This window comes from Nocardia sp. 348MFTsu5.1 (assembly GCF_000383535.1).
Taxonomy (GTDB): domain Bacteria; phylum Actinomycetota; class Actinomycetes; order Mycobacteriales; family Mycobacteriaceae; genus Williamsia; species Williamsia faeni.
Genome location: NZ_KB911509.1, coordinates 1 through 230,686, shown reverse-complemented (window position 1 = coordinate 230,686; position 230,686 = coordinate 1). Strand labels below are relative to the sequence as shown.

197 protein-coding genes, 1 pseudogene and 1 riboswitch (1 of these 199 cut by a window edge) are annotated in these 230,686 nt (G+C 64.4%); of the genes and pseudogenes, 110 read left to right on the top strand and 88 right to left on the bottom strand.

From position 1 onward, the window contains the following. The 3 genes in view from H290_RS0101015 to H290_RS0101005 are tightly spaced (at most 26 nt apart) and all read left to right on the top strand, a layout consistent with a single transcriptional unit that may run on beyond the window. Positions 1-118, top strand: partial view of an LLM class F420-dependent oxidoreductase gene (locus H290_RS0101015; protein WP_028462617.1) — the final stretch only. The gene continues 713 nt to the left of window position 1, outside the view; 118 of the gene's 831 nt are visible here — the last part of the coding sequence; its start codon lies off the left edge, out of view; its stop codon occupies positions 116-118. A 4-nt stretch (positions 119-122) separates the two neighbouring features. Further along, positions 123-488 (top strand): TraR/DksA C4-type zinc finger protein, encoded by a 366-nt coding sequence (locus H290_RS0101010; RefSeq protein WP_020104890.1) that lies wholly within the window; start codon positions 123-125, stop codon positions 486-488. Between the two features lie 26 nt (positions 489-514). After that, positions 515-853 (top strand): hypothetical protein, encoded by a 339-nt coding sequence (locus H290_RS0101005; RefSeq protein ID WP_020104889.1) that lies wholly within the window; start codon positions 515-517, stop codon positions 851-853. Positions 854-874: 21 nt separating this feature from the next. Here the strand turns inward: H290_RS0101005 and map are convergent, their stop codons facing one another. Further along, positions 875-1,660 carry a type I methionyl aminopeptidase gene (gene map, locus H290_RS0101000; RefSeq protein WP_020104888.1) on the bottom strand — a complete coding sequence of 262 codons (786 nt, stop codon included), beginning with the start codon at positions 1,658-1,660 and terminating at the stop codon, positions 875-877. A gap of 93 nt (positions 1,661-1,753) precedes the next feature. On the opposite strand from map, the gene H290_RS0100995 reads away from it, so the two are divergent. Together H290_RS0100995 and H290_RS0100990 are read left to right on the top strand one after the other, a co-directional pair. Beyond that, a complete protein-coding gene (locus H290_RS0100995) occupies positions 1,754-2,020 on the top strand; it encodes a helix-turn-helix domain-containing protein (RefSeq protein WP_020104887.1) in 267 nt (88 codons plus the stop codon). A 139-nt stretch (positions 2,021-2,159) separates the two neighbouring features. After that, entirely contained in the window at positions 2,160-3,374 is a 1,215-nt protein-coding gene (locus H290_RS0100990; protein ID WP_020104886.1) for an HNH endonuclease signature motif containing protein, read from the top strand. Positions 3,375-3,586: 212 nt separating this feature from the next. Here H290_RS0100990 and H290_RS30010 read toward each other — a convergent pair whose 3' ends face one another. Genes H290_RS30010 through H290_RS0100950 form a run of 8 tightly spaced genes read right to left on the bottom strand, consistent with a single transcriptional unit; the run spans position 3,587 to position 11,690 of the window. After that, positions 3,587-4,201, bottom strand: a complete 615-nt coding sequence (locus tag H290_RS30010) for a HutD family protein (RefSeq protein ID WP_020104885.1) — start codon at positions 4,199-4,201, stop codon at positions 3,587-3,589. A gap of 28 nt (positions 4,202-4,229) precedes the next feature. Then, entirely contained in the window at positions 4,230-5,456 is a 1,227-nt protein-coding gene (locus H290_RS0100980; protein ID WP_020104884.1) for an allantoate amidohydrolase, read from the bottom strand. 13 nt (positions 5,457-5,469) lie between these two features. Then, entirely contained in the window at positions 5,470-6,126 is a 657-nt protein-coding gene (locus H290_RS0100975) for a helix-turn-helix domain-containing protein (protein ID WP_020104883.1), read from the bottom strand. Between the two features lie 2 nt (positions 6,127-6,128). Continuing rightward, positions 6,129-7,442, bottom strand: coding sequence for an FMN-binding glutamate synthase family protein (locus H290_RS0100970; protein ID WP_369758635.1), 1,314 nt, complete (start codon positions 7,440-7,442; stop codon positions 6,129-6,131). An 11-nt stretch (positions 7,443-7,453) separates the two neighbouring features. After that, entirely contained in the window at positions 7,454-8,185 is a 732-nt protein-coding gene (locus tag H290_RS0100965) for a protein glxC (protein WP_020104881.1), read from the bottom strand. Then, complete coding sequence (locus H290_RS0100960) at positions 8,170-9,069, bottom strand: glutamine amidotransferase family protein (protein WP_020104880.1); 900 nt, start codon at positions 9,067-9,069, stop codon at positions 8,170-8,172. The genes H290_RS0100965 and H290_RS0100960 overlap by 16 nt, the downstream gene beginning before the upstream one ends. 27 nt (positions 9,070-9,096) lie before the next feature. Next, positions 9,097-10,455: a type III glutamate--ammonia ligase gene (glnT, locus tag H290_RS0100955; protein WP_020104879.1), complete on the bottom strand. Its 1,359-nt coding sequence runs from the start codon at positions 10,453-10,455 to the stop codon at positions 9,097-9,099. Between the two features lie 44 nt (positions 10,456-10,499). Further along, positions 10,500-11,690 (bottom strand): FAD-binding oxidoreductase, encoded by a 1,191-nt coding sequence (locus H290_RS0100950; RefSeq protein WP_020104878.1) that lies wholly within the window; start codon positions 11,688-11,690, stop codon positions 10,500-10,502. Positions 11,691-11,979: 289 nt separating this feature from the next. Here H290_RS0100950 and H290_RS0100945 point away from each other — a divergent pair, with 289 nt between their 5' ends. The 8 genes from H290_RS0100945 (at position 11,980) to H290_RS0100910 (ending at position 19,187) form a co-directional block, all read left to right on the top strand. Then, positions 11,980-12,366, top strand: a complete 387-nt coding sequence (locus H290_RS0100945) for an ethanolamine utilization protein (protein ID WP_020104877.1) — start codon at positions 11,980-11,982, stop codon at positions 12,364-12,366. 14 nt (positions 12,367-12,380) lie between these two features. Continuing rightward, the gene (locus H290_RS27445; RefSeq protein WP_155976651.1) at positions 12,381-12,923 is read left to right on the top strand and encodes a dimethylamine monooxygenase subunit DmmA family protein; all 543 of its coding nucleotides are present in this window, start codon (positions 12,381-12,383) and stop codon (positions 12,921-12,923) included. Next, complete coding sequence (locus tag H290_RS0100935; protein ID WP_020104875.1) at positions 12,920-13,894, top strand: 2Fe-2S iron-sulfur cluster-binding protein; 975 nt, start codon at positions 12,920-12,922, stop codon at positions 13,892-13,894. The genes H290_RS27445 and H290_RS0100935 overlap by 4 nt, the downstream gene beginning before the upstream one ends. Then, positions 13,894-14,871: a DUF3445 domain-containing protein gene (locus tag H290_RS0100930; RefSeq protein WP_020104874.1), complete on the top strand. Its 978-nt coding sequence runs from the start codon at positions 13,894-13,896 to the stop codon at positions 14,869-14,871. Before H290_RS0100935 ends, H290_RS0100930 begins: the two co-directional genes overlap by 1 nt. Positions 14,872-15,067: 196 nt before the next feature. Further along, positions 15,068-16,432, top strand: coding sequence for an ammonium transporter (locus tag H290_RS0100925; protein WP_020104873.1), 1,365 nt, complete (start codon positions 15,068-15,070; stop codon positions 16,430-16,432). Positions 16,433-16,543: 111 nt separating this feature from the next. Then, positions 16,544-17,206 (top strand): XRE family transcriptional regulator, encoded by a 663-nt coding sequence (locus H290_RS0100920; RefSeq protein ID WP_020104872.1) that lies wholly within the window; start codon positions 16,544-16,546, stop codon positions 17,204-17,206. Positions 17,207-17,208: 2 nt separating this feature from the next. Next, positions 17,209-18,105 (top strand): hypothetical protein, encoded by an 897-nt coding sequence (locus H290_RS27440; RefSeq protein ID WP_051121831.1) that lies wholly within the window; start codon positions 17,209-17,211, stop codon positions 18,103-18,105. Between the two features lie 122 nt (positions 18,106-18,227). After that, positions 18,228-19,187 (top strand): intradiol ring-cleavage dioxygenase, encoded by a 960-nt coding sequence (locus tag H290_RS0100910; protein WP_231373480.1) that lies wholly within the window; start codon positions 18,228-18,230, stop codon positions 19,185-19,187. On the opposite strand, the gene H290_RS0100905 is transcribed toward H290_RS0100910, so the two are convergent. Both H290_RS0100905 and H290_RS0100900 read right to left on the bottom strand, forming a co-directional pair. Further along, on the bottom strand, positions 19,184-19,864 hold the full coding sequence (locus tag H290_RS0100905) for an SGNH/GDSL hydrolase family protein (RefSeq protein ID WP_020104869.1): 681 nt from the start codon (positions 19,862-19,864) through the stop codon (positions 19,184-19,186). The two genes, H290_RS0100910 and H290_RS0100905, sit on opposite strands and share 4 nt — an antisense overlap. Then, positions 19,861-21,288: an MFS transporter gene (locus tag H290_RS0100900; protein ID WP_020104868.1), complete on the bottom strand. Its 1,428-nt coding sequence runs from the start codon at positions 21,286-21,288 to the stop codon at positions 19,861-19,863. The genes H290_RS0100905 and H290_RS0100900 overlap by 4 nt, the downstream gene beginning before the upstream one ends. A gap of 132 nt (positions 21,289-21,420) precedes the next feature. On the opposite strand from H290_RS0100900, the gene H290_RS0100895 reads away from it, so the two are divergent. The 12 genes from H290_RS0100895 to H290_RS27435 all read left to right on the top strand — a co-directional run bounded on the left by H290_RS0100895 (position 21,421) and on the right by H290_RS27435 (position 34,118). Further along, positions 21,421-22,026 (top strand): TetR/AcrR family transcriptional regulator, encoded by a 606-nt coding sequence (locus H290_RS0100895; protein WP_020104867.1) that lies wholly within the window; start codon positions 21,421-21,423, stop codon positions 22,024-22,026. A 289-nt stretch (positions 22,027-22,315) separates the two neighbouring features. After that, entirely contained in the window at positions 22,316-23,593 is a 1,278-nt protein-coding gene (locus tag H290_RS0100890; protein WP_020104866.1) for a cytochrome P450, read from the top strand. Positions 23,594-23,601: 8 nt separating this feature from the next. Next, positions 23,602-24,372: an SDR family NAD(P)-dependent oxidoreductase gene (locus H290_RS0100885; RefSeq protein WP_020104865.1), complete on the top strand. Its 771-nt coding sequence runs from the start codon at positions 23,602-23,604 to the stop codon at positions 24,370-24,372. A gap of 214 nt (positions 24,373-24,586) precedes the next feature. Then, on the top strand, positions 24,587-25,504 hold the full coding sequence (locus H290_RS0100880; RefSeq protein WP_020104864.1) for an ABC transporter permease: 918 nt from the start codon (positions 24,587-24,589) through the stop codon (positions 25,502-25,504). Further along, the gene (locus H290_RS0100875; RefSeq protein ID WP_020104863.1) at positions 25,505-26,359 is read left to right on the top strand and encodes an ABC transporter permease; all 855 of its coding nucleotides are present in this window, start codon (positions 25,505-25,507) and stop codon (positions 26,357-26,359) included. Between the two features lie 2 nt (positions 26,360-26,361). Continuing rightward, positions 26,362-27,666 carry an MlaD family protein gene (locus H290_RS0100870; protein ID WP_020104862.1) on the top strand — a complete coding sequence of 435 codons (1,305 nt, stop codon included), beginning with the start codon at positions 26,362-26,364 and terminating at the stop codon, positions 27,664-27,666. After that, positions 27,663-28,697, top strand: a complete 1,035-nt coding sequence (locus H290_RS0100865) for an MlaD family protein (RefSeq protein ID WP_020104861.1) — start codon at positions 27,663-27,665, stop codon at positions 28,695-28,697. Before H290_RS0100870 ends, H290_RS0100865 begins: the two co-directional genes overlap by 4 nt. A 19-nt stretch (positions 28,698-28,716) precedes the next feature. After that, positions 28,717-29,757 carry an MCE family protein gene (locus tag H290_RS0100860; protein ID WP_020104860.1) on the top strand — a complete coding sequence of 347 codons (1,041 nt, stop codon included), beginning with the start codon at positions 28,717-28,719 and terminating at the stop codon, positions 29,755-29,757. Further along, positions 29,754-30,863 carry an MCE family protein gene (locus tag H290_RS0100855; protein WP_036517644.1) on the top strand — a complete coding sequence of 370 codons (1,110 nt, stop codon included), beginning with the start codon at positions 29,754-29,756 and terminating at the stop codon, positions 30,861-30,863. Before H290_RS0100860 ends, H290_RS0100855 begins: the two co-directional genes overlap by 4 nt. Then, entirely contained in the window at positions 30,863-31,969 is a 1,107-nt protein-coding gene (locus tag H290_RS0100850) for an MlaD family protein (RefSeq protein WP_028462614.1), read from the top strand. The genes H290_RS0100855 and H290_RS0100850 overlap by 1 nt, the downstream gene beginning before the upstream one ends. Beyond that, positions 31,966-33,249, top strand: a complete 1,284-nt coding sequence (locus H290_RS0100845) for an MlaD family protein (RefSeq protein WP_020104857.1) — start codon at positions 31,966-31,968, stop codon at positions 33,247-33,249. Before H290_RS0100850 ends, H290_RS0100845 begins: the two co-directional genes overlap by 4 nt. A 293-nt stretch (positions 33,250-33,542) precedes the next feature. Continuing rightward, positions 33,543-34,118, top strand: coding sequence for a hypothetical protein (locus tag H290_RS27435; RefSeq protein ID WP_051121849.1), 576 nt, complete (start codon positions 33,543-33,545; stop codon positions 34,116-34,118). Positions 34,119-34,509: 391 nt separating this feature from the next. Here the strand turns inward: H290_RS27435 and H290_RS27430 are convergent. Then, a pseudogene (locus H290_RS27430) lies at positions 34,510-35,243 on the bottom strand (alpha/beta hydrolase). A gap of 177 nt (positions 35,244-35,420) precedes the next feature. Then, entirely contained in the window at positions 35,421-36,377 is a 957-nt protein-coding gene (locus H290_RS0100820) for a LysR family transcriptional regulator (protein WP_020104853.1), read from the bottom strand. Positions 36,378-36,484: 107 nt separating this feature from the next. Between H290_RS0100820 and H290_RS27425 the strand changes: the two genes are divergently transcribed. From H290_RS27425 to H290_RS0100760, 12 genes are all read left to right on the top strand, one after another. Continuing rightward, on the top strand, positions 36,485-37,645 hold the full coding sequence (locus tag H290_RS27425) for an XdhC family protein (RefSeq protein ID WP_020104852.1): 1,161 nt from the start codon (positions 36,485-36,487) through the stop codon (positions 37,643-37,645). A 78-nt stretch (positions 37,646-37,723) separates the two neighbouring features. Continuing rightward, complete coding sequence (locus tag H290_RS0100810; protein ID WP_020104851.1) at positions 37,724-38,614, top strand: xanthine dehydrogenase family protein subunit M; 891 nt, start codon at positions 37,724-37,726, stop codon at positions 38,612-38,614. 2 nt (positions 38,615-38,616) lie between these two features. Further along, positions 38,617-39,111, top strand: coding sequence for a (2Fe-2S)-binding protein (locus H290_RS0100805; RefSeq protein ID WP_020104850.1), 495 nt, complete (start codon positions 38,617-38,619; stop codon positions 39,109-39,111). Continuing rightward, the gene (locus H290_RS0100800) at positions 39,108-41,498 is read left to right on the top strand and encodes an aerobic carbon-monoxide dehydrogenase large subunit (RefSeq protein ID WP_020104849.1); all 2,391 of its coding nucleotides are present in this window, start codon (positions 39,108-39,110) and stop codon (positions 41,496-41,498) included. The genes H290_RS0100805 and H290_RS0100800 overlap by 4 nt, the downstream gene beginning before the upstream one ends. Before the next feature lie 24 nt (positions 41,499-41,522). Further along, positions 41,523-42,404, top strand: a complete 882-nt coding sequence (locus H290_RS0100795) for an XdhC family protein (protein WP_028462612.1) — start codon at positions 41,523-41,525, stop codon at positions 42,402-42,404. Beyond that, positions 42,401-43,009 carry an NTP transferase domain-containing protein gene (locus H290_RS0100790; protein WP_020104847.1) on the top strand — a complete coding sequence of 203 codons (609 nt, stop codon included), beginning with the start codon at positions 42,401-42,403 and terminating at the stop codon, positions 43,007-43,009. The genes H290_RS0100795 and H290_RS0100790 overlap by 4 nt, the downstream gene beginning before the upstream one ends. Next, positions 43,006-43,893 carry a MoxR family ATPase gene (locus H290_RS0100785; protein WP_020104846.1) on the top strand — a complete coding sequence of 296 codons (888 nt, stop codon included), beginning with the start codon at positions 43,006-43,008 and terminating at the stop codon, positions 43,891-43,893. The genes H290_RS0100790 and H290_RS0100785 overlap by 4 nt, the downstream gene beginning before the upstream one ends. A gap of 16 nt (positions 43,894-43,909) precedes the next feature. Further along, positions 43,910-45,127 (top strand): VWA domain-containing protein, encoded by a 1,218-nt coding sequence (locus H290_RS0100780; protein ID WP_051121830.1) that lies wholly within the window; start codon positions 43,910-43,912, stop codon positions 45,125-45,127. Between the two features lie 143 nt (positions 45,128-45,270). After that, positions 45,271-45,822, top strand: a complete 552-nt coding sequence (locus tag H290_RS0100775; protein WP_020104844.1) for a YceI family protein — start codon at positions 45,271-45,273, stop codon at positions 45,820-45,822. Between the two features lie 213 nt (positions 45,823-46,035). Then, on the top strand, positions 46,036-47,763 hold the full coding sequence (locus H290_RS0100770; RefSeq protein WP_155976649.1) for an adenylate/guanylate cyclase domain-containing protein: 1,728 nt from the start codon (positions 46,036-46,038) through the stop codon (positions 47,761-47,763). 42 nt (positions 47,764-47,805) lie between these two features. Next, positions 47,806-48,687, top strand: coding sequence for an oxidoreductase (locus tag H290_RS0100765; protein WP_020104842.1), 882 nt, complete (start codon positions 47,806-47,808; stop codon positions 48,685-48,687). A gap of 5 nt (positions 48,688-48,692) precedes the next feature. Continuing rightward, complete coding sequence (locus tag H290_RS0100760; RefSeq protein WP_020104841.1) at positions 48,693-49,568, top strand: oxidoreductase; 876 nt, start codon at positions 48,693-48,695, stop codon at positions 49,566-49,568. A gap of 2 nt (positions 49,569-49,570) precedes the next feature. Here the strand turns inward: H290_RS0100760 and H290_RS0100755 are convergent, their stop codons facing one another. Beyond that, on the bottom strand, positions 49,571-50,209 hold the full coding sequence (locus tag H290_RS0100755) for an alpha-ketoglutarate-dependent dioxygenase AlkB (protein ID WP_028462611.1): 639 nt from the start codon (positions 50,207-50,209) through the stop codon (positions 49,571-49,573). A gap of 43 nt (positions 50,210-50,252) precedes the next feature. Next, a complete protein-coding gene (locus tag H290_RS0100750; RefSeq protein ID WP_020104839.1) occupies positions 50,253-51,410 on the bottom strand; it encodes a pyridoxal phosphate-dependent aminotransferase in 1,158 nt (385 codons plus the stop codon). 144 nt (positions 51,411-51,554) lie between these two features. Between H290_RS0100750 and H290_RS30005 the strand changes: the two genes are divergently transcribed. After that, the gene (locus H290_RS30005) at positions 51,555-52,241 is read left to right on the top strand and encodes a hypothetical protein (RefSeq protein WP_020104838.1); all 687 of its coding nucleotides are present in this window, start codon (positions 51,555-51,557) and stop codon (positions 52,239-52,241) included. On the opposite strand, the gene H290_RS0100740 is transcribed toward H290_RS30005, so the two are convergent. Next, entirely contained in the window at positions 52,242-53,894 is a 1,653-nt protein-coding gene (locus H290_RS0100740; RefSeq protein ID WP_020104837.1) for a DNA repair helicase XPB, read from the bottom strand. It abuts the gene before it with no gap. 206 nt (positions 53,895-54,100) lie between these two features. Next, positions 54,101-54,514 carry a DUF899 family protein gene (locus tag H290_RS27410; RefSeq protein WP_231373479.1) on the bottom strand — a complete coding sequence of 138 codons (414 nt, stop codon included), beginning with the start codon at positions 54,512-54,514 and terminating at the stop codon, positions 54,101-54,103. 367 nt (positions 54,515-54,881) lie between these two features. On the opposite strand from H290_RS27410, the gene H290_RS0100730 reads away from it, so the two are divergent. Beyond that, positions 54,882-56,096, top strand: a complete 1,215-nt coding sequence (locus H290_RS0100730; protein WP_020104834.1) for an HNH endonuclease signature motif containing protein — start codon at positions 54,882-54,884, stop codon at positions 56,094-56,096. A 170-nt stretch (positions 56,097-56,266) separates the two neighbouring features. On the opposite strand, the gene H290_RS0100725 is transcribed toward H290_RS0100730, so the two are convergent. Then, positions 56,267-58,609 (bottom strand): helicase-associated domain-containing protein, encoded by a 2,343-nt coding sequence (locus H290_RS0100725; RefSeq protein ID WP_020104833.1) that lies wholly within the window; start codon positions 58,607-58,609, stop codon positions 56,267-56,269. Positions 58,610-58,624: 15 nt separating this feature from the next. Between H290_RS0100725 and H290_RS0100720 the strand changes: the two genes are divergently transcribed. Genes H290_RS0100720 through H290_RS0100705 form a run of 4 tightly spaced genes read left to right on the top strand, consistent with a single transcriptional unit; the run spans position 58,625 to position 60,226 of the window. Next, the gene (locus tag H290_RS0100720) at positions 58,625-58,804 is read left to right on the top strand and encodes a hypothetical protein (RefSeq protein WP_028462610.1); all 180 of its coding nucleotides are present in this window, start codon (positions 58,625-58,627) and stop codon (positions 58,802-58,804) included. A 3-nt stretch (positions 58,805-58,807) separates the two neighbouring features. Continuing rightward, the gene (gene moaC, locus H290_RS0100715; RefSeq protein WP_020104831.1) at positions 58,808-59,302 is read left to right on the top strand and encodes a cyclic pyranopterin monophosphate synthase MoaC; all 495 of its coding nucleotides are present in this window, start codon (positions 58,808-58,810) and stop codon (positions 59,300-59,302) included. Further along, positions 59,295-59,789 carry a molybdenum cofactor biosynthesis protein B gene (locus tag H290_RS0100710; protein ID WP_020104830.1) on the top strand — a complete coding sequence of 165 codons (495 nt, stop codon included), beginning with the start codon at positions 59,295-59,297 and terminating at the stop codon, positions 59,787-59,789. Before moaC ends, H290_RS0100710 begins: the two co-directional genes overlap by 8 nt. Then, positions 59,789-60,226, top strand: coding sequence for a molybdenum cofactor biosynthesis protein MoaE (locus H290_RS0100705; protein ID WP_020104829.1), 438 nt, complete (start codon positions 59,789-59,791; stop codon positions 60,224-60,226). Before H290_RS0100710 ends, H290_RS0100705 begins: the two co-directional genes overlap by 1 nt. A gap of 64 nt (positions 60,227-60,290) precedes the next feature. On the opposite strand, the gene H290_RS0100700 is transcribed toward H290_RS0100705, so the two are convergent. Both H290_RS0100700 and entS read right to left on the bottom strand, forming a co-directional pair. Then, complete coding sequence (locus H290_RS0100700; RefSeq protein WP_051121829.1) at positions 60,291-61,373, bottom strand: iron-siderophore ABC transporter substrate-binding protein; 1,083 nt, start codon at positions 61,371-61,373, stop codon at positions 60,291-60,293. A 49-nt stretch (positions 61,374-61,422) separates the two neighbouring features. Then, positions 61,423-62,700: an enterobactin transporter EntS gene (gene entS, locus H290_RS0100695; RefSeq protein ID WP_020104827.1), complete on the bottom strand. Its 1,278-nt coding sequence runs from the start codon at positions 62,698-62,700 to the stop codon at positions 61,423-61,425. Positions 62,701-62,847: 147 nt separating this feature from the next. On the opposite strand from entS, the gene H290_RS0100690 reads away from it, so the two are divergent. The 9 genes from H290_RS0100690 (at position 62,848) to H290_RS27400 (ending at position 93,202) form a co-directional block, all read left to right on the top strand. Continuing rightward, positions 62,848-63,717 (top strand): siderophore-interacting protein, encoded by an 870-nt coding sequence (locus tag H290_RS0100690; RefSeq protein ID WP_020104826.1) that lies wholly within the window; start codon positions 62,848-62,850, stop codon positions 63,715-63,717. A 77-nt stretch (positions 63,718-63,794) separates the two neighbouring features. Further along, the gene (locus H290_RS0100685) at positions 63,795-67,004 is read left to right on the top strand and encodes a non-ribosomal peptide synthetase (protein WP_020104825.1); all 3,210 of its coding nucleotides are present in this window, start codon (positions 63,795-63,797) and stop codon (positions 67,002-67,004) included. Continuing rightward, positions 67,001-74,647 carry a non-ribosomal peptide synthetase gene (locus tag H290_RS0100680; RefSeq protein ID WP_020104824.1) on the top strand — a complete coding sequence of 2,549 codons (7,647 nt, stop codon included), beginning with the start codon at positions 67,001-67,003 and terminating at the stop codon, positions 74,645-74,647. Before H290_RS0100685 ends, H290_RS0100680 begins: the two co-directional genes overlap by 4 nt. Continuing rightward, positions 74,644-87,687: a non-ribosomal peptide synthetase gene (locus H290_RS27405; protein WP_020104823.1), complete on the top strand. Its 13,044-nt coding sequence runs from the start codon at positions 74,644-74,646 to the stop codon at positions 87,685-87,687. Before H290_RS0100680 ends, H290_RS27405 begins: the two co-directional genes overlap by 4 nt. A gap of 37 nt (positions 87,688-87,724) precedes the next feature. Beyond that, the gene (locus H290_RS0100670) at positions 87,725-88,486 is read left to right on the top strand and encodes an SDR family oxidoreductase (RefSeq protein WP_020104822.1); all 762 of its coding nucleotides are present in this window, start codon (positions 87,725-87,727) and stop codon (positions 88,484-88,486) included. A gap of 99 nt (positions 88,487-88,585) precedes the next feature. Next, positions 88,586-89,233, top strand: a complete 648-nt coding sequence (locus tag H290_RS0100665) for an isochorismatase family protein (RefSeq protein WP_020104821.1) — start codon at positions 88,586-88,588, stop codon at positions 89,231-89,233. After that, on the top strand, positions 89,217-90,866 hold the full coding sequence (locus tag H290_RS0100660) for a (2,3-dihydroxybenzoyl)adenylate synthase (RefSeq protein WP_020104820.1): 1,650 nt from the start codon (positions 89,217-89,219) through the stop codon (positions 90,864-90,866). The genes H290_RS0100665 and H290_RS0100660 overlap by 17 nt, the downstream gene beginning before the upstream one ends. Before the next feature lie 33 nt (positions 90,867-90,899). Next, positions 90,900-92,441, top strand: coding sequence for a SidA/IucD/PvdA family monooxygenase (locus H290_RS0100655; protein ID WP_020104819.1), 1,542 nt, complete (start codon positions 90,900-90,902; stop codon positions 92,439-92,441). Next, positions 92,438-93,202 (top strand): triacylglycerol lipase, encoded by a 765-nt coding sequence (locus H290_RS27400; RefSeq protein ID WP_155976647.1) that lies wholly within the window; start codon positions 92,438-92,440, stop codon positions 93,200-93,202. Before H290_RS0100655 ends, H290_RS27400 begins: the two co-directional genes overlap by 4 nt. Before the next feature lie 105 nt (positions 93,203-93,307). Here H290_RS27400 and H290_RS0100645 read toward each other — a convergent pair whose 3' ends face one another. The 5 genes from H290_RS0100645 to H290_RS27395 all read right to left on the bottom strand — a co-directional run bounded on the left by H290_RS0100645 (position 93,308) and on the right by H290_RS27395 (position 96,609). After that, positions 93,308-93,910 carry a transglycosylase family protein gene (locus H290_RS0100645; RefSeq protein WP_020104817.1) on the bottom strand — a complete coding sequence of 201 codons (603 nt, stop codon included), beginning with the start codon at positions 93,908-93,910 and terminating at the stop codon, positions 93,308-93,310. A gap of 6 nt (positions 93,911-93,916) precedes the next feature. Beyond that, a riboswitch (cyclic di-AMP (ydaO/yuaA leader) is annotated at positions 93,917-94,116 on the bottom strand. Positions 94,117-94,418: 302 nt separating this feature from the next. After that, a complete protein-coding gene (locus H290_RS0100640) occupies positions 94,419-94,667 on the bottom strand; it encodes a MoaD/ThiS family protein (protein WP_020104816.1) in 249 nt (82 codons plus the stop codon). Between the two features lie 2 nt (positions 94,668-94,669). Then, positions 94,670-95,761, bottom strand: a complete 1,092-nt coding sequence (moaA, locus tag H290_RS0100635; protein ID WP_028462606.1) for a GTP 3',8-cyclase MoaA — start codon at positions 95,759-95,761, stop codon at positions 94,670-94,672. A gap of 75 nt (positions 95,762-95,836) precedes the next feature. Continuing rightward, positions 95,837-96,349, bottom strand: coding sequence for a flavin reductase family protein (locus H290_RS0100630; RefSeq protein WP_028462605.1), 513 nt, complete (start codon positions 96,347-96,349; stop codon positions 95,837-95,839). 8 nt (positions 96,350-96,357) lie between these two features. Next, complete coding sequence (locus H290_RS27395; RefSeq protein WP_020104813.1) at positions 96,358-96,609, bottom strand: hypothetical protein; 252 nt, start codon at positions 96,607-96,609, stop codon at positions 96,358-96,360. Between the two features lie 151 nt (positions 96,610-96,760). Here H290_RS27395 and H290_RS0100620 point away from each other — a divergent pair, with 151 nt between their 5' ends. Beyond that, on the top strand, positions 96,761-97,174 hold the full coding sequence (locus tag H290_RS0100620; protein WP_020104812.1) for a cold-shock protein: 414 nt from the start codon (positions 96,761-96,763) through the stop codon (positions 97,172-97,174). Between the two features lie 25 nt (positions 97,175-97,199). On the opposite strand, the gene H290_RS27390 is transcribed toward H290_RS0100620, so the two are convergent. Together H290_RS27390 and H290_RS27385 are read right to left on the bottom strand one after the other, a co-directional pair. Next, a complete protein-coding gene (locus tag H290_RS27390) occupies positions 97,200-97,730 on the bottom strand; it encodes a DUF2771 family protein (RefSeq protein ID WP_020104811.1) in 531 nt (176 codons plus the stop codon). Continuing rightward, positions 97,727-99,442 (bottom strand): MFS transporter, encoded by a 1,716-nt coding sequence (locus H290_RS27385; protein WP_020104810.1) that lies wholly within the window; start codon positions 99,440-99,442, stop codon positions 97,727-97,729. Before H290_RS27385 ends, H290_RS27390 begins: the two co-directional genes overlap by 4 nt. 373 nt (positions 99,443-99,815) lie before the next feature. On the opposite strand from H290_RS27385, the gene H290_RS0100605 reads away from it, so the two are divergent. Genes H290_RS0100605 through H290_RS27380 form a run of 3 tightly spaced genes read left to right on the top strand, consistent with a single transcriptional unit; the run spans position 99,816 to position 103,947 of the window. After that, positions 99,816-100,520, top strand: a complete 705-nt coding sequence (locus tag H290_RS0100605) for a DUF3027 domain-containing protein (RefSeq protein WP_020104809.1) — start codon at positions 99,816-99,818, stop codon at positions 100,518-100,520. A 30-nt stretch (positions 100,521-100,550) separates the two neighbouring features. Then, on the top strand, positions 100,551-103,289 hold the full coding sequence (locus H290_RS0100600; RefSeq protein ID WP_028462603.1) for a sacsin N-terminal ATP-binding-like domain-containing protein: 2,739 nt from the start codon (positions 100,551-100,553) through the stop codon (positions 103,287-103,289). After that, positions 103,255-103,947, top strand: a complete 693-nt coding sequence (locus tag H290_RS27380; RefSeq protein WP_020104807.1) for a phosphatase PAP2 family protein — start codon at positions 103,255-103,257, stop codon at positions 103,945-103,947. Before H290_RS0100600 ends, H290_RS27380 begins: the two co-directional genes overlap by 35 nt. On the opposite strand, the gene H290_RS30505 is transcribed toward H290_RS27380, so the two are convergent. Further along, positions 103,835-104,077, bottom strand: a complete 243-nt coding sequence (locus H290_RS30505) for a DUF2530 domain-containing protein (RefSeq protein WP_081631447.1) — start codon at positions 104,075-104,077, stop codon at positions 103,835-103,837. The genes H290_RS27380 and H290_RS30505 overlap by 113 nt on opposite strands. 169 nt (positions 104,078-104,246) lie before the next feature. Between H290_RS30505 and H290_RS0100585 the strand changes: the two genes are divergently transcribed. Then, positions 104,247-104,678, top strand: a complete 432-nt coding sequence (locus H290_RS0100585) for a MarR family winged helix-turn-helix transcriptional regulator (protein ID WP_020104805.1) — start codon at positions 104,247-104,249, stop codon at positions 104,676-104,678. A 22-nt stretch (positions 104,679-104,700) separates the two neighbouring features. Here the strand turns inward: H290_RS0100585 and H290_RS0100580 are convergent, their stop codons facing one another. Further along, positions 104,701-105,927 (bottom strand): GNAT family N-acetyltransferase, encoded by a 1,227-nt coding sequence (locus H290_RS0100580; RefSeq protein WP_020104804.1) that lies wholly within the window; start codon positions 105,925-105,927, stop codon positions 104,701-104,703. 41 nt (positions 105,928-105,968) lie between these two features. On the opposite strand from H290_RS0100580, the gene H290_RS0100575 reads away from it, so the two are divergent. Next, a complete protein-coding gene (locus H290_RS0100575) occupies positions 105,969-106,838 on the top strand; it encodes an RNA methyltransferase (protein WP_020104803.1) in 870 nt (289 codons plus the stop codon). 14 nt (positions 106,839-106,852) lie between these two features. Here H290_RS0100575 and H290_RS0100570 read toward each other — a convergent pair whose 3' ends face one another. The 4 genes from H290_RS0100570 to H290_RS0100555 form a co-directional block, all read right to left on the bottom strand. Continuing rightward, positions 106,853-107,635 (bottom strand): hypothetical protein, encoded by a 783-nt coding sequence (locus tag H290_RS0100570; RefSeq protein WP_028462601.1) that lies wholly within the window; start codon positions 107,633-107,635, stop codon positions 106,853-106,855. 56 nt (positions 107,636-107,691) lie between these two features. After that, a complete protein-coding gene (gene sepH / locus H290_RS0100565) occupies positions 107,692-108,759 on the bottom strand; it encodes a septation protein SepH (protein ID WP_028462600.1) in 1,068 nt (355 codons plus the stop codon). A gap of 145 nt (positions 108,760-108,904) precedes the next feature. Beyond that, positions 108,905-110,038 carry a phosphoserine transaminase gene (gene serC, locus H290_RS0100560; RefSeq protein WP_020104800.1) on the bottom strand — a complete coding sequence of 378 codons (1,134 nt, stop codon included), beginning with the start codon at positions 110,036-110,038 and terminating at the stop codon, positions 108,905-108,907. Between the two features lie 98 nt (positions 110,039-110,136). Next, positions 110,137-111,264 carry a citrate synthase 2 gene (locus H290_RS0100555; protein ID WP_020104799.1) on the bottom strand — a complete coding sequence of 376 codons (1,128 nt, stop codon included), beginning with the start codon at positions 111,262-111,264 and terminating at the stop codon, positions 110,137-110,139. Positions 111,265-111,388: 124 nt separating this feature from the next. Here H290_RS0100555 and pdxH point away from each other — a divergent pair, with 124 nt between their 5' ends. Next, positions 111,389-112,069: a pyridoxamine 5'-phosphate oxidase gene (gene pdxH, locus H290_RS0100550; protein WP_051121845.1), complete on the top strand. Its 681-nt coding sequence runs from the start codon at positions 111,389-111,391 to the stop codon at positions 112,067-112,069. Positions 112,070-112,098: 29 nt separating this feature from the next. Beyond that, on the top strand, positions 112,099-113,367 hold the full coding sequence (locus H290_RS0100545; protein ID WP_020104797.1) for an MFS transporter: 1,269 nt from the start codon (positions 112,099-112,101) through the stop codon (positions 113,365-113,367). Between the two features lie 10 nt (positions 113,368-113,377). Here the strand turns inward: H290_RS0100545 and H290_RS0100540 are convergent, their stop codons facing one another. From H290_RS0100540 to H290_RS0100530, 3 genes are all read right to left on the bottom strand, one after another. Further along, positions 113,378-114,703: an AarF/ABC1/UbiB kinase family protein gene (locus H290_RS0100540; protein ID WP_020104796.1), complete on the bottom strand. Its 1,326-nt coding sequence runs from the start codon at positions 114,701-114,703 to the stop codon at positions 113,378-113,380. 98 nt (positions 114,704-114,801) lie between these two features. Next, positions 114,802-115,872 carry an oxygenase MpaB family protein gene (locus H290_RS0100535; protein WP_020104795.1) on the bottom strand — a complete coding sequence of 357 codons (1,071 nt, stop codon included), beginning with the start codon at positions 115,870-115,872 and terminating at the stop codon, positions 114,802-114,804. 64 nt (positions 115,873-115,936) lie between these two features. Continuing rightward, the gene (locus tag H290_RS0100530; RefSeq protein WP_020104794.1) at positions 115,937-116,533 is read right to left on the bottom strand and encodes a TetR/AcrR family transcriptional regulator; all 597 of its coding nucleotides are present in this window, start codon (positions 116,531-116,533) and stop codon (positions 115,937-115,939) included. A 120-nt stretch (positions 116,534-116,653) separates the two neighbouring features. Between H290_RS0100530 and H290_RS0100525 the strand changes: the two genes are divergently transcribed. From H290_RS0100525 to H290_RS0100515, 3 genes are read left to right on the top strand one after another with little or no spacing between them, the layout of a single operon-like run. Next, positions 116,654-117,709 (top strand): zinc-binding dehydrogenase, encoded by a 1,056-nt coding sequence (locus H290_RS0100525; RefSeq protein ID WP_028462599.1) that lies wholly within the window; start codon positions 116,654-116,656, stop codon positions 117,707-117,709. A 45-nt stretch (positions 117,710-117,754) separates the two neighbouring features. Then, a complete protein-coding gene (locus H290_RS0100520; protein WP_020104792.1) occupies positions 117,755-118,267 on the top strand; it encodes a nuclear transport factor 2 family protein in 513 nt (170 codons plus the stop codon). After that, positions 118,264-119,058 carry an SDR family oxidoreductase gene (locus H290_RS0100515; protein ID WP_020104791.1) on the top strand — a complete coding sequence of 265 codons (795 nt, stop codon included), beginning with the start codon at positions 118,264-118,266 and terminating at the stop codon, positions 119,056-119,058. Before H290_RS0100520 ends, H290_RS0100515 begins: the two co-directional genes overlap by 4 nt. Before the next feature lie 9 nt (positions 119,059-119,067). Here H290_RS0100515 and H290_RS0100510 read toward each other — a convergent pair whose 3' ends face one another. From H290_RS0100510 to zwf, 4 genes are read right to left on the bottom strand one after another with little or no spacing between them, the layout of a single operon-like run. After that, on the bottom strand, positions 119,068-119,928 hold the full coding sequence (locus H290_RS0100510; RefSeq protein ID WP_020104790.1) for a biotin-dependent carboxyltransferase family protein: 861 nt from the start codon (positions 119,926-119,928) through the stop codon (positions 119,068-119,070). Further along, on the bottom strand, positions 119,925-120,596 hold the full coding sequence (locus H290_RS0100505; protein ID WP_020104789.1) for an allophanate hydrolase subunit 1: 672 nt from the start codon (positions 120,594-120,596) through the stop codon (positions 119,925-119,927). The genes H290_RS0100510 and H290_RS0100505 overlap by 4 nt, the downstream gene beginning before the upstream one ends. Before the next feature lie 7 nt (positions 120,597-120,603). Then, positions 120,604-122,508 (bottom strand): glycoside hydrolase family 15 protein, encoded by a 1,905-nt coding sequence (locus tag H290_RS0100500; protein WP_028462598.1) that lies wholly within the window; start codon positions 122,506-122,508, stop codon positions 120,604-120,606. Further along, positions 122,505-123,980, bottom strand: a complete 1,476-nt coding sequence (gene zwf, locus H290_RS0100495) for a glucose-6-phosphate dehydrogenase (RefSeq protein WP_020104787.1) — start codon at positions 123,978-123,980, stop codon at positions 122,505-122,507. Before zwf ends, H290_RS0100500 begins: the two co-directional genes overlap by 4 nt. A gap of 343 nt (positions 123,981-124,323) precedes the next feature. Here zwf and H290_RS0100485 point away from each other — a divergent pair, with 343 nt between their 5' ends. The 3 genes from H290_RS0100485 to H290_RS0100475 are packed head-to-tail and all read left to right on the top strand — an operon-like array spanning position 124,324 to position 128,376. After that, positions 124,324-125,889, top strand: a complete 1,566-nt coding sequence (locus H290_RS0100485; RefSeq protein ID WP_020104785.1) for a GMC oxidoreductase — start codon at positions 124,324-124,326, stop codon at positions 125,887-125,889. Positions 125,890-125,911: 22 nt separating this feature from the next. Then, positions 125,912-127,354, top strand: a complete 1,443-nt coding sequence (locus tag H290_RS0100480; protein ID WP_020104784.1) for a cytochrome ubiquinol oxidase subunit I — start codon at positions 125,912-125,914, stop codon at positions 127,352-127,354. Continuing rightward, positions 127,351-128,376, top strand: coding sequence for a cytochrome d ubiquinol oxidase subunit II (locus H290_RS0100475; protein WP_020104783.1), 1,026 nt, complete (start codon positions 127,351-127,353; stop codon positions 128,374-128,376). The genes H290_RS0100480 and H290_RS0100475 overlap by 4 nt, the downstream gene beginning before the upstream one ends. Before the next feature lie 47 nt (positions 128,377-128,423). Here H290_RS0100475 and H290_RS0100470 read toward each other — a convergent pair whose 3' ends face one another. Next, complete coding sequence (locus H290_RS0100470; RefSeq protein WP_020104782.1) at positions 128,424-128,645, bottom strand: hypothetical protein; 222 nt, start codon at positions 128,643-128,645, stop codon at positions 128,424-128,426. Further along, positions 128,642-128,947: a hypothetical protein gene (locus H290_RS0100465; protein ID WP_020104781.1), complete on the bottom strand. Its 306-nt coding sequence runs from the start codon at positions 128,945-128,947 to the stop codon at positions 128,642-128,644. The genes H290_RS0100470 and H290_RS0100465 overlap by 4 nt, the downstream gene beginning before the upstream one ends. A 213-nt stretch (positions 128,948-129,160) precedes the next feature. Here H290_RS0100465 and H290_RS0100460 point away from each other — a divergent pair, with 213 nt between their 5' ends. From H290_RS0100460 to H290_RS0100430, 7 genes are all read left to right on the top strand, one after another. Next, a complete protein-coding gene (locus H290_RS0100460; protein WP_020104780.1) occupies positions 129,161-130,078 on the top strand; it encodes an aldose 1-epimerase family protein in 918 nt (305 codons plus the stop codon). A 21-nt stretch (positions 130,079-130,099) separates the two neighbouring features. Further along, a complete protein-coding gene (locus H290_RS0100455) occupies positions 130,100-131,029 on the top strand; it encodes a carbohydrate kinase (RefSeq protein WP_020104779.1) in 930 nt (309 codons plus the stop codon). A gap of 107 nt (positions 131,030-131,136) precedes the next feature. Beyond that, on the top strand, positions 131,137-132,459 hold the full coding sequence (locus tag H290_RS0100450; protein WP_020104778.1) for a citrate synthase: 1,323 nt from the start codon (positions 131,137-131,139) through the stop codon (positions 132,457-132,459). 3 nt (positions 132,460-132,462) lie between these two features. After that, entirely contained in the window at positions 132,463-132,822 is a 360-nt protein-coding gene (locus H290_RS0100445) for an FKBP-type peptidyl-prolyl cis-trans isomerase (protein WP_020104777.1), read from the top strand. Positions 132,823-132,955: 133 nt separating this feature from the next. Continuing rightward, positions 132,956-134,428: an alpha-amylase family glycosyl hydrolase gene (locus H290_RS0100440; RefSeq protein WP_020104776.1), complete on the top strand. Its 1,473-nt coding sequence runs from the start codon at positions 132,956-132,958 to the stop codon at positions 134,426-134,428. Then, positions 134,428-137,100, top strand: coding sequence for a hypothetical protein (locus H290_RS0100435; RefSeq protein ID WP_020104775.1), 2,673 nt, complete (start codon positions 134,428-134,430; stop codon positions 137,098-137,100). Before H290_RS0100440 ends, H290_RS0100435 begins: the two co-directional genes overlap by 1 nt. A gap of 154 nt (positions 137,101-137,254) precedes the next feature. After that, entirely contained in the window at positions 137,255-138,604 is a 1,350-nt protein-coding gene (locus H290_RS0100430) for a deoxyribodipyrimidine photo-lyase (RefSeq protein ID WP_020104774.1), read from the top strand. A gap of 150 nt (positions 138,605-138,754) precedes the next feature. On the opposite strand, the gene H290_RS0100425 is transcribed toward H290_RS0100430, so the two are convergent. From H290_RS0100425 to H290_RS0100400, 6 genes are all read right to left on the bottom strand, one after another. After that, complete coding sequence (locus H290_RS0100425) at positions 138,755-139,504, bottom strand: enoyl-CoA hydratase-related protein (protein ID WP_020104773.1); 750 nt, start codon at positions 139,502-139,504, stop codon at positions 138,755-138,757. Between the two features lie 132 nt (positions 139,505-139,636). Further along, entirely contained in the window at positions 139,637-140,695 is a 1,059-nt protein-coding gene (locus tag H290_RS0100420; RefSeq protein WP_020104772.1) for an ABC transporter substrate-binding protein, read from the bottom strand. 111 nt (positions 140,696-140,806) lie between these two features. Further along, positions 140,807-141,676: an ABC transporter permease gene (locus tag H290_RS0100415; protein WP_020104771.1), complete on the bottom strand. Its 870-nt coding sequence runs from the start codon at positions 141,674-141,676 to the stop codon at positions 140,807-140,809. Next, entirely contained in the window at positions 141,673-142,407 is a 735-nt protein-coding gene (locus tag H290_RS0100410) for an ABC transporter permease (protein ID WP_051121843.1), read from the bottom strand. The genes H290_RS0100415 and H290_RS0100410 overlap by 4 nt, the downstream gene beginning before the upstream one ends. Positions 142,408-142,508: 101 nt before the next feature. Continuing rightward, complete coding sequence (locus tag H290_RS0100405) at positions 142,509-143,375, bottom strand: ABC transporter ATP-binding protein (RefSeq protein WP_081631446.1); 867 nt, start codon at positions 143,373-143,375, stop codon at positions 142,509-142,511. A 76-nt stretch (positions 143,376-143,451) separates the two neighbouring features. Further along, the gene (locus tag H290_RS0100400; protein ID WP_020104768.1) at positions 143,452-144,936 is read right to left on the bottom strand and encodes an NAD(P)/FAD-dependent oxidoreductase; all 1,485 of its coding nucleotides are present in this window, start codon (positions 144,934-144,936) and stop codon (positions 143,452-143,454) included. A gap of 134 nt (positions 144,937-145,070) precedes the next feature. Between H290_RS0100400 and H290_RS0100395 the strand changes: the two genes are divergently transcribed. Beyond that, positions 145,071-145,877, top strand: a complete 807-nt coding sequence (locus H290_RS0100395; RefSeq protein ID WP_020104767.1) for a type IV toxin-antitoxin system AbiEi family antitoxin domain-containing protein — start codon at positions 145,071-145,073, stop codon at positions 145,875-145,877. A 76-nt stretch (positions 145,878-145,953) separates the two neighbouring features. Here H290_RS0100395 and H290_RS0100390 read toward each other — a convergent pair whose 3' ends face one another. From H290_RS0100390 to H290_RS0100340, 11 genes are all read right to left on the bottom strand, one after another. Then, positions 145,954-146,700: a DUF1684 domain-containing protein gene (locus tag H290_RS0100390; RefSeq protein WP_020104766.1), complete on the bottom strand. Its 747-nt coding sequence runs from the start codon at positions 146,698-146,700 to the stop codon at positions 145,954-145,956. Then, positions 146,697-147,815, bottom strand: a complete 1,119-nt coding sequence (locus H290_RS0100385) for an LLM class flavin-dependent oxidoreductase (protein ID WP_020104765.1) — start codon at positions 147,813-147,815, stop codon at positions 146,697-146,699. Before H290_RS0100385 ends, H290_RS0100390 begins: the two co-directional genes overlap by 4 nt. After that, positions 147,812-149,626, bottom strand: a complete 1,815-nt coding sequence (locus H290_RS27375) for an ABC transporter ATP-binding protein (protein WP_020104764.1) — start codon at positions 149,624-149,626, stop codon at positions 147,812-147,814. Before H290_RS27375 ends, H290_RS0100385 begins: the two co-directional genes overlap by 4 nt. Continuing rightward, a complete protein-coding gene (locus H290_RS27370; protein ID WP_020104763.1) occupies positions 149,610-151,463 on the bottom strand; it encodes an ABC transporter ATP-binding protein in 1,854 nt (617 codons plus the stop codon). The genes H290_RS27375 and H290_RS27370 overlap by 17 nt, the downstream gene beginning before the upstream one ends. Then, positions 151,463-152,455 (bottom strand): alpha-hydroxy acid oxidase, encoded by a 993-nt coding sequence (locus H290_RS0100370; protein WP_020104762.1) that lies wholly within the window; start codon positions 152,453-152,455, stop codon positions 151,463-151,465. The genes H290_RS27370 and H290_RS0100370 overlap by 1 nt, the downstream gene beginning before the upstream one ends. After that, positions 152,452-154,146 carry an ABC transporter ATP-binding protein gene (locus H290_RS0100365; RefSeq protein ID WP_020104761.1) on the bottom strand — a complete coding sequence of 565 codons (1,695 nt, stop codon included), beginning with the start codon at positions 154,144-154,146 and terminating at the stop codon, positions 152,452-152,454. The genes H290_RS0100370 and H290_RS0100365 overlap by 4 nt, the downstream gene beginning before the upstream one ends. Then, positions 154,143-155,108, bottom strand: coding sequence for an ABC transporter permease (locus tag H290_RS0100360; protein WP_020104760.1), 966 nt, complete (start codon positions 155,106-155,108; stop codon positions 154,143-154,145). The genes H290_RS0100365 and H290_RS0100360 overlap by 4 nt, the downstream gene beginning before the upstream one ends. A gap of 1 nt (position 155,109) precedes the next feature. After that, the gene (locus tag H290_RS0100355; protein WP_020104759.1) at positions 155,110-156,066 is read right to left on the bottom strand and encodes an ABC transporter permease; all 957 of its coding nucleotides are present in this window, start codon (positions 156,064-156,066) and stop codon (positions 155,110-155,112) included. A 65-nt stretch (positions 156,067-156,131) separates the two neighbouring features. Beyond that, positions 156,132-157,817 (bottom strand): ABC transporter substrate-binding protein, encoded by a 1,686-nt coding sequence (locus tag H290_RS0100350; RefSeq protein ID WP_020104758.1) that lies wholly within the window; start codon positions 157,815-157,817, stop codon positions 156,132-156,134. 49 nt (positions 157,818-157,866) lie between these two features. Continuing rightward, on the bottom strand, positions 157,867-159,039 hold the full coding sequence (locus H290_RS0100345) for an acyl-CoA dehydrogenase family protein (protein WP_020104757.1): 1,173 nt from the start codon (positions 159,037-159,039) through the stop codon (positions 157,867-157,869). Further along, a complete protein-coding gene (locus H290_RS0100340; protein ID WP_020104756.1) occupies positions 159,036-160,220 on the bottom strand; it encodes an LLM class flavin-dependent oxidoreductase in 1,185 nt (394 codons plus the stop codon). Before H290_RS0100340 ends, H290_RS0100345 begins: the two co-directional genes overlap by 4 nt. Before the next feature lie 331 nt (positions 160,221-160,551). Here H290_RS0100340 and H290_RS0100335 point away from each other — a divergent pair, with 331 nt between their 5' ends. Further along, complete coding sequence (locus tag H290_RS0100335) at positions 160,552-161,424, top strand: LysR family transcriptional regulator (RefSeq protein WP_020104755.1); 873 nt, start codon at positions 160,552-160,554, stop codon at positions 161,422-161,424. Further along, the gene (locus H290_RS0100330) at positions 161,424-162,269 is read left to right on the top strand and encodes a sulfurtransferase (RefSeq protein WP_020104754.1); all 846 of its coding nucleotides are present in this window, start codon (positions 161,424-161,426) and stop codon (positions 162,267-162,269) included. The genes H290_RS0100335 and H290_RS0100330 overlap by 1 nt, the downstream gene beginning before the upstream one ends. Positions 162,270-162,596: 327 nt before the next feature. On the opposite strand, the gene H290_RS0100325 is transcribed toward H290_RS0100330, so the two are convergent. Continuing rightward, the gene (locus tag H290_RS0100325) at positions 162,597-163,949 is read right to left on the bottom strand and encodes an FAD-binding oxidoreductase (protein WP_020104753.1); all 1,353 of its coding nucleotides are present in this window, start codon (positions 163,947-163,949) and stop codon (positions 162,597-162,599) included. 166 nt (positions 163,950-164,115) lie between these two features. Between H290_RS0100325 and H290_RS0100320 the strand changes: the two genes are divergently transcribed. After that, positions 164,116-165,135, top strand: coding sequence for a ketopantoate reductase family protein (locus tag H290_RS0100320; RefSeq protein ID WP_036517632.1), 1,020 nt, complete (start codon positions 164,116-164,118; stop codon positions 165,133-165,135). Here the strand turns inward: H290_RS0100320 and H290_RS0100315 are convergent. From H290_RS0100315 to H290_RS0100290, 6 genes are all read right to left on the bottom strand, one after another. After that, on the bottom strand, positions 165,125-166,354 hold the full coding sequence (locus H290_RS0100315) for an ABC transporter permease (protein ID WP_020104751.1): 1,230 nt from the start codon (positions 166,352-166,354) through the stop codon (positions 165,125-165,127). The two genes, H290_RS0100320 and H290_RS0100315, sit on opposite strands and share 11 nt — an antisense overlap. Further along, positions 166,351-167,247, bottom strand: a complete 897-nt coding sequence (locus H290_RS0100310) for an ABC transporter ATP-binding protein (RefSeq protein WP_020104750.1) — start codon at positions 167,245-167,247, stop codon at positions 166,351-166,353. The genes H290_RS0100315 and H290_RS0100310 overlap by 4 nt, the downstream gene beginning before the upstream one ends. Then, entirely contained in the window at positions 167,232-167,816 is a 585-nt protein-coding gene (locus H290_RS27365; protein WP_020104749.1) for a hypothetical protein, read from the bottom strand. Before H290_RS27365 ends, H290_RS0100310 begins: the two co-directional genes overlap by 16 nt. Before the next feature lie 62 nt (positions 167,817-167,878). Continuing rightward, the gene (locus tag H290_RS0100300; protein WP_028462595.1) at positions 167,879-168,157 is read right to left on the bottom strand and encodes a helix-turn-helix transcriptional regulator; all 279 of its coding nucleotides are present in this window, start codon (positions 168,155-168,157) and stop codon (positions 167,879-167,881) included. Between the two features lie 112 nt (positions 168,158-168,269). Next, positions 168,270-169,286 carry a triacylglycerol lipase gene (locus H290_RS0100295; RefSeq protein WP_020104747.1) on the bottom strand — a complete coding sequence of 339 codons (1,017 nt, stop codon included), beginning with the start codon at positions 169,284-169,286 and terminating at the stop codon, positions 168,270-168,272. Positions 169,287-169,379: 93 nt separating this feature from the next. Then, positions 169,380-170,498: an NAD(P)-binding domain-containing protein gene (locus tag H290_RS0100290; protein ID WP_020104746.1), complete on the bottom strand. Its 1,119-nt coding sequence runs from the start codon at positions 170,496-170,498 to the stop codon at positions 169,380-169,382. Positions 170,499-170,527: 29 nt separating this feature from the next. On the opposite strand from H290_RS0100290, the gene H290_RS0100285 reads away from it, so the two are divergent. Beyond that, positions 170,528-171,259 carry an enoyl-CoA hydratase gene (locus tag H290_RS0100285; RefSeq protein ID WP_020104745.1) on the top strand — a complete coding sequence of 244 codons (732 nt, stop codon included), beginning with the start codon at positions 170,528-170,530 and terminating at the stop codon, positions 171,257-171,259. A 191-nt stretch (positions 171,260-171,450) separates the two neighbouring features. Then, the gene (locus H290_RS0100280; protein ID WP_020104744.1) at positions 171,451-172,104 is read left to right on the top strand and encodes an SDR family oxidoreductase; all 654 of its coding nucleotides are present in this window, start codon (positions 171,451-171,453) and stop codon (positions 172,102-172,104) included. Positions 172,105-172,111: 7 nt separating this feature from the next. Here the strand turns inward: H290_RS0100280 and H290_RS0100275 are convergent, their stop codons facing one another. Further along, positions 172,112-173,482, bottom strand: coding sequence for an ABC transporter substrate-binding protein (locus H290_RS0100275; RefSeq protein ID WP_020104743.1), 1,371 nt, complete (start codon positions 173,480-173,482; stop codon positions 172,112-172,114). A gap of 922 nt (positions 173,483-174,404) precedes the next feature. On the opposite strand from H290_RS0100275, the gene H290_RS0100265 reads away from it, so the two are divergent. Genes H290_RS0100265 through H290_RS0100230 form a run of 8 tightly spaced genes read left to right on the top strand, consistent with a single transcriptional unit; the run spans position 174,405 to position 183,064 of the window. After that, positions 174,405-175,214 (top strand): ABC transporter permease, encoded by an 810-nt coding sequence (locus H290_RS0100265; protein ID WP_020104741.1) that lies wholly within the window; start codon positions 174,405-174,407, stop codon positions 175,212-175,214. A gap of 10 nt (positions 175,215-175,224) precedes the next feature. Further along, positions 175,225-176,070: an ABC transporter permease gene (locus H290_RS0100260; RefSeq protein WP_020104740.1), complete on the top strand. Its 846-nt coding sequence runs from the start codon at positions 175,225-175,227 to the stop codon at positions 176,068-176,070. A 10-nt stretch (positions 176,071-176,080) separates the two neighbouring features. Beyond that, positions 176,081-177,241 (top strand): MCE family protein, encoded by a 1,161-nt coding sequence (locus H290_RS0100255; protein WP_020104739.1) that lies wholly within the window; start codon positions 176,081-176,083, stop codon positions 177,239-177,241. Continuing rightward, a complete protein-coding gene (locus tag H290_RS0100250; protein WP_020104738.1) occupies positions 177,238-178,263 on the top strand; it encodes an MCE family protein in 1,026 nt (341 codons plus the stop codon). Before H290_RS0100255 ends, H290_RS0100250 begins: the two co-directional genes overlap by 4 nt. A 1-nt stretch (position 178,264) precedes the next feature. Beyond that, entirely contained in the window at positions 178,265-179,323 is a 1,059-nt protein-coding gene (locus H290_RS0100245) for an MCE family protein (protein ID WP_020104737.1), read from the top strand. Further along, positions 179,320-180,564: an MCE family protein gene (locus H290_RS0100240; RefSeq protein WP_020104736.1), complete on the top strand. Its 1,245-nt coding sequence runs from the start codon at positions 179,320-179,322 to the stop codon at positions 180,562-180,564. The genes H290_RS0100245 and H290_RS0100240 overlap by 4 nt, the downstream gene beginning before the upstream one ends. Continuing rightward, positions 180,561-181,682 (top strand): MCE family protein, encoded by a 1,122-nt coding sequence (locus tag H290_RS0100235; protein WP_020104735.1) that lies wholly within the window; start codon positions 180,561-180,563, stop codon positions 181,680-181,682. Before H290_RS0100240 ends, H290_RS0100235 begins: the two co-directional genes overlap by 4 nt. Continuing rightward, positions 181,679-183,064 (top strand): MCE family protein, encoded by a 1,386-nt coding sequence (locus H290_RS0100230; protein ID WP_020104734.1) that lies wholly within the window; start codon positions 181,679-181,681, stop codon positions 183,062-183,064. The genes H290_RS0100235 and H290_RS0100230 overlap by 4 nt, the downstream gene beginning before the upstream one ends. Positions 183,065-183,067: 3 nt before the next feature. Here the strand turns inward: H290_RS0100230 and H290_RS0100225 are convergent, their stop codons facing one another. The 6 genes from H290_RS0100225 to H290_RS0100195 all read right to left on the bottom strand — a co-directional run bounded on the left by H290_RS0100225 (position 183,068) and on the right by H290_RS0100195 (position 187,366). Next, the gene (locus tag H290_RS0100225; RefSeq protein ID WP_020104733.1) at positions 183,068-183,640 is read right to left on the bottom strand and encodes a hypothetical protein; all 573 of its coding nucleotides are present in this window, start codon (positions 183,638-183,640) and stop codon (positions 183,068-183,070) included. Then, complete coding sequence (locus H290_RS0100220) at positions 183,637-184,446, bottom strand: hypothetical protein (RefSeq protein WP_020104732.1); 810 nt, start codon at positions 184,444-184,446, stop codon at positions 183,637-183,639. Before H290_RS0100220 ends, H290_RS0100225 begins: the two co-directional genes overlap by 4 nt. A 176-nt stretch (positions 184,447-184,622) precedes the next feature. Then, positions 184,623-185,102: a hypothetical protein gene (locus H290_RS0100210; RefSeq protein ID WP_020104730.1), complete on the bottom strand. Its 480-nt coding sequence runs from the start codon at positions 185,100-185,102 to the stop codon at positions 184,623-184,625. Then, a complete protein-coding gene (locus H290_RS30000) occupies positions 185,099-185,749 on the bottom strand; it encodes a TetR/AcrR family transcriptional regulator (RefSeq protein ID WP_020104729.1) in 651 nt (216 codons plus the stop codon). The genes H290_RS0100210 and H290_RS30000 overlap by 4 nt, the downstream gene beginning before the upstream one ends. A gap of 61 nt (positions 185,750-185,810) precedes the next feature. Beyond that, entirely contained in the window at positions 185,811-186,050 is a 240-nt protein-coding gene (locus H290_RS27355) for a ferredoxin (RefSeq protein WP_020104728.1), read from the bottom strand. Continuing rightward, positions 186,047-187,366, bottom strand: a complete 1,320-nt coding sequence (locus H290_RS0100195; protein ID WP_020104727.1) for an NADH-ubiquinone oxidoreductase-F iron-sulfur binding region domain-containing protein — start codon at positions 187,364-187,366, stop codon at positions 186,047-186,049. Before H290_RS0100195 ends, H290_RS27355 begins: the two co-directional genes overlap by 4 nt. A gap of 72 nt (positions 187,367-187,438) precedes the next feature. Between H290_RS0100195 and H290_RS0100190 the strand changes: the two genes are divergently transcribed. Further along, positions 187,439-187,912, top strand: a complete 474-nt coding sequence (locus tag H290_RS0100190) for a hypothetical protein (RefSeq protein ID WP_020104726.1) — start codon at positions 187,439-187,441, stop codon at positions 187,910-187,912. A gap of 20 nt (positions 187,913-187,932) precedes the next feature. Here H290_RS0100190 and H290_RS0100185 read toward each other — a convergent pair whose 3' ends face one another. Genes H290_RS0100185 through H290_RS0100165 form a run of 5 tightly spaced genes read right to left on the bottom strand, consistent with a single transcriptional unit; the run spans position 187,933 to position 192,853 of the window. Further along, positions 187,933-188,835, bottom strand: a complete 903-nt coding sequence (locus H290_RS0100185) for an alpha/beta fold hydrolase (protein ID WP_020104725.1) — start codon at positions 188,833-188,835, stop codon at positions 187,933-187,935. Beyond that, positions 188,832-189,239 carry a Rieske (2Fe-2S) protein gene (locus H290_RS0100180; protein WP_020104724.1) on the bottom strand — a complete coding sequence of 136 codons (408 nt, stop codon included), beginning with the start codon at positions 189,237-189,239 and terminating at the stop codon, positions 188,832-188,834. Before H290_RS0100180 ends, H290_RS0100185 begins: the two co-directional genes overlap by 4 nt. A 1-nt stretch (position 189,240) precedes the next feature. After that, the gene (locus H290_RS0100175; protein ID WP_020104723.1) at positions 189,241-190,386 is read right to left on the bottom strand and encodes an amidohydrolase family protein; all 1,146 of its coding nucleotides are present in this window, start codon (positions 190,384-190,386) and stop codon (positions 189,241-189,243) included. 11 nt (positions 190,387-190,397) lie between these two features. Then, on the bottom strand, positions 190,398-191,498 hold the full coding sequence (locus tag H290_RS0100170; RefSeq protein WP_020104722.1) for an amidohydrolase family protein: 1,101 nt from the start codon (positions 191,496-191,498) through the stop codon (positions 190,398-190,400). Next, positions 191,495-192,853, bottom strand: a complete 1,359-nt coding sequence (locus H290_RS0100165) for a cytochrome P450 (RefSeq protein WP_020104721.1) — start codon at positions 192,851-192,853, stop codon at positions 191,495-191,497. The genes H290_RS0100170 and H290_RS0100165 overlap by 4 nt, the downstream gene beginning before the upstream one ends. Before the next feature lie 701 nt (positions 192,854-193,554). Here H290_RS0100165 and H290_RS0100160 point away from each other — a divergent pair. The 15 genes from H290_RS0100160 (at position 193,555) to H290_RS0100090 (ending at position 210,243) form a co-directional block, all read left to right on the top strand. After that, the gene (locus H290_RS0100160; protein ID WP_028462591.1) at positions 193,555-195,165 is read left to right on the top strand and encodes an FAD-dependent oxidoreductase; all 1,611 of its coding nucleotides are present in this window, start codon (positions 193,555-193,557) and stop codon (positions 195,163-195,165) included. Between the two features lie 151 nt (positions 195,166-195,316). Next, positions 195,317-196,306 carry a LacI family DNA-binding transcriptional regulator gene (locus tag H290_RS0100155; RefSeq protein WP_020104719.1) on the top strand — a complete coding sequence of 330 codons (990 nt, stop codon included), beginning with the start codon at positions 195,317-195,319 and terminating at the stop codon, positions 196,304-196,306. A gap of 263 nt (positions 196,307-196,569) precedes the next feature. Next, a complete protein-coding gene (locus H290_RS0100150) occupies positions 196,570-197,772 on the top strand; it encodes a cytochrome P450 (protein ID WP_020104718.1) in 1,203 nt (400 codons plus the stop codon). A 15-nt stretch (positions 197,773-197,787) separates the two neighbouring features. Further along, positions 197,788-198,651, top strand: a complete 864-nt coding sequence (locus H290_RS0100145; RefSeq protein ID WP_020104717.1) for an alpha/beta fold hydrolase — start codon at positions 197,788-197,790, stop codon at positions 198,649-198,651. 30 nt (positions 198,652-198,681) lie between these two features. Further along, positions 198,682-200,376: a bifunctional 3-(3-hydroxy-phenyl)propionate/3-hydroxycinnamic acid hydroxylase gene (locus H290_RS0100140; RefSeq protein WP_051121841.1), complete on the top strand. Its 1,695-nt coding sequence runs from the start codon at positions 198,682-198,684 to the stop codon at positions 200,374-200,376. After that, positions 200,333-201,286 carry a 3-carboxyethylcatechol 2,3-dioxygenase gene (locus H290_RS0100135; protein ID WP_020104715.1) on the top strand — a complete coding sequence of 318 codons (954 nt, stop codon included), beginning with the start codon at positions 200,333-200,335 and terminating at the stop codon, positions 201,284-201,286. The genes H290_RS0100140 and H290_RS0100135 overlap by 44 nt, the downstream gene beginning before the upstream one ends. An 80-nt stretch (positions 201,287-201,366) precedes the next feature. Next, positions 201,367-203,121 (top strand): FAD-binding protein, encoded by a 1,755-nt coding sequence (locus H290_RS0100130; RefSeq protein WP_020104714.1) that lies wholly within the window; start codon positions 201,367-201,369, stop codon positions 203,119-203,121. A gap of 2 nt (positions 203,122-203,123) precedes the next feature. Beyond that, positions 203,124-204,428, top strand: coding sequence for an LLM class flavin-dependent oxidoreductase (locus H290_RS0100125; RefSeq protein ID WP_020104713.1), 1,305 nt, complete (start codon positions 203,124-203,126; stop codon positions 204,426-204,428). Between the two features lie 25 nt (positions 204,429-204,453). Beyond that, complete coding sequence (locus tag H290_RS27350; RefSeq protein ID WP_036517627.1) at positions 204,454-205,335, top strand: coniferyl-alcohol dehydrogenase; 882 nt, start codon at positions 204,454-204,456, stop codon at positions 205,333-205,335. A gap of 38 nt (positions 205,336-205,373) precedes the next feature. Beyond that, complete coding sequence (locus H290_RS0100115) at positions 205,374-206,369, top strand: cyclase family protein (protein WP_028462589.1); 996 nt, start codon at positions 205,374-205,376, stop codon at positions 206,367-206,369. A 6-nt stretch (positions 206,370-206,375) separates the two neighbouring features. Next, positions 206,376-206,990 carry an NADPH-dependent FMN reductase gene (locus H290_RS0100110; RefSeq protein WP_020104710.1) on the top strand — a complete coding sequence of 205 codons (615 nt, stop codon included), beginning with the start codon at positions 206,376-206,378 and terminating at the stop codon, positions 206,988-206,990. After that, positions 206,987-207,889, top strand: a complete 903-nt coding sequence (locus tag H290_RS0100105) for an alpha/beta fold hydrolase (RefSeq protein WP_020104709.1) — start codon at positions 206,987-206,989, stop codon at positions 207,887-207,889. Before H290_RS0100110 ends, H290_RS0100105 begins: the two co-directional genes overlap by 4 nt. Before the next feature lie 5 nt (positions 207,890-207,894). Continuing rightward, positions 207,895-208,749 carry an SDR family NAD(P)-dependent oxidoreductase gene (locus H290_RS0100100; protein WP_051121840.1) on the top strand — a complete coding sequence of 285 codons (855 nt, stop codon included), beginning with the start codon at positions 207,895-207,897 and terminating at the stop codon, positions 208,747-208,749. Further along, positions 208,746-208,940: a ferredoxin gene (locus tag H290_RS0100095; RefSeq protein WP_020104707.1), complete on the top strand. Its 195-nt coding sequence runs from the start codon at positions 208,746-208,748 to the stop codon at positions 208,938-208,940. The genes H290_RS0100100 and H290_RS0100095 overlap by 4 nt, the downstream gene beginning before the upstream one ends. Positions 208,941-209,001: 61 nt before the next feature. Continuing rightward, on the top strand, positions 209,002-210,243 hold the full coding sequence (locus tag H290_RS0100090; RefSeq protein WP_020104706.1) for a cytochrome P450: 1,242 nt from the start codon (positions 209,002-209,004) through the stop codon (positions 210,241-210,243). Positions 210,244-210,344: 101 nt separating this feature from the next. On the opposite strand, the gene H290_RS0100085 is transcribed toward H290_RS0100090, so the two are convergent. The 8 genes from H290_RS0100085 to H290_RS0100050 form a co-directional block, all read right to left on the bottom strand. Further along, positions 210,345-212,768: a CoA transferase gene (locus tag H290_RS0100085; RefSeq protein ID WP_028462586.1), complete on the bottom strand. Its 2,424-nt coding sequence runs from the start codon at positions 212,766-212,768 to the stop codon at positions 210,345-210,347. Positions 212,769-212,773: 5 nt separating this feature from the next. Further along, positions 212,774-213,736: an enoyl-CoA hydratase/isomerase family protein gene (locus H290_RS0100080; RefSeq protein WP_020104704.1), complete on the bottom strand. Its 963-nt coding sequence runs from the start codon at positions 213,734-213,736 to the stop codon at positions 212,774-212,776. Between the two features lie 62 nt (positions 213,737-213,798). After that, positions 213,799-214,920, bottom strand: a complete 1,122-nt coding sequence (locus tag H290_RS0100075; RefSeq protein WP_020104703.1) for a Xaa-Pro peptidase family protein — start codon at positions 214,918-214,920, stop codon at positions 213,799-213,801. Further along, positions 214,910-216,079 carry a Xaa-Pro peptidase family protein gene (locus tag H290_RS0100070; protein ID WP_081631468.1) on the bottom strand — a complete coding sequence of 390 codons (1,170 nt, stop codon included), beginning with the start codon at positions 216,077-216,079 and terminating at the stop codon, positions 214,910-214,912. The genes H290_RS0100075 and H290_RS0100070 overlap by 11 nt, the downstream gene beginning before the upstream one ends. 89 nt (positions 216,080-216,168) lie before the next feature. Beyond that, positions 216,169-217,338 (bottom strand): amidohydrolase family protein, encoded by a 1,170-nt coding sequence (locus tag H290_RS0100065; protein WP_020104701.1) that lies wholly within the window; start codon positions 217,336-217,338, stop codon positions 216,169-216,171. An 821-nt stretch (positions 217,339-218,159) separates the two neighbouring features. Further along, on the bottom strand, positions 218,160-219,080 hold the full coding sequence (locus H290_RS0100060) for a carbohydrate kinase family protein (protein WP_155976643.1): 921 nt from the start codon (positions 219,078-219,080) through the stop codon (positions 218,160-218,162). 2 nt (positions 219,081-219,082) lie between these two features. After that, a complete protein-coding gene (locus H290_RS0100055; RefSeq protein WP_020104699.1) occupies positions 219,083-219,733 on the bottom strand; it encodes a class II aldolase/adducin family protein in 651 nt (216 codons plus the stop codon). Between the two features lie 144 nt (positions 219,734-219,877). After that, a complete protein-coding gene (locus H290_RS0100050; RefSeq protein WP_020104698.1) occupies positions 219,878-221,251 on the bottom strand; it encodes a styrene monooxygenase/indole monooxygenase family protein in 1,374 nt (457 codons plus the stop codon). Between the two features lie 167 nt (positions 221,252-221,418). Here H290_RS0100050 and H290_RS0100045 point away from each other — a divergent pair, with 167 nt between their 5' ends. From H290_RS0100045 to H290_RS0100035, 3 genes are all read left to right on the top strand, one after another. Further along, a complete protein-coding gene (locus tag H290_RS0100045) occupies positions 221,419-222,930 on the top strand; it encodes a carboxyl transferase domain-containing protein (protein WP_020104697.1) in 1,512 nt (503 codons plus the stop codon). Between the two features lie 47 nt (positions 222,931-222,977). Next, complete coding sequence (locus H290_RS27345; RefSeq protein ID WP_020104696.1) at positions 222,978-223,313, top strand: DUF4282 domain-containing protein; 336 nt, start codon at positions 222,978-222,980, stop codon at positions 223,311-223,313. A gap of 94 nt (positions 223,314-223,407) precedes the next feature. Continuing rightward, on the top strand, positions 223,408-223,842 hold the full coding sequence (locus H290_RS0100035; protein WP_020104695.1) for an SRPBCC family protein: 435 nt from the start codon (positions 223,408-223,410) through the stop codon (positions 223,840-223,842). Positions 223,843-223,890: 48 nt separating this feature from the next. Here the strand turns inward: H290_RS0100035 and H290_RS0100030 are convergent, their stop codons facing one another. Together H290_RS0100030 and H290_RS0100025 are read right to left on the bottom strand one after the other, a co-directional pair. Further along, positions 223,891-225,579 (bottom strand): amidase, encoded by a 1,689-nt coding sequence (locus tag H290_RS0100030; protein WP_020104694.1) that lies wholly within the window; start codon positions 225,577-225,579, stop codon positions 223,891-223,893. Between the two features lie 15 nt (positions 225,580-225,594). After that, positions 225,595-226,323 (bottom strand): SIMPL domain-containing protein, encoded by a 729-nt coding sequence (locus H290_RS0100025; RefSeq protein ID WP_020104693.1) that lies wholly within the window; start codon positions 226,321-226,323, stop codon positions 225,595-225,597. 88 nt (positions 226,324-226,411) lie between these two features. Here H290_RS0100025 and H290_RS0100020 point away from each other — a divergent pair, with 88 nt between their 5' ends. From H290_RS0100020 to H290_RS29995, 4 genes are all read left to right on the top strand, one after another. Continuing rightward, complete coding sequence (locus tag H290_RS0100020; RefSeq protein ID WP_020104692.1) at positions 226,412-227,812, top strand: acyl-CoA synthetase; 1,401 nt, start codon at positions 226,412-226,414, stop codon at positions 227,810-227,812. Between the two features lie 25 nt (positions 227,813-227,837). Continuing rightward, positions 227,838-228,209, top strand: a complete 372-nt coding sequence (locus H290_RS0100015) for a nuclear transport factor 2 family protein (RefSeq protein ID WP_020104691.1) — start codon at positions 227,838-227,840, stop codon at positions 228,207-228,209. Positions 228,210-228,332: 123 nt separating this feature from the next. Continuing rightward, positions 228,333-228,635, top strand: a complete 303-nt coding sequence (locus H290_RS27340) for a hypothetical protein (protein WP_020104690.1) — start codon at positions 228,333-228,335, stop codon at positions 228,633-228,635. 3 nt (positions 228,636-228,638) lie between these two features. After that, on the top strand, positions 228,639-230,261 hold the full coding sequence (locus tag H290_RS29995) for an alpha/beta hydrolase (protein WP_020104689.1): 1,623 nt from the start codon (positions 228,639-228,641) through the stop codon (positions 230,259-230,261). Positions 230,262-230,686: the final 425 nt, after the last annotated feature.

Here is a 230,686-nt window from a genome sequence, read left to right as displayed (position 1 = left end):
CGACGGGTACGCGCGTGCGAACGTCGAACGGGTGACGTTCCTGCTGAAAACCGCTCCGGAAGATGAGACGCTGCGCCGCCTCGACGACCTGGCGGCCGCCGCAGAACCCTATCGCTGATCCGATGGACTCCGATATCGCCCGGCGCTCGCTGGAATCCGCTCGAGCCGAGACAACCGGACTGATCGATCAGATGTCGGCGCGCCTGGCTTCTGTTGTTGATGCGGCGGCGGAGGAAACCGCTGACGATGAGCACGATCCGGAGGGGTCGACGCTGGCGTTTGAACGGGGACAACTCGTCGCCCAGATCGAGAGATCGCAGGCTAGGGTGATCGAGATCGACATCGCGCTCGAGCGAATTGCACTGGGTACGTATGGGATCTGCGAGCGCTGTGGATCGCAGATCGGGCCCGACCGCCTCGACGTTCTTCCGGCGGCCCGGCTGTGTATCACGTGCGCGAATACGAGGGATCAGTCCAGGCAGTGGTGAGAACCGAGCATGAAACAGGTGGCAGCGTGAACACATTTCAAAAGGTTGCGGCAGCGGTCAACAAGGTTGTGCTGGTGGTGATTGCGGTCCCCGGGCTGAGCAAGCTCGCCGCCGGTTCGACGGTGGTGATCACCTACACCGGCCGAAAATCCGGGAAGTCATTTCGGCTGCCGGTGAGCTACAAGCGCACTGGTGACGAGGTTGTCATCAGGGTGGCGATGCCCGACAAGAAAAACTGGTGGCGCAACTTCCTCGGCGAAGGTGGTCCGGTCACTCTGGCTCTGCCAGGTGGCGACCGTACCGGGCATGCAGTCACCCATCGCAGTGACTCCGGCGCGGTCACCGTGACCATCACGCTGGATTGACCGCTTGGTTCCTGTCGGGACTCACTGCACGTTGGCAGAGAGGGGTTGCCGGGTCAGCACGAGCGGCGGGCCGTCGGTGATCGCGATCGTGTGTTCACTGTGTGCGGTACGTGAGCCGTCCGCTGAGCGGATGGTCCAGCCGTCGGGGTCGTAGACGATCTTGTCGGTGCCGGCGGCGAACCACGGTTCCAGCGCGAGGGTCAACCCCGGCCGCAGTGTGAGGCCACGTCCTGCGCGCCCGGTGTTCGGTACGTGCGGATCTTCGTGCATGGTTCGCCCGAGCCCGTGACCACCGAACTCGGTGTTCACCGGATACCCGTATTCGGCTGCCACCGCGCCGATCGCCGCCGAGATGTCGCCGAGCCGGTTGCCGGGCAGTGCAGCGGCAATTCCTGCTGTCAGTGCTTGTTCGGTCGCCGCGATGAGTCGTTCGTCCTCGGGGCGCGGCTCACCGACGATGATGCTGCGGGCACAGTCGGCGACCCAGCCGTCGATCGATACCGCGATGTCCATGCTCAACAGGTCCCCGCCGGTCAATACGTAGTCGTGCGGGAGCCCGTGCAGGACCGCGTCATTGACCGACAGACAGATGACGTTGCGGAACGGACCGCGTCCGAATGACGGTGCGTAGTCCCAATAACACGACGTGGCGCCGCGCTGGGCGATCAACTGGCGGGCGCGCTCTTCCAGGTCGAGTAGATTCACGCCGGGGTGGGCGCGTTGTTCTAGGTCGTCGAGCAATTCGGCGATGAAGGTGCCGGTGACGCCCATCGCCGCGACTTCACGTGGTGTCTTCAGTTCAAGCACAGGTGGTCCTCCTCATCGAGCAATTCGGTATTAAAATACCAATATAGAGGGTTCGCTGGTATTTTCATACCGCAGGGGCGTTAGACTATCGATATGGTGCGACTCCCACTGACTCCGGAACAGCTGGCCGTAGGTAAGCGACTCGGTCAACAGCTACGACAGGCGCGGGGTGACCGGACCCTCGCCGAAGTTGCTCTGGCGGCGGGGATCTCCCCGGAAACCCTTCGGAAGATCGAGACCGGCCGGCTGGCGACACCCGCATTCACGACGATCGCGGCCCTGGCTCGCGTCCTTCCGTTGCCGCTCGATGAACTCGCCGACATCTGCCTTGCCGAGACCGACCTCCAGCAAACTGTGTGAAAAAAACCTCTTGCGAACATGCGTTCGATTCGGTAATCTGGAGTCCGTTGACCGCAAAGATATGACGAGTCGAGCCAAACACCTTCCCCTGTGAAACTGGTCAACTTCCTGTTGCTTTCTGCCTGGAAGGTGTTCTGTGATGCGGCTTCTCGATGTCGTTGATTCTCTGGTTGATCTGGTCATTCCGGACGATCCCGGCGAACTGCTCGCTCTGGCGAAGGATCTGATCACGCTGCGCAATGCCGGCGAGTATCAGCTCGCGGTGTGTGCGGCGGTGATCGATCAGTCAGGTATGGCACGCAAAGCCGGATCGACAACGGCAAAGTTGTTGCAGGCCAATGGCGCTGCGCCAGGTGCGGCGTATCGGTGGATCCGTGTCGGGTCGGGTTTGGCAGGGTTGGATCGCACTGCCGGGTACTCGCGGGACGGGTTCCTGTCCTCCGAGCATGTCGATGCGGTGGTCAAAGGTGTCGCGCATATCGTCGACCGATCCGACGAGCCGGTCTCCGGTGAGCAGCGGGTGGAGTTCGAGCGGAAACTGTTGAGCCACGCCATTTCGGGTGCTCCACCGTCGGAGATCGGTGCGGTGGCACGGGCGTTGGGGAACGAGATCGCCGACAAAGGTGGTGGTCTACCGCCGGCCGAAGACCGATCGTTGAACAGTCTGGACTATGTCGTCAACCCTGAGGGTCGATGTGTCGGCAGGTTCGATGTGGATGCGGTGATCGGGGAAAAGTTGTTCTCCGCGTTGGATTTGTGGTCCAGAGCCCGTCCCGAACCCGACGGCAGTGACGATGCCCGCACACCGACCCAGCGCCGCGCTGATGCGCTGCACCAACTGCTGGACTGCGGCGGCGGTGGGCAAGACTTGGTGTCGGCGCCGCGGACCGAGGTGATGGTCACCGTCCCGGCCGATCATCCCCAAGCGGCGACGCTGCGGTGGATGGGCCCGATCACCGAAGCGACCGCGCTGGCGTTGGCGTGTGATTCGTCGATCACCAAGGTCACCCTCGACGGCCAAGAAGTTCCGATTGATCTGAGTCCACCGAAACGCCTGTTCACCGGTCTGGTCCGCAAAGCGATCATCATCCGCGATGCCTGTTGTGTGAAGTGCGGCGGATCGGTGACCTGGTCTGATTGTCACCACATCACACACTTTGCCGATGGTGGTGCCACGACCCTGGAGAACGGGTGTCTGTTGTGCCGCACCTGCCATATGGCGGTCCACCACACCGATTGGGACGTGATCATGGGCTCCGATGGGCATCCGTGGCTGATCCCGCCGGCGGACATCGACCCGCAGCGAAGACCGCTGCCGGCCTACAACCGACGAACACTCACCCTCGCCGCCTGACTCACTTCGAATTTTCTATCCATCGCACCCGATTCACGGTCGGGACCGCGCTCGCACGTTGAAAACTACATAGTGTGAATCGACCCTGGTGCTGCTGCTGACCGGACAGGGTTCCGCCGATGAACATTGACGGACCGCGGTGGCAGCACCACGGCGCCGAACCGAAGGGAAACTGTTGTGTCTGTCTCCGACGGTCTGCCGGATCTCTTTGGCTAGGCGACGCCCCTCACAGATGATCCGTCGATGCGAAGGCGTTCCACAAAGATTCGGAGCGCCTTCGTTTTTCCGGAGTGTGCGGTGGGGGCGAACGTGGCGCTGCCCGAATCGATGACCGCGGTGTCGCCGGCGCCGAGTGCGATGCCATCGAGCGTGCCGGTCCCAGAGACGACAAACAATGCGGTCATCAGGTTCGCATGCGCGTCGATCGACAACACCTCACCGGGTTCGAGCGCGTGCGGACGAACCTGACCGGTGCCCGCATTGCGGGCCACGATGAGATTGAAGGCCCGGGTCGGATGGGGCGCAGTGCAATAGGGACTGTCTTCGCCGGCGAACTCGACGGGCTCGAATTGCTCGCAGCGGATGCGTCGTGGACCGATCTCGAGGTCGACACCTGTTGTTCCTACGACGGTGAAGATGCGATCGACGTCCTCAATGCGCGAAAACGTCGACATCGTCGGCAGATCGGCCACGCTCAGCCGCCACGTCGGTCGATCGCCGACGGTGGTCGGTGCCGAGCGTATCTCGCGAGTGGTGCCGAGGCCGTTCGCCCATCGGCGGGGAGTCAGTTCCGCTGCGCGGACAACAGACGAGACTGCGGGAGGCACAGAGATTGCTTCCTTCGTTGGTCGAGTCCTAGACCGCGGTGTAGTCGGCCATGACGTCGGCGAGGGCTTCGGCGCCGCGGTGACAGTCGACGGATTCGGCGAACTCGTGCGGGGAATGTGAGACCCCGGTGGGGTTGCGCACGAACAACATCGCGGTCGGTACTTTTGCCGACAAGACCCCGGCATCGTGCCCGGCCGCGGTCGGTAGCACCGGGATGTCGCCGAGGTGGCCGAGGGCGGCCTGCAGTCGTCGACGGGTGTCGGCGGGGAACTCCACGATCGGTGAGATCGACTCGGCGACGATGTCCAGGTCGATGCCGTCACGTTCGGCATGGGTGCGGGCCTCGGCCGAGATCGCCTCGACCAGTGCCGTCAGGGTCTGTTCGTCGGCGGCGCGGGCATCGAGCCAGGCCTGCACCTCGGACGGAATCGCGTTGGCGCCGTTGGGGAGTACGCGCACTTTGCCAAAAGTGGCGACTGCGTCGTGGACGGCGGCAGCTCCGCGGGCGGTGTGGACCGACGACGCGAAAGCGAGCATCGGATCACGCCGGTCGACGAGACGGGTCGCGCCGGCGTGGTTGGCCTCTCCGGTGAAATTGAACAGCCACCGGCCGTGAGGCCAGATCGACGAGGCCACCGCGATCGGCTGATCGACCAGGTCGAGTCCGCGTCCCTGCTCGACGTGCAGCTCGACGTAGACACCGACACGGTCGACCAGAGTGGGATCGGCACCCAGGTGCGACGGGTTGCGCCCCGACGACGTGAGCGCCTCGGCGAGGGAAATGCCGTCGGCGTCACGGAGTTTCAGTGCCCGCTCCGGTGTCAGCGCACCTGTACTGAGCTGGGAACCCACGCAGGCGACACCGAAGCGCGCGCCCTCCTCGTCCGAGAATGCGGTGATGGCGATCGGGCGCGTGGGGATGATCCCGCGTTCCCGAACGATGTCGATCGCGGCAAAGGCCGACACGACACCAAGGGGTCCGTCGTAGGCGCCGCCGTCGGGCACCGAATCGAGGTGGGAGCCGGTGACAAACGCGTCGCGGGGATCGCCTACCCATCCGTCGGGCAGCCACCACGCCCAGAGGTTTCCGTTGCGGTCCTCTTCCACCGACATGCCCCGCGCGGACGCCTCGCCGGTGAACCACTCGCGCAATGTCATGTCGGCGTCGTTCCAGGCGAATCGCCGATAGCCGCCACTGGCGGCCGCACGGCCGACATCGAGGATCGACGCCCACATGGAGTCGAAGGTTTTCATCTCAGATGCCTCATCATTCGGAGTAGTTGTCGGGGTAGGCGGTGATCGCGAGAAATCGAATCGGCAACCGGGTCAGCTGTTTTGGGCCGTGGATGCCCTCGCCGTCGAGGAGGAGTGAGTCGCCGGCGCGCAGGGTGTAGTCGGAACTGTCATGGCTGTAGACCATTTCGCCTTCGAGCATGTACAGCAGTTCGGTCCCCGGATGCTGGAAGCGCGGACTGATCGTGGTGTCCGACAGCAGCGTCACCACCACGGACTCGAGTCGTCGATGCTGACCGCGCAGCGCGCCGAGCAGTTCGTAGTGATGCCCGGCCCGGGTGCCCCGCCCGACGATCTCCGCACCCGTTCCGGCTCTGGTGAACACCGATTCGCGTTGCGTCTTCTCGCCGCGGAACAGGGAGGTCACCGGAACATCGAGTGCGGTGGCCAATTTGGAAATGGTGCCGAGACTGCAGGATGCCTGCGCGTTCTCGATCTTCGACAGCATCGACTTGGAAATGCCGGTGCGACTGGCCATCTCGCTGACCGAGAGCCCGGCTGTGATCCGTAGCCGCCGGGTTTGTGATCCGATGACCGCCTCCAGTGAATCGGGATCGAATTCACCGTGATCGACCTCTCGCGCGGTGGTGTCCTCGACCACCGAGCGCGCCGGTGAGACCGGGGTGACCAAAGTCAGTACCTACCCGGGATCCAGTTGGTGCCGGCCAGCGGGACCCGTGCCATCGCCGACGCCTCGACGGTCAGCGCGACCAGATCTTCTGGTTCGAGGTTGCGCAGATGCGACTTGCCGCAGGCCCGCGCCAGAGTCTGGGCCTCCATTGTGAGGACGCGCAGGTAGTTGGCGAGGCGACGGCCACCCTCGACCGGGTCCAGGTTCTTGGACAGCTCGGGATCCTGCGTGGTGATACCCGCGGGATCGCGTCCGGCCTGGAAGTCGTCGTAGAACCCGGCCTCGGATCCGAGTGCGCGGTACTGGTCCGCATAGCGAGGGCTGTTGTCGCCCAGTGCGATCAGGGCGGCGGTTCCGATGGCCACGGCGTCGGCACCCAGTGCCATTGCCTTGGCGACGTCGGCGCCGCTGCGGATTCCACCGGAGACGATGAGCTGCACCTTGCGGTGTACGTCCATCTCCTGCAATGCCTGTACCGCTTGGGGGATGGCGGCGAGGGTCGGGATGCCGACATGTTCGATGAACACGTCCTGGGTGGCCGCGGTGCCGCCCTGCATACCGTCGACGACCACCACATCCGCGCCGGCCTTGACGGCCAGTTTGACGTCGTAGTAGGTGCGGGTGGCACCGACCTTGATGTAGATGGGCTTCTCCCAGTTGGTGATCTCCCGGAGCTCGATGATCTTGATCGCGAGGTCGTCGGGGCCGGTCCAGTCGGGATGGCGACAGGCGCTGCGCTGATCGACACCCATCGGCAGGGTGCGCATCCCGGCGACCCGTTCGGTGATCTTCTGGCCGAGCAGCATTCCGCCACCGCCGGGCTTGGCTCCCTGGCCGAGGACGATCTCGATGGCGTCGGCCTTGCGCAGGTCGTCGGGGTTCATGCCGTATCGCGACGGAAGGTACTGGTAGACAAGATTCTTCGACTGGCCGCGTTCTTCCGGTGTCATGCCGCCGTCGCCGGTGGTGGTCGAGGTCCCGACCTCACTGGCGCCGCGGCCGAGGGCCTCCTTGGCCTGACCGGACAGGGCACCGAAACTCATCCCGGCAATCGTGATCGGAATGTCGAGGTGCAGGGGGAACTTGGCGTGGGTGTCGCCGAGAACCACGTCGGTGTCGCACTTCTCGCGGTAACCCTCGAGCGGGTACCGCGACATCGAGGCACCCAGGAAGAGCAGGTCGTCGAAGTGGGGGAGCTTGCGCTTGGCGCCCCAGCCGCGGATGTCGTAGATTCCGGTGTTGGCAGCGCGCTGGATCTCGGCGATCACGCCGCGGTCGAAGGTGGCCGATTCCCGCAGGGTCGGGTTGTAGGTCATGGTCATCGCTCCTAGTACGCCGCAGCGTTGTCGACGTGGAAGTTGTAAAGGCGGCGGGCCGAACCGTAGCGGGTGAAATCGGCGGGGGCGGTGTCGATTCCGGCAGCGTCGAGCAGTTCGGCGAGTTCGGCGAGATGCTCGTCGCGCATGTCCTTCTTGATGCAGTCGGCACCGAGCGAGGCGACGGTGCCGCGGACGTAGATCCGGGCCTCGTAGAGCGAATCACCCAGCGCTTCACCCGCATCACCGCAGACCACCAAACGCCCGGCCTGGCCCATGAATGCGCTCATGTGGCCGATGTTGCCGCCGACCACGATGTCGACGCCCTTCATCGAGATACCGCAGCGGGCGGCCGCATTGCCGTCGATGACCAGGAGGCCGCCATGCGCCGTGGCGCCGGCCGACTGGGATGCGTCACCGTGGACCCGCACCGTGCCCGACATCATGTTCTCCGCCACGCCGACCCCGGCGTTGCCGGTGATCGTCACCGACGCCTGCTGATTCATCCCGGCGGCGTAGTAGCCGACATGGCCGTCGATGGTCACGTCGATGTCGCGGTCGAGGCCGCAGGCGAGTGCGTGTGCACCCAGGGGTGAGGTCACCGTTGCACTGACGGGACCGTCGGGCGACTGCAATGAGGAGTTGACCTCGCGGACCGCGACCTCACGGAGGTCGTACACCACGCCTGCGGTGATCTCCGTCGGGGCGGGGGCGGTCTCGGTGGGGGTCATTGCCGGTGCCATACGTACACCTCTTCTGGTTCGGGCTCGAAGATTCGGGCGTTGTCGACGCCTGGCAGGTGTGCCAGTGCGCGGTATTCGGAGGCCATCGCAACCCAGCGGTCGGTCTCGGCCACCACGGCGGGTTTGCACGAGATCGCGTCGCGGACAACGGCAAAGGAATCGCTGTTCGACACCAGCAGGGTGTAGAAACCGTCGAACGTCTCGTTGAGCATCAACAGGGCCTTCTCGAGATCGACACCCTCGGCCAGCTGTTTGGCCACGAATCGGGCGCCGACCTCGGTGTCGTTCTCGCTGTCGAAGACGACGCCGTGACGTTCGAGGTCGTGCTTGATCGACATGTGGTTGGAGAAAGAGCCGTTGTGGACCAGGCACTGGTCCGGCCCCACGGAGAAGGGATGTGAGCCGGTGGCGGTGACCGCTGACTCGGTGGCCATCCGGGTGTGGGCCACGCCCTGCCACCCCGAGGCGTTCGGCAGACCGAATCGGTGGGCCAGCTCCGTCGGATTACCCATGCCCTTGAGCACGGTCACGTCGTTGCCGAACCCGATGATGCGGGCGCCCGGGGCGACGGCGCGGATGGCTGCAACGAGGGTCTCGGATGCAACCGGGCCGTGCAGCACGGTGGTCGGGTCGAGGTCGATCCCGGTGATGGCCTGGCCCACATCCTTTGTGAGTTCGGCGGCCAGCTCTGCGGCCGGGATGGGGGATTCGAGCAGCGAGACGGTCGCGTGCCCGGCCGGTGACCACGTGGGGTCACCGTAGATCGACATGCCGGCGGAATCCGGTCCGCGGTCACACATCTGATCGAGCATCCCGGTGAGAAGTTCACCGAGCCGGGGATAGAGCTCGGGGTCACGCAGGTGGAGTCCTACGATTCCGCACATGGTTCTGGTTCCTGTCTTGTCGGGCGGTCAGAAGGCGGTGAGGTACTGGTTGATCTCCCAGTCGGACACCGTGTTGTGCCACGCGAAGAACTCCTCGCGTTTGCGATTGGTGAAGTAGCTGCTGACGCCGGGGCCGGCGACGTCGAGGGCGCCGGTCAGCACCGGGTCGGCGTCGAGGCAGTCCATGGCGTGCACCAGGGTCATCGGCAGCATGTCGCTGGGCGATTCGCCGTTCCCCGGAGTGCCGGGGTCGAGCGACCTGCTCACGCCGTCGAGTCCGGCAGCGATGGCACCGGCCGCGGCGAGGTATGGGTTGGCGCTGCCGTCACCACCACGCAATTCGACTCGATTGCCGTCGGGAACCCGCAGGTAGTGAGTGCGATCGTTACCGCCGTAAGTGGCATAGCGTGGCGACCAGGTGGCCCCGCTGCTGGTGGTGGTGGCGCCGGTGCGCTTGTAGGAGTTGACCGTTGGGGCGATGACACCCTGCAATGCGCAGGCGTGCTCGAGAATGCCGGCGATGAAACCGTAGGCGGTCTCCGACAGCCCGAGCCCCTTGGGATCGGCGGAGTCGGGGAATGCCGGACCTTCCGCAGTCCACAGTGACATGTGCAGATGCATACCGGAGCCGGTGCGATCGGTGAACGGCTTGGGCATGAATGTTGCCTGCATACCCCGCTTTTCAGCGATCACCGACAGCAGATACCGGGCGGTGATCACGCGGTCGGCGGTGACCATGGCGTTGTCATAGTCGAAGTTCTGCTCGAACTGCCCATTCGCGTCTTCGTGGTCGTTGGCGTAGTTGCCCCAACCGAGTGCGTTCATCGCCGACGAGATCTCGGTGAGGTGGTCGTACATGCGGGTGACATCGCGGGCGTCGTAACACGGCTGGAGTTTGGTGTCGGAGGTGTCCGCGGTGATCAGCTTCCCGTTGTCATCCTTGTTGACCAGGAAATACTCGATCTCGGCGCCGACCTTCACCTCGAAACCCAGTTCGGCGGCCTTGCGCAGGGTTTCCCGCAGAATGATGCGAGGCGCGTACGGCCAGGGTTTGCCCTCGACATGCGGATCGCAATGGACCAGCGCCAGGCCCGGCTGGACAAAGGGGATCGGTGTGAACGACGACGCGTCGGGCATGGCGACCAGATCCGGGTCCTTGGGCTCCTGGCCCATCATCCCGGCGGCGTAGCCGGCAAAACCGACGCCCTCCTCTTCGAGCTGGCGTACTGCCTGCGCGGGAACGAGTTTGGCGCACGGTTTGCCGGACAGGGTGACGAACAGGGCGAGGATGAACGTGGTGCCGGTGGATTGGACCAGCTCGGTCAGAGTCGGTTCGGTGGGGTGTGCCGGAGTCGGGGTGATGGCTTCGGCGGTGTCGACGGCCATGGGGATCTCCTGGAGAGTTGGGGGACGATCGGGAGTGGGCAGGGTCAGCGCATCTCACCGGCGCCGATGTATGGATTGAGACTGACGAGCGGGTCGTGCTCGGCAAAACGGCTGTAGCGGAAGTCATTCGGGTCGACACCGGGCAGGGTGGTGGTTCCGGTGGTCAGCAGGTCGGCGACCAGTGCCCCGACCGCGGGTGAGATCTTGAACCCGTGGCCCGAGAATCCGGTGACCAGGAAAAGCCCATCGACGGGGGAGGGGCCGATGATCGGGTTGTAGTCGGGTGTGACGTCGTAGGCGCCCACATAGGAACTCGTGATCCGTGGGTCCGGCATGTCGGGAAGACGGCTGTCGAGCTTCATGATCGTCTTCTCGATGGTGCTGTCGTCGGCGCGGTTCACGAAATTGTCGGGGTCGATGTACTGCGGAGCCTGATGATCGGAGTTCCCGACCAGCAGTTCACCGTTCGGTTCCCGGCAGATGTACTGCAGTCCGGCGAGGTCGGACAGCACCGGGACGTCCGGGGTCGGAACCCCCTGATCGACCAGGACAAGTTGTGCGCGTTGGGCTTTCACATCCACATCGACGCCCACGGTGGCGACCAGCTCGGGGGTCCACGGTCCGGCCGCGACGATGACGTGCTCGGCATGGATCTCGTCGCCGCCGGCCAGCGTGACGCCGTAGACGGTCCCACCGGGATTCTGCAGGAGTCCGGTGACCCGGGTTGATTGGCGCACCTTGACGCCGAGTTTGCGGGCACTGGCACCGAACGCCATGCCGGTCATGTACGCCTCGCCGCGGCCGCCGAGTGGTTCGTAGGCGAAGGCGGCGAAGTCGTCGAGGTGCAGGCCGGGCCAGAGTTCGGCCATGGTGTCGTGCCCGATGAAGTCGACGTCGATACCCAGCCCCTGCATCATCGCGACGTTCGCCTTCAGCGGAACGAGGTTGTCCTCGCCGACACCGACGACGTATCCGGACTGCCGAAATGCCATGTCGTCGCCGAAGAGCTCGGTTGCGCGGGTGAAGATGTCGACGCTGTACCAGGACATCGCCGCCAGCGACGGGGTGCCGTAGTGGCACCGCACCACACCGCTCGACTTGCCGGTCATCCCGGAGCACAGGGTGTCGCGTTCGAGGACGAGGACGTCGGACTCGCCGCGATCGGCGAGGGACCAGGCGATGGCCAGTCCTTCTAGTCCGCCGCCCACGATCACGTACTTCGCAGTTTCTGTCACTGTCGACTTTCTGATCGCTGATGTTCTGTGGGTGAGTCGCTTGGTGTTTCTCACTGTGACTCGGTGTTGTATGTCAGGAAACACTCTGAATGTGACGAGCATGTTTCCTGCTGGTCAATCGGAGGTGACGAATGGTGTGGTGCAGCTATCTGGCAAGTGCCCGTCTGCACTTGATAGGGCACTTCTGGGGAATATTTAACACCGTCGCAATCGTCTCTATGGTTTCCTGTCAATATCCGAAGTTTCCCAACAGTTCTAACTTCGGCCGCCATCGATCAGGAGAAACAACATGACCACCACAGATTCCAGCAAAGTTGTGGCCCCGTTCCGGGTGACCTCTCAGTTCTGGGAAACCCTGCCGCAGATGCCGACTGATCAGTACCCGGGAACCGAGGGCTTCATCGACGACGTCTTTGCCAATCCGGACGGGTCGGAGATGTCGGCCGGCTACTTCGAACTGAAGAACACCGATGCTCCGCTGGACTACTACTACGCGTACGACGAGATGAAGGTGGTGCTCGACGGGCAGTTCAGGCTCGAGAATCTCGAGACCGGGCAGGTCGAGCACGCCGGACCGAAGGATGCGATCTTCTTCCCGAAGGGATCGCGGATCAGATTCACCACCCCCGACCGGGCACTGGCCTTCTTTGTCGGCCACCGTTCGTTCGCGCCGTAGCGATGGCGGTGTCGATGGCCTCGACCAGCGTGCCGCGCTGGCCGCACCGCACCCTCGCCGACGTCGAATTCGATGCGCACGCAACCCGTCATCTGGTCTTCGCTGCCGGCCCGGATGCGGTGACTCACATCATGGCTCGAACATCCGTGCTCCCCGAGGTCGCCACCGTCGTGGAGGTGCCGGAATCGTCGAATGTGCAGGACGTGGTCGCGTTAGCACTTGCCGGGGCCACGGTGGGCCCGCGGTTTGTGGTGGTCGGTACCGGCGCATCGGTGATGCGGATCAGGGCGCTCATCATCGAGGCAGGCGCGATCGATGCCGAGGTCACGGTCGTCCATCTCGGCGGCGAGGATGGATTTGCCGCCATGGAACGTGACGTCTTCTGCTCCCATTGCCACACCGTGACGCCGGCGACGTCGCGGATCGACGAGATGGTGATCTGCGCGGGCTGTGATGTGGAGTTGGTTGTCTACCACCACTTCTCACGTCGGCATGCGGCCTACCTGGGTTACCGGCCGGACTCCGAAGAACTCACCGAAAGGGAGAGAGCCGAATGACGGTCATGACGACCCCGCGCCCGGATGTCGGTGTGGGCGACCTCCTCGTCGAGGTCACGAGAATGCGCATGCTGTGTGATGGCATCTGCGAGTTCACCTTTGCCGGTGCGGATGGCGGTGCACTTCCGACGTTTTCACCGGGTGCACATATCGGCGTGCAGTGGCAACCCGGCCGGCGCAATTCCTACTCGCTGACCGGACCGGCAGTCGATCCCGCCGAATATACGATCTGCGTGCGCCGCGATGATTCCGGCGGTGGAGGATCGGTGTGGCTGCACGGACTCGGTGTCGGCGACCAGGTTGTCATCTCATTGCCGCGCAGCGCATTTGCTCCGATATCCACGGCGCGTCACCATCTGCTGATCGCCGGTGGCATTGGCGTCACACCGATCCTGTCGCATGTTCGCGCGGCGGTGCACTGGAACCGCTCGTTCGAGGTGATCTACACCCATCGGCCCGGATTCGGGGCCCTGGCGCGGGAGATGCGGGACCTGTGCGGTGATCGCCTGACGGTTGTCGAAGCCGCCCCGGACTTCTGGGATCACCTCGGGCCGCGGCTGTGCGATTCACCACTGGGTACCCATATCTATACCTGCGGTCCTGGCCCGTTGATCGAGGGTGTTGCTGCCGCCGCAATGGCCAACGGGTGGCCGCCGGATCGGGTGCATTCCGAGCAATTCGCTGCCGATGTTGCCGCCGGCGGTGAACCATTTGCTGCGCGCCTGGGCCGCACCGGCGTCCTGGTGCCGGTTGGTTCCGAGGTGTCACTGCTTGAAGCGTTGCTGGAACGTGGTGTGGCCGTGCCCAACATGTGCCGCCAAGGAGTATGCGGTGAGTGTCGGGTCGCTGTGCGCGGCGGCCCGATCGACCACCGGGACTCGTATCTGACCGACGACGAGCGCGCCGCAGGCGACACGATGATGCCGTGTGTCTCCCGTGCGCTCGGTGACCACCTGGAGCTGGATCTCTGATGACCATCGCCGAGACTTTCACGAGCCGTGACGTCGAGAACTACCCGTTCCCATTTCCTCGGGATCAGTACCGATACAGCGCCAACGTCGAACCTGCGGGTGAGCGGCGAATCGTCATCGACGGACACTATCGCTGCGAACTCGACGAACGGGCCCGCATTCTCGCGTCGGATCCCTCGCGCGCGCAGTGCCTGCCCCATATGGAGCCCGCGGCCTGGGACGCGATGCTGACCGTCATGCACGAACTCGCCGAGAGCTACCCCGAGCATATGATGCTCGATCGGCTCGGCGGTGAAGCGCCGTCATATCGTTGGCGCAACACACTTCTCGGCATCGACGACACGTTCGTCTTCGGTGACCCCGGCAGTCTTTCGTCGCCGCCGCTGACCTACATCTTCGGTCAGGTGCAGGAAGACGTGGTGTTGCTCGACCAGCGCGAAGATCAGATGTGGGGCGATGCGGGGGTTGTGACGTTTGCCGCCGACTGGTCGTTCGGTTTCGACGTCGGCATGAGTTTCCTGCAGATCCACGGCCCGGTGCCGCGGCTGCACTCGGAGAAGATCGCCACGCGCGCACACGAGTTCATCAAGCGACTGCAGCCGTCGCAAAGTTACCGGCGGACGAACTGGACGCTCACCGTGGATGGCAAACTCGACACATCCACCGAGACCTACCCCGAATGGGGCAGGGATCGAAGAACTTTGGCGGACGGACCCACCGAGGACGTGGGGGAGCGCCTGTTTCTGCGGACCGAGGTTCAGCATCTCATCCGTCTGCCCCACAGTAACGCTGTGATGTTTCTGATCCGGACCTACCTACTGCCGTTTGCGGCGATCGCGACGGTTCCGGAGTGGGCCGATCGCCTCTATCGCGTGCTCGAAGATCTGCCACTGGACATGGCCGACTACAAGGGTGTGTCCCGGACACGCGGTGCGGGGATGCGGTGGCTCAGTGTGTACGGAGGTGTTGTCCCCTGACCGTCGCGATCAATAGACGCTGTGTCGCAACAGTTTTCAAGACAGCCTGACAATTCGACGTCGTTACACGACCGCAACAACGAACCGCCTGAATGCAACACAACAGTGGTGCACTAACAACAGTCGGTCCACTACCGGTAGACATCGTTCCCTCCGGCGCCAGAGCGTCGAGGATGACTCATTGAAGGTGAAACATATGGAAGAAGCGATAGCCGCTGCCGATACCGCCTGGATGCTGGCGGCATTTGCCGCCGTCACCCTGATGGTTGCCGGCCTGGCAATGTTCTACGGCGGCATGGTCAGCGCCAAGAACACACTGAACATGGCGATGATGACCTTCGGCGCATTTGCCGTGGTGGGCATCCTGTGGGTGCTGTTCGGCTACTCGGCGGTCCTGGGCAATTCGCTCGGTGGCGCCGGGATCCTGGGCGATCCGTTCGAGGCCATGGGCCTGCAGTCGCTACTGGCGGAGCCGGCCGAGCCCGGGCTGCCACCGTCGCTCGTCGCCGGTTTCCAGCTGCTGTTCGCGGGTATCACCGTTGCCCTGATCTCCGGCGCGGTGGCCGACCGGATGAAGTTCGGTGCGTGGATGGTGTTTGCCGGAATTTGGGCCGTACTGGTGTATTTCCCGGTGGCTCACTGGGTTTTCGCCTTTGATTCCGAGGACGGTTCGGTCGTCGGCGGTTGGATCGCCAATGATCTGATGGCGGTCGACTTCGCCGGTGGTACCGCGGTGCACGTCAATGCCGGTGTTGCGGCTCTGGCTCTGGTTCTGGTTCTCGGCAAACGCCGGATCTTCCCGGTGGCTCCGCGTCCCCACAGCCTGCCACTGACCATGCTCGGTGCCGGCATGCTCTTCTTCGGCTGGTTCGGCTTCAACGGCGGATCGGCACTGGCCGCCGGTAACAGCGCCGCGGTTGTTGTCCTGAACACCGTGGCCGCGGGTTGTGCCGGTATCTGTGGCTGGCTCGTCGTCGAGAAGATGCGTGAAGGACACGCGACGTCGCTGGGCGCCAGCTCGGGACTCATCGCCGCACTGGTCGGCATCACCCCGGCCTGTGGCGCCGTGTCTCCGATGGGTGCATTGTTCGTCGGTGCGGCCTCCGGTGCGGTCTGCTGCCTCGCGGTGTCGATCAAGTACCGCCTCGGCTACGACGATTCGCTCGATGTTGTCGGAATCCACATGGTGGGCGGCATTCTCGGCACGATCCTGATCGGTCTCATCGCCGACCCGGCTGCACCCAACGGCGTCGCAGGCCTGTTCTACGGCGGCGGGCTGGACCTGCTGTGGCGTCAGACGGTCGCGGTGGTCGTGGTGGTTGTCTACTGCTTCGCGGTCACCTGGCTGATCGCCAAGGCGTTGGACAAGACCATGGGTCTACGTGTCCATGAGGATTCCGAAGACGAAGGGCTGGACGTTTCGGTGCACGGTGAGTCGGCCTACGTGATGGAACATGCGCCGATGGGCGGCGCTCCGGCGAAGGAAGTCGATGCGGTGGTGGCTGCAGAGGCCATGACCGGGGCGGCTGCGGAGGTGGCGGCGACCCCGTCGGCCACCTGAGGATCGCTTGATCAAACCCCCTTCCGGAAACCGCCGGGAGGGGGTTTGTTCGTGAGGGGACACGCTCAATGGTTTCATTACATGAAACACCGTCGGCTAGGATGGGGTCTTATGGCAAGTCGAACCGCAGATGTTGTCCGGGATACCGGCGATCCGGCTCCAGTGCAGCGAGAAGTCGCCGCTGATGCACCCACCGGCAACGATCTGGAGGCGGCCATCGCGTCCCAGGTGAGAACCCTCCGGAAGGCCACCGGCCTGTCGGTAGGGGACATGGCCGACCGGGTCGGAATCTCGAAGGCCATGCTCTCGAAGATCGAGAATGCTCAAACATCGTGCAGTTTATCGACTTTGGCACGCCTGGCAGCTGGTCTGGACGTCCCGGTGACCTCCCTGTTCCGCGGTGCCGACACCAAGCGCGAGGCAGTGTTCGTCGAATCGGGTCACGGCGCGGTCATCGTCGGGCGCGGGACCAGGGTCGGTCACCACTATGAGTTGCTCGGTGCACTGCGGGGGCAACACAAACGCCTCGAACCGGTGCTGGTGACCTTGACCGACGCCAGCGAGGTGTTTCCCCGCTTTCAACATGCCGGGACCGAACTGCTCTATATGCTCGAGGGCGTCATGGTCTACGGACACGGAGATGCGGAATACACGCTGCGGCCAGGGGATGCGCTGTTGTTGGACGGTGAAGGGATACACGGACCAAATGATCTGGTGCGGTTGCCGATTCGGTTCCTGGCCGTGACCGCCTATCCCGACAACCACGAAGACTGACGGTGGACGTGTCACAGACCCGACGTTCCGTTGTGGCGAAGGCGAAATCGGCAGCGGATGCCTGGTTGGTCCAACTGCACCGCATGCCCGGTGGACCACTGCTTCTGCGCCTGTTTTCCGACCTTGCCCGCAGTGAGATCGCGGATCGATCGATGACACTTGCGGGCCAGGCCTTCACCTCGATTCTCCCGGTGATGATCGTGCTGTCGACGATCCGCAGCAACGGGTACATCGACGACACCCTTTCCGGCTACGGGCTGTCGCCCGAAGACCTGGCGTTGACGTCCGGTGACCCCGGTGAGTCGGCGGTGACCTTCGGTGTCATCGGTGGGTTGATGACGGTGATCAGCGCGACGTCGTTTTCGCGTGCGCTCGATCGGATGTATGCGCGTGTGTGGGGTACCCCGAAGTTGACGTTCAGCAAGGGGTGGCGATGGATTGTGGTGGTCGTGGCGATCTCGCTCGGGGTCACGGCCCAGGGCATCATCGCGCGACTCGGCGACATCGGGATCTTTGACCTACTCGGTCTGAGTCTGGAAATTCTTGCCGATCTGGCGTTTTGGACGGTGCTCTGGTTCTTCGTCTGCCGGATGCTCACCCAGAAGAAGGTGAACATCCGGTGCAGCCTCCTGACCGGCATTATCTCGGCTGTCGGACTGACGGCGCTGTCCATCGGTTCCCGGGTTGCGCTGGAGCCGGTCCTGGCCAGTGCAACGGGTCAATTCGGCATCCTCGGTGTCATCTTCACCATCATCAGTTGGCTTTTCGTCTTCTCGGCAGTTCTGGTCGCGTCGGCGGTCATCGTGTACACGCTGGCATCGGATACGGGACGGGTCGGACACTTCTTGAGGACGAAGGAGGCATCAGAAGTGCAGATGGTTGAACAGCAAGCCGCGTGAGGCCATCGGCCCAGCTCACCGCGTCCAGCAAACTCACAGGTTGCGAGCAGGGCCCCACCATCTCCGGTGGGTAGAACTGGTTCAGAACGGTTTGTCTGGAACGGTTGTGCAAGGGAGAAGCGATGAGTAGGCGCCGAATGTTCGGGCGGGGACGGGACACCGAGGTCCACGAGCATGATCTTGGCCTGGCACACGACATGCAGAAAATGATGTCGAGGCGAGGTGCGCTGGCACTGTTCGGTGCCGCCGGGGCGGCAACGCTGGTGGCCTGCGGAACGTCCTCGTCGGACTCGACGACATCCACCGCCGGTTCGTCCTCACCGGGCGCCACCTCGACCACGGGTACAGCGACCGCGATCGGCGAATGTGTCGAGGCCGCGCCGCAGGAGACCGCCGGGCCGTATCCGGGTGACGGATCCAACGGGCCCAACGTGCTGATCGAGTCCGGCGTCGTGCGCGAGGACATCACCACCAGCTTCGGCAGCATGTCGGGTACGGCCGAGGGCGTGCCGGTCACGATCACCCTGGCCCTGCAGGATCTGACGAAGGACTGCAATCCCGGTGAAGGCATGGCCGTCTACATCTGGCACTGCGATCGCGACGGCGAGTACTCGCTCTACGGATCCAAGGTCGCCGACCAGAACTACCTGCGCGGTGTGCAGGTGGCCGGAGCGGACGGAACGGTGTCGTTCACCTCGATCTACCCCGCCTGCTATTCGGGTCGCTGGCCGCACATTCATTTCGAGGTCTATGACTCCCTCGAAGTGGCGGTCGCCGGCAGCGATGCCCGATTGACCTCGCAGATCGCGCTTCCGGAAGACGTGAGCAGCGCGGTCTACGCCACCGCCGGCTACGAGAAGAGCATCACCAATCTTGCCGCGGTCAGCCTCGACAAGGACAACGTCTTCAGTGACGGTTGGGATGCCGAGCTGGCCACCGCGGTAGGCAGCGCCGACGCCGGATACAAGATCTCTATCACCGTCGGTGTCGCCGAGAAGTCGGAGAACGCCCAGGCGGCGCCTCCCGGCGGTGGCGGAGGCCCGGGCGGACCCGGTGGACCCGGTGGACCCGGAGCACCTTAGGGCTGATGGAATGCGGCCAGCGACTTGGTGACCTCGGTCGCCACGACCGCGTGACCGGCCATCGTGAGGTGAATGTGGTCCGCGCTCAACCAATTTCGTCGTAGCCTGGCCGGGTGGTCCCAAAATTCGGTGAGGATCGCGTCGTGATCCGCGGCCACTCGGCGCACGATATCGGCGAAAGCCATGAAGGTGGGGCGCAACGGGCGCAGGTGACCTGTGAAGGCGTCGGCCAGGGTGAACATCGACAGCTGGGCCCCATCCGCGGCCACGGCGGCGCAGAGGTCGTCGAGGTCGCGTTCCACCGAAACGAGGTCGGTGTCGTGCAGGAACAAATCGTTGCCGCCGCAGGAAACATGCACCAGGTCTGGCCGGAAGTCGAGGACGGCCCTTAGCTGTTCGTCGTGGACCTGGCCGATGGTGGCGCCGATCTTTCCGGTGTTGATGTAGGCGAGATCCGGATGCACCGACTTCATCGTCGCCGCCAGCCTGTCGGACCACGGCACGTCGGCGTACCCGGGCCATGGATCGCCGGTACCCGCGGCGATCGAATCACCGATCACTGCGAACCTTTGCCACGGCGTACCGGCGAGCATCTCGCGTGCGGTGTCGGGGCCCAGCAGCATCGGGTCGTTCACCTCTGCGTCGATCTCGAGGTCGCGAATGTCATTGGGATTCATTGGGTTTCTCCTTGATTCTCTCCGGTGCGAGTGGGGATGAGGGCGCATGCCGCGGCCGCGAGCGCGATCCCACCGCAGATGGCGAACAACGTGTGGAAGGCGGTGAGCTGGTTGTCGGGGTTGGCGGCGAACACGGAGGCGAGGATCGCGATCCCCAGCGCACCGCCGGTCTGCCGCGCGGTCATGTTCATTCCGATGCCCGTTGCAAACTGCTGCGGTGGAACGGAACTCGCGGCCGCCGCGCCGAGTACCGTGACGATCAGTCCGATACCGCCGCCGCCGAGGATTCCGGCGGGCACCCACGCCTGCCACAATGCGGGATCGGTGCCCCACACATCCGTACTCATGTACAGCGAGGACGCAGCCAGCATGAGCACCCCCGTAACACCCAGCGCGCGTTGCCAGTTCGCGGGTGCCCGCCCGGCGGCCACTGCAGTGACCATGGAGGTGATCGCTCCGACGGTCATCGCCGCAGCCGATTCCAGCACCGAGTATTGCCAGATCGCAGCGAGCCACAGTGGGCCCGCCAGCAGCCACGCGAACATCACGGTGCCGAACACGAACGAGGTCATGTTGGTCAGCGCGTAGCGGCGGTTTCGCCACAACCCGACCGCGATGGCAGGGCGCGGATGGCGGCGCGACCGCACGAGCGCCACTGCCAGCAGCACCGCCCCGACGCCGAAGCACAGTACTGTGCGCCATGAACTCCAGCCCCACTGCTGGCCCTCGGTGACGGCTGCGACCACCGCGCCGATGCCCAATACCGTTGCGGACGTACCGATCCAGTCGGGTAGTCCCCGCTCACCTCGGCGTGTGTCGGTATCGGCGATGGTCAGGCCGAGTCCGATGAGCACGGCTGCGACCGGGACGTTGATGATGAAAACCGAACGCCACCCGAACCATTCGACGAGGGCGCCGCCGATCGCGGGTCCGACCGCCGCGGCAAACCCGCCGGACGCGGTCCATGCCGCGATCGCGACTCCGATTCGTGCGGGCGCGGTGACACTAAGTACGAGCCCGAGCCCGGCCGGGATCAGCAGCGCTGCGGTCGCCCCTTGCAGGAACCGTCCGGCGATGAGCCACGTGGCGTCAGGTGCGACTGCGCACAGCAGCGAGGTGAGCGCGAATCCGGCCAAGGCGTACAGGAATACGCGGCGCCGACCGAGGACGTCGGCGAACCGGCCCGCCGGAGTGAGCAGCGCCGCGAATGCGACTGCATATCCGCTGACGACCCAGGTCAGAGTGGTTGTGGTGGTGTCGGTGAAATCGCGGGCCATGGCGGGGAAAGCGATGTTGACGACCGACAGGTCGAGCAATGCGACGAATGCCGCGCCACAGGCGACGACCAGTGACAGTCGTGCGGATCGGGTGGCAGTGGAATTGGTGGATGGCGGGGCAGTGCCCGGTTCGATGATCTCGGTCATGGGATTCCCTCTCGGAGTGACCGGGGATGGTGTGGTTTTGATCCATCAAACAATACGAACGATCGTGCGTACACTTAAATAAAGTACGACCGATCGTTCGACTTTGCAAGGGTCCGATGACACGATGGAAAGGTGGCCGAGGTGATCAAGACGTCCGACCAGCGGCTGGTCAAGGGTGCGCGAGCCCGTGCGACGATCGCGCGCCACGCCGCCGACGTGGCTTCCGTCGAAGGCCTCACGGGCCTGAGCCTCGGCAGGTTGGCCGGCGATCTGGGACTGAGCAAGAGTGGTGTCGCCACCCTGTTCGGCACCAAGGAGAATCTGCAATTGGCCGCGGTGCAGGCGGCCCGCGATGTGTTCATCGAGCACGTCGTGCAGCCGGCGCTGGGTGAACCTGCGGGTATGCCGCGGCTACGGGCGCTGGTCGACAACTGGTTCGACTACGTGAGCGAGCCGGTCCTGCCGGGTGGCTGTTTCCGCGTCGCCACCACCGTGGAGTTCGACAGCCGCAACGGTCCGGTCCGCGACGCCGTCGACGCCGACCGCCGCGATTGGTTCGGGCTGCTGGAGAAAGAAATTCACCGCGCCCAGGTCCAGGGCCATCTCGCCGGGCGCGACGCCCACGCATTGGCCTTTCAGTTGGACGCCATTGTGGCCGCTGCCAACACCGGAGCCCGGATGGGTGACGGGGCCGCGATACCGACCGCGCGATCGATCGTGGACAGCCTCCTGGCGTAAGCCCTGGACCAGCGCCAAATCCGATACCGTTGCCTATTCGGTAAGCACTGCGGTATCATCGCCGCCGGCGCATTGGAGGAGGGTCTGGCGGGTGGGGTTTCTGTGATTGGTCGCTACGTATTTTCGAAAAAGTGATCTTGACCTCAATTGATCAGGCATGCTATTCAAGTGCTCAGCACTGCAAGGCGAGTGCTCAGCAAGTGGCGGGGACGGACACAGCCCAGGGTCCGGATACATCGCGAACGTGAATGGCACCGGCCAGTCATGCACTACGAGGGAGGGCGTATCAGTGAGTGACTTCGATTCGATCGACTTTTTTACGGACCAGTCGATAATTCGTGACCCGAATCCGTACCTGGACCACATGCGGTCCAAGTGCCCGGTTCTGGTCGAACCCCATCACGGAGTGGTGGCGGTGACCGGCCATGACGAGGCGCTCGCCGTATACCGTGACACCGAGAATTTCTCGTCCTGCAACGCGGTCGGTGGACCATTCCCCGACCTGCCGTTCACCCCTGAGGGCGACGACATCAGCGATCTCATCGCAAAGCACCGCCCCGAGATGATCATGCATGAGCACATGGTCACGATGGACAATCCGGAGCACAAGCTGTCCCGGGGTCTGCTGAACCGCCTGTTCACGCCGCGTCGCGTCAAGGAGAACGAAGAGTTCATGTGGCGGCTGGCCGACACGCAACTCGACGAGTTCGTCAAGTCCGGTAGCACCGAGATCTTGAAGGACTACGCAAAACCGTTCGCGCTGTTGGTCATTGCCGATCTTCTCGGTGTGCCCGAAGAGGACCACGACGAGTTCCGCATCCGGCTGGGGTCGCCGCGTCCAGGTGCCGTGGTCGGAGCGCTCGACAAGGATGTACTCGACCAGAATCCGCTCGAATGGCTCGACTCGAAGTTCAGCCAGTACATCGAGGATCGAAGGAAAGAGCCCCGCGGCGACGTGCTGACCGCGCTGGCCGAGGCCAAGTATCCGGACGGTTCGACCCCCGAGGTCATCGACGTGGTGCGCTCGGCGACATTCGTGTTCGCGGCCGGCCAGGAGACCACGGTCAAGCTTCTCAGCGCCGGACTCAAGTTCCTCGCGGAAGATCCGGAGTTGCAACAGCGCATTCGCGATGACCGTGAGCTCATCGGAAACTTCATCGAAGAAGTCCTCCGGATGGAGGGCCCGGTCAAGTCGACGTTCCGGCTGGCCAAGAAGACCACCACGGTCGGCGACCTGGAAGTCAAAGCCGGCACGACCGTGATGCTCTGTGTCGGTGCGATCAACCGTGACCCGTCACGATTCGAGGACCCGCACCACCTGGACCTCGAGCGCCACAACGTCAAGGAGCAGATGGCCTTCGGCCGTGGCATCCACTCCTGCCCGGGTGGTCCGTTGGCCAAGGTCGAGGGTCAGGTGTCGTTCAACCGATTCCTCGACCGGATGGGCGACATCCGGATCAACGAGGAGAAGCACGGTCCGGCGGATGCTCGCGTCTTCAACTACGAACCGACCTACATCTTGCGTGGTCTGACCGAGTTGTACCTCGACTTCACCCCGATCGGCTGAGCGCGCCGATGACCGAACTGACGAACGACGGCACTGTGAGCCGCGTGGCCGTCATCACCGGCGGGGCCTCGGGTATCGGGCTGTCGGTGGCGACGCACCTGGCGGCGGCCGGACATCGCATCGCGATTTTCGACCAGAACGGCGACGAAGCGCACAAGGCAGCCGAGGATCTGCGGAGCAGCGGGTCCGAGGCGATGTCGGCGGAGGTCGACGTCACCGACCGAGCGGCGATCGACGCCGCCCTCGGGCAGGTGCGGGAGGCTTTCGGACCTGTTCAGATCCTGGTGACCAGTGCCGGTATCGAAGCACAGCTTCCTTTCACCGACATCACGGCGCAGGGGTGGGAACGGATGATCGCGGTGAACCTCACCGGAACGTTCAACGCGGCCCAGGCAGTCATACCGGATATGACCGCAGCCGGCTGGGGGCGGATCGTCACGATCTCGTCGTCCAGCGCCCAGGGCGGCGCACCACAACGGGCGCACTATGTTGCGTCGAAGGGCGGCGTGATCGCCCTGACCAAAGCGCTGGCGTACGAGTATTCACCGGAGGGGATCACGGTGAACACCATTCCGCCGTCGATCATCGACACCCCGATGGCGCAGCAGGGAGTCCAGAACGGATACATCCCGGCGATCAGCGATCTTGCCGCGATGACCCCGGTACGCAGGGCAGGCCTGCCTGACGATGTCGGGGCGGCAGCCGCGTTCCTGTGCAGCGAACAGGCCGGGTTCATCACCGGACAGATCATCGGAGTCAACGGAGGCTGGTACATCTGACCGGATGATCGGGTTGGGGGAATCCGGTCGATCAGGGCAGTTCGTGATCGGCAACAGTCATACTCAAAACTTGTCGCCTCATGATCGCAATCGGTGAAAGCCACTCCGCCGGTTGCGATCACGAGGGATCAAGGGGGAAGCAAGAAATGAAGTGTGAACGCTCGTCAATTGTTGTGAACCATCGTGTGCACACAACGCTCGCCCAGAGTTGTTGATGGCCATCATCGATCAGCCGTCAGTGACCGGTTCAGGCGACACGGTGCCCCGCGGTCGGGGTACCGAGCCGGAGGACCGGGCACAGACGCGGTCCGCTGTCGGTGAGATAACCGGATGGATGCGCGGCTATGTGCGCCGGCATCCGGTCGCCTCGCTCGATACCGTCGGTGGCCAATGTGTGTTGGGACTGCGGGCGATCCAGTACCTGTTCATGGACATCGTGCGATTGCGGTTTCCCTTTGTCGAGTTCATCCGCCAGTCGGCGTTCATGGCGTCGGCCTCCGCGATGCCGACCGTGTTCGTGGCCGTTCCCATCGGGATGACGCTGTCCATTCAATTCGCGCTGCTGGCCGGACAAGTGGGTGCGACGTCGATGGCCGGCGCCGCGAGTGGTCTTGCGGTCATCCGTCAGGGCGCCCCGATGGTCGCCGCGCTGTTGATGGCCTCGGCGGCCGGTTCGGCGATCTGCGCAGATCTGGGGTCCCGCAAGATTCGCGATGAGATCGACGCGATGGAGGTGATGGGGCTCTCGGTGATCCAGCGACTGGTGGTGCCGCGCCTGGCGGCCGCGATCCTCGTGGGTGTCAGCCTCACCGGAGTCGTCTGCTTCGTCGGCTTCTTCTCGGGCTATCTGTTCAACACGTTCGTGCAGGGCGGAACTCCCGGCACGTTCGTCTCCACGTTCGCTTCCTTCGCCACGGTCGGCGACTTCTACCTGACGATGCTCAAAGCGGTGATTTTCGGTGCGATTGTCGCAATCGTGGCCTGCCACAAGGGTTTGAACACCAGGGGCGGACCGGCGGGTGTCGCGAACTCGGTCAACGCGACCGTCGTCGCCTCGATCATCTTGCTCATGGTGGTCAACGTCGCCCTCACACAGCTGTACGTCCTGCTGTTTCCGCGGACGGGGTTCTAAGTGGCCTCGAAGTACTACCCGACCGGAGCGCGCACCTTCGCCAAAGTCGTCAATGTTCAGGGCGTCCTGGTCATGCGACTGGGCCACATGGTTGCCTTCCTGGTCCGCGCGCTGGTGTCGATCCCGTTGACGCTGCGCCATTACCGCAAGGAGTTCCTCCGGATTCTGTCGGATGTGACCTGGGGTAACGGATCGATCGTTGTCGGCGGTGGCACCGCCGGGGTGATCATCGTGCTCGGTGCGGCCGCCGGTGCACTGGTGGCGATCGAGGGCTATCAGGCGCTGCACCTGCTCGGCCTGGAACCAGCCACGGGAATGGTCGCATCCACCGCGGTCACCCGGGAATTGGCGCCGATCATGGCCTCGCTGGCCTTCGCCGCACAGGCAGGATGCCGGTTCACCGCGCAACTCGGTGCGATGCGGATCTCCGAGGAGATCGATGCGATGGAGGCTCTGGCGATCCGGCCGATCCCGTACCTGGTGACCACCCGGTTGCTGGCGTCGATTGTTGCCATCGTCCCGCTCTACCTCGCCTGCCTCACACTGAATTACGTGACGGTGCAACTGATCGTCGGCTTCTCGAGCGGTATGCCGGCCGGAACGTACGAGCACTACTTCCGGCTGGTTCTCGGTGGCACCGACGTCCTGTACTCCCTGGCAAAAGCCATCATCTTTGTGATCGTCACCTCGACCATCCAGTGCTACTACGGCTTCTATGCGGCAGGTGGACCGCAGGGTGTCGGTACCGCGGCCGGTCGAGCGATGCGCGCGAGTATCTCGGCGATGATCGTTCTGAACCTGTTGCTGACAATGGCCTTCTGGGGCGTCGGTACCGGCGCAAGGCTCGGTGGTTAGCGATGGCGGTTGAATTTGACGCAGATCCGCGGGGCCACTCCAACATTCGGCTTTATCTCATCGGCCTCGGAACCCTCATCGTGGTCGCGGTGCTCCTGGTGGCGTTGATGGCCAAGGTGAACGGCAAGTTCGACGAGGTCATGAAGGCCACGGCCGTACTCGCCGATGTCGGCGACGGTCTGCCCAACAACTCCGATGTGAAGTATCGAGGGGTGCTGGTCGGGTCGGTCACCGGGCTCGAACCGGGTGAGGCCGGCGGGATGAACCACGTCGACCTCGCACTCGATCCCGCGTACGCCCACAACATTCCACGAACGGTGACGGCAAGAGTGGTGCCCAGCAACGTCTTTGCCGTCTCATCCATCCAGCTGATCGACAATGGTGCGGCACCGCCGCTGAGTGAGGGGGCGACCATCAACCAGGATGAGAGTGCCTCGACCATCCAGCTACAGACCGCGATGACCAAGCTCCGCGAGATCATCGCCGCGTCGGCCCGCGTGGGCACCGATGAGACGGTGGGAATCCTCGCCGCGGTGGCGGAGGCCACCGATCGCCATGGTGCCGAGATCTCTGATGCCGGAGCCGCACTCGACCGGATCACAAAGGAACTGGATGCCATCGTCGGCCCCGGAGGCGGGCCGTCGACGCTGAGTTCACTGAACGGCGCGGTCCAGGGGCTCAACGAGTCGGCGCCCGAGCTGCTCGATGTGATGCACTCTGCGGTGGTGCCGATGAAGACACTCGCGGAGAAGAACCGGGGGCTGAACGATCTGCTGGCCGGCGCTTCGACCACGTTGACGACGGTGAACACCGCGCTGGTGAACAACACCGACACGATCATCGGGATCACGTGGCAACTGTCGCCGGTGCTCGGCGTCCTCGCAGATGGTGGTTCGTCGTTCACCCAGATCACCACCAGTCTGGCGAACATCTCCGACAAATGGTTCGAGGAGTTCTGGCCGGTCGGGGCGAAGAACGGTGCCGGAAAGTTCTTGTTCCAGTTCACTCCTCACCGAATGTTCACCCGGGCCGACTGCCCGCGGTACGGCGAGTTGGAAGGCGCGAGCTGCCAGACGGCACCGGCAGGGGACGGTATTTCGGTGATCCCGTCCCGCAACGGCGCGCAGAACTTCATGTCCGCACCGATGGGTGGCAACGTCGGTTCGGTGGGCAGCGCGCAGGAACAGGACGTGCTCGGCAAGATCATCGGTGAAGAACCGAGTGCCGCGTCCACCCTGTTGCTCGGGCCGGTCGCCCGCGGAACCACGGTCGATGTCGCCGCGGCGGACGGGGGGCCGCAGTCATGAGTTATCGCAAACCGCTCATCGGGCTGATCATCTTCCTGGTCATCTCCATCGCGTTGACCTGGACGGTTTTCAACACCCTGCGCCGCAGCGTCGACGGGCCGTCGACCGCGTATACCGCAGTGTTCAGCGATGTTTCAGGCCTCGGTATCGGTGACGACGTCCGGATGGCCGGTGTCCGCGTGGGGCGGGTTGATTCGATCAAGCTCGACGGGCTGGTCGCCAAGGTCGGCTTCCGGGTGGAATCCGACCAGCAGATCTACGGAAACACCAAGGCCTCCATCACCTACGAGAACATCATCGGCCAGCGATACCTCGGGCTCTCGCTGGGCGATCAGGGTGACCCGGTGGTCATGAAGGGCGGCGAGATCCCCCTCGAACGGACCGAACCCTCGTTCAACATCTCGGTGCTGCTCAACGGATTCGAGCCGCTGTTCAGCGTGTTGGACCCCAACCAGATCGACAACATCACCACGTCGATCATCCGGGCGCTGCAGGGCGACAACGGTTCGATCACCACACTGGTCGCGCAGACATCCGAACTCGCCGAATCGTTTGCCGGACCCGACCAGATACTCGGAGACATCATCGGCAATCTCGACGGCATCGTTCGCACGTTCGCCGAACAACGCGGCGCCGTCGACACGGTGATCACCCAATCGCAGGCGATGTTCACCCAGCTGGCGGATCGGCGCGAGGAACTCGTGACCTCGATTGATTCGATATCGACGGTGGTGGGCCGGGTTGCCACGCTGGCCAATGAGGCCGCACCCGAGCTGAATCAATTCCTGACGCGGCAACCAGGTTTCGCCCAGCACTACATGGACAACCTGGATGCGTTCGCCTACTTGGGATTCAACGTCCCGATCCTGCTGAAGGGGCTGGCCCGGGTGACCCAGGCGGGGGCATACATCGACACCTATCTGTGCACCCTGAACGTCACGTACATTCCGGCCCTGAGCAACGTGATCCCGTCCATCGTCGATGCTGCCACTCCCGGCGGCAAGACCAAGTTCTCTCCGGCGTGCCAGTGAGGACATCATGCTGAAACGAATGGCGTCGAACGCGGGTCGAGTGATCCGTCAGCCGGTGGAAAAGCACAACAAGGCGGTCCTCGGTGCGATCACCGTGGGCATCATCCTGGTCTTGCTCTTCGCGCTCCTGCAGATCGCCGGCGCGGGTATCGGCAAGGTGAAGTACGACGCCGATTTCGCGCAGGCGGCAGGCGTCAGTCCCGGTGATTCGATCACGGTGGCGGGGGTATCGGTCGGTACGGTCGCGGATACGCGATTGGCGGGCGACCACGTCGTGGTGACGCTCGAGGTCGACGAAGACGTCGACCTCGGCGCCGACACCACCGCCTCGATTCAGCTGACCACGTTGCTCGGGTCACGGTATGTGGAACTCAAACCGGCCGGCACCGGGAGTCTTCCCGACGGCCGGATCAACCTGGCGCACACCGCTGTTCCGTACGATCTGCAGCAGTTGATCACCAGTGCGACCACCACCTTCGAGCAGGTCGACTTCGGGAACATCGGTGAGACGATGTCCACGCTCTCAGATCAACTGGAAGGTACGCCGGAACTGATTCCGCAGGTGCTCACCAACGTCGAGAGTCTGGCATCGATCATGGCCGACCGTCGGGGACAGGTCGGGTCACTGCTGACCAGCACGAAGCAACTCACCGACGTGATCCGCAAACAGCAGGGCAACCTCGGATCCCTGATCTCACAGGGGCGAGAGGTACTGCAGGAGATCAATACTCGGCGCGCAATGATCAACCAGCTGTTCGGTGCCACCACCGAGCTGGTGGATCAGCTGCAGACCATCGTGGTGGACGACCGGGCCGCGGTCGACGGGCTGATCGTGAATCTGAACGGGATGTTGCAGACACTGTCATCCAACGATGATCTGCTGCGCAACGCCATGCAGATCCTGCCGGTTCCGATCCGGAACTTCGCCAACGTCACCGGCAATGCCAACGAAGCCGACTTCTCCTCCATCGCCGGGCCGTTCGTCGACTCCTGGATGTGCGCGGTCAGCGGTCGCGCCAACCAGGTGAATCTTCCCGAGTACCTCAAGGACTGCAAATGAGGACGCGTAGCGCAGTGACCAAGGTCGTGGTGATCGTGATGCTGGTTGCCGTCGTCTGCTTCGGCAGTGTGCGGGCAGCCACCGCATCGGAGGGATCCATGAGGGTGACAGCACTTTTCGACAACGCAGTGGGTCTGTACGAGGGCAACTCGGTATCGGTCCTGGGCATGCCGGTGGGCAAGGTCGAGACGATCACTCCGAAGGGCACCCACGTGGAGGTGGAGATGGAGATCGAAGGAGACGTCGACATCCCGGCGGACGTGAATGTGGTCACCGTCTCGACGTCCATCCTCACCGATCGTCACATCGAACTTTCTCCGGCCTACACCGGCGGGCCGAAGATGAAGAACCATGACCAGGTCGGCCTGGACCGCACAAAGACTCCGGTCGAGTTCGATCGGTTGCTCGCGATGGCCGACGATCTGGCGGTCGAGCTCCAGGGCGACGGGCAGGGTGCCGGTCCGGTCGCACAACTCCTCGACGTCGGATCGGCCATCACCGACGGCAACGGCAACGACATTCGTTCGGCATTGACGCAGCTGTCCAAAGCCCTCCGAATGGGCGACGACGGTGGGGCCGAGACCAAGAATTCGATCACCACGATCGTCGACAACCTCTCGGTGCTGACGGAGGCAGCAGCCGCGAATGACGGTCAGATCCGTGAGTTCGGTTCTGCGATCAGCCAACTGAGTGACATCCTCGCCGACCAGGACCTCGGAGCCGGCGACACCGGAGCTCAGATCAACCAGATTCTGCTGCAGGCCGAAGACCTGCTCCGGGACAATCAGGGCAATTTGAAAACGACTGCCACGAATGGCAATACGGTCCTGACGTCGCTGTCGGACTATCAGCGGGAGATCGCCGAGTTCCTGGACATCACGCCGATGCTGCTGGACAACGTGTACAACATCATCGATCACGACAACAAGATCGCCAGGGTGCACGCGCAGATCGAGAAGGTGTTCTTCGACGGCCAGCTGCTGAAGGAAGTATGCAACGTGTTGGGACTGCGTCAACTGGGTTGTGCCACCGGAACATTGTCTGATTTCGGCCCGGACTTCGGGCTCACGGCCATGCTCGAGGGCATGGCAGGGTTGCCGCAGTGATGCGCCGGGGCAGGGCCGCGTCGGGTGGAGCGCTTGTAGCGCTCGCCGTCTTCACCAGCGCCTGCTCGATGGACCTCGAGTCGGTGCCGCTGCCGGCGCGCAGTGTCGGCGGCGACACCTACACCGTCTACGCCACCTTCGAGAACGCTCTCAACCTCCCGAATCAGGCGAAAGTGAAGCTCGCGGGCGCCGATATCGGTGAGGTCGAAGATATGCGGGTCGACAACTACACGGCCGTTGTCACGCTGAGAATCAGCGAGAAGGTGACGCTGCCGACCGGTACCCGTGCTGAATTGCGTTCGGCGACACCGCTCGGCGACATCTTTGTCGCGGTTCAGCCGCCGGCGGATGCGGCCCCCGATGCCCCCGTCCTGCATGGCGGAGACACCATCGAGATCGAGCAGACATCGGCGGCAGCCACCATCGAGGAGGTTCTGACGACGTCGGCACTGCTGGTCAACGGTGGCGTGATCCGCAACCTGACCAAGGTCATCAACGGCCTCGGAACAGCGGTCGGCGACAAGGGCGATCGACTCGGTGCCCTGATCGACCAATCCACCAGTCTGATCGGCAAACTCTCGGCCCGATCAACTGAGATCCGGGATACCTTGAACCAGACCAATCGACTGGTGTCGACGTTGTCGGCCGGTGAGAGCACCATCACCGACGCGATCGCGGCAGCGGGACCGGCATTGACCGTGCTCAACGCGAACACCGGTCAGATTCTCGGGCTCACCAAACAGCTCGCAGATGTCACCGGCCAACTCGCCAAATTCCCGTCGATCGCCGGCACCGGTGGTCGAGGGATGATCGAGGACCTCAACACCCTCGCCGCCGAACTCAATGACGCGGCGACAAATCCAAAGGCGGACCTCGCCAAGGTGAACGCGTTGCTGGCGCCGGTCATCAAGATCACGAACGGCACCGCCGCCCATCCGTTCGCGGATCTCCAGGACCTCTCGATCGGTGCAATCGCCGACCCGGCCCATTCCGCCGACCCTGGCAGCAAGATTCCCGACGCCACCGACGGCGCCAACGCTGTCGGAACCCTCACCCACACCCTCGAGCGGCTGCGGAGTCATCTGACGACGGGACCGGCCCGATGACCCAGCAACTCGAGTACGCCACCGGACCACTGGAGACGCCGGCCAAACTGGTCGTCACCGGTACCCGAAAGCTCGTCGATCATCGCCTCTGGTTGTCGGTGGGGGCCCTTTTCGCGGTGTTGATACTCGGCATCGCGTATCTGGTGTTCGGTGTTTTTCAGGTCGACCCGATGGCATCGAAAATGACGGTGCGCGTGAATCTTTCGCTATCCGGTGGGTTGTTGCCGAAGCAGGATGTGACCTTGCGGGGCGTGCCCGTCGGCAAAGTCCAAGCGGTGGAACTGTCGGACGACGGAGTCGTGGCCGTTGCCGAGATCGATGGCGATGTCCAGATCCCGAGTGGGGGCGAGGTCCGGGTTGCCGGGCTGTCACCGGCCGGCGAGCAGTACCTCGACTTCCGGCCCACCAGCGACGAGGGCCCCTATCTGACCAACGGGTCTGTGGTGGAGGCCGACCAGACCTCGACACCGGTCCCGATGGCGGATCTGCTGGGTGACCTCGATGGCATGCTGGCCCAGATCGAACCGGAAAAGGTCGAGACGATCATCAAAGAACTCGGTGTCGGCCCCGAAGGACCCGACAAGCTCGAGTCGATCATCACCGGTGGAACCTTCCTCATCTCGACGCTCGATTCGGTGCTCCCGCAGACTGTCAGCTTGCTCAACAACAGCCAGGTTGTACTTGGCACCCTCAGGGAGATGAGCCCGGGTCTGCAGGACACCTCGCAGAACCTCGCGGGAACGCTGGACGGAGTCGCGTCGATGGACAAGGGTTTCCGCACATTCATCGACCAGACGCCGGCGACGCTGCGGGCCGCGGACTCGATCATCGCGGACAACTCTCCGACGATGGTTCAGCTCCTGGGAAATCTGACGACGGTTGCCCAAATGACCTATCTGAGAGTTCCGGCGCTACAAGAGTTCTTCTTCCCGCAGGATCGAACCGGCTCCACCCTCGATGCGATCGCCTCGGTATTCCGTGATGGCGGCATCTGGGCGGCAGTGAACATTTATCCGCGGAAGAACTGCCAATACGAACTCCCGCGCCGCCCGCACTGGCAGGTCGATTTCCCCGAGCCCTATCTCTACGGCACATATTGCACCGAGGACGATCCATCGATGCAGATCCGCGGCGCCGCCAGCGCTCCGCGGCCGGCCGGTGACGATACGGCCGGTCCGCCGGCGGGTGCCGATCCACTTGCGACGGCGACGCCGACTCCCGTTGGGCCCGAGTCGATTCCACTGCCGTATGCCGGCCCGGTCCTGCCCTCAGCACCATGACCACATCCCAGCCCCGTGGTCACGACAACGCCAGCGGAGAAAATCCAGAGGAGAAGAAGACGATGAGCAAGCTCAGCGAAACGGTCACCTCCACTCCCGAAGAGAAGTGGGGCCTGATGGCCGATGCGGAATCCACCGCCACGACCTCGGCCACCAAGGCGGAGAAGCCAAAGGTAAAGACGCCAAAGGTAGAGACGCCAAAGGTAGAGAAAGCAACTGCCGAGGAGTCAAAGGCCGAGGAGCCAAAGGTCGAGAAGACCAAGGAAGCGAAGGCCAAGGCGGAGAAGGTTTCGCTGGAGAAAGAGCCCCCGGCGGAACAGCCCGAAGAAAAGGCCGCCGCCGCTGCCGAGGTCGCCGAAACCAAAAAGCGCGCTTCGTGGCGGCGAGTCTTGACGATTCGCCGGATCGCGGTGGGCGCACTGGTCGTTGTTGCCATCGCCGCAATCGTTGTCGCAGCGATCCTCGGCGTGCAGTTGAAAGAGGAACGCGACATCGACGCCGCCGCCGACGAAGCTCGTGCCGCCGCCGAGCAGTATGCGGTGACATTGACCAGCGTCAGCTCGGACAACCTGGATGCGAATTTCGCCGCGGTCCTCGACGGAGCCACCGGCGAGTTCAAGGATATGTACTCGCAGTCCAGTGGGCAGCTGCGTGATCTGCTTGTGGAGAACAAGGCCAACGCGCAGGGCAAGGTCATCGACTCGGGTATCAAGTCGGCGACCACGTCCAAGGTCGAGGTCATGCTCTTCGTCGACCAGACTGTCACCAACACCGCCACACCCGATGCACGAATCGACCGCAGTCGCGTCTTGATGACGATGGAGAAGATCGACGGACGCTGGCTCGCCTCCAAGGTCGACCTGCCCTGAGTTGACCACGGGTCACTGACAACTGACCACTGTCAACCTCAACGTCGGGAACAGATCACCACCGGTCCAGGCCGGTCCGTCGTAGCTGCGACCTTCCGGAGTGGTGAAAATCAACCTCGGGCGTCCAGTACGCGGGTCCGGGTATTGGTCGTCGAGCCAGTCGCTGTAGGTCTTCAGCAGATGATGAAACCTGCAGAGCATCTTCATCTCTGACGGATGTGTGCATCCACCCGCGCGAACCGTCGAGCGTGCCGATCCAACCGTCGACCGTGCCGAAATCACCGCCGACCGTGCCGAAACTGCTGGTGCGCAATTATTTTCGGCACGCTCAACGGCAACAACGGCACGCTCGGCGGTGGTGCGTGACGGTGCCGTCACCTGATCGGCCCCCTCACTTCAGGTGCCGGATGAAGAACCGGTTCGCCTCGTCGCTCGCGAACTGCGGGACGCCGGTGTGGCCGCCCATATTGGCTTGGAGTGTCTTCTCTTTGGAGCCGAAGGCGTCGAACAGGTCCAGTGCCCGCGGCCGGTCGTTTCCCTCGTCGTCCCACTGCAGAAGGACATGCAGCGGAATGGTCACCCGCCGGGCCTCTTCGAGAATCGTGCGGGGCACGAAACTCCCCGCGAACAGAACGGCTGCCGAAATGCGAGGGTCGACCACCGCCAGCCGGACGCCGATGGAGGTCACCCCGCCCGAGAACCCGACCGGGCCGCCGATCTCGGGCAGCGCAAGGAGTGCGTCCAGGGCGGCCCGCCATTCCGGGACCGCCTTGTCGACCAGCGGGAGGATGAGCCGGTCGACGATCTCGTCGTCGACCGGTCCGCCGGCCTCCAGCGCTCGGCGAAGGTCGGCGCGGGCCTGCTCGGCCGCTGCTGAACCGGGCCGCTCACCGCTCCAGGGGAGCTCGATGGTGGCCGCGGCGAAACCCTCTGCCACGGCGTCTTGGGCTCGGGCCTGCAGTCGCGGGTACATCTTGCGCAACCCGAGGGGAGGATGGCCGAGCAGGATCAGTGGTACCGGTGCGGATGCTGACCCGGGCGTCCACAGAATGCGGGGATCTCGCCGAGGGTGAATTCGCGTTCGAGGACGCCGTCATCGAGGCGCTGCTGCGTGGTGAATTGCATGGTCGTGCCTTTCGGGATTGCAGTGAAGCGGCGCTCCCGGACGACCTATCGCCCGACCATGGCCCCGGAGTGGAGCACCCATGTCGATATTGCGTTCACGGGTATCACCTCCACGTCTCGTACGGCCTTCAAGAAAAGTAGCAGCGGCCGCCGTGGTCCGCCAACAGATTTTCTTGCCTAGCTCCACAGCGTCACATGTACTTTTGGCCGAAACCGGGTGACCCCCACGCCGGAGCCGCGGATCATCGCCTGCGTGCACCGGGGTGTGGTGATGAACCTCAACAGTTCGGAGACCGCGGGTTGGCGGGCCGCAGGAGGCAGCGTCGACGCGCACCATTGGCTTGCAATCTGCAGTCCGGGTGCCTTGATCTGGACAAGGCGTCCCGCGGCCAGATCGGCGGCGACCGCAAAGCCGATGCTCAGAGTCACCCCGGCGGAACGGTGGACCTCCTCGAGTGCGGCGGCATCACTCTGAAATATCCGCTGCGAAGATTCTGCGATTCCGATGTCTCGCAACATCTTTGCCTCCGCGCCGGTGGAGCTTCCGGCGCTGGGCCCGAGCAGCCACTGCTGTTCCTGCAGCAGTGCCGGTGTGGGCAAGCCCGATGCGAGTGGATTGTTCGGCGCCGCGACCGTGATGAGTTGGTAGTTGAGGAATGGTCGCACCGCGATGGTGCCGGTCGGCGATGCTGCCTGTGGGCCCAGTGCGACGTCGACGGCCCGGGATTCGACGAGGTTCTTGAACTCACTGGTCGGATGCACGCTCAGCTCGACCGAGAGATCGTTGGCGCGGGCGGCGAACAGCTCGATGAGGCCCGGGGCCGCGTGCTCGGCGAATGAGCTCGACGCCGCGATGTTGAGCCGGCGACGACCGCGTGCGGCCTCTCCGACCTCGATCACGGTCTGCTGTTGCAGACCGAGGATCTCGGTGGCCCGACTGGCCAGGCGAAGCCCACCGGGCGTGAACGCCAATCCGCTTGCGGTCGGAGTGAACAGTGGGTCGTTGAACTCCTTACGGAGTTGCGCGACGTGAGTGGACACCCCGGCGTCGGACATGTTCAGCTCTTGCGCCGCGCCATGCACAGAACCGTGCCGCACCACGGCGGAATAGGCTCGAAGCTGAGCGGGTGTCACGTTCCGAGCCTACGTTGGAGGTCAGGCCCGAAACGTCGATTCGCGAAGGGCCAAACACAAAGGGCCGCGGCCACAACGGAACGCGGGTCGCATGGAGGAATTTGAGAATGCAGGACGTGCTTGCCGATCTGATGCGCATCTGGCGTTCCGGAGGAACGGCCGGAGTCGGCACGGTCGTACGGACGTTTCGGTCCGCGCCGAGGCCCGCCGGGGCGTTGATGGTGGTCGCGCCTGACGGTACGGTCAGCGGTTCGGTCTCGGGCGGATGTGTGGAGGGCGCGGTCTACGATCTGGCCGGCGAGGCCGCACAAAGTGGTCAGCCGATGTTGGAACGCTACGGCGTCTCGGACGACGACGCGTTCGCGGTGGGCCTGACATGCGGCGGGATTCTGGATGTGTTCGTCGAGGCGATCTCGCAGGAGACTTTTCCCGAGCTCGGCGAGATCGCCGACGACATCGCCAATCATCAACCCGTCGCGATCGCGACGGTCATCGAACACCCGGATTCCGAGTGGGTGGGACGACGGCTCGTGGTCCGGCCGGCAACGGTCGCCGGGCAACTGGGCTCGGACCGCATGGACGACGCCGTGGTCGACGATGCGCGCGGGCTTCTCGCAGCCGGGCGCACCGAGGTCCTGCACTACGGTCCCGACGGACAGCGGCGCGGTGAAGGGATGACGGTATTCGTGTCCAGTCATGCCCCGCGCCCGCGAATGCTGGTGTTCGGGGCCATCGATTTCGCCGCTGCGGTTGCCCAGCAGGGATCGTTTCTCGGCTACCGCGTGACGGTTTGCGATGCGCGTCCGGTCTTCGCCACGTCGGCGCGGTTTCCCACCGCCGACGAGGTGGTTGTCGAATGGCCGCATCGCTACCTGGCTGCGCAGGTGGAGGCGGGTGCGCTCGACGGCCGCACGATCATCTGCGTCCTGACCCACGACCCGAAGTTCGACGTCCCGTTGCTCGAGGTCGCACTGACGATGCCCGAGGTGGGTTATGTCGGTGCGATGGGGTCGCGACGCACACATGACGACCGGGTCGAGCGGCTGCGAGCCGTGGGTTTGACCGACGCCCAGATCTCACGGCTGGCGAGTCCGATCGGCCTCGATCTCGGTGCTCGGACCCCGGAGGAGACCGCGGTGTCGATCGCGGCCGAGATCATCGCGCGCCGCTGGGGCGGCGGCGGCCGGCCACTGAGCGAAACCGGCGGCCGAATCCACCATGAGCAGGAATCTCCTGTTGTCGAGAGCCCGGCGCCGACAGCGAATTAAGTGATCCCTTAATTCGGTCTTGACCCTGGTGCCAGGTGGGGTCACTGTGATCACCTCCACCAGTGTGAGGTAGGTCACATGCAAGTTCCAGGACCCTTTGAGTACGAACGCGCAACGGGCGTCGCAGACGCCATCGGACTGCTCGACCGGCTCGGGGAGGAGGCGCGTGTGGTCGCCGGCGGGCACAGCCTGCTCCCGATGATGAAACTGCGCCTGGCCAATCCCGAGTATCTGATCGACATCAACGATCTTGCCGCCGAGTTGGGGTACGTCATCTGTGACCCGACGCTGGTCCGCATCGGGGCGATGGTCCGCCATCGTCAGGCTCTCGAATCGGACGACCTGGCAGCGGTCTGCCCGATCTTCCGGGACGCCGAACGGGTGATCGCAGACCCGGTGGTCCGGAACCGGGGCACCGTCGGCGGCTCGCTCTGCCAGGCCGACCCGGCCGAAGACCTGACCACGGTGTGCACCGTACTCGGGGCGACATGCCAGGTACGGGGACCCGGCGGTGACCGGGAGATCTCGATGGACGACTTCTTGGTGGGTCCCTATGAGACCGCGATGGCGCCCAATGAGCTGCTGATCGAGGTCAGGATCCCCATCCGGCTCGGAACATCGAGTGCTTATGCGAAAGTCGAACGGCGAGTGGGTGATTGGGCTGCCACCGCCGCGGGGTCGTGTGTCACCCTCGAGGGTGGCGTGATCGCGGCGGCCCGGGTCGGACTGACCGCGGTCAATCCGGATGAGGCGGGCCTTGCTGAGGTTGCTGCCGGGCTCATCGGCAACTCGCCGAGCGAAGAGCTGTACGCCGAGGCCGGCCGTCTCGCGTCGGCGGCATGTTCGCCGTTGACCGACAGTCGTGGAACCGCCGCCTACAAAAGGCATCTCGCCTCCGAGCTGACCATTCGCACACTCCGCAAGTCCGTCGAACGCGTGATGGCCGCGCCGACCCCGGAAGGGAACTGATCATGCAGGTGAATCTGACTGTCAATGGCGAGGCCGTCGAGGCCGACGTCGAGCCACGGCTGCTGCTGGTCCACTTCCTCCGGGATCACTTGCGGCTCACCGGAACCCACTGGGGATGCGACACCAGCAACTGTGGCACCTGCGTGGTGGAGGTCGATGGGGAACCGGTGAAATCGTGCACGATGCTGGCGGTCATGGCCGACGGCCGCTCGGTGCGCACGGTCGAAGGCCTCGAGGTCGACGGCAAGCTCGATCCTGTGCAAGAAGGTTTCATGCAGTGCCACGGCCTGCAATGCGGGTTCTGCACACCCGGGATGATGATCACCGCCCGAGCGTTGCTCGACCGGAATCCGGACCCCGACGAGGACACCATCCGGGAAGCGATCTCGGGCCAGATCTGCCGCTGCACCGGCTACACCACCATCGTGCGATCGATTCGATGGGCGGCCGAGCACGGGGCTGATGCGGCAACTGAACCCATCGGGAGTTCGTCATGACCACGGTGCACACACGACCCGAGGACACGGTCGACAACGACCACAAGCCCTGCGGGCACGGCAAGATGCTGCGCAAAGAAGACCCCCGGTTCATCCGGGGTCGCGGCAACTATGTCGACGACGTCACCCTGCCCGGAATGCTGCATCTGGCGATTCTGCGGTCGCCGGTGGCGCACGGACGCATTGTCAGCATCGACACCACTGCCGCGCAGGCTCATCCGAAGGTCAAGGCGGTGGTCACCGGTGCCGATCTGGCCGAGAAGGGTCTGGCCTGGATGCCGACCCTGTCGAACGACGTGCAGGCGGTTCTCGCCACCGACAAGGTCAGGTTCCAGGGACAGGAGGTGGCATTTGTTGTCGCCGAGGACCGGTATTCGGCGCGCGACGCACTGGAACTGATCGACGTCGACTACGAGATCCTCGACCCCGTCGTCGACGCGCGCCGGGCGCTCGCCGACGATGCCCCTGTCATCCGCACCGATCTGGAAGGCAAGACCGACAATCACTGCTTCGACTGGGAGACAGGCGATGCCGCCGCGACGGAGGCGGTGTTCGCGCGCGCCGAGGTGGTGGTGAAGCAGGAGATGGTCTATCCGCGAGTGCATCCCGCACCGATGGAGACCTGCGGGGCGGTCGCCGATCTGGATCCGGTGTCGGGCAAGTTGACGCTGTGGTCGACGAGCCAGGCACCGCACGCACACCGAACGCTCTACGCGTTGGTGGCCGGGCTGCCCGAACACAAGATCCGGGTCATCTCGCCCGACATCGGTGGCGGATTCGGCAACAAGGTCCCGATCTACCCGGGCTACGTCTGCGCGATCGTGGCGTCGCTGGTACTGGGCAAGCCGGTCAAGTGGATGGAGGACCGCAGCGAAAACCTCACCAGCACAGGCTTTGCCCGCGACTACATCATGGTGGGCGAGATCGCCGCGACCCGCGAGGGAAAGATCCTCGCGATCCGGTCGAACGTGCTGGCCGACCACGGTGCCTTCAATGGCACGGCTGCTCCGGTGAAGTATCCGGCCGGATTCTTCGGGGTGTTCACCGGTAGCTACGACATCGAGGCCGCCTACGCGAAGATGAATGCCGTCTACACCAACAAGGCACCCGGTGGTGTCGCCTATGCCTGCTCGTTCCGGATCACCGAGGCCGTGTATTTCGTCGAGCGCCTGGTCGATTGCCTGGCGCAGGAACTGAAGATCGATCCCGCACAGCTTCGGCTGCAGAATCTCCTTCGCCCCGAACAGTTTCCGTACAAGAGCAAAACCGGATGGCTGTACGACTCGGGTGACTACGAGAAGACGATGCGGTTGGCGATGGAGATGATCGGCTACGACGAGCTGCGGAAGGAACAAAAAGAAAAGCGAGCCCGCGGAGAGCTGATGGGTATCGGGATGTCGTTCTTCACCGAAGCGGTCGGGGCCGGTCCGCGCAAGGACATGGACATTCTCGGTCTGGGTATGGCAGACGGCTGCGAGCTGCGGGTCCACCCCACGGGCAAAGCCGTTGTCCGACTGTCGGTACAGAGCCAGGGGCAGGGTCACGAGACAACGTTCGCCCAGATCGTCGCGGAAGAGCTGGGTATCCCGCCGGACGACATCGACGTGGTGCACGGCGATACCGACCAGACCCCGTTCGGTCTCGGAACCTACGGCAGCCGGTCCACGCCGGTGTCCGGTGCGGCTGCGGCCCTGGTGGCTCGCAAGGTCCGCGACAAGGCGAAGATCATCGCCTCCGGCATGCTCGAAGCGTCGGTGGCCGACCTGGAGTGGGAGAAGGGGTCGTTCCACGTCAAAGGTGATCCGTCCGCTTCGGTGACGATCTCCCAGATCGCGATGCGGGCCCACGGCGCCGGTGACCTACCCGAGGGGATCGAGGGCGGTCTGGATGCCCAAATCTGTTACAACCCGGAGAATCTCACCTATCCCTACGGCGCGTACTTCTGTGTTGTCGACATCGATCCCGGTACCGCGCAGGTGAAGGTGCGCCGGTTCCTGGCCGTGGATGATTGTGGCACCCGGATCAATCCGATGATCATCGAAGGTCAGGTGCACGGTGGTATCGCCGACGGCATCGGGATGGCGCTGATGGAGATCATCGAATTCGACGAGAGCGGGAATTGCCTCGGTGGCTCGCTGATGGACTATCTGATCCCGACGTCCTTGGAGGTTCCACATCTGGAGACCGGGTTCACGGTGACACCGTCGCCGCATCATCCCATCGGCGCGAAGGGTATCGGCGAGTCCGCCACGGTCGGATCGCCGCCGGCAGTGGTCAACGCGGTCGTCGATGCGCTTGCGCCGTACGGGGTTCGGCACGCCGACATGCCCCTGACGCCGTCCCGCGTCTGGGAGGCCATGCAGGGCCGGGCGACCCCGCCGATCTGAATGGAGAAGACCATGACCACATCGATCACGGTGGGTGAACGCGTCAAACAGTTGATGTCCCGGCGTACTCCGTTTGTGCACGCAACCGTGGTTCGGGCCCAGCAGCCGACCTCGGCGCACGCCGGTGACGAGGCAATCCTGTTGTCCGATGGCACAATCGAAGGATTCGTCGGAGGGCAATGTGCGCAGAACTCGGTACGCCGCGCCGCACTCGGGGCGCTGCAAGGTGGTGAGAGCGTCTTGTTGCGGGTGCTGCCCGATGGTGATCTGCATTTCCCGGAGGCGGCAGGGGCCTCGGTGGTGGTGAATCCCTGCCTGTCCGGTGGTGCCCTCGAGATCTTCCTCGAACCGCAGATCCCGAGTCCGCTGGTGCGGATCTGTGGGTCGGCTCCGATCGCCCAAGCGCTGTCGCAGATGTGTGAACTGGTCGGCTTCGAGGTCGAACAGAGTGATTCCGACGACGCGCTGACCGATACCACCGCGGTGGTGATCGCGAGTCATGGCGGCGCCGAGGCAGCGATGATCCGTTCGGCCCTGAACGCCGGCGTGGGCTATATCGGGTTGGTGGCCAGCCGGGTTCGCGGGGCATCGGTGCTCTCGGAGGTCGCGCCCACCACGGCCGAGCGACTCCGGATCCATACGCCGGTCGGCCTCGACATCGGTGCGAAGACCTCGGCGGAGATCGCCGTGTCGATCGTCGCCGAACTCATCGCGGCCATCCGCGGGGGAGGCGTCGTCGCCGTGCCCCGGCCCACCGCCCTCGCACGTGAGGCGGTGGATCCGGTCTGCGGCATGACCGTGACCATCGGGCCGGACACGGTGCACGCCGTGCGGGACGATGTCGATCACTGGTTCTGCTGCACCGGTTGTCGAGATGCGTATCTTTCGGCGATCGGATCCCCATGACAGTCGGTCATCGATCGGCGGTGGTACTCGCCGCCGGTGACTCCCGCAGACTCGGCGTGCCGAAACAGCTTCTGCCATACCGGGAGACAACGCTTCTCGGGGCAACGCTCGACATGGTCCGCAGTTGTGGGTTCGATCAGATCGTCATGACACTCGGCAAGGATGCCGAGGCGGTGCGCGACCAAGTCGATCTCGCCGGTCTCGATGCGATCGAGGTCGAGGACAGTGGTTCCGGCTGTGGATCGTCGCTGCGATCGGCGGTCGCCGCGGTGGACCGGCGTGCGGGTGGCCTGGTTCTTTTTCTCGGTGATCAACCCGGGATCGCGACATCAACGGTCCGGCGCCTGTTGACGCAGGCGGAAGACGGTGAAGGTACATCAGCGCAGATCGTGGTGACCCGATATCGAGGACATGCCGGGCATCCATTCTGGCTGGACCGCAGCGTGTTTCCGGCCGTTATCCGGTTGCGGGGCGACAAGGGCCTGTGGAAACTCATCGCCTCCGGGCGTTTCGGTACCGCGACGCTGGAGGTCGACACCGCGGTCCCACCGGATGTCGACACCTGGGACGACTACCTCGATCTGTTGTCTGCAGCACCGACATGATCGAGGCATTCACCGATGTCGCCGATGTGGTCCGCCGGTTCGATGAACACGACCACCTGCTTGACGTCGGCAGCGCGACAGCGTTCTATCTGGCCACGACGCTGGGCAGGCCGTTGCTGCTCGAAGGTGAACCGGGAGTCGGCAAGACAACCGCAGCAAAGACTTTGGCAGCGGTACTCGGGGCGCCGCTGGTGCGATTGCAGTGCTATGAAGGGCTGACCGCCAACGAGGCCCTGTACGACTGGAATTATCAGCGGCAGTTGCTGAGTATCAGGCTCGCCGAATCGCGCGGGACCGACATCTCCGAAGCAGACCTGTTCACCGACGACTTCTTGATCGACCGTCCGATCCTGCACTGTGTCAGGTACCGCGGTGAGATACCTCCGGTGCTGCTGATCGACGAAATAGACCGTGCCGATGATGAATTCGAAGCCCTGCTGTTGGAGTTCCTCGGCGAGGCGGCCGTCACGGTTCCCGAGCTGGGCACGTTCGTCGCCCAGACTCCGCCCATCGTGGTGCTGACCTCCAACCGCAGCCGCGACCTCCACGATGCCCTTCGTCGCCGCTGCCTGTACCACTGGATCGACTTTCCCGAGCCGGCCCGGGCGGTGGCGATCGTTCGCCGGACCGTACCTGGTGCCACTGCGGCATTGATCGATCAGGCAACCCGGTTCGTGTCGCAGGCGCGCGGACTCGACCTCGACAAGCCGCCGGGGATCTCGGAGACGATCGACTGGCTGGCGGCGCTGGTTGCCCTGGGAGTCGCCGATCTGGTCGCCGACGAGGCGTCGGCGGGACTCAGTGCGCTGGCCAAGACCCCTGATGACCGGATCGTCGTCCACGAGGCGTTCACGGAGTTCGCCGGCGGTCTGAGCACCGCGTGAGAAGGAGAAACCGGACGTGAGCGTTGCGGCGGGGAGAGCTGCCGCGGTGCTGCGCGGCGTGGATCTCGCTGCGTTTGCCGTTGCGCTGGACGCCCACCTGCGTCGCGGCGGGGTCGGGGTGTCGGCCAGTGGACCGACCAAGTTCGTGGAGGCCATGCGTCAACTGGCGCCCCGCACCAGATCCGAGCTCTACTGGGCTGCCCGTCTGACCCTTGTCGACCGGGCCGAGGACCTGGCGTCGTTCGACGCGGTCTTCGATGCGGTGTTCACCGATTCGGTCCTGGGGCTCGATCCGCCGGGCAGAGCGGACTCGGTACCAGGTGCGGGGCCATCGATTCCGGATCCGGATGGGGCCCGCCCGGGACCGCCGGACAGCGAGACCGGCGGTCTGCCCTGGGCCACGAGACGGACGGCCGTCGGTGCGGTGGAGCCGACTTCGGACGGGGCGTCACTACCGGACCTGTTGCCGAGCCGGCTCGTGGCGAGGGCCGACGAGCCGTTCGAATCCTTTGACACCGACGACTTGCGGACGCTGGGTGCGTGGCTCGAACATGCGGTGGCACGCTGGCCCCGCCGGACATCCCGGCGCCACGAGTACGGCCGTCGCGGACCGGTCGTCGACTTCCGGGCGACGATGAACCGTTCGCGCCGAACCGGCTTCGAGGCCGCGGTCCTGATCCGCCGCCGGCCGCGCCGGCGCCGGCGCCGGGTGGTCTTCATCTGTGATGTCAGCGGGTCCATGCAGCCGTACACAACGACATACCTGCATCTGATGCGGGCTGCGGTCGACCGGCGCTCGATGATCCGGCCGGAGGTGTTCGCATTTTCGACGTCGTTGACGAAACTGACGGCGATCCTCGCGGGGCGATCGCCGGAAGCGGCGGTTGCGAAGGCGAATGACAAGGTCGCCGACCGGTTCGGGGGAACCCGCGTCGGCCACAGCCTGGCCGAACTCGTCGGGTCGCCGGCGGGGCATTCGCTCAGGGGCTCGCTGGTGGTGATCGCCTCGGACGGATGGGACAGCGACGAGCCGGAGGTTGTCGAGCGTGCGATGGCGAGGATCTCCCGCCGCGCCTGGCGGGTGGTCTGGATCAATCCCCGGGCCGGAGAGCCGGGCTACGAGCCGACGGCCGGTTCGATGGCCGCGGCGCTGCCTTACTGCGATGCCTTCGTGCCGGGACGGACGCTCGCGGACCTTCACGAGCTGTTGCTGCTGCTGGAAAGACTGTCGTGATGTGTGTCCGGTCACATTTGATTCGCGTTGTCCCAGGTCAGGTCATATTGCGCGATTTAGGGCCATCACCGGGGAATGAAATCGGACCGGGGTCCGGTTACACCTGATGTAGCCCCGACCAACCACTTTTCAAGGAGCATCACATGACTGCCACCATCACCACCACCGATCTGGAAACCGGCACCTGGACCATCGACGCGACGCACTCGGCCGTTGCCTTCTCGGTTCGCCACCTGATGGTGAGCAAGGTTCGTGGAAACTTCGAAACCTTCTCGGGAGCCATCACGGTCGACGAGAACGGCGTCCCGTCGGTCACCGCCGAGATCGATGTCGCCTCCATCAACACCGGCAACGAAGGCCGTGACGGCCACATCCGCTCGGCAGACTTTTTCGAGGTCGAGAAGTACCCGACCGCGACGTTCACCTCGACCTCGGTCAAGGCTGACGGCGATGACTACCTGGTCGACGGTGACTTCAGCCTCCACGGCGTGACCCGCCCGATCACCCTCAAGCTCGAGTTCAACGGTGTCAACCCCGGCATGGGCAACGGCCCGGTCGCAGGTTTCGAGGCTTCGGTTGTCATCAACCGCAAGGACTTCGGCATCAGCCTCGACATGCCGCTGGAGACCGGTGGCAGCGTTGTCGGCGACAAGATCACCATCACCCTCGAGATCGAGGCCGGCAAGTCTGCCTGATCGGTTGACCCCTCGACCCTGATCAGGTTCACGCGGCGGTCGCACAACCCGGAAGATCCCGGATGTGCGACCGCCGCTTTGCGTTCGGTCGCCGTCGACCCCGCCGCGCAGTGAGCCGGGGCCGGGCCGGGAAATCGTATAGTGGCCCATAACTTCGATCGAGATCTGGGCGCACCCAGTGGTCCGGTGATCTGCGGTGAGAGTAGGTGGACTTTGACGGCGCATCCGGCCGGCCGACGTTCCCGGCTCGCCGACGCCTTCCGGCGGATTCGCAGTATCGACAGCTGGCTGAATCACTACGTCGATGTGCCCGATCCGAGTCTGGATGGTCCGGTCAGCCGTCGGCAGGTCGCCAACCGCTTGGTAATCCTGGCGGGGATCGGCATCACGGTCAGGAATCTTGTCGCAACAGTCGAAACCGTGATCATGATCCAATTGGTGATGACCGGTGGTGAGCTGAGCATCAGGGGCATGATCGACGGGGCCGACATTCCGGTCATGATCTGCTCGGCGGGCATCGGAGTGCTGGTCGGATCGTTGGTCGCCACCGCCGTGATGTATCCACAGCTCACCTGGTTTGTGAAAACCGTGCCGGCATCCCCGGATCGGCGCAGATCGATTCAGATGATGCCGTTGCAGCAGGCCGGTTGTGTGCTGCTCACGTGGGGTATCGGTGCGTTGATCTACATTCCGTTCGGGCTCGACGGCACCGCTGTCGAGTTCGTCGTTTTCGGGTCGGCGCTCCTGATGGCTGCCGTATCGGCCGCCTGCCTCACCTATCTTCTTGTCGAACGGGTGTCGCGGCCACTGGTGGCGATCGCCTTGCGCGACGGTGTCCTCGGCCGGTCCATCCTGGGCGTCCGCGAACGTCTGATCGCGGTCTGGACCGTCTTTTGCGCCGTCCCGTTGGCCGGCATCATCGCCATCAACGTCGGCCGGCTCTCGGACTGGCTACCCGCGAGCCATTACGTCATCGACGTACCGACGGTGGTGCTCGCCTCCTTTGCTCTGATCGGTGGCGTCCGTGGGACCGTGCTGGTGTCCCGGTCGATCACCGATCCGCTCGGTGAGATCCGCAACGGGATGGAGCGGGTGAGAGCGGGCCAGTCGCACCCGATACTCGAGGTCTACGACTCCTCCGAACTGGGAATCGTGCAACAGGGTTTCAACGACATGGTGTCCGGGCTGGCGGAGCGTGAGCAGATCAGAGAGCTGTTCCAACGGCACGTCGGTGACGGAGTCGCGAAGCTGGCGCTGGAACAGGGCGCGGGCTTCCACGGCGAGAACACGTTTGTCGGAGTGATCTTCGTCGATGTCCAGGGGTCGACGAAGCTCGCGGAACAGGAAGCGCCCGAAACGGTCGCGACCCTGCTCAACAGCTTCTTCGCGATCGTCGCCGAGGTCGTGGACCGGCACAGCGGTTTCATCAACAAGTTCGAGGGTGACGCCGCCCTGGCCATCTTCGGTGCGCCGACTGCGGTGTCCGACCCGGCGGGTTCCGCGCTGGCCGCAGCCCGTGAGCTGTATGCCGAACTCGAAGTGCTTCGACCACTCCATTTTTCGATCGGGGTGTCGGCCGGCACGGTGTTCGCCGGCAACATCGGGGCGGTGATGCGCTACGAGTACACGGTGATCGGAGATACGGTCAACGAGGCGGCGCGGTTGTCCGAGGCGGCGAAATCGGTTCGTGCACACGTCTTGGCGAGTGGTTCGGCGATCGATGCCTCGGACGACGAGCACGGTTACTGGGACTCGATCGGGACGCTGGTGTTGCGGGGGCGTGCGGTGCCGACGAAGCTTTACACGATTCCCCTGGATCGCGAGCAGGGGAGCCGTAGCCTGAAGTCGTTGATCGGCACCGCATTCAAGGTGCCGACAACCATGTCCGGTGTTGTCGGGGACGGAACCCGGTCGCTGTTCGGAATGCGTGACCGGAGATAGCAACACATCGATGCTCGAACGACGAGGGGTTAGGTAGAGACGATGACATGGACCACGGCGGATATCGGAGATCAGAGCGGTCGCACGTTCCTGATCACCGGAGCCAACAGCGGACTCGGTGAACAAACCGCACTGGCACTGGGTTCCGCCGGCGCGAACGTGATCCTGGCCTGCCGAACAGTTGCAAAAGCGGAGCCCGTCGCGGCCCGGATCGGCTCCAATGCCAGCATCACCGAGCTCGACCTCGCCGATCTGAGTTCCGTTCGCGCCTGCGCCGAGCGGACCGGTCCCATCGACGTCCTGATCAACAACGCGGGTGTCATGGCAATCCCGCAGGGGCGCACGGTCGACGGCTTCGAAAAACAGATCGGCACCAACCACTTCGGGCACTTTGCACTCACCGGTCTGCTCCTTCCCAAGATCGCCGACCGGGTGGTCACCTTGTCATCGACGATGCACAAGATCGGCAAGATCGACCTCGAGGACCCGAATTATCGGCAACGCTCGTACTCCCGATGGCCCGCATATGGTCAGTCGAAACTGGCCAATCTGCAGTTCTCCTACGAACTCGCGCGACGGTTGGGTGCGGCCGGGTCGACCGTGAAATCGATGGCGGCCCATCCCGGATACGCGGCCACCGAACTGCAGTCACACACAGAATCGGTGTGGGACCGCCTGATGGGTCTGGGGAACCTCATGGCCCAATCGGCTGCCGACGGCGCGCTGCCCAGCCTGTACGCCGCGACCTCGGATCATGCCCGATCCGGCGGCTTCTACGGTCCGACCAAACTCGGTGGGATGCGCGGGGCACCGGGGCCGGCCACGGGCAACAAACGATCACGCGACGAACTGGTCGCCGCCGGGCTCTGGGAACTCTCCGAATCGCTGACCGGCGTGACCTACTCCGTCGATCCGAAGCTCTAGCACTGATGGGGTGGACGCTCGACGACATACCTGATCAGACCGGCCGAACGTTTGTTGTCACCGGTGCCAACGGCGGGTTGGGTGAATACATCACCAGCGCGCTCGCCGGCAGAGGTGCAACAGTGGTCATGGCCTGCCGCGACACCTCAAAGGCCGGTCGCCTCGCCACCCGGATCGACGGCGATCTCGAGGTCGCTCACCTTGATCTCGGAGATCTGTCTTCCGTTCGGGCCTTTGCCGATCAGGTCGGTCCGTGCGATGTTCTGATCAACAACGCCGGGGTGATGAACACTCCGTTCCGGCTGACGGTGGACGGGTTCGAAACCCAGTTCGGCGTCAATCATCTCGGCCATTTCGCTCTCACCGGGCTGCTGCTGGACAAGGTGGCAGACCGCGTGGTCACGGTCGCGAGCCTCGCGCACCGGCAGACGCCGACGCTGCACATCGACGACCTCAACTATGAGAATCGGCGATACGTCCGCGCCGTCGCCTACGGCCAGTCGAAGCTCGCCAATCTGATGTTCGCCCGCGAACTGCAGCGGCGGTTGCAGGCGGCCGGGTCGAAGAAGCGTTCGTATGCGGTACACCCCGGCGTCTCGTCGACCGAACTGTTCTCTCACACAGAGACTTTCATCGACAAGCTGGCCAGACCGGCGACGAGATTGGTTGGGCATCATCCACGCAAGGCTGCGCAGTCGACGATCTTCGCCGCGACAGAAGCTGATGCCGACCCGCGGGTTTACTGGGGTCCGACCCGGTTGATGGGGATGCGCGGGCCGGTGGGGGAATCGCCATCGACCGGGCTGTCCAAAGACGTCGAGCTTGCGGCGCAGCTGTGGACGGCATCAGAGAAGCTCACCGGTGTGACCTATCCGGTCTGAGGTCACCACACCCCCGGAGGACGGAACTGAACACTGACCCGGGGGCCGACGCCGGTGGTTTTCGGGACGGCATGCTGCCACGTGCGCTGGCAGCTGCCGCCCATCACCAGCAGGTCGCCGTGGCCGAGCGTGAATCGCAGTGAGGGGCCGCCGGTGACCGGGCGCAACATGAGCGGTCGCGGAGATCCCAGAGAGAGGATCGCAACCATCGTGTCTTCGGACTTGCCCCGGCCGATGGTGTCCCCGTGCCAGGCGACACTGTCAGTGCCGTTGCGGTACAGGCACAACCCAGCCGATGCGAATCCCTCCGGCAGCTCGGCGCGGTAGTTGTCGGTCAAGGCGTCGCGGCAGGTGCGAAGCAGTGGATGTGGAGTATCGGCGGCGTCGAGGTACTGGCTGACCAGGCGCGGCACCTCGAGATAGCGGTCGTACATCTGCCGCTTCTCGGCGCGCCACGGCACGTCGGCGCGCAGTCGGTCGAAGAGCTCGTCGGCACCGGTGACCCAACCCGGTCGCAGGTCGACCCAGGCGCCATCGGTGAGCTCCCGGCGGACCACTCGACCCGCCAGCGGATTCAACGCGGCGGGGATGGCTGCGTCGCTGAGGTCCTCGAACAGCGACACCTGACGACCCGGAGTCATGGTCCTGACCATACCGCGATTAGAACACATGTGCGAATTTTGGTCAGGCCAACGCGCGCAGCCGCCGGGCGGCTTCTTCGATGACGTTGTCGCGCTTGGCGAACGCGAACCGGACCAGATGGCTCCACTGGTCGTGGTGATCGACGAACGCGCTCACCGGGACCGCGGCGACCCCGATCCGGCCGGGCAGCTCGCGGCAGAAGGCCGCCCCGTCGTGATAGCCGAGCGGACGGGGGTCGGCGACGACGAAGTAAGTGCCCTCGCTGCGATGCACGTCGAATCCGACATCGGTCAGTGCACCGGTGATGAGATCACGGCTGCGCTCGAGTCGGGCCGCGGAGCCGCGAACCCAATCCATCTCGGTGTCGAGGGCCAAGGCGATGGCCGGCTGGAACGGTCCGCTGCCGACGTAGCTCATGAACTGCTTGGCGGCGCGGGCGGCGGCAACCAGTTCGGCCGGCCCGCTGATCCAGCCGACCTTCCATCCGGTGCAGTTGAAGGTCTTCCCGGCCGACGAGATCCGCAGCGTCCGCTCCTTCATGCCCGGCAGGGTTGCCAGCGGAGTGTGCGTGCGGTTGTCGAACAGCAGATGCTCGTAGACCTCGTCGGTCAGCGCCACCACGTCGTTGCTGATGCAGGCGGCCGCGATGGCGTTCAGATCATCGTCGGAAAGGACTGTGCCGGTGGGATTGTGCGGCGAGTTGATGATGACCAGGGACGTTTGGGGGGTGATCGCGCGGTTCAACGCGTCGCGGTCGAGGGTGAAGCCGTCGCCGTCCGGAACGAGCGGGACGGTGACCCGGTTGGCGCCGGCCATCGCGGTGGCGGCGGCGTAGCAGTCGTAATACGGCTCGATCATCACCACGTCGGTGCCCGGCTCGACCAGGCCGACAACCGCACCGGCGATCGCCTCGGTGGCACCGACGGTGATCAGGACCTCGGTGTCCGGGTCGTACTGCAGCCCGTAGTGGTCGAGTTGATGCCGCGCAACGGCCGCCCGCAGTTCGGGGATCCCGGGGCCGGGCGGGTACTGGTTGTGTCCGGTGGCGATCGCATCCTGCGCGGCCATGAGCATCGACAGCGGGCCATCGGTGTCCGGGAAGCCCTGCCCGAGATTGATGGCATCGTGCTGGACTGCCAACTGGGACATCTCAGCGAAGATGGTCGACGAGAACGGTTGTAGCCGTTTGACGATCCGCATGTCTGCTGCCCTCCTGGAAAGTCCGCGTGCCTGCAGCAGTCAACGCTACAGCGGTCACCCGATCCGATGCGTTCATCTCGGTGCCGCAATGGTCGGCGGGCTAGGCTCAGAATCTCATTGTCGTCGGTCGCCGGGAGGTAACGCGTGTCAGATCAAGGTCCCTACCCCGGCGCACCGGGACCCTACGGTCCCGGAGGCAACAACCCCTATGGGCAGCCGTATCCCGGTCAGTCATATCCGCCCCCGGTGCCTTACGGCGCGGTCCCGCAGTACGGCGGGAGTCCATACGGCAACTACCAGCAACCTCCACCCCGCAACAAGCGCACGTTGTGGGTGGTCCTCGCCGTGGTTGCCGCAGTTCTCGTCGCCGGCGTCGTCGCGGTGGTGGCGTTTGCGTTTTTCCTCGGCGACGACATCGACGACGTCGAGGCCGCCGACTGCATCACCTTGTCCGGGGCCAACTCGGACGCGGACTTCGACATCGTCGATTGCGATACGACGTCGCCGCTGAACTTCATCGTTGCCGAGACACTCGACTCGAGTTCGGATTCCTGTGGGGGAGAGCAGTATTCCGAGCTCACCCAGACCGGTGCGAACGAAACGAAGCTCTGCCTCGTCCCGAACTTTCAGGAAGGCAAGTGCTACGAGGTCCCGATTGCCTCACTGACCGGCATGAAAGAGGTCCCCTGCGTGGCCGCGAGCAGCCAGATCAACACGGTCCTCAAGGTGCTCGTGAGGGTGGAGTCGACAACCGTTCCCGACTGCCCCAGCGCCGTGACCTTCGACCGGCCGTCGCCGCTCGGGTTCTGCTTCGGCAGTCCTACCGACTGATCAGCCGATCGCGGGGCCGAGCAGATCGTCGGCATCGGTGATCCGGTAGGCGTAGCCCTGTTCGGCCAGGAACCGCTGCCGATGGGCGGCGTAATCGGCATCGACGGTGTCGCGGGACACCACCGAGTAGAAGTGTGCCTGTCCGCCATCGGCTTTCGGGCGCAGGAGCCGGCCCAGGCGCTGGGCCTCTTCTTGCCGCGAGCCGAAGGTTCCCGAGACCTGGACCGCAACAGACGCCTCGGGGAGATCGATCGAGAAGTTGGCCACCTTCGACACCACCAGGATCTGGATCTCGCCGGTGCGGAACTGCTGGAACAGCACCTCGCGTTCCCGGTTCTTGGTGGACCCCTTGATCACCGGGGCGTCTAGGGCGGCACCGAGCTCATCGAGCTGGTCGAGGTAGGCGCCGATGATCAGGGTCTGAGAGTCCTTGTGCTGCTCCAGGATCGACTTCACGACATTGATCTTGGTGTGCGCCGTGGAGCACAGTTTGTACTTCTCTTCGGGCTCGGCGACGGCGTATTCGAGGCGTTCGTTGTCGGTGAGGGTCACGCGCACCTCGATGCATTCGGCCGGTGCGATCCAGCCCTGTGCCTCGATGTCTTTCCACGGAGCGTCATACCGCTTGGGACCGATGAGGCTGAACACGTCACCCTCCCGGCCATCCTCGCGCACCAGGGTCGCGGTCAGGCCGAGCCGGCGCCGCGACTGCAGATCGGCGGTCATCCGGAACACCGGAGCGGGCAGCAGGTGGACCTCGTCGTAGATGATCAGGCCCCAGTCCCGGGAATCGAAGAGATCGAGATTGCGGTACTCGCCCTTCGATTTGCGGGTCATCACCTGATAGGTCGCGATGGTGACCGGGCGGATCTCTTTCCGCTCGCCGGAGTACTCGCCGATCTCTTCCTCGGTGAGGGACGTCCGGGCGATCAGCTCGCGCTTCCACTGCCGTCCGGCGACGGTGTTGGTGACCAGGATCAGGGTGGTGGCCTGAGCGGTTGCCATCGCGGCCGCTCCGACCATCGTCTTGCCTGCGCCACACGGCAGGACCACGACACCCGAACCGCCGGCCCAGAACGACTCGGCGGCCAGCTGCTGGTAGTCGCGCAGCTCCCAGCCGTTCTGGTCGAGCGCGATGGCGTGGGCTTCGCCGTCGACGTAACCGGCCAGGTCCTCCGCGGGCCAGCCGACCTTCAGCAGGACCTGCTTGAGACGGCCGCGTTCGGACGCGTGCACGATGACGGTGTCGTCGTCCACCCTGGCACCGAGCATCGGCGCGATTTTCTTGTTGCGCATGATCTCGATGAGGACGGCCCGGTCGGTGCTCACCAGCGTCAGGCCGTGCACGGGGCTCTTCACCAGCTGCAGCCGGCCGAAGCGGCCCATGGTGTCCACCACGTCCATCAGCAGCGGCTGGGGCACGGCGTAGCGCGAGAAGGTGACCAGCGCATCAACCACCTGTTCGGCGTCGTGTCCGGCCGCCCGGGCGTTCCATAGCGCCAGCGGTGTCACCCGGTACGTGTGCACGTGTTCGGGGGCACGCTCGAGCTCGGCGAACGGCGCGATGGCCGCTCGGGCCTCGGCAGCGAGGGGGTGGTCAACCTCGAGAAGAAGGGTCTTGTCGGATTGCACGATCAGGGGTCCGTCGGTCACAAGGGTTCATTGTCCTCAGAACCATGCCCCCACGCCACGTCGGGCACATTTTGATCCGCAACGGTCCGGAAGATCAGTGGTGGGGTCCGTGCCGGCCGAGGGTCTCGACGGGGGTCGCGCCGGGCCGGGTGTTGTCCTCCCACGCCTCGCCGACGGCCGGCTCGTCGGTGTCGCGCACCGAATACCAGCTCGGCGTACCCCGTGAACTAGACGTAGGAGGCGACCTCGTCCCACCGGCCCGTGGTCAGGACGGCATACGACACGTTTCGGGCATTCAGGTAGACGGCGTCCTTCACATGCGAGGCCGTGGTGGTGCAGCCCTCGCACTGCCCCTGATGCGGTGCGCCGTCGTACCACATGTGCTTGTAGACCACGAGCTCGTCGCGGCCACCGAACAGATCCCGGAACGGAACCGGGCCGTCTGGTCCGACGACCTCGACCGCGCCGTCGAACTCGACCATCGGCAGTCGCCGTCGGGCCGCTGCGATGGCGTCACCGGAGTGCGTGTGGGCCTTCTCCCGGATCAGGAGTTCGTCACGGGCGCTCTGCCAGGTGGCCAGGTCGACGATGGGAGGACGGCCTGGCAGCGCAGTGTTCGGATCGCTCGGAGTGGTCGTCATGGTGACCTCCTCGGTGTCTGGGCGCGTCGTCGGCGAGCACGGTTTCAACTGGACGTGGACCCGAGTGGCCAGGAATCATTCGAACAACTGGAAACTACTTGGAGTCGCGAAGCTGCGGTGGGCAAGTGCCCTGTCGGACGTCGCTGATAACTTGTGATGGGACGTTCGATGACCACTCTCCTGGTACTTCGGAGTTTCGGAACCTATTGTGCGGCAGTTTGATTGGTTCGTGAAAAGTCTTGTGAACACCAGTTCGATTCGGTATGCTGGAAACAGTTGCCCGAAGAAATACGACGAGCCGCGCTAAACACTTCCCCCAGAAAACCGGTCAACTTTCCTGCTGTTTATGCCTGGAAGGTGTTCTGTGATGCGGCTTCTCGATGTCGTCGATTCCCTGGTTGACCTGGTCATTCCTGACGATCCCGGCGAACTGCTCGCCATGACAAAAGATCTGATCACGCTGCGCAACGCCGGCGAGCATCAGCTCGCGGTGTGTGCGGCGATGATCGATCAGTCAGGTATGGCACGCAAATCCGGATCGACAACGGCAAAGTTGTTGCAGGCCAATGGCGCTGCGCCAGGTGCGGCGTATCGGTGGATCCGTGTCGGGTCGGGTTTGGCAGGGTTGGATCGCACTGCCGGGTACTCGCGGGACGGGTTCCTGTCCTCCGAGCATGTCGATGCGGTGGTCAAAGGTGTCGCGCATATCGTGGACCGGTCCGATGAGGCGGTCACCGGTGAGCAGTGGGTGGAGTTCGAGCGGAAACTGTTGAGCCACGCCATTTCCGGTGCTCCACCGTCGGAGATCGGTGCGGTGGCGCGAGGCTTGGGCAATCAGGTTGCCAACGACACCGGTGGTCTGCCGCCGGCCGAAGATCGGTCGTTGAACAGTCTGGACTATGTCGTCAACCCTGAGGGTCGATGTGTCGGCAGGTTCGATGTCGATGTGGTGATCGGGGAAAAGTTGTTCTCTGCGTTGGATTTGTGGTCCAGAGCCCGTCCCGAACCCGATGGCAGCGATGATGCCCGCACACCGACGAAGCGCCGCGCTGATGCGCTGCATCAACTGCTGGACTGCGGGGGCGGTGGGCAAGACTTGGTGTCGGCGCCGCGGACCGAGGTGATGGTCACCGTCCCGGCCGACCATCCCGAGGCCGCGACACTGCGGTGGATGGAGCCGATCACCGAAGCCACGGCCGCTGGTCTGGCTTGTGACTCCACGATCACCTCGATCACCCTTGACGGCCAAGAGGTTCCGATCGATCTGAGTCCGCCCAAAAGGCTGTTCACCGGTCTGGTCCGCAAGGCGATCATCATCCGCGATACCTGTTGTGTGAAGTGCGGCGGATCGGTGACCTGGTCCGATTGCCACCACATCACACACTTCGCCGACGGCGGCGCCACGACCCTGGAGAACGGGTGCTTGCTGTGCCGCACCTGCCATCGGGCGGTCCACCACACCGACTGGGACGTGATCATGGGCTCCGACGGACACCCCTGGCTGATCCCGCCGGCCGACATCGACCCGCAGCGAAGACCGCTACCGGCCTACAACAGACGAACCTTGACACTCGCTGCCTGAACTGCCGCCGCCTGATCTCGACCTTGTGAGCCACGAACTTCCCATGACGCACCCGGTTGTGCACCGGGACCGCGCACGTACGTTGACAACTCCATAGTGTGAGGCGAAAGGTGCTGTCGTTCAGATGGTCTGGGCGGCCGCACCGCCGCTGGGCAATTCGGTCGCGGCCGTCAGTCGACCATTTCGACGGTGGTGATGCGGTGTAGTGAGAACCGGTGCTCGTCGTCGGTGCCGGGCTCGACTGCAATCACCTGGCCGGCACCGATCAACCGGGGGACCACGACGTGACGACTCGCAAAACCTTCCGCATTGACATATCCCAATCGCACTGTGCTCTTCGAGTTCAGGGCCTTTTGCAACAGGGCAGTGGCCGGCAGTCCGCCGCCCGTCACCGACGAACCCCCCTTACCGGGGCGGACCAGCGTCGCGGAGTTGGCCGCATCCTGCGAACGCATATGGGTCAGCACCGCGCCGAGCCGATCCCGGCTGGGCAGCGACAGCGACGTTTTACGCGCGCTGTGACGTTCGCGCGGTGTGGGAAGCCGGGCGCCCCGGAATCGCAGATCGACCAGTTCACCCTCGGCGTCCTCGCCGGCCGGGGCGAACCCGGCAGCCCGGAGACGCTCGAGCACGTCGATCAATGGTTCCGAGGTCACCGCGACGGTGGGAGCCAGCGCCCGCAGCGAGAGTGCATCGGCCACCGGGGAACTGAGGACCGCCGCCAATGTGGTCGGGTCCTCACATCGGATGAAGCTGCCGGCCACGCCGACGCGGAGTTGTCCGTGTTTACGGGCGACATCGTCGATCAGGTAGGAGATCGATTGTGGCACCGGTGTTTTCGAATGCGATGTGAAGAACGTGAGCAACTCGGTGCCGGTCCGGCCGGCGTCGAGAGCGCGCCGGACGGTCGCCTCGGACACCCGGTACACCGATGCGGCGCCGCCGGATTCGAGGTCGGCGACCAGGCTGAGGTCGGCGGTCAGCTCAGGGGTCAGGGGGCCCGGAGCGGTGATCGTCTGATCGGCCTGGGCCAGGAAGAAATCGATGGGTGCCGGAATGGACCGCGCCATCGCGCCCAGCGTCTGCGTCTCGATGTCCTCGGCGCTACCCGCGGCGACGATCTCGCGGCCCGCGGACGTCAGGGCGCCATGGGCGACCAGGCCCAATGCCTGTGCTTCGGAGAGTGTTTCGGCAATTGTTGCCTGCGGCAGGCGGCGGATCCAGCGGGGATGGCGCCACGCGATCTGCCTGCCGAGTGACGTGGGTGTGACGGCGGCGCCGGGCTTGGCCTCGGCCAGGGCCTGCAGAACCAGCAGTCGCTCGGCGCGTGCGGCACCCTCCGGAATGGCGCCGACAAGCGCGCCGACGATCGTGCCGTCGGGGGTCCGGTCGCCGATCTGCCACGGGCGGCGGTGCAGATCGATCCACGCCGACGCGATGGAGTACCACCGCCGTTCGGGGCTCTGATGGATCCAGCTGTCGGTGGATGTTGTTGGCGCCCAGGACGGTTCCAGACCGTCGGAGACGTCGGGCACGGGGAAGCCGGAGTCGATCAGACGCAGGCCCGAGAGGACCTCGAGTACCAGGCCCATCCGTTTCTCGTCGACGGACACGACCTTGGTCAGGCGGCGGATCTCACGGACACCCATCCCGCCGGCCCGCAGGACGGTGGCCGGCTGGACGCCGAGGGCCTCGAGTACGTCGGTGCTGTGCCGCAAGAACTCCAGGGCTTCACCGGCTGCCGCCGCATCCACCTCGCCGAGCCCGATCTTGCGGCCGCCACCGCCGGTCAATTCCGGTGGCCGCAGACTCCTGGGTTCGGCCGGGTCCTCGTCGCGCAGCAATTGTCCGATCACCACGGGCAATTCGACGGTCTGTTCGTCGACCACCACCAGCATGTCCTGGTGGACCAGCTGGGGGACCGGCCGATCCGAGTCCGGTCCGAGTGCGGCATCGCGGGTCCGGCCCAGGCCGGGGCCGGAGGACAGGGTCGTGAGCAGTTCGCGTTCGCGCTCGCCGAGTCCGTCGATCTTCGCCCGGATCGAGGCGAGGTCGAGCAGGTTGACGGGTGCGGTGGCCAGCGGTGAGCGCCAGGGCCATGCGGCCGGCATGTGCGGTCCGGTCTGCAGGGCTTCTTGTGGACCCCAGATGAGGGCCAACGCCACCAGGGAGTCGATCCGGGCGCCGATCGCATCCGGCGCCGCACGTTCGGACAGGGCCTCGATGATGGCCGCGGCAGCTACGGGTCCACCGCCGGACGCCCGTCGTAGTGCGTCCAGGGTTTCGAGGACCGCCACCGCGAGCACGTCCAGATCCTCGCCACATCGGTTGATCGAGGCCGCCGACAACGCCCTCTGCGCGAGAACGGTGACACCCGGCGGAGGCGGACTCGCCAGGTCCGGCCGGGCCTGCAGGAGATCAAGCAGGAGTTCGTCGCTGCGCGCGGCGAGGTCGTCGGCCAGGCTGATTGGCTGGTCGGGGCTCATCCAGTAGATGATATGCGCGGCGGTCATGGCACAATTACCGCCGTGGCTGAAAAAGAGAAGTATGTGGACAACGGTTGGCCTGTAGTTCCTGACGGCGAGCACGCCGTCAGTGAGTTCGCGTCCAATCGCTCCGGATCGCTGTCACCCTTCGGTGACACCCTTTTCCCGCTGGATCCGGCAGATCTTCCGTACCTTCATCCCCGCACCACCGTCAATCGCTGATCGGTGGTTGAACCCTCGGCATCGCAGCGCCTGACTCATCTCGATGAGTCCGGAGCAGCAAAGATGGTCGACGTCGGTGGTAAGGCCGCGACCACCCGAAAAGCTGTGGCAACCGGCACATTCGTGACAACTGCCGAAGTGATCGGGTTGCTGTCGTCGGGTGGCTTGCCCAAGGGTGACGCCCTTGCGACGGCTCGCATCGCCGGGATCATGGCCGCGAAGAAGACCCCCGAGCTGATTCCGCTCTGCCATCAGGTGGCGCTCAGTTCTGTCGGCGTCGATTTCGAACTCGGTGAGAACACCATCGAGGTGTGGGCCACGGCCGTCACCACCGATCGCACCGGCGTCGAGATGGAAGCGCTGACTGCTGTCGCGGTGACGGGACTCACCCTCCACGACATGGTCAAAGGGGTCGATCCGCGTGCGCAGATGACCGACATCGGACTTCACGAGAAGACCGGTGGCAAGAAAGGTCACTGGAAGCGCGACGATGACTGAGTCCGGTTCACCGGGGAACAGGACCGCAGCGGTGGTCGTCGCCTCGACCCGGGCTGCCACCGGCGTGTATCCGGACCGGTGCGGCCCGATCATCACCGGCTGGCTGACCGAGCGTGGCTACGAGGTCGGTGCCCCGCAGGTCGTGCCCGACGGCGACGCGGTGGGCGAAGCGCTGCGCGGCTCGGTTGCCGCCGGTATTGCGCTGGTCATCACCACCGGTGGAACCGGCCTGACACCCACCGACCACACCCCTGAACAAACGGCCGCGGTGATCGATCGCGCGATACCCGGTCTGGCCGACGCCATTCGGCGCAGCGGACTCCCGAAGGTGCCCACCGCGGTCCTCTCGCGTGGCATCGTCGGTACTGCCGGACGCACACTGATCGTCAACCTCCCCGGCTCGAGTGGAGGCGTGCGGGACGGGCTCGAGGTACTCGATCCGGTTCTCGCCCATGCAATCGATCAGATCAACGGAGGTGATCACTGATGGCAGCCGTGGTGGCCCTGGCCGCCGTGACAGAGGAACCGCTGTCGACCGCTGTGCACGAACAACTTGCCATCGATGCCGCCGACGGTACGGCGGGCGCGATCGTGAGTTTTGTTGGTGCCGTGCGCAATCACGATGGTGGACGAGACGTGACCGCGCTGAATTACAGCGCGCATCCCACCGCCGCCGATGTGGTGGCAAAGGTGGTCGCCGAGGTGGCAGCAGCGGCCGAGGGCGTTCGTGCCGTCGCGGTGTCGCATCGCGTCGGCAACCTCGCGATCGGCGACGCCGCACTCGTGGTTGCCGTTGCGGCAGACCACCGGCAGGCGGCGTTTGCCACGTGTGCGCTACTCGTCGACGAAGTCAAGGCCCAGCTACCGGTCTGGAAGCATCAGATCTTCGCTGACGGTTCCGACGAATGGGTGGGTTCGGCCTAGATCGCGCGACATCGGCGCGGCGGTGATGTGATCACCGCCGCGCCGATTGCGTAGTTCGGAGTTGTTACTTCGCCGCGGCTTCGACGATGAGCGGCGTCATCTGACCAACGGCCCATTCGAGGCTGGGTGCTGACGGGAATGCCAGCGCGGCCGGAACGGATTCCGTCTTCGGGATCTCCACGACGGCACCACGTTTGACGGCCGACAAGTTGTTCCACAGCTGCTGATCGGTCAGGTAGCTCATCTGTTCGGCGGTGTCCGGGAACGCGATCAGCACGTCGGCATCGAGCTTGTCGAGGTTTTCGTAGCTCACCTTTGTCCGGCCATTGGTGCAGGGAACGCTCTGCGCGTACTCGGACAACACCATGCCGAATTCCTTCATCACGCGGCCGAGGTTGTCGTCGGCCGAGCACAGGATGTAGACCTCGGACGCCGACGGCGAGATGAGGACGTTGAACTTCTCGCCCTTGAGCTGGGGATTCGCGGCTGCGGCGTCGGTCAGTGTCGATTCGGCAGAGGCGATGACCTCTTCACCCTTGGACTCGAGGCCGAGCGCCTTGGCGACCTTGCGTGTCGAGTCCTGCCAGGAGTCACCGTTGGGCGCTGTCGTGTACGACACGACCGGGGCGACGTCCTTGAGTGCGGCATTCGTCTGATCGACCAGTCCGTAGAACGCGGTGCCCACCATCACGTCGGGCTCGAGGGCCAGGATCGCCTCGAGTGTCGACGACTGGGCGGTGCTCAGGTCCAACTTCGGTGTCCCGGCCGGGTATTTGCCCTCGGCCCAGGGGAACAGACCGGTGTTGTTGGTGGTCGCGTCGGTCTGGGCGCTGGTGGGAATGGCGATCGGGGTCACGCCGAGCGAGAGGACGATGTCGGCGTCCGTCGGGCTCAGTGCCAGGACGCGCTCCGGCTTGGACTCGATGGTGACGTCGCCGAACGCGCCGGTCAGGGTTACCGGGAACCCGCCTGATGTGGACTCCGAGGCGGCCGCGGTTTTCGTTGCATTGCGGGCATCATTTGTCTGACTGGCATCGCTGTCAGACCCGCAGGCCGCAAGTAGCGGAAAGAGCACAGTGCCCGCGGCGATCGCGCCGATCACGCGGCCTCGCCACTGCCTGTTGTTCGACCGTCGCTCCGACGTCATTCTTGTCTTCCTGTCGCTCAAGATGTTTCACGAGATGGTAAGTGAAGCCTCACCTTATCACCGGGGAATTTGGCGGCGAATAGGTCCGCAGCGAAGACAGCACCGCTGCTCCGCCCAAGGCGATCACGAGCAGGATTGCGCTGTAGACCATGACCGCACTCGAAGCCGCCATGAAGCTGCCGACAACGCCGGCCAGCAATGCTCCGACCGCCAGTCCCGCGACTTCCTGTGCTGCCCACAGGCTGTTGACGCGGCCCAGTAGCGGGGCCGGGGTATTGGTCTGGATCAGGTTGTAGCGCAGCACTTCCTGGATGGTCGTCGCCGCTCCGAATGCGATCAGCAGCGGCACCGCCAGCGCGACGGTGGTGGTGAGGCCGACCGCGCCCTGGATGACGAATCCGAGAGTCAGCGCCGTCAGCAGGACGGCACCCGGCTTGCGCAGGTACGACAACCAGCCGCTGGTGAAAGAGGCGATGACGGCTCCTACCGCACCCGCCGCATAGAGCATGCCGGTGGTCCGCGAATCCCCGGCGAATCGTTCGTCGACGAATGCCGGGATCAGCGCGATCAGTCCGCCGCCGAGCATGGCGATCACACCGACGGCGATCACGCCGCCGACGAGGCGGTCGCGACGAAGGAACTGCAGGGCGGTTTCGCCGACCGGGGTGGCGTCGCCATCGGCGGTCTCCTTCGGCTCATGTGTCGGCGCCGGAAGGGACGGGAGTCCGGACAGGATGAGGATCGTGATCACCGTTCCGATGGTGGTGATCCAGTAGTTCCACGACACGGACCACGTGGCGATGATCAGTCCGGCCAGAAGTGGGGACAGGACTGCGCCCATCCGGACGGTCAATGCGTTGAGGGCGCCGACGCCGATCATCTGGTCGGACGGGATGAGACTCGGGATGACCGACAGCAGCGCGGCGACGCTGATCGATCCGAATGCGCCATTGACCACGGCCAACACGACGATTGCGGCGACCGACGGCGACGGGAGTATCGCGTTGATCCCTAGCCCGGCGAACGTCAGTCCGGCCATCGTCCGGGAGAACAGGATCAGGGTTCGGCGGTCGTATCGGTCGGCGAGCACACCGCCGGCGAGCATGCCGCCGATCGTGGCAACGCCTTCCAGCGCGGCAACGAGGCCGACGAGGAACGTCGATCCGCTGAGGTTGTAGGTCTGGATCGGAACCGAGACCGTGAGCATTCCGATCCCGAGGAGTGAGATCGTCCGCGCGATGAAGATCCGTCGAAACTGCGTGCTGTCGCGAAGTGGCCGAAGGTCGAGAAAGACCCGGCGTTCGTTGGTCGTTCGTTCCGCTGTCACAGATCAGTACCTCTCGGGTGGACACACCGACATTGCTCGGCCGGTGGGCCCGGTGGAAATCGAAAAATCATGTTTGCCTACCCTAAGGCGAAGAGATCGTATCGCAGTGTTGTGTGCCATAGCCCAATCGAAGGGACCGAAGACTCCATGGGTACGGAAGGACTTGTCCCGCCGCAGCTGTTGTCGTTGCCGGTGGTCCTGCGTTGTCTGGATGTCGTCAGGGTTGTCGATGTGACACCTCATATGCGGCGGGTGACCCTGGGCGGTGAGCAGCTCGGCGCCTTCCGGTCCGGTGGCCACGACGTCACACCATTTGCGACCCACAACCCGGATGACTACGTGAAGATCTTCTTCGCTGATCCCGAGACGAATGTGCTGACCCTGCCCGAGCAGGACGACGGTCACCTCGACTGGCCGCGGCGGCCGGCCCCGACCTCGAGGTCCTACACGATCCGCCGCTATGACGAGGTCGCCGGCGAATTGGACGTCGACTTCGTAGTGCACGGCGGTGGTGTGGCGGGTGAGTGGGCCCGGACCGCGAAGGCCGGCGACACCATTCATCTGGCCGGGCCGCGCACCTCGACCGTGCCGCCGAAGGGTGCGCCCTGGTGGATCCTCGCCGGTGACGAAACGGCACTGCCCGCGATCGCGCACTACCTCGACGCGCCTCCGTCCGGAATTCCGGTGCACGCCTTTGCCGTCGTGCCGGATGCCTCTGATGAACAGGTCGACATCGAGGGCATCACCTGGTTGCGGCGGCGCGACGATGTCAGCGACGGGCAGCAGCTGGCCGCGGCGATCTCGGCCCTGTCTCTTCCCGACGGGGATGGCTGGATGTGGATTGCCGGCGAGGCCGGGACAGTGCGAGAACTCCGGTCAGTGGCCAAGTCGCTGGGGGTGGGCAAGACCATGCTCGACGCCAGTGGGTACTGGCGCCGGCCGGTCACCGGTGGCGTTCTCAAGCGCGTCCGGACGTTGCGAGCGCAGGCAACCGAAACCCTGGCCGGCCGACTGTAAGCAGTCCGAACCACCTCTGATTGACCGAACCGGTAATGGACAGGCTAACCTAAGGTCCGAGTCGTCGTATCGGGAAAGTGAAGAGCATCGTGCAGTTCCGGCAGCAGGTTCTGCGCACGTCCAGTGCTGCGGAGAACGTCCTTCTGGCGCAGGCACTCGCGCCGGGGAATCCGACTTTTGTTGTTGGTCAGTTCCTGCGGATGAGCGGCCCGCTGGAGGTCGACCTGCTGGTTCGTGCCATTGATTCCACCCTCGCCGTCCTCGACGTGGCCACGGCCAGATTCACGATCGATGCCGGTGGTGGGTCGATGGTCCTGGGCCATGAGGCGCCGGCCGCGCAGGTTGTGGATCTCAGTGCTCACCGGTCGCCGGAAACGGCGGCGCAGGATTGGGCCCGGAAACGACAGTCCGTTGCCATCGACCCGGCATCGCAGCCGTGCGTACGGGCGACCGTGCTCATGCTGGATTCGCAGACCCATCTGCTGCACCTGGCCGCACATCACGTAGCGCTCGACGCCTTCGGCATCGCGCTGCTGATGCGCAAGGTCTCCGCGGTCTACGAGGGCGCCGAGCCCGCCGCGATGTCTCTTGATGAAGTGGTCGACGACGACCTGCGATACCGATCAAGCGAGCAATTCGGCACCGATCGCGAGTTCTGGGCGAACGAGATCGACGGATCCGCAGCGGCGGCCTCGCCGGCACATCCGGACGCCGGGCCGGCGGCCATCGCCGCATCGGTGCGTACCGAGCGGATCATGCTGGCGCCGCAGACCGTCGCTGCGATGAGCAACCCGGCGGTCGCGGGCAGCACCTGGATCGAGGCGCTGGCGGCCGGTGTCGCCGGATTTGTTGCCCGCGTGACCGATCGCGATGAACTGGTCCTCGGGTTCCCGATGATGGCCCGCATGGGTTCACCTGCCACCCGCGTTCCCACGACGTCGGTGAACGTTGTCCCACTGCGTATCCGGACTGCACTCACCTGCAGTGCGCGCGACGTCATCGAGTCCTTTCAGCAGACGCGTACGCGCATCGCTGCACACTCCAGATATCGCGGAGAAGACATTGCACGGACCGTGCGGTCCGCCGGATCGTCGCCGATCGTCGGGCCGTCGATCAACATCAAGCCGTTCGGCGACCGGGTGCGATTTGCCGGCCTGGATGCATCGGTCGAATCCCTGGCCCGGGGGCCGGTGACCGACCTGAGCGTCACCGCGCAGCGCATCGAAGCCACCGGTGCGGTGGAGCTGTGCATCGACGCCGACGCGCAGCGGTACACCGGCGTCGAACTCGCCGCGATCGGCGCGCGTCTCGTCGAGTTCATCAACCGATTCACGGCGATCGGATCAGATACCCGTCTCGGCCAGATCCCGGTCGTCACGGCAGCCGAGGCCGCGGACCTCCAGGTCGAGGGACCACGCGTCGACCTCGATTCGAATACCGGTGTGTTGCAGTTGATTCGGGATGCGGCGGCGCGAACGCCGGATGCCGTCGCGATCACCTCGGACGAACGCGTGATGCGATACGGCGAACTGATCGACGAGGCCGATCGGCTGGCAGATCGCCTGCGACGACGCGGAGTCGGCGCCGGTGACAGGGTGGCCCTTCTGCTGCCGCGCACCCCGGCACTGGTTGTCGCCCTGCTGGCGACGCTGGCCGCGGGCGCGGCCTATGTCCCGCTCGATCCGCGATTCCCGGCCGACCGGCTCGAATACATGCTCGGGCACAGTGATCCGCGCAGCATCCTCACCACGACCGACTGCGCTGCGGTCCTGTCCGGGCATCAGCTCGAGCGCACGATGGTCCTCGACGCACCGGACGCGATCGGGTCGCCACGGCGATCCGGCGTCGTCAGCCGGACGCCGGATTCCACTGCCTACGTGATCTACACATCGGGTTCGACCGGGTTGCCCAAGGGTGTCGCCATCAGCGACCGGGCGATGGCAAATCTGGTCCGCGACATGAGTACTCGTTTCGATTTCGGTCCGCAGACCGTCATGCTGGCGGTCACGACGATCTCCTTCGACATCGCTGTGCTCGAGCTGTTCTCGCCCCTGATCTCCGGGGGATCGGTCGTTCTGGCCGGCAACAGCGAGATCCAGGATCCGCACGCATTGGCACGCTGGATCGATTCCGCCGGTGTCAACGTAATGCAGGCGACGCCGGCGCTGTGGGCAGGTCTGCTCACCGTCGGACCGGCGCTCGATCTGCGTGGCGTCGTTGTCCTCGTCGGCGGCGAACCGCTACCCGAATCCGTCGCCGAAGCGCTCGGAGCTGCAGCGCGCAGCGTCTGGAACATGTACGGCCCCACGGAGACGACCGTGTGGTCGACGTTGGCGAAGGTGACCTCGGGCGCCGACATCACCGTCGGCAGGCCGATCGCCAACACCGGCGCATACGTACTCGATCGCGGCTTGCATCCGGTTCCGGTGGGCGCGATCGGCGAGCTCTACCTGGCCGGTGACGGTGTTGCCACCGGATACTTCGGCCAGGCCGATCTGACCGCATCCCGATTTGTCGCCGACCCGCATCAGCAGGGCCGCCGGATGTACCGCACCGGTGATCTCGCCCGGTGGCGGACGGATGGCCGGCTCGATTGCCTGGGACGCACCGACGATCAGGTCAAGGTTCGCGGCTTCCGGGTCGAGTTGGGTGACATCGAAACCGCGGTGGCCAAGGTCGCGGGCGTGGATCGATGTGTGGCGCGGGTGGTTCCGACTGCCACCGGTGACCGGCTGGTCGCCTACATCCGGCGAAGTGCCGGCGCACAGGTGGACAAGGCGCGGATCCGTGAGGACCTGCGCCTGACACTGCCCGAGTACATGATTCCGGCAGCGGTCCTCGCGGTGGACGCGTTTCCGCAGACGCCCAACGGGAAACTTGACCGAAAAGCGTTGCCCGCGCCGGATTTCTCGACGATGGTCACCTCATCGAGGGAACCCGCAAACGAGGTCGAGGCCACGCTGTGTGCCGTGTTCGCACAGGTGCTCGGCCTGGCTCAGGTGGGTGTCGAAGACGACTTCTTCGGCCTCGGCGGTGACAGCATCGCCGCGGTACGGGTGGTCGGGGCCGCGGCACGTGAAGGATTGACCGTGACGGCCGCGCACGTGTTCGACTCGAGAACCGTTGCGGTACTCGCTGATTGTGCTGCGCCGGCGGCTGCTTCAGAACCTGCCGACCTACCGCCGGCGGTGCATACGCGGGAACGGGTGCTGCCCGAAACCGCCGTGTTGACCGGGCTCTCACAAGAAGAGCTCGATGAGTTCGAAGGCGAAGGTAACCTACTGTGACGTCGCGGCCCGCTGGATCGTCCACGCTCGAAAATGTCGTTCCGCTGACCCCGTTGCAGGAATCACTGGTTTACCAATCCACCAATGCTGTTGGTACCGACGTGTACTCGATCGTCCTCTCGGTACCCCTGCGCGGCGTGATCGATGCGCAGCGGCTGCGGTCGGCGATGGTCGCCGTCATAGACGCGCACCCGAGTCTGCGTACCGGGTTCGCCCGCCGCAAGACAGGCGAGCCGGTCGGGCTGGTCCGGTCGTCGAACGAATTCAGTTGGCAGGAACTCGACGACACCGCACTGCCGGAGTCCGACCAGGTGGCACATCTTGCGGACGTGATCGCCGCGGAACGCGTCCACCGCTTCGACCTCACCGCGCCACCACTGGTCCGCGCAACGCTGGTGCGTGCCGCCCCGGAGCAGTCGGTCCTGGTGCTGACCGTGCATCATCTGATCGCAGACGGATGGTCGTTGTATCTGCTGCTCACCGATTTGCTGCGGGCCTATGGCGGCGATCTCACCGATCGGGTCGACGCCACGCGCGCGTACTGGGACTTTCTCACCTGGCTCGCCGCCGACCAGAAGTCGGGTGGGCAACGCCTAGAACAGTTCTGGACACCGGAGTTCGCCGGTCTCGCCGGTGGAACCCTGCTCGCCGACAGCGGATCACAGCGCGGAAGGTTGGACCTTCCGGTCGAGTTCGAGGTCTCGGTTGCACCCGAGGTCGCCGCCCGGCTGCGCCACACCCTCGGCGCCGCAGGTCTGACGCTCAACACCGCACTGTCGCTCGTGTGGGCAACGGTGCTCGGCAAGCACCTCGGACGCACGGATGTGGTGTTCGGGGCCACCGTATCTGGCCGCCCGCCGGAGATCGACGGCATCGACTCGGCCATCGGCACCTTTGTCGACACCGTCCCCGTGCGGGTGCGGTTGTCCCCGTCGGCAAGTCTGCTCGACAACGCGATCACGCTGCAGCAAAAGCAGATTCAGCTGATGCCGGCGATGCACGTCGGGTTGGGGGCCGTGCAAGGTGCGGTCGGGGTGGGAGAGCTCTTCGACACCATGCTGGTGGTCGAGAACTTCTTGATCGACTCCGCAGACATCCACGAGGCGCAGCGCAGTGCGGGCGTCGAGATGGGCGATCCGGTCATCGCGGATGCCACCGAATTCCCGCTGTCCCTCACCGTGGTTCCGTCCCCGTCGGGGATCCGGATCCTGGTGAAGTTCCAGCCGGGTCGGGTCGCCGAACCGGTGGTCCGGTCGTTGGTCGACCGGCTGCGTACGGGACTGGACAGTTTCGCTGCCGGCCCGGAGCGTGCACTCGCCTCGATCGACCTCACCCCATCGACCGAGCAGGCACCGGCGAAAGCGCTGTCGGTGATCACCGATCCCGGTCCGATCGTGTCGGTGCCGGCGCAGATCCGAAAGCGGGCGGCGACGATCGGAGACGAAATCGCACTCGTCGCCGGTACCGCCTCGCTGACCTACGCGGAACTGCTTGCCCGCGTTGATGATGTCGCACACGAGTTCGCTGCACGGGGGATCGGTTGCGAGAGTGTTGTCGCGATCGCGCTGCCGCGAGGGAGCGACGCCGTGGTGTCGATGCTGGCAACACTCGACGTGGGAGCTGCATATCTGCCCATCGACCTGGCGTACCCGCACGAGCGAATCTCCTACATGGTCACCGATGCCGCACCGGCGCTGGTGGTCACCGACGATCCGGGGGTGGCGGCTCTCGCCGACTGCCCGGCTGTCGATCCGGCCACCATCGAGGCCGGAATCGGGCGCGCGAATATGGCCGCCGAGGTGTTCATCCCGGCATCGATCGCCTATGTCATCTACACATCGGGATCCACCGGCACACCCAAGGCGGTGCTGGGGACCGCGGGCGCGCTCGCCAACCGAATCGCCTGGGCCGCGTGGGCCTGGTCGTTGCCGACCGCCGACGTCCGACTTGCCAAGAGCTCGTTCAGTTTCATCGACGGATCCACCGAGCTGCTGGGTGCACTGGCCGCCGGTGCGAAGGTTGTCATCGCCGATTCCGGCACGGCCGCAGATCCGCATGAGCTGGGCCGGCTGATCGACGATCATGCGATCAGCCAGCTCACCGCGATCCCCGGTCTGGCCACCACGCTGGCAGACACCACGGCGGTGCCGTCGGTACGCCGGTGGATCCTGAGCGGCGAACCGCTGACCGCCGACGCGGTGAATCGGATCAGCCGCGCCACCCCCGGGGCGGAGCTGATCAACTCCTACGGTTCGTCCGAGGTCGCCGGAGACGTGACCACCACCATGGTGGCGCCCGGCGATCGGGTGCTCGTCGGTTCCGCCGTGCCCGGCACCGGGATCTGTGTGCTCGACCTGTTCCTGCAGCCGGCCGCACCCGGTGCGGTCGGCGATGTGTACGTGCGCGGTGCGCAGTTGGCGCGTGGATACCGGGGCAAGCCCGGCGCCACCGCGCTCGCATTTGTCGCTGACCCGAATGGGCACGGCACCAGGCTTTATCGCACTGGTGATCTGGGCCGTGTCGATGACGAAGGCCGGCTGGAATTGCTGGGCCGAAGCGACAGCCAGGTGACCATCCGTGGACACCGCGTCGAATTGGCCGAGGTCGAGACGGCCCTGGCGGCACTCCCGGAGGTCACCTCGGGCGCGGTGGCGGTACGTACCGACGCACACGGCGACAACCTGCTGGTCGGATACGTTGTGCCCGAACATGGTGGCGTTACGGGGGAGACACTGCGCCAGGCGATGTCCCGGCGACTGCCGCGTCACCTGATCCCCACCGCGTGGTCACTGGTCGAGAACCTTCCGGTCCTGCCGAACGGCAAGCTCGATCGTGCGAATCTTCCGGAACCCGTGGTGTCGAGCGCGGGCAGCGGGCGCGGCGAACCTCGCACACCCGCCGAGGCGCAGCTGTGCACACTCTTCGCCGAGGCCCTGGGAGTCTCGCTGATCGGGCCGGACGACAACTTCTTCGATCACGGTGGGCACTCGTTGTCGGCCACCCGTTTGGTCACCCGCGTGCGTGCGGTCCTCGGATCATCTCCGACCGTCGCCGACATCTTCGAACACCCGACACCTGCCGAGCTCGCCGCAATCATCGAGACCGACTCCGGTACGGCCACCGAACCGCTTGTGGCGCAGGATCGGCCGGTGCGATTGCCGCTGTCGTTTGCGCAGCAACGCCTTCGGTTCCTGCACCGGATCGAAGAGTCCCGGTCGGCCTACACCCTTCGGTTCGCACTGCGGTTGGACGGGCATCTCGACCGCGCGGCGCTGCGGCGCGCGCTGTCCGCCGTGGTGGATCGCCACGAGGCCCTGCGGACCATCTTCCCGGAAGACCCGGACACCGGTCATTCCCTGCAGGTGATCCTGCCGATCGGAACCGAGGTCGGGTGGAACGAGAGTTCCGGCAGCGACGCCACTCTGGCCACCACCCTGCAGTCGCTCGGTGAGCAGACCTTCGACCTCACGACCGAACTCCCGATCCGCGGCGAGCTGATCGAGATCGGCCCGCGGCGCAGCGTTCTCGTGGTGCTGGTCCATCACATCGCCGCCGACGAGTGGTCGGCGGGGGCATTGATGAGCGACCTGGCCCGGGCCTATCAGGGCGAATCGTTGCCGATCCTGCCGGTGCAGTACGCCGACTACGCGCTCTGGGAAAGACGTGTCCTCGGCGAGCCGGATCAGCCGACCGACCTCACCCGACGCCAACTCGACTACTGGCGGGGTCAGCTCGCGGGCATACCCCTCGAATTGCCGTTGCCCTACGACCATCCGCGTCCGGCGCACGCGTCCTACCGCGGAGCGACCGTCGAGTTCAGTGTGAGCGCAGCAGAACTCGCATCGCTGCGGCAGGTGGCGTACGCCACCGGATCGTCGATGTTCATGGTTGTGCACGCGGCGACGGTGATCGCGCTGTCGGCCTCGGGTGCCGGCACGGACATCGTTGTGGGGACACCGGTGGCCGGCCGCACCGACACAGCACTCGACGAACTGGTCGGATTCTTCGTCAACACCCTGGTGTTGCGCACCGACCTCGGTGGGGACCCGACGCTGGGTGAGGTGCTCGCGGCGGTGCGGACCACCGATCTCGAAGCCTATGTGCACCAGGATATTCCGTTCGAGCGGATCGTCGAAGCGCTGGATCCGGAACGCTCGCTGGCTCGTCAACCACTGTTCCAGACCCTGGTCCAGTACCGGAATGCGATTGTCGCGCCGAACTTCCGCGGTGCGGTGAGTGAACCTGTCGTCGCCGGATCCCGGACCGCAAAGTTCGACCTCACCTGTGAGTTCCGGGAATCCGCCGAGGATCTCGGTCTGACCGGGACGTTCGAGTACGCCACGGATCTCTACGAACGGGCGACCGTGTCGGCGATGGTGGAACGGGTCCGCGGCGTCCTGCAGGCCATGTCCGCTGATCTGACCACCCGCTTGTCGTCGTTGCGGCTGATCACTGCCGACGAAGAACAGGTGGTGTTGTCCGGTGCGCTGCCCGCGGCGCAGGTGGCAACATCACTGACGGAGGTGTTCGCCGAATCGGTACGCACCCATCCGACATCGATCGCGGTTCAGGACACGACCGCGTCGTTGACGTACACCGAACTCGACCAGCGGTCGCGATCGCTGGCAGCAGCTCTGATCGCAGCGGGAACCGGCCGCGGCTCCTTCGTCGCGCTGATGGTCCCGCGGACAACCGATCTGGTGGTCGCGGTGCTCGCCACCCTGCGTACCGGTGCGGCCTATGTCCCGATCGATCCGGAGTACCCGGCCGATCGCATCCGGATGATCGTCTCCGATTGCACCCCGGCCGTGCTCGTGGTCGCCGGCGGTGTTGTACCGCCCGCCGGCCTGCCGGCAACTGCAACCGTGGTGACCCTCGAGACAGCCTGTCAGACAGTCGATCCGGCTGCTCCGGAGTTGCCGGTGGCGCTGACCGAACATGATCCGGCCTACGTGATCTACACATCGGGGAGTACGGGCAGACCCAAGGGTGTTGTCGTCTCCCACGGCAACGTGTGTGCCCTCCTGGACGCTACTGCCAACCGGTTCGAGTTCGGCGCGGACGATGTGTGGACACTCTTCCACTCGTACGCGTTCGACTTCTCGGTGTGGGAGCTGTGGGGAGCCCTCGCCTACGGGGGCCGGATCCAGGTTCTCGGCCGCGACGAGGTCCGATCGCCCGCTACACTACTCGAGACGATCAAGCAGGCCGGTGTCACCGTCCTGAATCAGACCCCGACTGCTTTCCGGCAGTTCGACGCGGCCGACGCCGAAACGCCAGGCATGGCCGAATCATTGCGGTACATCATCTTTGGTGGCGAGGCCCTCGAACTCCCAGCGCTGGCCGGATGGTTCGCGCGGCACAGCTCGCCCATCGGTGATCGACCGGCAGGTCCGGCCCTGATCAACATGTACGGCATCACCGAGACGACGGTGCACGCGAGTTGGCTCCACATCGAGGAGAAGGACACCCGGGTGCCGTCGAGTCCGATCGGCGCGCCGCTGGCCGGATTCCGGGCGCGGGTACTGGACCACCTGCTCCGCCCTGTGGGTCTCGGTGTCAGTGGTGAGCTGTACCTCACGGGCCCACAGGTCACCGCCGGATATCTCCGGCGAGCCGGTCTGAGCAGCGCACGTTTTGTCGCCGATCCCTGGGGCGACGCCGGTGAGCGGATGTACCGCACCGGTGATGTGGTCCGGTGGACTCGTCGAGGAGATCTCGACTATGTCGGTCGCGCCGACCAGCAGGTCAAGATCCGTGGATTCCGTATCGAACTCGGCGAGATCGGCGCCGCGATCCGCGACATCGAGGGCGTTCGCGATGCTGTTGTGCTCGACCGTGAGGGACCGTCGGGTGCAACCATTCTGGTCGGTTATGTGGTCGCTGCGGACCACGTTCTCCGCGAAAACATACTCACCGCACTGAGCGTTCGGCTTCCCGACTACATGGTGCCGTCGTCGCTGGTGTTTCTGCGTGAGTTCCCGATGACACCGCACGGCAAACTCGATCGCACGGCACTACCCGAGCCGGACTTCGGCACCAGTGTGGGTGCGAGAGAACCGGAGACGGACAACGAGCGGATCCTGTGCGAGGTGTTCGCCGAGGCGCTGGGCCTCGAACAGGTTTCGGTCGACGACGACTTCTTCGCGTTCGGCGGTGACAGCATCGTGTCGATCCAGCTGGTCAACCGGGCGCAGCGCCGTGGCCTGACCTTGGCGACGCGGGACATCTTCACCCACCGGACCGTGGCAGCGCTCGCGGCGGTGGCGACGAGAGAGGATGAGGACCAGGCGGAAGCTGATGCATCCGTGGGTCCGGTTGCTCTGCTGCCCATCATGTCTCGTCTTCGAGAGCTCGGTGGGACGAGCACCCATATCAATCAATCCATGGTGGTGCAGGTCCCTGGAACGGTTGACGCCGAAGCCATCGCGACGATTGTGTCGGCTCTGGTCGATCACCACGACGGTCTGCGACTGCAGCTCACCGATATCGCCGGCATCCTCTGGTCGCTCGAGATCAGGCCACGGGATGTGGTGTCCGGGACAGACGTTCTCGAGGTTGTCACGGTGCCCGGCGACACCGACCTCGCCGCCGAGGTGGCGCGTGCATCGGCAGCTGCCCGCGATCGCCTTGATCCCGAGTCCGGACGGATGCTGGCAGCGGTCTATCTCGACCGCGGAAACGCCCCGGGCCGACTGATTCTGGTGATCCATCACCTTGCCGTCGACGGGGTGTCGCGGCGGATCATCCTCGAAGATCTGGAACAGGCCTGGAGCGATCTGCAGTCCGGTCGGCCGATCGATCTGCTCCCGCCGCGGACCACACTGACCCAGTTCGCCGATCGGGTGTCGGCCGCGGCGCTCGATCCGGCGCGGCAACGTGAACTGTCCCATTGGCAGAGCGTGCTGGCGCCGGGTGGAGAGCTGGTTGCGGGCCCGGTGGCCGGAACGGTGGGAGAGCAGCGCCTGGTGCAGGTGGAGCTCGACACCGCGACGAGCGGTGCGCTTCTCACCTCGGTACCGGCGAAGTCAGGGTTCGAGGTGACCGCGGTCTTGCTCGGATCGGTCCGATCGGTCCTCGGCGATGCTTCGAGGGACGTGGTCGTCGATGTCGAGCGGCATGGCCGCGAGGATCCCGATTCGGGGCCGGCCGTGGAGCTGACCCGGACGCTCGGCTGGTTCACCGCGATGGCGCCGGTTCGGTTGCCCGCCTTCACCTCTGTCGACGATGCCGTTGCGCAGACAGCGGCCGCCCTGGCCGAGGTGCCCGGGTCCGGCCTCGGATATGGAATGCTCCGCTACCTCGATCCTCAGACCAGTGCGATTCTTTCTCAAACAGGCGGCGCCCAAGTACTTTTCAACTACCTCGGCCGGATACCGGTCGGCAAGGGTGGCGACTGGCTGCCGTCGCAGGAGTCGGCATCGCTGAACACCCCACCGGATCCGGATCTGGGTGTCCCGTACGCGCTGGAGATCGAACTCGTCTGCCTCGATGGGCCCGATGGCCCGGTCCTGCGTGGCCGGTTCGCGTACCTCCCGGGTCTCCTCTCCGAGGAGGCCGTGATGAGCCTGGCCGAGGAATGGCTGTCGGTCAGTGAGCAATTGGCGGGTTCCGCCCTGAATGTGGTGGAGGCAGCACGGTGACCGACGTCAAAGAGTCGTACGACGAGGTAGATGACCCTTCGACCGAGTCGGGTGTCGTCTTTCCGGCCACGGCCGCGCAGCGTGACATCTTCCTCGGTTCGCAAACCTCGCCCGACGCGACGCTGTACAACACCGGACTCTACGGGGCGGTCACGTCCGGCCGACTGGACATCGATCGACTCGTCACCGCCATCGGCAGTGTGATCGCCAAGGCGCCGACGTTGCACGTCCGATTCACGATGGCGCCCGATGGTGAACTCCTGCAAGTGGTCACACCGCCGGCATCGACTGACCCCCAGGTGATCGACTTTCGCACCGAGGTGGATCCGCGCGGCGCCGCGATGGCGTGGATGCGGACCGAACTCGATCGTCCCCGGAACGTCGCCGGCGACCATCTGTTCGGAACCGCGGTCCTGCGGGTGGCTGATGACGAGACGTTCTGGTTCATGTACGCCCACCACATCGTCTGCGATGGCGTCGGTCTCATGCAGCTCGGTCTGTCGGTGCGCCGCGCCTTCCCGGCGCCGGCCGACTTCGACCCGGGTGCTCGCTGGTCGGTCGAGGGCTACCTCCGGGCCGATGAGGACTACCGGCAATCGGTGCAGTTCGACCGCGACCGCGAATACTGGGTCGGGCAGATGGCCGACCTGCCGCCGGCACCGCGACTCCTGAATCGTTTTGTCCCACCCGCCCAGGGCACCGAACACGGCGCGGTGGTCCTCGACACCGAACGTACCCGGGTCTTGCAGGAACTCGGCAAAGAGCACGGTGTGCCGCTGGCTCAGGTTTTGATCGCGGCCTTCGCGGCCTTCACCTACCGCAAGACCGGACTGTCCGACATCGTCTTCGCGCTGCCGATGACGGCGCGGGGTGTGAGCGAATTGCGATCGATTCCGGCGATGGTGTCGAGTGTTCTGCCTTTGCGGGTGGCTGTCGACGGTCGCGACACTCTGGTCGACGTCGCTGCCCGAGTGGCCGGCCGGATCGCGGACATGTTGAAGCACGGCCGTTTCCGAGGTGAGGACCTCGGTCGGGAACTGCGCGGTCGTGACCCCGGCTATCGCATGTTCGGTGCCGGGATCAACGTCCTGACCGCCTCGTCGAACGCCACCGTGGGTGGATTGCCCGCACAGTTCATTCCGCTGGCATCCGGCCCTGTGGGCGACGTCGAATTCCTGGCAGTGATCCAGAGGGGTCTGGAACCGATCCGCATCGCACTGCGCGGCGTTGCCGAGGCCAAAGACGACGTGGTCGAGGTCGCGGGCGAGCTCGAAGCGTTCTTCGACGACCTGTTCGTCGACCCGGCCGCCCGGTTGCAGGCATTGGGGTCGACCTCGGCGGCCGTATCGGACGGCGCCGCACAGGCTTTGCCGTTGCTTCCGGCACTGCACCGGGCGCGCGCGCAGCCGGAAACGGTTGCCGCGCTGCGGACCCGGATGGTCGACCTGCCCGCCGGATCCACCACCGAACTCGTCCGCGAAGCGGCGCGCGCGCTGGTGGGCGCCCACCCGATTCTGCGTACCCGGCTGTCCGAGCCGGCTGCCGGACTGTGGTCCCTGGAACCGGTTGAACCCGAACTCTCCGAAACACCGGATGAGATCGATGCCCGTGCGGGCCGAGTCCTGGCTGCGCACTGGAACTCTGATCGGGCCGTCGTGCAATTGACGGTTGCCGCGCTGTTCGTCGACGAGGAGTCCCTCTCCGTACTGGCGGCAGAACTGACCCGGGCCGTCCTCGACGCGCTGGCCGGACGAGCGATCCGGATCGATCCGCCGGTAACGTATATCGGCGCTGTGGCACAGGAACTCTCGGCCCGATCACGGTCACCTCAACTGCTCGCCGAGTTGCCCCACTGGATGCGAATCCTGGCCACCGGTGGACGTCTGGCACCTGGCACCAACGAACTGCCGACCCGCGACCCGGCGGCACCTGCCGGGTACATCTCCGAATTCCCTGTTGCCGCACCAGACGAGCTGGCACCGGAAGAACTCACCGCAGTGTTGTCGGCTGCAGCCGCGGTGGCGGTCACGCGCTGGGATGCCGCCCGCGGTATCGACCGGACCGAGATCGTCTTCGAGATCGGTCAGGACACCCACCACAAGGCCCCGTTCGGTCTGGATCTGTCCGGAACCGTCGGCCCGCTGCGATCGGTCGCACCGATCCGGATGCCGCTGGGAACCGACGCCGAGCAGGATCCGGCTCATCTCATCGAGATCGCACGAGAGTTCTGGGCCGATGCGGCGGATGTGCGCTACGAGGTTCTGCGCCACCTGCAACCGCAGGCGGGCGCCGCGCTGGCAGCGCTGCCGCCGGTGGACCTCCGCGTCGAACGGCTCGACACCGACGAACCGATGCCGCCCGCGACCGCGATCAGGCTGACACTGCGACGCAGCGATGCCGGCTGGACCGGGCGCGTGGAGGGCAGGTCAACTGCGGCAACTGATCTCGAGCTCGATCAGCTCTCCGCAATCTGGGTGCAGACGTTGACCGCGATGTTGCCGTCGGCCGCGGCGCGGACATCGCGGTACCTGGTCCGGGTCACCCCACAGCAGGATGCCGCCCTCATATCGCTGGCCGGAGAACACATCTCCGACGTGTGGCCGCTCTCGCCGCTGCAGGAAGGGCTGTTCTATCAGGCCCAGGTCGATCCCGACAACGACATCTATACGGCACAGTTCTGGCTCGATGTCGATCATCGCCTCGACGCGGACCGTCTGCGGGTCGCCGCCACCGAACTGATGAAGCGAAACCCCGCCATCCGGGCAGGATTCACGGTCGTCGGCTTCGATGCGCCGGTCCAATTCGTGGTCGACGATCTCGAACCCACACTCACCGAGGTCGACCTGTCCGGATACCCGCCGGCCGACCAACCCGCGATGCTCGAAGCCGAACTGGTACGTGATCGCCGAACACCGTTCCGGCTCGATGCACCGCCGCTGTGGCGGATGACCCTCATCCACCTCGACTCGGGCCATGACCGTCTGGTGATCAACCGGCAGTTCATGTTGTGGGACGGCTGGTCGGGCGGACCCTTCGTGTCACAGCTGCTGGCGCTGTATGCCACCGCGGATTTCGGTTCGGTGGATGCCCCGCAGGCCACCTTCGGCGACTACCTGGCCTGGCTGGGAACGCAGGATCAGCAGATCGCGCAGGATGCGTGGGCACAGATCCTCTCCGGTGTCGAAGAACCGTCACTGCTCGCACCGCGCGCCTCGGGAATGGCAACCGCCCCGCCGGCCCGGATCGAACGCACACTCGGCAAGGACTTCTCGACGGACCTGCGTGGTGCCTCCCGCGGTGCGGGTGTCACCCTCAATGCGGCACTCAATTCGGCTCTGGCGCTGGTGCTCTCGCGCCATCTCGGTCGCGCCGACGTGATCTTCGGATCCACCGTGTCGGGCCGCCCGACCGAGGTCCCCGGACTCGATTCGGTGATCGGACTGTTCCTCAACACGATTCCGGTCCGGGTGGGCTTGCGACCGGGGGAGACCCTGACCGAACTCGCTCGGCGCGTGCAGACCGATCGAGTGGATTCGATGGCCTACGACCATCTCGGTCTGGCCGGTATCCAGCGCGCCGCCGGTGTCTCCACGCTGTTCGATGTTCTGTACGTGCTGCAGAACTTCCGAACCGAGGCCGAAGAGGCGGAGCAGTCGCAGCGCCACGGTCTGCTCGGCGAGGGCAGCCTCGACCACACGCATTACCCGGTCACCATCGTGGTGACGCCGAGCGACGAGATCCGCTTCCGGATCGAGTACCGGACCGACCTGATCAGCGACGGCCTCGCCGCGACACTGGCCGACGAGTTTCGGACGGCCTTGGTGACATTCGTCGAGGCTCCGGAGACCGTTGCTGCCGCCGCGCTGCCGATCGCACTCCCGGCGGCGCCGGCCGAGTCGCTCTACGACGTGCCCGACGTGACGATCTCCGAGATGCTGGCCGAGCGCGCCGCCCTGATTCCGGCGGACACCGCACTGGTATTCGGCGACGAGCGGGTCACGTATTCCGAGCTCGACGCGCGAATCAACCGGCTGGCCCGACTGCTGATCTCCCAGGGCGGGGGGCCGGAGTCGATAGTTGCCATCGCACTGCCCCGCAGTATCGAGACGGTGGTCGCGCTGTTCGCCGTACTCCGTTGTGGCGCAGCATATCTGCCTTTGGAACTCGACCATCCCGATGATCGACTCGAGACCATACTCGACCAGGGTGAGCCGATGGCGGTCCTGACCGTCGCGGGCACCGCGCCCAGGCTCGGCACCGGTCGGAATCTGCTGGTACTCGACGACGCAGAGACCCGTCGGCAGATCGCTGAACTGCCCGAATCATCATTGACAGCCGCCGAACTCGGAATCTTTGCCCCCGGAACCCCTGGCCGGCTCGGGCATCCGGCATACGTCATCTTCACCTCGGGTTCGACCGGTCTCCCGAAGGGTGTGCTGACCCCGTATCTCGGGCTGACCAACATGCAGCTCAACCACCGGAGTGCGATCTTCGATCCGACCGTCCGCGCGGTTGCCGCGTCCGGCCGGTCTGATCGACTTCGGATCGCCCACACGGTGTCGTTTGCCTTCGACATGTCGTGGGAAGAGCTGCTGTGGCTTGTCGAAGGCCACGAGGTCCACGTCTGCGACGAGGAGCTCAGGCGTGATGCGGCCGGGCTTGTCGACTATTGCCGGCAGCACCTCATCGACGTTGTCAACGTGACCCCGACCTATGCCCACCATCTCTTCGAGGCCGGGCTCCTCGCGGGTCCGGAGGACGTCTCGTCGGCGTATCCCGGGCATCGCCCGCCCCTGGTCCTGCTCGGTGGTGAAGCGGTACCCGAGAACATCTGGCAGCAACTCCGCGACACCCCGGATGTGCTGGGTTACAACCTGTACGGGCCCACCGAGTACACGATCAACACCCTTGGTGCGGGCACCGACGAGAGTGACAAACCCACCGTCGGGCATCCGATCAGCCGCACCGAGGGCCACCTCCTCGATCCGTGGCTCCGACCTGTACCCGAAGGTGTGGTCGGTGAGTTGTATGTCACCGGAGCCGGTCTCGCGCGTGGCTACCTGAACCGGGCCTCGCTGACCGCGGAACGTTTCATCGCCGATCCGTTCGCGGAGGCCGGGCAGCGGATGTACCGCACCGGTGACCTGATGCGGTGGCGGACCGACGGGAACCTGGAGTTTTTGGGGCGCACCGACGATCAGGTGAAGGTCCGTGGCTATCGCGTGGAGGTCGGCGAGATCGAGGCCGTCCTCGACGCCCATCCCGACATCGTTCGGGCCGCGGTGATCGCGGCCCCGGATCCGTCGCTTCCCGGCACCAAACGCCTTGTCGCCTACGTGGTTCCCGCTGGCGGATTCGATGGGGATCTGGCTGCGCTGCGTGCATACCTCGGCGGCCTGTTGCCCGATTACATGGTCCCGGCGCTGTTCTCGACGGTGGACAGTTTGCCGATGACCGTCAACGGCAAGCTGGACATCGCAGCGCTGCCCACACCGGAACTGGCCATCGGCGGCGTGCGACGGGCACCGCGCACCGACACCGAACGTGCTCTGTGTGAGGCATTCGCGTCGATCCTCGACATCGACGAGGTCGGCATCGATGACGACTTCTTTGCACTCGGCGGACATTCGATGTCCGCGATGCAGCTGGTCGGCAGGGTGGAGGTCGATGACCGCAAGTTGGCCATCCGCGATCTGTTCGAGGCTCGGACCCCGGCTGCCCTGGCGGTTCGTCTGGAGGGCGGTGGGAAACAGATCGAACCGGAAACTTCGTCTCTGCTCACCATCGCGAGCACGCCCCGGCCCGACGTGGTTCCGCTGTCTCCGGCCCAGGAACGCTTGTGGCTCCTGCACGGGCTTGACAGCGACGACCTGTCGTACCACTACGCACACGTTGCACGTATCGACGGCGTTGTCGACGAAAATGCTTTGTGCGCAGCACTTCTGGATGTCCTGGAACGTCATGAGGCACTGCGCACGGTGGTTCGCACCGTCGCCGGACAACCCACCCAGCATGTCCAGGTGGCGGCCGACGCTCTGGCACTCGACGTACTCGACATGCACGGCCGCGATGACACCGTGGTCCGCAGCAGTGTCGCCGAGCATCTGACCCGACGCTTCGACCTGGAACGGGGCCCGGTTATGCGGACCTGCCTGGTCCGCGTCGGCGATACCGGCGAGCACTCGGTGATCGCTTTCGCGCTGCACCACATGGTCACCGACGAGTGGTCGGACCGGCCGCTGCTGACCGACCTGACCATCGCCTACCTGTCGCGGTTGTCCGGGGCAGCACCCGAATTCACGGACCTGCCGGTCCAGTACGCGGACTACACCCTCTGGCAGCTCGAGCGACTCGGTTCGGTGTCGGATCCCGACTCTCGGGCGGCCCGCCAACTGGACTACTGGAAGCAGACCCTGGCCGGTCTGCCCGATGAGATCGAGCTACCCCGTGACCGTCGGCGGCCGACGCTTCCGACCGGGGCCGGTGACATGGTCACCGTCGAGATCGGACCGCAGGTCCGCGACGCACTGCTGGCGGTCGGACGCGAGGTCAACGCCAGCATGTTCATGGTCACCCAAGCCGCAGTGGCCGCGCTGCTGAGTCGCCTCGGCGCCGGAACCGACCTGGCATTCGGTTCGCCGATCTCCGGCCGGGCCGACCCGGCGCTGGCCGACCTGGTGGGCTTCTTCGTCTCGACACAGGTGTTGCGCATGGACGCCTCGGGCAACCCGACGTTCACCGATCTGCTGGAGCGGACACGTGAGGTCGACCTGGCCGCTTTCGAGAATCAGGATCTGCCCTTCCAACAGATCGTCGAGGCACTCAATCCGCCGCGTGTCGCCGGCCGCAACCCGCTCTTCCAGGTGATGATCAGCTACCTGCAGATCAGCGCCGCCAATCCGGAATTCCTCGGAATGCCAACCGAATTCGAGAATCTGCAGGCGCAGCACGCGAAGTTCGATCTCGCATTCACATTTGTCGACACCGACGCGTCGATGACCATCGGCGTGGAGTACTCGACCGAGCAGTTCGACCGCTGCACCGCAGAGGGTTTCGGACGCCGGCTTGTCGGTGTCCTCGAACAGGTTGCCGCGCGTCCGGGCGCGAGGATCGGCGACCTGAGGGTGATCGATTCCGCCGATACCGAGGTCCTCACCGAACTCCGCGGTGCACCGGCGCCGGTGCCGATGGCTGCGACGTTGGCCGATCTGCTTCTCGCGAGTAAGCCGCAGTCGCAGCCCGCACTGCTGACAGCTGGTGACCGGTCGATGTCGCACGGCGACTTCCGCGCCGCCGTCGCACGTCTGGCCAGACACCTCATCGCGGCCGGAGTCGGCCCGGAGTCGGTTGTTGCCGTGGCGATTCCGCGCTCGGAAGAGCTGCTGACGGCTATTCACGCCGTGGTCATGGCCGGCGCTGCCTACCTGCCCCTCGATGTGGACTATCCGGCCGACCGGCTGCAGTACATGGTCTCTGCCGCCGCGCCGGTCGCCGCGATCACCGTCACCGACTGGGTCGGAAACATTCCAGACAGCCTGCCGGCCATCGTGCTCGACGATGCGGAGGTTCGGGTTCGGCTCGCCGCACTGCCGGGCGATCCGATCGACGACGCCGAGCGCACCGGCCGGTTGCTGCCGGACCATCCCGCGTACGTCCTGTTCACCTCGGGATCAACCGGCCGGCCGAAGGGTGTTGTCGTCTCGCACCGGGCGATAGTCAACCGACTGGTGTGGATGCAGAGTGTCTACGACGTCGGCGCCGGTGATCGAGTGCTGCACAAGACGCCGATCAGCTTCGATGTCTCGGTGTGGGAACTCTTCTGGCCGTTGGCATATGGTGCGACCCTGGTGATCGCCGAACCGGACGGTCATCGCGATCCGGCGTACCTCGCTGCACTGATCGATCAGCAGCGGATCCGGTATGTGCACTTCGTCCCGTCGATGCTCGAGGTCTTCCTGGCGTCCCCGGCTCTGTCGGAGCTACCGAACCTCGCCGAGCGTGGACTCGAGGCGATCATCGCCAGTGGGGAAGCGCTGCGGGCGGATGTCGCAGAGACACTGCGCAAGCGACTGCCGGGCGTGCGGCTCGACAACCTCTACGGACCCACCGAGGCGGCAGTGGACGTCACGGCCGCAATCGGCGTGGGTGACGGAACTTTCGAGGACCCCGATGCCGTCGGCACTGCACTCTCATTGGGTGGTCCGGTCTGGGGCACCGACCTGTTTGTCCTCGATGAGTTCCTTCAGCAGGTGCCCGAGGGTGTGATCGGTGAACTGTTCCTCGGTGGCACCCAGTTGGCCCGCGGCTACCACGCAGACCCACGACGCACGGCCGAACGCTTTGTGGCACACCCGTTGGCCGCCGGGCAGCGTCTCTACCGCACCGGTGATCTGGTGTGTGTGCGCCGTGATGGTGACGGCCGGATCGGGCTCGTCTATCGGGGCCGGTCCGACCAGCAGGTCAAACTGCGCGGACTTCGTATCGAACTCGGTGAGATCGAGACTGCGATCCTCGAATCCGGTGGCTTGACTGCTGCGGCGGTCGCGGTGCACGCGGATGATCTGGTGGGCTACTACGTGGTCGATCCGTCAGCGGCGGATCTTCCGGGAGCCGAGACGATACGCGGTGCCGTCGCATCCCGGCTGCCGGTCTACATGGTTCCCGCGCAGCTGATCGAACTCGACGAACTACCACTGAGCCCGAGCGGAAAACTCGACCGGCGGGCATTGCCGATCCCGGCGACTGCGGTGCGCACCTCACGAGCTCCCGTCGGTGAGCTCGAGACGGTCCTCGGCGAGGTCTTCGCCGAGGTTCTCGGATGGGATCCCGCGCAGGGTCCGGTGGGGGCAGAAGACGACTTCTTTGCCCTCGGTGGGCACTCGCTGCTCGCGATCCGGGTCTCCAATACGCTCGGTGAAAGACTGGGCGTCTCGGTGGGGATGCGAGATCTCTTCGAAAATCCCACGATTGCTCAGCTGGCCGATCACCTGGAGAACAGCGGGGCAACGCAGCCGCGCCCGCAACTCGTGCCCCGTGAGCGTCCCGCGCTGGTGCCGCTGTCGTCCGGTCAGGCCCAGATGTGGACGATGTACGCCGTCGGCGGTGCTGATCCCACCTACAACGTGCCGGTGTTCTGGAGCCACCCCGATCCGGTCGATGAACTGGTGCTGGCGCAGGCACTTGCCGATGTTGTTGCCCGGCATGAGGTTCTGCGGACCGTCTACCCTGAGGTCGACGGAGAGCCGGTGCAGCTCATCAAGCCGGCCGGATCGGTCACGGTTCCTGTCGACTCGATCGAGGTCGGTGAGGCGGACGTCGTTGCGACCGTTGTGTCGGCGGTGTCGTACGCGTTTGAGCTCGATCGCGAGATGCCCATCCGGGCAACAGTTCTCAAAACCGGTGGCGGAACAGATGTGGTCTTGCTATTGCTGCACCACATCGCCACGGACGAATGGTCGGCGGCGCCGTTGCAGCGTGACCTGACCGAGGCCTACCGGGCCCGATTGGCCGGTGCTCGGCCGGACTGGACCCCGCTTCCGTTGCAATACGCCGATTACGTGCTGTGGCAACGTGATCTGCTCGGCGATCCGACGGACGCCACCTCCAGAGGAGCTCGTGCGCTGGACTATTGGCGGTCGCAGCTGGTCGGGGTGCCGGAAGAGCTTGCGTTGCCTTACGACCACCCGCGACCGGACCGGATGAGCAATCGCGGCGGTACCGTCTTCCGGCGGATCGACCCCGAGATCATCGGGCCTCTCCGGGAACTCGGCGCACAGACCGGCGCCAGCATGTTCATGGTCATGCAGGCTGCGGTCGCAACGGTGTTGCACCGCATGGGTGCCGGCACCGATATCGCGATCGGATCGCCGATTTCCGGGCGCAGCGACTCGCTGCTCGACGACATGGTCGGCTACTTCCTCAATACCGTCGTCCTGCGGACGGATCTGTCCGGGCAGCCGACGTTCACGGAGTTGGTGGGCCGAGTGCGGGCAACCGATCTCGCCGCCTTCGACCACCGTGACGTGCCATTTGAACAGGTTGTCGATGCGGTGGCGCCGAACCGTTCGCCGGCGATCCATCCGCTGTTCCAGGTGATGATCGTCTATGTGACCGGAGCATTGGCGGACACATCTTCGCTGGGCGCCGGTGCACCGGAACAGTTTTCCGGCAACGGGACCGCGAAGTTCGAGCTGTCCTTCGACTTCACCGAGGATCAGGCGACCGGGGTGGTCGGTTGCGCGTTGCAGTACAGCAGCGACCTCTTCGAGCGGTCCACGGTAGAGGCGCTCGCGGAGCGCCTGATCGCGGTGTTGCGCACGGTGGCCGGGCGCACGGATGTTCCGCTGCGCGAGATCGACGTGCTCTCGGCTCCGGAGTCGGACAACGTGTCGGCATGGTCTGCCGGTGACCAGGTGGACATGCCGCCCGGCACGATCGACGATCTACTGGTCGCTGCCGCACGGCATCACGCCGACGCCGAGGCGGTTGCCTTCGGGGACCAGTCGATGACCTATGCGCAGTTCGATGCGCACACCAACGCGCTGACCCGCCTGCTCCGGCTCCGGGGCGTGCGTCCCGGCGACCGGGTTGCGGTGGCCCTGCCGCGCAGTCTGGAACTGCCGGCGGTCCTGACCGCGATCATGAGGGCAGGCGCCGCGTACGTGCCGATCGATTCGGACTACCCGCTGGACCGGATCGAGTACATTCGCGAAAACAGCTCGGTGGCACTGACAATCGCCGACTCGACGACAGTGTCGGCACTCGGCGATGCCACCGATGTGGTGTTGCTCGACGATGCCGGCCTGCGCGGCGAACTCGCAGAACTGTCGACGGAGCCGGTTACCGACGGCGAACGGGGCCGGGCGATCCTGCCCGGCGACGCCGCTTACACGATCTACACCTCGGGCTCGACCGGCCGGCCGAAAGGCGTGGTGATCGATCATCGCGGTCTGGTCAACTTCTTGGTCTGGAAGCAGCAGACCACCGGAATCGATGCGACGGACCGGATTCTGCAGAAGACGCCGTTTTCGTTCGATGCGTCGGTGTGGGAGTTCTTCGTCCCGTTGATGATCGGTGGAACCGTCGTGATGGCGCAGCCGGGTGGACATCGTGATCCGGAGTATCTCCTCGACACCATCGAGCACGCGCGGTTGACCACGGTCGAATTCGTGCCGTCGATGCTCAATGCGTTGCTGCAGTACAACTTCCCGGCGGAAGCCACCGCATCGGTGCGGCGGGTGTTCTGTGGCGGTGAGGCGCTGTCGGCGGCGACCGCGGCCGAGGCCATGTCCCGATTCGATGCCGACCTGTACAACCTGTACGGGCCCACCGAGACCACGGTGGGTATCACCGGCGAGCTCGTGACCGAAGAGGTCGTCGCCGGTGGCCGGGGCTTCGGTGCGGGACTGTCGATCGGGCGCCCGGCGTTCAACTCAACGGCGCGAGTGCTCGACGACTCCCTGCAGCCGGTGGCGGTGGGAGTGGTTGGCGAGCTGTACCTCGGTGGTCCGCAGGTGGCGCTCGGCTACCACGGACAGCCGGGTCTGACCGCCACTCGCTTCGTCGCCGACCCCTTCGGCGGGATCGGTGAACGGCTCTACCGCACCGGCGATCTCGTCCGCTGGACCGACAGCGGTTCGATCCAGTACCTGGGCCGGATCGATGATCAGGTGAAGATTCGCGGATTCCGGGTCGAAACCGAAGAGATCAGGTTCGTGCTGGAATCACATCCCTCCGTGCGTTCGGCCGCCGTTGTCGTGCGGCGACGGGGCTCACTCGGCGAGCCCTACCTGGCGGCGTACGTCACCCGGGCCGGCGCCGGATCCGATACAGACGACGATCGCCTCATTGCCCGGCTGCGCGGATTCTTGGCCCAGCGGCTTCCGGACTACATGGTGCCCAGCGCATTTGCCGAACTCGATGAATTGCCGGTCACCGTCAACGGCAAGTTCGACGCCGCCGGCCTACCGGAACCGGTGGCGTTCTCGGCCATCGATCATCGCGAACCCGAGACCCCCACCGAGATCCTGGTTGCCGAGGCACTCCGCGAAGTCCTGGAGATCCCGCACGACGTGGCCATCTCAGCGAACAACGATTTCTTCGGTCTCGGTGGCCAGTCATTGTCGGCGACAAGGCTTGTCGGTGCTCTGCGCAGCAGGACCGAGCGGCCGGTGGCCTTGCGGGTCATCTTCGACGGGCGGACCGTCGCGGGGATCGCTGCGGCGATCGATGCCGGGGAGCCGGGTGGGCCGATCCATCCGATCGCGGTGGAACTGGCGCCGTCGACCAATGGGCGTTATGTCTTCGGCATGCACGCCATCACGGGAGTCGGCACCGTCTATTCGAGCCTGCTACCGCACCTGCCGGACGGCTATGGCCTGATCGCACTGCAGGATCCGGCCCATGGCGGGTCGACGCAGGATTTCGCCAGCCTGGACGATCTGGTCGCGAGCTACACCGATGTGGTCCGCAGCTACCAGGCCGAGGGACCCTATGAGCTGGTGGGATTCTCATATGGTGGCCACATCGCCTTCGGAATCGCCCGGGAGTTAGAAGGTGCCGGTGAGACGGTCAGCGGGCTGACCATCCTCGACACGCCACCCGTCACCGCCGGCGGGGTGATCACCTCGCCGGATCCCGATGAGCGTGAGCGCGAGGTGATCCGGGTCTTCGCCCACTACGCGGCGCTGCCCGGCACCGACGTCGATGCGGTGCTGGAACTACCGCCGGCCCGGGCTCGAACCGAGATCGTGCGCCGCGGTCGGGAGTCGGGTGGTCCACTGGCGGACGTGAGTCCGGACCAGGGCACTGCGTTCCTGGAGTCGATTGCCCGGTGCCTGCGGTTGATGAAGCAGTCGCCGACCCATGGTGCGGTGTCGGTACCGATCGACCTGGTGATGGGCTATCTGCACTTCGGGTCCGAGGACGCGACCGGCGAACTCTGGCAGGCACATTGCCGAAGCGAGATTCGTATTGAGCGGGTCCCCGCCGTCCACGACGACCTGCTGTCCCCGGACTTCGTGGGGCAGTGGTACCGGTGAGCTCTACCTGCGTTCACATCGAGAGAAGAGGATCCGTATGTCTGTTCCGGGCGTGAGTGGCAAAACCGTGGTGATCACCGGCGCCGCCGGTGGTATCGGAATCGCGACGGCGCTGGCGTTCACGGAGGCCGGGGCCAATGTGGTGCGCACCGACATCGGTCCGGGACCTGTCGATCCACCGTCAGGCGCCGGAAGTTCTTATGTGCAAGCCGATGTCGTCGATGCCGATGCTGTTGCCGAGGTCTTCGAACACGCGCGACGTCTCCACGGACAGGTGGACGCGGTGGTCCATACGGCCGGCGTGCTGACCACGGGTCCGGTATCGGAATTGACTGATTCCGAATGGAATCGGGTGCTCACCGTCAATGCCACCGGGACGATGGTCGTGACACGCGCCGCATCCCGTGTGTTGCGGGGTCCGGCGTCGATCACCGTTGTCTCGTCCAATGCCGGAGCGACCCCACGCGCCGGGATGGCCGCATACGCGGCGTCCAAAGCTGCTGCGACGGCGTTTGTGCGATCACTCGGTCTGGAGCTCGCGCCGCGCGGAATCCGCTGCAACGTCATCTCTCCGGGGTCGACCGACACTGCGATGCTCCGCGGGATGTGGAACGACACCGATGGCTCGGCGGCCACGATCGCGGGTTCGCCCGAGAACTTTCGGTTGGGGATACCGCTGGGCCGGATTGCGGACGCAAGCGAGATCGCCGGGTGTGCGTTGTTCCTGGCGTCGGCCGCCGCGCAGCACATCACACTGCATGACCTGCGGGTCGACGGCGGCGCGACGCTCGATCAGTAGGTCGAACCGGGCCCAATTGTTGCAAATAAGTTAGTTGTGGCTAAGCTAACTACCCGGGCCAGTATTTGATTTACCGGGGAAGAAAGTGGAGGGTCACACGTGGCGATTCCGGCGATTGATCCGTATGAGCTGCCGAATTTTTCGGCGATTCCGGACAACAACGCGCCATGGGTCCTGGCGCCGGAGCGGGCGGCCCTGCTCATCCACGACATGCAGAACTACTTCATCGACGCCTACCGGTCCGATGAGGAACCGATGTCCACCGTCATGCCGAATATCGCTCTGATCAGGCAATGGTGTGCGCGACTGCAGATCCCGGTGATCTTCACCATGCAACCCGGTGACCAGCATCCGTCCCGTCGCGGTCTGCTGAGCGACCTCTGGGGACCCGGTCTGACCGTCGGGCGCGACACCGAAGTGGTGTCCGAGTTGGCACCGCTCGATTCCGACATCCAGGTCACGAAGTGGCGCTATTCGGCGTTCCAGCGCACCGACCTGCGTGAGCTGTTGTCGCACCATGGTCGCGATCAGCTGTTGGTCACCGGTGTCTACGCGCATATGGGTTGCATGCTGTCGGCGGCGGAGGCATTCATGACCGACATCCAACCGTTCTTCGTCGCGGATGCCACCGCGGACTTCACCCGGGACGAGCACGAGATGGCCCTGTCGTATGTGGCCAAGCGCTGTGCCGTGGTCACCACCACCGATGACGTGATCGGGGTCCTCAGACATGCTGCGGCAGCCTGACTTCGGCGCGAGACAGTCCGCGCCACTCGAATTGGACGGTGTCGTTCCCTATCCCGCCGACGCGGTGCAGGAGTACCGCGAGCGTGGGTACTGGATCGGTGAAACCCACTGGGACGTCCTCGAAGCCTCCGCGACCCGGAACGCGGACACCGTGGCCGTGTGCGATGAGCGGCGATCACTCACATACCGCGAGTTGCGTGACAACGCGCTGGCGCAGGCAGCGGTGCTGTCCGCGACGGGAATCCGGCGAGGCGATCGCGTCGTCGTCCATTTTCCCAACGTCGTCGAGTTCGTCGAAACCACCTTTGCGTTGTTTGCGCTCGGGGCATTGCCGATCTTCGCGCTGCCCGCTCACCGTGCCAGTGAGATCCGGTATTTCATCGAGTTTGCCGAGGCCGCAGCATATGTGACCGTCGACAAGGCAGCCGGATTCGACTACGGACGCCTGGCCGGCGAACTGGAAAACGAGTTCGCCGGCCTGCGCACGGTGGTGCTACCGCTCGGTGACGCCGTTGCCGCAGACGAACACCGCGAGTCCTACCGTTGTGAGGCCCTGCCCTCCGACGTGGCATTCCTGCAACTGTCCGGCGGAACCACCGGCCGTCCCAAGCTGATTCCACGTACCCACGACGACTACCTGTACTCGGTCCGCGAGAGCAACCGGATCTGCGGCGTCACCTCCGACACCGTGCTGCTGGTGGTTCTTCCGGTGTCGCACAACTTCACGATGAGTTCACCGGGAATCCTCGGGGCGCTGCACGTCGGTGCCACCGTGGTGCTGGCTCCGAATCCGAGCCCGGACACAGCTTTTGAGCTGATCGAGCGGCATCGGGTCACGATGGTCTCTGTGGTACCTCCGGTCGCACTTGCCTGGATGAACTCGTCGCTGCTGCAATCGCGTGACCTGTCGAGTCTGCAGACGATCCAGGTGGGCGGGGCCAAGTTCAGTCAGAGCGCTGCCGAACGTATCGAGGCCGACCTCGGTGCCCGACTGCAGCAGGTGTTCGGTATGGCCGAGGGCCTGGTCAACTACACCCGCCTCGACGACGAGGCCACCACGGTGACCACCACACAGGGGCGTCCGATCTCGGAGGCCGATGAGGTCCGCATCGTCGATGACAACGACCGCGATCTACCGGCAGGTCATGCCGGACACCTGCTGACACGTGGGCCCTACACGATCCGTGGCTACTACCGGGCAGCCGAACACAATGCGAAATCGTTTACCGCCGACGGCTTCTACCGCACCGGTGACATCGTGACCCGAGACGAGCGCGGCTACCTCACCGTGGTGGGACGGGCCAAAGACCAGATCAACCGCGGCGGGGAGAAGATCGCACCCGAAGAGGTCGAGAATCACCTGCTCGCGCACGATTGGGTGCACGACGTGTCGGTGGTCGGTATCCCCGACGAGTATCTCGGCGAGCGGAGCAAGGCATACGTGGTGTTGCGGACCGAATACGCTGCCACGCCGCCGAGTTCGCTCGAGATCAGGCGGTTTCTGCGTGAACGGGAACTGGCCGCGTACAAGATCCCCGATGTCGTCGAGTTCGTCACGGAGTTCCCGCGCACCTCGGTGGGCAAGATCTCGAAGAACGAACAACGCACTCCACAGCCGGAACCTGCGCGATGAACGCGATGACGGAAATGAACAAGGGGGAGTGACGTGAGCGGTTCCATTGTGTTGTCCAGGGAGAACATCGTCGCGGACATCGCCGAACTACTCGGTGTGGCACCGGAAGAGCTGACCGACGATACGAATCTGCTTGATGCCGGCCTCGATTCGATCCGCCTGATGTCGCTGGTCGAGAAGTGGCGGACTGCCGGCTCGCCGGGTGCGGATTTTGTGAATCTGGCGGCCGAGCCCGTGGTCGGGGTGTGGCTCGACGCGGTGGCGGTCGAAGCCGGGCCCGTCCAGGAAGGAATGACAATGGCGATCGACGATGGTTCGGTTGTGGACGTTGTGGACGTGGTTGACGTGGTGGGCGTGGGTTTCGGTCCATCGAACCTCGCATTGGCGATCGCGATCGAAGAACACAATCGGTCGGTGGATCCAGAGCATCAGATCGCGGCTCGCTTCGTGGAGAAGCAGTCCCGTTTCGGCTGGCACCGGGGAATGTTGTTGCCCGGCACGACGATGCAGATCTCATTCCTCAAAGACCTGGTCACGCAACGCAACGCATGCAGCGAGTACTCGTTCCTCAACTATCTGTCGCAGCGGGACAGGTTGTCCCACTTCATCAATCACCAGAGCTTCTTCCCGGCCCGGGTGGAGTTCCACGACTACCTGGAATGGGCGGCCGACAAGGTCGACGCCGATGTCGATTTTGGTGCAGAGGCCCGCGGTGTGACGTGGGACGGCGAGTTCTTCGAGGTGCAGGTCGCGGGCCGGCCCTCCATCCGGGGACGCAATCTTGTTGTCGCTGCCGGATTCACCGCCAATCTGCCCGACGGTGTCGAGTCGAGTACCCGCGTGTTCCACAACCATCAACTGCTCGACCATCTGCGCGCGCTGCCCGAGCAAAGGCACCACAGGTTTGTTGTCGTCGGTGCCGGACAGAGTGCCGCCGAGGTCACGGCACACCTGCACGACGCTTATCCGCGGTCCGAGATCCATGCGGTCTTCGGAAAGTACGGCTACACGCCGGCCGACGACAGCCCGTACGCCAACCGCATCTTTGATGCGGAAGCGGTGGCGGACTTCCACCGGTCCGGGGCGGACCTTCGCCAGCAACTTCTCGACTACCACCGAGGCACCAACTACTCGGCGGTCGACCTCCCCTTGATCGAGGAACTGTACCGGCGGGAGTACCAGGAGCGGGTCAGCGGCAATCGCCGGCTGTTCGTCCGCGGTGCGTCCGAGGTCAGCAAGATCCTCGACACGGACTCGGGAGTCTCGGTACGGATCAGCCATCGACCGAGCCAGGAGATCGACGACATCGATTGCGACGCAATCATCTTCGCCACCGGATTCCGCCCGACCCGTCTCACCGACCTCCTCGGCCCACTGGGTCAGGAATGTGAAACCGATGATCAGGGTCGGCCGCTGGTCTCGCGGGACTACCGCGTGCTGACGAGCGATCGGGTCGGTGGCGCGATCTACCTTCAGGGCAACACCGAGCACACCCACGGCCTTACATCCACCTTGCTGTCGAACCTGGCGATTCGCTCCGGTGAACTCGTCGAGTCGCTCACCACGTCCCGGTGAGACGCCTCGCGTGCGTGTCGGTGGCCGCGACGCTGTGTGCCGTCTGGCCGATCGCAGTACCTCTGGCGACGGCGAATACGGAACCCGGTACTCCGGAGCCCGGCCGGCGGATCGTCATGTTGGTACCCGGCCAGCAGGCGGGGCCCGGAACGTCGAGTCTTGATCAATTCGACGAGATGGCAGCACAACTGGCAGGGGAGGGCTACGTGGTACACGCCGTTGACGTCAACGGTCTCGATCTCGTCGCCGACTCCGCTGTGATCGCCAGGGCGGTTGATCGGGCGACCGAAGGCGTCGAAGTGGAATCCCTGTCGATCGTGGCCCACAGCTACGGCGGGTTGTCGTCGCGTCGGTATCTCAAAACGCTCGACGGCACCGACATCGTCGACACCTACATCGCGATCGGGACCCCTCAATACGGCTCTCCGGGCGGCTGCGTCCAACTGCCGGGCTTCGGTTTCGACGGATGCCCGATCACCCCGTTCATCGCCGAACTCAACGCCGGAGACGACACACCGGGCGACACCGGCTACGTGTCGATCCGCAGCGATGAGGAGCCGGCCGATGGACGCCTCGACGGTGGACAGTGCCGGCTCGCGCCGATCGAGAATCTCGTCCATGAGGGGGAGCCCGCCGACACCCGGGTGATCGATGCGGTATCCGGCGCACTGTCCGGTCAGTGCGCGGGTGACTTCGTCGACGAGGCCGATGGCGACATCACCCTGGCGGAGAGTCTGTTCCCGGCGCCCACTGTGAGCTAGTGGCCGGGAGTTGGCGGCCGGCGACCGCCCAGGAATTGGAAAAGGACCCCACACGGACGTTGCGTCGCGTGTGGGGTCCTTCGTCTGCTGGCTCCTGATCGAGGATCAGGAAGCGGGGAGGTAGCCCTTGTACTCGTTGAACAGCGCGAGCTGATCAGCGGTCAGGTCACCCTGTGCGTTCGCCTGATCGAGCAGATCGTGCAGCGCGGGATCGTTGATCGCGGCCTTGATCTGAGCGACGACGTCGTCGGTTTGCGCGGCCAGGTTGGGGAGCTCGGGCACGGCCGGGATCTCCAGGCTCGGAGCCGCGGTCGGAGCCGGGGCCTCGCGCTGGGTGGCGCCGCTCAGGCCGGTTCCACAGCTGGGCCATGCGCCCTTGCCCTGCGAGGCGAGGACACGCTCGGCGACAGTGATCTGCTGCTCTTTGGTGGCCTGGTCTGCGCTCGAGGCGAACTCGCCGCCGCCGTTGGCGGTCCAAGTGCTCGGGGAGAACTGCAGGCCGCCCTGGTAGCCGTTGCCGGTGTTGATGGCCCAGTTGCCACCCGACTCGCACTGTGCGACCTGGTCCCACTCTGCGTCGGTGGCTGCTCCGGCGTTGCCGCCGCCTGCAAAGGCGAGGCCGGCACCGCCGCCGATGACGGCAGAGGTGAGAGCGATTTTGGCGAAGGTGCGACCAGTGGTGGTCGACTGACGATGACGTCCGGACATAAGGTTACTTCCTCTCTCCACGCGCCTACGAAGTCAGCTGTCGGGTTCGAGCGAGAGGTTGCTCGGTTCCGCTGTGCGGAACTACACCCCAAGGATTTCGTTGGTCGCAGGCGTTGACCGCCTTCGACCGCGGGAATCCAGTGATCTCCAGGAGATGTTTGGGTCCCCCGCCCTCGTCCCTGAAATACGTTTGGAGTTTCTCGGAACGCGGGACGAGGTTGGGCGCGGCGATCCGAGAATATTCAGTTGCAATCTGGCCGATCAGTTCGGCCGAGTGAGACGCTACGTGTTAATTCGCGTTGCGCACACACTTCCGCGAGGCTCCCAATTGGGTGTCCGAAGTGACTTTTGGCCCCGATTTGGCGTTTCTGCTGCTCATCGCTATGAGTGTCGACCTGTGTCCGTTCCGTGATCGAACCGTTATGTGAGTAACATCACAGCATCGTTCGATGGGATGACAGGTGCCAGTGGGTCAGATGTCCAGCAATGCGGTCGGGTGACCGGCGGATCAACCGCCGGCAAACGGCGGCAGAACATCGACGGTGTCGCCGCCGGAGAGTGTGCGTGACCGATCGCGGACCGCGATCGACTCATGCAGATATGAGCATCGTTGCAACACTTCAGCCAATCGCGGATTCGATTGACTCAATTCAATTTCCAGATCGGCCAGCGTCGCTTTGTCAGTGAGGTGGATCACCATCTGCTCGACACCGGCGGCCGCTTGCGCCGCGGCGAAAAATCGGACGCAGATCTCCACGCTCAGCCCCCGATCGCCGACATGGGCCGCGAGGGCTGGAGGAACCCGGGTTCATTGACCCCGTGACCGGGCAGCTTGCTCCAGGTCGCCTGCCGCCAGCGCAATGCGATGTCCTGATCTGAATACTCGGTTGACCGTAGCAAAGTTCGGATATCGGTCTCTGACGCGGCGAACAGGCAGTTGCGAAGCTGCCCGTCGGCGGTCAGGCGGGTGCGGTCGCAGTCGCCGCAGAACGGCCGCGTCACCGAGGCGATGATGCCGACGCGGGCCGGTTTGCCGTCTGGTGTGCGGTAGCCGTCCACGATCCACCGCTGCGCAGGCGCGGCGCCTCGGGGTGCGGTATCGGGTCGCAGATCGAAGTCGGCCCGCAGCGTTTCGAGGATCTGATCGGCGGTGATCATCGTGGTCCGGGACCAGTGATGCTCGGCGTCGAGCGGCATCTGTTCGATGATCCGGAGTTCGTAGCCTTCATCCAGACAGAACTTCAGGAGGCCGGTGGCATCGGACAGGCCCGTCTCGGGGTCGAGGACGGCGTTCACCTTGACGGGCGACAGACCGGCTGCGCGAGCCGCGGCCAGGCCGGCCAGCACATCGGGGAGGCGATCACGCCGGGTGATGGCGGCGAAGCGGGCCGCGTCGACGGTGTCGAGGGAGATGTTGACCCGATCGAGTCCGGCGTCGGCAAGAGCCTCGGCGCTGCGGGCCAGGCTGAGGCCGTTGGTGGTCAGCGCGATCTCGGGACGGGGATCCAAAGCTGCGACGGCACTGATGATCTCGGTCAGGTCCTTGCGCAGCAACGGTTCGCCGCCAGTGAATCGCACCGCACGGACACCGAGCTCACGGACCGCGATCCGGACGAGCCGGATGATCTCGCCGGCGGTGAGAACGTCGGCCTTGTCGAGCCAGTCGAGGCCCTCGGCGGGCATGCAGTAGGTGCACCGGAGGTTGCACCGGTCGGTCACCGACACGCGAAGATCGCGCACCGCCCGTCCGAAGGTGTCGATCATCGGCCCGGATGTGGGCATGACGGCATCGGTCATTGTCTCCGGGCGACCCTTGGGGCCGGTCGGCATACCGAGTGCGATGGCTGTCACAGACTCCAGCCTACGTTTCATTGCCCACTGCCGGTCACCCGAGTCGGTCGCGGGTGAGTTTGCCGAGCGTAAAGGTCAGGCGCGACGCTGTAGTGCGCGGAAGGTGCTGGCGTGGAACACCAGCGGCTCGTGATCGGTGTCGGCGCGCAATGCCAGCACCTTGAGGAGCACCAGGCTGTGGTCGCCGGCGGGGATCTCGTTGTAGATCTCGCAGGCGAGTTGCGCGACCGCGCCACCGATGAAAAGTGCACCGTCGTCAGTGGTTTCGAGGTCGAGTCCGTCGAATCGTTTCTCGGCCGGGCCGGCCAGCTGCTTGCATTCGGGTTCCTGGTCGTGTGCGAACACGGACACTCCGAGCACGGGCGCCGAATGCAGCTTGGGCCATGTGCTCGACTCGTTCTGCACACACAGCGAGACCAGTGGCGGATCGAGTGACACGGTGGCAAATGAACTCGCCGCGATGCCGATCGGGTCGCCACCGTTCTGATGGCATACGGCGACCACGCCGGTGGGAAAACAGCTGTAGGCACGCCGCAGGGCCGAACCATCGCTGGTGGGTGTCAGGGTTCCGTCAATATGAAGGCTCATCTCGAGCGTCACTCTAGTTGGGCGGTGTCGTCATCGCCGGATCGATCGGCTTCCCGTTTGGCCCGGCGGCCTGATCGCAGGGCAAAAATCAGCCCGCACAAAAATCCCAGAGGCGCACACATGGTGAGCAGATAGACGAAGAGGGGAGCGGTTTCCCCGGTGATCGGCTCGGCGAGGAACAACACGATCAGCGCGATGAGCCCGATCGCAAACAATCCCACCGCGACCCGTAGTAGCAGGGTGCCTTCGCCTTTGCGCATGTGATCAACGGTAGTGCAGTGCCGCTTCGCGTGAAAAAGCCCCGGTGTCAGCGCCGTGGGCGAGGCGCTAGACTGGCGAACGCGTCTGCTGGACCGAACTGTCACAGCGGGCGCTTTCGTTTTGGTCGACGCGAACAGATGGGTGTGCACAGTGCCTACCGGCAAGGTGAAGTGGTACGACGCGGAGAAGGGCTTCGGCTTTCTCTCGCAAGATGATGGCGAAGACGTCTATGTACGTTCGTCAGCGCTCCCCGCTGGAACCGAGGCGCTCAAGCCCGGCCAGAAGGTCGAGTTCGGTATGGCCGCGGGTCGCCGCGGGCCACAGGCACTCACGGTGAAGGTTCTCGACCCGGCGCCCAGCGTTGCCAAGAACAACAGGGAAGCCCGTAAAGAGCAGCCCCGGCGGCATACCACCGACGAACTCCACGGAATGGTCGCCGATCTGATCACCCTGCTCGAGGGCAAGGTCCAGCCGGATCTGCGCAAGGGGCGCTACCCCGATCGCAAGACCTCACAACGTATTTCAGAGGTTGTCCGGGCCGTGGCCCGCGAACTCGAATCCTGAGGTGACCCGACCGGGTAGGTCTGACCTACCCGGTTGCGGGAACCTCGACGCCGTCCGGACGGGTGTCCACACTCCACAACCCCCGCTGGATGAATCCCTCACCCTGAACCTCGATCTGCGATGGTTGCTGGACCTCGAACCCGGCCAGTATCCGGTCCTTGGTCGACGGCAAGGTGATGGTGCGTTTGGATCCACTGGAGTACGACGTCGCAGATCCCTCCAGGCCGTTTTCGGTCAGATAGATCGCAATCAGGTTCCACGGGCCGACGGAGAGCTCCTCCGAGACGGAAACCATGGCGCTGTCCCCGACGGCCACCGGGACACGTGACGACGGATCGTCGAGTGAACCTTCGCAGCTGTTCAGGTCGATGGTGCAGTACTTGAGCGGGTCGACGCGCACGAGTTCGCTGCCGCTGGCCACCTGAAGGTACGGGACATCGCTGCTCTCGTGATCCACGGTCAACGCCGCGACGGTGCCACCGACAATGGCGACAAAGAGAACGGCCACGATCGCCGTGATGATGGCGAACTTCTTTTCGCCGGTCGACAAACTCATTCTCCGCGAGCACCCTTTTTCCGTGTGTTCTTGTTCCACGACTCCCGCACGGTGGGATCGACGTGGATTGCGCCGGTCGGCATCGTCATGTCAGGTCGCTTGCCGCCGAATCCGGGGACCAGGGTCGATCCCCGATTGGTGGCAAACGTCTGAGCGAAGCCGAGGGCCAGGATGACGGTGATGACACCGAATCCGATGGTCAGATTGGTCGGCATCAAAACACCGAGTGCGGCACCGAAAACCCAGCCCATTTGCAAGACGGTTTCGGAGCGGCCGAATGCCGACGCGCGGGACTCGTCGGGCAGATCATCCTGGATCGACGAATCGAGGCACACCTTGCCGATCGCGCTGGTCCCGGAGGCGATCAGCGCGGTGATGACGACCAGGAGGAGGTTTCCGAAGATCGCGGAGAGCAGCGAGAATCCGGCGCACGCGCCGGTGACGATGACAACGACGCGCTGGGGGTTCTTGAGTTCGAGTCGGGTTCCGGCGGCATTGCCGACGAAGTTGCCGACACCGGCGGCCACGCCGACAGCGCCGAGCATTGCGACCTGCTCCCAGCCGCTGCCACCGCCTTGCTGGGACTTCGCGTAGAAGGCGATGAACAGGGTCAGGAATCCGGTCAGGATCCTGATGGTCCCGTTGCCCCACAATCCCACCAGGACGTTGCGGCCCAACGGTTGTCGCATGCTCGCGGTCAGGGCCTTGACCGTTGACTGCTTGGTGTCGTCGGTCGGTGGTGTCCGGGTGCGGGCCGGTTCGCCGTGATAGGTCAGCGTCGTGGGCACCTCGCCCTCGGTGACCTCGACCCACGACGGGATCCGCATACACAGGACGGCCCCGACGACGGTGATGATCGTCATCCACACCATCGCGCCCGGGACGTGCATCGGCAGATATTTGCCGAGCAGGATCTCGAAGACGAAGGCGACACCGCCGCCGACGATGGTGCCGCCGACCAGGCCGAAGGTGGTCAACCGGGAATTCACTCGTGGCAGATCGATGGATGGTGGCAGCACCCGAGGGGTCACCGCGGATTTCAGAACGCCAAAGGATTTGGACAACACCAACATTCCGAGGGCACAGGGGTACAGCACCCACGGGTCATAGGTCAGTTGGCTCGACGAGGCATCCCACCCCGAGTTGGCGATGACGAGCAGCGCCAGAATCGTCCGTCCGATGAACGTGCCGGCCATCGCGATTCGGCGACCGCGCTGCAACCTGTCGAGCAGTGGTCCGATCAGCGGCGCGATGATGGCAAACGGGGCGATGGTCAACGCGAGGTACAGGCCGACCTTGCCCTTGGATTCGGCGCTGGCCGCGGCGAAGAACAGCGTGTTGGCCAAGGCGATCATCATCGCGGCGTCGGTCGCGAAGTTGGCGACGGTCGGATATGTCAGCGCGGTCAGTCCGGATCGATCGGCGCCGTCCGCGGTGGCGGCCCGATGGATCTTCCCGAGACCCTTCGCGGTCAGCTCGCGCCCGCGAAGCGCGGCAACACGGGTGACGGTGAGCTTGCGCGGCATGGCGCGGGCGTTGTCGTCCCGGTGGTAGTCGGTCTCATCGAGTGGCGGCAGATGCCGGTTCTGCGATGTCTGGGGCCGGGTGTCCTGGCGGCCGGGCGCACCGGGCGGCGGGTAGGCCCCGGGCGGGGGACCGCTGCGTGGCGGATTGCTGCGCGGCGGCTGGTTCTGGGGTGGTGGCTTCTGCATCCCGGGTCCGCGCGGCGGAGGAGTCGGCTGCGACGTGCGAGCGGGCCCACCGTCCGCCGGATAATTGGCAGATCCGGGGTGCACGCCGGGCGGCTGTCGCGGTCGCTGCCGGGGATCGTGGCCCGGGGAACCATCATTGCCCCGCGCAACGCCGCCCCGGTCCGAGGGGGTCGCACGAGGATCGTGTGGTTGATTTCCTCGGTTCACTTCCCCGATTGTTCCTTATGTCGTGACCACCGACCAACCCTCGGGCCCCGGGCGAGTTGCGATACGGCACACTAGAGGAGTGAACGCGGTTACTGAACAGCCAGAAACAGGGACCGATGCTGCGCAGCCCGACCAACAGCGGGTTTCGTCGCTCCTGGCCTCGGCCGTGGATCAGGCGCGCGATGCCATCGACGCCGACGATCGGGAGATCGGGGATCACCTCGATGCGGTGACGGAGGCCGACTACACGCTGACCCACTATTTCGCGGCCAACGTGCCCGGATATCGCGGGTGGCAGTGGTGTGTGGTGTTGGCCGGATGCCCCGACAGCGATGACGTCACGATCAATGAGGTGGCGTTGCTGCCCGGGTCGTCTGCACTGACGGCACCGGTCTGGGTGCCGTGGGATCAGCGGGTCCGGCCCGGCGACCTGCATCCCGGCGATTTGCTGGCGGCACCCGCCGATGACCCGCGACTGGTGCCCGGATACGTCGACAACGGTGATTTTGATCTGGTCGACGAAGAAGCCGCTGTTGCCGAGGAGATCGGGCTGGGCCGCAAGCGATTGCTGAGCCGGGATGGCCGGCTCGACGCCGCGCAGCGGTGGGTCGACGGCGACCACGGACCGGCCGCCGACATGGCCCGCAGTGCCCGGCACAATTGCCTCACGTGCGCCTTCTACCTGCCGGTGGTGGGTTCGCTGCGCGCGGCCTTCGGTGTCTGCGCCAACGAGTTCTCTGCTGACGGCCATGTCGTCCACGCCGAGTACGGCTGCGGTGCACATTCGGATGTGAAGGCCCCCGAAGGTGCCGGTAGCCCGGCGTTCGACGCCTACGACGACGGCGCGGTCGAAATCCACGCGAACTCCTGAGCGCGCGTGATGGCGCACTCCGGTCGGATCGTGCCGGATCCGTTTGGTGTTGACCGGTTGCGGGACGCGATCCTGCAGTCCTGGCTGGCGTCACCCACCCGATTGCACGAGGACACCGCCGCCGAATCCGATCTTGTCGGGGTCGGATATCGCGATCGGCTGTTGACCGAGCTCGTCGCGAACGCCGCGGATGCGGCCACCGAAGCCGGTGCCGCAGGCCGCGTGGCGGTGTGGATCGACGATGAAGCCCTTCACGTCGCGAACACCGGTGCTCCGCTCGACCGGTCCGGGGTGCAAGCACTGACCGCACTGCGGTCGTCGAGCAAGTCCGGTGAAGGTCTGGTCGGCCGGTTCGGCGTCGGATTCAGTGCGGTGGCCGCGCTCACCGACCACGTCCAGATCCGTTCCCGTACCGGGTCCATCGAGTTCTCTGCGGAGCGCACCCGGGAGCAACTCGCCGGCACCGACCTGGCGGGCGATCCGGTGCCGACGCTCCGGCTGGCGTGGTTGATCGATGCGCCGCCTGCGTCCGGCTTCGACACCGAGGTGGTGCTCAGGCTCGACGGTGCGGCCGATGCCGAGACCATGCTCACCGAGTTCTGCACCGAAAGTGTCGAGCTCCTGCTGGAATTGCCTGCCATCGAGACGATTTCGGTGGGTTCGACGACCTTCACGCGAACCCGCGACGGTGATGTCGTCACCATCGGAGCGCAACAGTGGCGTGAATACGTGGCTCCACATGCCCGATGGTTGCTCCCGCTGCGGGGCGAGCACGTCACCGCGGTGGCGACGGGGGTGCTGCGGGCGCCCACGCGGACCGACGTCGAACTCACGGTGCCGGCGATCTGCATCGGCGATGTGCGGCTGACGGCGGATCGTCGTGGCCTGCATCCCGATGCCGAGATAGACACGCTTGCAACCGGTTACGCGGAGTTTGCGGCGGCGCTGTCACCCTCGGATCGGCTCGTGCTCATCCCGTCACCGGGTTTCGCGGCCGGCCACGACGACGACCGGCTGCGGACTGCTCTCATCGAGGAGCTGAGTGTGGGGCGATGGCTGCCCGGCGCAGACGGGGACGATCTGATTCCCTCGCGATCCGAGGTGCTGGTCGATCTGACCCCGGGACTGGCGGCGTTGATCGGGGAGATCATCACCACGCTGGTGCATCCGGATCTGTCCGAGCGGTCGGCGCTGAGCCAGTTGCGCTCGGTAGGGGTCACCGAGATCGGGCTTGCGGAGATCGCTGCCCGGCTCACCGGCCTGGAGCGTGAACCACGTTGGTGGGGAAAGCTTTACGCCGAGTTGTCGATGCTGGCTCAGGGGCAGGTCGACGAACTGGGTGCGTTGCCGGTGCCGCTGGTCGACGGCCGGACGATGCCCGGAGCTCGCGGCACGGTGTTGCCGCCGTACACCTCCGATGCAATTGATGCCGGCAGTGAAGACGATGATGCCACCGGTCCGGTGGCACCATCGTGGCTGCCGACCGTTCATCCGGACGCGGTGCACGACCTTCTCGAGCGTCTCGGCGCCCGGCGGATCTCGGTCGGGGAGATGCTGGCCGATCCGGCGCTACAGTCCGAAGTCGAATCCGATCCGGAGAGTGAACAACTCGCCCGCAGCGTTCTGGGTTTGCTTCGTGGCGCACCGGATTCACCGGTTCCGGGTTGGCTGGGCTCACTGGCACTGCCGACGATGGATGACGGCGATCTTCGTCCGGCGGACGAACTCCTGCTGCCGGACAGTCCGTTGGCTGCTGTGCTGGTTGATGATTCGCCGTTCGGTGTCGTCAGTCCGGAATGGGTGCAGCGGTACGGGGCGGCCTCCCTGCGGGCACTCGGTGTCGGTTGGGATTTCACGTTGACCAGGGAAGAGTATCCAACCGGTCCCGAGCATGATCTACCCGATGAATCGCAGTGGTGGGACACGCTCGTCGACGTGCCCCAGACCTTGATCGCCGTCCGCGATCTCGATCTCGTCGATCCGGACAAATGGCCGCAGGCGCTGAGCCTGCTGGCCGAATCTCCCGACGTGGCCGTGTTGCTCACCGAACGGCGCGGCTATACGGCCTGGTGGCTCCGGCACTACGCCGTGATCGACGGGGTGCGGCTTGGCGGTTGGCGGGCCCCGAGCGACACCGCCGCGTCGGGTCTGCTCGATCCACTGGATCACCCGCACGCAGACAACGTGGCCGGCGCCCTGGGCAGTACCGAGGTGGAGGACACCGAGCAAGCGCGGATGATGTTGTCGCACTTGGCAGATGCGCGCCGCAGCATCACCCCGTCGGTGGCGGCGTCGGCGCATACGGAATTGGCCCGCGCACTGCGCGACGGCCGGGTCCATCTCGACGACCTCGAACCCCCCGAAGGCTTTCGCACGTTGGCCGGCACAGTGGCGACAGAAGCGGTTGTGCTGGATGCGCCATGGATGGTGGCGGCCCTGGATCCGGCCCTGACCGTGTCGGTGATGCCCGGTGAGTTCGCGTTGGCCACCAATCTCGCTGATCTGCTTGATATCCCGACCGCCACCGAGGAGTTCGTCGGTGGACCGGTCGATGCCGGACTGGAATCGACGTGGGATGCCCAGCCCTGGGCCCTGCGATCGGCTCTGTCGCAGAATCGGGAGCTGCCCGTCGGCCCCATTCGGGTGCACTCCCAGCTCGTCGTGGAATTGCGGCGCGGGGGCAGCAGCGTCGAGCATCGGGTGCCCTGGTGGCGTGATGAGGGTGGATTGACACATGTTGATGCAGAGTCCGGTGTCATCGCAGGCTGAGCTGTTGCAGAGCAGCGACCAGGCAACGTCGTTCGGTCCGGATCAGTACGTCCTGGACTGGATGGTCGACCACCGGACGGACACCTGGACCGCGGTGATGAAGGCGATCACCACGTTGGGTAACACCACGACGTTGTTCGTCGTCGCCACCGTTGTCACCATCGCGTTCGCGATCGGTCGCAAGTGGCGTTTGGCGCTCTTCGTCGGCCTCGGCTCGGCGGCGGGTTCGCTCTTGATGGTTTTCCTCAAGGAACTGTTCGGCCGCGAACGGCCCCCGGTGCCGGACCGGATGATCGATCTGTCGAGCCACTCGTTCCCGTCGGGTCATGCCATGTGTTCGACCATTGTGTACGGATTGGTTGCGGTAGCCCTCTATCAGGCGAGCCCCTGGGTGCGGTCGCATGTGTGGGTTCTGCTGTTCGCGCCGCTGCTCGCGCTGAGCATCGGTATCAGCCGGGTGTATCTCGGAGCGCACTGGATGACCGATGTCGTCGCCGGGTGGATCCTGGGTGCCCTCTTCGTGGCGGGTGCGACGTGGATTACGTTCAGGCCAGGCCCTGCTGAGCCGCCGGACTCCCTCGCCGCACAGCAAGCTTCTGCAGATACACCACAAAACACCCGAACAGACCCACCCCAAGGCCCACCAGACAAATCGTGAGTGTGTTGTCGGTGCCGAGGTCCCAGATCGCGACGACGACGGCGGCGATCAGCCAGGCCGTCATCCCGGCGATGATCACCGGACCGGGTGCGGTCCACCGGGCGGGCAGTTCGGGTATCTCTGGGGCCATGACGTCAGGCTAATCCGATTTTGATCACACGCGAAGTCTCATCGCCCGTCGTGGCGGGCGAAATAAGAGTTTTGCAACCAGAGTCGCTGGTAGTTCGGTTGTGAGGTGAACAAATGAATGTCGGCAGTTCATCGTTCAATTACGGTCATGCTCACTTATCCTCAGAGCCGTGGACCAGAATGACGAGAAGTTGCCCAGTGACTTGGCGATCGCCGTTGTGCGACTGACCAGGCATCTGCGTGGGCGCCGAGCGACGTCCGTGGTGTCGCTCACGCAGCTGTCGGCCCTGTCCACTCTCAAACGAGAGGGGTCGATGACCCCCGGCGCCATCGCTGCCCGCGAACGCGTGCAGCCGCCGTCGATGACGCGTGTGATCGCTTCGCTGGCAGACCTGGGGATGGTCAGGCGGGAGCCTCACCCCACCGATGGCCGGCAGGTGATCGTGACCCTGACACCCGCCGGCGACGCGCTGGTGGTCGACGAGGCGAACGCCCGCGAGGAGTGGCTGCGGGCCCAGCTCAAGCGACTCGACGACACCCAGCTGGACACGCTGCGTGGCGCGGTGGGCATCATCGAGTCGATCGTGACCGAGAGCGACTGAGCGCTGCGGTGGCCCACGATCTCTAGAAGAACGTGCCGGCCACCGGTTTACGGTCGGTGCTGAAGGCCTGATCGATTGCGTGCAGGGTGGGACCGTCGACGGTCCACAGCCGTTGCGCCGCAGCGAAGTCCACGGCGCGGTACGCCCCGAGGTAGAGGCTGCTCAGTACCGAGATGTCCATCCGGACGGTGGGCTCGGCATCGGTGATGGTCACCGTCGCCCGGCTCCCGTTGATCGCCACGTTCCAGCGCCCGCCGGATTCGCGGTATGTATCGCTGACCTCGAGAACGAATTCGGTGTCGTGTCCGTACTCGCGTAGTGAAAGGGCCTGTGCCACATCGAGTATGCGCAGCCACATGCTGTCGCGGATGCCCGTGACCGTCGGTGCCCGAAGGTCGGTGAGCTTGAGGGGGAGTGGATCGTCCACCGGGGTCGTGGCAGTGATCGCGGGTATCAGGTCGAGTCCCGACAGTACCCGCCAGAGATCGGTGTGCGCCTCATCCGTGACGGTGAAGATCTCGGAAACCTCTGCAATGGTGGAGGTTTCGGATTCGTGATGGATCCGGTAGCTGGCGTAGCCGTCCGGATGCAGCAGATAATGCAGACTGCTGCGCCCGTTTCGGAGGATGGGGCGGTCGGCGAAGATCATGTTCCACCACACCGATGTCCGGGCGATCGCGCCGGGACGGGTCGAGACCCATCGGTCGTGGATCGCGGGCACCGATTCGCGGATCTGGTCGGCGTCGCCGAAACGGACGGTGGAGTCGGTGGGTGCCGGTGACCGCAGTGATGCCTTCCTCAGATCGAGGCGCACGCGGTGCTCGAAAGCTGCCGGGCCGTAACCGAATCGCTCGTAGATGGTTCCTTCTGAGGCCGTCAGGATCGAGAAGACCGACTGCTCGCGTTCCCACTGCTCGAACAGTTCTGTGATCATCAGCCGAAGGATTCCGCGCCGCCGGTGCGTCGAGGCGACCGACACCCAGGACAGTCCGGGCAGGTCCACCTTGTGACCGCCCGGGATGGACATCTTCATCCGGAAGAACATCGCCACGCCCACCAGCACAGGACGTTGTGGATCGGAGGTGTCGTGGACCACGACGACGTCGGCGTCGGCCACCTTCGAACGGATGTCGGCCAGTGCCTCGTCGTCGAGTGGTTCGACAAAAGCGAACGCCCTCGCATCGGCGATAGCGATGTCGGGCCAGTCGGATTCGATCGCGCGACGAAGTGTCAGGTTGCCGTTGCTCACCCATCCAACTTGTCACATCGGGGGTCGGGCAAACTATCCGGATGGCCGGATCGCATTCTCACCCGGACGGCATCACGTCCGAACTCGCAGTCACCGTGATCGATATCGATGACCCCGCAGACCCCCGTGTTGAAGACTTTCGTGACCTCAACTCCGCCGATCGACGTCCTGACCTGCCGGTTTTGCCGGGCGGAACACCGGGCAAGAGTTTGGTTGTCGCCGAGGGCGTGCTTGTTGCGCAACGCATGGTCACGTCGAGGTTTTCGCCGCATGCATTCCTGGGAGTGGACAAACGACTCCGGGAGCTCGCACCGACCCTGTCCGACGAATCTGTTGCCGGTGTGCCGTTCTATCGCGCCAGTGCCGCGGTCATGGCGGAGGTGGTCGGATTCCATCTGAATCGGGGTGTCCTCGCCGTCGCTCGTCGTCCGGAGCCGATCGCACTGACGGATGTGCTCGCCGGTGCCCGGACGGTGGCGGTACTCGAGGGTGTCAACGATCACGAGAACATCGGAAGCATCTTCCGGAACGCGGCAGGACTGGGGATCGACGCCGTGATCTTTGGCGGTGCCTGCGCCGATCCGCTCTATCGGCGATCGGTCCGGGTATCGATGGGACATGTCCTCCTGGTGCCCTTCGCCCACGTCGAAAGCTGGCCATCGGACTTGGAAGTGCTCCGCGACAACAACTTCCGCATCATCTCGCTCACCCCCGACGAAGCGGCCATCCCGTTGTCACAAGCGGTGGACGCCGAGCGCGTGGCGTTCATGGTCGGGGCCGAGGGCCCAGGGCTCTCGGAGACGGCGATGCTCGCCGGTGATGTGCGGGCCCGCATCCCGATGACCCGGGGGACCGACTCGTTGAACGTGGCGACGGCTGCGGCACTGGCCTTCTACGAGCGGGCGCGCTGACCGCGCCCGACTTTTCAGGACTTGGGACCGAACCCGAACCAGCGGGCAACCCGGCCCGGGCTGTGCGGCTGGTGCTCACCCGAATCGCTGTGGTCGTCGCCATCGCTCGCGTCGGGGCCGGTCGACAGGCCGAGCTCCACATCGGCCTCGGTCGGCTGATAGCCCGCGGGGCGTATCGCAAAACCCGTGACAACAATGTGTTCCGGATCGGAGTCCTCGGGGCCGAGCGGTGTGGTGAATCGGAAGCCGAGCCATTCGCGGATGGCCTGTTCGGCGAACTCCTGGGGGTGGAACGGCAACGCCTGTGGATCCGGTTTGGCGCCATCGGCATACACCAGCGGGTGCTCGCCGGCCCAGAACGGTCCCTCGAATATGAAAGGCAGGCCGGTGTTTTCGTGGATCGTGACCGGGTCGGCCGAGAATGAGCGACGCAGTGTCCCGTTCTCCCAGCGGGCGAACGCTCCCAGCGACGATTCCGGTTCGGTGTGCAGTACGACCACCGCATCCGACGGAACCGCGGAAATCCACGACTCGGGTAGGGCGGACGGCGTGGTGGTCGAGAGGACCGGGCTGGTGACGACCACGAGAGAGCCGTAGACGCCGATGAAGAGTTGGTCGTCTGCCGGGGTTGCTGCAGCCGCAAGACTTCTCTCACCGATGGGTACTGCAACCAGACCTGGGCACAACGCGCCGGCAAGGCTTGCCGCTGCGGCGGGATCGTGCTGCAGGCCCTGCCGGATAGCGGCTACCGGATCGTTCGAGTTGACGAACCAGAGCATCGAAGCCTTCGCTGCCAACTCAGGGTCCTTTCGTGGTGCCGACCAGTCTCACGTACCGAACAATTAAACCCGGCTCACGGGTTGCCGCTGCTTCGGACCCCGAGAAGTACATCCTCCCAGGCCGGCACGGAAGGCTTTCGGTTCCCGCGAGCACGTTTGCGGTTCCCGTCCGGCTTATCTTGGATCTCAGGGTTTTTGGCGCCTGCATTCGCGGCGGGGGACTCTGGGACGCCGGATGTTTCTGCGGTCGAGGCGGTTTCGTGCCCGTCGCCGGAAGCAGGTTCATCGGTGTTCGCCGCAGGCGGGTTGTCGGCCGGCTGCGGCCGGGATTCGGCGGCCACCGGACGCGGCGACCGACGTGCCTTCTGTTCGCCGGTCAGCGAATCGGCGTCGACGGTGACCTCGCCGGAGCCGTCGGACTTCACCGTCAGCCGGGCCGGACGCGAAATCGGTGACACCCGTGCCGCCTTGGGCGGGGTGTAGTCGAAGGCGAGTTCGGGATGGTCCGAGTCGGAGCTGTCCACAGTCGGCGCGACCGCGGACACGCTGCGCAACGGCCGGCTCAGATCCGGATCGATCAACTCGTCGGCGACCTCGTCGATCGCCTCGACCGTGCCTGAATTGGAACCCGGCAGATAGCGCCAGTGAGCGCGGTTGACGGAGCGTCCGACATGCCAGCTCACCTGGACGATCCAGCGGTTGTCCTCGGCCTTCCAGGCATCCCATTCGGTCTCGTCGGGATTGTGCCCGCGTGCTCCCAGCGCAGCGGCAACCACCTCACCCAGCGTGGACAGCGCCGGACCGTCGTAGCGCAGCGGGTGTGCCGCAGCGGCGAGTTCGGCGGCCCGCGAACGCTCGAGCAGGACCGGATGGGCAAAACGCTCGACTCGGTTGGCCGGTACCCCGGCGGCCGCGGCCACCTGGGCGACCGTGGCGCCCGCGCGGATCCTGGCCTGGATCTCGCGGGGCCGCAGGGTGCTTTCCATCTCGATCTCGATCTGACCCATCCGGGACAGATCGCCACGGGCTGCCGCGCGCAGGGTGTCGTCAGCAGGGATACGGAACTTCTCGCCCGACTCGGTGTCCTGACAGATCACCTTCTTGCCGTCCGGCTCGAGGCCGATGACTCGAAGCTCTCGCATCTGCTTCTCCTTCACGACTCGGAGCTGGCCGGGGAATCTGTCGCGGTGTGCATTGGCGTCAGAGTAATCCAGTCGGGCCGGAATCGAGGGTGTGACACGCGTAAAAAAGCCAGCTCAGCAGGGGTGGGCTGAGCGAGCGAAACCGCTACAGGGCGCCGACGACGTAGTCGATGCACTCGGTCAGGCGGCTGATGTCGTCGGGTTCGACGGCCGGGAACATGCCGACCCGGAGCTGATTCCGGCCGAGCTTACGGTAGGGCTCGGTGTCGACCACTCCGTTGGCGCGCAACACCTTAGCGACTGCAGCGGCGTCCACGTCGTCGTTGAAATCGATGGTTCCGACGACCTGGCTGCGGTGTGCGGCGTCGGCCACGAACGGGGTGGCGAACTCGCTGGCGTCGGCCCAGTTGTACAGCCGTGAGCTGCTGTCGGCGGTGCGGGCGGTGCACCAGTCCAGGCCGCCGTTGGCGTTCATCCACTCGATCTGATTGGCCAGCAGCAGCAGCGATGCGACGGCCGGGGTGTTGTAGGTCTGGTTCTTGCTGCTGTTGTCGACGGCGGTCGGCAGCGACAGGAACTCGGGGCACCAGCGATCGGACGCGCCGATGGTGGCGATCCGCTCGAGGGCGGCCGGGCTCATCAGGGCGATCCACAGTCCACCGTCAGAGGCGAAGGACTTCTGCGGTGCGAAGTAGTACACGTCGGCGTCTGCGACGTTGACGGGGAGACCGCCGGCGCCGGAGGTGGCGTCGATGGCGATGAGGGCGTCACCGGCGAGCTCAGGGCGGCTCACGGGCAGTGCCACACCGGTCGAGGTCTCGTTGTGGGCCCAGCCGACGAGGTCGACGCCGTCGAACTTGTCCGAGCTGATGGTGCTGACGCTCGGTGCGGTGCCGGGCTCGGTCGAGATGACCACCGGATCGTCGAGGAACGGTGCGTTCTTGGCGACGGTGGCGAACTTGCTGGAGAACTCGCCGTAGGTCAGGTTGAGCGAACGCTTGGAGATCAGTCCGAATGCCGCTGCGTCCCAGAAAGCGGTGGTGCCACCGTTGGAGAGAACGACCTCGTAGCCGTCGGGGAGCGAGAACAGGTCGGCCAGCCCGCTGCGGATCGCGCCGACAACGTTCTTGACCGGGGCCTGGCGATGGCTGGTGCCGAAGACAGAGGCGCCGGTGTCGACCAGCGACTGCAGTTGCTCGGGGCGAACTTTGGACGGGCCACAACCAAATCGGCCGTCGCTGGGCAAGAGGTTGGCCGGAATGGAGATCGATTCGCTCATGGCCATCAGTCTAGAGACCGCCCCCGCCCCCCAATAATGTGGCCTTTTGGCGAACAAAACCCCAGGTGAGGGTCACCAAAAGGCCACATTTTCGGTTTTCACTCGGGGGCGATGGCGTCCCAGCCGTCGACGTCCTCGGGACGCCGTGGCGCGGCACCGACGTAGAGCGCGGCCGGACGGACCAGCTTGCCCAGACGCTTCTGCTCCAAGATGTGCGCGCACCACCCGGCGGTCCGGCCGCAGGTGAACATCGCCGGCATCATGTGGGTCGGGACCTCGGCGAAGTCGAGGATGACCGCGGCCCAGAACTCGACGTTGGTCTCGATCGCGCGGTCGGGGCGGCGTTCGCGAAGTTCGGTGAGCGCGGCCTGTTCGAGCGCGGCGGCGATCTCATATTTGGGTGCATCGAGCTCTTTGGCGGTGCGGCGCAGGACGCGGGCCCGGGGGTCTTCTGCCCGGTACACGCGGTGACCGAATCCCATGAGCTTTTCTTTGCGGTCGAGGATGCCCTTGACCAGGCCGCGGGCATCTCCGGTGCGTTCGACCTCTTCGATCATCGGCAGCACCCGGGCGGGTGCGCCGCCGTGCAGGGGTCCCGACATCGCGCCGATGGCGCCGGACAGGGAGGCCGCGACGTCGGCGCCGGTGGAGGCGATGACGCGAGCGGTGAACGTGGAGGCATTCATGCCGTGTTCGGCGGCGCTGACCCAGTAGGCATCGATCGCGCGGATGTGCGCCGGATCGGGTTCGCCCTGCCAACGGGTCATGAAACGGGCTGTGACGGTGTCACATTCGTCGATGACCTTCTGCGGCACAGCCGGCTGGTGGATACCGCGGGCCGACTGCGCGACGTACGACAACGCCATCACCGAGGCGCGGGCGAGGTTGTCGCGTGCGGTCCGGTCGTCGATGTCGAGGAGGGGCTGATAACCCCAGATCGGCGCGAGCATCGCCAGGCCCGCCTGCACGTCCACGCGGACGTCGCCGGTGTGGATGGGCAACGGGAACGGTTCGGCCGGCGGCAGCCCGTCGCCGAACCGGCCGTCGACGAGCAGTGCCCAGACGTCGGAGAATGTGACGTTGTTCTCGACGAGGTCTTCGATGTCGACGCCGCGGTACCGGAGGTTCCCGCCGTTCTTGTCGGGTTCGGCGATCTCGGTCGTGAACGCGGTGACACCCTCGAGGCCTTCGACAAAACCTTCGGGTATTTCGACGTTTACTGCCATCGCTCGAGCTCCTTGCCATTGCCCTGTGTTCGTACTCACTAGGACTGTAGTGCCCGAGGCGTTCTCGGTGGGTCCGGGAGTAGCGTTATCGGCCGTGGAACGCGAACCGATCGACTTGGCCAACATGCGGATGGCCTATGCAGCGTCCGGAGGTGTCGCGCGCGGGGATCAGGCGGCCGGTGCCGACGGCGTCAAGGACAATCTCGATCCGATCTGGCTCGCGGGTGATCCCCCGTGGCTGGAACTGTTCGGCAAGTGGCTGCACGAGGCCGTCGACGCGAGGATCCCGGAACCCAATGCCATGGTGCTGGGGACGGTTGACGACGCCGGCCACCCGTCGACCCGCACGGTTCTCTGCAAAGGTGTGGACGCCGATGGGGTTTCTTTCTTCACCAGCTATGAATCCGACAAGGGCCGGCACCTCGACCTGGTGCCGTATGCGGCCGTGACGTTTCCCTGGATCGCTATGGAGCGGCAGGTCCACTTCCGTGGATCGGTGACGAAGGTGCCGGCCGAGCAGACCGCCGACTACTGGACCAAGCGCCCGCGCGGTTCGCAGCTCAGCGCCTTCGCGTCCGAGCAGTCCGCGCCGATCGAGTCACGGAAAGCGCTGGAGGACAAGGCTGCCGCGGTCGAGACCCGATTCGGCGCCGAGCAACCCGTCCCGGTGCCGCCGCATTGGGGTGGCTACGTGATCGCGCCGGTCGAGGTCGAGTTCTGGCAGGGCCGCGCGAATCGGTTGCACAATCGGGTTCGATGCACCTTGGTCGGCGGCCGGTGGAACGTGACGAGGTTGCAGCCGTAAATGCTTGACCTTCTCTCGGGTCGCCGCGCGTGACCCGCCGATTCCTCGCCGACACCACCCCGCTCAAGCACCCGCACTTTCGCCGCCTGTGGTGGGCGAACATCGTCACGGTCATCGGTGCGCAGCTCACGGTGGTCGCCGTCCCGGCCCAGATCTATCAACTCACCGGCAGTTCCGCGTATGTCGGGCTGACGGGTGTCTTCGGCCTGGTGCCGCTGGTGATCTTCGGGCTGTGGGGTGGCGCACTGGCCGACGCCATGGACCGTCGAATCCTGTTGATCATCACCACGTGTGGGTTGATCGGGACCAGCGCGATGTTCTATGTCCAGTCGGCGATGGGCCACGGCAACGTCTGGATCATCCTGGCGCTCTTCGCATTGCAGCAGGCGTTCTTTGCCATAAATCAGCCGACCCGGACCGCGATCCTCCCGAAGCTGATGCCGAATAAAGACCTGCCGGCGGCTGCTTCGCTGAACATGACGGTCATGCAGGCGGGTGCGATCGCCGGACCCCTGGTCGGCGGAGCGATGATTCCGCTGCTCGGATATTCGCTGCTGTATCTGATCGACACGATCTTCCTCTTCGCGACGCTCTGGGCGGTCGTCAGACTTCCGTCCCTGCATCCGGGAGGTGCCGACCGGAAACCACAGCGTGCCGGCCTGCGCTCGGTCATCGAGGGGTTTGTGTTCCTGCGAGGCCAACCGGTGCTGATGGCGTCGTTCCTGGTCGATCTGATCGCGATGGTCTTCGGAATGCCCCGGGCGCTGTTCCCCCAGATGGCCCACGAGAGTTTCGGCGGACCCGAAGGCGGTGGATTCGCGTTTGCGTTGCTGTTCTCCGCAATTGCGCTCGGTGCGCTCGCCGGCGGCATCTTCTCCGGGTGGGTGTCCCGGATCCACCGGCAGGGGCTGGCGGTCATCATCTGCGTGATCATCTGGGGTGTGGCCATCATCGGCGTCGGAATCTGCGTCGCGTTCGCCAACAACACCGCACTTCCGATGTTGCCGATCACGGTGGGACTGCTGATGATCGGTGGTGCGGCCGACATGGCGTCATCGGCGTTTCGGCAGTCGATTCTGTTGTCCGCGGCGAGCGACGAGATGCGTGGCCGACTGCAGGGTGTGTTCATCGTCGTGGTGGCGGGTGGTCCCCGGATCGCGGATGTGTTGCACGGCGCCGTGGCTGCCTCGGTGGGAACAGCGGTCGCCACCGCCGGCGGCGGCGTGCTCGTGGTTGTCGGGACGGTGATTGCCGCCCTGGCGATTCCGTCCTTCGTTCGCTACCGCATCACCCGATAGACACGCGCCACTATCGGGCGCGGGCGGAATCTTTGAGGAGTCCGGCGGTGTAGCCGACGACCTGGGGGTCGGACATGGCTTTCCACCGCGGTGCCAGCAGCTTCATGTATCGCTCGACGTACAGCAGTTGCTTGCCGACGAGTACCAGTTCGCGGGGCAGCCTGGCGTCGTAGGTCTTGGCGAGATTGGCGAGCTGCCGGCCCAGATCTGCGTACGACATGTCGCCGAGATCGGTGCCGCCGATGGGGGCTGCGACCCGGCGCAGATCCTTCGCGGTCTCCCGGACCGTGCCGGGCTTGCCGAAAGTACCCAGCGCAGCGAGGGCTTGGCCGGCGGCCTCGTAGTTGCTGCGCATCAGGTTGCCGAGGAGTTCACGCACGATCAGCCTGGATTTGTCGTCGAACCGTCCGACAATGCCCCAGTCCAACAGGACAATTCGACCATCCGAATCCACCAGTACATTTCCGGCGTGCAGGTCGCCGTGGAAAATGCCGTCGGTGAACGCGGATTCGAGCAGGGAGAGCAGCAGGGTCTTCACGATCTTGGTGCCGTCGTGACCGGCTCTCCGGATCTCCTGCGCGTTGTCGATGCGGATGGCATCGACGAACTCGAGGGTGATGACCCGTTCGGTGGTGTAGTCCCAGAAGACTTTTGGCACCCGGACCTGATCTGCGAACCGAGACCCGGAGATCGCGGCGGTCCATTCCTCCATCGCCGCCGCTTCGGCCCGAAAGTCGAGTTCGGAGTTGAGGTTCGCGGTGAAATCCTCGATCACGGCCTTGGCGCTGAGCATGCGGCCGTACGGCGAGAACTCCACCACGGCGGCGGTGCGCTGCAGGATCTGCAGATCGGCCGCCAATCTCGCCTTGATCCCGGGTCGCTGAATCTTCACCACCACGTGCTCCCCGGACACCAGCACCGCATCGTGCACCTGGGAGATGGACGCCGACGCGATCGGTTCGGGATCGAATTCGGCGAACACCTCATCCGGATCCCGGCCGAGCTGGTCGGTGAGCAGTCTGCGGACCTGGTCGGGATCGGCCGGGGGAACGCGGTCGAGCAACGTGCGGAACTCATCGGACAACACGCGCGGGAAGACCCCGGGGCTCGACGCGATCAGCTGCCCGAGTTTTACGTAGGTGGGCCCCAGCGCGGCAAAGGTGTTCCTGGTTTCGCCCGCGCCGGTCGCGGCGAGATCGTCGGATCCGAAGGCTCGAGCGGCAAACCGGGCCCCACCGCAGACCGCCTGCCAGGCGGTTGCGCCGATTCGCGCTGCTTCACTGCTCAATGGCACTTTTTGCAGCGTGAGAGGGGCGGTCGGTGTGGTCGCTGTCATGTGTCCTCCGCAGGTGGGGAGGATGCGGTGCTTGCCGTGCCCTCCCCAGACTTCAGGTGGTCAGGATGCTTCCGTGCACATGGTAGGGCAATTCGGCTTCAGCGGTTGTCGACGGCGGGTTGTGACGCTGGGGTGACCACTGCCGTGGTCGGTGTGCGTTCTCCGGTTTCGTTGGACTGCCAGGGGAGTTCTGCCCGGCGGGCGGCCGTCACGGGGCAATAGTGCATCGCGTCACCACGTACCGACTCCGGTGGCAGGTTGCGCCTCGGGGTCTGGATCAGTGGGGCCTGCGCCGGAACCCGGCCAGACAACCGATCCCACGCATCGCGACAACGCGGGTGCCGGCGGTAGCGCTCCGGCAGTGCCTGCATGAAGGCGTTGACGGCTTTTCCGAAGAGCCGGAACCGCCGCTCATCTTTCCCGGACCAGGTGAAGCCCATCATCTCGCGTACCGCCGGGTGATAGAGGCCGACCGTCAGCCAGGTGAAGAATCTCTCCGTCGGCCGGATCATCACCTTCCAGATCGGCTGCGGCATGGCCGACATCCACGGTGGCGGCGGAAGCTGGGAGATGTCGAGGACGGTGCGCACCGCGGGATGGTCCTCGAGGACGTTGCGGCACATGTGATCCCAGTATTCGAGGAACTCCTCGTACGTATCGGGGCAGGGGCGAGTGCTCACGCCGTACATCGAGTACCAGTCGCGTGATTCTTCGAACAGCTGTCGCTTCTCGGCCTCGGTGATCGGCGGCCCGAAGACCTCCGCGCAACGGATGTTGCCGTACCAGAAAGTGGCATGTGCCCAGTAGAAGACATCGGGATCGAGCGCGTGATATCGGCTGCCGTCAGGCATCGTGCCCTTGATCTCGCGGTGGTAGTCGCGGACCTCGTGACCGGTGTCGCTGGTGCCGTCGAAGACCACCCCGATGATCGGATACAGCGACCGGTTCAGGCGCTGCCACCGTTCTCCGAAGAAGTCCGAATGCTCCCAGACCGCGGCACCGAGTTTGGGATGCATATTCTGCATCGACCCTGACCACAGACCGATGAGCATGCCGTGCCACCCGCCGAAGAATTTCCAGGTCACCGAGTCCGGACCCAGGGGTTGGGGTTCTCGTACCTCGGTCAAGGTCACGCCTTTCGTCGACGGTTGTGCCGGAACTGCCTGCATCTGAGACGAAACTCTAGATCCGTCTCAGGAGGCGTGTCAACGTGCGCGACCGTTCGCGGGCGACCTATTCGACCTCGTTGACCGGGCGCAGCAATCTCGCGATGAGCTCGACGATGCGTTCGATCGGGCGTTGACGCACCAGCGCGGCGGGTGCGGCGATCCGCGTCCAGATGGCGCCGATCAGCATGTCGAAGACGTCGTCGGGGTCGACGGCGGGGTCGACGCTTCCCGGTGCTGCCGCGATCAGGATGTCCCGGAACTCCGGGCGCGCCGAGATGCGCAGGTACTCCCCGGCCACTGCGCCGGCGGGATCCGCGTGTTGGTGATGGGCCAGTAGGCCGGGCGCGGCGGCGCGGGCCGCAGGTGCGCTGAAGACCGCGACGTAGCCCCGGATGAACCGGCGCAGGTCGCGCCGGAGATCACCCGTCGGCTGAACGTCCAGTGGGCTCACCTCCGGGAACGCGGCCTCTTCGATCAGCTCGATCCGGGACGGCCAGCGGCGGTAGATGGCGGAGGCGTGCACCCCGGACCGGCCGGCGACGGCCTGGATCGTTGTTGCCTCGAAACCTGATTCGGCGAGCAGTTCGCGGGCCGCGGCCAGGGCTCGTTCACTGATGCCGGTGTCGCGTGGACGGCCCGCGGCGCGGGGAGACTCTGCCATGCAGTGATCATATACAGGAGACACCATTCTGTAATTTATAGGAGAAGTTATTCCGTAATTGAGTTGATCCGGCTACAGTTCGGTGAAGACATTCACGGAATCTTCCAGGAGGACAAGTCGATGCGCGCTGCTGTACTGCGAGGGGGGACCGTGGAGGTCCGGGATGTCGACGACCCGATTCCCGGACCCGGTCAGCTCCTCGTTCGGTCGTTGGCGTGCGGTATCTGTGCATCGGACCTGCATTTCATGGATCATCCGGAGGCCGGTGTCGATGACGACAGCGGAATGTCCACGTACGACCAAGATGTCGACATCGTGATGGGCCACGAGTATTGCGCCGAGGTCGTCGACTACGGCCCCGCAACCGAGCGCCGCATCCCGATCGGCACCCGGGTGAGTTCGCTGCCCGTGCTCAGCACCGCCGGGGGCCGCAAGATCATCGGCCAGAACCCGGAGTCCCCGGGCGGTTTCGGTGAATACCTGCTGCTCGACGAATCCATCACCCGGGTTGTCCACTCCGAACTCCCGAGTGAGATGGTGTGCGTCGCCGATGCGATCTCGGTCGGATGGTCGGCCGCATCGCGCGCCCAGGTCACCACGAAAGAGGTGCCGCTGGTCATCGGGTGTGGCGCGATCGCGCTGTCGGCGATTGCAAATCTCAAGAGACTCGGAGTGGGTCCGATCGTCGCGGTCGACTTCGTGGCCTCGCGGCGAGAAACCGCCCTGGCGATGGGTGCCGATATCGTCGTCGATCCCGCCGACATCTCGCCGTTTCAGGCCTGGCGAGATGTGGCGTACGGTTCGCCGGAATCGATGAAAGAGATGATGGCGATTGCCGGTCTACCAGGCTGCGTGGTGTTCGAATGTGTCGGTGTCCCAGGAGTTCTCGACTCGATCATCAAAGGGTGCGAGCGCGGTACCCGGATCTACTCGATGGGTGGTCCGCCGGAGGGCGATCATCTGCACACGCTCACTGCCAAACGTAAAGGGATCAACATCCAATTCGGTGGCGGCCCGACCATGGAGCACTGGGACGAGGCCTTCGTGGCCGTCTGTTCCGGCAGCCTCGACGTCACCCCGATGCTCGGTCATACCGTGGGACTCGATGACGTATCCGCAGCCATCGATGCCGCCCGGGACGCCAACGGTCCCGCGCGCATCATCGTCGTGCCATGACGGTATTCGGTTTCACCCCAAAGAGTTTCGCAGAGGAGTACAGCAATGAGTGAGATCGATGACCTGCGCGCGGTCGTGGAAGCCCTTGCCGCCCGGGTGCATGCGCTCGAAGACCAGGTGGAGATCACGCAACTCGTCGCCCAGTACGGTCCGGCGGTCGACAGCGGTTCGGGCGACGCCGCGGCCGCACTGTGGACCGAGGACGGCAGTTTCGATGCGGTGCCTCACCTTCAGATGCGTGGCCGCGGCGACATCGCTGCGATGGTCCACGGCCCGGGACATCAGAGCCTGATCAAGAACGGTTGCGGCCACGTGCTGACGGTGCCTCACATCGAGGTCGACGGCGACGAGGCCACCGGCCGCAGCTATGCGCTGAACATTCGCTGGGACCCGGCCGCCGACCGGTTCTGGGTCGCCCGGGTGTCCGCCAACACCTGGCGGTGGAAACGCACCGACGAGGGCTGGCGGGTGGCGGAGCGGATCAATGCCAACCTCGACGGAACCGGCGAACATCGCGAGATGCTTTCGCCGTCATCACGAAAGGGAACACGTTCATGACTGCAGATTTGACCGGTACGTACGGACCGTGGGGTGTGGTTGCCGGTGGCTCCGACGGCGTCGGTGCCGCCTTTGCTCACGCGATGGCCGCCCGCGGGATGAATGTTGTTCTGGTGGCGCGCCGCGTGCCCGTCCTTGAGGCGTTCGCGGACGAGGTTCGCAGCCGGCACAACGTCGAAGTGCGCACGGTTGCACTGGATCTGAGTACGTCGACCGCCCTGTCGGAACTGGTGACCGCCATGTCCGACCTCGACATCGGTCTGTTCGTCTACAACGCCGGTGGCGATGACCGCAGTGCTGACTTCCTCGACAAGGACCTCGACACGCATCTGTCTCTGGTGCACCGCAATTGCACCAACGTTCTCGAAGCCGCGTACCGATTCGGCGGTCCGATGGTCGAGCGTGGACGTGGGGCGATGGTCCTGCTGACCTCGGGCGCCGCCTGGGCCGGTGGAGCGCACCTCGCTGCGTACGGGGCAACGAAGGCGTTCGACCTCATCCTCGCCGAGGGGTTGTGGGCCGAGTGGAGCGGCAGTGGCGTTGATGTTCTCGGACTTGTTCTCTCGGCCACGGATACCCCGTCCATGCATCGCGTGCTGGGCCCGGCCGGTTCCACACGGCCGCTGGCCGACCCCGCTGACGTTGCGAATGAGGCGCTTGATCATCTCGGGGACGGGCCGACCTGGATATTCGGTGCCGAAAACCCGACGGGGGGATCACCGTTGGGTGCATTGAGCCGGCGCGATGCCGTGGTGATGATGAGTGGTGGCAAGGTGTCGGCGCCGCGATAGCCCGACCGGCTAGTCCGCCACGAATCGAACTTCTCTGCCGGGGATCAATTGTGCTGCTGCATAGACTGATTCAGCCACCAGCACACCGACCACCGGATAGCCGCCGGTGGTCGGATGGTCCGCCAGGAAGATGACCGGTTGCCCGCTCGGCGGAACCTGGATCGATCCGAGCGCCACCGGTTCTGACCGCAATTCGCCGACGTCGCTGCGGTGGCGCAATCCCTGATTCCCGTCGAGGCGGACGCCCACGCGGTCCGATGCGGGGTTGACCGTCCAGATGCCGGTGTACAGCGCGGCCGGGTCCTCGAGGTGGCCGATCCGCGGGCCCGCCGATGCATACAGGGGGACCGGTCGGTGGGGATCGAGCACGTCCCAGGGCGCTTCGGTCGCAGACGGCCAGGGGCCGATGAGATCTCCGACTGCCAGTTCATCGCCGGCGCGCAGCGGGGCCGGACCGAGTCCGGACAGGATGTCGGTCGACCGCGACCCCAACACCGGCGGTGCGTCGATGCCGCCACGCACCGCCACGTAGGTCCGCAGGCCGCTGCGGGGTGGTGGCACGAACAATTCGGCGCCCGCCGGCAGGATCGTTGTGTTGTGGTGTCCACGGTCGACACCGTCGATCTGGGCATCGGCGGGCGCGCCGGTCACCGCGATCAGCACCTGGCGCCAGGCGCGAAGTCGCAGTCCACCCAGCGTCACCTCCAGGGCCGCGGCGTGTTCGGTGTTGCCCACCAAGCGATTTGCCAGTTTGAGTGCGCGACGATCGGCAGCGCCGGACAGTGGGACGCCGAGGTCGGCATAACCCGGGCGGCCCAGATCTTGGACTGTGGTCAGCGGTCCCGGAGCGACCACCAGCAGGTCGGTCACGCGTCCGCCCGCACGTCGGTGAATCGGACCACCGCGCCCGGTGTGAGCAGCGCCGGTCGTTCGGAGTCGGTGTCCCACAGGGCGATGTCGGTGCTGCCGAGCAGCCACCACCCGCCGGGACTCTCCCGTGGGTACACGGCGCTGTATCCGGCCGCCACGGCGACGGATCCGGCCGGGACCGAAGGACGCGACTGCTCACGCCGTCCGAGCGCCGTCAGAGTCGTTGCGGCCGAACTCTGTTGGGGCACGAGATAGCCGAATCCGGGGGCAAATCCCATGAACTGGACCCGCCACAGTGTGTGGGTGTGTGCTCCGATGACCTCGGCGACGGACATCGCACACCGCTGCGCCGCCTCGTCGAGGTCGATGCCGGTGTAGTGCACCGGAATCGCTATGGGTTCGAGGACCTCCGAGGAGTCGGTGGCACCCTCGGTGAAGTCGACATGACGTAAGGCGCGCCGGATAGACAGTTCATCCAGGCCACCTCCGGGTTCGGCCTGCACCAGTACCGTCTCCGCTGCCGGAACCACATCGAGGACACCGGGCAGCGACCCCGCGGCCATCGCCGCTTTGAGGACCGAATGTGCCTTCAGGGTGGCGATAGAGGGGTGTGGATCACCGCTGAAGTCGAGGAGCAACGCATCGCGTCCGGCAGGTAGTTCGCGCATCTTGCGATCATGATAGTTCCGCGAGTAGATCGGAGAAGACGATTCGGCCGGCAGCCTCGATGAGGGCGAGGTGGGAGAACGCCTGTGGAAAGTTGCCCAGGTGCCTGCCGGTGCTGGTGTCGTATTCCTCGGCGAACAGGCCGAGCGGTGAAGCGATGCTGATCAGTCGATCCATCAGGTCCCGGGCGCGTTGCGTCTCGCCGACGATGGCGAGCGCGGACACGAGCCAGAACGAGCAGATCAGGAAGCTGCCTTCTTTCCCTGACAACCCGTCGTCGGTTTCTCCGGTGCGGTAGCGCAGCACGAAGCCGTCCTCGGTGAGGTCGTTCGCGATCGCCTCGACGGAAGCACGCAGCCGCTCGTCGTCGGCCGGCAGGAAACCGAACACCGCCGCGAGCAGCGTGGAGGCATCGAGTGCCTCGGTGTCGTAGTGCTGGCGGAGCACGCCGTCGCGGACGCCCTTCTCGAGGATGTCTGCGTGGATCTCTTCGGCGGTCGCGCGCCACCGGGCCTCGGCAGCGCGGTCACCACGGATGTCGGCGATCTTCGCGGCCCGGTCCAGGGCGACCCAGCACATGAGCTTCGAGGACACATAGTGCTGCGGCGCACCGCGTGCCTCCCAGATGCCTTGATCGGGTTCGCGCCACACGTCGGTGGCGCATTGCGCCTGGGTCTCCACGATGGGCCACAGCCGACGCGGGAGCCGCTTGCTCCGTACCGAATGCAGCAGGATCGAGTCGAGCACGGAACCGAACACATCGTTTTGACGCTGGTCGAAGGCGCCGTTGCCAATTCGGACCGGGTACGCACCCGCGTAGCCGGACAGATCTTCGCGGATCGATTCGGTGAGGTCGCGGCGGCCGTCGATACCGTACATGATCTGCAGTGCACCATCCGAATTCGGTTCGAGGTCGGCGACGAACTGCATGAACTCGTTGGCCTCCCAGTCGAGGTTCAGGTAGTGCAGCGCCTGCAGGGTGAACGTCGAGTCGCGCATCCAGGTATAGCGGTAGTCCCAGTTACGTTCCCCGCCAGGCGTTTCCGGCAATGAGGTGGTGAGCGCGGCCACGGTGGCGCCGGTGGGTAGGTACGTCAGGCCCTTGATGGTGAGGGCGGACCGCTGGATCGCGGCGCGCCATGGATGATCGGGGAAGCGTGCGCGGGAAAACCAGGATCGCCAGAATTCGGTGGTCGCATCGAGACGCTCGAGTGCCTCATCCATGGTCTCGGGCCCGTCGAGGCCGTCGGCCCACGAGAGCGCACAGAACAGCGATTCATCCTTCGAGAGGTTGTGCCGCGCGCGGACGCGGCCGCCCTCGATGCCGAGGGCCATGTCGGTCCGGAGCCGGATCGTCTGGCCTGCGCCGGTCGCGTCCGCGGTCTGACGACTCGTGTCGACCAGTGTCCATTCGGCTTCCGTACGTCCGTAGTCGAACACCGGCTCGCACACCAACTCGATCTCAACGGTGCCCGACAGGCATTTAACTGTACGGACCAGCAGGTGATCAGCGTCCTCGTCGGTGGGCGGTCGCGTGTGCGGCGTGGTGGTGTCCTCCCCACGGGTCGGCCCCATTGTCAGGGCGGTGCGGATCTCCACCCAACCGGTGGCCGTATTCCACACGGTGACAATGGTATTCGTCCCGGGAATATAGTGGCGGGCGGCCGGCACATTGATGCCGAACGGACCGAGCCGGAAGACGCCGGCCTCGCGGTCGAGCAGGGAACCGAACACGCTGGGCGAGTCGAACGCCGGTACACACAGCCAGTCGATCGCCCCATCGGCGGCGATCAACGCACCGGTATGGCAGTTCGACAGGAATGCGTAGTCGGCGATCGGCGGGAACGCGGACGGTGCCGCCGCGCTCTGTGGCTCGCGGGCGGCGGCGGTGTCGTCCGGCCCGGCGGGAGTCATGACGGCACCCACGGTTCTTGCGCACTGTCCTGGCTGGACTGATGTTTATCCGCCGGCAGCCAGGGGTCGTACCAGCGGTCCTGGCCGGGCAACAGTTGATCCGGTGGGCCCCACGACCCTTTCTCGTAGGTCTGCACGGGTGGCGGTCCATCGAGCAGCGGTTGCATCACCCGCCACGCTTCCTCCACACCGTCCTGGCGGGTGAAGCGGGCGCTGTCGCCGACCATCGCGGCGTGCAGCAACACCTCATAGGGTGTGGCGCCCTCACCGCCCTCGTCGGCGAATTCCATGTCCATCGTGATCGGTTCGGGTTCTGTACCCTCACCGCGTTGCGCCTCGGCTTTGATCCGGATGCCGGTCGTCGGATCGAGTTTGATCACCAGATGTGCCGGGGCGGGTTGATGCCCGGCGTCGAAGAACCACACCGGGGGCGGGCGGCGGAAGACCAACCGGATCTCGGTCTGTGTCATCGGTAGGCACTTGCCCGTCCGCAGGTAGAACGGCACACCGGACCAGCGCCAGTTGTCCACTTCCAGCCGAAGCGCCATAAATGTCTCGGTGGTGGAATCCGGTGCCACCCCGTCCACGTCGCGGTAACCCTCGTACTGCCCGCGGATGTAGTTCGCGGGATCCGCTGCGGGGATGGCCCGGTATACGTTGACCATCGAGTCCTTCAGTGCCGCGGCATGCGACGCCGACGGTGCTTCCATGGCTGCGGCGGCGACGAGCTGCATCATGTGATTCACCACCACATCGCGCAATGCCCCGACGGGATCGTAGAAGTGGCCGCGGTCCGCGACATCGAAGCTCTCGGCCATGGTGATCTGTACTTCGGACACGTAATGGCGATTCCAGATGGGCTCGAAAATCGCATTGGCGAAGCGCAGATACAGCGTTTCGGAGAATCCCTTTTTGCCGAGGAAGTGGTCGATCCGGTACAGCTGCGACTCATCGATGTACTGGTGGATCTCCGCGGCGAGTGCACGTGCCGATTCGGTGTCGTGGCCGAACGGCTTCTCCACCACCACTCTTGCGGACTTCGTGAGGCCCGCCTCGGAAAGGCCCTTGATCACGGTCGCGAACAGGAACGGCGGGATCTCGAGGTAGAACACCGGATTGCGGGCCGCGCTCAAATGCTGCGCGAGGTCAGCGAAGGTCTCGGCCTTGCCGAAATCGCCACTGACATAGTCGAACCGCGCCGCGAGGCGGTTGAAGACGGCCTCGTCCACGGGCTCGCCGCCCGCGGTCTCGATCGAGGTGCGAGCGCGCTCGACGAGATCGTCAACCGTCCAGTCATTCACTGCGACACCGACGATCGGGCAGTCGATCAGACCGCGGCGCTCAAGTCGATACAACGACAGGAAGGTCATCACCTTCGCCAGGTCGCCGGTGATCCCGAAAATAACCAGCACATCGGCCTTCGATTGGTCGGCCCCTGCAGTGGTGGAACTGAAAACAGCATTCGCTGTCATCGGCACGTCTCCTTCGGAGGTAGGTGGCCGCCAGACCCGCTCATGTTACGCCCGACCGGTCGGGGACGGCAGTCCATCCGTGTGAATTGCTGGTGAACGTGAATTTCTGGTGAAGGTCGGCCATTACTTGCTTGAAGCATCGAAATACACCTGAGGACAGGATGTTTGGCTATGGCGACATCGCAGTTCTGGCGCATCGAAAGTACCGCGCCCGAACTGTTGCTGGCTGGTATTGTACGCGTATTGCACTGGGGTCCGGTCAATTTTGTCGTACGATGATCGGTCGCATTTTCGTTGTCCGTGTCATGGATTTCAAGGGTTTTGCAACGCCGAGGAGAGCGCGATGCCGACCACTGATCATTACGACGTCATCATTATCGGGACCGGGGCAGGTGGTGGAACGCTCGCGCACACCCTCGCCGCGGCCGGGAAACGGATCTTGCTGCTCGAGCGGGGCGACTTCCTGCCGCGCGAGACCGAGAATTGGGACCCTCAACCAGTTTTCGTCGACGGTCGCTACATCTCGCCCGATACGTGGTTCGACGCGGACGGGACACCGTTCCAGCCGCAGGTGCATTACTTCGTCGGTGGGGCGACCAAGCTGTACGGCGCGGCGTTGTACCGGCTGCGGCCGCAGGACTTCGGGGAGATCACCCACGTCGACGGCATCTCTCCGGCCTGGCCACTGAGCTACGACGACTTCGAACCCTGGTATACGAAGGCCGAGTGGCTCTATCAGGTTCACGGCAGCCACGGTGCGGATCCCACCGGGGGACCCTGGTCCAAGCAGTACCCCTGGCCCGCGGTGTCGCACGAACCCCGCATCCAGGAGATCTCCGATACCCTCGCCGCCGCCGGCTACAACCCGTTCCCGGCCCCATGCGGAATCCTGCTCGACGAAGCCGACCGGGCCCGCAGCTCGTGCATCCGGTGCACGTGGTGCGATGGCTACCCCTGCCTCGTGCACGCGAAGTCCGACGCGGAGACCATCGCGGTGCGGCCCTTGCTGACGGCACCGAACGTGACGCTGCTCGTACAAGCAGAGGTGGTCAAGCTCGACACCGACCCGACCGGACGCACGGTCAGCTCCGTCGTCGTGTCCCGCCAGGGGGCGCTCGAACGCTACGAAGCCGACATCGTCGTGGTCGCGGCCGGCGCGGCCAACAGCGCCAAACTCTTGTTGCAATCAGCAAACGAGCACCATCCGAACGGGCTCGCCAACGGCTCGGATCAGGTGGGGCGCAATTACATGTTCCACAACTCCAAGGCAATTGTGGCCCTGGCCAAGGAACTCAATGACACCGTGTTCCAGAAGACGTTGGGCATCAACGACTTCTACTTCGGCAGCGGCGACCACGACTTCCCGTTCCCGTTGGGAAATATCCAGATGGTCGGCAAGTCCAACGGCTGGGCGATGAAGGGTGAAGAACCCAAACTCACTCTCCTCGCGCCACATTGGAGCCTCGACGACGTCGCCCGCCACGCCGTCGACTTCTGGCTGACCACCGAAGACCTCCCCGACCCCGAGAACCGGGTGACCATCGATGGGCAGGGGAGTGTCCACCTGCGATACACCTCGAACAACGACACCGAGGCCACCCGGCTCTACCACGAGCTGAAGAAGCTCCTCAACCACGTGGGGATGGCTCAGCACCACGTGCTCGACAAGAACTTCTACATGCAGATGAACATTCCCCTCGCCGGGTGCGCGCACCAGGCGGGCACCTGTCGGTTCGGCGACGACCCGGCCACGTCCGTGCTCGATGTGAACTGCAAGGCCCATGAACTCGACAACCTCTACGTCGTCGACACGAGCTTCTTTCCCAGTATCGGGGCCGTGAACCCCGCACTCACTGCGATGGCCAACGCCATCCGTGTCGGCGAGCATCTGATCGGGCGCCTCGGATGAACCGCGCGCACCCGCTGGTTTCATGAGCACCGCACAGGTTCTGTTGTCGCTGCCGGAGGTGAATCCGGTGCCATGGGCGCGTTCGCAGATGGCGTTCACGCTGGCGTTCCACATCATCCTGGTCCCGTTGGGGGTGTCGTGGGCGTTCATGACGCTGATCGCCAACTATCGGGCGGTGAAACACGACGACGCCGACGCGTTGTTGCTCGCGCAACGATGGTCGAAGTACATGGCGGTCACCTTCGCCGTCGGGGCGGTCACCGGCACCGTGCTGAGCTTCGAATTCGGTTTGCTCTGGCCACGTTTCATGGGGAAGTGGGGTGAGGCGTTCGGGGTGCCGTTCGCCTTCGAAGGGCTGTTCTTCTTCACCGAAGCGATCTTCGTGGCCATCTACATCTTCGGGTGGCGCCGTCTGAAACCGTGGACCCACTTTCTCACCGGCATTCCGATCGTGCTGGCCGGCATCCTCGGCAGCGCCTCCGTCGTCGCCGCGAACGCGTGGATGAACGCACCGTCGGGATTCACCCTCGACTCGTCCGGCGCCGTCGTCGAGGTCGATCCGCTCGGTGTCATCTTCAACAAGTCGATGCCGCTGCAGTCGGCACACATGATCCTCGCCGCGTACGTCGTCGGCGGCTTCCTGGTCGCATCCGTGTACGCGGCCGGCATGCTGCGCGGGCGGCGCGACCGCTACCACCGCACCGGATTCCTGATCGCGTTCACCGTCGCGTGCATCGCGATCGTCCCGCAGATGGCCGTGGGGGATTCGCTCGCCCGGTGGGTGTACAACAATCAGCCCGCGAAGTTCGCCGCCATCGAACTCGTCCCCACCACCAGCAGCGACGTGCCCGAGACCCTGCTGGGCCACCTGAATGAGGACGGCACCGTGGACGGCGGGATACCGATACCCGGACTCGCGTCGTGGCTGTCGGACCCGTCCTCCGGCAAGGCCACCGTCGTGCAGGGCCTGGACAGTTTCCCGGAAGCCGATCGCGTGACGGTCTCACAGGCGAACGTCGTGCACCTGTCCTGGGACATCATGGTGGGACTCGGCACGCTGCTCTTCCTGATCGCGGTCTGGTACGCCGCGTCCTGGGTGTTTCGGCGTGATATGCCGCGCAGCCGATGGTTCCTGCGAGTCGCCGCTTGCTGCGGTGTGCTGTCCGTGGTCACCATGGAAGCCGGGTGGGTCGTCACAGAGGTCGGACGTCAGCCCTGGATCGTCTACAACTACATGAAGGTCGAAGACGCGGCGACCGGCAACACCGGCGTCTGGATCACCTTCATCGGGGTGTTCGTGCTCTACCTCGGACTGGGCGTGACGACGATCCTGGTGCTGCGCGGAATGAGCCGCCGATTCCGCAACAGCGAGTCCCGCGACGGACCCGCCGGTTTCGCGGAGGACGACGTCCCCTACGGGCCCAACCCCGAGGACCTCGTGCCGTCGAAGGGGACGATCGAATGAACGATGCGGTGGCGGTTGTCCTGTTCGCAGCGATCACGGCGTACGCCCTGTTCGCGGGTGCAGACTTCGGTGCCGGATTCTGGGACCTGGTAGCCGGCGGTGCGATCCGCGGCGAACGGCCACGGGCCACGATCGACCGGGCGATCGGACCGGTGTGGGAGGCCAATCATGTGTGGCTGATTTTCGTTTTTGTGGTGCTGTGGACCGCATTCCCGACCGTGTATGCGTCGATCACCCTGACCCTGTTCGTGCCGCTGACCCTCGCCGCGCTCGGCATCGTGGCGCGCGGGTCGAGCTTCGCCTTCCGCAAAGCCGTGCTGCGCACGCGGGACCAACGCCGGTTCGGCGCCGCGTTCGCCCTGTCCTCGGTGCTCGTGCCCTTCTGCTTCGGAGCAGTCGTCGGGGCAATCGCCGGCGAACGGGTACCCGCCGGCGGCAAGGCCGGCGATCCCGTCTCGAGTTGGATCAACCCGGTTTCGATACTCGTCGGTGTGCTCGCCGTCGTCGTCTTCGCCTGGCTGGCGGCCGTGCGTCTGACCTGCGACGCCCACCGCCTCGGAGACGAGGAGATGACGACATACTTCCGCCGCCGTGCACTGGGGTCGGCGGTGGTGGCCGGAATCGTCGCCGCCGCAAGCATTCCGCTTCTCGCCGACTCCGCGGACCACCTGTTCGACGGACTCACCTCTCGCGCACTGCCGCTCGTGATCGTGTCCGTGGTCGCCGGCGCGGTATCGCTGGTACTCGTCTACCTCCGCGACGACCGGTTCGGGCGCGCGACCTCCGCCGTCACACTCGTCGCCATGATGCTCGCCTGGGGCGTAGCGCAATGGCCCTATCTCTTGCCGGAGACCACCACCGTGGACGAGGCGGCCGCGCCCAGCGGGACACTGACGGCGTTGCTGGTCGCCACAGTGGCATTGGTGGTGATCGTCGTCCCGGCGTTGATCTTGCTGTTCGTCCTCGACCAGAAGAATCTGCTGCCCGAAGAAGGCGCCGAAGAACAGCGATCAAAGGCCTGAGTCCGGCATTTCCGGGTTCTGTCGGTCGATCTCGGCCAAAGTTGTTGTCATACCGAGTAAATCAGCAGACCGATCAACGGAATGAACAAGAACGTGAGAATTCCGCAGCTGACCTGTGTTGCGGCGAGTTGTTTCGCGTTCAATCCGATCATTGCGGCAAACAGGCCGATCCAGATGAACGGTGACACAAAGTACCCGGCGAAACAGATGACAAGTCCCAGCACGAGGCCGAGCGCGGTCCAGGGGCCGAAGAAGTGTCGGAGGGTCATGCGGCGTCGACCAATAGATCGATGAATGGAATCGCTGAAAGCAGGACACCCGCAAGCGCGATTCCATGTACCACCGCCAGCGATGGCTGCATGCCGCGCCGCCGTATCAACAGCAATACCGTACCGTCCGTCACAGCGGACAGGATGATCGCGATGAGTGGGTTTGGCAGCGACTCGAAATCCGTTCGGTCGCGTGACCACTGTTCCCACAAGCCGATGACCACTCCTGACAACACAATCGTCAGAGAGGTTGACAGCAACCAGAATTGGCTGTCCCGCTCAGCCGCGGACTGTTCGTTCACTGTTCCCGGACCAGGAGTTCACCTTCGCTGCAGTGTCCAGTTGAGTGACGAGACATGGCATGTTCGTCTGCTTCGAGTTCGTGATTCTTTCCCACCGTTGCCCCCCAGTGTTCAGTGGATTCCGTGACGTTATCAGGCGGTCTGGCGTGGCGTGCGACCCAAAAGAATCGACGACATGGCCAATGGCCACGGCGTTGGTGGCACACTGCAGTCGTGGCGGGATACAGCATTGAATCCGAGGGATACAGCGCGGAGATCGCGCAGGCGGGCGCAGGATTGCGTGCGGTCCGGTGGGGTGATCAGCTCCTGACCGAGACGTGGGAGATCGAACCCGGCGTCAAACCGCCGCTGTCGGCCGGCCTGGTTTTGTCGCCGTGGCCCAACCGAACCGGTGACGGTACCTACACGTTCGACGGGGTGACGTATCACCTGCCGATCACCGAAGCCGGCCGCAACAACGCAATGCACGGCTTTGTGCGCATGGTCGACTGGAACATCCTCGATCAGACCGGTTCGTCGGTGACGCTGGGTGTGGCGGTGGGTCAGCATCCGGGATGGCCGTTCGAACTTCAGCTGACCGCGGACTACACGGTCGGCGCCGACGGTTTGACCGTCACCCATACCGCCACCAACAACGGGGACCAGACCGCGCCATATGCGTTGGGGCAGCACACATTTGTTCGCGTCGGGGACGATCCGGCAGATGATTGTTCGCTGCAACTCGCGGCGCAGAAGTATCAGCCGCTCGACCCGGCGCGGCAACTCCCGGCCGGTGATCCTGTCGAAATCGCCGGCACCGACTACGACTTCCGGACCCCGCAATCGCTGGCCGGTCGCTGGCTCGACACCCCGTTCACCGGCATGGTCGACGACAACGGCATCATCGCCCACCGTCTGGTCGGGCCGAAGGGCACGACCGAGCTGTGGACGGACCTCAATTTCGGCTGGGTACAGGCGTTCACCGCCGATCCCGGACACGACCAGGCATACCCCGGACGGGGTCGTGCGGTGGCGATCGAACCGATGACCGCACCGCCCAATGCGCTCGCGTCGGGAACCGATCTGATCGTGTTGCAACCGGGGCAGGTCTGGACCGGGCGCTGGGGTTTGAAGTACCTGGATCGACCATGAGATCGGAGAGTGGGTCACGCAATGAGAGAAATCGTTGTCTGCGGCGAGGGTCTCGTCGATCTCGTTCCTTCAGGTGACGGTCCGCTCGCCGCGCTGACGCCGGCGCTCGGTGGTGGCCCGTACAACGTGGCCATCACTCTCGGGCGCCTGGGATCGGCTGTTTCGCTGTGTTCGCGATTGTCGACCGACAGTTATGGAGAGGCCCTGACCGGGGCATTGCGTGGTGCCGGGGTGAATCTCTCGCTCCTGCAGCGTGGCCCGGAACCGACAACGCTGGCTCTGACCAGCATCGGCACCGACGGATCGGCGCAGTATTCGTTCTATCTCCAGGGCACCGCGGACCGGCTGGTGGAAGACCCCGGTCCGCTACCGGGAACCGTCGGCGCACTGGCTTTCGGAACTCTGTCGATGGTGCTGGAGCCGGGTGCGAGTACCTACGAAAAACTGCTGCGTCGCAGCCATGCCGAGGGACGTCTGACGCTGCTCGACCCCAATATCCGGAGCGATGTCATCGACGATCCGGACGGTTATCGCCGACGTTTTGCCGGGTGGCTGCCCGACGTCGATATCGTGAAGGTCTCCGACGACGATGCGGCCTGGCTGGCCCAGGGCCAGGAGGGGACCGGACCGGCAGAATGGCTGAAGGCCGGGGTTGGCGCGGTCCTGATAACCCGCGGCGGCGACGGTCTGACCGCGATGACAGCCGACTTCACCGTGGATGTCGAGGCCCCGGACGTGTCCGTCGTCGACACCATCGGAGCCGGGGACACGATTTGCGGAGCGGTGCTGCACTGGTTGGGTGTGCACCGGATGCTCGACCCGGGGCATATGCGTAGCATGAGCCGTAATGACTGGTCAGGGGCACTGGGGTTTGCCGCGAAAGCGGCCGCGGTGACCGTTTCGAGGCCGGGTGCGGACCCTCCATGGGCGAGCGAGCTGTATAGCGACTAAGTTATTAACGGGTTGCACGGCCGGTTCCACCGGTTCGACGACTCTGGATTGAAAGCATCAGTACCGGTTCACAAGACCGGTCAGCCCGTCGAAAAGGGGAAGACCCAGTGTCCGCCGAAACAGTGTCCGCCAATGGAGCCGCAGCGGAGGCAAACGCCACGTTCAGCTATCCCGGCGGAGAGATCAAGCTTCCTATCGTCAAGGCCACCGAAGGCAGTGATGGAGTCGGGTTGGGCAAATTCCTTGCCGACACCGGACTGACCACCTTCGACGGCGGATTCGTCAACACCGCGTCGACGAAATCCGCGATCACCTACATCGATGGCGATGCCGGAATCCTGCGGTACCGCGGATATCCGATCGAGCAGCTGGCAAAGGGTTCGAGCTTCCTCGAGGTCAGCTACCTGCTGATCAACGGTGAGCTCCCGTCGCCGACCGAGCTCGACGACTTCACCAACAAGATCAGCCGGCACACCCTGCTGCACGAAGACCTCAAGCGCTTCTTCGACGGCTTCCCCCGCAACGCGCACCCGATGCCCGTCCTGTCGAGCGCCGTGAACGCCCTCAGCGCGTACTACCAGGATTCGCTTGATCCGAAGGACCCCGAGCAGGTCGAGCTCTCGACGATCCGTCTGCTGGCCAAGCTGCCGACCATCGCGGCGTACGCCTACAAGAAGTCGACCGGTCAGCCGTTCCTGTACCCGGACAACTCGCTGAACCTGGTCGAGAACTTCCTTCGGATGACCTTCGGTTTTCCGGCCGAGCCCTACGTGGTCAACCCGGACATCGTCAAAGCCCTCGACATGCTCTTCATCCTGCATGCCGATCACGAGCAGAACTGCTCGACCTCGACCGTTCGCCTCGTCGGATCGTCGCAGGCCAACCTGTTCACGTCGATTTCCGGTGGCATCAACGCGCTGTGGGGCCCGCTCCACGGTGGCGCCAACCAGGCGGTTCTGGAGATGCTCGACGAGATCAAGGAATCCGGTGGTGACACCCAGGCCTTCATGAACAAGGTCAAGAACAAAGAAGACGGCGTCAAGCTCATGGGCTTCGGGCACCGCGTCTACAAGAACTACGATCCGCGCGCCGCGATCGTCAAGGAGACCGCGGATCAGATCCTCGAACTCCTCGGCGTCAACGACGACCTGCTGGACATCGCGAAGGGTCTCGAAGAGGTCGCCTTGTCGGACGACTACTTCATCTCCCGCAAGCTGTACCCGAACGTGGACTTCTACACGGGCCTCATCTACCGTGCAATGGGCTTCCCGACGCGGATGTTCACCGTGCTGTTCGCCCTGGGCCGTCTGCCCGGATGGATCGCGCACTGGCGTGAGATGAACGCCGACCCGACCGGAAAGATCGGCCGCCCGCGGCAGATCTACACCGGATACACCGAACGTGACTACCTGAATATGGATCAGCGCTGAGACATGAGTAAACCTGAAATTGAATTGCCGGAAGGCCCCGCTCCCACCGAACTGGTGAGCACCGACGTGACGATCGGAGACGGCCCCGAGGCTGTCGCCGGTGGCGTTGTCGATGTGCACTACGTGGGCGTCGAGTTCGAGACCGGTGAAGAGTTCGACTCGTCCTGGAACCGCGGTCAATCCGCGAACTTCCCGCTCGACCGGTTGATCCCGGGCTGGCAAGAGGGGATTCCGGGCATGAAGGTCGGCGGACGCCGTCAGCTGGTCGTCCCGCCGCTGCTGGCCTACGGCCCCGAGGGTGCCGGCCACCGGTTGTCGGGCAAGACCCTGATCTTCGTGATCGATCTTCTGGGTGTCAGCTAACCGTCATCCTGCGTTCTCCTGAAAACCCTGCACGGTTCACGTGCAGGGTTTTCTCTTGTATGCAGTAGATGCAGCGCCTGCATCTACTGGGAACTCCTGCGCGATTTCCCGTCAGCGAGGATAGGTTGACAGCGTGATCGCACAGCCGTTCGTTTATGAGATCAATACGTGGCCGTGGTTGGAAAACCGCGGAACCGACCTGGCCGGTGTTCCCGACGAGGTGTGGGATTCGATTGCCGATCTCGGCTTCGATGCGGTGTGGCTGATGGGGGTGTGGCGGCGCAGTCCCGCCGGCATCGCCCTCGCCTTGTCGGAGGCCGAGCACGTACAGAACTTCCAGGACGTTCTTCCGGACTTCACCGACGACGACGTCGCCGGATCCGCCTACTGCATCAGGGATTACCGGGTGGACGACCGGATCGGCGGACCCGCGGGTCTGGCCACCGCCCGGAAGGCCCTGGCACAGCGAGGTTTGTCACTCATACTCGATTTCGTGCCGAACCACGTCGCACCCGACCATCCCTGGATCGGCACCAATCCCGAATACTTCATCACCGGCAACTCCGATGACCTGCGTGATGACCCGGAGTCGTTCGTCGAAATCGGTGGAACGGTCTTTGCCAATGGCCGGGACCCGTATTTCCCGGCGTGGCGGGATGTGGTGCAGCTCAACACCTTTTCCCCCGCACTCCGGGCTCAGATCGGGCAGACCCTACTGTCGGTCGCTGAGCAATGTGACGGTGTCCGCTGCGACATGGCGATGCTGCCACTGGATGACGTTGTCACCCGCACGTGGGGTGAGCGCGCAGGCAGTCCACCGGCCGACGGATACTGGCCGACTGTGATCGCCACTGTGCGGCAGGTTCATCCCGATTTCGTCTTCATCGCCGAGGCCTATTGGGATCTCGAATCACGGCTCCAGGAGCAGGGATTCGACTACTGCTACAACAAGCGACTCTACGATGCGTTCGCCGGGCACGAAGGTGCCGGCGCCGTCCGTGAGCGGCTGAGTGCCGATACCGGCTACCAGCGCGGACTGATCAGGTTCCTGGAGAACCACGACGAACCGCGCGCGGCATCAACGTTCGGAGTCGACGAACACAAAGCGGTGGCAGTGGCAACACTCACCCAGCTCGGGGCGAAACTGATCTACGACGGGCAACTCTCCGGTGCGGTCCGGCGGCTGCCGGTGCACCTAGGTCGAGGCCCGGTGGAAGAGGTCGACAAGGACCTGGCCGAGTTCTATCTCAGTGTGCTGAGGTCGCTGCGAGATCCGGTGTGGCGTACCGGTGACTTGTCGCCGTGCACCGTCACCGGGTGGGAGGGTAACAACACCAGTGGCGATCTGCTGGCGTGGACCCGCGCCGGTGGGAGCCGATGGCTGGTGGTGGTCAACCTCAGCGACACACCGGCGTCCGGCACGGTGGCGACCGGCTGGGATGATCTGCGCGGCGGCCAGTTCCGGCTGATCGACAACACGCGGGACATCGAATACCTGCGTAGCGGCGATGATCTGACCGATGGAATGTACGTTGAGCTCGATCCGTGGCTATGGCATCTCTTCCGGATCGAAAAGGCCGAGGCAGCAACCGAGGAGCGTGCGTGATGGAGAATCGTCAGCCACCCAGTGGCACCCGCGAGCACGACCGGCTTGCGGAGGCCACCGGCCGTCTCGAAGACGGTCTGCACGATGCCAACCCGTGGTACCAGTGGGGTCCCTATCTCGCGGAGAGAGCGTGGGGCACAGTCCGGGAGGACTACAGCGACAGTGGCGATGCCTGGTCGTACTTCCCGCACGACCATGCCCGGTCGCGTGCGTACCGATGGAATGAAGACGGCATGGCCGGTATCTCGGACATCGGCCACGAATTCTGTCTGGCATTGGCGTTGTGGAATGGCGCCGACCCGATCCTCAAGGAGCGGATGTTCGGCCTCACCGGGCCGCAGGGCAACCACGGCGAAGATGTCAAGGATTACTGGTGGTACCTGCAGGGGCTGCCGAGTCATGCACTGCTGCAATGGCGTTACCACTATCCGCAGGCCGAGTTCCCGTATCAGGATCTGATCGACGAGAATGCCCGTCGCGGAAAAGAAGACTTCGAATACGAGTTGCTCGACACCGGGGTCTTCGACGACAAGCGTTTCTGGATCGTCGATGTCACCTACGCCAAGGCGAGCCCGACCGACCTGCTGATGCGGATCGACATCACCAACAACGGGCCCGACGAGGCGACCATCGACGTCCTGCCCACGGGGTGGTTCCGAAACACCTGGCGCGCAGACGATAACGGTGACCTGCCGGATCTGGCGCTGCGAGATGGAGAGGTGGTGCTCGAGCATCACCGGCTCGGCGGTTATCGGTTGCAGGCAGCGGTTACCGGCGAGGGTACCGAACCGCAGGCGGTGTTCTGCGATAACGAAACCAACGTTCCGAAAATCTTTGGTGGTGAGCCCATCACGGCCTATCCCAAAGACGGCATCAACGATCACGTGGTCTCCGGTGCCGACACGGTGAATCCGGACCAGCGGGGCACCAAGATGTCTTGGCGGTATCAGTTGTCGGTTCCGGCCGGTGAGACCGTTCAGCTCCGGCTGCGTCTGGCTGATGCCGAATCGGCCCTCCGCGAACCTGATTGGGCCGGTACGTACTTTGACGAGACGCTGGCCGATCGGCAGCGGGACGCCGATGAGTTCTACGCGGCGCTGGCTCCGGCCGATACCGACCCCGAACGAATGCGCATCCTCACTCAGGCCAGTGCCGGTCTGATCTGGAGTAAGCAGATGTACTCCTACGATGTGACCCGGTGGCTCGACGGAGACCCCGCGCAGCCGGCACCGCCGCCCGGTCATCGGGCCGGCCGCAACACCGGTTGGCGCCACGTCGACGCCAACGACATCCTCGCCATGCCCGACCCCTGGGAATACCCGTGGTTTGCAGCCTGGGACTTGGCATTTCACGCGGTACCGTGGGCGCATCTCGATCCCGCCTTTGCGAAGTATCAACTCGTCATATTGCTACGCGAGTGGTTCCAGCACCCCAATGGTGCTCTGCCTGCTTACGAATGGAGCTTCGACGACGTCAACCCGCCGGTTCATGCCCTGGCCGCGCTCCGGGTCTTCATCATCGACGGTGCCAAGGACGTTCAGTTCCTCGAACGTGTCTTCCAGAAGTTGTTGCTCAACTTCACCTGGTGGCTCAACCGGCAGGATCCGGACGGCAACAACATCTTCGGTGGCGGATTCCTCGGCCTCGACAACATCAGCCCGGTTGACCGATCTCATCTGCCCCCCGGCAGCAAGCTGGAACAATCCGACGGCACGGGCTGGATGGCGTACTACTCGAGCGCGATGCTGGGGATCGCCCAGCATCTCGCCGACTTCGATCCGGTCTACGAGGACATGGTCACCAAGTTCCTCGAACAGTTCGCATTGATCGGCGAGGCACTCGAACGGTCAGGTCTGTACGACCAGGAAGACGGCTTCTTCTACGACCGTTACACCGATGCCTCCGGCCACGGTTCGGCCATCAAGGTGAAGTCGTTGGTCGGGGTGATTCCGGCGCTCGCCGCGGCAACGGTGTCGATCGACGACGCCAGCCGGGCCCAGCGTCTCCGCAAACGCTTCCGGCGACGTTTCCGCGATGTGGAGCACCAGAACCGTCGGTCCTGGCGGATTCGGTCGGATGAGACGGGCCAGACCACGGTTCTGCTCTCGGTGCTCAACGTCGAACAGCTACGCAAACTCCTGGGCACGGTCTTCGACGAGGATGCACTGCTGTCGCCGTATGGTCTGCGGTCGCTGTCGAAGGAGTACACCGTGCCCTACGAACTGCCGAATGAGGCGGGCGCGATCATCGACTACGAACCCGCTGAATCGCGGACCGATATGTACGGCGGCAACTCGAACTGGCGTGGACCCATCTGGTTCCCGGTCAACTACCTGGCGATCCGCGCGCTGGTGCAGTACGGGAAGTTTTTCGGCGAAGAAACCAAGATCCCGTTTCCAACCGGCAGCGACACCGAACTCACCTACTTCGAGATCGCCCAGGAGATGGCGGAACGTCTCATCGCCATCTGGCTGCCCGACGCGGATGGCCGCCGACCGGTCTACGGCGGGACGGAGGTCTTCCAGACCGATCCGGCGTGGAAAGACAACCTGCAGTTCAACGAACACTTCCACGGCGACAACGGTGCCGGTCTGGGCGCCACCCATCAGACCGGATGGACAGCCTTGGTGATCGATCTGCTGCTGAGCCCCCCGAACGACCATCCCCATTGACCCACCGTCGACCGTGCCGAACGGACCGCCGAGCGTGCCGAAACCACCCGCACCACCGTTGACCGTGCCAAACGGACCGCCGAGCGTGCCAACGATGCACGATCGATAGCCCCATCCGGCGGGGTCTTCGCGTCGGAGTGGGCACGATGGAGTGATGAACGAACAACCGATTGTGCTGTGGCTGCGTCGTGACCTGCGATTGAGTGACCTGCCGGCTCTGTTGGCAGCCGAGGGGCGACGGGTGTTGGCATGCTTTGTGCTCGACCCGACCTTGGAGGCGTCGTCGGGTGATCGCCGGTTGTCGTTTCTCTACGATTCGTTGCGAGACATCCGCGACCAACTCGATGGATCGTTGTTGGTGGTCCGGGGCAACGCGGAGAGGGTGATCCCGGAGATTGCCCGGACGATCGAGGCGGATGCGGTGCACATGAGCGCCGACTTCGCGCCGTACGGGGTCCGGCGCGACAATCGGGTCCGAAAAGCATTGGGCGACATACCGTTGCGTGCGGAAGGGTCACCGTATGCAGTGGCTCCGGGACGGGTGCTGAAGGACGACGGCGAACCCTACCGAGTGTTCACCCCGTATTTCCGGCGATGGCGTGAGCACGGTTGGCGGGCGCCGGCCGATACCGGTGTCGGTAGTGCAACCTGGATCAACCCCGACGACGTGTCCGGTGTCCGGGGGGTCGCGATCCCGAAAGCCAAGGCCACGTTGGACTTTCCTGCCGGTGAACACGCTGCCTACGAACGGTTTGCGGAGTTCATGGCCGATGATGTCCGGGCCTACAACACCAACCGCGACCGCCCCGACCTGGCATCGACCAGTCGGATGTCGGCATACCTCAAGTTCGGCAACATCCATCCCCGCGCGTTGCTGGCCGAGCTCGACAAGCACGTCGGCGAAGGCCGCTCCGCGTACATCCGGGAGTTGGCTTTCCGCGACTTCTACGCCGACATCCTGCACCAGCGTCCCGACAGCAGCTGGTGGAATCTGAACAAGAAGTTCGATGCGATGGAACATGATTCGGGCGCCGACGCCGACGCTGATTTCGCCGCCTGGCGCGACGGTAGAACCGGTTTCCCGATCGTCGATGCCGGAATGCGGCAGCTCCGCGACAGCGGGTTCATGCACAACCGGGTGCGGATGATCGTCGGATCGTTTTTGGTGAAGGACCTCCACTTGCCGTGGCAACGCGGCGCCGCCTGGTTCCTCGACCAACTCGTCGACGGCGACATGGCAAGCAATCAACACGGCTGGCAGTGGGTCGCCGGTACCGGTACCGATGCCGCGCCCTACTTTCGGGTATTCAATCCGACGACGCAGGGCAAGAAGTTCGATCCGTCCGGCGACTACGTGCGGCGCTGGGTGCCGGAACTCGCAGGCATCAGCGGAGCTGCGGTGCATGAACCGGGTGCGCTGCGTCCCGACAACTATCCCGAGCCGATCGTCGACCACAAACAGCAACGCCAAGTGGCACTCGACCGCTACAAGAACCTCACCTGAGCGCCATCGACCGTGCCCATCGAACCGCCGACCGTGCCGAAACTGCATGCCCCCGTACAACTTCGGCACGCTCAACGGCAACGAAGGCACGCTCGACGGCGATAAGGGCACGCTCGACGGGGGTGGTGGCCGCCGCCTACCGCCCTACCGCTACCGCGCCTTCCACTCCGGCAGACGGCGAGCGAAGAACGCATCGACGCCTTCGCGCATGTCTTCGGAGGCAATGATGATGTGCTTGGCGCGTTCGGTGGCCTGCCATCCCGCGACATCGGCGTTTTCGTTCTGTTCGGCCAGCGCCGCGAGGGTCGCCCGGACCGCCACCGGCCCGGACTGGTTGATGTCGTCGGCCATGACCAGCGCATCGGCCAGTGCCTGTCCGGGTTCGCTCACCACGTTGACAAGACCGAGGTCGAATGCGCGTTGTGCGGTCAGTCCGCTCCCGGTGATCAGCAACTGCCTGGCGATGTTCGGTGGCAGCGCCCGGGTGACCCTGAATAGTGCGCCCGACGTCGCGACCAATCCACGGCGGCTTTCCGGGAGTGCCATCCTCGCCGTGGTCGCTGCGACGATCAGGTCGCAGGCGAGCGCGATCTCCAGTCCGCCGCCCATACACGGACCTTCGACCGCGGCGATGAGCGGTTTGATCCGCTTGCGCCTGATCACACCGTATTCGCCACCGCGGTCGGTGTAGGCGCCGGCGCCCTCGCGCAGATCGGTGCCGGCGCAGAAGACTTTGGGGGTACCGGTGATGATCCCGGTCCACAGTTCGTCATCGTCGTCGAGACGGTCGAGCGCGGCGCTGATACCAACCGCCATCTCGACATTGATCGCATTGCGTTTCTCTTCTCGCTCGAGGTGAACGATCAGGGTTCGGCCATGGACTTCTTCGCGAATCGGCATGGACTGAACGTATCAATCAGACAACCGTCGACCGTGCCGAAACCGCCAGGATGCAGGCAGTAAGGGCACGGTCGACGGCTGTATGAGCACGCTCGGCGGCGCGATGGGCACGCTCGACGGTGGGAGATCGTGTCAGATGGGCTTTTTCAGATCGGGGTTCTCGGCGTAGACCTCTTCGATGAGCGACATGTCGAAGATCTGGTCGGCGGTGATGTCGTAGCCGGCTTTGGCCAGCGCCTCGATGTTGAGGTCGATGAGTGCGTCGGTCATTGTCAGGAGCCCGTTGGCCTTGGTGTCGTCCGAGATCACCAGCAGGTTCTGCGCCTGGGCTTCCTTGGTCTGCTCGTCGACCTCGAGTCCGAGGTCCTTGCCGTACTTGTTCACCGCGAGATCGGCCGACTTGGCCGGGTCGGCGACGGCGTCGTACCAGCCCGCGATATCGGCCTTGAGGAATGCCTTGAGCTTGTCGCGCTCGTTGTCGATCGTTTCCTGGCGCACCACAAGCGTTTCGGCGACCAGCGGCAGATTGAAGTCGGCGAACAGGAAGTTGGTGTTCGGGAATCCGCCCGCTGCCAGAGTGATCGGCTCGTTCGTCACGTAGGACACCCAGCCGTCGACTTCGCCGGTGGTCAGCGGTGTCGGGTCGTACTGGACGGTGATCTTCTGGACGTCGGAGTCGGTCATCCCGTTGGCGGTGAGGAGTGCCTTGAAGACGTTCTCGTTCGACGCCTGCACGCCGATCTTCTTGCCCTTCATCTCCTGTGGCGACAGGATCGGTTTGCCTTCGCTGGACACGATGCAGAACGGGTTCTTCTGGAAGGTCGCAGCGATGGTCTTGAGGGCAGCGCCCTGCAGGATGACCGGTGCGGTCAACTGCGGTGCGGTCATACCGATCCACACCTTGTTGGCCGTCAGGCCGGTTTCGACGCCGGTACCCGGACCGCCACCGGTGATGAGTTCCGGTGTGCCGAGTCCACCGGCCTCGTAGTAGCCGTTCTCGATCGCGAAGTACTCACCGGCGAATTCGATGTTCTTCTGCCACGACAACTGCACCTTCGGGTTGGTGGTGCTGCTTCCGCCCGAGTCACTGCCACCGGAGCTACAGGCGGCCAGCACGCTGGCGCTACCCACAGCGCCGCCGGCGATGAGGGAATACCGAAGAAATGATCGGCGGTCGAACGTGTACCCCATGTGTTGACTCCTTGGTTGTGATTGCTCGCCGCTCACGTTATGCCGGTACGGTTTCCGCCGTATTTCGTGGGCGAATTAGATTGTTACAAAAGAGATTTGCCTGATCGAGGGTCAGGTCGGCTTGGTTCCCATCTGCGCGAGGACGAGCTTCTCGGCAACACCGACGAAGGCGTACAACACAATCGACGCGACTGTGATGACCAGGACCGATGCCCATAGTTCGTTGTAGGCCGCCGCCGGTAGCGCCTGCTGCAATGTGGCGCCCAGTCCCTCGTTGGTACCGAGCCACTCGGCGACCGTGGCGCCGATCATTGCGCCCGGTACCGAGACCTTCGCCGCGGCAAACAAAGCCGGCACCGCCGAAGGCAGCGAGGCCATCCGCATCGCGGTCAGCCGGGTGCCACCGTAGGCGACGATCACATCGTTGATCTGGCGCGGAGCGTTGGCCAATCCGGTCATGATCATCACCAGGGCGGGGAAGAACACCACGATGCCACCCATCACCGCGACCACTGCCACACCACGGCCGACCACCAGCGTGATCAATGGAGTCATCGCCACCAGCGGCACCGACCGCAACAGCATCGCGATGGGCATGAAAGTCTGGGCCAGCGGCCGGAACATCACGAACAGGGCCGCCGCGATGATGGCCGCACTCATGCCGCACACGAAGCCGATCCCCGCGTCTTTCAACGTGATCCACAGGTTGGCCATGATCTCGCCGCGATCTTCTGCCGACGTCGGTTCGGTGAACAGATAATGGAAGACATCGACGGGGGTCTTGCCGATGATGGGCCCGATGTCGGGGAAGGCCAGAAGGAACAGCCACCAGATCACGAGGATCAAGATGAACGAGATCACCAGCGATCCGATGAACTTCGCGATCTCCCAGGCGATTGCCTTGGCGTTGCCCGAACCCGCCCGGGCGGCTGCGTCGGCGGGAACCGGTGCCGACGGGGGAGCCGTTGTGGTGGCGGTCATTTGCTGCCTGCCATTCCGGTGCTGTAGCGGGTGACGTACACCGAGACGACGGCGACGATGGCGTAGCCGATACCGGCCACCGCTCCGGTGATCAGGGCGATCGCCCAGACCGCCGGAATGTCGCCGGCCTGCTGGGAGATGATCAGCGCTGGTCCGGCACCTTGTTCGGGCATGGCCAGGAACTCGCCGAGGACCGCGCCGAGAACGGCCGCAGGAGCAGCGATCTTCAATGCGGCGAAGGTGGCCGGCAATGCCGACACGACCCGTACCCGGACGAGCTGCGAGATCGTGCCGCCGCCATAGACTTTGACGAGGTCGAGGCTGGCCTGAGGTGGTGATCTCAACCCCGACAGGGTGCCGATCATGGTCGTGAAGAACACTGAGATGGCCGCCAGGAACACGATCATCGTCTGCACCTCGGCAAATGCGACCTGGATGATCGGTGCCACCGCGATGATCGGTGTGCAGTAGCTGATGATCGCCAATTGTGTTGCAACACCCTCGATCAGCGGGATGACGATGACAAGCAGGGCCAGCCCGATCGCCAGCACATTGCCCCAGAAGAAGCCCCGCAGCGACATTTCGATGGTCGGACCGAAGTTGTGGGCGTAGTACTCCCAGCCTTTTTCGTGGATCGTCTCGATCACGGCCCACGGTGTCGGGATGGTGCCTTTGAACCATTCGAAGTGCCCGGCCATCGACCAAAGGATCAGAACGGCAAGGATTCCCATAACCCCTGCACCCCAGCGCTTTCCGGCGAGCCGCGCCCGGTCGGCGAAGCGTTCCCCCGTGGAACGTTTCTCCACGGATTGCTTCTCGGCGGTGAGGGTGCTCACGCCACCCCTGCCGATCCCTTGCTGCCGAACAGAAGACCGCTGAGGTGATCGTGCAGGGCGTGGAATTCGTGTGTCCGCATCATGTCGGGCACGCGTGGACGTGGCAGGTCGATCGTGACGGTTTCCAGGATCGTCCCCGGACGCGGACTCATCACGGCAACCACATCGGAGAGGAAGACGGCCTCGCCGATGCCGTGGGTGACCATCAGTGTGGTTGCCGGTTTTTCGGTCCAGATCCGGAGAAGTTCGATGTTCAGTCGTTGCCGGGTCATGTCATCGAGGGCGCCGAACGGTTCGTCGAGGAGCAGTGCGGTCGGCTTTACGACCAGGGCGCGCGCAATCGACACGCGCTGACGCATACCGCCGGACAACGTGGCCGGTTTTGCCTTCTCGAAACCTTTGAGGCCGACGAGTTCGATCAGGTCGGTGATGGCGTCCTTGTCGACGGGGAGCCCCGCGACCTGAAGCGGCAGTTTGATGTTTGCTTCCACGCTGCGCCACGGCAGCAGCGCGGAGTCCTGGAACGCGATACCGAGTTCGTGCTGGGACTGCAGCTCTCTGGGCGAGCGTCCATTCATCAATGCGGTGCCGGTGGTGGACTCCTCGAGCCCGGCGAGGATCCGGAGCACCGTCGACTTGCCGCAACCGGACGGGCCCAGCAACGAGAGAAATGCGCCTTCGGAGGTTTGCAGGTCGACATCATGGAGGGCAGTCACCGATGATCCGCCACGCAGGCCGCTGGTCTTGAACTCCTTGGTCAGACCCGAGATGTTGATCCCGGTGCCCAAGGGGCGGCTCTTGGTGGCTGCGACGGATCGTTCCGCGTCCGTCTGTGTTGCTCCCGTGGAGTCAGCAGGGCTCATGATCGGGACGTTAGGCCGCTGGGGTTTCTTCCGGATTACACCGGCGTTACCGCACTCTCTCAGCGGTCGTATGGCGCTACTGCGACCTCTCGACCATCGACCAGTAGCGCGTCTCGCGCTCAGTGAACTCGTTCGACGTGATCGCACCGAAGGCCGCGGCCTCCCGCGCGAACCGGTCCGGAGCGTCTGGGAGCGCATCGGGACCCTCGAGCCGGAAGCAACTCGGGGCCAGTGGGCCGAAGAGCAGCGCCCGTCGCAAGTCGGGCCAGTTGTCCGGTCGCGGTTCGACACCGGCTGCCCGCGCGAAAGTCACTGCGGCCAGGTTCATGCGACTTTTCTGGGGTAAGCCGCGCCGGGCCCGGTAGGCCGCGATCGCCTGCCGCTGCTGGGTATCGTCGACCGGCGGAATGACTCCGTCCCACGTGTACGCCAGCCATCGCGCCTGCAGTTCCAGCGGCACGAAGAACCCGCCGGACTGGTCCCACATACCCATGAAGGCCAAGGTCGGGAGCTCGGGGTGAAAGGTGTACCGGTCTGCATCCAGATGCACGGCGTCGATGTCGAGGGTGGTGCGGATGTCCTCGTCGAGAAACGGGATGTCGAGATCGAAGCCGGTGCCGAATACCAGGCCGTCGAATTCCTCGCTCGCGCCGTCGCTGAACGTCACGACCCCACCGCTGATCGATTCGATCCACGGTCGCACGGTGATTCGGCCCTCGGCCACCAGTGGCAGGAACTGCTGGTTGAGGGTGACGCCGGCCGCGAAGAGCGACGGATTCGGCACCGGGGCACCGTACTGCTCCGGGCTGCCACCGGCCTCGACCACGATTTCCTTCAATTGCCGATCGATCTCAGGAGGCGCGAGCATCTCGTTGGCGAGGGCGCCATAGCGCGTGAAGATCCGGTGGTCCGAGGGAACCCCGGCGGCGAACTTCGGCAGGACGTACCGCTGGCGCCGTTGGGTGAGCACGACCCGGTCGGCGCCCAGTTGGGTGAGTTCGGCGGCTATCTCGAGCGCACTGATTGCGCAGCCGGCCACCAGGACTCGGAGGCCGCGGTAGGGGGCCGAACCCGGGTAGTCATAGGACGAGATGACCCCCGCCGGTCCGTCGAACGTGTCGAGCCCCGGCACGTCCGGGATCGCCGGCTTCTGGAATCGACCGCTTGCAACCACCACCCGGTTGAACCGCTCGGTGGTACCGCTGTGGCTCACCAGCCATCCGTCACCGTCGCGGCTGAGGAGGTCGACCCGCGTGCCGAACCGGGTCCGCGTGATGAGATCGAACATCTCCGCGTACCGCTGCAGGTAGGTGCGGATCTCCGTGAATGGCAGAAACGCCCGGTCGGTGACGTGCTCGAGATCGCTGAACGCCGTCAGGACACGACTGGTGTTGGTGTACATGGTCGGCCAGATGCCACTTTGTGCGCCAAGGCCGGTCCATTGCCCGCCGACCATCGGGCCCTGTTCGAAGATCGTCGGATCGAAGCCTTGCGCGAGCAGCCACCGCGCCGCGACCAGCCCACCCGGCCCGGCGCCGATCACCGCAACGCTTCCCTTCATCGGCGAAGTGTGACACGACGGGCCCTGAGATCGTCGCGATCTGGGGTAGCAGATGGCAATATGCCGGCGGTAGATGCTCTCGGGGACGATCTCAGGGGGTGGGCCACCGATGGCCCGCCGTGCGTCCGATAGCTATGAAGTTTGGTGTTTTCAGCTTGGCTGAGCTGCGGCAACTGGGACTCGACGACTGGGATGTTCGCAAGCAGGTCCGAGACGGATCGCTGATTCGGCTGCGTCCCGGCTGGTATGCGACTCCGATCGCGGATGCCGCTGTGGTGGAAGCAGTCCGAAGGGGAGGAGCACTCGGTTGTGTGTCGGCGTTGCGCCGGCACGGACTCTGGGTACCCCCTGGCTACGACGGTGTCCATGCGCGATTCAGCAAATATGGCAAAAAGCCGCGTGGGCGTAGTTGTCAGGGATCAGGCCGCCCGCTCCCTGTGGTCACGGCGCTCGATTCGGTGCCGATCGCCCTGGATTGCGCGGTGAAATGCATGAAAGCCGAGGATTGGATTGTGGTCTGTGACTCGGCATTGAACACGGCAAGCCTGACGGTTTCCGATCTCCAGAGCGCAATGGGGACTGTGCCGTATCGGATACGTGAGCTGATGGCGAGGTGTGATCCGAGTTCCCAATCCGGGACGGAGTCGTTTGCCCGGCTGAGGTTGCGGGCGGCGGGGTTCACCGTCCATGTGCAACCGCAGATTCCGGACGTCGGCCATGTCGATCTACGGGTCGGGCGCCTGCTGATCGAGTGCGATAGCAAAGAGCACCACACGAGTCTGGCCAACTACCAAAATGATCGGCACCGGGACCGCAAGGCGCTCCTGGGCAGATGGCTGACCATGCGGATCACCTATGACGACGTCCTCTATGGCTGGGACGACGTGCTCGCCGACGTGCGCGCGATCACCCGGGCCGGGCGCCATCGCATCCGGCCCTGAGATCGTCCCGATCTGGGCTAGCAGATGGCAATATGCCAGCGGCCCATGTTCTCGGGGACGATCCCAGGGCAGGTTGCTAGTGCCGGATCAGCTTGCTCTCACCTGCACGTACCGGGAAGTCGAACCGGTTTTCCGCTGGCGGCAGCGGGCACAGGAAATGATCGGTGAAGGTGCAGGGCGGCAGGAATGCCCGGTTGAAATCGACGGTCACGATGTCGCCGACGTCGCCGACCTCCACATTCAGGAACCGGAACCGCTGTGTCTCGTTGCCATTGGTGCTGTCGGCGAACACGATCTGGGCGCTACCGTCAGGTGCGGCGATCGCCGTCACTGTCCGCTCACTGCCGTCGACCTTGATCCGAAGTTGCACGGTGTTCTTCGCGGCGACAAATCCGTCCACGTGCTCGAACGGGAGGTCGTTGCCCACGGACTCGACGACGCCGGTGATCACCCAGGCGGGATCGGGTTCAAAAGCATCGATCCCGGCCAGTCCGGCGCGGGTCGGAGCCTGGGGATCGAACACCCGGATCGCGATCTGTCCGTCGCGGCCGAGGGTGGTCAGCCGAAGCCGGTCGATCACGTAGGTCTCACCCGGTGCCAGTGTGATCTCGGTACCGTCTGAATTCGCGTTGACGGCCTTGCCATCTCGCGTGGTCCACGTCCCGGGCACCGAATCGATCTCGAGGGGCTCCTCACCCAGCCAGTGAGTGCCGGTGACCGACGCAAGCCCGTGAGGGCTGGTCGCGGCGGTGATGCGCTCGACGTGCCAGGCCTGCCAGCTGTCGGTCCACGAATCGGTGGCGGTGGTCGTTGAGGTTGTCATGATGCGCTCTCTTGTTCGGTGGATAGGGGATCGTCGGAATTGGTCTGGGGACTCCAACCAATGTGTGGTGCAACGGTTTGTGCGACGTCTTCGAGCAATCGAATGTTCTGGCTCAAGGTGAACGACGGCGGCAGGAACAGCACCAGTTCGTCACTGGCCGTCACCGATGCATCGGCTGCGAGCATGTCGACCACCTGTGACGGCGTTCCGCGGAGCGCGGGAACAACCGTCATACCCGCCGGCAGCGCGGTGGGGGCCAGGGCGCCGTCCGGCCGGGCCGCGGCCGGACCCTGCGTTTGCCGCTGGATGTCGTAGTCGCGATAGAGGTTGGCCAACTCGGGGTTGGTGGCGGGGAGCACCGACCGGCTCACCCCGACCCGTGGGTTGCTGCCGGTGTAGGTGCGTCGATATTCGGCGATCGCCTCGGCGTGATAGTCGCCGACGGTTCCGGGGACCGCGTCCTGAATGATGGTTCCGAGCAGCATGTTCAGGCCCTGGACACCGGTTCGGGCGGACGATTCGATGGATCCGGCGCCGTACCAGATGCGGTCGATGAGGGTCTCACTCTGCGGACTGATCCGAAGTTCGGTGCCGAGGGGTGCACCCTGATCGGCCCGGTCCACGACGCCGAGTACCTCACCGGTGATCGCGGACAGAAAGCGGGCCAGGCGTTGCCGCGATTCGGTTCGCCCGTTCGCGGGGTCCCTGCCGAACAGCGCGTCGAAATTGCCCTGTCCGGTGCCGATCGCGAGTTCCAGGCGCCGCCCGGTCAGCAGATCCGCGGTGGCGGCGGCCTCGGCGAGAAGCAACGGATCTTCGTAGCGCATCGCGATGATCGCGGTTCCGAGCCTGATCCGCGAGGTGTGCTGACCCACCGCGGTGAGGAACGTGAGGGGATTGGCCAGGTAGTTGTCGAAGTGACGCTGGTACACCCAGCCCGAGTCGTAGCCGAGTTGTTCGGCGACCCGGAACAATTCGATGCCGTCGCGCAACCCGCGTTCGGCGTTGCCGGGGCCGGACGGGAAGGCCACCCGGGAATTGAAGCCGAGCTTGATCCGAGTGGGTGCCGATGTGGCAGCCGCCGTGCGCCTTTCGGCTGCACTCTGCACTGTCATGGCGAAGTCCTTTCGAGAGGTGAGGAGAGGGGATCGGCATGAACTGCCCACACCCGGTAGAGCGACGCATAGGCACCGCCCGCTGCGAGAAGAACTTCGTGCGAACCGGATTCGACGATCTGCCCGGCCTCGAACACCAGGATCCGATCGGCAGCCCGGGCGGTGACCATCCGGTGTGCGATCGAGATGGTGGTCCGGCCACGGGTGAGGGTGGCCAGCGCATGCTGCACCCGGACATCGGTCGCCGGATCGAGTCCGCTGGTCGCCTCGTCCAGAATCAGCAGATCGGGATCCACGAGCGCAGTTCGGGCCAGCGCCACGAGTTGCCGTTCCCCGGCCGACAGCAGGTCTCCGCGCAGTCCCACCTGGGTGCTCAGCCCATCGGGCAGCGCGGCGAGCCAGTCCCGCAGTCCCAGGGAATCGATCACCTCGTTGACCTCGGCCGGGCCGGCGCCGGGGACCCCGATGGCGATGTTGTCTCCGACGGTGGTGTCGAACAGGAACGGATGCTGCGGCACAATCGCAAGTCGGCCATGCAGTTCGGTGTCGGCGATCTGCTGCAGAGGCACCCCGGACAGCGCCACCTGACCACTCGACATCGTGATCGTACGACTGATCATCTTCGCGAATGTGCTTTTCCCCGAACCGGTCTTACCCACCACGGCGACGTGTTCGCCGGCCCCGATGTGCACCGACAATCGGTCGAACACCAGCGGGCCGGACCCGTAGCGCACGACGGCATCGGTGACGTCGACCTCGATGGGTCCGGGCTTCGGCGCGCTGGAATCGCCGGCGTCGATCGTCACCGACTCGGTCAGCACGATCTCCATCGCCCGACGCCACCCGGCGGCCGCGTTCTGCGCCTCACCGAGCATCGTGATGAGCAACTGCAGCGGGCGGACGAAGAACGTCACCAGGAACACCATCGCCACCAGTTCTCCGGTGTTCAGTTCACCCGGAACAACACTGGTGGACAACCACACTCCGCCGACGATCACCACGACCGTCACCGACGCGATCGCGACCTCCCCGAGCGAGGTGTTCAGGTGCAGCGGAACGAGGACTTTCTTCTGAGACCGGTGAACCTCGGAGATGGCGCCGTCGATACGGGTCTGCACCCGCGCCGACGAACTCGTCGACCGAATCACCGCGGCGCCGTGCACGGTCTCGGCAATGGCGGACTGCAGCAGGGAGATCCGGTCGCGAACCACATCGAAACGACGGACGATGACGTTGTGCAACAACCGCATGACACCGACCACGAGGGCGGTCACCGCGAATACGGCCAGCGACAACTGCCACGAATACACCAGCATGATCGCGGCGGCGATGAGCATCTGCGCAATGTTGGTCAGCAACACCACGCCACCGGTCTGGGCGAACGTGGACACCGTGTCGACATCGCTGGTCAACCGCGACATCAGGTCGGCGTTGCGGCTCGTGGCGACGGTCGCCTGGTCCATTGAATGAATACGTGCCAAACCCTTGGCCCGCAACGATTCACAGGCCAGCTCGACGCGCCGGTACAGCCGGACATTCATCAACATCGAGGCCAGCGCGGCGACCACGAGCGCGGCACCGCCCACTGCCACAGCATTGGTCACCACGGACGAGTGCGGATGATCCGGATCGCTCAACCCGTGGTCGATCGCATACTGCACCGTCAGCGGTGCCACGATGCGACCGGCGCCGGCCATCACCGCCGCGATCGTGGTGACAAGTAGCCCGGACACCAGCACCGGGGTGAGCCGGATCCCGGTGCGTACCAGCGCGAGTGGTGAGGCCGCACTGAGATCAGCAAGCGCCGGCATGGCTCTCCTCGGGATCGGAGTGCAGGTCAGCTGACCCGGCGGAATAGGCGGTGACGATGCGGCGGTAGTCGTCCTGCCGGGCCGCGACGTCGTCGTGCGGGCCGCTGTCCACGATGGTGCCGTCGCGCACGAACAGCACGCGATCGGCGAGAGCGAGCGAATCCGACCGCGCCGCGACCACCAGGATCGTCGGTCCGTCCGGTGCCGCTGCCAGGGCGGCGATGCTGGTGAGAACCTCGGCCTCGACCACCGGGTCGAGCGCGGATGTCGCGTCGTCGAGGACCAGCAGTTGAGGCCGCCGGATCAAGGCACGCGCCAGGGCGATGCGTTGGCGCTGACCACCGGACAATCCGGCACCCATTTCGCCCACCGCATGATCGAGACCATCAGCACGGCCGCGGACAAACTCGTCGATCCGGGCCTGCCGCAACGCCTCCCACACCTCGTCGTCGCTGTGGTCGTTCCACATGGTGACGTTCTCGCGCACCGAGCCGGTGAACAGAAACGCGGTCTGCGGCACCAGTGCGGTGCCGGCGGCGATGGCGTTCTCGGCGAAGTCCGCCACCGGGATGTCGTTGTGCGTGACGGATCCGGAGTGGGAGTCGGTGAGCCGGACCACGAGCTCGCAGATGCTGGTCTTGCCCGACCCCGTCGCGCCGACCACGGCCACGACCTCGCCGGGAAACAGGTCGAAGCTGACGTCGCGCAGCACGTGGGTGCCGCCGCGGATCAGACCGGCGCCGCGGACCGATACCGCCGTCGCCCCGACTCCGGGGAGAACCTGGTCACCGTGGGTCGGTTCCTCGCCACTGGCCAACACTGCGCTCACCCGTTCGCCACCGGCCGCCGACATCGGCAGCATCCCGAGGAACCGGCTGATCACACTGAGCGGAATGGTGATCGTGAGCAGCAGATACACCACTTCGACGAGGGTGCCCACGGTCAGGGACCCGTCGACCACTCGCCCGGCACCGACCACCAACACCGCCAAAATAGCCCCGGTGGGCAGCAATTCGAGGAGCGGATCGAAGACGCCGCTGACGTTGCCGACCTTGATGTTCGCCTCCCGCAGGGCGGCGATGCGCGGTGCGAATCGATCGCATTCGGTGTCGGCCAGACCGAGTGTGCGCACCACCTCGGCGCCTTCGACGCTCTCGTAGGCGACCCGTGCGACATCGGCGCGGGCACGTTGCGCGGTCCGGGTGCGTGGGGTCAGCATCCGCTGGTAGAGCATGTTGATCCCGAACACGGCAATGACCAACACCACCGCGATCAGACCGAGCCAGACGTCGTAGCCGAAGAGCCGGACCATGGCGAGCGCCAGCATGGCCACCATGCCGACGGCGAAGAAGAAGTTCGCCATCGGAGACCAATGTGCCTCGACATCGGAGACGGCGTTGGACAGCAGTTGCCCGGGGGAGTGGCCGCGGTGCCAGTCCAGCGAAAAGCGTTGGTACTTCCGGGTCACCGCTCGTCGGGTCCGTTGCTGGGACGCATATTGCACACGTCCGGTGGCCACACCGCGAATCACGATGGTGATCCAGCGGATGGTCGAGATACCGAGTATCGCCGCGATCGTGATCCACATCGCGGAGACGATCAGCCTGCCCGCTTCCAGCGACGGGATGATGAATTGATCTGTCGCATAACCGACTGCGATCGCACCCGCGACCATGGTCGCGCCATTGATCACCCCGGCGATCGTCGCGATGGTCGCCGGTACCGGATGTGCGACAGCGCCCGACACCATGGCGCGCAGTCCCTGAATCACGGTGCCGTGCCGATCGGTGCGGACCAGGTCGTCGTCGGTGTGCTGCGGAAGTCCCGACGCGCGCATCACTGGACGCCCCCAGCGGATCTGGCCAGCAGCATCCCGGGTCCGCAGTCGGCGAGGTTGCCGACACCCGCGAGGGCGAGCAGTGAGGCCACCTGGTCGCGAAGTTCGGTCAGCAGTGTGGTGACGGCACTTGCTCCTCCAGCGGCCAACGCCCGGACGATCGGACGACCGAGGAACACCGCATCGGCGCCCAGACACAGCGCCCGGACCACGTCATCCGCGCCGCGGATCCCGGAATCGACGTAGACCGGCACTCGACCGTTGACCGCCGCGGCCACCGAGGAGAGCACCTCGGCAGGTGTTGCGGCACCGGGGAACTGGCGGCCACCGTGGTTCGACACCACGATCGCCCCGGCCCCCGCATCGATCGCGGCGCGGGCATCGTCCGGGTGCATGACGCCTTTGACTATCACCGGCAGTTCGGAATGGCCGGTCAGCCAGGTGATGTCGGCAGCGCTGAACGATGACGCGGGCAGTGTGCCCGGTGGGTACGCCTGCCAGTGCGGCACAACGGCTCCGGCCTGACCGGCAAGCCGGAAGGGCTGCTCGAACGGCACGGGAATCTGGTCGATGGTCAGGATCAGTCCGATCGCGCCGAGGCCGGTCACCTCGGTGATGAACGGCAGCGCGACATCTCGTTCCTGCGGCAGGTACAGCTGTTGCAGGTAGGGGCCGCTGTGAGGCGCCACCTGAGCGGGCGACCGGGTGGATCCGTGGCTCAGCGCGAGTATCGAACCGGCCGCCCGGACCCCGCGCGCGGTCTCGACTTCACCGTCCGGGTGCCACAGGCCATGCGCGGCCGATGCTGCGGCGAGCACCGGCAAGTCGATTCGGTGACCGAATATGTCCATCGATAGGTCGACGGAACTGACACCGGCGAGTGGGCGCGGATAGATGGCATAACGCCGCCACTGCTGTTCATTGTCCGCGGGCACTGTTCCCGCGCCACCTTCGAGGTATTCGCGTGCAGAACCCGTATCGACTGCGTTCACCGGGCGATCGGTGCGACGACACGCCCGGCTGCGCGCTTGCCCGGAATCGCATCGAGGAGCCGCTGGGTGTACGGGTCGGACGGATTCTGGAAGACCTTTGCCACCGAACCGGATTCGACGATCTTTCCCTTCTCGAACACCGACACCGTGTGTGCAATCTGCGCGACCACGGCCAGGTCATGGGAGATGAACAGGTACGTCAGGCCCAGGCGCTCCTGGAGTTCGGTCAGCAACTCGAGGATCTGTTCCTGGACTGAGACGTCCAGCGCGGACACCGGTTCGTCGAGCAGGATGACCTCGGGTTCGAGGACCAGCGAGCGGGCGATCGCGACGCGCTGGCGCTGTCCACCCGACAGTTCGACCGGCAGTCGGTCGAGATGATTCTGCGGCAGACCGACCTGGTCGAGTAGTTCCGCTGCCCGCTTGTGACGGCTGTTTCGGTCACCGATCCGGAAGGACACCAGTGGTTCGATGATGCTGTCGCGCACCGTGAAGCGTGGGTCGAGCGATGCGAAAGGATCCTGGTGGACCAGTTGGAACCGACGGCGCAGCGGTCGGAGCTCGCGCCAGGAGAGGTCGGTGATGTCGGTGCCCTCGAACAGCACTCGGCCCGTCGTCGGTTTCTCGAGCCCCATCGCCACTCGCAGGGTGGTGGTCTTTCCCGAACCGGATTCGCCGACGAGTGCGTGGGTGCGACCCGGTGCGACCCGCACCGAGATGTCGTCGAGTGCTGTGAACGTTTCGGTGCGGCTGATCTGGAACTTCTTGACGACGGAGGTGAGTTCGATGATCGGATTGCTCACCTCGACCTGCTCGTCGGCGACCACGAAGCGCGGTTTGATGATGCCGCCCTGCGCCAACGCGGGTGCGGCGCCGATCAGCCGGCGGGTGTAGCTGTCGGCGGGATCCACCAGAATCCTTGCGGGCGAGCCCTGCTCGACGATTCGTCCGTGCTGCATCACAACCACCCGGTCGGCGCGGTCGGCGGCGACGGCGAGGTCGTGGGTGATGATCAGCAGTGCGATCCCGGTGTCCCGGACGAGTGACTCGAGGTGATCGAGGATGCGGGCCTGCACGGTGACGTCCAGGGCGCTGGTCGGTTCGTCGGCGATGATCAGATCGGGTTTGCCGGCCAGGGCGATGGCGATCAGCACTCGTTGGCGTTGCCCACCGGACAGCTCGTGCGGGTAGCGCTTGGCGAGCAGTTGCGGGTCCTCGAGTCCGGCCTTGGTAAGTGCGTCGGCGACCTCGTCGCCGATCTGCGGGCCTTTCACGCCACGAAGTTTCACCGCTTCGGCGACCTGCACCCCGATCCGTTGGGTGGGGTTGAGGCCGACCATCGGGTCCTGCGGAATGAGTCCGACCACCGAACCCCGCAGGCTCCGTACGACTTTCTCCTTGGCTCCGGCGATCTCGGTGCCGGCGATCTTGATCGATCCCGACGTGAGGCGTCCGTTCGCCGGGAGCAGACCGATGATCGCGTTCGCGGTCGTGGTCTTGCCCGATCCTGATTCGCCGACCACCGCGACGACTTCGCCGGGATGGACCTGCAGGTCCAGGTCGTGGACCGCGGGCACGATCTTCCGGTTGCGCTGATAGCCGATGTTCAGCCCGCTGATGTCGACCAGCGGGGCCACCGGCGAAGAGTTCTGTGTTTGGGCCGGTGCGGCTTTCGAGAGGTTGGTGCTCATCGTTCGAGTTCCTGAAAGGTTTTGGCGATGTGGTTGAGCGAGAGAACGGTGGCCGCGATGAACAGACCGGGCATCAACGACACCCACGGTGCGGTGACCAGGAAATTACGTCCGCTCGACACGAGCGTTCCCCATTCGGCTTTGGGCGGTGCGGCGCCGAAGCCGAGGAAGCTCAGCGCGGCGATGGAGATGATCGCGACACCGAAGTCGAGCACGGCCAGCACGGCCACCGGGCCCCAGGAGTTGGGCAGGATGTGGCGGATCAGAACGCGAGACCAGGATGCTCCGCCGGCCCGGGCGGCCTCGATGTACGGCAGAGTCTTCACGCGCAGCACCTCGGAACGGGTGGTCCGCGCGAAGCCGGGCACGATCCCGATACCCACCGCGATCGCGACGGGAACGGTGCCGAATCCGAGGGCGGTGACGATGGCCAGCGCCAGCAACAGACCCGGAATCGCCAGCAGCACATCGACAAATCGCATGATGACCGAGTCGGTGATACCGGCGAAGAACCCGGACACCACGCCCAGGGTCAACCCCGCGACAATCGCGATCGACAATGCGATGAGGGCGGCCTGAATGGTCAGCGTGGATCCGTAGAGGGTTCGGGTCCACAGGTCGCGGCCCATCTCGTCGGTCCCGAAGAGGTGCGTGGAACTCGGCGCCTCCAGCCGGTCCGCCGGCGCCGTCTTGTACGGGTCGTACGACGAGAACCACGACGGGAAGAATGCCGACACACCGACGAAGATGATGAATGCCAGGGTGATCATGAACAGCGGTCGCCGCACCGCTTTGGCGACGGTGTTCCGCAGCGGACCCCAACGACCACCGGGCGCGGTGGGACTCGGCGGTGTCAGCGAATGGTCTTCGCGCCCGACCGGTCGCTCCACCGGGAGGTCGATGCCCAGCGCCCCGACACTCGAGCTACTGAAGTCGATACGATCCTTCAACTTCTCGGTCATGTCAGCTCACCTTTGTCTTGGTCGTATGGGCGATCCGGGGATCGAGCAGCGGATAGAGCAGATCGACGATCAGGTTGACGAGCACAAATGCCGCAGCGGCCAGGACGACAATGGCCAGCACCACCGGAATGTCCTGTGCCAGGACCGCTTCCTGGGCGAGCTTGCCGATCCCGTTGCGGTTGTAAACGGTTTCGGTGACGATGGCACTGGTGACGGTCACGCCGACCAGCAGACCGAGGATGGTCAACGCCGGAAGTGCGGCATTGCGGAACGCGTGTTTGAGCTGGACCGCACTCCGCGACAACCCCTTTGCGCGTGCGGTGACAATGTATTGCTCGCTGAGGGTTTCGTTGAAGCTGCGGGTCAATACCTGTGCCAGCGCGGCCGTCGTGGGGATCGCCATCGTGATGACCGGCAGGACAAGATGTTCCGGCCCACCGGTGCCCATCGACGGCAGCCAGCCGAGATTGAATGCGAAGACCTGGATGAGGATCAGCGCGATGAGGAATGAGGGGACCGCAACTCCGAAGGCCGGTAGTCGATCCAGGAACATCCGGACCGGCTTGTTCTGAACAAACGCGGCCAGGTAGGCGAGGGTGGTGCCGGCGACGACCGCGAGCAGCCCGGCGAGCACGCTCAGAACCAGCGTGCCGGTGATCCGGTCGGCGATCAGGTCCGACACCGGTGCCTGCTTGGAGATCGACAATCCGAAGTCACCGTGCACCGCACCGCCCAGGAGCGTGAAGTACTGATCGAGCATCGACTTGTCGAGACCGTACTTGGACTTGACCGCAATCAATTCGGCCGGCGACATCGTGTCGGGGTCGAGTCCGGCGGCACCCAACTGGATTCCGACCGCATCGCTCGGAAGCAGGTAGAGAATGACGAACGTCAGGGTGAATGCCGCCCACAACACCACAACCGCCTGGGCGATCCGGCCTGCGATATACCTCGACATGGCTGTGGCTCCTTTCTGTGCCGGTTGGCCCCGACGCTGCGCCGGGGCCAACCGAACGGGGGTTGTTACTGCTGGATCCAGGTGTCGTTGAGCGACATGAAGCTCTCGGACGTGAACCGGAAACCGTTGACCTTGTTACTGAGTCCGACAAGCTGCTGACGTTCGAACAGCGGGAACGTCACACCCTGGTCGATCAGCAGAGCCTGCAGGTCGTCGTAGGCCTGCTTGGTCTGGGCCTCGTCGGTGGTCTGCGTGGCCTGGACGAACAACTGCTGGATCTGCGCTGCAACTTCAGGGGTGGTGGCGTTGTGCGCCAGTGCCTTCTGATTCGCGAGTGCCTCTACCAGGATGAACTGCAGCGCACCGGGATCGGCGCGGGTGAAGTACGTACCTACGAGGTCGTAATCACCGCTCTTGTAGATGCCGACAGCTTCCGCCTGGGTGACCACCTTCAGCTGAAGGTCGATGCCGACCTGACGCCACTGGTCCTGCAGGAGTTCATTGCCGGCGGCGAACTGTCCGACGACCGGCAAGGTCAGCGTCAGCTGCTTGCCGTCCTTGGCGCGGTACTGGCTACCGGGGGCCAGGGTCCAGCCGGCGGCGTCGAGCGCTTGACCGGCAGCGTCGGGATCGAAGCCCAGCTTGTCGGCCTGCGACTGGAAATACGGTGTGGTGCTGTTGAAGGCACCTGCGACGACCGGGTAGTCGGGTCCGAAGACCGTCGCCGCGTTCGTCGAGAGGTCGGTGGCCTGATACAGCGCCTGGCGAACCTTCGGGTCGGACAACGGTTTACCGGCGGTGACATTCGGGAACAGGGTATTCGACACACCGGGCAGCGACCGGGCCTCGATGTATCCGCCCGAACTCTTGATGAGCTCCTGGTCTTCGACCGTGAGCGGGTTGCGTGGCCAGGCGATGTCGACGGCGCCGCTGACCAGGTTGCCGGTGCGGACACTGTCCTCGGCGACGTAGGTGTACTTGACGGCGTCGAGGTAGGCCTCGCCGGTGTTCTTGGACAGGCTCGAGCCCCAGTTGTATCCGGCTCGGCGGCTCAGTGTGAGGCTCTGGCCGGGGGTGTAGTTGTCGAGGACGAACAGGCCGGAGCCGGCGAAATTGCCGAGGCAGCGTTCTTCCGACGTCTTCTGGAACGACGCGGGAGACAGCAGGGCCAGGTTCGTGGTCGAAGTCGCCTGCAGGAACGACGAGTTCGGCTGGGTGAAGTGGAACGTCACCGTCTGCGGGTCGACCACGGTGGTCGATTCGAGACCGAGGATGTAGCTCGCACCGAAGGCGGTGCCGCTGCTGGACTTTGCCAGGGCGACAAACGCGTCGAAGTTGGTCTTGACGGCCGCCGCGTCGAGAGGTGCGCCGTCGGAGAACGTCACACCGTCACGGAGAGTGAAGGTGTAGTCGAGTCCGTCGGTGCTGATCTCCCACTTGCTGGCGAGCCACGGCACGATCTCGCCGGTGTCCGGGTTCTGGTCGGTCAGTGAATCGGCGACGTTGCGGATCACCGAACGGTGTTCGATCCAATAAGTCTGGAACGGGTCAACACAACTGAAGGTCGGGTTGTCGGGGAAGTATGCAATGTCGAGAGTTCCGCCGCGCACCGGATCTTGGCCTTCGCCGGAGGGTCCGGAGTCGGCGTCCGAGCTGCCTGAGCTACAAGCGGTGGCGACCAGGGCTGACATCAGCGCAAGTGCGCCGGCAACCTTCCATCGGCCGGATCTCGGACGTATGTGTTGACGCATTTCGTGTTTTTCCTTCAGGTTTTCGAAATTGTTGGGTAGGGGGCTGGAGTCAGGTGCGCAGAACTGCGCGCCCGGCCGCCAGTAGGGCGGTGTCTTCCTGGGGTGGATGCACGCGCACACAGAGCACGTCGCGGAGGTGTCGTTCGAGCGGGTTGTGGCGGGTGAGTGCGGCATTGCCGAGCGCCGCGACGGCGGTCTGGACCGCGGCGATCACCGAGCGGGCGATCTGGACCTTCACCAGCGAGAGTCCCGCTGCGACAGTGGGATCGTCGGTCTCTACCCGCAGCAGCGTCCCGTAGAGAAGCGTCTCGGCCTGCACGATCTGGGCTTCGATCTCACCGGCCACGGTCTGGATGCGTTCGGTCTCGGCAATCGGGCGACCCAGCGCGGTCGGTACGCGCTCCCGGGCGTAGGTGGCGAATGCCGAACGGGCCGCCCGCGCAACTCCGACGTACAGCGCGGGGTGGCCGAAACCCGTGGGGCCGGTGGCCGACGCGGGATCGCGGTAGACGCCGTCGGTCTTCGGGATCTCCTGGAAGTTCTCGGCCCGCACCTCGACATCGGAGTAGCTGACGTCATGGGTATTGGATGCCCGCAGTCCCAGATGATCCCAGGTTTCGTGCCAGGTGATCCCATTCGCCTCGGCGGGCACGATCACGTGCCCGACCCGGGGCTCGGCTTCGTCGGTGACGGCCCACACCAGGTGGTACGCCAGCGCGGTGCCGCCGGTGGCGAAGGTCTTGCGTCCGTTGAGGACCCACCCGGAATCGGTGCGGCTCAACGTGGTTTTCGGAAGACCGCCGCGGGCGGGGGCACCCAGTTCGGGCTCGGCCCGGATCACGTTGACCGGAGCGGGTCCCTGCGCCGAGCGATGCAGCAGGTCGGCGTAGATGTCGGCGGGCCAGGAGTTGGTGGCCGCCTGCATCTGGTGCAGGGCCAGGTTGTTGGCGGCGATGAGGGCCACCGACGGATCACCTTCGCCCAGTGCGACAAGGATCTTCACGATGTCGAACGGGCCCAGTTCGGGTCCGCCGAAACGGGCGGCGACGGACGCGGTGAGGTAGCCGCCGCGGTGGGCGGCTTCCAGTCCGGCGACGGGGATGTCGCCGCTGCGATCGTATTGTTCTGCGGTGGCGGCGACTTCAGCTGTCAGTGCCTTCAGCCCGGCCGGTGAGACGTCGGGCACCGTCAGCGTGATCGGGCTGACCGAAACGGCGGTCATGCCTGTGCCGCCGTCGCGAATGCGCCGAGGTGGTCGGCCTGCAGCGAGCCACGACCTCCGGTCGCTTCCCGGTGCGCGAGTTCCTGCCGGACGAGCGGGACCACGTAACGGCCGTAGTCGATGGCGTCGTTGAGGGTGTCGTAGCCGCGGATCGAGACCAGGTCGGCGCCCAGGTCGATGTAGTCGAGGATGGCTGCGGCCACGGTCTCCGCGCTGCCGACCAGCGCGGTGGATGCACCGGCGCCGTTGACCGCTGCTGCCGTCCGGGTCCACAGGGCCCGGTCGTAGATGTCCTTGCGGTTGGCGAAGTCAAGCGCGCGTTGCGATCCCACGTTCTGCGGTGTCTGCGCCCCGAAGGCCTTGTACACCGGGTTCGAGGCAAAGTTGGCCTCGATGCGCTCGACGTAGTCGTAGGCCTTGGCCCAGGCGAGCTCGTCGGTGCGATCGATGATGGGACGGAATGTGACCCAGATCCGCGGCTTGTCGGTACGCCCCGACTCGGCGGCGATCTGGTGAACCCGCTCGATCTGACTCTTGATGTCCGCCAAGGGTTCTCCCCAGAAGCTGAAGATATCGCCCTTGCGGCCACCGATTTCGAATGCGGCATCGCTCTGGCCGCCGATGGAGATCGGGATGTTCGCGCCATAGGGGGCGAATCCGGGACCGAAGTTGTCGAACTTGTAGTGGGTCCCGCTGTGGGAGAACGGTTTTGTCTCGGTCCACGACTTCTTCAGGATGTCCACGAACTCGTCGGTGCGGGTGTAGCGCTCCTCCTTGGTGAGGTAGTCACCCTGGCGGGCCTGCTCGGCGTCGTTGCCGCCGGAGATCAGGTGGACCACGGCACGGCCTTCGGTCAGCTGATCCAGTGTGGCCAGCTGCTGGGCGGCAACGGTCGGGAAGACGGTGTTGGGTCGCAGGGCCACAATCGGTTTGATGGTGTCGCTGAGCTGTCCGACCGCGGAGGCGAGGACAAACGAGTCCGCGGTGTTGGAGCCGTAGGGCAGCAGGGTGAGGTCGAAGCCGCCGTCCTCCAGGGCCCGCACGTAGCGGCGGAAGAACGGGAGGTCGATTCCGCGGGCGGGAACCGGGTTCAGCTCGGTCGACGGATTGAGGTGCGTGAGGCTGATGAACTCGACCTTCGACGCCGCGGTGGCCGGCAATGACTGGGGTTCGGCGCTCATGGTGGTCCTTCCTGGACTGACTGTGGGGGAGCAGGTCGGTGAAAATCCGTGCCTGGTTCGTGAAGGGATGCTAGGGGCGTTGGTCCGGTCGAACCAGGGTTCTGATCACCGTTTTCGATTGGTATTGCCGATGACAACCGATCGGTGCTCCCGATGGCATCTCCGCAGGTCATTGCACCCGCCGATGCAATCAGAAGGCACTACAAAACGTGTTTAGGCCAGGGTTTGGATCGCCGAGAATCAAAGTGCCCGCGGATTGGGCAGATGTATAGGACGCCGGGTATGACAGAGGTACACAGACCGACAACTCTCTAGAAACAGGTGAGCTGAGATGGCAGACCCTCTGGATTTGGTCCACCTGCGCACGCTGGTGGCCATTGCCGAGACCGGTGGCTTTCGCCGTGCTGCCGACTCGCTACACCTGAGTCAGCCCACTGTCAGTCAGCATGTGCGACTGCTCGAGAAGCGGCTCAAACAGTCGCTGGTGGTCAAAGACGGTCGTGGCTCCCGGTTCACCGGCGCGGGGGAGCGACTGGTACTCGAGGCCCGCAAGCTGCTCACCGCACAAGACGAAGTGCTGCAACGTTTTTCGGTGTCGGTACCGGACAAGCTCACCATCGGCTCCACCGAACACGCCGGAGACGGGCTGCTGCCGGATCTGCTCGGTGCTCTGCGCGGTGCGTATCCGGAAGTGTGGGTCCAGTTCCGTATCGATCGCTCGACCTCCCTTGCCGAATCGGTGAGCAAAGGTGCCCTCGATCTGGCAGTTGTCCTGGGTGGCAACCCCGATCCGGTGGGCGCCGAGGTCGGCTCCCTCAACCTGAAGTGGGTCGCTGCGTCGGGCTGGGACCTGTCGGAGATCGACGGTCCGATTTCGCTCGTGGCCTTCGAAGAACCGTGTGGATTGCGGCTCCGTGCCATCGCCCAGCTCGATGAACTGGGGCATGCGGTGACGGTCAGTGCCGAGTCGGGCAACCTCGACGGGGTACTCGCCGGGACCAGGGCTGGATTGGGCATCGCGCTGCTGCCGTTCTCCGGGGCCGTTCCCGAGGGATTGCGGGAGATCACGGACCTGCCGGCGATGGGCACGATCGATGTGCGCTTGGTGGCTCGTCGAGGACTGGACACCGAGGTCGAAGATGCGGCCGTGAGTGCGGTGTCCGCCCACTTCGCGGGCCGTCGACGCTTGCAGGGTGTTGCCTGATGGCGCGCGACGAGGTGTTGATCTCGGCGGCAGAGCTGGCCGATCTGATCGCCGGGCCAGACCCGGTAACCGTGCTCGATGTCCGCTGGCGACTGGATCAACCAGACGGCAGCGCCGACCACGAAACCGGTCACATACCCGGTGCGGTGTACGTCGACCTCGATTCCGAGCTGTCTGATCATTCGGTGACCGGTCGTGGTCGTCATCCGCTTCCGGGTGGCGACGCACTGCAGGCCTCGGCTCGGCGCTGGGGTGTGCGCGCCGGCGTGCCCGTCGTGGTCTACGACGACTGGAATCGCGCCGGTTCGGCACGAGCCTGGTGGGTACTCGGTGCCGCCGGTATCGTCGATGTCCGGATCCTGGACGGCGGACTGACCGCCTGGGTTGCCGCGGGCAACGAACTCGACAAAGGCACCGAGAACCCCGTTGTCGGAGACGTCGTGGTCACCCATCCGGACCTCTATACCGGTGCGCTCCCGACACTGACGGCCGAGCAGGTCTCCGAGTTTGCCGGAGTGCTGGTGGATGCCCGAGCTCCCGAGCGCTACCGCGGTGAGGTCGAGCCGGTCGACGCCGTGGCAGGACACATTCCGGGTGCCGGCAACGCGCCGAGTACCGGAACCCTCGACGAGAACGGCCTGTTCCGCGACGCCGCCGAGTTGCGTGAGTTCTTCGCGGGCGCCGGCGCAGACGGCAGCGGTCCTGTTGGTGTCTACTGCGGTTCGGGAGTTACCGCCGCTGTCGACTTGGTCGCATTGAAGATCGCTGACGTGGATGCTTCGCTCTTCCCGGGTTCGTGGTCTCAGTGGAGTTCAGATTCGACCAACCCGGTCGCCACCGGCTAGTCACCGACGGGCCACAACCCGCCGAGCGTGCCGATCCGACCGCCGAGCGTGCCTTAATTGCTTGTGCGGCTGGCGCTTTCGGCACGGTCAACGGTAACAAAGGCACGGTCGACGGATGGGTGCCGCCGAGCGTGCCGATCCGACCGCCGAGCGTGCCTTAATTGTTTGTGTAGCTGGCACTTTCGGCACGGTCAGCGGTAACAAGGGCACGGTCGGCGGATGGGTGCCGCCGAGCGTGCCGATCCGACCGCCGAGCGTGCCTTGATTGTTTGTGCAGCCGGCGCTTTCGGCACGGTCAACGGCAACAAGGGCACGGTCGGCGGATGGCTAGATCGTCTTGCCGGGGTTGAACAGCCCACTCGGATCGAGTGCCCGGCGAACGGTCCGCTGCACGTCGCCGGCGTCGGGACCGAGTTCGCGTTCCAGCCAACTTCGTTTGAGTACCCCGACTCCGTGTTCTCCGGTGATCGTTCCGCCCAATTCGAGTGCGGTACCGAAGATTTCATCGGCGGACGCCACTGCTCGGTCGTAGGCCCCGGGATCATGCTCGGGCACGACGATGATCGGATGCAGGTTGCCGTCGCCGGCATGGCCGAAGGTGTAGATCGCCGTGTTGTGGCCCTCCGCGATCTCGGTCACTGCCCGGATGGCCTCGGCGATCCGCGACCTCGGGACGGCGATGTCCTCGATGAGCACCCGGCCGTGACGTTCGAGCGCGGGCAGCGCTGCGCGGCGCACCGCCAGCAGCTGATCGGCGGCCTGCGGATCGTCACCGACCATGACGCGAGAAGTGAACTGTCGGAACGCAGATTCGAGAATCTCCGCTTCCGCATGCGCGCCGAACCCATCGGTCTGCGCGACCACAAACGCGCCCGCGGACTCTGCTCTGATTCCGAGATGGTCCTGCGCCTGCCGCAAGGACGCCTCGTCGAGCAGTTCCATCAGCGAAGGCCGCACCCGGGCCGCCAGCGCGGCCGTGGTGGCTGCCGCGGCTTGATCGACATCGTCGAAATACGCCGCGACGGTGACCGTGTTCACCGGAATGGGCTGCAACCGGACCGTCGCGCCGACAATGACACCCAACGTGCCTTCGGACCCGGTGAACAGACTGGTGAGATCGAGTCCCGCAACACCTTTGGCAGTTCGTCGGCCGGTGTGGATCAGCCGCCCGTCGGCGAGCACGATGCTCAGGCCCAGAATGGAATCACCGGTGACTCCGTATTTGACGCACCGCAGCCCGCCCGCATTGGTTGCGATGTTTCCGCCGATGGTGGAGATGGCGGCGCTCGCCGGGTCCGGTGCGTACCGCAACCCGAACTCCGCGACAGCGGCATCGAGGGAAGCGGTGATCACTCCGGGCTCGACGACCGCGAGCTCGTCATCAGTTGAGATCTCGAGAATTCGGTTGAGGCCGCTGACATCGAGCACCAGCGAACCGGTCCCGGCGCTCGCTCCGCCGGCCAATCCGGTGCCGGCGCCGCGGACCACGACAGACAGTCCGGCGGCCGCGGCATAGCGCACCGCATTGCGGACGTCGTCGATTGATGTCGACTTGACCAGGACCGCAGGCACGCCATCCGGAACGAACCCGGACCGGTCGATGCGGTACGCGGCGGGAATCTGGTCGCCGATCAGTACCTGGCCGGTCAGCGAATGATCCGAAAGCGTAGAAGAAGACACACTTCATCATGTCCGGCAGGCGGTGATAAACCCAGCTGCGGGTGATCGCAATCTCTGATCGGTACGGTGATTCAACCAGGATGATTCAAACCCGTTTGCCGCCTGTCGGTTTGATGGGCCGCAACGTAGCGTCGAGGAATCTGCTGGGCGAGAAGGACGTGGGACGATGCCAAGATATGTGATTGTCGGAGCCGGCGCTGTCGGGGCAAGCTTTGCTGCCGCGCTGAGTGAGCGCACCGAAGTGCTTGTGATCGCGCGGGGAGCCGCGCTCGATCACCTGCGGGATCATCCGCTGAAGTTCCATGCCTCGATCGGTAGCCGTGACGTCCACCTCCCCGTCGCGGCCATCGACGAGGTTTCGCTGCGGACCGACGACGTTCTGGTCCTGGCGGTCAAGACGCAGCACGTCGGTGACGTCGCGACCGCGCTGGCGTGGTTGCCGGTTCATTCCGACTCGGGAGAGGTTGTCGGTTCGGCCGGCGAACTCCTGCCGATCGTGACCACACAGAACGGCCTTGACGCCGAACGGGTTCTCGCTCGCTGGTTTACCCACATCGTCGCCTCGACCGTCCTGATCTCGGCTCGGTACACCACCCTCGGTGAGGTCCGGGTCGGTGGCCGGCCCCATCTGGGCAGCCTGTTGCTCGGTGAGCCGTACCGCTCGACGGAGGCCGGGGCAACGGCTGCGACCACTTTCGCCGCAGACCTGCGGGCGTCGAACTTTGTGGTGTCCGAGGTCGAGGACATCACCGCGATCAAGGCGACGAAGATCCTGCACAGCGTGAAGAACGGGCTCGAAGTGCTCGCGGGCGATCCCGACACCCGTGAGAAGGTCGGCGAAGCCATAAAGAACGAGACGCGAGCGGTCCTCGCCGCAGCCGGTATCACGCCGGCCGAGTCCGGTGCGCTCTTCATCGCTCCCGACCAGACACACCTCGATGCCGAGCTCGGTGTCGTCGCCGGACAACAGTCCACGTGGCAGAGCTTTGCGCGAGGCGCCGGTTCGCACGAGGTGGATCATCTCAACGGTGAAATCGTGCTGCTCGCCCGGCTCCACGGTGTGGAAGCGCCGCTGAACCGGCGGCTTCAGGTTTTGCTCGGCGCAGCGAGTGCCCGCGGCGGCGGTATCGAACTCGACGGTCTGGATTCTCTGGTCGAACTCACGGTGGCCGGGGTCAGCCCCTGAATGCCTCGGACCACTTGACGCGCGCCCCGGTGCGCAAGATGTTGCGCTGGTAGATCCGCGCCGCAAACCAGGTGGCCACCCCGCAGGCCACGATCATCAAGACCACTGTTCCGACGATCTGGAATATCGATGCGTCACCGGTGGCTATCCGGATCGGCATGATGGATGCCGAGAACGGGGGGATCCAGGCCAGGGTCCGCATGATCGTGCTGTCGAGTGCGTTGATGCCGAAGATCGCCGCGTAGACGACAGCCATCGCGAGGATGGTCAGCGGTGCCGAACTCGAACCGAGCTCTTCTTGTCGTGAAACCACCGCGCCGGTGGCGGCATACAGCGTGGCGAAGAACAGGAACCCGAGCACGAACCACACGAGCACGGCGACAAACATCGATCCTGCCGCTGACGGTACGTCGAGCAAGCCCGTTGCCAACGCTGCGACCAGTGCGGCCCCGCCGAGGACGATGACCTGCGCAAAGGCCATCGCTCCGATGCCGATGATCTTGCCCCACAGCAGGTGTAGGGGTTTGATCGTGGCCAGCAGAATCTCGACAACACGTGATGTCTTCTCTTCCACCACACCACCTGCGACCATCCCGCCGCCTTGCAGCACGGCGAACATCAGCAGTGACATGCCCGTCAAGGCGACCGCGATACGTTGTCCCTCATCAGGTTTGGCAGGTTCGGTCTCGATGACAGTGAGGGTCGAGTCGGCAGCGATCACGGAGAGATCGACGTTCTGCTCTGCCAGCGTCTTACTCAGTCCGTCCTGGCTGACGGCGGCCCGCAACACGCCCTCGAGAGTGCCGTCGAGGTCGTCTTTGGTGACCGCTTCGTAGCTGTTCCCGGAGCCGGGTACCAGCACGACTTTGACGTCGCCACCCTCGGCCTGTTGCCGGGCGGTGGTGGCGTCTCTGATCGGGACGATTTCGATGTCCTCACCGGAGGCATCGCCGACAGCCACGATGGTCTGCGACAGCTGCGAGTCATCACCGACCAGGCCGACCTTTGTGGGCTTGCTGTCGCCGGTGAACATCGAGAGCACGATGATGCCGGCCACGATGACCACCGGCAGCACCACGTTGGTGACAACAAACGATTTGGTTGCGGCCCGCGTGGTGATCTCTCGCCCGGCGACAAGCCGGATCGCACGGCCCGCGCCGAGTTGGTGGTCGGGTGATGTCGTCGAATCATCCTCGGCATGAATCTTATTGGTGATCATGCGCGCACCACCTCTCGGAACAGTTCGGTCAGGTTCGGCCTGGAAACCGCGAAGTGTGTCACCGGACCGGTGCTCAATGCGGCGGCCAGAACGATCTGCTCATCGCCCTCGAGGGCCATGGTGACGGTGGTTGTGGTGCCATTGTGATTGCTGCTCTGCACTCCCGGGATCCGGTCGGCCCATCCGTGAGGTGCCTGCGGCGCAACAACATCGAGGCGGACGTCGCCGGTGGAACGCAGTTCATCGACGGTGCCAAGGGCGCGCATCGTACCCCGGCTGATGATACCCACCCGGTTGCAGAGTCGTTGAACGAGTTCGAGCTGGTGGCTCGAGAATATGACCGGAACACCTTGCGCTGCTTTTTCTTCCAGCACCTCGCTCATCACGTCGACCGCGACGGGGTCGAGTCCGGAGAAGGGCTCGTCGAGGACAAGGACGTCCGGGTTGTGGACAAGCGCGGCTGCCAACTGCACCCGCTGCTGGTTGCCCAGGCTCAGATTGTTCACGTCGTCATCGATGCGCTCGGCGACACCGAGTCGTCGCACCCAATATTCGACCTGGTCGTCGGCGTCGCGGCGGGACAAGCCGTGTAGCTGGGCGAAATATGAAAGTTGTTTGCCCACTTTCATCTTCGGGTAGAGGCCGCGTTCTTCGGGCATGTACCCGATGCGGCGTCGCGTATGGAGATCGATGGGGGAATCGCCCAGCATCACACGGCCCGAGTCCGCGGAGAGTACGCCGAGGATGATCCGCATCGTGGTCGACTTTCCGGCACCGTTTGAACCGACGAAGCCGAAGATCTCGCCGGGGGCAACGGAAAAGCTCATGTCATCCAGGGCAATGAGGGATCCGTACCGTTTGGTCAGTCCGTCGACGATCAGAGGATTGGCCATGCGCCGTGTCCTCCTGTCTCGGTGGCACTCTCGGCCAGGTCTGAGGTGCCTGCATGCGGATATGGTTCGTAATCTTCTGGATCGGGGTCTTGCAACCACCAGGCGGCAAGTCCCAACGGAATGCAGGACACGCCCGCCACAAGCACGATCAGCAGAAGTGCACTTCCGTAGATCACCTCACCGCTGACGCTCGAGCTGCCTCCCGCAGAGACGGCCATCAGCAGGATGTACGGGATGAACATCGACACCCACAAGGCCGTGTAGGCGATCGAGCGGGCGGCGTTGCGTCCGGCCAACTGGAATTCGTCGAGTGACGAGGCCGGCGCGTCATTCACATTGAGTGTGATCGCCCGGAGAATCCAGATGATCGGCAACATCACCCCGATGGTCAGCGCGGCGAACGCAATGATCGCAGCGTTCGCGAAGAAAGTCCCGATGGCCGCGGCCAGAACGAGCAGCATCGTGATCGTCAATGCGACAACAAGTCTCCTGGCGGTCCGACGATTCCGGAGTCGCGGGAACCGGTTCGCCCAGCGACGCAGAAACCTGTCGTGCTGCGCGGCTCGCATGGTCTCGTAGCGTTGCCACCATCGGTGTCCCGCAGGACCTCTGGTGACGGGGTCTGGACTATTCATCGCTGACCTCCGGTGTTGTTGCGGTAGAGCTGCGTTGACATGGCGCTGAACTCCTGCCGACTGAAGACGGCTTCGACCGGCAGTGCGAACACTTCGCAGATCCGGAAGGCGAGGTCGAGGCTGGGGAAGTTGTCGCCACGTTCCAGTGATCCGATGGACTGAACGTTGACCCCCACCAGCTCGGCGAGCTGCGCGCGGGACATCCGCCGCTCGGCACGCAATACGCCGATGCGGTTGTGGATCGGCAGATGTCCTGCCTTCTTCACGGGACTCACGATGGCCAGTGTTGTGAAAACACAACAAAATGTCAACGGGAGTCGACGGCTTGTTGCCCGATGCGGTCGGTGGCTATCGTCCACATCGGGCTGTGAGCAGGGCGGACAGCTTTCAGGAGTTCTCCGCGATCACCATGTCCAGTACGCCCGCTCCCAGAGGTACATCAACGCACTCACCGATGCTTCCTGACTGTGGGTCGAGCGCGGCCATCACAAGTCTGATCGCGACGTCGTCGTAGGGCATCCGGAAGTGGCCGGTCAGGTCTCCTGGGCAGATCTGCTGAAGAACGACATTGGTGGCCGCGGGATCCCGAAGGGCCACATTGGACGGGGGCTGGATCACCTCATCCACCAGCGATGCGATCGTGACGTATTTGACGCCGGGCACGGTGTCGGACGGGTTGTTGAGGTCGTCGAGGAACGCAGACCCCTGGGCCTGCTGCCACAATGCGGTGGACACCAACTCTTTCGGAAGAATCGTGACTGCCTCATCCATCGCACCGGGGACCTGATCTGCCACAGCTACCAGTCCGTACATCGAACTCCCATAACTGGGTGAAGCCAGGCCGACCCAGTGCCCGACGACCTGCGCCCCACCGAGTTTGTTGATGAAGTAACGGCCGACAGTGGCGCCCTGCGAGTATCCGACGACATCGACGTGTTCCGAGTGCGTCGCGGTGCGTACCTGTTTGACGAATTCGGCGACCTGGGCGGCACTGTTCCGGATGTCTTCGGTGCCGTAGTTGGCCTCACCGTCGCGTCCACCGTAGTTCAGTGCGAAGACGCAGTAACCGGCCGCGGAGAGCCGGGGACCGAGGGCTGCGAAATCGGAGTACGCGGTCGAATCGGTGCCGTGCAGTAACACCACCGGCCGGGGTCGGGTCGGTGATGGCAAACAACTGAAGTCGTTGACGCCAGGGGGGACCGCGCCAGGATTCTGGCGAACGTATCGCGAGGCGTCCGGGTGGCTGCCCTGCGCCGGGGCAGTCAAATCGGGGACCTGTGACTTCGACGAGGTCGGGGCGACATCCGGTTCGGGGCCGGCAGCGGCAGGCGAGCAAATCCCGACGGCCAACGCTGTGCTCATCGCCACTGCCGCAGCGATGAACTTCGTTCGAAACGCTCGCATGCGTCACCACCCGACATCGTTGTCGACCCGGCCCGACCACCTATTTCATTGCAGCACGCCGTTCGCATCCGCGGAGCGGATTGGCGATCCGGATCAGCCCTGCGTGAGGTATTTCTGCACCACGCGAGCGGCCTCCCGGCCGGCTCGATTGGCCCCGATCGTGGATGCTGACGGGCCATAGCCGAGCAACTGCAGTTGAGGTAGCGCCTCGACCACGGTGGCGAGACGTCCGGTCATCACGATCCCGCCGCCGGGCGCCCGCAATCGCAGTGGTGCCAGATGGTCGAGAGCGCTGCGAAATCCGGTGCACCAGAAGATGATGTCGACGTCGAGGTGGTGCGGCGCCACGCCGTCGACGGCGCAGTCCCAGCAGACGCCGTCGGGTGTGATGCGGGTGAACATCCGTCGCCAGTCCAGGATTCCATCCGCGCGTGCAGCCCGGAAAGAGTCGTTGTCGGGCAGGCCGGTCACCGATACCACCGAACCCGGCGGTAACCCGGCTCGAACCCGCTCTTCGACCCGCGCCACCGCTGCTCGTCCGCGCTCGGGGTCGAATGGCTCGTCGTTGAACGTCGGTTCGGTCCGACTGCACCAGAATGTCTGGACTCCCTCGGCCTTTCGGGCGATCTCGATCAGGAGCTGAACTGCGGATATACCGGCGCCCACCACCAGGACCCGCTTACCTGCAAAGTCGGCGGGAGTCTTGTAGTCGTGGGTGTGCAGCTGGGTCCCGGTGAAGGTTTCGATGCCGGGGACATAGGGCACGAACGGCCGGTCCCAGGTTCCGGTAGCGTTGATGATGGTGCGCGCCGAGATCTCGTCGCCGGCGGCCGTGGTGACCAGGAACCCTTCACCTCGGCGCGAGACGGATCGGACGTCAACCGGCCGGTGAACATCGAGACCGAACTTCTGCTCGTACTGCCGGAAGTAGTCCGGCACCGCGGTGGCCGCCGGCCATTGATCGCACTCGGTGCCCAGTGCCTCTGCCAAACCCAGGCCCGGTAGATCGTGGACATTGTTGGCACCGGCCAAAGTCAGTGTGGGCCATCGGAATTGCCATGCACCGCCGGGGCCGGGGGAGTGGTCGACCATCAACGTCTGCGACCGCAGACCGAACTTGTCCAGGTAGTACCCGGCGGACAATCCCGCCTGTCCGCCGCCGATGACCAATACGTCGGTCTCGGTGGGATCGCCGGAGGGGTAAGCGTTCACACGTCGAACAGTAGCGGTACGCTGACCGAATGATTGGGACCAGCCGCGACGGCGCAGTGCTGACCATTGAACTGCGGCGTGAGCGGCAGCGGAATGCGTTGAACCACGAAATGGTTGACGCATTGTCCGCGGCGTTGACCGATGCTGCCGATTCCGGTGCCCGGGCCGTGATCCTGACCGGTGCGGGCAGCGTTTTCTGTGCCGGAGCCGACCTCTCGGGCCCGGTCTACGAGCAGTCGTTTCTCGACAAGCTGCTGGCGATGCTGCGGTTGATCGAGGACATTCCGGTGCCGGTGGTCGCGGCCATCAACGGACCCGCGCTCGGAGCAGGTCTGCAATTGGCGCTGGCCGCCGATCTGCGAGTGATGTCATCGTCGTCATTCTGTGCCATCCCGGCGGCGAAAATTGGTGTGACGGTGGATGAGTGGACGATCAAACGTCTGGTGTCACTGGCCGGAGCCGGGGATGCGGCGGGGATCCTGCTCGGCTGCGAATCGATGAGCGCCGAACGGGCACAGGTGGTCGGGTTCGCCAATCGCATTGGCGATCTCGGCGAGGCGCAGCGCTGGGCAGCGATGATCGCAAACCTTGCTCCGCTGACATTGCAGCACTACAAGCTGGTTCTCGGCAACGACGGCGCTCGCGACGAGGCCCCCGCCGAGCACGTGGCCGCGATGGTGCGGGCATGGCAGAGCAACGACATGGCCGAAGGGCGTACGGCTCGCGCCGAGAAACGTCCGCCGACCTTTACCGGCAACTGAAAAGCATTCTCCACCAGTCAGTTCCACAACTTCCAGCCACACCCACACGTTGCAACACCTGGCTATGGCTGGAAGTGGTGGATCGGTGGGCACATGCGGCCGCGACGCCCTGCACTGATGCCGTCGGAATAACAGCGGCCGGCTGCGCGTAGACATTAGACAGTGCCCCAATCGACGACGAAGGGATTCACATGTCAAAGATTGCCATCATCGGAGGCCACGGCAAGATCGCGCTCAAGCTGGCAAAGCTCCTGACCGGTGAGGGACACCAGGTCAGCGCGTTGATTCGTAACCCCGACCACGCCGACGACATCCGGGCGACGGGTGCTCAGCCGGTGATCGCCGACATCGAGAACCTGTCCACCGACGAGATCGGAGAGGCGATCCGGGGACATGATGCCGTGGTGTTCGCCGCCGGCGCGGGTGGCGGGAACCCGCAGCGCACGTATGCCGTTGACCGGGATGCCGCGATCCGCAGTATCGACGCCGCGCTGAAGGTCGACGTGCCGCGCTATGTCATCATCTCGTACTTCGGTGCCGGACCGGACCACGGTGTGCCGGAAGATAATTCGTTCTTCGCCTACGCCGAGTCCAAGGCGCAGGCCGACGAGTATCTCCGTAAGAGCACGTTGCTGTGGACGATCGTCGGCCCGAGCACACTCACCGATGAACCCGGCACCGGGCGTATCGCAACCAAGGAACGCGGCGCGGAGCGCGCCGACATCACCCGCGACGATGTGGCCGCTGTGCTGGCCGCAGTCCTCGATACGCCGTCGAGTGTCGGGACCACCATTGAGTTCGTCAATGGCGAGACTCCCATCGCCGACGCCGTCAAGGGCGTCTGACCGGCGACTACTGCACGTCGTCCATGCTCTTGCCGACGTCTGCCAGCGTCATCGGCGTCGGATAGTCACCCGTGAACTTGTAGACGGGGATGTTGCAGCGGTACGCGCCCTCGTCCGCTCCGAAGTCGGGAGCTATCCAGCCGTCGGGCTCGGCTTCGGCGACGTTGAAGCAGGGTGTCGGGGGCGCCGGCGTGGCGAGGTTGCGGGCTGTGTGCAGTCCGCCGCCGGTCCATGCCGTCTCCTGTTTCGCGGCGTTGTAGATGCACGTTCGGGTCAGGTCGTCGCCGCAGCTCGCTGCAGCCTTTGCGAACAGGAGCCAGGACGACATCGCGCGAATCGACGGCAACGTCAGCTTGGCGTCGGGCGCGTATTTCTCGTAGAGCGCGAGAAGGTCCTTCATTGCGGGCTCTTCACTGCCCAGTGGCAGGTTGCCGCCGAGATCGAGGTAGTTGTTCTGGTACTCGATCGACGTACCCGCCAGCTCGATGAACTCCGGCCCGTAGGCGTTGTTGTTCGTGTCGATCCAGTCGAGTTTGTATTCCATTCCGGTCAAGACGCTTTCGAGCTTTGCGAGCTGCCGGAAGTCACCATAGAAGAGGAGACCCTTGACACCCTTGCTCTTGATCGCCTGGGCATACGGTGTCCAGTCGGCGACACCCATCGCCGGGTAGATGTCGTTGTAGACGAAGGTGGCCCCGGCCGCCTCCATGGCCTCGACGGCCTGTGCGCCCAGGACCTTGGTGACCGGTGAGTCGCCGTTGACGAAGCCGACGGCGCCCTTGGACTCGGGGTACTTTTCGTCGATCAGCCAGGTGCGGAAGCCGTAGTACGGGTCGTATCCCTGGGTGAGGCTGGGGTCGGCGCTGATCTCGAGGTCGGCGCCGGCGGAGGTGAGCTGCGCGACCTGTGCGGGGAAGCTCGGCAGCAGACAGTTCAGGCGTTCCTTGACGCCGAGGCCGTCGAGCCCGCTGCCGCCACCGACCAGGACGAAGTCCTCACGACATGAAGCCACCATCTGCTGGCGGGCCTCCATGAACTTGGCATCCCGCGTGTTCGCGACGACCTTGCGGCCGTTGATTCCGCCCTGCTCGTTGCACCAGGACGTGAAGACTTTCGCAGCGTTGATGAACTCAGGGTTCTGGGTGAAGCCCACATCTGTGAACACACCGACCTTGATTTCGGTGTCGGTGACACCCTGCGTGGGTGAGCCTGCGGCCGAGCCGGATTGGCACACGTCGTCCAGGTCGCCGAACGAGCTCGACGCGGAATCTGAGGACGAGGTTCCGCTTCCGCCGCCACCGTCTCCGGAGCCGCTGTCCCCGCCGCGGTCACTACACCCGGCCACCAGCAGCACGGCCGCAATCGCGACGACAAGCATGCGATGAATTCTCAACAGATTCTTCCTCCTCCGACGTACACCGGGTGCGGATTGGGACACCGGGTGTCAGGGTTTGGCCAGGTCACAGTGACCCGTACTACGGAGCCACGTTCTCCGTCGCCGATCGTCGACTCCCTTACTCGGGATGGACGTCGCTGACTACAGGAAAGACGGACCCAAGTGGGTTCATCCCTGTGCGGAAGGTGGGGCTCTTGCAGATGTGCGGAGCTTATATCGGACAACCGTCGGCAGGTGACGGTTTTCGGGAATCGATCCCATTCTTGTTGGGACACTGCGTAATCGGCGAGATCATGTCGAAATTGTCCCGGTTTGCGGGGGCCGCCGGCGCGGTCGGCCGGATCGATTTGTGGTCTGTTTGAAAAAACTCTGCGATTTTGCTCACATCCTCTACTTATGCGTGTAAGTTGAGCTCGCAGGTAGGTGAACGGGGGTGCGACACCCACGCTGTACTTGCTTGTAAGAGTGTCTTCGAGACGTGAGAGGAGTGGTTGATACCTCTGGCGAGCGTTGCTGGACGCCAGATGAAATCGACTGGGCTGCAACATTGGTGGTGCAGCGAACTGGTCTAATCGCACGTGTGTGACCATTCGATGTGGCCCGCAGCCCGGGTCGCTTCGAGTATGCATGTCCTGCTCTTCGGGACAGGCGGCACCTTCGGGGGGTGCTGGACAGGTGGGGTCCGTTGTTGTCTGATCCTGAGCTCTGTGGACCCCGGATATCTGGGAATGTTCTGCAGAAATACCAAATCAGTTGGTAGGCAATGTCATCAAGCATTGGGCGACATGGGTGCCGACTTTGGATCTCGTGCACAGTGAGGTGAACGGATGCAATTGCCAGCGGTGTCGATGGGGCGGGGAAGTGGTTGGCATGTATGGACTTTCGGTGAGGGTTCGGCGTTCTGATGGCCGGGTGGCACATCAGAAGTGGCATCCGGCCCGGGGGTTTGCGCGGCCCTGACCTATCCGGTCCATTCGAATCCGTCGGTGGATTGTTCATGATGTCGGTCGATGCGGTGAAGTTTTTGTTCCGCAGACCTTTTCAGGGCAAGGAGATGCTCGAGCAGTCATGGTTCGTCGCTCGCGTTTCGCTGGTACCGACGATTTTGGTCGCCATCCCGTTCACGGTGTTGGTCAGCTTCACCCTCAACATCCTTCTCCGTGAACTCGGTGCCGCCGATCTGAGTGGGGCCGGCGCGGCGTTCGGAGCCATCACGCAGGTCGGTCCGATGGTGACCGTCTTGATCGTGGCGGGTTCCGGGGCGACGGCGATGTGTGCGGATCTGGGATCGCGGACGATTCGCGAGGAGATCGACGCCATGGAGGTCCTCGGGATCAATCCGGTACAACGTCTGGTCACTCCGCGAATGGTGGCCTCCGGACTGGTGGCGCTACTCCTCAACAGTCTGGTGTGCATCATCGGGGTGGTCGGCGGTTACGTCTTCTCCGTATTCGTCCAGAACGTCAACCCAGGTGCTTTCGCGTCGGGCATCACTTTGCTCACCGGAATCAATGAGGTGGTCATCTCTGCGATCAAGGCACTTCTGTTCGGCCTCATCGCAGGGTTGGTGGCGTGCTACCGGGGGCTAACGGTGTCCGGTGGCGCGAAGTCGGTGGGCAATGCGGTCAACGAGACGGTCGTGTACGCATTCATGGCGCTGTTTGTGGTCAACGTGGTGGTCACCGCGGTCGGCGTGCAATTGACTGCCGGATGAGGGAGACGTCATGACACCGAGCACGATGTACGGCCGGACGGTCCAAGAACTGAACCGGCCGGTGAAGACGCTCGGCGCAATCGGCGATCACACGATCTTCTACGCGAAGGCGCTGGTCGGATCTCCTCGCGCGGCATGGCAGTACAAGCGGGAGACGCTGCGGCTGATCGCCGAAACCAGCATGGGGACCGGCAACCTCGCGGTCATCGGTGGGACCGTCGTGATTGTCGGATTCCTGACGCTTGCCACCGGCAGCACACTGGCGGTGCAGGGGTACAGCTCACTCGGAGACATCGGTATCGAGGCACTGACCGGTTTCCTGTCGGCGTTCATCAATGTCCGGATCGCGGCCCCGGTCGTGGTCGGAATCGGGCTTGCCGCCACCTTCGGTGCCGGTGCCACAGCACAATTGGGTGCGATGCGGATCAACGAGGAGATCGACGCCCTCGAATCCCTCGGCATCGACCCGATGAAGTACGTCGTCGGAACCCGCATCATCGCCGGAATGATCGTGCTTGCACCGCTGTACGCCATCGCATTGACGGCGTCCTTCGTCGCCTGCTGGTTCACGACCGTGGTGATCCTCGGCCAGTCGTCAGGGCTCTATCAGCACTACTTCTCGACCTTTCTGAATCCGATCGACCTACTGTGGTCGTTCTTGCAGGCATTCCTGATGGCCTTGATGATCTTGCTGATCCACACCTACTTCGGCTTCTTCGCCCGTGGAGGTCCGGCCGGCGTCGGCGTCGCGGTCGGCAATGCTGTGCGGATGTCGCTGATTGCCGTCGTCACGGTCACACTGCTGGTCTCTCTGGCGGTCTACGGCGCCAACGGCAACTTCAACCTGTCAGGTTAGGCGAAACCAGATGTCGTCGAACGTGTTTCGCCCGCTGATCGGGGTGGGATCGATATTGCTGGTGATCGCCGTACTGGTGGTTGCCGTGACCCTGTTCCGGGGTGGCTTCACCGACACGGTCCGGGTCACGGTCCTGTCGCCACGTGCCGGCCTGGTGATGTATCCGGACGCCAAGGTGCAGATGCGGGGTGTCACGGTGGGCCATGTCGATTCGATCGAGTCGATGCCCGATGGTCAGGCGTCGATCGAACTCGCGATGAATCCGTCTGCACTGCAGGATATCCCGGAGAACGTGGCGGTCGAGATCGCATCATCAACCGTCTTCGGGGCAAAGTTTGTCGAATTGCTGCCGCCGCAGGCACCGTCGCCGGAACGGATGCACGCGGGGCAGGTGCTCGATTCCCGGAGTGTCACAGTTGAACTCAACACCGTGTTCGAACAGCTGACCTCGGTACTGGCCCAGATCGAGCCCGACAAGCTGAACGAGACCCTGGGTGCGATCTCCACAGCGCTGAGCGGCCGTGGCGATCAGGTCGGCCAGATGCTGGTCGACTTCGACACGTTCCTGGCGGCCGTCGAACCCGGGCTTCCGGCGCTGCGACACGACCTCGAGATGGCACCGCAGGTCCTCGACACATACGCCGACGCTGCTCCGGCGCTGGTGACCACCGTCGACAATGCCACCGGATTGAGTCAGTCGATCGTCGACGAGCAACAGAACCTGGATGCGTTCTTGGCCAGCGTGATCGGGCTGGCGGACGTGGGCGACCGGGTACTTCGGGCCAACGGGCCTCTGCTCGATTCGACGTTGGCAGTCCTCGTCCCGACCTTGGCCCTGACCAATGAATACAACGAGGCGCTCACCTGTTCGCTCGATGGCATGGCCTATCTCGCCGATTCACAACCCGTCGATGTACCGGGTCTCGGACTCTCTGCGAACTTCTTGTTTGGTACCGAGCCGTACACCTACCCGAACAACCTGCCCAAAGTCGCGGCGTCGGGCGGACCGCAGTGTCAGGTGCTGCCGGTGGGCTACCAGGAGAAGCCCCCCTTTGTGGTCGCCGATATCGGGGCGAATCCCTTTGTGGGAGATCGGCGAGGACTCGAGGTCAACGTGGACAGCCTGCAGCGGGCACTGTTCGGACCGATCATGGACGGCAGGGCTCGATGACCGTACTCCGGAGCCCGCAGGCGGTAAAGTTCGGGATCTTTGCGATTGTCATGATCGTCATGTCGGCCTTTCTGGTGCTGGTGTTCGGCGACTTCCGCACTGGTTCGACCAACAGCTATTCGGCACGGTTCGAAGAGGTCTCGGAGCTCGGACCAGGTGACACCGTCCGGGTTGCCGGTGTGCGGGTGGGGACGGTCGAAGAGGTATCTCTGCAAGACGACCACCACGTGATGGTCACTTTCAACGCCGACCGGAATGTTCATCTGACCGCCGGCACCCATGCCACGGTCAAGTACCTCAACCTCGTCGGAGACCGCTACCTCGACCTCACCGACGGTGCGGGATCCACCCGGATCCTGGCCCCGGGGGCGCAGATTCCGGAAGAACAGACCGCGCCCGCACTGGACCTCGATGTTCTGCTCGGCGGACTCAAGCCGGTGATCGACGGTCTGCGTCCGCAGGAGGTCAACGGTCTGACGTCGTCGTTGCTGCAGATCATGCAGGGCCAGGAGGCCACGGTGGGATCGCTGTTCTCGAAGACCTCCTCATTTGTCTCGACGCTTGCCGACGACGGTGTGGTGATCGAGAATCTGATCGACAACCTGAACACGGTGATGGCCACGTTGGCGCGCAGCGGGCCCGAGTTCTCTGCCACCGTCTCCAGGCTCGACCGACTGGTGGCGGAGCTTGCGCAACAGCGCGATCCGATCGGTTCCGCCATCACGGCACTCGATTCCGGTACCGCCGCGGTGGCCGACCTGCTCACGCAGGCGCGCCCACCGCTGGCCGAGTCGGTGGATGAACTCGCCCGCTTGGCTCCGCTGATCGATGACGACAAGGCTCGCCTCGACACCGCGCTACAGAAGGCTCCCGAGAACTTCCGAAAGCTCGTGCGGACAGGTACTTACGGCAATTTCATCCAGTACTTCATCTGCGCGATCACGGTTCGCGTGACCGATTCGACAGGCGCGGTTGTGGTGCTGCCGTGGATCGAACAGACAACCGGGAGGTGCTCGCCCTGACATGCTGAAGTATCGCGGTGGTCGCCTCGCCAGACATGGTTTCATCGGGGTCGTCCTGATATTGCTCCTGGTGGCTGTGGGCCTGCAGGGGCAGAAGTACATCACCTGGTTCACCTCTCTGCCGTATTCGGCCTTGTTCGAAGAGGCAGGTGGGCTACGGTCAGGAGCCGACGTGATCTTGTCGGGCGTGAAAGTCGGTACGGTGTCCGAGGTTTCGCTGGACGAGGGCGATGTCCGGGTGGAATTCTGGGTCGACGACGGTGTCCGCCTCGGCACCGAAACCGCCGCGCAGATCAAGACCGGATCACTGCTGGGCCGGCGGATGCTCACCCTGGACAGTGTCGGGAGCGGAGTCCTGCATCCTTCAGATGTCATCCCGCGCTCACGGACATCGTCGCCGTATTCACTCAACGATGCGTTGGGGGACCTGACCACCAATGTCACGTCGATCGACACCGATGCCCTGAACCAGTCGCTCGACACGTTGTCGTCGACCATCGATCAGGTTGCGCCCCAACTGGGTCCGACATTCGATGGCTTGAGCGAGCTGTCGCGCTCGATCAACAGCCGCAACGAATCGCTGCGTGACCTGCTGAGCAGCAGCGGTGAGGTCACATCGATACTGTCCGAGCGCAGTGACGAATTGAACGCGCTCATCCTCAACGCCAATTCGTTGCTGGAAGTTCTGGTGGACCGGCGCCAGGAGATCGTGGATCTGCTGGCGAACACCTCCGCGGTTTCCCAGCAGTTGTCGGGTCTTGTCGCCGACAACGAGGCGCAATTGGCCCCCACCCTGGACCGATTGAATTCCGTTGCAGCGCTGCTCGAGAAGAACCGCGACAACATCGGGCAGGCCCTGCCGGGTCTGGCGAAAGTGGCGCTCACCCAAGGTGAGGCAGTGTCCAGCGGACCCTTCTACAACGCCTTCGTCGCCAATCTCATCGACGGACACATGATCCAGCCGTTCATCAACAAAGCATTCGGCATCGAACCGGGTGTACCGTTCCCGATCCCAGGGGGACAAATCCCGGTCGGGGCATCGACGGGACCGGGCCGATGACACGTACCCGGATCGCCGCAGCCGTCATGGCAGTGGTGCTGTTGTCAACGCTCCTCGCGGGATCGGTGTTCGCCTATCAGAAGATGTTCGGCCCCAGAGCGATCAGTGCTGTGTTCACCACCGCAACCGGTATCTACAAGGGCGACGAGGTGCAGGTCGCGGGGGTGAAGGTCGGTTCCGTCGCCGGGATCCACCCGCAGGGGACATCGGTGCGCCTCGACATGAAAGTCGACCGAGGGGTGAAGATCCCGGCCGACGCGCAGGCGATCATCGTGGCCCAGAATCTGGTCGCCGACAGAGTTGTCGCGCTGACGCCGGCCTACCGAACCGAAGGTCCGGTCATGCCCGACGGCGGTGTCATCCCACTCGAACGGACCGGGGTGCCGATCGAGTGGGATGAGATCAAGACGCAATTGACCCGATTGGCAACAGATCTGGGACCGAGCGGCGAACTCTCGGAGAGCACGCTCGGCCGCTTCATCGACAGCACAGCCGATGCGATGGACGGTAACGGCGACAAACTCAGAGCGACCGTCAATGAGCTGTCCGGTGTCGGACGGATCCTTGCCGATGGCAGCGGCGACATCGTTGACATCATCAACAACCTGCAAACCTTCGTCACCACGCTCAGCAGCAGCGATGAACAGATCGTCCAGTTCGAGGGCAGGCTCGCGACGTTGACGAGTGTGCTCGACGAGAGTCGATCCGATCTCGATGCGGCGCTGACCGATCTGTCCGTCGCGGTGGTGGAGGTCCAGCGATTCGTGGCATCGAACAGCACCAAGGCAACGGAACAGGTGCAGCGACTGGTGAATGTGACCCAGAACCTGGTTGACCACCGGGCCGACATCGAACAGCTGCTGCACGTCTTCCCGACCAGCATGGCCAACTTCTACAACATCTACAACCCTGACACCGGCACGGAGGCAGGCGTTTTCACGTTGAACAACTTCTCGAATCCGATCCAGTTCATCTGTTCCGGTGTCGCGGCCGTGGAGAACCTGACGTCGGAGGAAGGCGCCAAGAAGTGTCGAGAGTATCTGGGACCTGTACTGCCACTGCTGGCGTTCAACTACCTGCCGTTCCCGGTCAATCCGGTTCTCGGTCCGACAGCTGATCCCGACAACATCATCTACACCGAACCCGACCTCGTCCCGGCGAAGGCGACGCCCGAGAAGCCGGCGGCAGCGACGAATCCCCTTGATTCGCTGCTCCTGCCCATCGAACGGCAGCCGTCGTGAGCCGGGGACACATCGATGCGCGCCTGCTCACACTCGTCGCCTGCGTCGTATTGACGGTGGCCGGCTGTAGCTGGCAGGGCGTCAATTCATTGCCGTTGCCCGGTGCCGCCGGGCGTGGTCCGGACTCCCAGCTCTTCCACGTCCAGATGGCCGATGTCAGTACGTTGGTATCGAATTCGCCGGTCATGATCGACGACGTGGTCGTCGGGAGTATCGGCGACATGACCGTCGCCGGGTGGCACGCGAATGTGGAGGTGTGGGTTGAGAAAGGTGTGGTGGTTCCGGGGAACGTGCAAGCGCATATCGGTCAGACGAGCCTGCTGGGCTCCAACCATCTGGAACTGAATCCACCGCTGGGTGTACCGCCGACCGGCAGTCTCGTCTCCGGTGCCACGATCCCGCTCGACGACACGGCCACGTACCCGACCACCGAACAAACCCTGGCGTCGGTGTCCACGATCATCAACGGCGGTGGTCTCGGGCAGATCGACACCATCATCTCGTCCCTCAACACGGCTTTCGGCGGCCGGGAGGATGCGATTCGGGACCTGATCACCCGGCTCGACACATTTGTCGGTGCTCTGGATCAACAGCGTGAGAACATCGTGGCGACCATCAACAACGCCAACCGCCTGGCCGAAACGTTTGCCACGCAACGCGACATCCTCACCGAAGCTCTGCAAAAGATCCCGCCGGCGTTGGACGTGCTGGTGGCGCAGCGGCCACAGATCAGTACCGCGCTCGAGAAGCTCCGGGTGTTCAGCGACACCACCACCGGTGTCGTCACCGCAGTGCAGGACGATCTGGTGACCGACCTGGAGAATCTGGCACCCACCCTGCGATCACTGGCTGACGTCGGTCCACAACTGGACAAGGCCATCGCCTACGCAACGGTGTATCCCTACGGTCAGAAGACCATCGACCGCGCTGTCCGGGGCGACTACATCAATCTCCATGCCACTGTCGACCTCACCGTGGAGCGGATGCAGCGCGAACTTCTCTTGGGTACCCCGCTGGGAGATCCGAACGCGGTGGTCCAGGCTGCGGTGGGAGATCCGGGATATGGCCGGTACGTCCGTGATCCACTGAGTGCGCCGATCTCCGGGGGTGAAGGATGATCATTTCCGGGTTCGTTCGATTCCAGCTAGTCGCCTTTGCGCTCATGTCCGTGATTGCGATGGTCGTGATGCTGTTCTCGTACATGCAGATTCAGACCCAGCTCGGGATCGGCCGGATGACGGTGACCCTGGATCTCCCCGCCGCCGGCGGACTGTACCGATTCGGCAACGTCACCTATCGGGGCGCGGAGGTGGGCCGGGTCGTCTCGGTTGGTCTCACCGACAACGGCGTTCGCGCCTCGCTGTCGATCGACAGCAGCGCAAAGATACCCGCGGATCTGCAGGCGCAGGTGCGCAGTATGTCGGCTGTCGGTGAACAGTACGTGGACCTGCGGCCCACGACGGATTCGGGCCCGTATCTGCACGACGGCTCGGTGATCACCGCGGAGCGGACCGAGATTCCGCAACCGGTCGGCCCGATGCTCGACGAACTCAGTGACCTCGTCGGCAGTATTCCGAAGGACAAACTCGGCGATCTGATGGACGAGTTGTATCGGGGGCTCGGTGGGCAGCGGTATGAGCTGCAATCCCTCATCGACTCGTCATCGAAGCTGGCCGGCGAGTTCAGCGACCTGGGCGAGACGACTCGGACCCTGATCGAGGACGCCGAGCCGTTGCTCTCCTCGCAGGTACGGTCGGCAGACGCGATCGAGATCTGGAGTCGTTCGCTGGCGGGAGTCACCGACCAACTGCGGATCAATGATCCGCAGATCCGCGCGATTCTTGGGTCGGGACCGGGCTTTTCGAACGAGGTGACAAACCTACTCGGGTCCGTCGAGTTCACGTTGCCGATCCTGCTGGCGAATCTGACGTCGGTGGGCCAGCTCGCGGTCACGTACAACGCGGCCCTCGAGCAGCTGCTGGTGCTACTGCCGCCGTCCATCTCGATGATTCAGGCGGTGCAGCCCAAGAACAATGCCGCCGGACTCGGTTTGGGCGATTTCCGGATCAGTGGCGTCTCGGATCCTCCGGCCTGCACGGTGGGGTTCCTGCCGCCGGATCAGTGGCGTCCACCGTCGGACACCACGACTATCGACACACCGGAAGGTCTGTACTGCAAGTTGCCGCAGGATTCCGACATCGCGGTCCGGGGTGCGCGCAACATTCCATGCCTCGGTGTTCCGGGTAAACGGGCGGCAACCGCCGAATTGTGCAACAGCGACGACGAATTCGTGCCGGTATCACCCACGCAACCTCTACTCGGCAACTATCCGCCGGACCCGAATCTGGAGCAGCAGGGCATCACACCGGGGGTGGCCACCGCGCGGTACTCGCCGAGCACAGGCACCTACGTCGGACCGGATGGCGCGCTGTACCAGCAGACCGACGTCGCGGACTCGCAGAAACAGACAACGTGGCAGGGCATGCTGCCGCAGAGCTGAAACCTAGACCGGATCGAAGGCCGAAATCTTCCAGGTACCGTCCACCTTGGACAGTGTGACGCGTACGCTGCTGGCTGTCAGTGCGGGATCGGGTTTGTCTGTGCTGGTGGTTGTCTGGTTGATGAACACCAGGACCGTCGCCGAATCCTTGTCGATGTCAGACACTGCCGATCGGACGACCTCGGTCTGGGTGTCCACCGAATTCTGCTGGGCGGCCGGTGCCACGACCTTTTCGGTGAACTCGGTGTAGTAGGTCAGGAATTCGCCGGTGAGGTTGGTCTTGGCCGCGGCAAGATCTTCGGTCAGTGTGTCCGGGGAGTACGACAACAGCGCGACGGTGCCGGAATTTGCTGCCGCGATCGCCGATTCCTTTGCGCCGGAATCGGTGTGCTTGTCCGGTGCGTACAAGAAGAAGTAGGTGGCCGCTGCCGTGATCAGTGAGGCGGCGACCAGCAGTGCAAGTGCCACGGTGCCGAGTCTGGCTCGACGGGTCGGCCGCCGGATGTCCGACTGTTCGACGACCGCTTCGGGTTCGTCGTCTTTGGTAAGCGTGACCGCTGCGCTGGAATCGCTCATGGCACGAACTCCACTTTCGACATCTTCAGATCTCCATCAACTTTGGTCACGGTGACACTCAGCCGCCATGACCGGGGTTCCTCCTTGGCACCGGCGGCGTTGGTGACCTCGGAAGTGGCCGCCACCAGGACAACTGCGGAATCGTCGGTCATCGACTCGACCGCGGAAGCGTTGACCTGCCCCTTGGTGGTGACCTGGGACTGTTCGACAACACTGGTGAAATCGTCGGCGCGACTTTGAAATTCGGTGAGGAAGGCGCCGGTGGAGTTGTCGAGTACCCGCTGCACGTCAGCCGCCGCCTGATTGAAGTCGAGTGAGGTCAGGGTGACAACGCCCTGCCGCGCGGCGGCATCGAACTCGGCCTCGAGGTCCTGCGACTTGGTGACCTGGCGGTGTTGCCAGGCCAGATAGCCGCTCACGCCCAGTGCCGCGACGATCACGACCGCCGCGAGCGCGATTGCGATCGCACGTTTGCCGGGCCGCCGTAGCCGTGTCCACCGTCGATGTGACGCAGGTCCTTTGTCGGTGTCCTCGTCGAGGGCAACATCTTCCGTGCCGAGATCTTCTACGCCGAGATCTTCTGCGCCGAGATCCTCGGTGTCGACCTCCTCTGGCGCGGCAACGGTGGCAGCATCGTCAGGCACCGCTTCGTCTGCAGTCTCGGTAGCAGTCGATGATTCCTCGGATTGGCGTCGCAATTGGGCGGCGCGTGCGCGGGCGCGAGCCGCTACCGCACTGGCTTCGGCGGCTTCGGCGAGCGCCTCGGCTTCCAGGACTGCCAGATCGGTGGTGTCGATTTTGGTCATCGTGCCCTCCAGGCGCCCCCCGGCGCATCAGTTGCAGGCCGTGCCGGTCGCAAGAGATTCACTGGCCCTCATTCCTTCCAGGGTGATTGTCGCAACCTGCTCGGCGACTTCATGATCGATGTACGCGGGCCTCATCTCCATTTGGCGGACAGCTGAATTGGTACTTGTGGACTGGGTCAGGCGGCCGGTAGTCGGGCGTTGCTGTGGAACACCTCGGCAGCGTCGGCGGTGTCGGACGGTATGGCGGCCGCGGTCAGCGCGTGAGACTTGAAGGCCGCTGCGGCTGAGCTCAGCTGATGAACCACAGAGTCGGACCCGGCGTCGGAATCGAGTGGCCACGAATCACCCCAGAAGGACACCTCGACGTTGCCGCTTTCGATCGCCTTCACCACCCCGCCCTGAACCCGGTCATCGCTCTTGAAGAGGTCGGCGGCAATTGCGAGTGCCTGAGGATGGCGGCCGAGACCACCGGTGGCAAGTGCCTTTTCGAGATCGGCGACATCCGCGCCGAGAATTTTCACAGGGCGGGTGTCACAGTTGTCGGTGAGTATCACCGTCACATCCCAGCCGGCCATCACCCGGTCGTAGACGAACCCACCCGCGTGCTGGACAACGTCGGAGACGCTGCGGGCCACCACATTGAGCTGATATCTCATCGAACTGACTCCTCATTGCCGGATGCGGTCTGGAGAATGGGTAGAACGGTGTCGACGGCTCGGGAAAGCTGTTCTCGAACATCGGAATCCGGGGTGGCCGCCCAATACTGGAAGCCGCATGTCAGGGCGCCGATGAGGGCGGTGGCGCGTGTCTCCCACACGATCGGTTCGGCGTTCTCGATGCTGACTCCGGCCGAGGTGCGGAGGATGTCGGCCAACGGCGGAATCATCCGCTGTGTCGTCATGTGCAGGAATCGTGACATCTCACGCTCAGTTGATGCCAGGTGCAGAAGGGCCCGGTTCTGTTCGTTTGCATCGACGGTTGCACCGCACGCGGCATCGAGGATCGCCTCGCGTAGTGGCATCCGGTCGAGATTGGCCGCGAAGTAGGCCAGGAGGTCCTCGGAGCCCATGGCGACGGTCTCGGCGAATAGTTGGCCCTTGCTTCCGTAGTGCCGGTACAGGCTGCGTGGTGATACACCGGCGAGGGCTGCGATCGCGCCCATGGTGGTTGCCTCGTATCCGTGGGTGCGGAACGCCTCCAGCGCCGCACCAACGATGGCGCGCCGGGTCTGTTCGGCGCGTTCCTCAACGGTTCGCGGCTGGTACCTGGGCAGTTCCGCACTGCTATGAGTGGCGGAGGTCACATGGCATAGTGTGCCATTGGCAGAGTGTGACACACAAGGGGCAAATCGTGGCGGGCGGCGGTTACGGCGCCGCAGGGCCCGGTCCGGCGCCGTCACCGGCCCGGACGTCTGACATCTCGATGATCGCGTGCGCGGGGCAGTCCATGAGTGCACGCATGACCTGATCACGGTCTTCCGGTGGGACCTCACCGTTGCCGATCAGCGACGCGTAGTCCCAGTCGTCGAGCGAAAAGTATTCGGGCGCATGCTTTGCGCAGGTGCCGAATCCGTCACAGATCGTGCGGTCGAGGCGAATCCTCATAGCCGGGCTCCAATCTCGACCGCGAATGGTCTGAGCGTGCGATAGGGCGCCTCGGCGCAGGTGGTGCATCGACCGGACCGGTGGTCGGCGACGGCGTCCGGGAATCGGGACAGCACCGTGGCGGCGACATTGGTGGCCGCATCCAGCGTTGCGCACGCGCCGCGGCCGCGCAGGACCACCGACCACCGCTCGAGGCGGGCGAGGTCATCGGCGCCGGCGATTCCGTCGCGCAGGGCGTCGAGGACGGCCGCCATGGCCGCGGTGCCGTTGAAGCAGGATCCGCACTGACCGGCGTTCTCTCGATCGAAGTAGCGCATCACCGATGCGGCGACCGCCACGGGGCACTCATCGGTGAGCAACGAGATGGCGCCGCAACCGAGGCCGCCGCCGAGTGACCGGATGCTGTCGGGGTCGAGGGTGCCGGTGAGGACGTCGCGGCTGAGCAGGCCGCCGAAATAGCCGCCCATGAGTACGCCTCGTACGTCGTCGGATGCGACACCGTGCATGGCAAGCAGGTCCGCGAACGGCAATCCGTGCGGGATCTCATACAGGACAGGCGCTTTGCCTGCGCCGGTGACTGTGGCCAGGAATGTGCCGGGCGACGACGTGGTCCCGCGAGACCGGAATGCCGCGGCACCGTGGCGCGCGATGTGCGGAATGTGTGCCAGCGTCTCGACATTGCTGACCAGCGTCGGCATTCCGGCCACACCCTGCTCGAAAGGACGCGGTGGCTTGTCGCTGGGCTTCGCCGGGCCACCGTTGATCGCACGAATCGCAGCTGTCTCTTCGCCGCTGACGTATCCGGCTTCGACCACGAGCACCGACAGTTCGAGGTCGCCGAGAATCTCCGCGGCGTCGCCCAATGCTGCTTCGATGGCCGCAGCGGAGGCGGTGTCGGAGACGTAGACATGGCCCCGACGGGCACTGACAACGGCGGCCGCCAACCGGAGGCCGTCGAGGACCAGGTGGGGGCGGTGCCGCATCAGCCAACGGTCCTTCACCGAAGCGGGTTCTCCCTCTTCACCATTGGCGACGACGACGGCTTCTCCCGCGCGCAGTCCGTGTTCTCGGACCGACCGCAACTTGATCCCCAGCGGGAATCCGGCACCTCCGCGACCGCGCAGTCCTGACTCGTCCACCTCACCGAGTAGCCGGTCCGGATTCTCGAGGGGCTGATAGCCGCCGCTGCGGCGGTAGTCGGCAAGATCTTCGACCCGACGATCGGTGTGCAGCAATCGCGGGGTGATCCCGGGTAGGGAGGCGACGGTGATCGGTATCGGGTGGTCGGTGGCAACTGTGGTGGGGGCAGTACTCATGACCCTCGATTCTCTTGGCCGCGTGGGGCTATCCGCTGCCCACCGCCGTGTCGCACGGCTAGGCTCACCCCCATGAGAACGGCGGTGTTACGGATCAACGTTGATCCCGAAGGTGTGTTCACGCGGCAGCAGTTATCGGACGGCATGGCGCAGCTCCGCTCCGAAGCGGTGCATCTGGGCGCCGAACTGATCGACGTGGACCTCGCATCGGCACCGGCGGGCCGCCGGGAGATCGAACTCCTGATGACCGGAGACAACCCCGACGTTCTGCATCGCCAAGGGCTTGATCTGTGCGAGAAGGTCTTTGGGGTGGTTCCGCGTGCCGGTGTCGTGACCTTCATCAGCCGGGGGACGGACGACGACGCGCATGGCGTTCTTGCCGGATTCGGCCTGACCGCGGATATCGATCGGACGGCCGGGCCGGACGGCTGGGATGTGGTGGTGGTCCACATCGCCGAGGCTGATCTCGACCGGGTCCCGGAGAGCCGTATTCACACCGCACTCGAGGCCTCCCTCAACTGTGAGGTCCAGATCCGCGCGGTGTGAGCGCGCCGTGTCGTGCCGGCTCATGAGTCCGCCAAGAACTTCAGGATGTCGGGAGCTGCCTGGACCCACGTGTCGAACATGTTGAAGCCGCCCGACCTACCAGATGCCCGGTCTTCCATCGCGCGTTCCCACGCGTCCTCCGGCCACGGCGGATCGATCAGGGTGCTGCCCCGGATCAGGCAACTGACCTCCAACGATGTGCGCTTGGGGTGATCGAGGTCGTTCTCCCCGCCCCGGATGATGAGCGTGGGAACGGTGATGCGGTCGAACAATTCGTCGTCGACCCCGGGGATCGTCTGGCCCGGTTTCGGAACGTATGTGCCGAGCCACCGCAGGGACAGTTTCACGAACTCGTCGGGGTCGAGATCCAGCAGTCGCTGCTTGTTGGCCGGGTTCTCGTCGATACGCTCTCGCCATTCCCGCATCTGTACGAGTCCTTCGACTCCGAGTCCGCGCACCGCCTGCAGGCTCGGCAGTACGTAGTAGGCGCCCAGGTTGAAGGTGCCGTAGATGCCGCCGACGATGTTCCACAACACCAGCTTGCTCACGAGTTCCGGGTAGAGGATCGACAGGAGCATCGAGTCCCGGGCGCCGCCGGACCCGCCTGCGATGACGCACGGACCGCGGTCTAGTCCCTTCAACAGTGCCGCGAGTGTCTCGGCCCGCATATGGGATTCGGAGGGGCCGTAGAACTGGATGTCGGAGGCCCCGCAGTTGGGGCGGTCCCACAGCAGGACGGAGTAGCCGCCGTCGACCAGGGCCTGTGCCAGCGGTCGCAGACCCGGGATGTCCTTTCCGAACCTCCCTCCGGGCGTCAGGACGATGAGTTCGTCTGACGTGCCGAGGATTTCGTAGACCACCTTGCCGCCGTGGATCTCCATGCTGCTGTTCTGTGGACCGGCCACTGTTTCTCCTGCGCTCATGCGGTGACGAGGACGTCGTCGCCGACCACCCGCACCGGGTAGGTGCGGATACTCCACTCCGGCTTCACTGCAGTTGTCCCGGTGGACAATTCAAAGCCCCACTGATGCCAGGGGCAGTAGATGAACTCCATGTCCCGGACCATCACCGCATCACCGGGCACGCTGTCGTCGACGATGGTTTTCCCGCGGGCCCGCCCTGAACACAGGGGCCCGCCCTCGTGCGGGCAATAGTTGGCGATCGCATAGAAGGTGCCGCCCACGTTGTAGACACCGACACCGTGGCGTCCGATCGGGACGACCTTCGACGAGCCCGGCGGGATCTCGGTCACCGTGGCAACCACGTGTTCGCGTCCCTGGGCCAGCCGCGGCGGTTTCGTTTCGTCCGGGGTTGTCTCGTCCGGCATCTCAGAGCACCCGAACCTGATCCTTGAGGGCCGGAACGAATTCGGGCAGGTGATAGGTCTCGATGCCGTTGCGGAACATCACCGCGTCGCGGGCATGCCGGGGGAGATGCTTGACGAGCCAGCGCGGGTCGTCGAACGTCCAGTGCGGATAGTCCGAGGAGAACAGCAGGATCTTGTCGGCCTCCATCCACTCGAACGCGCGGGTCAGTTCGGTCTTGTCCTCGGGGTAGTCCAGCGGCTGGGTCGTGAACTTGATGTGTTCCTTCACGTACTCCGACGGCTTACGCTTGATCGACACAAAGGACTTGCGGGCCTCGTAGATGGCGTCCATCCGCCACATCAACGGCAGGATCCAGGTGAACGCATGCTCGACGAACACCACCCGCAGCGCCGGGAACCGGTCGAAGACACCGTCGAAGATCAGGCTCATGATCTGGTTCGCTGCCAGGAGCGAGTAGGTGACCATGAAATCGTGGTTGTAGCTCGGGAATCCGACCGGTGGCATCGGCATCGTCTCGTAGGCGCCGCGGCCCAGATGGCAACTGACCGGCAGATCATGCTTGACTGCGGTCGCCCACAATCGGTCGTTGGCCGGGTTGCCCCAGGACGGTCGCGGCTCGGCCTTGATGAGGATCTGGGCCATGTATTCGTGCCCTGCCCACTTCTCGATCTCCGGGACAACACTGGCGGGATCGTCGATGGCGACACAGATCGAACCGCGCCAGCGCTGATGCCAGTTGTTGTGGGGGTCGAGCCAGTGGTTGGCCAACCAGGTGTTGACGCCCGCGGCGAGGGCCGCGGTGGCTTCGGGGAGCCGCGCCGCCTTGACGGTCGGTTCGAGGATTGCGATGTCCGAGCCGGCGTCGATGATCAGCTGGCGGAAGGCCAGGTCCGGATCGCTGCCCGGGAACTCGCCGTCGGCCGGGAACGAGTCGACCCGCATCGCGAATGAGTGCGCGTAGTCGGGCGCGTCGTAGATGATCGTGTCCCCGACTTTGTGGCTGAGGAAGTACTGACTCCGGTAAGGCTCGGGTATGTAGTCGACCAGCTCGCGGCGGCGTGGGACCGGGTGGACGTCGGAGTCGACAACCCGGACCGGGATCATCTCGGTATCGGGTGTGCGTTCGTGAACTTCGGTGGTGGTCATGGCTTTTCCCTTCAGGCCAACTCGTGGGTGGCCAGCCCGGCCCCGACGTCGATGCCGTAGATCGAGGCGGCATTTCGCCAGCAGAGCTTGTCGCGTTGTTCGGGACTCAACGAGTCGGGCAGCGCGTCCACAGTGTTGCAATGCCAATGGGGATAGCTTGAGCCGAACATCACCATGTCGTCCTTACCGGTGAACCCGAACCACTCTCCGGCGAAGTCGGTGTTGCCGGGACCGTCGATGCTGCTCTGCACGAAGTAGACGTGGTCGGGTAGGTAGTCGCTGGGCATCCGCGGTGCCCACGGTGTCTGCTCGAGATGCGGGCGACCGAAGGTGTCCATCCGCCAGATGAACGGGGTCAGCAGGTCGGCGCCGCCATTGGCCCAGACGAATTTCAGTCCGGGGATCCGTTCGAAGACACCCTCGGCGATCATGTTCATCAGGTGATAGATGTAGTTCAGATCCATGAAACCCAGGTATTGCTCGTACGTCCGGGCATGGCCTGAGGGAGTGGGCGGGAAGGCGATGCTCTCGCCGGTTTCGATGTGAACTGCCACCGGGAGGTTCGCGTCCGCGGCGGCTTCCCAGATCGGCCAGAACTGTGGTTTCCCGTACAGTTCGCGTGACTGGAGCGGGATGCCGATCTGGACCACACGCGGATGGTCCTTCCAGCGGTCGATCTCCCGCAGGGCGCCGGTGACGTCCTCGGGGTTGATTCGGATGGTTCCGCGGAATCGGTCACCGAACTCGGCGGATTCCAGCCAGCGCGACACCATCATCTCGTTGTGTGCGGCCAGCACCGCACTGGTCAGGTGGCGGTCGGGGAGAATGCCGCGGGTCATCGGGTGCAGGATCGCCACGTCGACACCGCGGTCGACGAACAGCTGCTGCGCGACCAGCGCCGGATCTGAGCCCGGGTAGCCGCGATCGGGTCCACGGGTGCCCGGCGCGTACTCACCACCGGGCGCGCCGTACCAATCCATCTCGGCGTCCGGTATGCCGCGGCTTTTGAAGGGTTCTCGCAGGAAGCTGCGCATGTCCTTGTTGGAGGTGAAGAAGACGTGCACGCTGGTGTCGATGACGGGTGTGGTGGTGCCGTCGGGATGTGTCCTCATCGGCTGGTCTCCGCGCGTCGAAGGGTGATCGGGGTTGCGAGTTCTTGTTCGGCGCAGAGCCTTTGGAGCTTGACGAGGGTCTCGTCGAGACCCGGGCCCAACTTGGGGCCCGGCGTGAAGGTGGCAGGCAGGTGGCGCATGCCCTGGATGACACCGATGGTGTCGTAGTGGACAGCCGCGTCGGGATCGCAGCGGTAGTCGGGCATCCGGTCGAGTACCGCAAGCAGCATCGCCTTGAACACCGTACGTGCGACATTTGATCCGACGCAACGGTGGATTCCGAGTCCGAAGCTGTAGTGCCGGTTGGCGCCGCGGTCGAGTTGTATGTTGTTCGGTTCAGGGAAGACTTCCGGGTCACGATTTGCCATCGCCCATGAAATCCACAGCCGCTCACCCTCTTTGAGGTCAGTTCCGGCGTACGTGCAGTCAGCTGAGATGGTTCTGCCATCACCGGGCGCCGGGGTGAAGTACCGCAGGAACTCCTCGGTCGCCGAGTTCAGGAGATCGTCCCGATCCTCACTGAGACGGGTGCGTTCGTCAGGGTTCTCCGAGAGCCATTCGAGAGCGTGTGCGGTGAGCGCCGTGGTGGTGTCGAACCCGCCGCCGATGATGAGGCCCAGCATGCCGAACACTTCCATGTCCGGGGCGGGTTCCCCGTCGATCCGCATGTCGATCAGCGCCTGAATCAAACCCGGGCGGGGATTCTCGCGTATCTCGGCCACGTTGACCGCCAGGTCCAGGCCCATCTCCTGATACATCTCGAACACCCGTGCGGCATCGGGTGAGTCCACGGGTGTGTAGACCGAGGCGTGCACCGGTTCGCAATAGATCGACCACTTCTCGAGTGGCACCCCGAGCATGGCCAGCGTGAGGACCGCCGGTACCACATTGGCCAGGTCATCCACGAAATCGATTGTCCCGCTTTCGATCTTCTCATCGATACTAGCGTTGACAACCTCGCGGATGAAGGGTTCCCACCGCTTCACCGCGGCGGGTGACAGGTAGGGATTGAGGACCTGCCGGTACTGGTGGTGCTCGGGTTCATCCATTTCGAGGATGCCACCCCGGACTGCCATCTCATGCTGCGGTGTGGGAATGCTGATTCCCCGGTACCCCTTGCGAACGCCTTCGATGTCGTTGTCGTTCGACACGTAAGGGGATCGGGCCAGTTCGAAGACCTCATTGTTGCCGGCGGCCACCCAGTGACCGTCGTAGGTCTCTGTCCAGGCGAGGGGGCACTTCTGATGCATCTCCTCGGTGATCGACTCGAACTCGTGTCGGTACTGCGGTGTGTGACGATCGAAGTGGATACCATCGCGCGATCGGTGGTCTTCGGTGGATTGTTCGGCGGTCACGGGTGAGGTGTCCTTTCTTCCGTCACTGTGTCGAAAGTGCGTTGGGGGCCGTCTCTTACGAGCCCCGGCGGGTACCTTCGACAACTTTTCAAATGGGCCTCGAGCCGGAGCGCCCCGGTATTAGGAATGCTATTTCATTCCCGAAGAAGGATCCTGTGGTTTGCGAGAATGCTACTCTTCGGTCGATTCTGCAACAAGGGTTTGGATCATCAGCGACCGGCTCGTCAGGGTGGGTGAGTCCGCCGGGAACCCCTGATTCTAGCCGATATCGGGGCATCCGACTGAAGTTCCATCGCCCTGATTTCGTCGATTTCTGGTGCGCTGTGGGCCTGGAACCAAGGACGTGGGGAGAGAAAATGCCTGATACCCGGCTCGGCGAGCAGGCCACGGCTGTCATTCGGGTTCGCGAGGAATTTGAATCCTCAGCGATGGAAAACTTTCGATCGCATTTCTGGAAATGCGGGTTTCTCGGCATGAATCGACTGAACAAGATTTCGGGTCGAGTTATTTTTCGAGGACTCCGAGTGGGAAAGTGCACATGGCGTTTGATTCGCGGACGGCAACTATTTTCGCTGCAGAAAACGTATTGATTCTCCGACAATATCGGCGCATGATTGCCGCCGATGAATTGAAAGGAAATGCTCGTGTCTGACATTCATAGTGGTCATCCGGTCGGTGAGCGTGTCTCCGGTGAGGAAAAAGTGTCGTTTGACCGCGAGGTCGATGTACTCGTTCTGGGCACCGGGGCAGCCGGGATGACGGCTGCGCTGTCGGCGGTGCATGCCGGCGCGGATGTGGCGATCTACGACAAGGCGGCAACCGTCGGCGGGACCAGCGCTGTCTCGGGAGGAATCGCCTGGATCCCCGCGCATCATCGCAGCCCTGACGGTGAACTGACCATCGACGATGCGCTGAGTTACCTGCGGGCGCAGTCGCTGGACTCGATGGACGACGACCTTGTCGAGGAATTCGTCCGAACCGGTGAGGCGGTGGTCGACTTCGTGGAGGCGCACAGTGCGCTCCGGTTCGAGATCGCCGACGGATTTCCGGACTACAAACCGGAGTTGCCCGGCGGTCGCCCTTCGGGCGGACGATCCCTGAGCCCGATCCCCTTTGATCTCAATCGGTTGGGGGAGTGGCGGAATCGGATCACCACCTTCCCTGCGGACTGGAGCAACGTTGGGTTCGACGCCGAGACCAGGGCCAGACTCAATGCGGCGGTGGATCTTTCAGATGACTCCGACGTGTGCGTAGCAGGTGCTGCGCTGATCGGTGGCCTCCTCCGGGGATTGCTGGATGCCGGTGTCGTCCCCGAGACCGGCGCGCAGGCACGTCGCCTCATCACCGAGTCGGGGCGTGTGGTTGGTGTTCATCTGGTCAAGGGAGACAAGGAGTTTGCGGTCAGGGCCCGCAGCGGGGTCATCTTGGCGACCGGCGGATTCGAATGGGATCCGGCGTTGGTGAAGACGTACCTGCGCGGCCCGATGCACGGTCCGGTGTCGCCGCCGAACGGTACCGGCGACGGACTGCGGATGGCGATGGCACTCGGTGCCGATCTCGGCAACATGAGCGAAGCCTGGTGGGTGCCGATCGTACGGATCCCGGGCGACACGATCGAGGGTAGGCCGCGCAGCCGAAGCGTCCGGCTCGAGCGGACCCGTCCACGCAGCATCATGGTCAACCGGGCCGGTAAACGATTTGTCAACGAGGCCTCAGAATACAATTCGATGGCCGGGGCATTCCACTATTTGGACTCCAAGGGTGGCTACGTCAACGATCCGGGATGGATCGTTTTCGATGCGTTGCATTTCAAACGATTCGGTTTCCTGGGAGTCGATCCAAAAGATTCAATTCCGGAATGGTTTTCGGAATCACAAGATTTACGTGAACTCGCCACCAAGGTGGGAATCGATCCTGACGGCCTGGAAAAAACCGTCACGGAGTGGAATCGTAATGTCGCCGCGGAGGTGGATCCGGAGTTCGGCCGCGGCTCGAGTGCCTATGACGGATGGTGGGGCGACGAAAACTCGCCGACGGTGGCCGGACGCACACTCGGTCCGCTGGACACCGGCCCCTTCTACGCCGTCCCGGTGACGGTGGGCGCCATGGGCACCAAGGGTGGGCCGCGAACAGATCGTGATGCGCGGGTGCTGCACGTCGATGGGGCAGTGATCGAGGGACTCTTTGCGGTCGGCAACGCCATGGCCGGTGTCACGGGACGCGCGTACGGTGGCGCGGGCGGCACGATCGGCCCCGGCATGGTCTGGGGACTTCGTGCAGGTCACAGGGCGGCAACAGGGAGATCGCTGTAGCCCAGTGGTGTCCGTTGTGCCCGGTCTGGGTGGAGTTGCACACGGCGTGGTGGCTGCGGTGTTGATAATCTCGCACAAAGAGGCACCCTGCCTGCGACATCGCGCTCTGCGGGCCGCGGTGGCGATCGATTGAGAGAGGCCGGAGGTGGCAGTGGGCGTCAAGGGACCGGCGAGGCCGACAAAAGCCGATGTCGCCCGGCTGGCCAAGGTCTCACCGGCGACTGTCAGCTACGTCCTCAACAACGTCGCAGGTCAGAAGATCTCCGCCCAGACCCAGGCTGCGGTACGCAGCGCCGCCGAGACGCTCGGCTACCGGCCCAACCTGGCGGCCCGCAACCTGGCGGTGGGTGGCAGTGGTGTGGTGCTGTACGTGCTACCCCGCATGGCACTGAGTGAGTTGCCGATCGAGGTCGGCAGCCGCCTGACAAACGCGCTGGCCAAGCATGGCGTGGTCGTCTCGTTGCAGTTCGAGACCAAAGATCCGGCGAGCATGACAGGCGCGATCGCCAACTTGAATCCGATAGCCGTGACCAGCATCTTTCCGCTCTCGGCCGAACCGCGCGCCGTCGTCGAGGCCGCCGGTATCCGGCACATCGACGTGGTCAACACTCACCTCGACGGATTCGACTCTCTGAACCTCGCGGTCGGGGAGCTGGTGGTGGACCACCTGGTGTCCAAGGGGCACACCAACGTGGCGTTCGCCGGTATCGACGTGCCCAAGCAGCTGGCGTTGAACGGCTTTCGGCGGGCCGGCATCCGGGCGGCAGCCCTCGAGCGGGGCCTTCCCGAAATCCCCGCCGGGTCGTTTGAGCCCAGCGGAGCCAACGCGGCCACGATCGTCACCGAGTGGGCTCGGCAGGGTGTGACCGCCGTGTATGCCGCGAGCGACGACGCCGCGTTTGTGGTGCTCCACGGGCTGCGTGAGGCGGGTCTACGGTGCCCGGAGGATCTCGCTGTCATCGGCGGTGAGGCCAGCCCACTGGGACCCGTCAGCAATCCTCCGCTGACCTCGGTGAAGATCCATGCCGGCGCGATTGTGGACGCCGCGGTGGCCGCGATGATGCGCGAGCTCGGATATCAGCCGGACGAGGATCCCAGCAGTGCGAACGTCTTTGAGCTGATTCAGCGCCAATCGACCTGATCGTCGCTGGTCAGCGCGCTCCACAACTGGTTCAGGAACTATCTCTCAGAATTTCGTGACGCGAGTCACTTACGCGTGTAAGCTCGCATTCAGTCCAAACCAGTTCTGCAAATAGTTGATGTCCCGGCGCAGTGAATGCTCGTAATTCGGGAAAGCTGCTCCCCGGGACGATCGTGTGACGAAATTGGCCACTTTTCGGATCTCCGAGTGGTTTGCGAAGCGTGCCGATATTGCGTCGACGGCACAGAGGGAGGGGTAATCCGGTGACGGTGAGTGCGAATAGCGATGTGCATTTCGATCCTTATGACGTGGAATTGAATGCCGACCCGTATCAGATGTTTCGTCGGCTCCGGGAAGAAGTGCCGCTCTACTACAACAGCGAACACGACTTCTACCTGCTCAGTCGCTACGCCGACGTCCACGGCGCGCTGACAGACCCCACGACCTTCAGTTCTGCGCGTGGTGCGATTCTCGAGCTGATCAGGGCGAACATCGACATCCCGCCCGGTGTGCTGATCTTCGAGGATCCGCCGGTCCACACCGTTCACCGAAAGCTCCTGGCTCGAATGTTCACGCCCCGCAAGGTGTTTGAGCTGGAGCCGAAGATTCGCGAGTTCTGCGCCCGCAGTCTTGATCCATTGATCGGTGCCGGAGAGTTCGACTTCGTCGCCGATCTCGGCGCGCAGATGCCGATGCGGGTGATCGGGATGCTGATCGGAATCCCGGAGGCAGATCAGGTGGCCATCCGGGAACACGCCAATGCCCAGATGCGTACCGAGGCAGGCAAACCGATGAAGGCCGCCGAGGAAGGGATCGACACCGGTGAGATATTCGCCGACTACATCGACTGGCGCGCCAAACATCCTTCCGATGACATCGTGACCGAATTGCTCAACGTCGAGTTCGAAGATGAGACCGGGACGACCCGCAAACTCACCCGCGCAGAGTTGCTCACCTATGTCAATGTGGTTGCCGGCGCGGGCAACGAGACGACCACCCGGCTGATCGGATGGGCCGGCAAGGTTCTTGCCGAGCATCCGGATCAGCGGCGCCAGCTCGTCGAGGATAATTCGTTGATACCCAGGGCGATTGAAGAGCTGCTGCGGTTCGAGCCGCCAGGGCCGCATGCGTCGAGGTATGTGACCCGCGACGTCGAATACTACGGCCAGACCGTACCCGCGGGTAGCGTGATGATGTTGCTGCTGGCCTCCGCCTGCCGCGACGATCGCCAGTTCCCGCCGAACGGTGATGTTTTCGACATCAATCGCGAAGCCCACCCGCACCTTGCCCTCGGCGTCGGCACACATTTCTGCCTCGGCTCGTCGTTGGCCCGTCTGGAAGGACGGATTGCGCTCGAAGAGATTCTGAAGCGATTCCCGGAATGGGACGTGGACCTCACCCGCGCGACCTTGTCCCCGACCTCGACGGTCCGGGGTTGGGACGCGATGCCCGCCGTCATTCGCTGAGAGTGCAGATACCCAGTGCCAGAACACGAAAGCATCTGGAGTGACCTTCAGGGTGTTGCCTTTGAGCAGGGTTACCTGACGATTGGTGGCATTCGGACCCGCTTCCTGCATGCCGGTGACCACAGCAAGCCGGTCCTGGTTCTGCTCCACGGATCCGGCGGTCACGCCGAAGCCTACGTGCGCAATCTGGAGGCACACTCCGAGCACTTCTCCACCTGGTCGATCGACATGCTGGGGCACGGCTACACCGACAAACCCGGTCACCCGCTCGAAATCCCGCACTATGTGGACCATTTCCTGGGATTCCTCGATGCGATCGATGCCCCTCAGGCCAGCCTGAGTGGCGAGTCCCTCGGCGGTTGGGTGGCTGCACGTGTTGCCGCCGACCACCCGGATCGGATCAACCGGTTGGTGCTGAACACCGCCGGCGGATCGCAGGCCGACCCGGTCGTGATGAAACGGATCATCGATTTGTCGATGGCCGCCGTGCAGGATCCGACGTGGGAGACCGTGCAGGCCCGCATCAAGTGGCTGATGGCAGACAAGTCGAAAGGCTACGACGATATCGTCGCAAGCCGGCAGCGGATCTACCGCCAACCGGGCTTTGTCGATGCGATGAGCGACATCATGGCCCTGCAGGATCCGGAGATCAGAGCCCGGAACCTGCTGGGGCCCAGCGAATACGGACGTATCACGGCACCGACGATGGTGCTGTGGACCAGCGACGATCCGACCGCGAACGTCGACGAAGGCCGCCGCATCGCATCGATGATCCCGGGCTCACGCTTCGAGGTGATGACCGGTTGTGGACATTGGCCGCAATACGAGGATGCCAAGACGTTCAACGCGCTCCACCTCGAGTTCCTGTTGGGAGGCTGACGCGTGTCATCGGCTATCGACGGTGGAGCAATCGAAGGGGATCAGGTCGGTCACGCCCCGCAGACAACGCAGGTTGATGTGGTGATCGTCGGTGCCGGCCCGGTGGGGCTCACCCTCGCCAACATTCTCGGCCTCCAGAATGTTCGGACCCTGGTGGTCGACGAGCGGGAGACGCTGATCGACTACCCGCGTGGGGTGGGTCTGGACGACGAGTCCCTACGTACGTTCCAGGCGATCGGTCTTGTGCAGCAGGTACTCCCGCACACCAGCCCGAACCAGATCCTGCGCTTTGTCGATGCCAGGCGCCGGTTGCTGGCCGAAATCGCCCCGACCGATACCTCATTCGGGTGGCCCAAACGCAATGCGTTCGTTCAGCCGTTGGTCGACGCGGAACTGCTGGCCGGCCTCGATCGCTTCGATCATGTTCAGGTGGACTGGAACTCGCCGATGGCGGACGTCGACGACACCGATGACGGTGTGGTCGTCGAACTCTCGGGTACCGACGGCCCGAGGACCGTGACCGCGAGCTACGTCGTCGGCTGTGATGGCGGGCGCAGCGCAACACGTCACCTGATGGGGGTGTCGTTCGAGGGGACAACATCACCGACCCGGTGGCTGGTCGTCGATCTGGCGACCGATCCGCTCGGCCACCCGAACATCGAGGTCGCCGCCGATCCGGCGCGGCCCAACGTCTCGGTGTCGATCGCGCACGGCATCCGCCGATTCGAGTTCATGATCCATGCCGATGAGAGTGACGAAGAGGCGCAGCGGCCGGAGTTCCTCGCGAAACTCCTTGCGCCACTGGTGCCGTACCCGGACCGGCTCGACGTGATCCGGCGCCGGGTGTACACCCATCACTCCCGGATCGCCGGTGCCTTCCGGAAGGGCCGGATACTGCTGGCCGGTGACGCCGCACATCTGATGCCGGTATGGCAGGGCCAGGGATACAACAGTGGGATCCGTGATGCGGCCAACCTGGGATGGAAGCTGGCCGCGGTGGTGACCGGTCGCGCCGACGATGCGCTCCTGGACACCTACGACACCGAACGTCGCAGCCATGCCCGGGCGATGATCGACCTGTCCACCATGGTCGGCCGGGTCATCTCACCGACCAATCGCCGGGTCGCCGCCGCCCGCGACCTGCTGATCCGCGGCGCGTCGGTGCTTCCCGCACTCAAGAACTACGTGCTGACGATGCGATTCAAGCCGATGCCTCGTTATGAGCACGGTGCGGTCGTCCACGCCGAACCCCTCCCGCCACGGTCAGCGGTGGGGACGCTGTTCATCCAACCGCGCGTCGACACCCGAGAACGGCACGGGGCTCTGCTCGATGATGTTCTCGGCACCTGGTTTTCGGTGCTGTGCTGGAACAACCATCCGCGGACGGTTCTCGGGGACGAGCAGTTCGCACGGTGGAAGGCCCAGGGCGCCACATTCATCACCGCCCGGCCGACGTGCCAGCTCGAATGGACCGGTCACGACGATCCCGACGTGATCGTGATCGGCGACACCGGCGGTCAGGTCAAGCGCTGGTTCGACGCGCAGACCGACTCGGTTCTGTTCCTGCGGCCGGATCGATGCATCGCCGCGGCGTGTGTGGCGCAACGGGCACCGGAGACCAGCGCCGCACTACTCGACGTCCTCGGATCGGGGCGCGACGGAACAACGAAAGGGGGTACCGATGCCGCTGGCTCTCTGCTGCGTATCGCACAGCCCCCTGCTTGAGCTCCCGGGCACGCCACCGGACCTCGTCGACGAGGTCGGGTCGGCGTTGGAAGAGGCCGCGGACTTTGTCCGGGACTGCGATCCCGAACTGGTGGTGATCTTTTCGCCCGACCACTACAACGGATTCTTCTACCGGGTGATGCCGCCCTTCTGCATCGGTAACGCCGCCCGCGGCGTCGGGGACTACGGGACGTCGGCTGATCCGCTCGATGTCCCACGCGACCTTGCCGACGCGTGTGCGCGGGCGGTCCTCGAATCGGGTGTCGATGTTGCGGTCTCCGAATCGATGGACGTCGACCACGGCACCGTCCAGCCCTTGCAGCGTTTGCTCGGTGACTCGCGGGCCCGGCCGGTGATCCCGATCTTCGTCAATTCTGTTGCGGCGCCGCTGGGTCCACTGCACCGGGTACGGGCGCTGGGGACTGCGGTGGGCCACTACCTGGCCGGATTAGATAAGCGGGTGCTCATCATCGGATCGGGCGGACTGTCCCATGATCCTCCGGTTCCCACACTCGCCACCGCAACCGGCGGCGTCCGCGAGCGAATCATCCACGGCGGCAGCCAGACACCGGAGCAACGTTCGGCCCGGCAGAGTGCGGTGATCGAGGCGGCCCGGGACTTTGCCGCCGGTCGCGGGCCGCTTCGGCCGTTGAATCCGGACTGGGATCGGGAGTTCCTGGCGATCGTTGACTCGGGCCGCCTCGACGAGTTCGACGGATGGTCGAATACGCGGATCACCACCGACGCGGGCAGCTCGGCGCACGAGGTCCGCACGTGGGTGGCCGCCTTTGCGGCGATGGCGACTCAGGGCCCGTACGAGACAACGGTGCGCTACTACCGTGCCGCGCCGGAATTGATTGCGGGGTTTGCGATCCGATCCGCGCAGCAGACGATCCAGGCCCGCCCATGACACATCAACCGACGACCGGAGGGGAGGGCACCGTTGTGGCTTCTGAAGTAGGCGCGGCCAGGTCCGGGGATGCCTACGACATGACAGTCGACGTCCTGGTGATCGGGTCCGGCGGAGGTGGGATGACCGCTGCACTGGCAGCAGCCGACGCCGGCCTGGAAACCCTTGTGGTGGAGAAAGGCAAGCAGTTCGGCGGGTCCACCGCGTTGTCGGGTGGCGGCATCTGGGTTCCGGGTGCACCCGCCCAACGTCGCGAGGGGTACTCGCCGGATCCGTCGGGTGTCGAGGACTACCTGCGGGCGATCACCGGAGGCCTGGTCAGTGATGAACGGATCGCGCAATACGTCAAGACCGCTCCCGAGATGATGGACTTCCTGGAGAAGTCGAGCTCCTGGCTCGAGTTCGTCTGGAAGCCGGGCTATGCGGACTACTACCCGGAGTTGCCGGGTGGTTCCGAGCGCGGGAGCACCATCAACGTCCCGCCCATCGACCTTCGTGTCCTCGGCGCCGAGGAACAGAACCTGTTGACACCTTTGGCTCTTGCTCCGAAGGGGGTGTGGCTGGGGCCGAAGGACCTGCGGGCGTTCTACCGGATCCGGCAGTCATGGGAGGGCAAGGTCGTTCTCTTCAAACTGCTGTGGCGGATGTTCCGGGCTCACGTGTTCGGCGACCGGATCGCGGCGATCGGGCAATCGCTGGTGGCGCGATTGCGGCTGGCCATGAAGGAACACGACATCCCGCTCTGGCTGGAGTCGCCGATGACCGAGCTGATCGAAGGCCCTGATCGAACGGTGCTCGGTGCGGTGGTCGAGCATGAAGGCGCCACGGTGCGGATCGGGGCCCGCCGCGCCGTGATTCTCGCAACCGGCGGATTCGATCACGACATGGATTGGCGCCGGGAACACCAACCCGTCCTGAAGGACGATTGGAGCTTCGGAAATCCGCTGGCCACCGGTGACGGTATCCGAGCGGCGGAAAAGGTCGGCGCCTGCACCGAACTCCTCGATGAGGCCTGGTGGTTTCCGGCCATCCAATGGCCCGACGGCCGGATGCAGTTCATGCTCAACGAACGCATGATGCCGTCGCAGTTCGTGGTCAACGGATCCGGCCGCCGGTTCTGCAACGAAGCGGCGCCGTACATGGACTTCAGCCACGCGATGATCGCCGGCGAGAAGACGGGTGTCACCCACATTCCCTGCTGGCTGATCACCGACTCGCGGTCTTGGGGGAAGTACGTCGTGGCGGGACACCTGCCACTACCGAAGATTCCGTTCGCGCCGGTTCCCACCGGGCGCAAGATGCCGAAGGAGTGGTTGCAGTCAGGAGTTGTCCAAGAAGGTTCCACCTTGGCAGAACTCGCCATCAAGATCGATGTACCGGTCGACGAACTCACCAGGACCGCAGAGCGTTTCAACGAACTCGCGAGGCGGGGTCATGACGACGACTTCAACCGTGGTGACAGCAGTTACGACAACTACTACGGCGACCCGACATTGCCCAACCCCAACCTGTACCCGTTGGTCAAACCGCCCTACTACGCCTTCCGGATGGTCCTCGGTGACCTCGGAACCTCGGGAGGACTCCGCACCGACGAGTACGCCCGCGTGCTCCGTGACGACAACTCGGTTGTCGGTGGCCTGTACGCCGTAGGCAACACATCCGGGGCGGTGATGGGCCGGAGTTATGCCGGGGCCGGGGCCACCATCGGACCGGCGATGACATTCGGATATGTCGCCGCACGGCACATCGCGGGCAACCCGGGTACGGCCGAAGACGCTACACCGCAAGATGATTCCGCTTCTCCTTCACAACCGCTTCATTCCCATCGGAGGTAACCATGAAGATTTCCCTGTTCTATGAGTTCGCGCTGCCACGTCCCTGGACGCAGGACGACGAATACAAGATGTTCCAGGAAGGTCTGGCCGAGGTGGAGGCCGCCGACAAAGCGGGTTTCTCGACGGTGTGGCTCACCGAGCACCACTTTCTCGAAGAATATTGCCATTCCACGGCACCGGAGATGTTCCTCGCTGCTGCGAGCCAGCGCACCAAGGACATTCGACTCGGCTTCGGTGTGATGCACCTGCCGCCGGGGATCAATCACCCCGCCCGTGTCGCCGAGCGCGTATCGACGCTCGATCTCATCTCCGGCGGCCGGGTGGAATTCGGAACCGGTGAATCGTCGTCCGTGGCCGAACTCGCCGGGTTCAACATCGATCCGGCGGACAAGCGTGGACAGTGGGAGGAAGCCCTCGAGGTGACCATCCGCTGTATGACCGAGGAACCGTTCACCGGGTTCAAGGGTGAGCACATCGAGATGCCGGCCCGCAACGTGATCCCGAAGCCGTTCCAGAAGGCGCATCCGCCGGTGTGGGTGGCCTGTACCCGTCCGTCGTCGGTGCAGATGGCAGCGCAAAAGGCCATCGGCGCACTGAGTTTCGCATACACCGGTCCCGGACCGCTCGGTGACCGCGTGGCCTCGTACTACAAGGAATTCGAAGAGCGCGGCGTCCCGTCGACCCCGGAGATCAACCCGAACATCCTCGCGATCGGCGGGGACCTGTCGATGATGGTCGCACCGACCGAGAAGCAGGCACTCGATCGGCTCGGACTCGGTGGCGGCTTCTTCTCCTTCGGGATCATGCACTACTACATGACCGGACAGCACGTTCCCGGACGCACGGGTGTGTGGGAGCGTTACCTCGAAGAGGTGGCCAACGACGACACCCTCGCCTACGGCCCGGGACGCGGAGCCATCGGCTCACCCGAGATGGTCCGCGAGTTCCTGCGCGGCTACGAGGAGAGCGGGGTCGACGAGATCATCCTGCTGCTCAATCCGCGCTGTCACGAGGCGACGATGGAATCGATTGAGCTCATGGGCAAAGAGGTGCTGCCGGAGTTCATCGAGCGGGACGAAAAGGCCGTCAAATTGAAGGCTGAGCGGCTTGCCCCGATCATCGAAAAGGTCGAGGCGCGTCGCCCGGAATCGCGGGCCCCGGAGTTCGACCCGAACTACTCGTTCGGTGGACTGCCGACCGGTCGCGGTGGAAGCTTCACCGCGAGTGAGATTCCCGAGGCCATGGCAGAGATCAACGAAGGCCGCGTCCAGGCGGCGCAGGCTGCGAAAGAAGCGGCGGCGAAGTGACAGTCCCGGCGCAGGAATTCGGGTCATGGGTCACCTAGATCGGCTGTTGCGCTACGACGGCCGCCGCGTAGTGGTCACCGGGTGTTCGTCAGGCATCGGTGAACAGGTCGCGCGGCAGTGCGCCGAGCTCGGGGCCGAGGTGGTCGGACTCGACGTATCTGCGCCGGATTCTCCTGGACCGGACTTTCCGATCAGCGAGTTCCATCAGGTGGACCTCGCTGACCGGGACTCGATCGACCGCACCGTCGCCGCACTCGGCGGCGGTGCGGTCGATGCCCTGTTCAATGTTGCCGGGGTGTCGTCCGGTATCGGGAATTCGCTGCTGGTGGTCACGATCAATTTTCTTGGTATGCGCTATCTGACCGAGTCGTTGATCGTCCGGATGCCAAGTGGGTCGTCGATCACGTGTGTGTCCTCGATGGCTGCATCCGGGTATCGCGACAACCGGGGAACGGTTGCCGAGCTACTCGCCACCACATCGATGGCAGACGGCGTGCAATGGTGCCGCGACCACCCGCAGGCGCACGCGAACGGCGGTTACACATTGTCCAAGGAGGCGATCATCCACTATTGCATCCAGAACTCTGAACATCTTGGCGCACAGGGTATCCGAATCAATTGCACGGCCCCGGGTGTGACCGAGACGCCGATACTCGATCAGCTGCGCACGGCATACGGCCCGGAGTATCTTGACGACATACCAAAACCGTTGGGGCGCGTGTCGAGCCCGCAGGAACAAGCCGCGGTTCTGGTCTTTCTGGGCAGCAATGCCGCCAGTTACGTGTCCGGCCAAGTGGTTTGGGTCGACGGCGGAATCGTGAACAGCAACGAGATGCGTGAACTTGTCGCAACCATCCAGGTCACCGACCATCAAGCACATACAGATGACGCAAGGGAATTGACATGAGCGACCACAGTGGAGTCAGTACCGTCGAACCGACCACCATGTCCACGATGAAGGATTTTCGCCGGGTGGCCGACGAAGTCCGGAATTGGGGTAGGTGGGGTAGCGCCGACGAACTCGGCACCCTCAACTTCATCACCGCCGACAAGGTGGCCGAAGGGGCGTCCCTGGCCAAGCAGGGCAAGGTGTTTCCGCTCGGTGTGGACTTCGGATCGTCCGGACCTCAGGGTGCCTTCAAGTTCCGTCAGAACCCCGTCCACGTGATGACTGTGGACGGCGGCGACGCTGAAGCCCTGGTCAAGTACTGCACGGACTGGGATATCAATTCGGTGGGCCAGGAACTGAGTGGCTTCTTCGCCGGCGAGGACAACCCGTTCCGCTTCAACGACGACATGATCATCATGCCGCTGCAGGCCGCGACACAGTGGGATGCGTTGTCGCACGTGTATTACGAGGACAAGCTGTACAACAACTTTCCCGCCGATTCGGTGACCAGCCTGGGTGCCAAGCACTGCGGAATCGACAAGGTGGACGGCAAGGGGATCACGTCTCGAGGGGTCCTGCTCGACGTCGTCCGCCATCGTGGAGCAGACCTGTACCTCGAACACGGGCAGACGATCACGCCGGCCGAACTCGACGACGTGGCCAAGGCGCAGGGTGTCACCATCAGACGCGGGGATGTCGTCCTCGTCCGAACGGGCTGGTGGGCGCGATTCCTCACCACCGGCGCCGGATCCGAGCCCGGAGCCGGTCTCGACTGGACCTGCGCGTCGTGGTTGCACGATCACGAAGTCGCGGCGGTTGCCTCCGACAACCTGATGGTCGAGGATCCGGTCTCGGCGGTGGAGGGCACGTTCCTGCCGATGCATATGCTCTGTCTGCGGGACATGGGGTTGATGCTCGGTGAGTACTGGGATCTGAACGCGCTGGCCGCCGATTGCGCGGCGGACGGCATCTACGAGTTCCAGTTGATCGCACCGCCTTTGCGCGTGACCGGCGCGGTGGGATCCCCGGTCAATCCGATCGCGATCAAGTAGCCCATCATGACTCACAGCTCAGCGGTGACGGCGACCGGACCAACAGCGTTGCGAGGTGACCGACCCCTGGTGGTCGGACTCGGTGGCACTCTGCGGACGAACTCGTCCACCGAGCGGGTGCTGCGGTACTGCCTGGAATCGATAGAACGGCAGGGTGGCCGCACCGAGATCTACAGCGGCACCGACCTCGACATGCCCATGTACTCGCCGCACGAATTGGATCGGACACCGCAGGCGCGCAAGCTCGTGGACTCCCTGCGCGGAGCCGACGCGGTCATCGTGTCGTCCCCGGGCTACCACGGTGGTGTCTCGGGGCTGATCAAGAACGCGATCGACTACATCGAGGATCTGCGCGACGAACCCCGGACGTACCTCGACAACACACCCTGGGGTTGTATCTCGTGCGCCTACGGATGGCAGGCGGCCGTGGGCACGCTCGGGCAGCTCAGGTCCATCGGCCACGCGCTGCGGGCCTGGCCGACACCACTGGGTGTGGCCATCAATTCGGCTGATCAGATCTGGGATGACTCAGGTGAATTGACCGACGAGGCAGTTCGGGGCCAGCTGGACATGCTGGCGGGGCAGGTGTTGACGTTTGCGAGTGCCGGTAGGCAGTCGTGACGATCTCAGCCGGCCTTCCTTCACCCAAACCTGTTTCACGCAAACAGGTGGTGGTCGACGGACTTGACACCAGCTACCTCGATGGCGGCGAAGGCAAGACTGTGGTGCTGCTGCACGGCGGAGAGTTCGGCGCCGGTGCGGAATTGGGTTTCGAACGCATCCTGGAAGCTCTCGCCGCGAGGTATCACGTCCTGGCCCCCGACATGCTGGGCTTCGGTCACTCGGCGAAGGTGGTCGACTTCAACGACGGGCGCGGTTTGCGCATCCGCCACGTCGCCGCCTGGTGCCGGGTGCTCGGCATCGACTCCGCCCACTTTGTCGGAAACTCGATGGGCGCGGTCATGCTGTTGGCCGACCAGACCTCCGACCATCCGTTGTTGCCGGTGCGGAGCCTGGTGGCCATCTGCGGTGGTGGAGAGATCCAGCAGAACGAGCACATGCAGGCGCTGTACGACTACGACGCCACGATGCCTGCCATGCGCCGGATTGTCGAAGCACTCTTCCACGACACCTCCTATTCCGCGGACGGGGACTTCGTCCGGCGCCGCTACGAATCGTCCACAGCGCCGGGCGCCTGGGAAGCGGTGGCGGCGGCCAGGTTCCGGCGACCGGATGCACCGGCCCAGCCGGCCGGTGCCGGCACGGGTCGGCTCGTGGGTGATCGGCCGTACGAACGCATCGCTGTACCGACACTTGTCGTCGAAGGTGAATGCGACAAACTCCTGCCGTCGGGGTGGGCCAAGCAACTGGCCGACCGCGTGCGGGACGGGACGGCAGCGGTCATTCCGCAGGCCGGCCACTGCCCACAGATCGAACAACCGGGCGCTGTGAGCCGGCTCCTTCTCGAATTCTTCGAGAACCAGTGCGCGCGTGCGCGCGTGACCGAACAACGGAAGTGATGGCGATGGGCGAACTGTCAGGCAAGGTTGCAGTGGTCACGGGCGGGGCCGCCGGTATCGGGGCCGCGACGGTCGAGCGGTTCCTGGCCGAAGGGGCCCGCGTGGTGATCGCCGATACCGATCGGGCCGGAGGCGAATCCCTGGCAAATGCCTTCGGCGACCAGGCGATTTTCCAATCGACCGATGTGTCCGACCCTCTACAGGTCGAGCAGCTCGTCACTGTAGCGGTGGATACGTTTGGCGCACTGGACATCATGGTCAACAACGCCGGCGTCCCCGGCGTCATGCACAAGGACTTCCTGCAGGACGACCTGGCCGACTTCCACCACGTGATGGGGGTCAACCTCTTGGGCGTGATGCTCGGCACGAGGAACGCGGCACGCTACATGGCGGCCAACAACGGTGGGTCGATCATCAACGTGTCCTCGGTGGGTGGGGTCTTGGCCGGCGGAGGTGTGATGACTTATCGCGCGTCCAAGGCCGGCGCCATCCACTTCACGAAATCGGCGGCGATCGAACTGGCCGAGTACGACATCCGCGTCAATTGCATTGCACCGGGCAACATTCCCACCTCATTGCTTGCCACCTCGGCGGCGAAGATGGAGCCGGAGGCGGGCGAGCGTTTCACCAAGCGCGTGCGCGAGGCAATGAAGGCCGACCGGCCCCTCAAGCGTGACGGCGTACCCGGTGATGTGGCCGAGGTGGCCCTGTACTTCGCAAGCGATCGCTCCGGTTACGTGACGGGAACGGTCCTACCCGTCGATGGTGGCACCGTCGCGGGCAAGCCGCTGAAGAAGCGGGCCCCCTCGGATAAATCGGCTGCCGCTGCCCACAGCAATGGAGAAAGAAGGCCCGTATGAAAGTGACTGTCGAACAATCCAAGTGCATCGCTGCCGGGCAGTGTGTCTTCGAGGCGGCAGAGGTATTCGATCAGCGTGAGGACGACGGGATCGTCGAGCTGCTCAATGATCACCCACCCGCCGAACTGCATGCTCATGTCAGGGAAGCCGCGTCGGTATGTCCCGCGATGGCCATCCACGTGGAGGAATGAGCGCAACCCCGCGTGCCTGCATACCGCACTCGATCTTCCGCCAACTCTCAAGGAGTGACCCATGACCGACTCGCTGCCCAGCACCACAATTCAAGAAAAGTCAGACGTTCCGGAGTACCCGATGGAGCGGTCGGCGCAGTGTCCGTTCGCCCCTCCACCGGAGGTCCGGGCCCTCACGGATACGGAGCCGCTGAGCCGCGTCCGGATCTGGGACGGCAGCACTCCGTGGCTGGTCACCGGATACCCGGAACTGAAGTCGCTGATGAGTGATCCGCGGGTCAGTGTCGACGACCGGCGTCCGGGATTCCCTCACTGGAACGAGGGTATGTTGTCGACGGTTGATATCAGGCCACGGTCGGTGTTCACGTCCGATGGTGAGGAACACACGAAGTTTCGCCGAATGTTGACCCGCCCCTTCACCTTCAAACGGGTGGACGCGATGCGCCCGGCGATCCAGCGCATCACTGACGAACACATCGACGCGATTCTGGCGGGCCCGCAACCGGCGGACCTCGTCGAGGGTCTGGCGCTGCCGGTCCCTTCCCTGGTGATCACCGAAATGCTGGGCGTTCCCTACGAGGACCACGAGTTCTTCCAGGCACACGCCACCACAAGTGTGAGTCGTTTCGCGTCGGCCGAGGAGGCGGCAGAGGGCCGGACCGGCCTGGCCAGGTACCTCATCAAACTGGTCAAGAAAAAGCTCGAGGAACCGGCCGAGGACATCGTGACGGAGTTGGCCGAGCGCGTCCGGGCGGGCGAGCTCAGCATGCGGGAGGCCGCGCAGCTCGGTACCGGACTGCTGATCGCCGGCCACGAGACCAGCGCCAACATGATCTCCCTGGGCACGCTGGCACTACTGCAGAACCCGGATCAGCTTGCGCTGCTGCGTGACTCCGATGATCCGAAGGTGCTTGCCAATGCCGTGGAAGAACTGATGCGCTATCTGAGCATCATTCAGAATGGTCAGCGTCGAATTGCGGTGGAGGACATCGAGATCGGCGGGAAGACCATCAAGGCCGGGGAAGGCATCATCATCGACCTCGCCCCGGCGAACTGGGATGCCCGGGAGTTCCCCGAGCCCGAGAAGCTGGATATTCTCCGGCCCGCCCGCCAACAGGTAGGCTTCGGTTTCGGCGTTCACCAGTGCGTGGGCCAGCAGTTGGCCCGGGTGGAGTTGCAGATCGTCTTCCAGACGTTGCTTCGGCGAATCCCGACCTTGAAGCTGGCGATTCCGTTCGAAGAGGTTGAGTTCAAACACGATCGACTGGCGTACGGGATCTATCAGTTGCTGGTCACCTGGTAGCGCACCCCGACCCCCGCTCCCGCACACGAGCCACCTATACGAAGACGAGCCACCTGTATGTGGCTCGTCTTCGTAATTCTGGCTCGTCTGCGGGAGGGGAATTATCGGTCGGGCGACGTGCCCATGATGCCGTCGGCCTGCAACGCATCGATCTCGTCATCGGTGAGCCCGAGTTCGCGCAGGATCTGTAGGTTGTGTTCTCCCAGCAGCGGCGCGGGCGCCCGGTGGAAGTGATCGATGTTGTCGGTGAACCGAATTGGTGTGGTGCTGTGCGCCGCGGGACCGTTCACCGGATGGTCCACCTGTTCGTAGAATCGCCGCGAGGTGAGCTGCGGGATCTCCGTGGTCCGGTGAGGTTGCATGACCTTGGCCGCGGGTACCCCGGCGTCGCAGAGCAATTCGACGGCCGAGTCGCTGGTCATATTCAGGAAGAATGCAGCGAGTTCGGTGTCGATGAGGTCGTGGTGGAGGCGACGGCCGGCGGCATCGTCGAGCGCGGGATCCAACGCCCACTCGGGTCCGCCGAGCGCCTTGTGCAGTCCGGCCCACTGAGAGTCGGTTGCTACGGCCACCGCGATCCAGCAGTCGTTTCGCCCGAACTCATCGACGTCTGCTGATAGATACAGGTTTTGCGGTGCGGCAGTGGGTCCCCGGTTTCCGTCGCGCTGCAAGGTGTTTCCATACGCCGAGTATTCGGTGACCTGCTCGGCGGCGATGCCCAGCGCCGCGTCAACCATGGCCACCTCCACCGCGACACCGTCTCCGGTCCGGGTGCGGTGCTCCAGCGCCAGCAGCAGCGCGTTGAGCGCATGGACCCCCGCATTCGGATCACCCAGTGAATACGGCTCGAGTGGATTTCGATCGGGATACCCGGTCAGCCAGGTCAATCCGGACGCATCCTCGATGACATATGCAAATGCCGGATTCTCCCGCCACGGTCCGTCGAGTCCGAAGCCAGGCATCCGCACCATGATGGCGTCGGGGCGCAGGGCATGGACACCGGCAAAGTCGAGGCCGATCTGATCGAGCACCCGCGGTGTGTAGTTCTCGACGATGATGTCTGCGGTTCCCACGAGTTGACGGAGCAACTGCCGCCCGCGGTCGGTCTGGAAGTCGAGGGTCAGGCTCTTCTTGTTGGTGTTCAGGCCCGAGAAGATCGGGGAGCGCTCCCACCACTGATCCTCTGTGACAGGCACACCCGCGATGAGCCGGGTCCCGTCGGGTCGTCGCGTCGACTCCAGATGGATCACCTCGGCGCCGAGCATTGCAAGAAAATGTGTGCACGAGGGACCGGCCCAGTAGGCGGTCATGTCGAGCACACGCAATCCTGCAAAAGGAAGGTCTTCACCGGTACGAAGTTTCGTAGCCGGGGGACGCTCGCGGCCCGGCCCTATCCGGTAGTGGTGGGTGTGTTCGCCCAGCCGGGGTGCCGGTTCCGGTGGGCGAAGCACGGCCGGCCGCATCCGGAAGGGCGATGCCGGCTGGTCGAATCCGTCCCGCGGATTCTTGGTGAAGCTCCCGCGTTCGCGGAAGTGGTCCTGCTCGGTGGCGTTCGCGCCGTGGATAACCGGGGCATTGGGGATACGCAGGGCGCCGGCGAAGTCGCGGATACCGGCGACATCCTGTTCGGAGAGCCACGCGTAGATGTCCGGTGCGTGCTGATTTGCCCGTTCAGTGATGGACAGAGTCGACTCCTCGTCGATCCACTCCGGGTGACCGACCATGACGCACAGGTCGAACCACTGCTGCATGGTGCCGCAACCCAGCGCCACCAGACCGTCGGCCGCAGCGGCGACCCCGGGAACACTTGCGGCACGGGTGGTCCGAAACGGTCGTTTCAGGGCGTCGAAGAAGCTGACGGAATAGTAGGTGAGACAGAGGATCTCGGTTTCCAGCATCGACACGTCGATGAGATCGCCGATCCCGCTGCCGCTGGTTCCTATTTTGGACGTGAGTGTGCCGGCGCTGGCGTACGCGCCGGTGAGCCATTCACCCACTTGGCCACCTACGTGGACGGGCGCCTGATCGGGTGATCCGCGTCCGAGCCCGACGATGCCACCCGACCATGCTTGCAGCGTGAACTCGGTGGCGGGCCGATCGCTCCACGGCCCGGTGAGCCCGAACGGCGTGATCGCGGTGACGGTCAGATGCGGATACCTGCGATGGATCTCGTCGGCGGTCAACGACGGCCGCTCGGTGATGCGCGAATCTCGTGACCACACCACCGCATCCGCGTCGGTCAGTAGCTTCTCCAGGAGTAGGAGATCATCGGGGTTGTCCGGATCGACCGTCACGCTGTGTTTCGAGCAGGCCAGGTAGCTGAACAGCGCGCCATCGGTATCGGCTGCGATGTTCGCACCCGACGCCGACCACCGGCGCAGCGGATCACCCTCGGGTGGTTCGACTTTGATGATGCGGGCCCCGCCATCGGCGAGCAACTTGGTGCAGTACGCCCCGGCAATACCCGTCGACAGATCAACAACGACGTACCCGTCGAGCGGGTGTCCGGCACTCGTGGTCGGCATCGGCACTATTTCTTCTTCTTGCGACCGGACTTGCTCAACCTGAACTCCGGTGGATACTGGTCGTCGTTGCCCTTCACGGTGTTGTTGAGGCCGCGTCCGAAGGTGTCCTCGTCCTCGAGCATCACCTCGTTGCCGTCGGCCGCGATGTTGCTGCCCATCGACTCGAAGAACGCCGACATCAGGCTGCCCATGTACTCACCCTGCTGCTGCTTCATGATTTCGAAGAACGTCTTCTGCATGAAAACGGTGTCGGTGGGGCGGGTTCGGGCGCAGGAGGTCGCATACTTCTCGACCTCCGCCTCGAGGTCCGCGCGGGGCACAACACTGTTGATGAAGCCGCAGGCGTCCATCTCGGCGGCGGTGAAGGCACGTCCGGTGAAGACCATCTCCTGAAACTTCCGCATTCCCATGGCCTGAGCCCACGTCCACATCCGGGGACCCCAGCCGTGATAGCGGAATGACGGATGCCCGAAGAGGGTGTCGTCGGCCGAGATCACCAGGTCGGCATCCGCGGCCTGATAGAAATGCCAGCCGTAGCAATAGCCTTTGGTCTCCACGATGCTGATCTTCTTGAACTCCTGCAGACTTCGGCACCCGGCCTGCGGATTGGCGTACCACGAGCTGACGGATGCACCGAACCGAAACGACCCCCGGGGTGGCGCCGTGACGTCGTCTTCCTCGAGCTTGAACTCGCGGAGCCGGGCCTCGGGAGACTCGGCGTTCTGATTGGCCATGAACTCGGGAAGATCTGCACCGGAACCGAAGTCGTCCCCGACACCGCGAACCACCAGCACCTTGACATCGTCGTCGATGCTGCAGCGGTGGATCAGGTCGCCGTAGCGCAGGCGGGCAGCGGCGGTCGGGGAGTTGAGCTGGTCGGGACGGTTGAAGGTGATCGTTGCGATCTTGGTCTTGCGGTCCTTCTCGAACAGGATGATCTCTTCGGGTTTGGGAAGTGAATCCGTCATGCTGCGCTTACTCCCTCGATGTTCGGCTCGACTGTGTTCGGCTCGACCGTGTACCCAGCCATCTACCCGGTCCACCAGGGAGCGCCGGTGAGAACTTCGGGACCGTGATCGGTGATCAGGACGGCATCGCGACCGAAGACCGCGCCGATACCCTGCGTCCAGACGTAACTCGTGACGGCCAGGACCATGCCCGGCTCGAGCAGTTCCGACGCATTGGTCTCGGGCAGGTGCGGTGACACCACGGGTGGGTCGAAGCCCAGGCCCAATCCATGCGCGACTGGCGTGGAGGGCAGCGGCTCGCCGGCCGCCTCATATGCGGACAGGAGAGCACCTGCCGGGGCTCCGGGACGACAAGCGGCAAAAAGACCTTCTCGCAGGGCTTCTGAGCGGCGATACAGGGCGCGGGTGTCGTCGGTGACGTCACCGACCGGCCAGGTGCGTCCGACCTCACCGGTATAGCCCCTGTCCAGAACCCCGGCGGCAAAAGCGACGAGGTCGCCGGTGGCGACGTCACCGCTTCCGGGGGCGCGACGCCCGTGGTGGTCCCGCGAGGTGACCCAGGCACCGTCCTGGGTCGCCGGGGTGCTGACACCGCCGGCGGCCATCGCCTCCAGGAGGACACCCGTCAGCCGCTGATCACTGACCCCCGGTCGGAGTTCGGCCACCGCCGCCGCCAAACCGACCTCGGCGATTTCCAATGCCTCTCGGATGGAGGCGATCTCGTCAGTCGTCTTGATCCGACGCGCGGTCCGCAGGGCCACCTCCGCATCGATCAGCTCGGCGTTGGGGAACGCATGGGGCAGGAGCTCGCCAAAACCCGGTGAGAGAGCGTCGATTCCGACTCTGCGGGCCGTTGAAGCGCCGTCGATCTCCTTGAGCACCGCGATGATGTTCATCGGGTTCCAGGCGATTCCGTAGAGGTGATCGTGCGGGATGTCGTCGGGAATGCCCTCATCCCAGGTACTGAGCAGATGGATCTCACCGGTCTCCCGGGACAGGACACAGTTCGGTGCGAAGGGCCGGGTACCGGCTACCCACAGTTGCGTTGCGCCGGTGACGTATCGGACATTGGCCTGTCGACCCAGGACGAGTATGTCGAGGTCATGCGCCTCCATCTGGGCCAGTACGCGCTCTCGCCGTCCGGTGCGAAGAGCGCGATCATCGGCCAGGATTTCAGTCGCCATAAGGGGTGTAGGGGTAGTCGGTGAGTGGCGCGAAGCCCTCTTCGGTGATGACCACGATCTCCTCGCTGCGGTAGCCGCCGGTGCCGTCTTCCCAGACAACCGGCTCGAGTACAAGCACCATCCCGGGTTTGAGGATGAAGTTCTTGTCGTAGGTGGGACCCAGATCGGTTCCGATCATGGGCATTTCGGCTGCGGATGTACCGATGCTGTGGCCGAGGTAGAAATGTGGAAGCCAGGGTTTGGTTCCACCGTTCGCCGCGATGGCGGCATTGGCGAGATCTTCGAGCGTGACGCCGGGCCGGAGTGTCTCGAACACCGCGGTGACCAGGTCCTTCCACTGCCTGAACTGGGCCTGCTGGCGCGCTGTCGGATCTTGTCCGACGATCCAGGTGCGTCCGAAATCAGAGCAGTAGCCCGAGTACGTGATGCTGACGTCGACCCAGAGGACGTCGCCCTTTGCGAGTTCACGCTCGGTGGTCAGCAGCGGGAGTGCGAGATCGCCGTGGGTGGTCCACACCCCGGTGTCCTTGCTCGACGGCATCACCTGCCAGATGGCATCGAGCATGTTGGCTGTCGCGCCGCGCTCGAAGGCTCGCCGGACAAAACCCGCGGACAGGTCGATCTGCCGCATCCCGGGTGAGAGTGCGGCCTGCACCTCGGCCATCGCCTCTTCCGTTATGCGACAGGCATTTCTGATGCACGACAACTCATCGACCGTCTTGATGAGTTTGGCCGCACCGATGATGAGTGCGGCGTCGCGCGGTGGACCAGATGGGAACAGACGCTTTGCCGCTCGCAGCATCGCCCCGGTGCTCTCGTCGACGGCGTAGGTCGCGTCGGCGGGTACCAGATCTTCCAGGATGCGGGCGAAGGTCTCGACACCCTCGTCGAACTCGAGGTAGACGGGCGGGAGCACATGATCGTCGGGTAAGACCGAATCTGCCGGTGCACCATCGCGGATGGGCAAGAACAGGTAGGGCCATTCGTCGTCCGGCAGGATGACCGCGACCGGCCGTTCGACGTGTGACAACCCGGCGTCACCCAACGGCCAGCTCACGCCGGTGGCGTAGGCGACCGCGTTGTTGCCGAGAAGGATCAGCGCGTCGACCCCGCGCTCGGTCATCTCCGCCCGGATCCGGGCACCGGTCTCGCGACGCATCCGGGCCAGGTCGGGTTTGTCGGGGACCCTCAATGTCGTTTTGTTGCTGGTCAAGACAGATGATGTCAAGGTTTGCTGTCGCTCTCTTGTTAGATGCCCAGGAACTTCGACACGTTGGTACTGACGGCCTTGACCGCGTCCTCGGGTCCGAGCGCTTCCACCACGGCGGCGATCGACTTCTCGGAGTATCCGAAGCTGCTCTCGTTGTGCGGATAGTCGGACGACCACATGACGTGATCGATTCCGATCTGCTCGATCATCTGCAGACCCAGCGGGTCGACGATGAACGAGGCACTCATGTGGTTGTCCCAGTAGTGCCGGACATCATGTTCGACAGGACGATTCAGCATGTGACGGAACGACGCCAGCAGGTGTTCGGCGTCCTGGATGGCAGACGGTACCCAGTTGATGCCCCCTTCGAACCAGCCGATCTTGAGGCCGGGATGGCGATCGATGATGCCGCTGAAGATGTACTTGCCGAACATCTCCCGGAACGGCGCGACGTTGTGCATCATGCCGACCGCGACGCTATTGACCTCGCAGGGAGCCGAGAGCGGTGCTTCGCCGATGTGGTGTGCCAACGGGACACCGGACTCCTCGATGGCATCCCAGACCGGGATCATCGACGTGCTGCCGTAGTCGATGGGAGTGCCCTCGAGATCCTTGCCTGCCGATAGCGGCATCAGGAACGTCTTGAGACCCAACGACTTCAGCTCGTCCAGCGTGCGACGGGTACCCGCGGCATCCCACCAGTTGATCAGCCCGACACCGTAGAACCGGCCGCCGGAGCGCTCCTGGAGGTCGGCGATGTATTCGTTGTAGATCCGGAACGCGCGTTCCCGGACATCACGGTCGGGGTAATAGAGAAGTGCCAGAAGGGCATTCGGGAAGGCAAGTTCTTTGGAGACGCCGTCCGCGGCCAGTTCGTCGAGCCGGGCTTCGATGTTGGCGCTGCCGGAGCCGACCAAGGGGTCGTACTGCATCAGGACGTGACTGAAGTCGCCGGGGAGAAATGATTTTCCCTTGCGTCCCAACTGGAAAGCGCCCTCCTCGTACCATACTCGGGGCGCCTTCTCGCGGAGTTCCTCAGGGAAGCGCTCGAAGAAGATGTCGTCGGCGAGTGAGATGTGATTGTCCGCCGAGAACACCTGGGTGCCGGTGGGGAGCCCGAGGTCGCCGACGGCGTGTCCGCGACGGTCCTTCGGGGGAGCTAGTCCTTCCGGTGGATACAACGATGCGCTGGTGGTGTGAAGCGACATTACTTCTCCATCTGTTCGACTGGTTGGCTGAGTTCACGTGCCGATGGCGGTGTCGGGTGCGGCAGGCTCGCGCTGGCGCGGCCGGGGAAGTGGGCAACCTCGTGAGCGACTCCGGGTGCGTGACAATTCCGTACGCCGGCTGTTGCGACGGAATTCGAAACGGTCCGCACCCCGAGCGGAGTGCTCGGACTACATAAAGAATGCGTTTTCGTGTTCCGGGCTCGAAGAAAAACGGCAATCCTCTGTAGCGGAAATCACATTATCACGCACATTCGGTGTTAGCCAGAGTGTATTTCGGGCTGTGCGGAGGGCCGTCGGGCGTCGATGGAACGACGGATGGGCGCATCTGACCGAAAGGTCCCACACGAGTTACTTATGCGTGTAAGTTGGCGGATGAGCGAGTTGGGTGTCGTGATGGCTGCACGTCGAGATACCAGCCTGGCGAGCTCGGGAAACGGAGTCCGGTGGCGACCGGTGTTTCGGCTGTATGTCCAGGTAGAGCCAGGGAAGTGCTCTGCTGGTGGCGGGGGTCGGACCGCAGTTGCGTCGGTCTCGAACGGGCCCCATGCCGGCGGAAGCGGCGGTTCGGCTCGGAGGAAACGCGTGCGCGCCAGATCTGGCGTCCACACGTCACGTCGCATCGATCGAGGGTGGGAGCTGACCGGGACGATAATCAGAACAAATGCGGACGATTCGCGGAGAGTTATCCGACTACCAACTGGTGTGCGGGCACATCGGTCCTATTGATTGTTTTCTATTTCCGCGTGGAATAGTTGTGCATTTATTGAATTTGACCACAGAGCAGGGCGTATTTCCGGAGGCTACTGCTCAGCCGGCAGTGTCGCCGTCAGCGACGCCCAGTCGTAGTCGCCGTGATCGCTGCCGAGGCCGGTGGCCACCACTCCGGCAACCGCGCAGCCCAGCTGCGCCGATCGCAACAGACTGAACTCTGCCAACCGGCCGGCGATGAAGCCGGCCGAGAACGCGTCCCCGCAACCACTGGTGTCGACGACCTCTACTGCGGTCGCTGCGGCATGGTCGGCGGCGGCCGCCGTGACAACCCACGCCCCCTCGGCGCCCGCCGTGACCGCCACGCATCCGACACCACGGTCGATGAGGGTGCGGCACCCGTCGAGCAGATCGGTGGCCCCGGTGAACCCGAGGACCTGCTCATCGTTGGGCAGCAGGTAGTCCAGGTGTGGGAGTACCGGATCGATCCAGGCCAGGACCCCAGGGTCGCCCGGTGCGAGGATGTCGGCCGAGATCGTGATCCCGGCAGCGTGTATCGCTTCCAGCACCTTCACCAGCTCAGGCGGATTCAGTAGTTCCGGTGCGCCGATGTGCACGTGATCGGCGCTGGTGAGCAGATCGAGTGGAACGTCGTGCAACGGGTAGGTGAGGTTGGCGCCGGGCATGTGCAGCGCCGGCCGGTCACCATTGCTCCGAATGGGCAGCACACTCATCGACGTCGGTTGATCATCCACGCGCACAAGGTGTTCGGTGACAACGCCGTGCCGCTGCAGGAGCGTGGTCAGCAGATCGCCGGAGTCGTCGCGGCCGATCGCGCCGACAGTCGACACCGCCGCGCCCAGCTTCGCCAGCGTGATCGCTGTGCCGCCGGCAGGACCCGCCGGGACCAGCCTGATATGCGGAACCAGCACCGCACCTTGGCCTTCCGGGATCTCGTCGACCGGATGCACCACAACGTCGAGGACATGCGCTCCGAACGTCACGATCTGCATCGTCATCTCCTGCTGATCGGTGAGTAGCCACGCTGCGCGGCAGCGATCGCCACCGCGACGAGTTGTTCCTGATCCAGGACGGCACCTGCTCCGACCGCTGCGGTCCGCAGGTAGATCTCGGCCAACCATTCGACGAGTTCGATTCGTTCGCAGGCTGTTTCGATCGAGTCGCCGTACGCTACCGATCCATGGTTGCGCATCAGCGCGGCGGTTTTCTCGACGAGGGCCTTCGTCACCGCGTCTGTCAGCTCCTGGGTACCGAAGATCTCATGTGGTGCCACCCTCACAGCGCCACCGATCAGCGCCGCGGTGTAATGCACCGCCGGCAATTCATCGACGAGGTTCGCGACTGCGATCGACGCGACCGGGTGGGCATGAGCCACGGCTTTCGCGCTCGTGGACCGGTAGATCTCCAGGTGCAGGAGCAGTTCGGACGTCGGCGTGTACCGCGTGTCCTCCACGACCGCACCGTCGAGGTCGGTGACCACGAGCTGATCCGAGGTCAACTGTTCGAGGTCGGCACCGCTGGGTGTCACCAGAACTCGGTCCTCGACGCGGATCGACAGGTTGCCCCCGGTGCCGATCACCAGGCGACGGCGGGCCAGGCGATGCGCGGCGCTCACCAGTGCGGCGCGCTGATCGTCGAAGTCCATGGAGACGAGGCTATCGGTGTGAGATCACGGCCACCGGAGAAACTCGGGTTCGACATAGCAATGGGCCCCGGCATCAGGCTGATGCCGGGGCCCATTGTCACCGCACGTGGGTCCGTGCGGGGGCTTTGATCGATCTCGTCGCTGTCAGTGCGCTGCCGCAAGCTCTCCGAGCTTGGACCGGGAGAATCGGCCGGCCGGAGCGAACTTCGCCAGGATGGAATCGGCGTCCTCGCCGGCCACCGCGGTGATGAGCGCCTTCGCGTCGTCGACCGAGTTGATCGACAGGACGGGCGACGGGTCGGACAACAGTCCGAAGAGTGCGGCACCGAACTTCGGATTCGTGGCCGCGGCCGGGAACAGCACCGCTGCGAAATCGGCGAATACCGGATCGCGCAGGAAGATTCGGGTTGCCAGGTTGGCTGCGTCGACCCGGCTGGTCAGGAACTTGTTGTAGGTCTCGGTGATCCAGGCGTCGTCGAACTCGCCCTCGTGGTCCTTGGCCGCGGCGACCAGCTGCGCAGCCTGGATGAAGCCACTCTGTGCTCCCTGACCGGTGATGGGATCGTAGGCCACCGCGGTATCGCCGAGCGCAGCGATGCGATGTCCACTTGCGGTGTGACCCAGTGCGTTACGCACGGTCGGCGTGACGGCACCCTGCAGCCACGAATGCGGATCCTCTGCGATGACACGCGTGCGCAGCACTTCAGGCAGATCCCAGTCGAAGTATTCGCGATGCAGGTCGATGACCACCTTGTGCGCCGAGTGGGCATCGGTGACCGACTGGAAGCGTCGCTCCCACTCACTGCCGGGCTGCGCCCAACCGAGGAACGACCATGACGGTCCGGCGTCCTTGTGCAGGTACGGGCCCCACCAGCCCTCACCCTGATCGGCGAAGTTGAAGGCCTGGTGCTTGCCGCCGGCCGGACTGCGGTGTGCGAACACGTCGGGTCCGTGGTCGAGGCCCTCGACAGTCAACAGCAGGAGGCTGCGCTGTGGGCTCTTGTACGGAGAACGGGCCTCGTCCACCGAGAACAGTTTTGCGAGCCCGGCTTTGCCGGTGGCGACCAACGTCAGGTCGAACTGGCCGGCGATCGTGTCGAGGCGGTCCGGATCGACCTCTTCGACGATGAACGTGCCTCCCTTTTCCTGGAACTGGGTGATGCGCTCGTCCACCTTGAGACGCGTGTCGACACCGATGGCCTCGAACCCGGGGAAGTCGGCATCGAAATCGAGAAGTTCGGTGTAGTCGTGGCCGCTGCCGGTGATGGTGCGCGCGCTGATGCCGGTGACCTGCGGTGCGCGGCCCGCGAAGGTGTCGACACCCAGTGCGGCTTCGGATTCCTGCGAGAGGCCGAAGGTCACCGCAGTGCCGGTGGCCGACACATCGCGGAACAGGCTCGCCTGATTGCGGTCGCTGTAGACGGTGACGTCGAAGCCGGCATTCAGGAAGCCGACGGCGGCAGAGATGCCGGTTTGACCGGCCCCGATGATGGCGACGGATCGGTTGGTACTGCTCATGTGGAAGTCTCCGATGCTTGTACGAAACGTGCGGGTCGGGCATTCGAACTCATGCCGGTGAGCATTCGCGTGATCGGGGGTCGGCGGAAGGCTTCGACGCAGGCGGAGAATAAGTGTCGTTGGCGCGATGCCCAGAATTTCTGATGTGAAGGATTAACGTTGATGGCGTGAACGATGTAACGGGTAGACCGGAGCGGATCGCGGCCGTCGAGTTACTGGCAAAGCTGGTGGACGAGGGCAGTTGGCAGCCCTGGGATATCGAGTTGACGACGTTGCCCGACGACCCGAAGTACGCCGCCGACATCACGCGGGCACGCGAGAAGACCGGCCTGGACGAATCGGTTCTCTGCGGTGAGGCCACGGTGTCCGGTGAGCGCATCGCGGTGGTGGTGAGCGAGTTCGGGTTCTTGGGTGGCTCGATCGGCCGTGAGGCCGGGCGCCGTGTCGTCGGGGCAGTCCGGCGGGCCACCGCCGAAAGACTTGCCGTACTAGCACTTCCGGCGTCGGGCGGTACTCGGATGCAGGAGGGGACCCCGGCATTTCTGCAAATGGTGAACATCACCGCTGCCGTCGTGGACCACAAGGCGGCGCGTCTGCCTTACCTGGTGTATCTGCGGCACCCAACTACCGGTGGGGTGTTCGCGTCGTGGGGTTCGCTCGGTCATGTGACGCTGGCCGAGCCCGGTGCGCTGGTCGGATTCCTCGGCCCACGTGTCTTCGAGGGCCTTTACGGCGAGGAGTTTCCGGCGGGTGTCCAGGTATCGGAGAACCTGCGGGCGCACGGGTGGATCGATCTTGTTGTCGGGGTGGATGATCTGAGCGCCACTGTGTCCCGGATCGTAGGTCTGCTGGACGGCCGAAAGCCCGACGGCGATTCGCAGTCAGCGTTGGAAGATGGCTCGCCGGTGTCGGCGGCTGCTGCATGGGATGCGGTGACGGCGTCTCGTGCCGCTGATCGGCCCGGGGTGAGTGATCTGCTCAAACGTTCGACGGTGGAGTCGATCGAACTGGCCGGTGGTGGTGAGGGTGACTCTCGCAGCGGAATCATTCTGGCATTGGCCAGTTTTGGTGGCGAGACTGCCGTTGTGGTGGGTCAGGACCGGAATCGGCAGGTGCCTGGTGCACTGATCGGTCCGGCAGATCTCCGCCTGGCGCGTCGAGGGATGAGGCTGGCGCAGGGATTGGGCCTTCCGCTGGTGACGGTGATCGATACGCCGGGCGCAGATCTGTCGGCGGATGCCGAGGAGGGTGGTTTGGCCAACGAGATCGCCCACTGCATCGCTGAATTGACTGAGTTGACCGTGCCGACGATCTCGGTGTTGTTGGGGCAGGGTGCCGGGGGAGCGGCATTGGCGTTGTTCCCTGCTGATCGGGTGATCGCGATGGAGAACTCCTGGCTGTCGCCGTTGCCGCCCGAAGGTGCGAGTCTGATCGTGTATCGCGACACCGACCATGCTGCGGATTTGGCTGCGCAGCAAGGTATTCGGGCGACCGACCTGCATGCCTCGGGCATCGTCGATGTGGTGTTGAGTGAATCGCATCCCGACGATCGGGACTTTTTGCCGGACCTTGGAGTCCGCCTTTCCGGAGAACTGACTGCCCTGAACGCACTTGACATCGACGAACGCCGTCGACGCCGCGCCGATCGCCGTCGCCGGATTGGTGACGTGACCATCTGACCGTGAATCGGAGGTAGTTAAAGTCTTCGGTAATTCAATAGTCAGACTTGCTCCCCATCACCCCTGCCGGTGCGATATCTCTCTTCGACCTCAAGTTCACACAGTTCGTCACACTCCGGGTGATTCCGGTGCTCTACACGATCTCGCTCGTCGTGATCTCGATCATTGGCGTGGTCTACTTCTTCGGCGCGCTCATCGCCGGATTTGCAGCGTTCGGTGAAGAGGATGGCGGACCTGTCGGAGTTCTGTTGATCCTGACCGCGCTGGTCGTGGTACCGCTGTTCTGGCTGATCTACGTGGTCTTCGCCCGCGTGATTTTCGAGTTCTTTCTGTCGATCGTCAGGATCGCCGACAACACCGACCCGCGGCATCGGCGGTTCTGAACCACCGGATGCGTCTGAGACGTTCCGGGGAATCGGACCAAACTGTCTGTGCAGGTCAGGTGCCATAGCGCGGCGGTTCGTCTACCGTTGAAGGATGGTCGACATACAACGCACGTTCACGGTCGAAGCGCCGGTTGACAAGGTTCGCGCCTATCTACGCGACTTTGCCAATGCGGAGCAGTGGGACCCTGGAACGAAGAAATGCACACAAGTGGGATCCGGGCCGGTTGTGCTCGGCACCGAGTGGGACAACACCTCGAAGATCGCGGGGATCAAGACCCATCTGAGATACAAACTCACCCGTGACGACACCGATCGCGTCACCCTGGAGGGCGTCAACAAGACGGCAATCAGTGTCGACGACATATCGATCCACCCGCAGGGGCCGGCGAAGACGTCGGTGTCGTATCACGCTCATGTCGAATTCAAAGGTGTCGCAAAGCTGTCCGACCCGGTTTTCACCCTGGTCTTCAAACGCCTCGCCGATGAGACGCAGAAACAGATGACCGAAACGCTCAGCGCGCTTTAGTCGCGCAAGCGTCGCACCGACTCCGGTGGAACTCCCCTTCTACGTTGGCTACGAAAGTTCGGGTGTGCGCGGCGGGACCGGCCTCGGGCCGGCAGCCGCCTCGAACGCCGACGCCATCGACAGTAGTTGGTTGTCGGCGTACGCCTTACCTGCGAAAGTCAGTCCGATCGGCATCTTGGTGTCGGCCATCAGACCCATCGGTACGGTGACGGTCGGGATACCGAAATGCCGGATCGCAAGATTGCCGTTGGAGAAGCGCACACCGTTCGCCCAGGCGATGTCGGCGGAGTCGGGATTGACATCGGAGTCGGCGGGACCGACATCCGATTGGGTCGGAAACACCACGGCATCAATGCCATTGGAATGCATCCAGTCCTCGAAGTCCAGCTTTCGGGTGGCCTCCAGGCCCTGCAATGAGTGCTGCAGGTCGGGGAGATCTTCCAACGCGGGCACACCCAGTTGGGCCCGTTCGACGGTGATCGAGAAGTCTTCGTCTTCGACCTCGTATCGGTCGGGGAGTGCGTCGACGGGCTGGGGGAAGATCTGCGGTCCGTCGGCATCGGCCAAGGCCGACAGGTTCGGATCACCATTGGCGTCGAGGAAGTCGTGCCACCCCCACATCATCAGGATCTCCATCTCCCAGGCGTAGTAGTCGGGCGGCACCAATCCGCGGGTGACCATGCTCTTGGCTCCGGGCCGGTCTTCTTCGTGGTTCTCGACAACAGGGAAGTCGGTCTCGACCACTGTGGCGCCCAGCGATTCGAGCACAGCGCGGGCGCTGTTCCACCGGTCGATGATCGACTGCCGGGTATGCACCGGATCGCGACCCGCGTCGTCGGCGTTGATGTACATCCGCGGCACCGCAAGCCGTTTGCCCTGCACCGCGGCGGCGACTGCCAGTGCGGGGTAGCTCGGTGGCCGGATTGCCGAGGCCCTGGGGATGGTGGCCACCTGCTGCATCCGCCAGAAGTCGCCTCGCGCCTCGCAGTCGTCATCGACGATGACATCAAGAATCTCCAGCATGTCGGCGACCGTGCGGGTATGCGGGACAACAACATCCATCGTCGGGTATAGCGGCCAGCAGCCGCGCATCGAGATGACACCGCGGGACGGGGTGTACGCGACTAGGCCATTGTGCGACGCCGGGGCGCGCCCCGACGACCAGGTCTCTTCGCCGAGACCAAACGCGGCGAAGCTTGCCGCTGTGGCGGTGCCCGACCCGTTCGACGAACCCGAACCGAACGACGACGTGAGAAAGTCCGCGTTGTAAGGACTTTCGGCACGACCGTACAGTCCGCGCTGCATACCGCCGGCCGCCATCGGTGGCATCGTGGTCAACCCCAGGCAAATGGCGCCACCGGCACGCAACTGGGCGATGACAAACGCGTCGTCGCCGGCGATCAGATCTTTGAACGCCGGCGAGCCGGCCGCGACGGTCAGTCCACGCACTTTGTAACTGTCTTTCGCGGTGTACGGGATGCCGTCCAGTGGCCCGAGGAGCTCGCCACGCTGACGCCGTCGATCTGCGGCCCGTGCCTCGTCGAGCGCGTCCGGATTCATCACCGGCACCGCGTTCAATTGGATGCCGTGGTGGTCGTAGTGATCGATCCGGTCGAGGTAGCGCCCCACCAGCTCGACGCAGGTCGTCTCGCCTGTCTCGAGTGCCAGACGCAGATCCTCGATGGACTTCTCGACCACAGCGAACGACCCGCCGGTGCTGATCGATTCAGGGCTCATCGGTTCAGAATGCCATCAGGATTGGGTCTCCACCTCGGTCTTGACCGCTTCAAATCGAGCTTCGACGTCGGCGTAGAGCGTGATCCGATCAGGCTCGAGTTCGATGACCTGACGTTCCTCGCCGTCTCCGTTGTATCCACTGGGCGCAGCCATGACGCGCGCCGCAACGGGCATTGGGGATTCGTCGTATCCATGGCGGCCCGTTGTGAGGCCGAGCATGCCCGGGTCGGCGATCGCCACCGCAGTGAACTCGCTGTAACCGAGCCCTTGCGTGTAGCCCTGCGCTTTGGCGAGCGCATTGCGGACGGCCAGGTCGCGAACCTGTGCGGTCCGCTTGGCCGTGGCCTTGGGGGTGAGCCACCAATTGATCCGGCCGACCTCGACCTCATCCATCTCCGACACCTCATCGATGAATGTGCCCAGTGCGCTGAAGTCTTTGAAGATCGCTTTGACCGATGCCGTCGATCGATACACCCACGGACGCTTCTTTGCCTCGCTGTGGTACGGCCGGTACCGGTCGTGACGTAGCTGATCAAGGGACCATCGCTGCAGTGGCGAATCGGGTTGCTCGCTGAGCGAGGTCAACAGGTCTGTGACGGTGTTGACCGCGGCCGTCACCGGTTCAGACGCCTTTTCCCGAGTGCTGCCATCAGAGTGCACCGACAGGTGCACGGTGCACCGGTTCGGCTTGAACCGCCGCTGCGCGCGGCCGGTGACGGTGATTGTGACGGGGTGAGGATTCATCACTTCAGTCTGCCCAAGAGGTCTGACAATTCGAGGCGTTTGCGGTCCGAGCGGGCGTGGACTGGCGATATGACAAAGTGGTCGGGTGATGCTCTTTCCGTCGTTGAACCAGGCTTCCCTCACCAACCGGGCGGACGAACCCGCAGTCGTCACAGTCGGCGACACCGTCCTGTCGCGCAGCGACCTCATCGGGGCTGCCACCTCCGTCGCCGAGCGGATTCGCGGCGCCAGGTGCATTGCGGTCCTGGCGCAGCCCACAGCGCAGACCGTGGTTGCTGTGGTCGGCGCGCTGATCGCGGGTGTGGCCGTGGTGCCGGTTCCCCCGGATTCCGGTGCGACCGAACGGCAGCACATGCTGACCGACTCCGGCGCGCAGGCCTGGCTCGGTGCAGCCCCCGAGGACACCGGCGGTCTGCAGGTTCTTCCGGTCCGGATGTTCGCGCGCTCGTGGCACAGTCATCCCGAACCGCATCCGGATTCGACGGCGTTTGTGTTGTACACATCCGGCACCACCGGACTGCCCAAGGGCGTTCCGATGACTCGGCGCGCCATCGCAGCAGGTCTCGACGCACTCGCGGACGCCTGGGGGTGGACATTCAATGATGTTCTGGTGCATGGTCTTCCGCTGTTCCACGTCCACGGACTGATCCTGGGCATCCTCGGTCCGCTGAGAGTTGGTGGCGCCGTGGTCCACACAGTTACACCGACGCCCGAGAACTACGCGGCCGCAGCGGGAACCATGTACTTCGGGGTCCCGACGGTGTGGACGCGCATCGCCGCCGACGAGCCGTCCGCCCGTGCGCTGGCATCGGCCCGCCTGTTGGTGTCCGGTAGTGCGCCGCTGCCGGTCCCGGTGTTCACGAAGATCAAGGAATTGACCGGGCACGAGATCGTCGAGCGCTACGGGATGACCGAAACCCTCATCACCATCAGCACCCGATTCGATGGTGAACGTCGTCCGGGCTGGGTCGGTCAGCCAATCGCCGGTGTCGAATCCCGGCTGCGCGATGACCAGGGCAACGACGTTCCGCACGACGGAGAAACCATCGGCGACCTCCAGATTCGTGGACCGATGGTGGCGAAGGGGTACCTGAACAGGCCCGATGCGACCGCGGAGTCATGGCTCGAAGACGGCTGGTTCGCGACCGGCGACGTTGCCGTCATCGATCCGGACGGGATGCACCGGATCGTCGGTCGGGCCTCGATCGACCTCATCAAATCGGGTGGCTACCGCATCGGTGCCGGTGAGATCGAGACCGTGTTACTCGGACATCCGAGCGTGCGCGAGGTCGCGGTGATCGGTGTACCCGACGACGATCTGGGACAGCGCATCGTCGCCGTGGTGGTCGGAGATGACGTCGACGAGGCGCAGCTCATCGAACTGGTCGCAACTGAGCTCTCGAACCACAAGCGGCCCAGGGAAATTCGCGTAGTTGATGAATTACCCCGTAACGCCATGGGTAAGGTGCAGAAGAAGCTGCTGCTCTAAGCGGCGTCAGAGGAGGTTCGGGAACATGCATGCTTTCCGTGCGGCGGTCGAAGAGCGCCGGATCGATGACATCGCAGACATGCTCGACGAACGCGTCGTCTTTCACAGTCCGGTTGCCTTCAACGCTTACAAAGGGCGAGACGTCGTCCACACGATCCTGCGCGCAGCCTTCGACACGTTCGAGGACTTCGCCTATGTCCGAGAACTGAATTCACCACTCGATGGCTACACCGGTTTGGTGTTCAAAGCCAAGGTCGACGGCCTCGACATCGAGGGCTGCGACTTCATCCACGAAACACCGGACCACCTCATCGACGAATTCACCGTCATGCTGCGCCCGATGAAAGCCACAGAAGCGTTCTCCGAGAAGATGGGCGCCAAACTCCCGAGCCCGTAGTCGCCCTTGTCAACAGCAAGTTGGACATTCCACAAGGGCTGCGCAATTGCGGCCGGAGAGTCCTCGACGGTCAGTCAGCGTCAATAACCTCAACCTCGTTCATCGAGGATTTGGGGGTATCTGATGGCAACAGTGGTCAAGGTGGATCGTGATGCGCTGGTCACGCTGGCGATAGATCTGTGGGCGGCAGCGCGCGGTATTCGGGCGATCGATGTCCACAGCGCGTTCTCGGATCTGCTGCGGGGTATGCCGGGGTCTGATGTTGCTGCGGCCTGCGCCACCGCGGAACGGCAGATCGAGTCCGCGCTCGAGTCGGTGGCCACCCGCGTTGATGCGCTGGCGCAGAAGAACGCGCTCGCCGGATCAACCTATGGAATCACTGACGAGCAGTACGCGGATTCCATCACCGGTTTGCTGAAGCTGTGAGCGATGAGCAAACCGACTGTGCCGCTGGTACGCACGTGGTTGACCCACGCGCAATCACTATCCGACACCGCTGTGGAGATCGATTCCGCGGTTGACGCATTCGATGCGCGGATGAATGACATCTCGCGGGTCGTGTCCACCACGATGCAGGGCTGGCACGGAGATGCCGCCGAAGCGTCGCAGGCCCGCGCTGATTCGGAAACCCAAGCCAGTAGTCGCCTGGCGATCACCATCCTCGACATCGCCGACGACATCAACCGGCTCGGACCCGACATCGTCCACTCCTGCCGAGTCGCTCGTGACCGGGCCAACTCCATCATCTGGCTCGGATACCTGGTAGCCGAGGACGGCACTGTCACGGCGCCGGCCGACACCCGGCCCGGCTATCCCACCGACATCCCAGCCGACCTGCCGATCCGCGACGCACAGGCGCTGGCGGACAGTAAGGCCGGCGGACATCAGACGTGGTTGATGGAGGCGTTGGCCGCAGCAGGTCAAGCTGATTCAACTCTGGCTGTTCAGATCGCCAAAACCCTCGGCGAGCTGGCACTCAATTCGGAACGGGCAACCACGCCGGTCCCGTTGCGGGAAGGCGTCCAGGAACTTGTTGACGGCAGACGCCAACTGCCCAGCGATCCGTATCTGCTCAAGACACTCTGGGACGGCCTGACCTCAGCCGAGAAGGCTGCGCTGTGGAACAGCAATCGCGACATCGGGAACATGGACGGGATACCGATTGCCGACCGTGATCATTTCAACCGCCGATACCTCGCTGAGCTCGAGACCCGCGCTCGCGCAGTGATCGCCAATGATGATGCGGGGCAGGAGGTTCGAGCGCAGGCCGAACGCAACCTCGCTGCGCTGGGTGCTGTGCAGAGAACGCTCGTGGACGAGGAGGGTGGGAAAAAGCGCTATCTGATGCAGCTCGATACCAAGGGCCACGGCGCGATCGCGGTGAACAATCCGGACACTGCTGCCAACGTCGTGACATATGTGCCGGGTACCGGGTCCAATCTCAGCAAGATGGGTGGGGGAGTCGATCGTGCGGATCGGATGGTCCGGGCCGCCAGTCCACACGGAACAACAGATACCGCCGCGATCGCCTGGTTCGGGTACGACGCCCCGCAAGACATCGGCGCGGCCGGCTCCGGTGCGCCGGCAGCACGCGGGGCTCAACCGCTTGTTGATCTGCAGGACGGGCTGCGCGCGACTCACGAGGGCGCCACTGCGTCACACAACACCATCGTCAGCCACAGCTACGGGACGGTTGTCGCGGCGGAGGCGGCCAGTGGTGACCGGGAACTGAACGTCGACGACCTGGTGTTTGTCGCCAGCCCTGGCCTCGGCGGTCCCGACGACGTGAACGACCTGAACCTGACGGGCCCCGACGATCGGCCCAACTCTGAACGGGTTTGGGCGACCGTCGCGAGCAATGACTGGATCAACACCGTTGAAGTCGTGCTCGGGCCTGATCCTCATGACAGCGGTTTCGGAGCTCGGATATTCGCCTCCGACAACGGGCCGGGGATCAGTACCGCCGCACACAGCAAGTACTGGGATGACGGGTCGGCATCATTGAGGAACATCGCCCGGATCGTCACCGGGAGGTACCCGGAGGTGAACTGAACAAGCGATGAATTCCCGAATATGCCCTTGACCTGGCGATTTGACGTGGCGCAGTGTGTTCCCGTAACTTTTGTCGAGTCAGCGAGTGAGGCACTGGAGAGCAAGTCGCCGGGGCCGGTAACACCGACAGGGAGTCTTTCCTTGAAGGAACAACGTTGACCGCCCAAGTTATGAATCAGATCCGCTTTCGAGTGGGGTGTTTCAGCGCGGGTGGTGACGGACCGCGAAATGCGGCGAGTTGCGGGCCGGATGTGAGTCGGGTAAGCTTGAAAAGTTGCCTCGGAAACGAGACAGCTTGCGGTAAGACAACAAAGTATCCCTTCCAGGATGGCCTCACACTGTGGGTGTCGAAGTTGGTTGTGGGTGTGTTCTTTGAGAACTCGATAGTGTGTCGATGGATTGTTAGTGCCAATTTAGGTGCTGTG

What these genes read in the sequence shown, in the direction of transcription:
- H290_RS0100330 (WP_020104754.1), top strand. Translation starts at nt 161,424, where the DNA reads ATGGCGCGCGACGAGGTGTTGATCTCGGCGGCAGAGCTGGCCGATCTG.
- H290_RS0100930 (WP_020104874.1), top strand. Translation starts at nt 13,894, where the DNA reads ATGACCATCGCCGAGACTTTCACGAGCCGTGACGTCGAGAACTACCCG.
- H290_RS0100355 (WP_020104759.1), bottom strand. Translation starts at nt 156,066, where the DNA reads ATGTCGAGGTATATCGCAGGCCGGATCGCCCAGGCGGTTGTGGTGTTG.
- H290_RS0100060 (WP_155976643.1), bottom strand. Translation starts at nt 219,080, where the DNA reads ATGCAGATCGTGACGTTCGGAGCGCATGTCCTCGACGTTGTGGTGCAT.
- H290_RS0100910 (WP_231373480.1), top strand. Translation starts at nt 18,228, where the DNA reads ATGAGTAGGCGCCGAATGTTCGGGCGGGGACGGGACACCGAGGTCCAC.
- H290_RS0100280 (WP_020104744.1), top strand. Translation starts at nt 171,451, where the DNA reads ATGTCAAAGATTGCCATCATCGGAGGCCACGGCAAGATCGCGCTCAAG.
- H290_RS0100225 (WP_020104733.1), bottom strand. Translation starts at nt 183,640, where the DNA reads ATGAGCGATTCCAGCGCAGCGGTCACGCTTACCAAAGACGACGAACCC.
- H290_RS0100065 (WP_020104701.1), bottom strand. Translation starts at nt 217,338, where the DNA reads ATGTCGCTTCACACCACCAGCGCATCGTTGTATCCACCGGAAGGACTA.
- pdxH (WP_051121845.1), top strand. Translation starts at nt 111,389, where the DNA reads ATGCGGATGGCCTATGCAGCGTCCGGAGGTGTCGCGCGCGGGGATCAG.
- H290_RS0100920 (WP_020104872.1), top strand. Translation starts at nt 16,544, where the DNA reads ATGGCAAGTCGAACCGCAGATGTTGTCCGGGATACCGGCGATCCGGCT.
- H290_RS0100125 (WP_020104713.1), top strand. Translation starts at nt 203,124, where the DNA reads ATGAAGATTTCCCTGTTCTATGAGTTCGCGCTGCCACGTCCCTGGACG.
- H290_RS0100555 (WP_020104799.1), bottom strand. Translation starts at nt 111,264, where the DNA reads ATGGCAGTAAACGTCGAAATACCCGAAGGTTTTGTCGAAGGCCTCGAG.
- H290_RS0100850 (WP_028462614.1), top strand. Translation starts at nt 30,863, where the DNA reads ATGCGCCGGGGCAGGGCCGCGTCGGGTGGAGCGCTTGTAGCGCTCGCC.
- serC (WP_020104800.1), bottom strand. Translation starts at nt 110,038, where the DNA reads ATGAGCGAATCGATCTCCATTCCGGCCAACCTCTTGCCCAGCGACGGC.
- H290_RS27365 (WP_020104749.1), bottom strand. Translation starts at nt 167,816, where the DNA reads ATGCGAGCCGCGCAGCACGACAGGTTTCTGCGTCGCTGGGCGAACCGG.
- H290_RS27385 (WP_020104810.1), bottom strand. Translation starts at nt 99,442, where the DNA reads ATGCAGAAGCCACCACCCCAGAACCAGCCGCCGCGCAGCAATCCGCCA.
- H290_RS0100260 (WP_020104740.1), top strand. Translation starts at nt 175,225, where the DNA reads ATGACACCGAGCACGATGTACGGCCGGACGGTCCAAGAACTGAACCGG.
- H290_RS0100750 (WP_020104839.1), bottom strand. Translation starts at nt 51,410, where the DNA reads ATGCGGATCGTCAAACGGCTACAACCGTTCTCGTCGACCATCTTCGCT.
- H290_RS0100845 (WP_020104857.1), top strand. Translation starts at nt 31,966, where the DNA reads ATGACCCAGCAACTCGAGTACGCCACCGGACCACTGGAGACGCCGGCC.
- H290_RS0100230 (WP_020104734.1), top strand. Translation starts at nt 181,679, where the DNA reads ATGATCATTTCCGGGTTCGTTCGATTCCAGCTAGTCGCCTTTGCGCTC.
- H290_RS0100575 (WP_020104803.1), top strand. Translation starts at nt 105,969, where the DNA reads ATGGCCGGATCGCATTCTCACCCGGACGGCATCACGTCCGAACTCGCA.
- H290_RS0100935 (WP_020104875.1), top strand. Translation starts at nt 12,920, where the DNA reads ATGACGGTCATGACGACCCCGCGCCCGGATGTCGGTGTGGGCGACCTC.
- H290_RS0100970 (WP_369758635.1), bottom strand. Translation starts at nt 7,442, where the DNA reads ATGACCTACAACCCGACCCTGCGGGAATCGGCCACCTTCGACCGCGGC.
- H290_RS0100775 (WP_020104844.1), top strand. Translation starts at nt 45,271, where the DNA reads ATGACTGCCACCATCACCACCACCGATCTGGAAACCGGCACCTGGACC.
- H290_RS27375 (WP_020104764.1), bottom strand. Translation starts at nt 149,626, where the DNA reads ATGCCGGCGCTTGCTGATCTCAGTGCGGCCTCACCACTCGCGCTGGTA.
- H290_RS0100185 (WP_020104725.1), bottom strand. Translation starts at nt 188,835, where the DNA reads ATGAGCGCAGGAGAAACAGTGGCCGGTCCACAGAACAGCAGCATGGAG.
- H290_RS0100340 (WP_020104756.1), bottom strand. Translation starts at nt 160,220, where the DNA reads ATGAGCGCCGAACCCCAGTCATTGCCGGCCACCGCGGCGTCGAAGGTC.
- H290_RS0100540 (WP_020104796.1), bottom strand. Translation starts at nt 114,703, where the DNA reads ATGACAGCGACCACACCGACCGCCCCTCTCACGCTGCAAAAAGTGCCA.
- H290_RS27380 (WP_020104807.1), top strand. Translation starts at nt 103,255, where the DNA reads ATGTTGATGCAGAGTCCGGTGTCATCGCAGGCTGAGCTGTTGCAGAGC.
- H290_RS0100860 (WP_020104860.1), top strand. Translation starts at nt 28,717, where the DNA reads ATGGCGTCGAACGCGGGTCGAGTGATCCGTCAGCCGGTGGAAAAGCAC.
- H290_RS0101010 (WP_020104890.1), top strand. Translation starts at nt 123, where the DNA reads ATGGACTCCGATATCGCCCGGCGCTCGCTGGAATCCGCTCGAGCCGAG.
- glnT (WP_020104879.1), bottom strand. Translation starts at nt 10,455, where the DNA reads ATGGCCGTCGACACCGCCGAAGCCATCACCCCGACTCCGGCACACCCC.
- H290_RS0100035 (WP_020104695.1), top strand. Translation starts at nt 223,408, where the DNA reads ATGGTCGACATACAACGCACGTTCACGGTCGAAGCGCCGGTTGACAAG.
- H290_RS0100805 (WP_020104850.1), top strand. Translation starts at nt 38,617, where the DNA reads ATGCAGGTGAATCTGACTGTCAATGGCGAGGCCGTCGAGGCCGACGTC.
- H290_RS0100285 (WP_020104745.1), top strand. Translation starts at nt 170,528, where the DNA reads ATGATTGGGACCAGCCGCGACGGCGCAGTGCTGACCATTGAACTGCGG.
- H290_RS0100420 (WP_020104772.1), bottom strand. Translation starts at nt 140,695, where the DNA reads ATGGGGTACACGTTCGACCGCCGATCATTTCTTCGGTATTCCCTCATC.
- H290_RS0100660 (WP_020104820.1), top strand. Translation starts at nt 89,217, where the DNA reads ATGCTGCGGCAGCCTGACTTCGGCGCGAGACAGTCCGCGCCACTCGAA.
- H290_RS0100535 (WP_020104795.1), bottom strand. Translation starts at nt 115,872, where the DNA reads ATGCAGGCAGTTCCGGCACAACCGTCGACGAAAGGCGTGACCTTGACC.
- H290_RS0100855 (WP_036517644.1), top strand. Translation starts at nt 29,754, where the DNA reads ATGAGGACGCGTAGCGCAGTGACCAAGGTCGTGGTGATCGTGATGCTG.
- H290_RS0100265 (WP_020104741.1), top strand. Translation starts at nt 174,405, where the DNA reads ATGGCCGGGTGGCACATCAGAAGTGGCATCCGGCCCGGGGGTTTGCGC.
- H290_RS27395 (WP_020104813.1), bottom strand. Translation starts at nt 96,609, where the DNA reads ATGCGCAAAGGCGAAGGCACCCTGCTACTACGGGTCGCGGTGGGATTG.
- H290_RS0100995 (WP_020104887.1), top strand. Translation starts at nt 1,754, where the DNA reads ATGGTGCGACTCCCACTGACTCCGGAACAGCTGGCCGTAGGTAAGCGA.
- H290_RS0100700 (WP_051121829.1), bottom strand. Translation starts at nt 61,373, where the DNA reads ATGACGTCGGAGCGACGGTCGAACAACAGGCAGTGGCGAGGCCGCGTG.
- H290_RS0100480 (WP_020104784.1), top strand. Translation starts at nt 125,912, where the DNA reads ATGAGCACCGCACAGGTTCTGTTGTCGCTGCCGGAGGTGAATCCGGTG.
- H290_RS0100170 (WP_020104722.1), bottom strand. Translation starts at nt 191,498, where the DNA reads ATGAGGACACATCCCGACGGCACCACCACACCCGTCATCGACACCAGC.
- H290_RS0100025 (WP_020104693.1), bottom strand. Translation starts at nt 226,323, where the DNA reads ATGAATCCTCACCCCGTCACAATCACCGTCACCGGCCGCGCGCAGCGG.
- H290_RS0100415 (WP_020104771.1), bottom strand. Translation starts at nt 141,676, where the DNA reads ATGACCGCCACCACAACGGCTCCCCCGTCGGCACCGGTTCCCGCCGAC.
- H290_RS0100385 (WP_020104765.1), bottom strand. Translation starts at nt 147,815, where the DNA reads ATGACAGTGCAGAGTGCAGCCGAAAGGCGCACGGCGGCTGCCACATCG.
- H290_RS0100520 (WP_020104792.1), top strand. Translation starts at nt 117,755, where the DNA reads ATGAGTGAGATCGATGACCTGCGCGCGGTCGTGGAAGCCCTTGCCGCC.
- H290_RS0100865 (WP_020104861.1), top strand. Translation starts at nt 27,663, where the DNA reads ATGAGTTATCGCAAACCGCTCATCGGGCTGATCATCTTCCTGGTCATC.
- H290_RS0100220 (WP_020104732.1), bottom strand. Translation starts at nt 184,446, where the DNA reads ATGACCAAAATCGACACCACCGATCTGGCAGTCCTGGAAGCCGAGGCG.
- H290_RS0100180 (WP_020104724.1), bottom strand. Translation starts at nt 189,239, where the DNA reads ATGCCGGACGAGACAACCCCGGACGAAACGAAACCGCCGCGGCTGGCC.
- H290_RS0100315 (WP_020104751.1), bottom strand. Translation starts at nt 166,354, where the DNA reads ATGATCACCAATAAGATTCATGCCGAGGATGATTCGACGACATCACCC.
- H290_RS0100670 (WP_020104822.1), top strand. Translation starts at nt 87,725, where the DNA reads ATGTCTGTTCCGGGCGTGAGTGGCAAAACCGTGGTGATCACCGGCGCC.
- H290_RS0100505 (WP_020104789.1), bottom strand. Translation starts at nt 120,596, where the DNA reads ATGCGCGAACTACCTGCCGGACGCGATGCGTTGCTCCTCGACTTCAGC.
- H290_RS27410 (WP_231373479.1), bottom strand. Translation starts at nt 54,514, where the DNA reads ATGACGACCACTCCGAGCGATCCGAACACTGCGCTGCCAGGCCGTCCT.
- H290_RS0100530 (WP_020104794.1), bottom strand. Translation starts at nt 116,533, where the DNA reads ATGGCAGAGTCTCCCCGCGCCGCGGGCCGTCCACGCGACACCGGCATC.
- H290_RS0100275 (WP_020104743.1), bottom strand. Translation starts at nt 173,482, where the DNA reads ATGCTTGTCGTCGCGATTGCGGCCGTGCTGCTGGTGGCCGGGTGTAGT.
- H290_RS0100470 (WP_020104782.1), bottom strand. Translation starts at nt 128,645, where the DNA reads ATGACCCTCCGACACTTCTTCGGCCCCTGGACCGCGCTCGGCCTCGTG.
- H290_RS0100050 (WP_020104698.1), bottom strand. Translation starts at nt 221,251, where the DNA reads ATGAGCAGTACCAACCGATCCGTCGCCATCATCGGGGCCGGTCAAACC.
- H290_RS0100925 (WP_020104873.1), top strand. Translation starts at nt 15,068, where the DNA reads ATGGAAGAAGCGATAGCCGCTGCCGATACCGCCTGGATGCTGGCGGCA.
- H290_RS0100630 (WP_028462605.1), bottom strand. Translation starts at nt 96,349, where the DNA reads ATGAGCCTTCATATTGACGGAACCCTGACACCCACCAGCGATGGTTCG.
- H290_RS0100790 (WP_020104847.1), top strand. Translation starts at nt 42,401, where the DNA reads ATGACAGTCGGTCATCGATCGGCGGTGGTACTCGCCGCCGGTGACTCC.
- H290_RS0100410 (WP_051121843.1), bottom strand. Translation starts at nt 142,407, where the DNA reads ATGGGAATCCTTGCCGTTCTGATCCTTTGGTCGATGGCCGGGCACTTC.
- H290_RS0100710 (WP_020104830.1), top strand. Translation starts at nt 59,295, where the DNA reads ATGACTGAGTCCGGTTCACCGGGGAACAGGACCGCAGCGGTGGTCGTC.
- H290_RS0100085 (WP_028462586.1), bottom strand. Translation starts at nt 212,768, where the DNA reads ATGCCGACCACGAGTGCCGGACACCCGCTCGACGGGTACGTCGTTGTT.
- H290_RS0100190 (WP_020104726.1), top strand. Translation starts at nt 187,439, where the DNA reads ATGAGAACGGCGGTGTTACGGATCAACGTTGATCCCGAAGGTGTGTTC.
- H290_RS0100110 (WP_020104710.1), top strand. Translation starts at nt 206,376, where the DNA reads ATGACTCACAGCTCAGCGGTGACGGCGACCGGACCAACAGCGTTGCGA.
- H290_RS0100785 (WP_020104846.1), top strand. Translation starts at nt 43,006, where the DNA reads ATGATCGAGGCATTCACCGATGTCGCCGATGTGGTCCGCCGGTTCGAT.
- H290_RS0100800 (WP_020104849.1), top strand. Translation starts at nt 39,108, where the DNA reads ATGACCACGGTGCACACACGACCCGAGGACACGGTCGACAACGACCAC.
- H290_RS0100070 (WP_081631468.1), bottom strand. Translation starts at nt 216,079, where the DNA reads ATGCGTCGCGAGACCGGTGCCCGGATCCGGGCGGAGATGACCGAGCGC.
- H290_RS0100360 (WP_020104760.1), bottom strand. Translation starts at nt 155,108, where the DNA reads ATGACCGAGAAGTTGAAGGATCGTATCGACTTCAGTAGCTCGAGTGTC.
- H290_RS0100690 (WP_020104826.1), top strand. Translation starts at nt 62,848, where the DNA reads ATGGGTACGGAAGGACTTGTCCCGCCGCAGCTGTTGTCGTTGCCGGTG.
- H290_RS0100765 (WP_020104842.1), top strand. Translation starts at nt 47,806, where the DNA reads ATGACATGGACCACGGCGGATATCGGAGATCAGAGCGGTCGCACGTTC.
- H290_RS0100080 (WP_020104704.1), bottom strand. Translation starts at nt 213,736, where the DNA reads ATGACGGATTCACTTCCCAAACCCGAAGAGATCATCCTGTTCGAGAAG.
- H290_RS0100475 (WP_020104783.1), top strand. Translation starts at nt 127,351, where the DNA reads ATGAACGATGCGGTGGCGGTTGTCCTGTTCGCAGCGATCACGGCGTAC.
- H290_RS0100425 (WP_020104773.1), bottom strand. Translation starts at nt 139,504, where the DNA reads ATGCCGATTCGCGAAGAAGTCCATGGCCGAACCCTGATCGTTCACCTC.
- H290_RS0100245 (WP_020104737.1), top strand. Translation starts at nt 178,265, where the DNA reads ATGCTGAAGTATCGCGGTGGTCGCCTCGCCAGACATGGTTTCATCGGG.
- H290_RS29995 (WP_020104689.1), top strand. Translation starts at nt 228,639, where the DNA reads ATGAGCAAACCGACTGTGCCGCTGGTACGCACGTGGTTGACCCACGCG.
- H290_RS0100870 (WP_020104862.1), top strand. Translation starts at nt 26,362, where the DNA reads ATGGCGGTTGAATTTGACGCAGATCCGCGGGGCCACTCCAACATTCGG.
- H290_RS0100525 (WP_028462599.1), top strand. Translation starts at nt 116,654, where the DNA reads ATGCGCGCTGCTGTACTGCGAGGGGGGACCGTGGAGGTCCGGGATGTC.
- H290_RS0100135 (WP_020104715.1), top strand. Translation starts at nt 200,333, where the DNA reads ATGCCGCTGGCTCTCTGCTGCGTATCGCACAGCCCCCTGCTTGAGCTC.
- H290_RS0100100 (WP_051121840.1), top strand. Translation starts at nt 207,895, where the DNA reads ATGGGCGAACTGTCAGGCAAGGTTGCAGTGGTCACGGGCGGGGCCGCC.
- H290_RS0100485 (WP_020104785.1), top strand. Translation starts at nt 124,324, where the DNA reads ATGCCGACCACTGATCATTACGACGTCATCATTATCGGGACCGGGGCA.
- H290_RS0100310 (WP_020104750.1), bottom strand. Translation starts at nt 167,247, where the DNA reads ATGGCCAATCCTCTGATCGTCGACGGACTGACCAAACGGTACGGATCC.
- H290_RS0100760 (WP_020104841.1), top strand. Translation starts at nt 48,693, where the DNA reads ATGGGGTGGACGCTCGACGACATACCTGATCAGACCGGCCGAACGTTT.
- H290_RS0100435 (WP_020104775.1), top strand. Translation starts at nt 134,428, where the DNA reads ATGGAGAATCGTCAGCCACCCAGTGGCACCCGCGAGCACGACCGGCTT.
- H290_RS0100730 (WP_020104834.1), top strand. Translation starts at nt 54,882, where the DNA reads ATGCGGCTTCTCGATGTCGTCGATTCCCTGGTTGACCTGGTCATTCCT.
- H290_RS0100020 (WP_020104692.1), top strand. Translation starts at nt 226,412, where the DNA reads ATGCTCTTTCCGTCGTTGAACCAGGCTTCCCTCACCAACCGGGCGGAC.
- H290_RS0100405 (WP_081631446.1), bottom strand. Translation starts at nt 143,375, where the DNA reads ATGAGCCCTGCTGACTCCACGGGAGCAACACAGACGGACGCGGAACGA.
- H290_RS0100960 (WP_020104880.1), bottom strand. Translation starts at nt 9,069, where the DNA reads ATGTGCGGAATCGTAGGACTCCACCTGCGTGACCCCGAGCTCTATCCC.
- H290_RS0100945 (WP_020104877.1), top strand. Translation starts at nt 11,980, where the DNA reads ATGACCACCACAGATTCCAGCAAAGTTGTGGCCCCGTTCCGGGTGACC.
- H290_RS0100240 (WP_020104736.1), top strand. Translation starts at nt 179,320, where the DNA reads ATGACACGTACCCGGATCGCCGCAGCCGTCATGGCAGTGGTGCTGTTG.
- H290_RS0100015 (WP_020104691.1), top strand. Translation starts at nt 227,838, where the DNA reads ATGCATGCTTTCCGTGCGGCGGTCGAAGAGCGCCGGATCGATGACATC.
- H290_RS30505 (WP_081631447.1), bottom strand. Translation starts at nt 104,077, where the DNA reads ATGGCCCCAGAGATACCCGAACTGCCCGCCCGGTGGACCGCACCCGGT.
- H290_RS0100980 (WP_020104884.1), bottom strand. Translation starts at nt 5,456, where the DNA reads ATGAAAACCTTCGACTCCATGTGGGCGTCGATCCTCGATGTCGGCCGT.
- H290_RS0100130 (WP_020104714.1), top strand. Translation starts at nt 201,367, where the DNA reads ATGACAGTCGACGTCCTGGTGATCGGGTCCGGCGGAGGTGGGATGACC.
- H290_RS0100295 (WP_020104747.1), bottom strand. Translation starts at nt 169,286, where the DNA reads ATGCGAGCGTTTCGAACGAAGTTCATCGCTGCGGCAGTGGCGATGAGC.
- zwf (WP_020104787.1), bottom strand. Translation starts at nt 123,980, where the DNA reads ATGACAGCGAATGCTGTTTTCAGTTCCACCACTGCAGGGGCCGACCAA.
- H290_RS0100515 (WP_020104791.1), top strand. Translation starts at nt 118,264, where the DNA reads ATGACTGCAGATTTGACCGGTACGTACGGACCGTGGGGTGTGGTTGCC.
- H290_RS27445 (WP_155976651.1), top strand. Translation starts at nt 12,381, where the DNA reads ATGGCCTCGACCAGCGTGCCGCGCTGGCCGCACCGCACCCTCGCCGAC.
- H290_RS0100250 (WP_020104738.1), top strand. Translation starts at nt 177,238, where the DNA reads ATGACCGTACTCCGGAGCCCGCAGGCGGTAAAGTTCGGGATCTTTGCG.
- H290_RS27425 (WP_020104852.1), top strand. Translation starts at nt 36,485, where the DNA reads ATGCAGGACGTGCTTGCCGATCTGATGCGCATCTGGCGTTCCGGAGGA.
- H290_RS0100455 (WP_020104779.1), top strand. Translation starts at nt 130,100, where the DNA reads ATGAGAGAAATCGTTGTCTGCGGCGAGGGTCTCGTCGATCTCGTTCCT.
- H290_RS0100095 (WP_020104707.1), top strand. Translation starts at nt 208,746, where the DNA reads ATGAAAGTGACTGTCGAACAATCCAAGTGCATCGCTGCCGGGCAGTGT.
- H290_RS27340 (WP_020104690.1), top strand. Translation starts at nt 228,333, where the DNA reads ATGGCAACAGTGGTCAAGGTGGATCGTGATGCGCTGGTCACGCTGGCG.
- H290_RS0100965 (WP_020104881.1), bottom strand. Translation starts at nt 8,185, where the DNA reads ATGGCACCGGCAATGACCCCCACCGAGACCGCCCCCGCCCCGACGGAG.
- H290_RS0100645 (WP_020104817.1), bottom strand. Translation starts at nt 93,910, where the DNA reads ATGTCCGGACGTCATCGTCAGTCGACCACCACTGGTCGCACCTTCGCC.
- H290_RS0100705 (WP_020104829.1), top strand. Translation starts at nt 59,789, where the DNA reads ATGGCAGCCGTGGTGGCCCTGGCCGCCGTGACAGAGGAACCGCTGTCG.
- H290_RS0100345 (WP_020104757.1), bottom strand. Translation starts at nt 159,039, where the DNA reads ATGACCGCCGTTTCGGTCAGCCCGATCACGCTGACGGTGCCCGACGTC.
- H290_RS0100445 (WP_020104777.1), top strand. Translation starts at nt 132,463, where the DNA reads ATGAGTAAACCTGAAATTGAATTGCCGGAAGGCCCCGCTCCCACCGAA.
- H290_RS0100195 (WP_020104727.1), bottom strand. Translation starts at nt 187,366, where the DNA reads ATGAGTACTGCCCCCACCACAGTTGCCACCGACCACCCGATACCGATC.
- H290_RS0100725 (WP_020104833.1), bottom strand. Translation starts at nt 58,609, where the DNA reads ATGACCGCCGCGCATATCATCTACTGGATGAGCCCCGACCAGCCAATC.
- H290_RS0100030 (WP_020104694.1), bottom strand. Translation starts at nt 225,579, where the DNA reads ATGAGCCCTGAATCGATCAGCACCGGCGGGTCGTTCGCTGTGGTCGAG.
- H290_RS0100320 (WP_036517632.1), top strand. Translation starts at nt 164,116, where the DNA reads ATGCCAAGATATGTGATTGTCGGAGCCGGCGCTGTCGGGGCAAGCTTT.
- H290_RS0100500 (WP_028462598.1), bottom strand. Translation starts at nt 122,508, where the DNA reads ATGACTCCCGCCGGGCCGGACGACACCGCCGCCGCCCGCGAGCCACAG.
- sepH (WP_028462600.1), bottom strand. Translation starts at nt 108,759, where the DNA reads ATGCGAGAGCTTCGAGTCATCGGCCTCGAGCCGGACGGCAAGAAGGTG.
- H290_RS0100885 (WP_020104865.1), top strand. Translation starts at nt 23,602, where the DNA reads ATGACCGAACTGACGAACGACGGCACTGTGAGCCGCGTGGCCGTCATC.
- H290_RS27370 (WP_020104763.1), bottom strand. Translation starts at nt 151,463, where the DNA reads ATGCGCGCGTCGGGACTTCCGCAGCACACCGACGACGACCTGGTCCGC.
- H290_RS0100810 (WP_020104851.1), top strand. Translation starts at nt 37,724, where the DNA reads ATGCAAGTTCCAGGACCCTTTGAGTACGAACGCGCAACGGGCGTCGCA.
- H290_RS0100115 (WP_028462589.1), top strand. Translation starts at nt 205,374, where the DNA reads ATGTCCACGATGAAGGATTTTCGCCGGGTGGCCGACGAAGTCCGGAAT.
- H290_RS27350 (WP_036517627.1), top strand. Translation starts at nt 204,454, where the DNA reads ATGGGTCACCTAGATCGGCTGTTGCGCTACGACGGCCGCCGCGTAGTG.
- H290_RS0100210 (WP_020104730.1), bottom strand. Translation starts at nt 185,102, where the DNA reads ATGAGATATCAGCTCAATGTGGTGGCCCGCAGCGTCTCCGACGTTGTC.
- H290_RS0100390 (WP_020104766.1), bottom strand. Translation starts at nt 146,700, where the DNA reads ATGACAACCTCAACGACCACCGCCACCGATTCGTGGACCGACAGCTGG.
- H290_RS0100175 (WP_020104723.1), bottom strand. Translation starts at nt 190,386, where the DNA reads ATGACCACCACCGAAGTTCACGAACGCACACCCGATACCGAGATGATC.
- H290_RS0100395 (WP_020104767.1), top strand. Translation starts at nt 145,071, where the DNA reads ATGAAGTTTGGTGTTTTCAGCTTGGCTGAGCTGCGGCAACTGGGACTC.
- H290_RS0100335 (WP_020104755.1), top strand. Translation starts at nt 160,552, where the DNA reads ATGGCAGACCCTCTGGATTTGGTCCACCTGCGCACGCTGGTGGCCATT.
- H290_RS0100075 (WP_020104703.1), bottom strand. Translation starts at nt 214,920, where the DNA reads ATGGCGACTGAAATCCTGGCCGATGATCGCGCTCTTCGCACCGGACGG.
- H290_RS0100900 (WP_020104868.1), bottom strand. Translation starts at nt 21,288, where the DNA reads ATGACCGAGATCATCGAACCGGGCACTGCCCCGCCATCCACCAATTCC.
- H290_RS0100990 (WP_020104886.1), top strand. Translation starts at nt 2,160, where the DNA reads ATGCGGCTTCTCGATGTCGTTGATTCTCTGGTTGATCTGGTCATTCCG.
- H290_RS0100430 (WP_020104774.1), top strand. Translation starts at nt 137,255, where the DNA reads ATGAACGAACAACCGATTGTGCTGTGGCTGCGTCGTGACCTGCGATTG.
- H290_RS0100365 (WP_020104761.1), bottom strand. Translation starts at nt 154,146, where the DNA reads ATGAGCACCAACCTCTCGAAAGCCGCACCGGCCCAAACACAGAACTCT.
- H290_RS0100880 (WP_020104864.1), top strand. Translation starts at nt 24,587, where the DNA reads ATGGCCATCATCGATCAGCCGTCAGTGACCGGTTCAGGCGACACGGTG.
- H290_RS0100350 (WP_020104758.1), bottom strand. Translation starts at nt 157,817, where the DNA reads ATGCGTCAACACATACGTCCGAGATCCGGCCGATGGAAGGTTGCCGGC.
- H290_RS0100055 (WP_020104699.1), bottom strand. Translation starts at nt 219,733, where the DNA reads ATGGACTTCGACGATCAGCGCGCCGCACTGGTGAGCGCCGCGCATCGC.
- H290_RS0100255 (WP_020104739.1), top strand. Translation starts at nt 176,081, where the DNA reads ATGTCGTCGAACGTGTTTCGCCCGCTGATCGGGGTGGGATCGATATTG.
- H290_RS0100905 (WP_020104869.1), bottom strand. Translation starts at nt 19,864, where the DNA reads ATGAATCCCAATGACATTCGCGACCTCGAGATCGACGCAGAGGTGAAC.
- H290_RS27390 (WP_020104811.1), bottom strand. Translation starts at nt 97,730, where the DNA reads ATGAGTTTGTCGACCGGCGAAAAGAAGTTCGCCATCATCACGGCGATC.
- H290_RS27355 (WP_020104728.1), bottom strand. Translation starts at nt 186,050, where the DNA reads ATGAGGATTCGCCTCGACCGCACGATCTGTGACGGATTCGGCACCTGC.
- H290_RS0100090 (WP_020104706.1), top strand. Translation starts at nt 209,002, where the DNA reads ATGACCGACTCGCTGCCCAGCACCACAATTCAAGAAAAGTCAGACGTT.
- H290_RS0100755 (WP_028462611.1), bottom strand. Translation starts at nt 50,209, where the DNA reads ATGACTCCGGGTCGTCAGGTGTCGCTGTTCGAGGACCTCAGCGACGCA.
- H290_RS0100400 (WP_020104768.1), bottom strand. Translation starts at nt 144,936, where the DNA reads ATGAAGGGAAGCGTTGCGGTGATCGGCGCCGGGCCGGGTGGGCTGGTC.